195 protein-coding genes, 2 tRNA genes and 1 riboswitch (1 of these 198 running past the window's edge) are annotated in these 230,686 nt (G+C 41.4%); of the genes, 120 read left to right on the plus strand and 77 right to left on the minus strand.

What is annotated here, in order from left to right:
- Together AC1XUO_RS11235 and AC1XUO_RS11240 are read right to left on the minus strand one after the other, a co-directional pair.
- Positions 1 to 476, minus strand: the 5' portion of a protein-coding gene (locus AC1XUO_RS11235) for a 3-keto-disaccharide hydrolase (RefSeq protein ID WP_483329874.1). 157 nt of this gene lie to the left of the window's left edge; the window shows 476 of its 633 coding nt (coding positions 1–476); its start codon is at positions 474 to 476; the stop codon falls past the left edge of the window.
- A gap of 183 nt (positions 477 to 659) precedes the next feature.
- Complete coding sequence (locus tag AC1XUO_RS11240) at positions 660 to 902, minus strand: hypothetical protein (RefSeq protein ID WP_483329875.1); 243 nt, start codon at positions 900 to 902, stop codon at positions 660 to 662.
- Positions 903 to 1,532: 630 nt separating this feature from the next.
- Between AC1XUO_RS11240 and AC1XUO_RS11245 the strand changes: the two genes are divergently transcribed.
- Together AC1XUO_RS11245 and AC1XUO_RS11250 are read left to right on the plus strand one after the other, a co-directional pair.
- Complete coding sequence (locus tag AC1XUO_RS11245) at positions 1,533 to 1,826, plus strand: ArsR/SmtB family transcription factor (RefSeq protein WP_483329876.1); 294 nt, start codon at positions 1,533 to 1,535, stop codon at positions 1,824 to 1,826.
- Between the two features lie 24 nt (positions 1,827 to 1,850).
- A complete protein-coding gene (locus AC1XUO_RS11250; protein ID WP_483329877.1) occupies positions 1,851 to 2,951 on the plus strand; it encodes an NADH:flavin oxidoreductase in 1,101 nt (366 codons plus the stop codon).
- 172 nt (positions 2,952 to 3,123) lie between these two features.
- Here the strand turns inward: AC1XUO_RS11250 and AC1XUO_RS11255 are convergent, their stop codons facing one another.
- Positions 3,124 to 4,050 (minus strand): metallophosphoesterase family protein, encoded by a 927-nt coding sequence (locus tag AC1XUO_RS11255; protein ID WP_483329878.1) that lies wholly within the window; start codon positions 4,048 to 4,050, stop codon positions 3,124 to 3,126.
- Between the two features lie 199 nt (positions 4,051 to 4,249).
- Positions 4,250 to 4,429, minus strand: a complete 180-nt coding sequence (locus tag AC1XUO_RS11260) for a hypothetical protein (RefSeq protein WP_483329879.1) — start codon at positions 4,427 to 4,429, stop codon at positions 4,250 to 4,252.
- 187 nt (positions 4,430 to 4,616) lie between these two features.
- On the opposite strand from AC1XUO_RS11260, the gene AC1XUO_RS11265 reads away from it, so the two are divergent.
- The 4 genes from AC1XUO_RS11265 to AC1XUO_RS11280 all read left to right on the plus strand — a co-directional run bounded on the left by AC1XUO_RS11265 (position 4,617) and on the right by AC1XUO_RS11280 (position 9,387).
- Positions 4,617 to 6,740 carry a type IA DNA topoisomerase gene (locus AC1XUO_RS11265; protein ID WP_483329880.1) on the plus strand — a complete coding sequence of 708 codons (2,124 nt, stop codon included), beginning with the start codon at positions 4,617 to 4,619 and terminating at the stop codon, positions 6,738 to 6,740.
- A gap of 100 nt (positions 6,741 to 6,840) precedes the next feature.
- Positions 6,841 to 7,314 (plus strand): collagen-like protein, encoded by a 474-nt coding sequence (locus tag AC1XUO_RS11270; RefSeq protein WP_483329881.1) that lies wholly within the window; start codon positions 6,841 to 6,843, stop codon positions 7,312 to 7,314.
- Between the two features lie 97 nt (positions 7,315 to 7,411).
- Positions 7,412 to 8,803, plus strand: a complete 1,392-nt coding sequence (locus AC1XUO_RS11275; RefSeq protein WP_483329882.1) for an outer membrane protein assembly factor BamB family protein — start codon at positions 7,412 to 7,414, stop codon at positions 8,801 to 8,803.
- Positions 8,804 to 9,069: 266 nt separating this feature from the next.
- Positions 9,070 to 9,387, plus strand: coding sequence for a hypothetical protein (locus AC1XUO_RS11280; RefSeq protein WP_483329883.1), 318 nt, complete (start codon positions 9,070 to 9,072; stop codon positions 9,385 to 9,387).
- A gap of 147 nt (positions 9,388 to 9,534) precedes the next feature.
- Here the strand turns inward: AC1XUO_RS11280 and AC1XUO_RS11285 are convergent, their stop codons facing one another.
- Positions 9,535 to 10,098, minus strand: coding sequence for a TetR/AcrR family transcriptional regulator (locus AC1XUO_RS11285; protein WP_483329884.1), 564 nt, complete (start codon positions 10,096 to 10,098; stop codon positions 9,535 to 9,537).
- A 356-nt stretch (positions 10,099 to 10,454) separates the two neighbouring features.
- Here AC1XUO_RS11285 and AC1XUO_RS11290 point away from each other — a divergent pair, with 356 nt between their 5' ends.
- Positions 10,455 to 11,090: a response regulator gene (locus AC1XUO_RS11290; RefSeq protein ID WP_483329885.1), complete on the plus strand. Its 636-nt coding sequence runs from the start codon at positions 10,455 to 10,457 to the stop codon at positions 11,088 to 11,090.
- Positions 11,091 to 11,260: 170 nt separating this feature from the next.
- On the opposite strand, the gene AC1XUO_RS11295 is transcribed toward AC1XUO_RS11290, so the two are convergent.
- Entirely contained in the window at positions 11,261 to 14,455 is a 3,195-nt protein-coding gene (locus AC1XUO_RS11295) for a ligand-binding sensor domain-containing protein (RefSeq protein WP_483329886.1), read from the minus strand.
- A 1,225-nt stretch (positions 14,456 to 15,680) separates the two neighbouring features.
- On the opposite strand from AC1XUO_RS11295, the gene AC1XUO_RS11300 reads away from it, so the two are divergent.
- The 10 genes from AC1XUO_RS11300 to AC1XUO_RS11345 all read left to right on the plus strand — a co-directional run bounded on the left by AC1XUO_RS11300 (position 15,681) and on the right by AC1XUO_RS11345 (position 26,332).
- Positions 15,681 to 16,475: a hypothetical protein gene (locus tag AC1XUO_RS11300; RefSeq protein WP_483329888.1), complete on the plus strand. Its 795-nt coding sequence runs from the start codon at positions 15,681 to 15,683 to the stop codon at positions 16,473 to 16,475.
- Positions 16,476 to 16,617: 142 nt separating this feature from the next.
- Entirely contained in the window at positions 16,618 to 17,343 is a 726-nt protein-coding gene (locus tag AC1XUO_RS11305) for a hypothetical protein (protein WP_483329889.1), read from the plus strand.
- A gap of 125 nt (positions 17,344 to 17,468) precedes the next feature.
- Positions 17,469 to 18,212 (plus strand): hypothetical protein, encoded by a 744-nt coding sequence (locus AC1XUO_RS11310; RefSeq protein ID WP_483329890.1) that lies wholly within the window; start codon positions 17,469 to 17,471, stop codon positions 18,210 to 18,212.
- Between the two features lie 94 nt (positions 18,213 to 18,306).
- Positions 18,307 to 18,495: a hypothetical protein gene (locus AC1XUO_RS11315; RefSeq protein ID WP_483329891.1), complete on the plus strand. Its 189-nt coding sequence runs from the start codon at positions 18,307 to 18,309 to the stop codon at positions 18,493 to 18,495.
- A 19-nt stretch (positions 18,496 to 18,514) separates the two neighbouring features.
- Positions 18,515 to 19,270 (plus strand): hypothetical protein, encoded by a 756-nt coding sequence (locus AC1XUO_RS11320; protein ID WP_483329892.1) that lies wholly within the window; start codon positions 18,515 to 18,517, stop codon positions 19,268 to 19,270.
- Positions 19,271 to 19,390: 120 nt separating this feature from the next.
- Positions 19,391 to 20,653: a hypothetical protein gene (locus AC1XUO_RS11325; protein WP_483329893.1), complete on the plus strand. Its 1,263-nt coding sequence runs from the start codon at positions 19,391 to 19,393 to the stop codon at positions 20,651 to 20,653.
- Between the two features lie 10 nt (positions 20,654 to 20,663).
- Complete coding sequence (locus AC1XUO_RS11330; RefSeq protein WP_483329894.1) at positions 20,664 to 21,725, plus strand: T9SS type A sorting domain-containing protein; 1,062 nt, start codon at positions 20,664 to 20,666, stop codon at positions 21,723 to 21,725.
- Positions 21,726 to 21,809: 84 nt separating this feature from the next.
- Positions 21,810 to 24,188 carry an Ig-like domain-containing protein gene (locus tag AC1XUO_RS11335; protein ID WP_483329895.1) on the plus strand — a complete coding sequence of 793 codons (2,379 nt, stop codon included), beginning with the start codon at positions 21,810 to 21,812 and terminating at the stop codon, positions 24,186 to 24,188.
- Positions 24,189 to 24,276: 88 nt separating this feature from the next.
- Positions 24,277 to 25,251, plus strand: a complete 975-nt coding sequence (locus AC1XUO_RS11340; protein ID WP_483329896.1) for a T9SS type A sorting domain-containing protein — start codon at positions 24,277 to 24,279, stop codon at positions 25,249 to 25,251.
- Positions 25,252 to 25,708: 457 nt separating this feature from the next.
- Positions 25,709 to 26,332: a LuxR C-terminal-related transcriptional regulator gene (locus AC1XUO_RS11345; protein WP_483329897.1), complete on the plus strand. Its 624-nt coding sequence runs from the start codon at positions 25,709 to 25,711 to the stop codon at positions 26,330 to 26,332.
- A 300-nt stretch (positions 26,333 to 26,632) separates the two neighbouring features.
- On the opposite strand, the gene AC1XUO_RS11350 is transcribed toward AC1XUO_RS11345, so the two are convergent.
- The gene (locus AC1XUO_RS11350) at positions 26,633 to 26,932 is read right to left on the minus strand and encodes a hypothetical protein (RefSeq protein WP_483329898.1); all 300 of its coding nucleotides are present in this window, start codon (positions 26,930 to 26,932) and stop codon (positions 26,633 to 26,635) included.
- Between the two features lie 181 nt (positions 26,933 to 27,113).
- Between AC1XUO_RS11350 and AC1XUO_RS11355 the strand changes: the two genes are divergently transcribed.
- Positions 27,114 to 30,143 carry an amidohydrolase family protein gene (locus tag AC1XUO_RS11355; RefSeq protein ID WP_483329899.1) on the plus strand — a complete coding sequence of 1,010 codons (3,030 nt, stop codon included), beginning with the start codon at positions 27,114 to 27,116 and terminating at the stop codon, positions 30,141 to 30,143.
- 48 nt (positions 30,144 to 30,191) lie between these two features.
- On the plus strand, positions 30,192 to 31,520 hold the full coding sequence (locus AC1XUO_RS11360; RefSeq protein WP_483329900.1) for an amidohydrolase family protein: 1,329 nt from the start codon (positions 30,192 to 30,194) through the stop codon (positions 31,518 to 31,520).
- A 116-nt stretch (positions 31,521 to 31,636) separates the two neighbouring features.
- On the opposite strand, the gene AC1XUO_RS11365 is transcribed toward AC1XUO_RS11360, so the two are convergent.
- The 6 genes from AC1XUO_RS11365 to AC1XUO_RS11390 form a co-directional block, all read right to left on the minus strand.
- Complete coding sequence (locus tag AC1XUO_RS11365) at positions 31,637 to 32,479, minus strand: CvfB family protein (protein ID WP_483329901.1); 843 nt, start codon at positions 32,477 to 32,479, stop codon at positions 31,637 to 31,639.
- A 190-nt stretch (positions 32,480 to 32,669) separates the two neighbouring features.
- Positions 32,670 to 34,001: a TolC family protein gene (locus tag AC1XUO_RS11370; RefSeq protein ID WP_483329902.1), complete on the minus strand. Its 1,332-nt coding sequence runs from the start codon at positions 33,999 to 34,001 to the stop codon at positions 32,670 to 32,672.
- 40 nt (positions 34,002 to 34,041) lie between these two features.
- The gene (locus AC1XUO_RS11375) at positions 34,042 to 37,134 is read right to left on the minus strand and encodes an efflux RND transporter permease subunit (protein ID WP_483329903.1); all 3,093 of its coding nucleotides are present in this window, start codon (positions 37,132 to 37,134) and stop codon (positions 34,042 to 34,044) included.
- A 37-nt stretch (positions 37,135 to 37,171) separates the two neighbouring features.
- Positions 37,172 to 38,287, minus strand: a complete 1,116-nt coding sequence (locus tag AC1XUO_RS11380) for an efflux RND transporter periplasmic adaptor subunit (RefSeq protein ID WP_483329904.1) — start codon at positions 38,285 to 38,287, stop codon at positions 37,172 to 37,174.
- Positions 38,288 to 38,440: 153 nt separating this feature from the next.
- The gene (locus tag AC1XUO_RS11385) at positions 38,441 to 39,691 is read right to left on the minus strand and encodes a chorismate-binding protein (protein ID WP_483329905.1); all 1,251 of its coding nucleotides are present in this window, start codon (positions 39,689 to 39,691) and stop codon (positions 38,441 to 38,443) included.
- A gap of 64 nt (positions 39,692 to 39,755) precedes the next feature.
- The gene (locus AC1XUO_RS11390; protein WP_483329906.1) at positions 39,756 to 40,181 is read right to left on the minus strand and encodes a hotdog fold thioesterase; all 426 of its coding nucleotides are present in this window, start codon (positions 40,179 to 40,181) and stop codon (positions 39,756 to 39,758) included.
- An 85-nt stretch (positions 40,182 to 40,266) separates the two neighbouring features.
- Here AC1XUO_RS11390 and AC1XUO_RS11395 point away from each other — a divergent pair, with 85 nt between their 5' ends.
- The 4 genes from AC1XUO_RS11395 (at position 40,267) to AC1XUO_RS11410 (ending at position 43,793) form a co-directional block, all read left to right on the plus strand.
- The gene (locus AC1XUO_RS11395) at positions 40,267 to 40,911 is read left to right on the plus strand and encodes a histidine phosphatase family protein (protein WP_483329907.1); all 645 of its coding nucleotides are present in this window, start codon (positions 40,267 to 40,269) and stop codon (positions 40,909 to 40,911) included.
- A 110-nt stretch (positions 40,912 to 41,021) separates the two neighbouring features.
- On the plus strand, positions 41,022 to 42,074 hold the full coding sequence (locus AC1XUO_RS11400; RefSeq protein WP_483329909.1) for a sensor histidine kinase: 1,053 nt from the start codon (positions 41,022 to 41,024) through the stop codon (positions 42,072 to 42,074).
- A gap of 94 nt (positions 42,075 to 42,168) precedes the next feature.
- Positions 42,169 to 42,903 (plus strand): LytR/AlgR family response regulator transcription factor, encoded by a 735-nt coding sequence (locus AC1XUO_RS11405; protein WP_483329910.1) that lies wholly within the window; start codon positions 42,169 to 42,171, stop codon positions 42,901 to 42,903.
- A gap of 86 nt (positions 42,904 to 42,989) precedes the next feature.
- Positions 42,990 to 43,793 carry a DUF3298 and DUF4163 domain-containing protein gene (locus tag AC1XUO_RS11410; protein ID WP_483329911.1) on the plus strand — a complete coding sequence of 268 codons (804 nt, stop codon included), beginning with the start codon at positions 42,990 to 42,992 and terminating at the stop codon, positions 43,791 to 43,793.
- Between the two features lies 1 nt (position 43,794).
- Here AC1XUO_RS11410 and radC read toward each other — a convergent pair whose 3' ends face one another.
- From radC to AC1XUO_RS11430, 4 genes are all read right to left on the minus strand, one after another.
- Positions 43,795 to 44,499 carry a RadC family protein gene (gene radC / locus AC1XUO_RS11415; protein WP_483329912.1) on the minus strand — a complete coding sequence of 235 codons (705 nt, stop codon included), beginning with the start codon at positions 44,497 to 44,499 and terminating at the stop codon, positions 43,795 to 43,797.
- A gap of 52 nt (positions 44,500 to 44,551) precedes the next feature.
- Positions 44,552 to 46,051, minus strand: coding sequence for a hypothetical protein (locus tag AC1XUO_RS11420; RefSeq protein WP_483329913.1), 1,500 nt, complete (start codon positions 46,049 to 46,051; stop codon positions 44,552 to 44,554).
- A 245-nt stretch (positions 46,052 to 46,296) separates the two neighbouring features.
- Positions 46,297 to 47,043, minus strand: a complete 747-nt coding sequence (locus AC1XUO_RS11425; protein ID WP_235151344.1) for a zinc ribbon domain-containing protein — start codon at positions 47,041 to 47,043, stop codon at positions 46,297 to 46,299.
- 104 nt (positions 47,044 to 47,147) lie between these two features.
- On the minus strand, positions 47,148 to 48,248 hold the full coding sequence (locus tag AC1XUO_RS11430) for a Nif3-like dinuclear metal center hexameric protein (RefSeq protein ID WP_483329914.1): 1,101 nt from the start codon (positions 48,246 to 48,248) through the stop codon (positions 47,148 to 47,150).
- A gap of 160 nt (positions 48,249 to 48,408) precedes the next feature.
- Here AC1XUO_RS11430 and AC1XUO_RS11435 point away from each other — a divergent pair.
- The 3 genes from AC1XUO_RS11435 (at position 48,409) to AC1XUO_RS11445 (ending at position 49,138) form a co-directional block, all read left to right on the plus strand.
- Positions 48,409 to 48,485 (plus strand) — tRNA-Asp (locus AC1XUO_RS11435).
- A 25-nt stretch (positions 48,486 to 48,510) separates the two neighbouring features.
- Positions 48,511 to 48,584, plus strand: a tRNA-Asp gene (locus AC1XUO_RS11440).
- A 191-nt stretch (positions 48,585 to 48,775) separates the two neighbouring features.
- On the plus strand, positions 48,776 to 49,138 hold the full coding sequence (locus tag AC1XUO_RS11445) for a hypothetical protein (RefSeq protein WP_483329915.1): 363 nt from the start codon (positions 48,776 to 48,778) through the stop codon (positions 49,136 to 49,138).
- Between the two features lie 814 nt (positions 49,139 to 49,952).
- Here the strand turns inward: AC1XUO_RS11445 and AC1XUO_RS11450 are convergent.
- From AC1XUO_RS11450 to ligA, 13 genes are all read right to left on the minus strand, one after another.
- Positions 49,953 to 51,548 (minus strand): peptide chain release factor 3, encoded by a 1,596-nt coding sequence (locus AC1XUO_RS11450; RefSeq protein ID WP_483329917.1) that lies wholly within the window; start codon positions 51,546 to 51,548, stop codon positions 49,953 to 49,955.
- 231 nt (positions 51,549 to 51,779) lie between these two features.
- Complete coding sequence (locus AC1XUO_RS11455; protein WP_235151340.1) at positions 51,780 to 52,391, minus strand: inorganic pyrophosphatase; 612 nt, start codon at positions 52,389 to 52,391, stop codon at positions 51,780 to 51,782.
- A gap of 49 nt (positions 52,392 to 52,440) precedes the next feature.
- On the minus strand, positions 52,441 to 53,415 hold the full coding sequence (locus AC1XUO_RS11460) for a glycosyltransferase family 2 protein (RefSeq protein ID WP_483329919.1): 975 nt from the start codon (positions 53,413 to 53,415) through the stop codon (positions 52,441 to 52,443).
- Between the two features lie 63 nt (positions 53,416 to 53,478).
- Entirely contained in the window at positions 53,479 to 54,201 is a 723-nt protein-coding gene (locus tag AC1XUO_RS11465) for a tRNA1(Val) (adenine(37)-N6)-methyltransferase (RefSeq protein ID WP_483329921.1), read from the minus strand.
- Between the two features lie 6 nt (positions 54,202 to 54,207).
- Complete coding sequence (locus AC1XUO_RS11470) at positions 54,208 to 54,846, minus strand: ribonuclease H1 domain-containing protein (protein WP_483329923.1); 639 nt, start codon at positions 54,844 to 54,846, stop codon at positions 54,208 to 54,210.
- A 10-nt stretch (positions 54,847 to 54,856) separates the two neighbouring features.
- On the minus strand, positions 54,857 to 56,089 hold the full coding sequence (gene pepT, locus AC1XUO_RS11475; protein ID WP_483329925.1) for a peptidase T: 1,233 nt from the start codon (positions 56,087 to 56,089) through the stop codon (positions 54,857 to 54,859).
- Positions 56,090 to 56,119: 30 nt separating this feature from the next.
- Positions 56,120 to 56,587, minus strand: coding sequence for a pyrophosphohydrolase domain-containing protein (locus AC1XUO_RS11480; RefSeq protein ID WP_483329927.1), 468 nt, complete (start codon positions 56,585 to 56,587; stop codon positions 56,120 to 56,122).
- Between the two features lie 41 nt (positions 56,588 to 56,628).
- Positions 56,629 to 57,198 carry a MarC family protein gene (locus AC1XUO_RS11485; protein WP_483329929.1) on the minus strand — a complete coding sequence of 190 codons (570 nt, stop codon included), beginning with the start codon at positions 57,196 to 57,198 and terminating at the stop codon, positions 56,629 to 56,631.
- A gap of 91 nt (positions 57,199 to 57,289) precedes the next feature.
- Positions 57,290 to 57,991 carry an NUDIX hydrolase gene (locus AC1XUO_RS11490; RefSeq protein WP_483329930.1) on the minus strand — a complete coding sequence of 234 codons (702 nt, stop codon included), beginning with the start codon at positions 57,989 to 57,991 and terminating at the stop codon, positions 57,290 to 57,292.
- A gap of 78 nt (positions 57,992 to 58,069) precedes the next feature.
- Positions 58,070 to 59,134: an aminotransferase class V-fold PLP-dependent enzyme gene (locus AC1XUO_RS11495; protein WP_483329932.1), complete on the minus strand. Its 1,065-nt coding sequence runs from the start codon at positions 59,132 to 59,134 to the stop codon at positions 58,070 to 58,072.
- Between the two features lie 466 nt (positions 59,135 to 59,600).
- Positions 59,601 to 59,798: a hypothetical protein gene (locus AC1XUO_RS11500; protein ID WP_483329934.1), complete on the minus strand. Its 198-nt coding sequence runs from the start codon at positions 59,796 to 59,798 to the stop codon at positions 59,601 to 59,603.
- A 707-nt stretch (positions 59,799 to 60,505) separates the two neighbouring features.
- On the minus strand, positions 60,506 to 61,396 hold the full coding sequence (gene dapA, locus AC1XUO_RS11505) for a 4-hydroxy-tetrahydrodipicolinate synthase (RefSeq protein WP_483329936.1): 891 nt from the start codon (positions 61,394 to 61,396) through the stop codon (positions 60,506 to 60,508).
- A gap of 63 nt (positions 61,397 to 61,459) precedes the next feature.
- Positions 61,460 to 63,547 (minus strand): NAD-dependent DNA ligase LigA, encoded by a 2,088-nt coding sequence (gene ligA / locus AC1XUO_RS11510; protein WP_483329937.1) that lies wholly within the window; start codon positions 63,545 to 63,547, stop codon positions 61,460 to 61,462.
- Between the two features lie 160 nt (positions 63,548 to 63,707).
- Here ligA and AC1XUO_RS11515 point away from each other — a divergent pair, with 160 nt between their 5' ends.
- The 13 genes from AC1XUO_RS11515 (at position 63,708) to AC1XUO_RS11575 (ending at position 81,892) form a co-directional block, all read left to right on the plus strand.
- Complete coding sequence (locus tag AC1XUO_RS11515; protein ID WP_483329938.1) at positions 63,708 to 64,232, plus strand: Uma2 family endonuclease; 525 nt, start codon at positions 63,708 to 63,710, stop codon at positions 64,230 to 64,232.
- Between the two features lie 236 nt (positions 64,233 to 64,468).
- Complete coding sequence (gene rpe, locus AC1XUO_RS11520; RefSeq protein WP_483329939.1) at positions 64,469 to 65,116, plus strand: ribulose-phosphate 3-epimerase; 648 nt, start codon at positions 64,469 to 64,471, stop codon at positions 65,114 to 65,116.
- A gap of 83 nt (positions 65,117 to 65,199) precedes the next feature.
- On the plus strand, positions 65,200 to 66,471 hold the full coding sequence (locus AC1XUO_RS11525) for an apiosidase-like domain-containing protein (RefSeq protein WP_483329941.1): 1,272 nt from the start codon (positions 65,200 to 65,202) through the stop codon (positions 66,469 to 66,471).
- A gap of 183 nt (positions 66,472 to 66,654) precedes the next feature.
- A complete protein-coding gene (locus AC1XUO_RS11530) occupies positions 66,655 to 68,679 on the plus strand; it encodes an OmpA family protein (protein WP_483329942.1) in 2,025 nt (674 codons plus the stop codon).
- A gap of 59 nt (positions 68,680 to 68,738) precedes the next feature.
- Complete coding sequence (locus tag AC1XUO_RS11535; protein WP_483329943.1) at positions 68,739 to 70,607, plus strand: glycosyltransferase family 39 protein; 1,869 nt, start codon at positions 68,739 to 68,741, stop codon at positions 70,605 to 70,607.
- Between the two features lie 121 nt (positions 70,608 to 70,728).
- Positions 70,729 to 71,556, plus strand: a complete 828-nt coding sequence (locus tag AC1XUO_RS11540) for a transketolase (RefSeq protein ID WP_483329944.1) — start codon at positions 70,729 to 70,731, stop codon at positions 71,554 to 71,556.
- On the plus strand, positions 71,549 to 73,543 hold the full coding sequence (locus AC1XUO_RS11545) for an NAD-dependent epimerase/dehydratase family protein (protein WP_483329945.1): 1,995 nt from the start codon (positions 71,549 to 71,551) through the stop codon (positions 73,541 to 73,543). The genes AC1XUO_RS11540 and AC1XUO_RS11545 overlap by 8 nt, the downstream gene beginning before the upstream one ends.
- Positions 73,540 to 74,460: a transketolase family protein gene (locus AC1XUO_RS11550; RefSeq protein ID WP_483329946.1), complete on the plus strand. Its 921-nt coding sequence runs from the start codon at positions 73,540 to 73,542 to the stop codon at positions 74,458 to 74,460. Before AC1XUO_RS11545 ends, AC1XUO_RS11550 begins: the two co-directional genes overlap by 4 nt.
- Positions 74,457 to 76,151: a hypothetical protein gene (locus AC1XUO_RS11555; protein WP_483329947.1), complete on the plus strand. Its 1,695-nt coding sequence runs from the start codon at positions 74,457 to 74,459 to the stop codon at positions 76,149 to 76,151. The genes AC1XUO_RS11550 and AC1XUO_RS11555 overlap by 4 nt, the downstream gene beginning before the upstream one ends.
- A gap of 2 nt (positions 76,152 to 76,153) precedes the next feature.
- The gene (locus AC1XUO_RS11560) at positions 76,154 to 77,257 is read left to right on the plus strand and encodes an acyltransferase family protein (RefSeq protein ID WP_483329948.1); all 1,104 of its coding nucleotides are present in this window, start codon (positions 76,154 to 76,156) and stop codon (positions 77,255 to 77,257) included.
- A 76-nt stretch (positions 77,258 to 77,333) separates the two neighbouring features.
- On the plus strand, positions 77,334 to 78,077 hold the full coding sequence (locus tag AC1XUO_RS11565) for a glycosyltransferase family 2 protein (protein ID WP_483329949.1): 744 nt from the start codon (positions 77,334 to 77,336) through the stop codon (positions 78,075 to 78,077).
- 98 nt (positions 78,078 to 78,175) lie between these two features.
- The gene (locus AC1XUO_RS11570) at positions 78,176 to 80,863 is read left to right on the plus strand and encodes a DUF3352 domain-containing protein (protein WP_483329950.1); all 2,688 of its coding nucleotides are present in this window, start codon (positions 78,176 to 78,178) and stop codon (positions 80,861 to 80,863) included.
- 3 nt (positions 80,864 to 80,866) lie between these two features.
- The gene (locus AC1XUO_RS11575; protein ID WP_483329951.1) at positions 80,867 to 81,892 is read left to right on the plus strand and encodes a hypothetical protein; all 1,026 of its coding nucleotides are present in this window, start codon (positions 80,867 to 80,869) and stop codon (positions 81,890 to 81,892) included.
- Positions 81,893 to 81,911: 19 nt separating this feature from the next.
- On the opposite strand, the gene AC1XUO_RS11580 is transcribed toward AC1XUO_RS11575, so the two are convergent.
- Entirely contained in the window at positions 81,912 to 83,168 is a 1,257-nt protein-coding gene (locus tag AC1XUO_RS11580) for a cation:proton antiporter (RefSeq protein WP_483329952.1), read from the minus strand.
- Positions 83,169 to 83,387: 219 nt separating this feature from the next.
- Here AC1XUO_RS11580 and AC1XUO_RS11585 point away from each other — a divergent pair, with 219 nt between their 5' ends.
- The 4 genes from AC1XUO_RS11585 (at position 83,388) to AC1XUO_RS11600 (ending at position 87,740) form a co-directional block, all read left to right on the plus strand.
- Positions 83,388 to 84,521: a lipase family protein gene (locus AC1XUO_RS11585; protein WP_483329953.1), complete on the plus strand. Its 1,134-nt coding sequence runs from the start codon at positions 83,388 to 83,390 to the stop codon at positions 84,519 to 84,521.
- A gap of 22 nt (positions 84,522 to 84,543) precedes the next feature.
- On the plus strand, positions 84,544 to 85,056 hold the full coding sequence (locus AC1XUO_RS11590) for a DUF1648 domain-containing protein (RefSeq protein ID WP_483329954.1): 513 nt from the start codon (positions 84,544 to 84,546) through the stop codon (positions 85,054 to 85,056).
- Positions 85,057 to 85,220: 164 nt separating this feature from the next.
- Positions 85,221 to 85,928: a hypothetical protein gene (locus AC1XUO_RS11595; RefSeq protein ID WP_483329955.1), complete on the plus strand. Its 708-nt coding sequence runs from the start codon at positions 85,221 to 85,223 to the stop codon at positions 85,926 to 85,928.
- Positions 85,929 to 86,006: 78 nt separating this feature from the next.
- On the plus strand, positions 86,007 to 87,740 hold the full coding sequence (locus tag AC1XUO_RS11600) for a M14 family metallopeptidase (protein ID WP_483329956.1): 1,734 nt from the start codon (positions 86,007 to 86,009) through the stop codon (positions 87,738 to 87,740).
- 84 nt (positions 87,741 to 87,824) lie between these two features.
- Here AC1XUO_RS11600 and AC1XUO_RS11605 read toward each other — a convergent pair whose 3' ends face one another.
- From AC1XUO_RS11605 to AC1XUO_RS11635, 7 genes are all read right to left on the minus strand, one after another.
- Entirely contained in the window at positions 87,825 to 88,820 is a 996-nt protein-coding gene (locus tag AC1XUO_RS11605) for a DUF6807 domain-containing protein (RefSeq protein WP_483330397.1), read from the minus strand.
- Positions 88,821 to 89,002: 182 nt separating this feature from the next.
- Positions 89,003 to 90,343, minus strand: coding sequence for a Gfo/Idh/MocA family protein (locus AC1XUO_RS11610; protein ID WP_483329957.1), 1,341 nt, complete (start codon positions 90,341 to 90,343; stop codon positions 89,003 to 89,005).
- 30 nt (positions 90,344 to 90,373) lie between these two features.
- Positions 90,374 to 91,720 carry a 3-keto-disaccharide hydrolase gene (locus AC1XUO_RS11615; RefSeq protein WP_483329958.1) on the minus strand — a complete coding sequence of 449 codons (1,347 nt, stop codon included), beginning with the start codon at positions 91,718 to 91,720 and terminating at the stop codon, positions 90,374 to 90,376.
- 191 nt (positions 91,721 to 91,911) lie between these two features.
- Positions 91,912 to 92,829, minus strand: coding sequence for a sugar phosphate isomerase/epimerase family protein (locus AC1XUO_RS11620; protein ID WP_483329959.1), 918 nt, complete (start codon positions 92,827 to 92,829; stop codon positions 91,912 to 91,914).
- A 307-nt stretch (positions 92,830 to 93,136) separates the two neighbouring features.
- Complete coding sequence (locus tag AC1XUO_RS11625) at positions 93,137 to 94,828, minus strand: RagB/SusD family nutrient uptake outer membrane protein (RefSeq protein WP_483329960.1); 1,692 nt, start codon at positions 94,826 to 94,828, stop codon at positions 93,137 to 93,139.
- A gap of 46 nt (positions 94,829 to 94,874) precedes the next feature.
- On the minus strand, positions 94,875 to 97,916 hold the full coding sequence (locus AC1XUO_RS11630; protein WP_483330398.1) for a SusC/RagA family TonB-linked outer membrane protein: 3,042 nt from the start codon (positions 97,914 to 97,916) through the stop codon (positions 94,875 to 94,877).
- 841 nt (positions 97,917 to 98,757) lie between these two features.
- Positions 98,758 to 99,144, minus strand: coding sequence for a hypothetical protein (locus tag AC1XUO_RS11635; RefSeq protein WP_483329961.1), 387 nt, complete (start codon positions 99,142 to 99,144; stop codon positions 98,758 to 98,760).
- A gap of 633 nt (positions 99,145 to 99,777) precedes the next feature.
- Between AC1XUO_RS11635 and alaS the strand changes: the two genes are divergently transcribed.
- The gene (gene alaS / locus AC1XUO_RS11640; RefSeq protein ID WP_483329962.1) at positions 99,778 to 102,426 is read left to right on the plus strand and encodes an alanine--tRNA ligase; all 2,649 of its coding nucleotides are present in this window, start codon (positions 99,778 to 99,780) and stop codon (positions 102,424 to 102,426) included.
- Between the two features lie 66 nt (positions 102,427 to 102,492).
- Here alaS and AC1XUO_RS11645 read toward each other — a convergent pair whose 3' ends face one another.
- From AC1XUO_RS11645 to AC1XUO_RS11670, 6 genes are all read right to left on the minus strand, one after another.
- Positions 102,493 to 103,005, minus strand: coding sequence for a CHRD domain-containing protein (locus AC1XUO_RS11645; RefSeq protein WP_483329963.1), 513 nt, complete (start codon positions 103,003 to 103,005; stop codon positions 102,493 to 102,495).
- A gap of 266 nt (positions 103,006 to 103,271) precedes the next feature.
- The gene (locus AC1XUO_RS11650; protein ID WP_483329964.1) at positions 103,272 to 104,324 is read right to left on the minus strand and encodes a hypothetical protein; all 1,053 of its coding nucleotides are present in this window, start codon (positions 104,322 to 104,324) and stop codon (positions 103,272 to 103,274) included.
- A gap of 195 nt (positions 104,325 to 104,519) precedes the next feature.
- Positions 104,520 to 106,346 (minus strand): STN and carboxypeptidase regulatory-like domain-containing protein, encoded by a 1,827-nt coding sequence (locus tag AC1XUO_RS11655; protein ID WP_483329965.1) that lies wholly within the window; start codon positions 106,344 to 106,346, stop codon positions 104,520 to 104,522.
- A 15-nt stretch (positions 106,347 to 106,361) separates the two neighbouring features.
- A complete protein-coding gene (locus AC1XUO_RS11660; protein ID WP_483329966.1) occupies positions 106,362 to 107,342 on the minus strand; it encodes a FecR family protein in 981 nt (326 codons plus the stop codon).
- A 12-nt stretch (positions 107,343 to 107,354) separates the two neighbouring features.
- Positions 107,355 to 107,921, minus strand: coding sequence for an RNA polymerase sigma-70 factor (locus AC1XUO_RS11665; protein WP_483329967.1), 567 nt, complete (start codon positions 107,919 to 107,921; stop codon positions 107,355 to 107,357).
- Between the two features lie 177 nt (positions 107,922 to 108,098).
- Positions 108,099 to 108,398, minus strand: a complete 300-nt coding sequence (locus AC1XUO_RS11670; RefSeq protein ID WP_483329968.1) for a hypothetical protein — start codon at positions 108,396 to 108,398, stop codon at positions 108,099 to 108,101.
- A gap of 478 nt (positions 108,399 to 108,876) precedes the next feature.
- Between AC1XUO_RS11670 and AC1XUO_RS11675 the strand changes: the two genes are divergently transcribed.
- Positions 108,877 to 109,809 (plus strand): LysR substrate-binding domain-containing protein, encoded by a 933-nt coding sequence (locus AC1XUO_RS11675; protein WP_483329969.1) that lies wholly within the window; start codon positions 108,877 to 108,879, stop codon positions 109,807 to 109,809.
- A 14-nt stretch (positions 109,810 to 109,823) separates the two neighbouring features.
- Positions 109,824 to 110,816, plus strand: a complete 993-nt coding sequence (locus AC1XUO_RS11680) for a 2-hydroxyacid dehydrogenase (RefSeq protein ID WP_483329970.1) — start codon at positions 109,824 to 109,826, stop codon at positions 110,814 to 110,816.
- 248 nt (positions 110,817 to 111,064) lie between these two features.
- Here AC1XUO_RS11680 and mtgA read toward each other — a convergent pair whose 3' ends face one another.
- On the minus strand, positions 111,065 to 111,751 hold the full coding sequence (gene mtgA / locus AC1XUO_RS11685; RefSeq protein WP_483329971.1) for a monofunctional biosynthetic peptidoglycan transglycosylase: 687 nt from the start codon (positions 111,749 to 111,751) through the stop codon (positions 111,065 to 111,067).
- 134 nt (positions 111,752 to 111,885) lie between these two features.
- On the opposite strand from mtgA, the gene AC1XUO_RS11690 reads away from it, so the two are divergent.
- Positions 111,886 to 113,187, plus strand: coding sequence for a DUF2851 family protein (locus AC1XUO_RS11690; RefSeq protein WP_483329972.1), 1,302 nt, complete (start codon positions 111,886 to 111,888; stop codon positions 113,185 to 113,187).
- Here the strand turns inward: AC1XUO_RS11690 and AC1XUO_RS11695 are convergent.
- A complete protein-coding gene (locus tag AC1XUO_RS11695; protein ID WP_235151293.1) occupies positions 113,184 to 113,384 on the minus strand; it encodes a hypothetical protein in 201 nt (66 codons plus the stop codon). The two genes, AC1XUO_RS11690 and AC1XUO_RS11695, sit on opposite strands and share 4 nt — an antisense overlap.
- 98 nt (positions 113,385 to 113,482) lie before the next feature.
- Complete coding sequence (locus AC1XUO_RS11700; protein ID WP_483329973.1) at positions 113,483 to 114,898, minus strand: CCA tRNA nucleotidyltransferase; 1,416 nt, start codon at positions 114,896 to 114,898, stop codon at positions 113,483 to 113,485.
- A 202-nt stretch (positions 114,899 to 115,100) separates the two neighbouring features.
- On the opposite strand from AC1XUO_RS11700, the gene AC1XUO_RS11705 reads away from it, so the two are divergent.
- Positions 115,101 to 115,889, plus strand: coding sequence for a glycerophosphodiester phosphodiesterase family protein (locus AC1XUO_RS11705; RefSeq protein WP_483329974.1), 789 nt, complete (start codon positions 115,101 to 115,103; stop codon positions 115,887 to 115,889).
- A 493-nt stretch (positions 115,890 to 116,382) separates the two neighbouring features.
- Here AC1XUO_RS11705 and AC1XUO_RS11710 read toward each other — a convergent pair whose 3' ends face one another.
- A complete protein-coding gene (locus AC1XUO_RS11710; protein WP_483329975.1) occupies positions 116,383 to 116,754 on the minus strand; it encodes a globin domain-containing protein in 372 nt (123 codons plus the stop codon).
- A gap of 182 nt (positions 116,755 to 116,936) precedes the next feature.
- Between AC1XUO_RS11710 and AC1XUO_RS11715 the strand changes: the two genes are divergently transcribed.
- Positions 116,937 to 118,328 (plus strand): glycoside hydrolase family 140 protein, encoded by a 1,392-nt coding sequence (locus AC1XUO_RS11715; protein ID WP_483329976.1) that lies wholly within the window; start codon positions 116,937 to 116,939, stop codon positions 118,326 to 118,328.
- 10 nt (positions 118,329 to 118,338) lie between these two features.
- On the opposite strand, the gene AC1XUO_RS11720 is transcribed toward AC1XUO_RS11715, so the two are convergent.
- Entirely contained in the window at positions 118,339 to 119,109 is a 771-nt protein-coding gene (locus tag AC1XUO_RS11720; protein ID WP_483330399.1) for an AMP nucleosidase, read from the minus strand.
- A gap of 50 nt (positions 119,110 to 119,159) precedes the next feature.
- Between AC1XUO_RS11720 and AC1XUO_RS11725 the strand changes: the two genes are divergently transcribed.
- Entirely contained in the window at positions 119,160 to 119,606 is a 447-nt protein-coding gene (locus AC1XUO_RS11725; protein WP_483329977.1) for a type I restriction enzyme HsdR N-terminal domain-containing protein, read from the plus strand.
- Between the two features lie 91 nt (positions 119,607 to 119,697).
- Here AC1XUO_RS11725 and AC1XUO_RS11730 read toward each other — a convergent pair whose 3' ends face one another.
- Entirely contained in the window at positions 119,698 to 120,315 is a 618-nt protein-coding gene (locus AC1XUO_RS11730; RefSeq protein WP_483329979.1) for a YceI family protein, read from the minus strand.
- 48 nt (positions 120,316 to 120,363) lie between these two features.
- Complete coding sequence (locus AC1XUO_RS11735) at positions 120,364 to 120,816, minus strand: MarR family winged helix-turn-helix transcriptional regulator (protein WP_483329980.1); 453 nt, start codon at positions 120,814 to 120,816, stop codon at positions 120,364 to 120,366.
- Between the two features lie 177 nt (positions 120,817 to 120,993).
- Between AC1XUO_RS11735 and AC1XUO_RS11740 the strand changes: the two genes are divergently transcribed.
- The 3 genes from AC1XUO_RS11740 to AC1XUO_RS11750 all read left to right on the plus strand — a co-directional run bounded on the left by AC1XUO_RS11740 (position 120,994) and on the right by AC1XUO_RS11750 (position 124,188).
- Complete coding sequence (locus AC1XUO_RS11740) at positions 120,994 to 121,572, plus strand: Maf family protein (protein ID WP_483329981.1); 579 nt, start codon at positions 120,994 to 120,996, stop codon at positions 121,570 to 121,572.
- A 5-nt stretch (positions 121,573 to 121,577) separates the two neighbouring features.
- Positions 121,578 to 123,098, plus strand: coding sequence for an alpha-amylase family glycosyl hydrolase (locus AC1XUO_RS11745; RefSeq protein ID WP_483329982.1), 1,521 nt, complete (start codon positions 121,578 to 121,580; stop codon positions 123,096 to 123,098).
- Between the two features lie 76 nt (positions 123,099 to 123,174).
- The gene (locus AC1XUO_RS11750) at positions 123,175 to 124,188 is read left to right on the plus strand and encodes an SMP-30/gluconolactonase/LRE family protein (RefSeq protein WP_483329983.1); all 1,014 of its coding nucleotides are present in this window, start codon (positions 123,175 to 123,177) and stop codon (positions 124,186 to 124,188) included.
- Positions 124,189 to 124,230: 42 nt separating this feature from the next.
- Here the strand turns inward: AC1XUO_RS11750 and AC1XUO_RS11755 are convergent, their stop codons facing one another.
- Positions 124,231 to 124,782: a hypothetical protein gene (locus AC1XUO_RS11755; protein WP_483329984.1), complete on the minus strand. Its 552-nt coding sequence runs from the start codon at positions 124,780 to 124,782 to the stop codon at positions 124,231 to 124,233.
- Positions 124,783 to 124,793: 11 nt separating this feature from the next.
- Positions 124,794 to 125,303 (minus strand): hypothetical protein, encoded by a 510-nt coding sequence (locus tag AC1XUO_RS11760; protein WP_483329985.1) that lies wholly within the window; start codon positions 125,301 to 125,303, stop codon positions 124,794 to 124,796.
- Positions 125,304 to 125,496: 193 nt separating this feature from the next.
- Here AC1XUO_RS11760 and AC1XUO_RS11765 point away from each other — a divergent pair, with 193 nt between their 5' ends.
- Positions 125,497 to 126,075 (plus strand): GtrA family protein, encoded by a 579-nt coding sequence (locus tag AC1XUO_RS11765; RefSeq protein WP_483329986.1) that lies wholly within the window; start codon positions 125,497 to 125,499, stop codon positions 126,073 to 126,075.
- A 96-nt stretch (positions 126,076 to 126,171) separates the two neighbouring features.
- On the opposite strand, the gene AC1XUO_RS11770 is transcribed toward AC1XUO_RS11765, so the two are convergent.
- The 4 genes from AC1XUO_RS11770 to AC1XUO_RS11785 form a co-directional block, all read right to left on the minus strand.
- Entirely contained in the window at positions 126,172 to 127,356 is a 1,185-nt protein-coding gene (locus tag AC1XUO_RS11770) for an acetyl-CoA C-acyltransferase (protein WP_483329987.1), read from the minus strand.
- 154 nt (positions 127,357 to 127,510) lie between these two features.
- Positions 127,511 to 127,762, minus strand: coding sequence for a DUF6814 family protein (locus AC1XUO_RS11775; RefSeq protein WP_483329988.1), 252 nt, complete (start codon positions 127,760 to 127,762; stop codon positions 127,511 to 127,513).
- Between the two features lie 53 nt (positions 127,763 to 127,815).
- Positions 127,816 to 129,351: an MFS transporter gene (locus tag AC1XUO_RS11780; RefSeq protein ID WP_483329989.1), complete on the minus strand. Its 1,536-nt coding sequence runs from the start codon at positions 129,349 to 129,351 to the stop codon at positions 127,816 to 127,818.
- A gap of 172 nt (positions 129,352 to 129,523) precedes the next feature.
- Positions 129,524 to 129,742, minus strand: coding sequence for a hypothetical protein (locus AC1XUO_RS11785; RefSeq protein WP_483329990.1), 219 nt, complete (start codon positions 129,740 to 129,742; stop codon positions 129,524 to 129,526).
- Between the two features lie 291 nt (positions 129,743 to 130,033).
- On the opposite strand from AC1XUO_RS11785, the gene AC1XUO_RS11790 reads away from it, so the two are divergent.
- The 20 genes from AC1XUO_RS11790 to AC1XUO_RS11885 all read left to right on the plus strand — a co-directional run bounded on the left by AC1XUO_RS11790 (position 130,034) and on the right by AC1XUO_RS11885 (position 157,823).
- Entirely contained in the window at positions 130,034 to 130,768 is a 735-nt protein-coding gene (locus tag AC1XUO_RS11790) for a carbohydrate-binding family 9-like protein (RefSeq protein WP_483329991.1), read from the plus strand.
- Between the two features lie 5 nt (positions 130,769 to 130,773).
- A complete protein-coding gene (locus AC1XUO_RS11795; protein WP_483329992.1) occupies positions 130,774 to 131,880 on the plus strand; it encodes a lactonase family protein in 1,107 nt (368 codons plus the stop codon).
- A gap of 338 nt (positions 131,881 to 132,218) precedes the next feature.
- Positions 132,219 to 132,761 carry an RNA polymerase sigma factor gene (locus AC1XUO_RS11800; RefSeq protein WP_483329993.1) on the plus strand — a complete coding sequence of 181 codons (543 nt, stop codon included), beginning with the start codon at positions 132,219 to 132,221 and terminating at the stop codon, positions 132,759 to 132,761.
- Between the two features lie 69 nt (positions 132,762 to 132,830).
- Complete coding sequence (locus AC1XUO_RS11805; protein WP_483329994.1) at positions 132,831 to 133,868, plus strand: FecR family protein; 1,038 nt, start codon at positions 132,831 to 132,833, stop codon at positions 133,866 to 133,868.
- Between the two features lie 119 nt (positions 133,869 to 133,987).
- Positions 133,988 to 137,392: a SusC/RagA family TonB-linked outer membrane protein gene (locus AC1XUO_RS11810; RefSeq protein ID WP_483329995.1), complete on the plus strand. Its 3,405-nt coding sequence runs from the start codon at positions 133,988 to 133,990 to the stop codon at positions 137,390 to 137,392.
- A gap of 38 nt (positions 137,393 to 137,430) precedes the next feature.
- Positions 137,431 to 139,005, plus strand: a complete 1,575-nt coding sequence (locus AC1XUO_RS11815) for a SusD/RagB family nutrient-binding outer membrane lipoprotein (RefSeq protein ID WP_483329996.1) — start codon at positions 137,431 to 137,433, stop codon at positions 139,003 to 139,005.
- A gap of 245 nt (positions 139,006 to 139,250) precedes the next feature.
- Entirely contained in the window at positions 139,251 to 140,471 is a 1,221-nt protein-coding gene (locus tag AC1XUO_RS11820) for an aminotransferase class V-fold PLP-dependent enzyme (protein ID WP_483329997.1), read from the plus strand.
- A 44-nt stretch (positions 140,472 to 140,515) separates the two neighbouring features.
- Positions 140,516 to 141,766 carry an amidohydrolase/deacetylase family metallohydrolase gene (locus tag AC1XUO_RS11825; protein ID WP_483330400.1) on the plus strand — a complete coding sequence of 417 codons (1,251 nt, stop codon included), beginning with the start codon at positions 140,516 to 140,518 and terminating at the stop codon, positions 141,764 to 141,766.
- A 40-nt stretch (positions 141,767 to 141,806) separates the two neighbouring features.
- On the plus strand, positions 141,807 to 142,358 hold the full coding sequence (locus tag AC1XUO_RS11830; RefSeq protein ID WP_483329998.1) for a RidA family protein: 552 nt from the start codon (positions 141,807 to 141,809) through the stop codon (positions 142,356 to 142,358).
- Positions 142,359 to 142,431: 73 nt separating this feature from the next.
- The gene (locus AC1XUO_RS11835; protein WP_483329999.1) at positions 142,432 to 144,153 is read left to right on the plus strand and encodes a PQQ-dependent sugar dehydrogenase; all 1,722 of its coding nucleotides are present in this window, start codon (positions 142,432 to 142,434) and stop codon (positions 144,151 to 144,153) included.
- 35 nt (positions 144,154 to 144,188) lie between these two features.
- Positions 144,189 to 144,629 carry a c-type cytochrome gene (locus AC1XUO_RS11840; RefSeq protein WP_483330000.1) on the plus strand — a complete coding sequence of 147 codons (441 nt, stop codon included), beginning with the start codon at positions 144,189 to 144,191 and terminating at the stop codon, positions 144,627 to 144,629.
- A 13-nt stretch (positions 144,630 to 144,642) separates the two neighbouring features.
- Positions 144,643 to 146,121, plus strand: coding sequence for a PQQ-dependent sugar dehydrogenase (locus AC1XUO_RS11845; protein ID WP_483330001.1), 1,479 nt, complete (start codon positions 144,643 to 144,645; stop codon positions 146,119 to 146,121).
- Between the two features lie 38 nt (positions 146,122 to 146,159).
- Positions 146,160 to 146,618: a RidA family protein gene (locus tag AC1XUO_RS11850; RefSeq protein WP_483330002.1), complete on the plus strand. Its 459-nt coding sequence runs from the start codon at positions 146,160 to 146,162 to the stop codon at positions 146,616 to 146,618.
- Between the two features lie 222 nt (positions 146,619 to 146,840).
- Positions 146,841 to 147,446 carry an RNA polymerase sigma factor gene (locus AC1XUO_RS11855; protein WP_483330003.1) on the plus strand — a complete coding sequence of 202 codons (606 nt, stop codon included), beginning with the start codon at positions 146,841 to 146,843 and terminating at the stop codon, positions 147,444 to 147,446.
- Positions 147,447 to 147,590: 144 nt separating this feature from the next.
- Positions 147,591 to 148,718, plus strand: coding sequence for a FecR family protein (locus AC1XUO_RS11860; protein WP_483330004.1), 1,128 nt, complete (start codon positions 147,591 to 147,593; stop codon positions 148,716 to 148,718).
- A gap of 277 nt (positions 148,719 to 148,995) precedes the next feature.
- Complete coding sequence (locus AC1XUO_RS11865; RefSeq protein ID WP_483330005.1) at positions 148,996 to 152,433, plus strand: SusC/RagA family TonB-linked outer membrane protein; 3,438 nt, start codon at positions 148,996 to 148,998, stop codon at positions 152,431 to 152,433.
- Between the two features lie 22 nt (positions 152,434 to 152,455).
- The gene (locus AC1XUO_RS11870) at positions 152,456 to 154,021 is read left to right on the plus strand and encodes a SusD/RagB family nutrient-binding outer membrane lipoprotein (protein ID WP_483330006.1); all 1,566 of its coding nucleotides are present in this window, start codon (positions 152,456 to 152,458) and stop codon (positions 154,019 to 154,021) included.
- A gap of 279 nt (positions 154,022 to 154,300) precedes the next feature.
- Positions 154,301 to 155,578, plus strand: a complete 1,278-nt coding sequence (locus tag AC1XUO_RS11875; RefSeq protein ID WP_483330008.1) for an amidohydrolase/deacetylase family metallohydrolase — start codon at positions 154,301 to 154,303, stop codon at positions 155,576 to 155,578.
- A 120-nt stretch (positions 155,579 to 155,698) separates the two neighbouring features.
- Complete coding sequence (locus AC1XUO_RS11880; protein WP_483330009.1) at positions 155,699 to 156,628, plus strand: RraA family protein; 930 nt, start codon at positions 155,699 to 155,701, stop codon at positions 156,626 to 156,628.
- Between the two features lie 88 nt (positions 156,629 to 156,716).
- On the plus strand, positions 156,717 to 157,823 hold the full coding sequence (locus AC1XUO_RS11885; protein WP_483330010.1) for a bile acid:sodium symporter family protein: 1,107 nt from the start codon (positions 156,717 to 156,719) through the stop codon (positions 157,821 to 157,823).
- Positions 157,824 to 158,546: 723 nt separating this feature from the next.
- On the opposite strand, the gene AC1XUO_RS11890 is transcribed toward AC1XUO_RS11885, so the two are convergent.
- On the minus strand, positions 158,547 to 159,050 hold the full coding sequence (locus AC1XUO_RS11890; protein WP_483330011.1) for a GNAT family N-acetyltransferase: 504 nt from the start codon (positions 159,048 to 159,050) through the stop codon (positions 158,547 to 158,549).
- Between the two features lie 141 nt (positions 159,051 to 159,191).
- A riboswitch (TPP riboswitch) is annotated at positions 159,192 to 159,287 on the plus strand.
- A gap of 67 nt (positions 159,288 to 159,354) precedes the next feature.
- On the opposite strand from AC1XUO_RS11890, the gene thiS reads away from it, so the two are divergent.
- The 11 genes from thiS (at position 159,355) to AC1XUO_RS11945 (ending at position 169,887) form a co-directional block, all read left to right on the plus strand.
- A complete protein-coding gene (gene thiS, locus AC1XUO_RS11895) occupies positions 159,355 to 159,558 on the plus strand; it encodes a sulfur carrier protein ThiS (protein ID WP_483330012.1) in 204 nt (67 codons plus the stop codon).
- 85 nt (positions 159,559 to 159,643) lie between these two features.
- Positions 159,644 to 161,527, plus strand: a complete 1,884-nt coding sequence (gene thiC / locus AC1XUO_RS11900; RefSeq protein ID WP_483330013.1) for a phosphomethylpyrimidine synthase ThiC — start codon at positions 159,644 to 159,646, stop codon at positions 161,525 to 161,527.
- Entirely contained in the window at positions 161,527 to 162,147 is a 621-nt protein-coding gene (locus AC1XUO_RS11905) for a thiamine phosphate synthase (RefSeq protein ID WP_483330014.1), read from the plus strand. The genes thiC and AC1XUO_RS11905 overlap by 1 nt, the downstream gene beginning before the upstream one ends.
- Positions 162,148 to 162,481: 334 nt before the next feature.
- Complete coding sequence (locus AC1XUO_RS11910) at positions 162,482 to 163,120, plus strand: thiamine phosphate synthase (protein ID WP_483330015.1); 639 nt, start codon at positions 162,482 to 162,484, stop codon at positions 163,118 to 163,120.
- Entirely contained in the window at positions 163,114 to 163,878 is a 765-nt protein-coding gene (locus tag AC1XUO_RS11915) for a HisA/HisF-related TIM barrel protein (RefSeq protein ID WP_483330016.1), read from the plus strand. The genes AC1XUO_RS11910 and AC1XUO_RS11915 overlap by 7 nt, the downstream gene beginning before the upstream one ends.
- The gene (gene thiH, locus AC1XUO_RS11920) at positions 163,871 to 164,986 is read left to right on the plus strand and encodes a 2-iminoacetate synthase ThiH (RefSeq protein WP_483330017.1); all 1,116 of its coding nucleotides are present in this window, start codon (positions 163,871 to 163,873) and stop codon (positions 164,984 to 164,986) included. Before AC1XUO_RS11915 ends, thiH begins: the two co-directional genes overlap by 8 nt.
- Before the next feature lie 370 nt (positions 164,987 to 165,356).
- A complete protein-coding gene (moeB, locus tag AC1XUO_RS11925; RefSeq protein WP_483330018.1) occupies positions 165,357 to 166,406 on the plus strand; it encodes a molybdopterin-synthase adenylyltransferase MoeB in 1,050 nt (349 codons plus the stop codon).
- Positions 166,407 to 166,421: 15 nt separating this feature from the next.
- Positions 166,422 to 167,228 carry an AraC family transcriptional regulator gene (locus AC1XUO_RS11930; protein WP_483330019.1) on the plus strand — a complete coding sequence of 269 codons (807 nt, stop codon included), beginning with the start codon at positions 166,422 to 166,424 and terminating at the stop codon, positions 167,226 to 167,228.
- A gap of 84 nt (positions 167,229 to 167,312) precedes the next feature.
- Positions 167,313 to 168,275, plus strand: coding sequence for a nitrilase family protein (locus AC1XUO_RS11935; protein WP_483330020.1), 963 nt, complete (start codon positions 167,313 to 167,315; stop codon positions 168,273 to 168,275).
- 144 nt (positions 168,276 to 168,419) lie between these two features.
- On the plus strand, positions 168,420 to 169,304 hold the full coding sequence (locus AC1XUO_RS11940; protein WP_483330021.1) for a sulfite exporter TauE/SafE family protein: 885 nt from the start codon (positions 168,420 to 168,422) through the stop codon (positions 169,302 to 169,304).
- A gap of 112 nt (positions 169,305 to 169,416) precedes the next feature.
- A complete protein-coding gene (locus tag AC1XUO_RS11945; protein WP_483330022.1) occupies positions 169,417 to 169,887 on the plus strand; it encodes an NADH-quinone oxidoreductase subunit A in 471 nt (156 codons plus the stop codon).
- Between the two features lie 93 nt (positions 169,888 to 169,980).
- On the opposite strand, the gene AC1XUO_RS11950 is transcribed toward AC1XUO_RS11945, so the two are convergent.
- On the minus strand, positions 169,981 to 170,742 hold the full coding sequence (locus AC1XUO_RS11950; RefSeq protein ID WP_483330023.1) for a hypothetical protein: 762 nt from the start codon (positions 170,740 to 170,742) through the stop codon (positions 169,981 to 169,983).
- A gap of 141 nt (positions 170,743 to 170,883) precedes the next feature.
- On the opposite strand from AC1XUO_RS11950, the gene nuoB reads away from it, so the two are divergent.
- The 4 genes from nuoB to AC1XUO_RS11970 all read left to right on the plus strand — a co-directional run bounded on the left by nuoB (position 170,884) and on the right by AC1XUO_RS11970 (position 175,706).
- Positions 170,884 to 171,402, plus strand: coding sequence for an NADH-quinone oxidoreductase subunit NuoB (gene nuoB / locus AC1XUO_RS11955; protein ID WP_483330024.1), 519 nt, complete (start codon positions 170,884 to 170,886; stop codon positions 171,400 to 171,402).
- A gap of 36 nt (positions 171,403 to 171,438) precedes the next feature.
- The gene (locus tag AC1XUO_RS11960) at positions 171,439 to 171,942 is read left to right on the plus strand and encodes an NADH-quinone oxidoreductase subunit C (RefSeq protein ID WP_483330025.1); all 504 of its coding nucleotides are present in this window, start codon (positions 171,439 to 171,441) and stop codon (positions 171,940 to 171,942) included.
- A 110-nt stretch (positions 171,943 to 172,052) separates the two neighbouring features.
- The gene (locus AC1XUO_RS11965; protein WP_483330026.1) at positions 172,053 to 173,738 is read left to right on the plus strand and encodes a hypothetical protein; all 1,686 of its coding nucleotides are present in this window, start codon (positions 172,053 to 172,055) and stop codon (positions 173,736 to 173,738) included.
- A 123-nt stretch (positions 173,739 to 173,861) separates the two neighbouring features.
- Positions 173,862 to 175,706: a hypothetical protein gene (locus AC1XUO_RS11970; RefSeq protein WP_483330027.1), complete on the plus strand. Its 1,845-nt coding sequence runs from the start codon at positions 173,862 to 173,864 to the stop codon at positions 175,704 to 175,706.
- Between the two features lie 15 nt (positions 175,707 to 175,721).
- On the opposite strand, the gene AC1XUO_RS11975 is transcribed toward AC1XUO_RS11970, so the two are convergent.
- Positions 175,722 to 176,429, minus strand: a complete 708-nt coding sequence (locus tag AC1XUO_RS11975; protein ID WP_483330028.1) for a hypothetical protein — start codon at positions 176,427 to 176,429, stop codon at positions 175,722 to 175,724.
- Positions 176,430 to 176,678: 249 nt separating this feature from the next.
- Here AC1XUO_RS11975 and carB point away from each other — a divergent pair, with 249 nt between their 5' ends.
- From carB to AC1XUO_RS11990, 3 genes are all read left to right on the plus strand, one after another.
- Positions 176,679 to 179,522: a carbamoyl-phosphate synthase large subunit gene (gene carB, locus AC1XUO_RS11980; RefSeq protein ID WP_483330029.1), complete on the plus strand. Its 2,844-nt coding sequence runs from the start codon at positions 176,679 to 176,681 to the stop codon at positions 179,520 to 179,522.
- Positions 179,523 to 179,700: 178 nt separating this feature from the next.
- A complete protein-coding gene (locus tag AC1XUO_RS11985) occupies positions 179,701 to 180,480 on the plus strand; it encodes a hypothetical protein (protein WP_483330030.1) in 780 nt (259 codons plus the stop codon).
- A 337-nt stretch (positions 180,481 to 180,817) separates the two neighbouring features.
- On the plus strand, positions 180,818 to 180,970 hold the full coding sequence (locus tag AC1XUO_RS11990) for a hypothetical protein (protein WP_483330031.1): 153 nt from the start codon (positions 180,818 to 180,820) through the stop codon (positions 180,968 to 180,970).
- A 90-nt stretch (positions 180,971 to 181,060) separates the two neighbouring features.
- Here AC1XUO_RS11990 and AC1XUO_RS11995 read toward each other — a convergent pair whose 3' ends face one another.
- From AC1XUO_RS11995 to bshA, 3 genes are all read right to left on the minus strand, one after another.
- Positions 181,061 to 181,300 (minus strand): DUF4834 domain-containing protein, encoded by a 240-nt coding sequence (locus AC1XUO_RS11995; protein ID WP_483330032.1) that lies wholly within the window; start codon positions 181,298 to 181,300, stop codon positions 181,061 to 181,063.
- Between the two features lie 136 nt (positions 181,301 to 181,436).
- Positions 181,437 to 182,771 carry an NAD(P)/FAD-dependent oxidoreductase gene (locus tag AC1XUO_RS12000; RefSeq protein WP_483330033.1) on the minus strand — a complete coding sequence of 445 codons (1,335 nt, stop codon included), beginning with the start codon at positions 182,769 to 182,771 and terminating at the stop codon, positions 181,437 to 181,439.
- Between the two features lie 58 nt (positions 182,772 to 182,829).
- Positions 182,830 to 183,966: an N-acetyl-alpha-D-glucosaminyl L-malate synthase BshA gene (bshA, locus tag AC1XUO_RS12005; RefSeq protein ID WP_483330035.1), complete on the minus strand. Its 1,137-nt coding sequence runs from the start codon at positions 183,964 to 183,966 to the stop codon at positions 182,830 to 182,832.
- 201 nt (positions 183,967 to 184,167) lie between these two features.
- On the opposite strand from bshA, the gene AC1XUO_RS12010 reads away from it, so the two are divergent.
- The 6 genes from AC1XUO_RS12010 (at position 184,168) to AC1XUO_RS12035 (ending at position 189,670) form a co-directional block, all read left to right on the plus strand.
- The gene (locus tag AC1XUO_RS12010; protein ID WP_483330036.1) at positions 184,168 to 185,049 is read left to right on the plus strand and encodes a geranylgeranylglycerol-phosphate geranylgeranyltransferase; all 882 of its coding nucleotides are present in this window, start codon (positions 184,168 to 184,170) and stop codon (positions 185,047 to 185,049) included.
- A gap of 88 nt (positions 185,050 to 185,137) precedes the next feature.
- Complete coding sequence (locus AC1XUO_RS12015; protein ID WP_483330037.1) at positions 185,138 to 185,833, plus strand: TapB family protein; 696 nt, start codon at positions 185,138 to 185,140, stop codon at positions 185,831 to 185,833.
- 139 nt (positions 185,834 to 185,972) lie between these two features.
- Positions 185,973 to 186,545 (plus strand): phosphoribosylglycinamide formyltransferase, encoded by a 573-nt coding sequence (gene purN / locus AC1XUO_RS12020; RefSeq protein WP_483330038.1) that lies wholly within the window; start codon positions 185,973 to 185,975, stop codon positions 186,543 to 186,545.
- A gap of 9 nt (positions 186,546 to 186,554) precedes the next feature.
- Positions 186,555 to 187,478: a hypothetical protein gene (locus tag AC1XUO_RS12025; RefSeq protein ID WP_483330039.1), complete on the plus strand. Its 924-nt coding sequence runs from the start codon at positions 186,555 to 186,557 to the stop codon at positions 187,476 to 187,478.
- A gap of 288 nt (positions 187,479 to 187,766) precedes the next feature.
- Positions 187,767 to 188,846, plus strand: a complete 1,080-nt coding sequence (locus AC1XUO_RS12030) for a hypothetical protein (protein WP_483330040.1) — start codon at positions 187,767 to 187,769, stop codon at positions 188,844 to 188,846.
- Between the two features lie 182 nt (positions 188,847 to 189,028).
- Entirely contained in the window at positions 189,029 to 189,670 is a 642-nt protein-coding gene (locus tag AC1XUO_RS12035; protein WP_483330041.1) for a porin family protein, read from the plus strand.
- A gap of 75 nt (positions 189,671 to 189,745) precedes the next feature.
- Here the strand turns inward: AC1XUO_RS12035 and AC1XUO_RS12040 are convergent, their stop codons facing one another.
- Together AC1XUO_RS12040 and fabF are read right to left on the minus strand one after the other, a co-directional pair.
- A complete protein-coding gene (locus AC1XUO_RS12040; protein WP_483330042.1) occupies positions 189,746 to 190,183 on the minus strand; it encodes a DUF6526 family protein in 438 nt (145 codons plus the stop codon).
- A 69-nt stretch (positions 190,184 to 190,252) separates the two neighbouring features.
- Positions 190,253 to 191,515: a beta-ketoacyl-ACP synthase II gene (fabF, locus tag AC1XUO_RS12045; protein ID WP_483330043.1), complete on the minus strand. Its 1,263-nt coding sequence runs from the start codon at positions 191,513 to 191,515 to the stop codon at positions 190,253 to 190,255.
- A gap of 224 nt (positions 191,516 to 191,739) precedes the next feature.
- Here fabF and AC1XUO_RS12050 point away from each other — a divergent pair, with 224 nt between their 5' ends.
- Both AC1XUO_RS12050 and AC1XUO_RS12055 read left to right on the plus strand, forming a co-directional pair.
- Entirely contained in the window at positions 191,740 to 192,096 is a 357-nt protein-coding gene (locus AC1XUO_RS12050) for a DoxX family protein (protein WP_483330044.1), read from the plus strand.
- Between the two features lie 122 nt (positions 192,097 to 192,218).
- A complete protein-coding gene (locus AC1XUO_RS12055) occupies positions 192,219 to 193,547 on the plus strand; it encodes a DEAD/DEAH box helicase (protein ID WP_483330045.1) in 1,329 nt (442 codons plus the stop codon).
- 68 nt (positions 193,548 to 193,615) lie between these two features.
- Here the strand turns inward: AC1XUO_RS12055 and AC1XUO_RS12060 are convergent, their stop codons facing one another.
- Positions 193,616 to 195,181, minus strand: coding sequence for a capsule assembly Wzi family protein (locus tag AC1XUO_RS12060; protein ID WP_483330046.1), 1,566 nt, complete (start codon positions 195,179 to 195,181; stop codon positions 193,616 to 193,618).
- Between the two features lie 462 nt (positions 195,182 to 195,643).
- Here AC1XUO_RS12060 and AC1XUO_RS12065 point away from each other — a divergent pair, with 462 nt between their 5' ends.
- Both AC1XUO_RS12065 and AC1XUO_RS12070 read left to right on the plus strand, forming a co-directional pair.
- On the plus strand, positions 195,644 to 196,348 hold the full coding sequence (locus AC1XUO_RS12065; RefSeq protein WP_483330047.1) for a ferritin-like domain-containing protein: 705 nt from the start codon (positions 195,644 to 195,646) through the stop codon (positions 196,346 to 196,348).
- Positions 196,349 to 196,375: 27 nt separating this feature from the next.
- On the plus strand, positions 196,376 to 197,185 hold the full coding sequence (locus AC1XUO_RS12070; RefSeq protein WP_483330048.1) for a ferritin-like domain-containing protein: 810 nt from the start codon (positions 196,376 to 196,378) through the stop codon (positions 197,183 to 197,185).
- 142 nt (positions 197,186 to 197,327) lie between these two features.
- On the opposite strand, the gene hemA is transcribed toward AC1XUO_RS12070, so the two are convergent.
- Positions 197,328 to 198,587 (minus strand): glutamyl-tRNA reductase, encoded by a 1,260-nt coding sequence (hemA, locus tag AC1XUO_RS12075; protein ID WP_483330049.1) that lies wholly within the window; start codon positions 198,585 to 198,587, stop codon positions 197,328 to 197,330.
- A gap of 277 nt (positions 198,588 to 198,864) precedes the next feature.
- Here hemA and AC1XUO_RS12080 point away from each other — a divergent pair, with 277 nt between their 5' ends.
- A complete protein-coding gene (locus AC1XUO_RS12080) occupies positions 198,865 to 200,157 on the plus strand; it encodes a sensor histidine kinase (RefSeq protein WP_483330050.1) in 1,293 nt (430 codons plus the stop codon).
- Positions 200,158 to 200,265: 108 nt separating this feature from the next.
- Here the strand turns inward: AC1XUO_RS12080 and AC1XUO_RS12085 are convergent, their stop codons facing one another.
- The 3 genes from AC1XUO_RS12085 to AC1XUO_RS12095 form a co-directional block, all read right to left on the minus strand.
- Positions 200,266 to 202,863 (minus strand): BamA/TamA family outer membrane protein, encoded by a 2,598-nt coding sequence (locus tag AC1XUO_RS12085; protein WP_483330051.1) that lies wholly within the window; start codon positions 202,861 to 202,863, stop codon positions 200,266 to 200,268.
- Positions 202,864 to 203,021: 158 nt separating this feature from the next.
- Positions 203,022 to 203,531 carry a hypothetical protein gene (locus AC1XUO_RS12090; RefSeq protein WP_483330052.1) on the minus strand — a complete coding sequence of 170 codons (510 nt, stop codon included), beginning with the start codon at positions 203,529 to 203,531 and terminating at the stop codon, positions 203,022 to 203,024.
- Between the two features lie 58 nt (positions 203,532 to 203,589).
- Positions 203,590 to 204,099, minus strand: a complete 510-nt coding sequence (locus tag AC1XUO_RS12095) for a hypothetical protein (RefSeq protein ID WP_483330053.1) — start codon at positions 204,097 to 204,099, stop codon at positions 203,590 to 203,592.
- A gap of 190 nt (positions 204,100 to 204,289) precedes the next feature.
- On the opposite strand from AC1XUO_RS12095, the gene AC1XUO_RS12100 reads away from it, so the two are divergent.
- The 6 genes from AC1XUO_RS12100 (at position 204,290) to aqpZ (ending at position 210,611) form a co-directional block, all read left to right on the plus strand.
- Positions 204,290 to 205,318, plus strand: coding sequence for an acyl transferase (locus tag AC1XUO_RS12100; protein ID WP_483330054.1), 1,029 nt, complete (start codon positions 204,290 to 204,292; stop codon positions 205,316 to 205,318).
- Positions 205,319 to 205,557: 239 nt separating this feature from the next.
- The gene (locus AC1XUO_RS12105) at positions 205,558 to 206,160 is read left to right on the plus strand and encodes a gluconate 2-dehydrogenase subunit 3 family protein (RefSeq protein ID WP_483330055.1); all 603 of its coding nucleotides are present in this window, start codon (positions 205,558 to 205,560) and stop codon (positions 206,158 to 206,160) included.
- Between the two features lie 97 nt (positions 206,161 to 206,257).
- Positions 206,258 to 207,976 (plus strand): GMC oxidoreductase, encoded by a 1,719-nt coding sequence (locus AC1XUO_RS12110; protein ID WP_483330056.1) that lies wholly within the window; start codon positions 206,258 to 206,260, stop codon positions 207,974 to 207,976.
- A gap of 176 nt (positions 207,977 to 208,152) precedes the next feature.
- On the plus strand, positions 208,153 to 209,346 hold the full coding sequence (locus AC1XUO_RS12115) for an acyltransferase family protein (protein WP_483330057.1): 1,194 nt from the start codon (positions 208,153 to 208,155) through the stop codon (positions 209,344 to 209,346).
- A 21-nt stretch (positions 209,347 to 209,367) separates the two neighbouring features.
- Positions 209,368 to 209,757, plus strand: a complete 390-nt coding sequence (locus AC1XUO_RS12120; protein WP_483330058.1) for a VOC family protein — start codon at positions 209,368 to 209,370, stop codon at positions 209,755 to 209,757.
- A 173-nt stretch (positions 209,758 to 209,930) separates the two neighbouring features.
- On the plus strand, positions 209,931 to 210,611 hold the full coding sequence (gene aqpZ, locus AC1XUO_RS12125; RefSeq protein ID WP_483330059.1) for an aquaporin Z: 681 nt from the start codon (positions 209,931 to 209,933) through the stop codon (positions 210,609 to 210,611).
- 1 nt (position 210,612) lies between these two features.
- Here the strand turns inward: aqpZ and AC1XUO_RS12130 are convergent, their stop codons facing one another.
- On the minus strand, positions 210,613 to 211,116 hold the full coding sequence (locus AC1XUO_RS12130; protein ID WP_483330060.1) for a hypothetical protein: 504 nt from the start codon (positions 211,114 to 211,116) through the stop codon (positions 210,613 to 210,615).
- A 338-nt stretch (positions 211,117 to 211,454) separates the two neighbouring features.
- Here AC1XUO_RS12130 and AC1XUO_RS12135 point away from each other — a divergent pair, with 338 nt between their 5' ends.
- The 5 genes from AC1XUO_RS12135 (at position 211,455) to AC1XUO_RS12155 (ending at position 218,840) form a co-directional block, all read left to right on the plus strand.
- Complete coding sequence (locus tag AC1XUO_RS12135) at positions 211,455 to 213,746, plus strand: peptidylprolyl isomerase (protein WP_483330061.1); 2,292 nt, start codon at positions 211,455 to 211,457, stop codon at positions 213,744 to 213,746.
- Between the two features lie 97 nt (positions 213,747 to 213,843).
- A complete protein-coding gene (locus AC1XUO_RS12140) occupies positions 213,844 to 215,214 on the plus strand; it encodes a peptidylprolyl isomerase (RefSeq protein WP_483330062.1) in 1,371 nt (456 codons plus the stop codon).
- Positions 215,215 to 215,269: 55 nt separating this feature from the next.
- The gene (locus AC1XUO_RS12145; protein ID WP_483330063.1) at positions 215,270 to 216,232 is read left to right on the plus strand and encodes an AAA family ATPase; all 963 of its coding nucleotides are present in this window, start codon (positions 215,270 to 215,272) and stop codon (positions 216,230 to 216,232) included.
- Positions 216,233 to 216,429: 197 nt separating this feature from the next.
- Complete coding sequence (locus AC1XUO_RS12150) at positions 216,430 to 218,022, plus strand: aldehyde dehydrogenase (NADP(+)) (RefSeq protein WP_483330064.1); 1,593 nt, start codon at positions 216,430 to 216,432, stop codon at positions 218,020 to 218,022.
- 53 nt (positions 218,023 to 218,075) lie between these two features.
- Positions 218,076 to 218,840 carry a DUF1835 domain-containing protein gene (locus AC1XUO_RS12155; protein ID WP_483330065.1) on the plus strand — a complete coding sequence of 255 codons (765 nt, stop codon included), beginning with the start codon at positions 218,076 to 218,078 and terminating at the stop codon, positions 218,838 to 218,840.
- Between the two features lie 98 nt (positions 218,841 to 218,938).
- Here the strand turns inward: AC1XUO_RS12155 and truA are convergent, their stop codons facing one another.
- Entirely contained in the window at positions 218,939 to 219,673 is a 735-nt protein-coding gene (gene truA / locus AC1XUO_RS12160) for a tRNA pseudouridine(38-40) synthase TruA (RefSeq protein ID WP_483330066.1), read from the minus strand.
- A 213-nt stretch (positions 219,674 to 219,886) separates the two neighbouring features.
- Between truA and AC1XUO_RS12165 the strand changes: the two genes are divergently transcribed.
- The 5 genes from AC1XUO_RS12165 to AC1XUO_RS12185 all read left to right on the plus strand — a co-directional run bounded on the left by AC1XUO_RS12165 (position 219,887) and on the right by AC1XUO_RS12185 (position 223,778).
- A complete protein-coding gene (locus AC1XUO_RS12165) occupies positions 219,887 to 221,560 on the plus strand; it encodes a glutamine--tRNA ligase/YqeY domain fusion protein (protein WP_483330067.1) in 1,674 nt (557 codons plus the stop codon).
- Positions 221,561 to 221,737: 177 nt separating this feature from the next.
- The gene (locus AC1XUO_RS12170) at positions 221,738 to 222,097 is read left to right on the plus strand and encodes a hypothetical protein (RefSeq protein WP_483330068.1); all 360 of its coding nucleotides are present in this window, start codon (positions 221,738 to 221,740) and stop codon (positions 222,095 to 222,097) included.
- A gap of 113 nt (positions 222,098 to 222,210) precedes the next feature.
- The gene (locus AC1XUO_RS12175; protein ID WP_483330069.1) at positions 222,211 to 222,735 is read left to right on the plus strand and encodes a ferritin; all 525 of its coding nucleotides are present in this window, start codon (positions 222,211 to 222,213) and stop codon (positions 222,733 to 222,735) included.
- Between the two features lie 131 nt (positions 222,736 to 222,866).
- Positions 222,867 to 223,313, plus strand: coding sequence for a MarR family winged helix-turn-helix transcriptional regulator (locus AC1XUO_RS12180; protein WP_483330070.1), 447 nt, complete (start codon positions 222,867 to 222,869; stop codon positions 223,311 to 223,313).
- Between the two features lie 27 nt (positions 223,314 to 223,340).
- On the plus strand, positions 223,341 to 223,778 hold the full coding sequence (locus tag AC1XUO_RS12185; RefSeq protein ID WP_483330071.1) for an organic hydroperoxide resistance protein: 438 nt from the start codon (positions 223,341 to 223,343) through the stop codon (positions 223,776 to 223,778).
- A gap of 75 nt (positions 223,779 to 223,853) precedes the next feature.
- On the opposite strand, the gene AC1XUO_RS12190 is transcribed toward AC1XUO_RS12185, so the two are convergent.
- Genes AC1XUO_RS12190 through AC1XUO_RS12205 form a run of 4 tightly spaced genes read right to left on the minus strand, consistent with a single transcriptional unit; the run spans position 223,854 to position 226,853 of the window.
- Positions 223,854 to 224,405 carry a GNAT family N-acetyltransferase gene (locus tag AC1XUO_RS12190; RefSeq protein WP_483330072.1) on the minus strand — a complete coding sequence of 184 codons (552 nt, stop codon included), beginning with the start codon at positions 224,403 to 224,405 and terminating at the stop codon, positions 223,854 to 223,856.
- Between the two features lie 13 nt (positions 224,406 to 224,418).
- The gene (locus tag AC1XUO_RS12195; RefSeq protein ID WP_483330073.1) at positions 224,419 to 224,901 is read right to left on the minus strand and encodes a GNAT family N-acetyltransferase; all 483 of its coding nucleotides are present in this window, start codon (positions 224,899 to 224,901) and stop codon (positions 224,419 to 224,421) included.
- A gap of 53 nt (positions 224,902 to 224,954) precedes the next feature.
- Positions 224,955 to 226,226 (minus strand): chloride channel protein, encoded by a 1,272-nt coding sequence (locus AC1XUO_RS12200; protein WP_483330074.1) that lies wholly within the window; start codon positions 226,224 to 226,226, stop codon positions 224,955 to 224,957.
- A 45-nt stretch (positions 226,227 to 226,271) separates the two neighbouring features.
- Positions 226,272 to 226,853 (minus strand): HPP family protein, encoded by a 582-nt coding sequence (locus tag AC1XUO_RS12205; RefSeq protein ID WP_483330075.1) that lies wholly within the window; start codon positions 226,851 to 226,853, stop codon positions 226,272 to 226,274.
- A 199-nt stretch (positions 226,854 to 227,052) separates the two neighbouring features.
- Between AC1XUO_RS12205 and AC1XUO_RS12210 the strand changes: the two genes are divergently transcribed.
- The gene (locus AC1XUO_RS12210) at positions 227,053 to 229,290 is read left to right on the plus strand and encodes an FUSC family protein (protein WP_483330076.1); all 2,238 of its coding nucleotides are present in this window, start codon (positions 227,053 to 227,055) and stop codon (positions 229,288 to 229,290) included.
- A 3-nt stretch (positions 229,291 to 229,293) separates the two neighbouring features.
- Here the strand turns inward: AC1XUO_RS12210 and AC1XUO_RS12215 are convergent, their stop codons facing one another.
- Positions 229,294 to 230,472 (minus strand): MFS transporter, encoded by a 1,179-nt coding sequence (locus AC1XUO_RS12215; RefSeq protein WP_483330077.1) that lies wholly within the window; start codon positions 230,470 to 230,472, stop codon positions 229,294 to 229,296.
- Positions 230,473 to 230,686 lie beyond the last annotated feature (214 nt).

Below are 230,686 nucleotides of genomic sequence, written 5' to 3' on the forward strand. Positions count from 1 at the left end.
TCACAGCGTACTTCATAAGCATTCCAGTCTCCGGTTTTCAGGATTTTTTTGATCAGCATGGAATCCGGTCTGATGAGTGTTTTATTTCTGCGCGATTCGTCGTACAGACTTCCCCAATATCCCGCACCAAGATCAGCCTGATATCCGATCATTTCGTAATCCGGTTGTTCAGCGCGCCTACTCCTGAACTGGACACCGGTGTTGATAAACCCATCTGTCCCGGATAATTTAAATTTAACGCGGATGACAAAATTTTCGTAGCTTTTTTGGGTACAAAGAAAATAGTTGTGATCAACAACTTCTGTCAGCGAACCTCCCACAATCGCCCCATTTTCAACACGCCAGGTTTTCAACGTATCGCCTTCCCAGCCGTCAAAATTTTTTCCGTTGAAGAGAATTTCTTCCCTATAACCCGACATGAACATGCAGGCTGACAGTAGCAGTAAGATAGTGAAAAGCGTAAGCGTTCTGGCCATGAGTGGAAAATTTAGTATTATCCTGAAAAGCCACTAAGCATTAAACTTTTACCTAAAAACTTCGAAAATATGGAGCGACACAAAACAGAAGAGCCACAAAATAAAAAAAGGAAGATATAAATCCCCCTTTTTTCATCCCACCGATTTTAAGTCTCCTTCTCCGGAGGCCGATCTTGATTCAAATTATTTACTTGAATCGCTTTTCAATTTTAGCTCTACAATATTTGCTTTTTGAGGAGCAGTGTAGTTCTGAGTTTTGACAACAGCTTGTTTTTGAGGAGCAGGAGTTTCCAAACCTGTTACTGAAACCGGAAGTGATTTGTTAACATTTGAAACGATTGCTTTATCTTCTGTATTAGCGTTTGCAGTAGTGAAAATGGTCATTGCTATCATAGCACCAGCCAAAATTTTAATTGTATTTTTCATTGTTATTTATGTTTGTGTTTGTCTTTTTGTTTTACTCTTAATTCTTGTACAAATATAATACATTATTTCGAATACAAAGGTTCAGAGTACATTAAAACAAAATTAACTTCTGCAAAAAACATTCAAATAGCCTTAAAATCAAAAGTACTAGAATTATAGATATTTGTACTATACCAATAAATTGACTTATTTTTAGTCCATAAATCTTAGAATTGTTATGTAAGTAAATTCTGAGTTCGATTAACAATCCTCCAACTTAAATCTCGATTGCGCTTTAAACCATCTAACATTCTCATTTCCATATCAAAAACAGAATATTCTATGGTTGCCGATTTTCAGAATTTTTAAGCAGGAAAATATTTTTATTTTTTTTTAAAAATATTTTTCAAAAATCTGATTTTTATGAGCTGGCGGTTAAAAACAGGCTGTAAATAAATGTTTCGACAAATCATTACCCTTGATTATCCAGGTTTGTTTCGATCAATATTCAACGCGAATCACAGTTCTATTGCCACATTTAACCCATCCGAAAATTCCAAGACTCAGATCTAATTTGAAACCAAAGGAGGAACTTTTCAGAATGAATGAAGTGTTCATTGACATATCGGGAAATTCCGATATAAAGACAATATGGATCAGATAGAAATATTCAAGGCACTTTCAAACAAAACCCGGCTGGAAATTCTGACCTGGTTGAAAAATCCTGAAATACATTTTGCACCGGAGCATCGCAACGCTGATGGTGTATGTGTAGGAATGATCCAGGAAAAGTCAGGCCTTACCCAATCAACCGTCTCTGAGTATTTAACAATGCTCAAAAAAGCCGGATTGATCGAAGCTACCCGGGTTGGTCAGTGGACCTATTATAAAAGAAATGATGAAGCTTTTGCTGCATTAAGCAAATTGATTGAATCGGAAATATAACATGATTATTAACCAAAATTTTTTATGAGTTCTGAACCGTTGTTCAAGCCATTTAGCTTGAAATCACTTAACATTAAAAACCGTATCGTCATGGCACCGATGACGCGGTCATTTTCACCAAATGGTATCCCAACAGAAGATGTAGTTTCCTATTATAGCAGAAGAGCTGATGGTGATGTTGGTTTGATCTTGTCAGAAGGAACAGTAATTGACCGTCCTTCTTCATCCAATGATCCAAACATTCCTCACTTTTACGGTGAGGAAGCTTTGCATGGCTGGAAAAAAGTAATTGACGGCGTGCACGACGAAGGCGGAAGCATGGGCCCGCAAATCTGGCACATGGGGATTATGGCTAATCACCACAGCGGGTGGACGCCATCAGTTCCGTTTGAAGGTCCTTCGGAGTATAATAGCCCGAATCTGGCCAATGGTGTAGCGATGACGGAAGCGGATATCGCTGAAACAATTCTCGCTTTTGGACGCGCTGCTGCGGATGCAAAAAGACTTGGATTTGACTGTCTGGAGATACATGGCGCACATGGTTACCTGATCGACCAGTTTTTCTGGGAAGAGACCAACAACCGTACTGATCAGTATGGCGGAAAAACCCTTGCCGAACGCACCCGTTTTGCAGTGGATGTGATTAAGGAGGTTAGAAAACAAGTGGGTGAAGATTTCACGATCATACTTCGCTTGTCGCAGTTCAAGCCTGCCGATTATAATTTCAAACTTGCCAAAACGCCTGAAGAAATGGAATCCTGGCTGCTGCCTTTGTCGGAAGCTGGTGTGGATATCTTCCACTGTTCGCAACGCCGTTTCTGGGAACCTGAGTTTGAAGGCTCGGATCTGAACTTTGCCGGCTGGGCTAAAAAAATCACGGGTAAACCAACCATCACCGTAGGTTCGGTTGGATTAACGGGTGAATTCCTGGCTGCATTCGCGGGAGAAAGTTCTCAGCCAAGTTCTCTTGACGAATTAATGCGTCGTTTCAACAGGGGAGATTTTGATCTGGTTGCTGTCGGCCGTCCAATCCTGGCGGATCCGCATTGGGTTGAAAAAATACGTGACGAAAAAACCGAAGAACTTGTTGGTTTCTCAAAAGAGGCACTGGGCGTTTTGTTGTAACATTTAATATTCCCTGTTCATCGCATGATGGACAGGGATTTTTTTCCTTCTAGTGAGTTTTCTCCAAACATGTTAATGGAGTACCAAACTTTGCTGAACAACGCGTTACAAACGCTACACCAAACAACACTGATTACAAATCAGTGTTAGCTGTGTTAGCTGTTTGGCCGCCCTAGCTTCGGTAACTGATGTAGTTATTATTGAACGAACCATCGGAAAATAAATCAATGATTGCATACCCAGCTTTTGTTTGCTGGGTTTTCCCGAACCAGTAATCGCCGCAAACGGCTCCGTTGCAGCAATAAGTCACGCCGTTATAGACAACCTGATCGTGCAAATGTATATGTCCGCTCACCGCCAGCTTCACGTTTTTATGTTTGTGAAATAGCGCGACCACCGCTGCGCAATCGGTATGCATCCAGCCTCCCGGTACGTGCCAGTCATCTTTTTTAACATGCTGCCCATCCAAAAACACGCAGGCTGAAAGGATCGGGATATGCGAAATGACCATCACCGGAGTTTCATCAGCTGTTTTTTGCAGATCTTTTTCCAGCCAGATCATCTGGTCCTCTCCCAGTTTTGCGGTATACCCATGTCCATCAAATTTTTCCTGGATACTGTCCAAAACGATAAAATGCCAGCCATTCTGATCGAAGCTATAATAGGCTTCTGACAGTTCAAGCTTATCCACCGCTCTTTTTTTTCCATCCTCGAAGCTGGTGGTTTGATCATTTTTCAACAGAATATCATGATTTCCCACGCAGGTAAACACAGGCAAAGAATTCTCGCCCTGCAAGACTTTTTGATACATATCCCATTCCTTTTCCGATTTTTCGAAAGTTGCATTTTTCGAGCCCATCACGACATCACCGCCGTTGAGGATGAAGTCCGGTTTTACGTCGAGATTTTGCAGGTGGTGAAGACATTTTTTAAACCCATGCGCCGCAATGACATTAGGCTGGATATGAATGTCGGTCAGATGGGCAATACGCAGCACGCGTTTGGGATTTTGGATTTTGGTATTTGCAACCGACCATGTTGGCAGTGACAAACTTCCCGCTATCAAACCAATATTTTTCAATAAACTTCTACGCTCCATTGTTTTTTGAACTGGTATAAACAAAGTTCGTCAATGGTATTGTCGCAGGTGTTTGGTAATGATTACCTTATTGTTAAATATTTACTTTTACCTTCAAAGAGGTTTGCCAATTAATTAATTTCAACGAGTTCGGCTTCGACCTTTTTAGGTTCAGGAAAGTAATCAGAAACATCCAGGAAATTATTTTTTGCGCCATCCATTAAGGCTGATATAGAATCAAAAACAACGCAAGAGAGGGTGCGCTGACACCCAGAATATAAGAATCTCTTACAGCGCCTCCATAAGACGGACTTAATACAAAAGCGTTAATCTCCGGTCCGTTTAAATGAACTTCGGAGAATGCACTTTTAAGTCTTTCTACCAATATTTCTTTATCCATATCATACAATTACAACTTTCTCCTTCGAATTTATAAATCATGCTGCAATATCCCTTTCACATCCAAGATAAAGAAAATCCATATTCCACAAAAATTTCCCGACCTTTGCATTCCAAAAATTACGAAACGAAAAACTGAATTCCTCAGACTGCCTTGGTTATCTCCAAAATGGTCTGATCCAATAAATATGAAAGTTTGCATAGCCGAAAAGCCGAGTGTAGCGAAAGATATTGCCGAAGTACTCGGAGCGAAGCAGCGTAAAGATGGATATTATGAAGGTAACGGATATCAGGTAACCTGGACGTTCGGCCATTTTTGTACCCTGAAAGAACCACACGACTATCATGAACGCTGGAAATCCTGGCGGTTGGAGGATTTGCCGATGATCCCGGCAAATTTTGGAATCAAGCTGATCGATAATCCGGGTGCGTTAAAGCAGTTTGGCGTAATCGAAAATCTGGTCAAAAACTGCGAAGAAGTAATAAACTGCGGGGATGCCGGCCAGGAAGGTGAGCTTATTCAGCGCTGGGTTTTACTGAAAGCGAAATGCGCCGTTCCGGTCAAACGTCTTTGGATTTCTTCACTTACCGAACAGGCTATACGCGAAGGATTTGAGAAATTAAAGGAAAGCGATCAATACAATAATTTGTACGCAGCCGGAAGCGCAAGAGCCATTGGCGACTGGCTTCTGGGCATGAATGCGACCAGACTTTTTACGAAAAAATTCGGTCAGGGAAAAGTTGTTTTGTCTATCGGAAGAGTGCAGACACCCACTTTGGCCGTTATTGTTCAGCGTCAGAAAGAGATCAATGCTTTTGTTTCCGAAGAATATTGGGAGTTAAAAACGATTTACCGCGATACCGAATTTACGGCGACAATTGACCGGATTAAAAAAGTCGAAAAAGCAGAAAAGGGGCTTGTGTACCTTAAAGAGCACCTTTTTGAAATCACTTCATTTGAACGGAAAGAAGGGAAAGAAGGAAATCCGCGCTTATTTGATTTGACCTCGTTACAAGTTGAATCCAATAAAAAATACGGCTATTCGGCCGAGGATACCTTAAAACATATCCAGAATCTGTACGAGAAAAAATTCGTAACCTATCCACGTGTTGATACCACGTATCTTTCAGAAGATCTGCATCCAAAAATTGCCGGGATTTTGTCAGATCTGAAACCTTATGCTAATCTGACTGCGCCACTTTTACAGCAGCCGATCCCGAAATCAAAAACTGTTTTTGACGACAAAAAAGTAACGGATCACCATGCCATTATCCCAACCGGCGTTTTTCCTAACAACATTGGTATCGACGAAAAACGGATTTATGATCTGATCGTACGAAGATTTATCGCCGCTTTTTATCCTGAATGTAAAGTGGCCAACACGACCGTTCTTGGAAAAGTCGGGCAGGTTGAATTTAAAGCGACCGGGAAACAAATCCTGGAAATGGGCTGGCGGGAGGTTTATGCCAATGACGCGAGTGCCAAAAAAGAAGCCGCTGACGAAGAACGTATTATGCCGGATTTTGTCGTGGGCGAGAGCGGTCCGCATGAGCCGAGGATACATCATGGCAAAACTTCACCTCCAAAAGCCTTTACCGAAGCGACATTACTCCGCGCCATGGAAACAGCTGGCCGTCAGGTGGAAGATGAAGAAATGCGTGAGATATTAAAAGACAACGGCATAGGCCGCCCTTCAACGCGTGCGAATATTATTGAAACACTTTTCAAGCGAAAATACATTGAAAAGAAAAAGAAAAACCTATACGCCACACAGACCGGAATTGACCTGATCGATACCATTCAGAATGAACTTTTGAAAAGTGCCGAGCTGACCGGAAACTGGGAACGCAAATTACGTCTGATCGAAAAAGGTGAGTATTCGATGGATACTTTCAAGCAGGAATTAATTCAGATGGTCGTGGATCTCACCAAGGAAGTGCTTTCAAACCGGGGTGGGATGATCAGTATAACCCCGGAACCCGTCGTCGTAGAAAAGGAAGAAAAAGTCAAAAAAGAGCCCAAGCCAAAAGAACCCAAGGAAGAAATTTCGATAGAAACGCTGAAATGCCCGAAGTGTAAGGAGCATTTATTAAAAAAAGGGAAAACGGCTTACGGATGCAGTAATTTTCAGGCTTGTGGTTTCAAAATCCCTTTTGAACTGATGGGTAAAACCCTGACAGATAAACATGTTTTTGACCTGTTAAGCAAAGGTAAAACGACTAAGATCAAAGGACTGCTCATCCCCGGAAGCGACGCGCCAATCGATGCGAAACTCGTTATGAACGGTGATTTCAATATTGGGGTGGAATAAAAAAAATGTTTCAAAGATGTTTCCTTCACCCTTGGAGCTAACGACTAAGAAAACAGATTCTCTTATCTGTTTTATTTCTTACTCATTAAATCCAGGCATCATGAAAACGTCTATCAAATTCCTCTTAACAAGCACACTTATTGCTTCAATGCTCATGCTTAATGGCTGCTCCGGCTCGGACGGAGAAGTCGGGCCAAAAGGTGATACCGGCACAGCCAATGTAATTTACTCGGGCTGGATATCCACATCATTTTCCGGAAGCGGCTCTACTTACACAGCCTCCCTCAGCGTTCCGAAATTAACACAGGAAATGCTGGACAAGGCGGATATCCGTGTTTACTGGGCAGAAGGTGGCAGGGTTCTTACGCTACCATATGCTCAGACTTTAAGTGGCACGTCCTATACCGTACACCAACGCTTTTATCCGGGACGTATTGATTTCGTCGCAAATTATTCGATCAGTACGCAATCTTTCAGGTATGTCATCATACCGGGGGGTGAAACGGCGAGAAAAAAATCACTCAGCCAAATGTCCTATGAAGAGGTAAAATCACTTTATAACATGCCCGACTGATCGTCATCATTCAACCACTACACATCAGAACCGGGAAACCTGGCTCTGATGTGTATCTGCCTTCAACACATTACCACCTATCATTCCACATACCATCATGAAAATTATCTCATTCGCCGCGCTGGTGATTACCTTCCTTTTTTTTGCTTGTAAAAGTGATGATCAGGATCCGGAAGCAAAAAGCAGTGCCAAGTCAATCGAATCATTCAGCTTCAAAACTGTAAATCCTGTTGCCGCCGCTGTGGTGAACGTAACGAATAAGACCATAAAAGCCGTATTGCCTACCGGAACTGATCTGACAAAACTGTCGCCTACGATCTCGGTATCTGCCAAAGCAACAATTTCCCCGGCCACTGGCACCATGCAGGATTTCAGCAAACCTGTTTTATATACCATAACCGCGGAAGATGGCAGCTCGGAGCAATATACTGCCTCGGTATCATTCCTTGATAATGGCACTGTTTTTATCGGGAACCTGGACGGAATATTTTACGCACTTGACGCTTTAACCGGTACAAAAAAGTGGGACTTCAAAACGGATGCAGCGATCGAAGCTACACCAACTCTGGTTGATGGCGTCGTTTATATCGCCAGCTGGGATAAAAAACTCTATGCCCTGGATTCAAAAACCGGTGCGAAAAAATGGGAATCTGCGCCAGGACTCGTACAACCATTTGCAGCTCCGATCGTTGACAAAGGATTAATTTATTATCCGGGTGACCATAAGCTTTTTGCGATGGATGCTGGAACCGGTGTCGTAAAATGGGATTATCAGGACGATGAGGTGTATGGCTGGCAAGCCTCTCCTACGCTATTCAACGGAATAGTGTACGCCAGCATACGCGGAGGCGGGCCACGCGTCGGAATCTACGGATTGGATGCGGCGACCGGTGCACGCAAATGGAAAGCTGCCAAAACGCATATCACAGAATCGTCTCCTGCCATCGCCGACGGAATTTTATATGCCGGGTCAGAATACGAGGGCTTCCACGCCTTTGACCTGCAAACGGGCGCTCTCAAATGGGAATATGCCGATGCGAGTATTGTTGTCTCCTCACCAACGGTAGCCAATGGTGTTGTCTATATCGGCGCTTCTGATAAAAATTTATATGCCTTCGACGCGGCAACGGGCGCAAAAAAATGGGCGTTTCTTACCGGCGAAAATACGGTCGCTTACTCTTCTCCCGTGGTGGCAAACGGAATTGTGTATGTCGGCAGCGGATCAAAACTGTATGCCCTGGACGCTGTAACAGGAGCTAAAAAGTGGGACGCCGAGCCTGAACAAAATACTTTGATTTATTCAGGCGCAGTGATTGCCAACGGTCTGGCTTACATCGGCATCGGTAAAAAAATGTATGCTTTTGATGCATTGACAGGCGCTAAAAAGTGGGAGTTCCTGACGAGCCGTACCATCAGCATGGCCTCGCCTTGTCTGATAGACAAAGACGGCAAAGTTTTTCACGCCGGGATAAGTGGTATGATCCAGTAGAAAACCCGGAATTATCGGTTTACCACGTACTGTACCAAATAACACTTGCGGTACTGATTTCCCGTGAAAACCCATAGTAGATTTCAACGAGAAAATACACTCCGATCAATTATTTAAAAAATAAAAAAAATACCATTTTTAAGTTATTATTGACCATTCAGTAAATATTATGTTTTTTTTCGCAAACTGCTTACAACCTTTTGCCATGATTTAGTGTCTTTGTATTAGATTTGCACAAGTTTACGTCTGTAAATTAAATTTTAGCTATGAAATCTTTCTTTACCACTGCGATTGCCGTTACCCTTTTTGTGCTCTGTCTTGTTGAAAAAGAATCAAAACAACGCGACCTGAACGCTTCCCGGGCCAAAACAAATCTGGCCGACAGCATCAACACAAGCGATCCGGTTAACACGGAGCCTGCTTATGCGGATCTGGACAATGGTAACCTGGAACCTTCTTCTGAAGGCTTTCAATTGTCTGAACTTACCGTCTCCGACTCAACAAACACATCATTTGAGCCAACACCCTTTCTTGGTAAATTACCATTGCTGAACAGCTTATTTTCTGCGAACGATCTGAATTGAGTTGGCTTTCGGCGGTCGGCTTTCAGCTATTTAGTCGCAGTTTTGTATTTTGTGGCCGTTGACAATCCCTTGAATTGACTCAAAATACGTTAATCCCCGAAAAAGTTTACTTTTTTCGATGCGGGATACGCTTTTCACAAACCCGTGTTATTTGGTGATCATCCCCCAAAGCATATCAAACGTCTCCTCAATAACTTCCTTTCTTTTTTCCTCAGACAAATCCGCGTTAACAAGATATTGATGCGTTCCATATACATGGCTGCCCAGGATCGAGCCGATCAACGCCGGCGGTAATGATTTCAATACACCATCCAGGCTCGCCTGCCGCATCAATCCCGTATGTAGACGTGTTTGTTTTTCCTTATCCTCGTCAGAGACCTTGGCCAAATGCGGGGAAAAATGAAACTGCTGAATAAAATGGAATTGCGGTTTGTTTTGCAGTCCCCATACCAACGAGGCGGAGTATAAACTTTTCATCCGATCTTTCAGTGGATCTTCCTCTTTTTGATGTGCTGCAAGATAGGTATTCAAACTTTCCTTCGTACGGTTATAAAGTGCCACGATCAGGTCTTCTTTTGTTTTAAAATAATGAAACAAAGTGCCGTTCGCAACCCCGGCCTCCCTGGCTATCTTACTCGTGGGCGTGCCGTGGAAACCAAGTTCCACAAAAAGTTTCAACGCAGCGGTTAATATTTCCTGTTCTTTATCCATTTTTTGATTGACTGATCACTCCATAAAATTAGGATTTAAATATGGTCTTGCAATAGGGTTGCCCGGCACCATCCGACCATAAAATTTCGATCCAATTGTAAAATTTTCTGCCATATCCAGCTTAAAAATTCGTTTTACAGCCCAAATTTATTCTGTATGGACCTGAAAATACTGACCAAACACCATAGCAAAAACTAATTCTTGTCAGCTTCTCTGTTTCTCTCTTCATATTCCGACCATCTATAATACTTTTTGAATATTTAATATTATTTATTTAATTTTTAAATATTATTCGATGTGTCTGCTATGGGATAATTGGTTAGATTTGTCCTGTAAAACACAGCCTCCCCTCTACTATGAAAGTATTGATTATCGAAGATCACCCCATGATCAGGTTTGGCCTGCAACAGTTGTTGTTCAAAGAAAACAATCAGATAGAAGTACAATATGCCGAGACTTTTCCGGAAGGCATTTTTCTGCTGGAACGAGAAAGTTTTTATATGCTTGTCCTTGATATTGATATACCCGGCGGACAAAATATCAAAATGATTGAGATGGTTCGTGCCAGACAGCCCGAAATCAAAATTTTGGTGCATTCAGGTTACGATGAAAATGTATACGCAATTCCATACATACAGGCCGGCGCGGACGGGTTCTTATCTAAAACATCGGCTCCCGAAGAATTTGCCGTTGCTTACCAGGCTTTGATAAGGAATGAAAAATATACAAGTCCCTTTGTCCAGCAATCCCTTCTGACGAATCTGGGTAAGAACGGCCAGAAACATAAAAATCCGCTTAGCACGCTTTCCAAAAAAGAGATGGTCGTGATGCACCTGCTCATGGAAGGAAAATGGACCAAAGAAATTGCGGCCATTATGGAGGTGAAGGAAAATACCGTCAGCACCTATAAAAGAAGGATCTTCGATAAACTCGAGGTAACTGACGAAATCCAGCTGGCCAGAAAAGCATCGCTGCTGAAAGGGAATTTATGAGGGCGGCTTTCGGCAGTCGGCGGTCGATGGTTGACAGAAAAATACCCGATTAGCCATTGATTCAATGGCGTTAATCAAAAAAAACCACCAACCGCCGATAGCCAGAAAAACCCCACCAACTCCCGATAGCTGAAAGCCGATAGCCGACTGCCGAAAGCCGCCCGCCGCCCCTAATGTTCAAATACCAGATGAAACCGCGTCAGGTCAGTATCGGTAACCCGGATCGGAACGCCGATCAGATCTGAAACTTCTTTCACGATCAGCAAACCCAGGCCTGCCTTGTTAGCCGGCAGGGTAACATCCTCCGTTTCGTCCGCGGTGTCATTGATCATATCCAGCACGTGCTGTGGAATACCACGCGCCGAGTTGGCTATCACCAGTTCCACTTTGTGGTCTTCAAAACAATCCGCGTGAATCGTCACCTGCCCGTTTCTGGTAAACTTGGAAGCGTTGTCGATCAGGTTATGGATCATAATCGAAACCATCTGCAGATCAGAATTAATCACTACTTCGGCGTGAACATCGTTTACAAAAACGGTATTGTTCTTTTCCAGCATATTTCTGAACATGCCAAACTTTTTCTCTATCAGATCCCGGAGCCTGATCTCTTCAAATTGCATCCTGTTGCCATACACGTTCACACGTATATAGTTGAGCAGGTCTTTAAGCAGCGCACTCATTCTTCTGGTAGAATCCGCGATAATCTCACCGACCTTTGCGACCTCCGTCAGTTGTTGTGCTTCAAGCATGGCTGGAATATTTGACGAAGTGATCGCAACAAAATTGAGCGGCGACTGGATGTCGTGCGTCATGGAAGCAAGCAGCCTGGACAGTACATACATTTTCTTGCTCATTTCATTTTTAGATTCCTGAAGATGAAACATCGTCTCGCTCAGTTCTTTCGTCCGCTGGCAGACAAGTACTTCCAGTTTCGCCTTCTCTCTTTCGATCTTGCGTAACCGAAGTCGAATGTACCCATACACAGCAGCGCCCGCCAGCATCATGAAAAACAAGATCGCCCACCAGGTTTCATACCAGTTCTGCGGCACGATCAGGTGGATCACCTTTACGTGATCTTCCCCGAAACCAAAGCCGTCCACTTTCCGTATCAGCAAGGTATAGTCCCCGGAACTTAAACTTGAAAACCGGATATCCCTTTCAGCCATATTGATGGGAATCCAGTCGCTGGCCTTCGCGGCGGCACGCCCTCTGACCAGCGCATAAGACAAATGCAGGTTATAGGGATTTCCGAAATACGGTGTCGAAAAATAAAACTGCACATTTTCAGGATTCAGGTTGAAGCGGATCGTATCGCCTGAAAACGTAAGTTTCCGACGGTTTACTTCAACCCTGTCAAGGATGACTTTTGTATCCGCTACATCTTTTTCAATCTGCCCGGGTTTAAACCAGACCAGCCCGTTCAGAGAAGGTACCGAAATGTATCCGTTTGCCAGCGTTGCCGCGCATGGGTCGCAGCCACCGTTGAATTCATTCGTATTGAAACCATCCTCCTTCGCATAATACCTGTAAAAAATCTCCAAAGGTATCACGTTCTGTTTCTTTTTTCCGACAGGCTGTTTTTCCGCTGTCCTTTTCTGTGCCGCATAATACAACAGATCCTTTTGGGCGATCTGAAATAAACCCTTGTTGGTGGGAATCCAGAAGTAACCGCGTTTGTCGTCAATAATGTAGTGAGGACTGGCCAGGTATTTGTTTTTGTCGAGTGGGAAAACAACCGGTTTATCGTCTGGCCCCAAAAGTATGATCCCTTTATCCTCAGCCGTAAACCAGCGATTTTGATCCTGATCCGAATGAATACTGGTCACGTGAAACGTTTTAGTCCCTTTAACCAACGTGCGCTTGCGTGACAAAATATCCACACGGTATAATCCGGCGATCGTCCCCACAAGCAGCGACCTGGCATTTTCCGACTTGATCGCGGTGATATGCGGAATGGGTTCTTTGAAAAATTGGACAGGCTCAGCTCCTTTGTCGTCCGGATTGATACTGAACAGCCCTTTTTCATAGGTACTGACCCAGATTTTCCCGGACAAGCCCTCATGGATCCGGGTGGTGAGGTGCTCAAAATTCCACTTTCCAATGATTTTTTCAGCTTTGGCATCCAAACGATACAAAGTAGGTCCATTGGGAATCCAGATGGTACTGTCTTTCGCCCTGATCAAAAAAGTTCTGTCCGACGGGTTGATCTTATTCACCAGATCGTTCTGCCGGTCCGTCATACGTCCACTGCCCATATCCTTGCCGAGCAGCTGCCCCGTGGCCGTCAGCACGGTGTGTTTGTCAAAAGGAATTTGCGCATAAAAGACGTTCTCCCGCGCTTCGCCTTTCGTAGTGATTACCCGGAACTGCTGTTTTTTCAAAACAAAAAGCCCTTCCGTCGGGCTTCCCAGAAATATTGTTCCGCTCCTAACGTCATAATAAATTTCCTCAATTCCTTCGCCGGCAAGATCAAAACCTTCCACCAGCAGTCGGGTGGACACGGTTCCGTTTTGGGTTTTATATAAAAGATACAGGTTGTTGCCAAGCCGGAGAAAAGCCTGGTCGGATACGTTGTTCCAGTGCAGGTTAATATCCCTTTTCGGGGATTTGTACGCGGGATCTAACAGGATATCTCCCCCTACAACCCTGGTGACAGGCTCCCTGCCTGAAAAAATCGTGATCAGGTTTGGGGCCTTTTGATAATGAAAAAGCGCCTCGCCCATCGAAAAATAATTCCACAGATTTCCGGTAACAAATCTCCTGCTGTACGTTTTTTTCCAGTCCTGATAATAAGTGATCCGGTCTTTCCGGCAGATAAAAAAATTTTTGTCGCCATAACCCGTCGTGACCATGTACCGTTCAAGCTTGTTACTGTCTGTAACAAAATTCGGGAAACCGGTAGCCAGAATGAAGGTCCCCGGACCCTTATCAAAAGGAGCCACTTTTTTCAGATAATTGCGTGCATACATCGTATCCAGCACTGCCCGGCCACGCCGGATCCGGACAGTCTCCCATCCCCAGAAAGCGGCATAATATACGTCCTGTGTTTTTCCTGTTTCCCTGGTACCCTGTTGTCGCTGATTATTATCTTTTGACACGAGCCGGCCAAAGATCACCCTGTTGTTGGAAACTTTAAGATTGATGCGGTTGAAGGTAAAAAACTGCTGGCCGTCAAACCTGACCAGCCCGTCTTCGGTGCCCAGCCAGATGAAACCTTCCGGATCGGCAAATAATGTTTTGATACTGTTTTGTGGTAGACCATTTTCGCTGGTATAATGTGTGACTGAATAGTTCCGTTGCGCCTGTACAAAACCAGACACCATTAATACCAGGAGAACCGCCCGGCTGAATAAACGTTTCTTCATATTCCAATTCTTTCATGATGAGGGGGTGATTCGGCATTACAAACCTGATCACAGGAACGAAGCAAAAAATGCGCCGTCCATAACCAAGAATGGGTATTCTTAACGACGGGATTTCAGAACAGCCGAGATCCACGGATGACATTTTACAGACACTACCAATATCTTCTATCATTAACGTAGTAGTTATACGCAAGCAATACGCGATAGTGGAAAATAAGGCAGCGAGATGATTCTAATCATTTAATAGTCTAGCTCTACAACTTTATACAATGGCTTTCCGGTACTTTGTGCTCAGAATTGGATAAATCAGACTAAATCCTGAAATAATACAAACATTCACACTTCAAAACATGCTATGGACCATCTACCCCATCAAATTAGAAAAAAAAGGATTCCGCCCAAACATTTTTTCACCGCTCTCAACCGGTTAAGGAGTCGAAAATTCCGTTTCTCAAAGTCGAGAATTGTACTCAACTTATATTTTTAATCTACAAAGCATTATCGAGTAAACGGACGGCAGATGTAGAAATTGGCTTGTCTATTGCGGCGACTGTGTATACAAATACTGTCCAGGAAAAGAAAATACCGTATTCTGATAGCAGCATTGTTAACAAAATCGGTAAAGAACAGAGACCATACCACAGGCTTAATTTTTATTAAAAACTTATCCAACGGTTGTTTTTTGCGTGATTTTACCGAAAAAGGAACCGGTAAAAAAAAGTTAATATTGTACTATAACCAGATCAGGAAACCAACTCGACAACTTGTAAGAATAATTTCTACAAAACGGACGGTCGACGTGTACAGCTATACGGTAATTTTATTCCCAGTTTTGAAATATTAATTAAGGCCATCAACATTTTAACACACATTTTATTAAATCATCCCTCTATGCAAAGACTTTACACTCCTTTTTCCGGCTCCTATACGGGTTTTAAACCGCTAAAATGCAGCGCAGGCTCATTCGGTTTGTTGTTGCCAGAAGTTATTTTTTATTCCTTTTGTGACTAAAACCAATTTCCGGTGTCACAAAAATAAGGCGGCTAAAACCAACCTGATTTTTCACTATACACATCTTTAAACAGTACCCCTCCTGGTTTCTGCCGCAGCGGCCGATAACCTCCCGGGCTGGTTATGGCCCGGGTTATCTCAGCCAACATAACCAAAAACAAACCAACAGTTCACACATTATTTAACCACTTAATTACACTAAACGGTACACACAATGAAAACAAGACAACTATTACACACAACCCTCAAAGCCAGTATCTTCGCCGCCGCTTTATTTTGCTCTGCTTCTGCTTTTGCCCAGGTGAAAATTGGAGATAATCCGACGACGATCGCCGTAGGATCTGCATTGGAATTAGAATCAGCTAATAAAGGATTTCGTTACTCACAAGTAGCTTTAACCAGCACTACGGTTTACGCGCCTATCCTTGGGTCTGGCACTGCAGCCACATCACCTGGTATGACGGTTTATAACACGAATGCTGGTTTGACAAGCACTAGCACAAAATACCCGGCAAATGGCGTTGGAGAATACTATTGGGACGGATTTGGTTGGGTATACAAAAACGCTACTACCACTCCAAATCTATCCGTTGTGTGGTCCTCGGCTTTGGGAGCTACACCACAAGCGATGGTCGGTAATGTTTGGACAGATGTAAACATCACTGTTTCAAATTATGACAAAAACAACAATTATAATTTAGCGGCAAAAACTTTTACTGTTCCTGCGGGAGGAACAGGTTACTACTCTTTGCACACCATTTTTGCAACTTCTCCGGCTGCAATACAATCTGGTATGTACATTGGGATAAGCGTAAATGGTGTTATATCTAAATATGTTGCAATAGCCAATTGTGTTGCAGGTGCCGGTATGGCTGGTGGAGGATCAGGTATCTACTACTTGACGGCTGGCGATGTTGTAAAAATCCAATACCTTTTTCCTTATCCAACATCTGTTACGGGCGTAAATCTGAGCTACTTACAATTTGATTTGGCCCTTGTTTCAATATAAGGACTATTGTATTCAAGTTAATACCAATTTTAAAGCTGTCAGTTCTTGTAGACTTCAATACAAACAATGTTTACAACTCAAGACGGATAGCCTGAACTAAGTTAACAAACACAAAAAACTCACACATACAATCTTAAAAACAATGAAAACAAATCAATTCATATACAAAACAATGGGTGCGGTGATGATCGCTGCGGCTATGTTATTGTGCTCTTCGTCTGCTTTTGCGCAGGTGAAGATTGGGACGAATCCTACAACGATTGATCCGGCGAATAATCTGGAAGTGGAAAGTGCTGATCCTGCAAAGAAGGTTAGTATCGATAAAACTACTGGTAAAGTTACGATTGCGGATGGGTCGCAAGGTGATAAAAAGATATTGACTTCTGATGCTAATGGTGTCGCAACCTGGGAACCGTTGACACTGCCGACAGGAATTATAACCGGTACGTTCAATCCTCCTGCGACTTTTAACATAGTCTCACCGGTAAATGAGTACATCGCTAATGCCCCTCTTACACTGAACAAAGGGGTTTATTTACTTCAATATTATGCCCAGTATACTTACACCACTGTGGCAGACCCGACCAATACGAGTACCCTTGCCATATCCTGGCCTAGGTATATCTATTTTGAGTTTATTGTCGAATCGGGCAGTGCGACTATTCCGTCTTACAGATGGCTTGCGACAGGTCTGAATAATGGACCTCACGTTATTCCTACAATAAACACAAATCAAGTTGGCGGCGCCGTTTCTCAAATCGTGACGGTTGTTGCGGATGGTACAGTCTTCAAACCAAGATATTGGGGAATTCCTAAAAGTGGACAGATTGGAAACATCGGGCCAATTGTGGCGGTTAGGTTGCAATAACGTACACGATAAACTAACATAGATTTGGAAACGGTTTAGGTGTCCTACAATTGCCTCGCCAACCATTTTCAATGCGATTTCAAACAAAACCTCCAAAAAAACTCACACATACAATCTTAAAAACAATGAAAACAAATCAATTCATATACAAAACAATGGGTGCGGTGATGATCGCTGCGGCCCTGTTATTGGGCTCTTCCTCTGCTTTTGCGCAGGTAAAAATCGGGACGAATCCTACAACGATTGATCCGGCGAATAATCTGGAAGTGGAAAGTTCAACCGCTGGAAATAAAGTCAGTGTTAACAAAACCACAGGCAAGGTTACGATTGCGGATGGTTCGCAGGGAAATGGTAGAGTTTTAGTGTCTGATGCCAATGGAGTAGCGACTTGGCAAAACAAAGACGTCACTTGCTCATCATTTGATGTAAGTCGCACCGGTACGCAAATTATCCCTATAAATGATGCTGGCGTAAATACTTATACGACGCTCATTCCCGATACCGAAGTTTATGATGCTGCCGGTGCCTTTAACACAACAACTGGGGAATATACAGTTCCTGAGTCTGGATTCTACACATTTAAGGGCAGTTGTGGAGATTTTATTCTAGGTGCTACTGTACCTACTCGTAACACAACCATCGCAATTATTTCTGCAGCACGAGGAAATCTAGCTTTTGCGGTTGTTCAGAATCAACCCTATCAAAGCGGATCTTGGAATAACATCACATCCAGCAATTATTTGGAAGCAGGTGACAAAATAACATTTCAGGCTATTGTCGTTCACGTTTTTGGTACAAAACCTGCTACAACCATTCCGGTATACTCAATTCAATTCTCAGGAGGGCGGACGGACTGCAATAAAAACTAAAAACCCAGCGAACACCGATTTGCTATGCTCAATGAATAAGCATTTGCAAATGCTAGTTTAAGGTAAAACCAACACACACAATCAACGATAATCCATGTTAAAAACACATAAAATCAGGACACAATCGCGTAAGCAGGACGTGTTGCAGATCATCGCGCTGACGATCCTTCTGCTGCTGATGGTGCTTGTTTTTGAAGTACGTGAACGGGGGCGCCAGCAGGAGCATACGAGCACCAGCGCACCGGCTAAAAGTTACAAGGTAACAACAAACACACTTTTTTAACCCAAACTAAATACACACAATGAGAACAAAACAACAATTAACTAGGGCTATCGCAACGGCACTTTTTGCGGTAACCTGTTTGGTAACCTCCCCCACAGCCTTCGCCCAGGTAAAAATCGGAACAAATCCGACTGCGATTGATCCGGCGAATAATCTGGAGGTGGAAGCTTCTACGGCGGGGAGAAAAGTTGCAGTAGATAAGGCAACTGGTAAATTAACGCTTGCAGATGGTTCGCAAGGGAATAAAAAGATACTTACTTCCGACGTCAATGGAGTTGCAACCTGGGAAAGCAGGAAAATAACCAGTTCAAATGTCTTTCAACAAGCAACTGGTGTAGGTGTTTTCCTTCCGGTTTCAACTACTGGTTATTGTAGTTCTATAACCTGCGCCACCTCATTAAATCTTACAGGAACCTTCACGACTACTGAAACTACAAACGACGTGATTATGGAAGTAAGTGGCAATTATTCTGTTTCGAACAATACGCAGCCAGTAACCTGGGCCTATTGGGTAAGCGTAACAGGACCAGGTGGCTACAACCAGGTTAGTGGCCCACTTTGGGCTACTGAAAGTGGAAGTAATTGCTCCTCAGGTCTCATTAACTTTAAGAAACTGATAAAAAACCTTGCAGTTGGCACCTACAATGTCAGCGTTTATGCTGGCCCATGGAAAAACCCAAGCACTGCTTCTTGGCTCGGCATTGGAACTTATTCGAATGCAGGTGTTTGCGGCGATACAGAAAAGGCCAGTTTACTAATCAGTGTTTCTGAATAATCATACAAATACGGCTTAAACCGATTTGCAATCGGTATCGAGTGGATAAGCATTTCTTACGCCATTTAAAACCCAGCATTTTTAAAATAAACAGTACACACAATTAAAAGAACTAAAACAATGAAACAAACATATAACAAATCTTCCTTTTTCAGAGGTTGGAAAAACACAGCGGCGATGGTAGCCTTGCTGGCAGCGGCTTCGGCCGGCACGTCTATGGCGCAGGAAGGCAGTTTGGGTAATACCACCATTTTTGGCGGCGCCCAAATGACTTTTTTCGGAAACAGTGATTTTATGACCCCAACGGGCGGTACCCAACCGGGCGTGATCCTTACAGAGCGCGAAACGGCCACAATGAGTTACCTGAACTATTTTGGTAACAACCTTACCGCTTCGGGTGTAACGGATGCCAGTTATGTAGATGGATATGTACGGAAATATGGTACAGGGCAGTTTGTTTTCCCTACGGGAGATAATGGTTTCGCGGGGCAGTTTGCAGCTTCGGCGGATGGTACGAGCGGTGCATATTTTCATACGAATGCAACTACGGCCATCACCAGTAACTTGTTTACCGGTTCTAATTATCCAACCGCTCTTCCGACAGGAGGATTACCAGGTTTCCCCACCACACAGGTAGCACCGGGCGTAGGTACGGTGAGCACAGTGGAATACTGGGATATCGACGGAGCCTCGGCTACGCCTATTACTCTTACCTGGGATGCCGGCAGCGATATCGCTACGCTAACGGCAAGCACCCTGGGCAAACTGACTATCGTTGGATGGAATCCGGTTACAAGTAAATGGGAAGCCATCGCTTCTGCTGTGGACGCCACCTCCGTATTGGGCGGGCCAAGCGCCATCGCCGCAGGTTCCATTACAACAACAACTTCGGTTGTACCAAATACGTATACAGCTTATACGTTTGCAGCATTGGGTACCATTGATTTAACACCAACTTTGCCAAGACCGCTGGTTACAAGTTTTCTGGGGGGGCAAACTTCCGAAGGTGTATTACGTCTGACAAACTTAACTCCAAATCCAACAACAGGAACGGTTGTAGTATTTCTTGAACTTGGCTCAGGTTTCGAAATGACGGTTGATCCGGCAGCAGTTACATCAGGAGGACTGGCAGTAACAAATGCACAATGGACCATCACGGACTTTGGAGGCGGATCTTTTGAATTTAGTTCAAAACCGGGTGTTGTAATAGCAGCAAACAGTTTTGTTAATCTTGGCTATAAGCTAAAAGCAACAGGTACTGTAACGACCACAGGTATCATTACGGCTACGATTGATACAAAAACCGGAAGCACCAATGTAGCTACCGGCGACAGTAATGATAATAACAACATCGTGGTGAAAGTTTTAGGTATTGTACTTTAAATTGAATTGTATGAAAAAGCTAATATTATTGATATTTTTTGTGACAGGTCTGCATATAGCAGTTCTGGCGCAATGTGACCCGCAGTTTGCGGTTGGCCCTACCTACACAGGAACTTCTGTTGTGAGCGGAACGCCAACGATACTGGTAGGAGAAACCGGAACACTGAATTTTGGTTTTGGTGTTGGAACTGACGCAGGATGTAATGCCGCCGCAGGAAATACAGCAGGAGGAATTATCATTACGCTTTCGTTTGCGCCAAGTTATGGTCCCCAATCCGCCGCTGACATTTCCGGTCCATACGCGTCGTATTTTGACTGGGTTTATGACGCTGCCGGAACATCACTGTTTGGCTTCCAGAATGCACCGATACCGGTTGGTCCGCCAGCTAATTTCGTTGTTCAGGTAAGGGGCAATGCAGTCACTCCCGGAACGATAGCTCCACCAACTTCTTTAAACTGGACTTCTGACCTGAATCCGCCACCGACTAACACTTCTACCGGAAATGATATCAGAACGGTTGGACTAAATGTTGATGCCGCCCTGCCAGTAACACTGACAAGTTTTACTGCAAGAAAAGAGGGTAAAATTGCAAACCTGAATTGGAGCACAACGGCGGAAACGAACAGTGATCGGTTTGAAATAGAACACAGCCTTAATGGTCAAAACTGGAATAAAATCGGTGTTGTGAAATCGAATGGTGAAAGTAAAACGCTACTGAGTTATACCTATTCAGACCGCAATCCCGGCGAAGGGGAGAACCTTTACCGTCTGCGAATGGTAGACAACGACGGGACTTTTGCTTACAGCCGGATCCAAAGCGTAAAATTTGAAGGACTGAACAGAGATTTGTCGGTCTATCCGAACCCCGTATCCGATAAAATTTCACTTAGAGATTTTAGCACGATTACAGAAGTTGTTATTAACGATCTAAACGGCCGGACAGTACATCTTTCGGGAACATCCGCTAACGGGCAGATCAATGTTAAAAATTTAGTTCCCGGTACTTACATTGTTAAAATCACACGATCAGATGGAGGTATCAGCTCGCAGAAAATCGTGATCAGCAGGTAAGTCTTCTACCCTGCGGCCTGGTAGCAGGCCGCAGGTATTTTCGCACGCTCATCACCAATAATTAATTTTTTAAACAACAACACTATGTCTAAAATGTTTAGGACTTTTACATTAGCGCTTTTAGGTCTCCTTTTGCTGACAGGAGCGGCCAGGTCTGTCTATGCACAGTGTGATCCGAGATTTAGCGGGACCTTATATACCGGGACTTCCAGCCCTTCAAATATTGCGACGATTCTTGTTGGCGAAACCGCAACCTTGAATTTCAACTTTGGAGTTGGACCGCTTTCCGGATGTACAGCGACTGCGGGAAATATTCCCGGGGCCATCACGATCACCATCTCTTTTCCGCCTAATTATGGACCTTCATCTTCGGTTGTAACCGGCCCACAGGCGTCACTTTATGACTGGACTTATGATCCGGTTACGAACAAATTGACTGGTGTAAACAATGCCCTTATCCCTCGTGGGGGATCTGCACTATTTGAGTTGTCAGTTGTTGGCCTTATTCCAACTCCTGGCTTAGGCACTCCTTTGACTGATTTTCAATTTACCTCCAATACATCACCACCAATAACAGATGGTAATACAGGAAATAATACGGCTACCATAGGTTTAAATGTTGATCCTGCACCGCCAGTAACACTGCCGGATACTAAAACAACTATTGCCGGAACGCCAACGGTTATTTCGGTTCTGACCAATGACACACAGGGCACTGACCCGATTGCCCCAGGAACCGTTCTAATCACCGATCCTGCGGATAATACACCAAAAACGTCAGTAACGATTCCTGGCGAGGGGACCTATACGGTGAATACTACCACAGGCGAAGTGACGTTCACACCAATTCCAACATTTACAGGAACCGCTACGCCGGTTTCATACACGGTGAAAGATGTGAATGGGCTTATTTCAAACCCATCAACGATTACTGTAACGGTAACTCCTGCGACCCCACCGGTGGCTGTGGCGGATGCCGCATCAACACCGAACAACACACCGGTGACCGTTTCGATTCCTGCAAATGATACCCCGGGATCGGCAGCCCTTGACCCGACTTCAGTTAAATTGATTGATCCGGTTTCTGGTTTACCTGTAAACACTGTTACCGTTGCAGGCCAGGGAACATACACCGTTGATCCGTTAACGGGTGCTGTTACTTTTGTTCCGCTTCCAACGTTCTCGGGTGTTGCCACTCCGGTAAATTATACAATCAATGACGTCAATGGAGTAACATCAAACCAGGCGCCGATTACTATTACAGTAGCTCCTGCAACCCCACCGGTAGCTGTGGCTGATGTTGCCTCAACACCGAATAATACACCGGTGACCGTTTCGATTCCTGCAAATGATACACCAGGTTCAGCAGCCCTTGACCCGACTTCAGTTAAATTAATTGATCCCGTTTCTGGTTTACCTGTAAACACCGTTACCGTTGCAGGCGAGGGAACATACACCGTTGACCCTTTAACAGGTGCTGTTACTTTTGTTCCGCTTCCAACGTTCTCGGGTGTAGCTACTCCGGTAAATTATACGATCAATGACGTAAATGGAGTAACATCAAACCAGGCGCCGATTACCGTGACGGTAGCTCCGGCGACCCCACCGGTAGCTGTGGCTGATGCTGGGTCCTCCACACCTGTTGCTCCGGCTATCATTCCGATTCTTACAAACGATATACCGGGATCTTCTCCACTTGACCCAACCAGTGTAAAGCTGATAGACCCAGTGACGGGATTACCAACGCTGATCGTAACGATTCCTAATGAAGGGACCTATACCGTTGATCCAATCACGGGTGTTGTAACATTTGTTCAGGATCCAGCCATTACCACCCCGATCACAAGCACAGTTACTTATACGGTAACAGACGTAAACGGTTTGACTTCAAACCCAGCCACGATCACGGTAAACGCAACGCCATTGCCAGTTACACTTACTACTTTCAAAGTATCGAAAGAAGGACAGACAGCCAAACTTAACTGGGCAACGACTGAAGAAACAAACAGCGATTATTTCGAGATTCAGCACAGCGTAACCGGAAAAGAATGGGCAAATGTGGGCCAGGTAACTTCAAGCGGTGAAAGCAAAGTGTTGAAAAACTATTCTTTCAGCCACGTTAATCCTGTACACGGACAAAATCTGTACCGTTTGAAGATGGTCGACAAAGATGCTACTTATGCTTACAGTAGAATCCAGAGCGTTAAATTTGACGGACTAAACACTGTTGCAGTAAGTGTCTACCCAAATCCATCAGCGGATAAGGTATTTATCCAGGACTTAGATCTGACGCAGGTTAAACAGGTTTCTATTATGGATATGAATGGCCGTGCGTTATTCAGCAATAATAAAGTAACTGCTGATGGGATTAATGTAAGCAAATTCCGTCCTGGCACTTACATGCTTCACATCATGAATAACAATGGCACAACGAGTAATCATAAAATTGTGATTGTAAGATAGTATTAACTACCTCCTCAATAAACAATTAAAAAATATCCTTTTGCTCCCGGGCAAAAGGGTATTTTTTTTAAAAGAACAGATCCATTCCATGAGAGCAAATATACTGACGGGTACAGCATTTTTAAGAGCGATGTTCTTCAGCTCATTTTTCCTGATAAACCAAGCAAAAGCTAAAATTTTAGTTACGCCACTACTTGCCCCTCCGACAGCAATGCCGGATATTGCCACGACAACAGAAGGTAAACCGGTAAGCGTTACGGTATGGACCAATGATCTGGCGGTTTCCGCGATGTTGGATCCGCAAATGGTCAAATTATTGGATCCTGTAACAGGACTCAGGGCTTTTACCGTTACCATACCGAACGAGGGGCTTTTTGCTGTCAATTTTTTAACGGGTGTAGTAACCTTTTCGCCGGTTGCAGGTTTTGTAGGCGTATCTACAATCAACTATGATATTCAGGATCTGAATGGAGAATTTTCCAACCAGGCTGCCATTACGGTAACTGTTACGACTGATCCACTTCCAGTGACATTAAGTACTTTTAGTATAAAGAAAGAAGGCCAGATTGCCAGACTCAACTGGGCAACTACGGAAGAAACAAACAGCGACTATTTCGAGATCCAGCACAGCGTAAGCGGAAAAGAATGGGAAGCTGTGGGACAGGTAACATCAAGCGGTGAGAGCAAAGTGTTGAAAAAATATTCTTTCAGCCATGCTAAACCTGTACACGGACAAAATCTGTACCGTCTGAAAATGGTGGATCGTGATATGACTTTTGCATACAGCCGTATCCAGAGCGTAGCCTTTGAAGGAATTGCTGCCGCTGATCTTTCGGTATACCCGAACCCATCGACAGACAGAGTGTTCATCCGCGACAATGGCACTGTGAAAGATGTTGTGATCAACAACCTGAACGGCAATGCAGTTTACCGTTCGTCTGCATCTTTTGAAGCCGGAAATGGTATGATCGATGTAACAAAATTGCCACAGGGTATGTACATCGTAAAAGTTACACGTAAAAATGGCCTCGTCTCTACATCAAAGATCGTAGTAAATAAGTAACGTTATTTATTCAGGTGGTTGTTACAACCCGTTTCCCGATCCGGGAGACGGGTTTGTTTTTTTAAGGCTAAACCGCCTGCGTGTATAGGTATCCGGCTGAGGTTCAAGCCACAAACAGATGGTCTGTTATTTCCTATCCCTATATTAAAACGCATTTTACAAAAATCATCCGCGAACGGACAAAGGCGTGCGGATTGATCGCCAAAAAACTTACCGATAAAATTCTACAAATAAGATTTCTGATCTCGACAAATTTATTCGTCTGTTTATTCTAGATTTGAATAAATAAAAACGCTATACACACACAACAACCGGTATATCGTAACTTTCCTCCTCTACATTATGCACACACTATGAACGATTAAGGCCCGTAATGATTTCTTTTTCGTCTGACTATCAGACGAAAAAGATTCAACTTTATGAAAATTATCTTACCCACCCAGACCATAAATAAAAAATGACAAGAATTCTGCTGTTGATCAAAAATGAGCTGCTGAGCTTAGGAATTACCTCCTGTATCCGCGAAAATGTAGAGAACGTTCAATTTTCAAGTGAAACCTGCTGGGAAACCATGCAGATGACATTATCCGGAGCATCGTTTGACCTGCTGATTATTGACACCCATTTATCCAATTACACAAATCTGGTAGCACTGGAAAGAATCCGGCGTAAACAGCCTGACATTAAAATCATTGTCATCGGAGACGAGTCGGAAAAAGCCTGGGCCCTCCCCTACCTCAAAAAAGGCGTTGATGGCGTTTGTATGAAATCCATCAGCAAGGAAGAATTTTTAATGGCTTACACGTCGATCATGCGTGGCAAGAAATATATGGATGATGTTTTGACAGAATATCTGCTGAGCGACATCACAAAACCAAACCTGATGGGTTCGCTGACGGTGCGTGAATCGGAAATTATGCAGTATCTGATCAAGGGACGCCGTACGGTGGATATTGCGAAAGAGCTTAAACTCGCCGTTTCGACGATCAGCACGATCAAAAATAATATCTATAAAAAGATGAAGGTTAATAACGTCGTTGACCTGGTCGGAAAAGTAGAACTTTCGCAAAGCAGGGTCTGATTTTTGGCGGTCGGCAATCAGCTATCGGCGGTCGGCTGCCAACCAAAATTACTTTCAGGCATTTATACTCGGCGGCCGGTAATCGGCCGTCGACTCAAATTGCTTTGAGGCATCAATTTAAAAGTCATTGAAAGTACCTCCGTAGGAGTTTCCTGCAAATCACAGGAGGCTCCGACAGAGCCAAAAATAACCTGACGCACAACCGGTTGCTATAAACAGGAGACGGCTCTGCGTCATTAATTCTGAGTTTAGGCCTTAAACAATATTTCAACTGACTCACTCACTCACTCACTCACTCACTCACTCATTTCCCGATAAAAGAGATGTTACTAAAAATTCCCATTCTTCTTTTAATGTTCCTTTAAAAACATCTGCGCCTGCCCGCCGGTACCAGTAACCTGCATTCCAGGTATCTCCCTCAACGCGGTGCAAATAGGCATGTAACCGGTCGTAAGCTTTCGTGCCTTCACGATCCTGAGCTATATTATGGGCAGCTTCCCAGTCATGATTGGCGTCATACCAGAGCGCTTTCAAAAGTACCGGAATCTCCTGCGGCGGAGCTGTTTGGGTCAGAGATGAAATAAATTGTTCGTAGGTCATATTTATGGCGTGATTTGAATACAAAAAAACAAACCCATGGTGAAATTCCAAGTATGGATTGTATCGATAGTACAATACAGCGTCGTGGGACTCACTTTTGGTCATTTCATTGTATATTGTCTCAACAAACAATGAATAATTAAAAATTCCTAAGGCCGGTTATTAAAAATCTCCTATTTCTATGATGAAACAAATATCAACGTTAGTGTTTGGACTAACCTTGACGTCGCTATGTCACGCGCAGGAAACTTTTCCGAGGAACGGCGCATACGACGAAAGGAAAAGCCAATATGTTTTTACAAACGCCACCATCGTCGTCGATGCCAAAACGACGATAACAAACGGAACCATGCTTATCGAAAACGGGACCATCCGTGAAGTGAGCAAACAGGTAAAAATTCCGGCTGGTGCGGTTGTTGTTGATCTAACAGGAAAATACATTTATCCTTCCCTGATCGACCTGGATTCTGACTATGGAATGCCGGAAGTAAAACGCGAACCTCGTGCTGCCGGTCGCCAGACGCCTCAGCTGGAATCGAATAAAAAAGGTGCTTTCGGATGGAACCAGGCTATCCAGCCGGAGAATGACGCAAGCAAAATATTTGCGGTTGACAATAAAAAAGGTGCTGAATTGCGTAAAATCGGTTTTGGCACCGTCCTGACACACCCGCATGACGGGATTGTCCGTGGAAACGGGGCTGTCGTAACTTTAACGGATGAATCCGCCAACAAGGCACTTTTGAATGAAAAAGCTTCTGCCCATTTTTCTTTCAGCAAAGGCACTTCATCGCAAACCTATCCTTCGTCAGGTATGGGCTCGGTTGCCCTGCTTCGTCAAAATTACTACGATGCGGACTGGTATGCCAAAGGAGGAAAGACAAAGGAAACAAACCTCTCTCTTGAAGCTTTCAACCAGATCAAAACATTACCATCTTTTTTCGAAACGAACGACAAATACAGCGCGCTTCGTGCCGACAGGATCGGTGACGAATTTGGTACACAATACATTATCAAAGGCGGCGGTGATGAATATCAGCGACTTGAAGAAATAAAAGAAACGAAAGCGACTTTGATATTACCATTAAATTTCCCCACCGCTTACGACGTAACGGATCCCTGGGATGCTGAAATGATCACGATCAACCAGTTGAAACACTGGGAAATGGCACCTGCAAATGCTTCGATGCTGGCAAAAGGAGGTGTGAATTTTACACTGACGGCGGCTGATCTGAAAAACAAAGCGGATTTCTGGGATAAAATCCGCACCGCGATTGAATTTGGTTTGCCAAAAGATAAAGCACTGGAAGCATTAACGACGACGCCTGCAAAATTGATCAAAGCAGAAGGAATGGTTGGAAGCCTGAAAGCGGGTATGCTTGCCAATTTCCTGATCACCTCTGACGACTTGTTCAGTAAAGAAAATGTGATCTACGAAAACTGGATTCAGGGAAAGAAGTTTATTATTGCTCCCCTAAACGCGCCGGATTTCAGAGGAAATTATGCTTTTTCAATCAATAAAGAGTCAACAGGGAAACTTGAAATTTCAGGAACAGCGGACAAACCCGAGTATCAGATCATTTTGAAAGATACGGTAAAAGTTAAGCCGAAGGTGATTCTTGCCAATGACTTACTGACAATTTCGTATCAGCCTGAAAAGAAAAAGCCCGGAACAGTTCGTTTGACAGGATGGATCTCCGGGAAAAATTTATCCGGTGAAGGTATATTACCGGATGGAAAAACGGCGGTCTGGACAGCAACCTTGACAGAGAACTTTAAAGTGCTTGCAAAAAAGGATACAACATCTGCCAAACTGAAAGAAACAGGTTCGATCCTATATCCATTTGTTGGTTTAGGTAACGAACAGCTTCCAAAATCTGAAACAGTTTTTGTGAAAAATGCGACAGTCTGGACTAATGAAAAAGACGGCATTTTACAAAACGCCGACGTCGTTATCCGGAATGGAAAAATCGAAAAGGTTGGAAAAGGCTTATCGGCTCCGTCGGGAGCCCGTACCGTTGACGGAACCGGGAAACATTTAACAAACGGCATTATTGATGAACATTCACACATTGCATTATTCGCGATCAACGAAGGCTCGCAGTCGAGTACGGCGGAGGTGCGCATGAGTGATGTGATCAATCCGGATGATGTGAATATTTACCGACAGCTGGCCGGCGGTGTTACGACGTCTCATTTGCTCCACGGTTCTGCCAACGCCATTGGCGGACAAAGTGCATTGATTAAATTGAAATGGGGTGCAACCCAATCTGACATGTTGATTCCGGAAGCTAAGACGATCAAGTTTGCACTGGGAGAAAATGTGAAACAGTCCAACTGGGGCGATGTGGCGCGCGTGCGTTTTCCGCAAACAAGAATGGGCGTTGAGCAGGTATATTTCGATCATTTCATCCGTGCGAAAGAATATGCAAAGGGCTGGAAAGACTATAACAGCGCGGGTAAAAAAACAGGCCTGGAAGTTCCACGGAAAGATCTGGAGCTGGAAGCGCTGGCAGAAATTCTTGACAGCAAACGTTTTATCACTTGTCACTCCTATGTGCAGTCTGAAATCAATATGCTGATGCACGTGGCGGATTCTCTGAATTTTAAGATCAACACTTTTACCCATATTCTGGAAGGTTATAAAATGGCAGACAAAATGAAAAACCGCAATATCGGCGGTTCGACATTTGCAGACTGGTGGGCCTACAAAATGGAAGTTAAGGAAGCGATTCCCTATAATGCGGCTTTGATGTATCACGAAGGAATCACGGTGGCGATTAATTCTGATGATGCTGAAATGGCCAGAAGACTTAATCAGGAAGCTGCCAAAACAGTAACTTTTGGCGGTGTACCGGAAGAAGAGGCCTGGAAAATGGTGACATTAAATCCTGCAAAACTTTTGCATGTTGACAACAGAATGGGAAGTATTAAAGCAGGAAAAGATGCGGATCTGGTACTTTGGAATGCGCATCCCCTATCTGTTTATGCCCGTCCGGAATTTACCATGATCGAAGGAACCGTTTACTTTGACCGCAAGGAGGATATGGCGAAACAGGAAAAAATGACTATGGAGCGCGAACGTCTGATCCAGAAAATGCTGAGTGAAAAAGCGGAGGGGAAACCAACGCAAAAACCTCAGGGATCACAGCCAAAAATGTGGCATTGTGAAGATATCATCGGCGTTCAAACAGAACATGAGGAAGGGAAATAACCGACCTGGCCTGGATTCTTCCTTCATTTACTTATTCAAGATTCTCTTATGAAAATAAATCAATTTATAAAACCAGTTGCTACACTATCCAGTCTGGTCATTGTGTTTTGCCTTCATTTTTCAGTCCGGGCACAAAACCCGGCACCGGCAAAAGCGCAGGCAAAACCCATGGTATTGACCGGCGCAACGATTCATCTCGGAAATGGCCAGATAATCGAAAATGGTGTTATCGCGTTTGACAAAGGGTTGATCACCCACGTGGGCGCTGCCGGTTCACACACCTCAAATGCCAATGCAGAAATTATTGATATCAAAGGAAAACATATTTTCCCGGGTATTATTTCGATGAATACGACAGTTGGAATTCAGGAAATTGCATCCGTTCGCGCAACGCTTGATTACGCAGAAGTTGGCGATATTAACCCGCATGTCCGTTCCTTAGTTGCGTACAATGCTGATTCCGAAGTGATTCCAACCTTACGGAATGCGGGAATTTTGTTATCTCAGGCCGTGCCGCAAGGCGGGATTGTTTCAGGGTCATCTTCCGTATTTTATTCTGATGGATGGAATTGGGAGGATGCAGTTTTGAAAAAAGATGACGGAATCTGGATTAACTGGCCTCCGTTTTTAGCAACGAGTTTCAATTATGAAGATTTTTCAACTTCTGTAAAAAGAAATGAAAAGCGCCAGGAAACCATAGACCTGTTCCGCACGACATTTGCTGACGCAAAGGGATATTATGAAGCCGCCAAACCTGCGGCTGTGAACATGCGTTTGGAAGCCATGAAGGATCTTTTTAATGGCAAAGCAAATTTGTATATCCGTGCTGAATATGCGAAGGATATTATTGAATCGGTAAGATTTGCACAGGAATTTGGTTTGAAAAAGATTGTAATCGTCGGTGGAGATCAGGCTAACAAAATAACCGGATTTCTGAAAGAGCATAATATTCCGGTGGTGTTAAATGCTGCACACCGTCTTCCAAACGGAACGGACGAAAATGTATATCTGCCCTATGAAATGCCTGGTATATTACACAAGGCCGGCGTGAAAGTTGCGATCACGTATGCGGAAGAATGGTGGAGAACGCGAAATATCGCTTATCTGGCAGGTACATCCTCAGGATTCAGTGATGTGACGCCGGAAGAAGCATTACAATTTATCACCAAAAATCCCGCAGAAATAATGGGCATTGATCCGTACGTGGGCACTTTGGAAAAGGGAAAACACGCCTCCTTCGTCGTTACCAACGGTGATATGCTCGATATGCGCGGAAATGCTGTTCAGATGGCTTTCATCAAAGGAGGGAAAGTCAATCTGGATGATAAACAAAAACGTCTTTACGAAAAGTATAAGGAGAAATACGGTCAGAAGTAGTATTTGGTTACACAGGGTACCGCAGAGAAGAAAAGAGGGCCACAGAATTTCATTTTCTCTGTGGCCCTCTTTCTTTTGCACCTGGCGGCGGCTCTTTAAACTGTATCACATAAATATCAATCTTCACCCAGAGAATAAATCCCATCGTCGGCGATACGGATCAGACCTTGTTTGTATAATCCGCCGATTGCTTTTTTGAACACCTTTTTGCTGATACCCAATTGCCTGTTAATATCTTCCGGCGCACTGCTGTCTGATAGATTCAGATAACCGTTGTTCTTTTTCAGATCGTCAAGAATACGCTGCGCAGATGGCTCTACAACATTTTCATATCCTTGTTTTTCAAGACTGATATCCAGTCGGTTTTCATCACGGATCTTTTTGACATATCCTTTAAGCGACTCACCAATAGCAATTGGTTTGAAAACTTCATTGGCATAGATCAACCCCTTATGGAATTGATTGACAACAACATTATATCCAAGGTCCGTTTTTTTCCATACAATAATATCTACTTCGTCACCCTCCTTGACAAGCAAACGCTCATTTTCAAGATATCTGTCAAGCTTCGTTGTCGCGATAAGCCGGGAAGTTTTTTGATCCAGATAAAGAAAAACGACATACCATTCGCCAATTTCCATCGGTGTAGACTGCTCTCTGAAAGGAACAAAAAGATCTTTTTCCAAACCCCAGTCTAAAAATGCGCCGTGTTCAGAAACATCTTTCACTTCAAGATTGGCAAATTCATTACGCACAATCTTGGGTGTTTCGGTCGTAGCAACCGGACGATCCTCAGAATCATTGTATACAAAAACCCTGATGACATCGTCAATCTGCATGTCATCCGTCTTGTACTTATTGGGAAGCAAAACTTCTTCCCCTTCTACATCACCCAAAAAGAAACCTACACTCGTGTCGCGCAGGATAGTCAGGTTATTATATTTTCCTATAAAAAGCATTCTATATCAAGTTTGCAGCAAAGATAAGTCTATAAACCGGCATTTACCACCTAATGGTTCACCATACTGTAAGTTGGTCGCGGCTGAAATGATAAACCATCTGAGAAACCTAAGAAAACCTAAGTTTTATTGACTTAGATTTTCTTAAATGTCTTAGATGGTTAAAATGAATTCTTAGTGGTGAAAAGAATTACATGAGCGTATTGGTCAGTCTTTTCAGTTCGATTTCCGAGGATTTGGCGGCGTAGTTCAGGTTGATAAGGCGGTAACCTGCTTCCTCAAAGCTGCGCTGTGCTTCTCTTACATCAATAATGGTGGCTTGAATTAACTGAAAACGTTGCAACGTAAGATCTAAAAGCTGCTGGCTGAGTTTATAATTGGCCTTTTGTGCTTCAAGCTGTTCGAGGGAACGACGGTAAGTCTGGAACATTTTCACAGCCTGCGCAGAATAGTCACGGATCAATACTTGTTTTTGCGTTTTAGCTGTTGAGGTATTTATTTCCGCGACTTGCTGCTGACGCCTGAAAGTACTTCCGTTATAAATCGGTACGGCCAAGGTGATACCGGCACTTGGCGCTGATACTTTGTTTAGAAGTGTAAAACCGGCAGTGCTCTGGTTTCTAACGAAATTATAGCCAAGGTTCAGTCTGACGGTAGGATAACGGAGAGCAGCGGTTTCACGCACGATCAGTTCTGCAATACGGATCTGGTTATCCGCCGCTTTGATATCGGAGTTAACGGCAATTTTATCCAGCACATTTTCAATCTGTAAACCTTGCTCAACCAGAATCGTATCTTTTATCGAAAGCGGCGATTTTGGATCCAGCGTCAGCAATCTCAGTAATTCGGATTTAGCAACATCTACGGCAAGCTGTTGATTTATCAAAGTCTGTGTTAATGTATTAAGGTCTATTTGGGCCTGAAACAAATCAGCATTATTTGCCATACCCGCAGCCTGACGGACCTGAATAATTTCCAGTCTTTTTTTAGATGCATCAATTGAAAACTGGACGGTATTAATATAACCAATCTGTCGCACCACGTCGTAATAACTTGTCATTACCGCCGCAATTGTGTTTTGGATCTGAGAATTCAAAACTTCGCTGCTTTGATATTGCAGTTCTGCCAAACGCTTTTTTGTAGCCACGACCCTTTTTCCGTTATACAAAAGAATTCCGGCTGTCACCCCCGCCTGGGTATTATTACCTTCCGCTCCCCGCCTGCTGGTCCCTCCCCCGGTCTGCAGTTCCTGTGTGATATTTTGAACTTGTTCGGTGTTGGAAGCAGTTGCGGCAATCAGCGGCAAACCACCAGCGACCCCATAATTATTCAGTATCGTATTCGCTTCCACATCATTTTTCGCAATCTGGATTTCCAGACTATTTTTCAAAGCGATGGAAATTGCTTCATCCAAAGTGATACGAAGAGAATCTGTGGTTTGTTGACAAATGGCCGGTGCTCCGGTCATCAACATTAAAAATGCAATTTTAATACTAATACTCAGGTTTGTTAGCGGGTTCATGCAAAACCAATTGACTTATGATGATTAAATGATTTAGGATCTAGGCCACAACAGCTTCTTCTGCCGCTGCCGTTTGTTCTCTGTGTTTATTGGTTTTCGGCGAAATGAACGTGTAAATCGCAGGGATTACGAATAACGTTAGTATCAACGAAAATGTTAGTCCGCCCACAATCACTACGCCGAGCGGGACACGACTGGTTGCAGCCGCACCAAGACTCAAAGCGATCGGTAGCGCTCCGAATGCAGTCGCAAGACTGGTCATTAAAATCGGACGCAGACGCTGGGTTGCTGATTCGATAACTGCCGGAAGACGTTCCATGCCATGTTCCCGTTTTTGATTAGCGAACTCTACGATCAGAATACCGTTTTTGGTTACAAGCCCGATCAGCATGATCATCCCGATTTGCGAGAAAATATTAATCGTCAACCCAAAAATATACAGACTCAGAAGCGCCCCGGCTAAGGCCAGAGGAACGGTAATCATGATAATAAACGGATCAGTAAAACTTTCAAACTGTCCGGCAAGAACCAGGTATACCAGTAAAAGTGCAAGTCCAAATGCAAAACTTGTGTTTGAAGAACTTTCTTCATAGTCCCGTGAAGGGCCGCTCAGTGAAGTTTGGAACGTTTCATCCAGAAGTTTGTTTGCAATATTTCTCATGGCAAGAACACCGTCCCCAACCGTTTTACCTTCAACAAGCGAAGCAGAGATTGTCGCACTTTTATATCTGTTGTAATGGTACAAAGTTGGCGGGCCGCTTTGTTCTTCCATCTTAACAACGGCACTTAAAGGTATATTTTGTCCGCGGTTATTTCGAACATAAAGTTTTTCAATATCAGCAGGTTTGTCTCGTTCAGCACGTTCAACCTGGCCGATCACCTGGTATTGCTGACCATTTCTGATAAAATAAGCCAATCGTCTTCCGCTAAACGCTCCCTGAATTGTGGCTGCTACGTCTGCTGTGGACAGGCCGAGATCTTTCGCCTTCAGACGGTCGATTGTAAGAGAAACTTCTGGTTTGTTAAATTTAAGGTTCACGTCGACATTCTGGAAAACAGGATCTTTTCTGGCTTCTTCCAGGAATTTAGGCATAACCTCAGTTAACTTGGCGAAATCGAGATTTTGCAGGATAAACTGCACGGGTAAGGCACCACGGGATCCAATACCCACCGCAATCGTTTGTTCCTGAACTGCAAAAATACGTGCGTTGTTGAATCTTGGAAGCTGCTTATTAATCGCTGTTGTAATATCATTCTGGCTCCTGATCCGTTCAGAAGACGGCACCAAACCGATTCGTCCTGAGGATGCATTCATACCGGCACCCCCAAATCCCGGCGTTGAAGCAAATACAAACTGACGTTCAGGAATGGAATCATTTAAGTAATTCACCACCTCATCAGAAATGCCCAGCATCTGATCAAAACTTGTTCCCTCCGGTGCCGACATGTTCAGACGGATACTATTCCGGTCTTCCATCGGCGCCAGCTCGCTTTGTAAATGGGTATACGTAAAATAAATTAACCCCACACAGGCAAGGACTAGAACCCAGGCCATCCAGCGAACTTTGATAAAACCTTTCAACAATCTGTTATAACCATTTTCCATCCCTGTGAAAAAAGGTTCGGTTTTGTTATAAAACCAACCGTGTCCGGAGTCCTTTCTGTTAAGATAAACGTTCAAAACCGGCGTGATCGTCAGCGATACAAATGCTGAAATCAATACCGCAGAAGCTACCACAATACCAAATTCCCGGAAAAGACTACCCACAAAACCTTCAAGGAAAATAACCGGCAGGAATACCACTGCCAGGGTTAAGGATGTAGAAATTACCGCGAAGAAAATCTCCTTACTACCTTCCAGCGCCGCTTCCCTGATGGGGAGACCTTCTTCGAGCTTTCGGAAAATATTCTCAGTTACTACAATACCATCATCCACCACAAGTCCGGTTGCAAGAACAATCCCCAAAAGTGTCAGAATGTTGATGGAGAAACCAAACATATACATGACGAAAAACGTCGCAACCAATGAAATGGGAATATCGATCAATGGACGAACGGCCACCAGGAAATTCCGGAAGAAGAATAAAATAACAATAACAACAAGTCCAAAAGAAATGATCAGCGTTTCTTCCACTTCTTCCACCGACTGACGAACCAGACGCGTGTTATCAATAAGGACGTTAAAGGTTATATCTGACTTATTCGTTTTAGCAATTTCAGCAAGACGCTCGTTGAAAGTATCTGATATTTTCACGTAGTTAGCTCCCGGTTGCGGTATTACTGCTAATCCTACTGCATAAACCCCGTTGTATTTCCAGCTTTGCTCTTCATTTTCAGGACCGAGCTCAACCTTGGCCACATTACTCAAACGAACAATGCCGGTACTGTCGTTTCTGATGATCAGATCGGAAAATTCCTTTTCGGTAGTCAGGCGCCCCATCGTACGAATCGTCAATTCAGTCTGATTTCCGTAGATTTTACCAGCCGGCAATTCAACATTTTCTGCGCTCAGGGTTGTATTGATGTCATTGAATGAAACATTGTAAGCACTCATTTTATCAGGGTCAATCCAGATGCGCATGGCGTAACGTTTTTGACCAAAAATATTAATCGCACTTACGCCGTCTATCGTTTGAAGACTTTGCTGCAATACATTTTCTGCATATTCACTTAATTCCAAAAGTCCTTTTGACGGACTCTGAACGGCTAACAATAGAATAAAATCACTGTTTGCATCGGCCTTACTTACAACTGGCGGGGCATCAATATCCTGTGGAAGATTTCGCTGAGCCTGACTCACCTTATCCCGCACATCATTAGCAGCGGCTTCGAGATCTATTTCAAGGTTGAATTCCACCGTGATGTTACTGGCACCGATCTGACTGGAAGAGCTGATCGTTTTAATACCAGGAATACCGTTGATACTTTTTTCAAGTGGCTCAGTGATCTGGCTTTCGATGATGTCAGCATTTGCACCGGTGTAGCTGGTGCGGACGTTAACAATGGGCGGATCAATGGCGGGGTAATCCCGTAGTGACAAAAAGTTATAACCAACTACACCAAAAAGGATGATGAGCAGGTTCATAACCACGGCAAGGACTGGCCGGTTCAGCGATAATTCCGAAATATTCATAGGTTGGATATCAAAAGAATGGGCAACTTTCCGTCTTTTATTCGGCTGTTGTTGTTGATGTCTTCAGGTTTTTCACTGTTCTCACTTTCACTGGCGAATCGGGACGGGCGAACAATACCCCGGAAACAACGACAGAATCTCCTACACTGATACCTTTGGTAACTTCAACAAAATCAGCTTTACGAACACCTGTTTCTATCGTTACGAAAGAAGCTTTGCCATTTTTTACCACAACAGCCTTCTTATTTCTTGATTCAGGAATAATACAGTTTGTGGGAATTAAAATGCTGCTTTTCTGCGCGCCCGCATTCAGATACACTTTTGCAAATGAACCCGGATTAAATAATGCTCCGCTCAAAGTTGCCCTTACAGTAATATTTCTGGTACTCTGATCGATCTGCGGTTCAGTCGCGATAACTGTCGCTTTCTGGACATTTCCATCCTGATCAATGACAACGTCAACCGTTCTACCCTTTTTTACAAAATCCTGATATACTTCCGGAACCGTAAAATCTATTCTCAAATTATTAAGCTGCTGCATCGTTGCGATAACCATTGTCGGCGACACATAAGTACCCGCACTAACTTTTCTTAAACCAACAACACCTGTGAAAGGCGCACGAATGATTGTTTTATCGATCAAAGCCTGTTGGTAAACAATGTCAGCCCGATACGAGTTGGAAGTATTGATTGCCAAATCATAATCCGCCTGATTTACACCATTCACAGCAATAAGTTTTGCAAGCCTTTCCTCGGTTTTGATGGCCATATCCAGCATTACTTTTGATTTTTCCAGCTGAGCTGTTAAATCTGCATTATTGATACGCGCAATAACAGTACCCTTTTGAATCGTCTTTCCTTCCGGCACATTCAGGTAAGTGAGTAAACCACTCACTTCTGGTCTTAATTCCGCAAATTCATTGGCCACCACCGTTCCGTTTACCTCAACTTTATCACTGACATTTTCCCGCGAAGCGATAATAACGTCAACGACCGTTGCATCAGACTTACCATTATTTTTTTTGAAGGTATCTTTTTTCTCTCCGCATGACAAAATAAAAGTGCAGAAAAAAACCAGAATCAAAGGAGAAAAGTTTGGATTAACAAAAAAAGACCTACATAAAATATTTGGTCTGGGAAGGTTACGATTCATAAAGTAGTACTATTTCAGGGGTTTTTTGAATTTTTGTTTTGTTAGGAATAGAGAACATCCACAAAACGTGTTCGTTTGGTGGATGTTATGTAAAGGTAATACCGGTTAGATGGTTTTCTACTATAAAAGTTTAATGCAGGTTTGTAATTTTTTTTAAAAATCTTTTGCGATGACTTTCAAAAGGGTCTCACATTTCATCTCGGTTTCTTCCCACTCTCTTTCAGGAATGGAATCCTCCGTAATTCCTGCACCAGCATAAAATGTCGCAATCTGATCTTTCAGACGAACGGTACGAAGGTTTACAAATAAGTTAGATTCTCCTTCCACCTGGACCGGCCCCAAAAATCCACTATAAAACGACCGGTCATATCCTTCAATATCATTGAGGAATTGAAGACTTGGAATTTTAGGCACGCCGCAGACAGCAGAAGTAGGATGAAGCAGGCGAAGCATAACAGAAGGTAATTCCGGAAAATTAAGCGCGTTGGTATCCACTTCGAAATCCGTGCGAAGGTGATATAGATTGCCTGCCCACACAGTTTTTGGGCCGGTTTCAAGATATTCCCGTAACCTTATTTTTTTAAAACATTCAATGATATATCGGCTTACAAGTGCCTGCTCCTCGATTTCCTTTTCTCCCCAGCGAATATCAAATTTCGGAATAAGATTTCCGTCGTTCTCTCTCGCTTTCTGAGTTCCGGCCAATGACATGGTTTTGAAAGTCCCATCTGCTTTTTGCTGAACCAGCGATTCCGGGCTTGCACCAAGCCAGAGTTCTTTCTGCTCAGGCAAATTGACGAGTGAAACAAAAGCATGTCCGTACGTTTTTGCAATTTTTTGGAAAGCCTTCGCTGGCTGAAACTGATCTGTATAAGTTAATTTCTTTGTTCTTGACAAAACAACCTTGTGAAATTGTTTTTGTTTAATTGCCGACACCGCCAGCGCTACAGTTCTTTCAAAACGGACTTTTGTTTCCTCATCGGGAATGGCAGAAAGTAAGACGCCCACATTAATTGCAGAAGCCAAAACTGTATTCATTTTAATATCCGACGCAGCTCTCACCAATTTGACAATTTCAGGATGCTCTTCTCCCAATAAATTGTCCACATGATTTAATTGCCCGGTTTCCGAATAAAATGCGATAATGTCGCCTTCCATGTAAAGAACCTCATTCTCCTCTTTCCAGTGAAAAGGACTGATGATAAATCCGGAAGAAAGTTTTTCCAGATCCGGCTGACAACTTCGTATGCCTTCTCTGACCGAGATAAGCAATCTAATTTCGTTCGTATGGGGAAGTTTCCATAAAACACAGGGAAATCCCAAATCCCTAGCTGCCGACCAGAGTTCTTCTGCTTCAAACTGTGCCAAGACCGAATGAGCAGTTTTTATATTCGTTGAAATCATTAAAATAAATCTTTTACAGGTTGCCACCCGCTTGCCATCTCAAATGATCAATTTTACAAATAATTTATCGGTTTGCATTCACAATGGCCACCGTGAGCCTGCTGATACAAACCAGTTTATTTTCTTCATTCGTAATCTTGATATCCCAGATATGCGTTGTTCTACCAACATGAATCGGTGTAACCCGGCCATAAACAAATCCTTCTCTGGCTGACCTCAAATGATTCGCATTTATCTCCAAACCCACCGCATGTTGGTTATCGGGATCCTTCAGACATAAGAACGAAGCAATGCTCCCCAAAGTTTCTGCGAGTACAACAGAAGCACCGCCATGTAAAATTCCAAAAGGCTGATGTGTCCGATGGTCCACCGGCATTTTCGCTACAATATAATCTGTTCCTATTTCCGTGAATTCAATTCCTAAATGACTGGCGATTGTGTTCTTGCTAAAAGATTGAACTGCTTCCAGTGAAATGGATGTTGTAAACATATCTAAAAATTATATAAATTTGTATCTGCTATATTAGTCAAAAACAAGGTATTTGCAAAAATAATATTTAAATAATACAATTATTTTGAAAAGAAAGTCTATATATCTCATTCGCCACGGTGAAACCGATCTCAATCGTAAGGGAGTTGTCCAGGGAAGCGGCGTAGATTCTATGCTGAATGAATGGGGAGAAGCGCAATCGGCTGCTTTTTTCAATGCTTACCAACACGTTCCGTTTGACAAAATATATACTTCTAACTTACAGCGCACACAACAATCTGTCCGCGGATTTATCAATCAGGGAATTCCTTTCGAAAAATATGAAGGGTTAAATGAAATTTCCTGGGGAATACGTGAGGGCAAAGAGCCTAACACCGGCGACTCTTCCTATTATCGTGACCTGGTACTGGCCTGGAAAGCCGGCGATTTTAACCGTGCTGCGGATGGAGGAGAAAGCCCGATCCAGGTGCGCGACCGTCAGATTCCTGTGATTGACACCATTTTATCCCGCCCTCATGAAAGGAATATCCTGATTGCCATGCATGGACGCGCTATGCGTGTGTTGCTCACAACACTTTTTAACCAGCCACTGATCCACATGGACGACTATGAACATAGCAATCTTTGTTTATACCGCATCAATTATTCTTACGATACCCAACGTTTTGAACTGGAAGTAAAAAACGACACGACCCACTTACTTTCGCTGGAAATACCTCAAACCTTATAAAAGACCGTTTGTGTTGGTTCAATTCCTTTGATGTATTTATGACGGAAAGCTGACAGCTGTTCTATATTTTTGTGGAATCGTTGTGAACATTTTGCTGTAAACTTTAAAGCATGTCCAAAAGGAAAATTTACTGGACCTTACAAATTGTAGGCTGGACAACACTGATCATGTACGAATTTGTGTTGTACACGCTTGAATATGGCTTTGATCTCAGCAATTTATACAGTAGCCTTGCCAATATACTGCTCGGTATCACGCTGACGCATTTGTACAGGCTCGTGATCCGGCGCTGGAACTGGTCGACTTTACCCTTGCCCAGACTTGCGCTCCGTGTCGGTTTTTCTGTGATGCTCCTTGGGCTCATCATGACTGTCGTCAATTTGCCGCTCGACCGAAAGATCCTGGAAGAAAACCTGATGAACCAGCCGTTCGTGTTCTGGAATTATTATGCCGGATGGTGCAAAAATTTAACAGCCTGGATACTGTCCTATACGGTTTACCATTATGTTGAACAGAACCGGCTGACTGATTTTGAAAAAATAATGCTGAAAACTTCCATGCGTGAAGCTGAGGCGAAAGTGCTCAGGTCGCAGCTCAATCCGCATTTTACCTTTAATGCTTTGAACAGTATTCGCGCGTTGGTTTATGAAGATCCGTCCAAGGCGCAGATCAGCATTACACAATTATCTAATATTTTACGAAATTCGCTACTTGCTGACCGCCGGAAAACAGTTGATTTGCAGGAAGAACTAAAAACAGTCGAAGATTATCTCGAACTGGAAAAAGTGCGTTACGAAGAGCGTTTGAAGTATACGATTGAGTCTAGCCCGCAGGCGGTATATTGGCAGGTTCCCCCAATGATGTTACAGACTTTGGTAGAAAATGGTATCAAACACGGCGTTTCCAAAGAAATGCATGGTGGTTTTCTGGAAGTAAAATCCGAAATAGAAGAAGATGTTTTAATTATAAAAATCAGGAATACGGGGAATCTGGAAGGAACGGATTCGGGTGGGGTTGGATTAAAAAATACTGCGGAGCGACTTTCCATACTTTATGGCAAAGGTGCTTCCTTTAAGATATATCAGGAAAAAGAAGGCGTTGTTTGTTCAGAAGTTCGCATCCCGACACTTTCAGATCAAATGCAGCTTTTGCAGGTTGACTGAAGGTAATAAAAAGTTAGTTATAACCTATCAATTCCTGTCAAACTCAGAAATCGATTCAAGATTTTAATAAATAAACAATCCCCAAAAATCCGCCATGAGAACGCTTATTGTTGATGATGAACGCCTAGCAAGAAATGAACTGAAAAGATTACTTGAACCGTACACTAAAATCGAAATTATCGGGGAGGCTGCCAACGCCGAGGAAGCGCTGGTAATGATCGATGAATTACAGCCTGAATTATTATTTCTTGATATTCAGATGCCTGGAAAAAATGGCTTCGAGCTTTTATCTTCTATCGAAGGAAAAACGCCGGAAGTGATTTTCACGACTGCTTACGATGAATATGCGATCAAAGCTTTTGAGTATAATGCGCTGGATTACCTGTTAAAACCAATTGATAATGAGCGCTTAAAGGAAACTATTCACCGTATTGAAGAAAATCAGGCCGCGCCTGAAACATCAGCAGGAAACAACGAACGTGTTGAAAAAATCCTTGGAGAAAACGATCAGGTTTTTGTAAAAGACGGCGAAAAATGCTGGTTCGTAAAACTTGGAAAAGTCCGTTTGTTCGAATCCATGGGTAACTATGTACGCCTGCATTTTGATGATCAGAAACCGTTGGTACTAAAATCACTTAATAACCTGGAAGAGCGGCTTGATTCCGGAACCTATTTCAGGGCAAACCGTAAACATATTATAAACCTGCACTGGATCGAAAAAATCGAACCATGGTTCAGCGGTGGACTTTTGGTAACGCTGCAAGGTGGGGATAAAATTGAAATTTCCCGCCGCCAGGCGATCCGTTTCAAGGAATTAATGAGCCTATAAATAATTTTGGCACAAGTTTTAAGCAGTTAGCAAGCTTAAAACTTGTGCTTTTTTTGTCCAAAATTCACTTCATCAACCTCGTATTCATGCGCATTTCCCATTTAATTATACTGCTGACAGCTGTTTTTTACACATCCTGCACACCTTCTTCAAAAAAAGAAGAGGTGCGTTTGATACCAAGAGTTGGAAAATTCAACAAAATTGAATTAGGGAAATGCGACACGATAAGCGGAGGAGTAAGTCTGAAAGTTAACGTGTGGGAGCCTGTGGTTACGGATTCGCTTTATTCCGAAATGCACGCATTCCTGAATAAAAAAATCATTGATCGAATTAATGACAATGCTGATTTAAGTGGAAATCCTCCAAAACCAGGATCAGATAAAACGGTTGAATCGGCGTTTGCCATTTTTGATAGTAATTATAAAAAATTCAAGGCTGATTTCCCGGAAGCACCAGGATGCTGGGAAATTGAATTGAAGGGAGATACCGTCATGACTTCTGCTAAAATTATCCAGTATCAATTTGATCATTATGCTTTTCTGGGAGGTGCGCATCCGAATAGCTTCCGGTCTTATTATATTTTTGATACAAAAACGGGTGAAGAAAAGAATATCAAATCTTTTATTTCTGATACTACGGCTTTACTGAAGAAGGTTGAAAAAGCGTTCAGAAAACTTGAAAATCTGGGTGATACGACAAATCTTGAAGGAGCAGGATATTTTCTGTCTAATCATAAATTTTTTCTACCCGCGAACTATGCGTTAACAAAGGAAGGCATCTTTTTTTATTACAATCCTTACGAAATTGCTGCCTATGCCCGTGGTGATATCTCGTTTACGATTCCATACAGTGAACTCGAAGGTATTGTTAGAAAAGAGCTGATATTTTAATTCAAAAAATCCCTTCATCACCAAAGCTATAAAATCCTTTATCTGTGAATATCACGTGGTCCAGGATCGGAAGGTCTAGAAGCTGTCCTGCCTTTTTCAGTTGTTCCGTCAGATTTATGTCTGCGATACTGGCCTTTAACTGGCCCGACGGGTGATTATGCACAAGCACTATGCCACTCGCCTTATTTTCCAGAGCATGGTTGAAAATCATTTTTGGATCACAAACCGTGCCTGAAATTCCGCCAACGCTCACAGCGACTGATTTGATCACTTCATTTGCCCGGTTCAAAAGAATAATCCAGAATTCTTCATGGGCTTTGTCCATCAAGTGTGGTTTCATTTCATCGTAAATGTCTGTTGATGATTTAATATGCCGGCGCCGGTTTTCAGGAATATCATTACGTCGCCTCCCAAGTTCCATAGCCGCCATGATGGTGATGGCTTTTGCCTCGCCGATCCCCTTATTTTTCATCAGATCTTTGATCCCCTGACGCGCGAGTTCGCTGATGTTATTATTGACCGAGTTCATGATTCCTTTGGCGACATCAACCGCAGAGAGTGAGACTGTCCCTGAGCCGATCAGGATTGCAATAAGTTCGGCATCAGACAACGCTGCTCTGCCTTTTAAGATAAGCTTTTCGCGCGGCCGGTCTTCCTCCGCCCAACTCAGTATTTTCCTCGGATTGTAGGTATTATCTTCTGACATAGAAAACTTTATTCCCTATGACGTGGAATTGACAAATAAGTAATGGAGGATTTTATTGACCCAACTCAGTCAGTGCGGCCTTTGCCTTGTTGTCGATGCTGTTTTTATATTCGTGTTTTTTATAAGCCATCGCCTTTTTAAAATAATTTATCGCGACGGAATTCTGTTTTTTGTCACGCATAATATAGCCCATTTGAAGGGCGGCGGATGGTCCGAAAGTAAATGGAGTATTTTGCGTCAGGTAAATAGCGCGGTCGTAGTAAGGCGTACACTTTTCGATCTGATCCATCTTCTGAAGAATCCTGCCTTTGCGATAATTAAGCTCCGCTTTATCACTGACCGTATTGAAAGACATTTCTGTGTAATTATCAATAAAATCCCAGGCTTCTGTCAGATATCCACCATCCGTTGCGTAACGGGCTTTATATAGTATCTTCTGTTCCGGCAGAAGCTTCCCTTCTTCAAATTCATCCGCCAGCCTCAACGCAAATTTGTCACCTTCAATGATCGTGGTTCCGGTCGTAGCTGCAAGTTTCATATACGGCACCGCGTCTGCATCACGATTGCCCAGCCAACGCGTCATGAACAGCTTCATATTGCTGTCTTTGATATAGTTGAATCCCTTATACCGTTTCTGAAACTTGGTGTAAAAAAAATTAGCTATGTCATACTTACCTTTTTGCAGGGCTATTTCTCCTCTCAAATAATCCAGGAATGGAAAATCAATGTATTCTTCACCCGTTGGGCCGTGGTTAAGATAATAGAGTGCCTCTTCACTTTTGCCCTCCTTCATCAAAATTGTAGTGGCAAAAAAATGCAACAGTAAATTATCAGGCTGATTTTTGGGTAATTGTTTTAATAAAGTTTGTTGGTCATCACTCAGCTGCAAGGTATAGGCATGAAGCAAAAGATTTATCAACTGACTTTCCTGCTGGAAAAATGGCTCCTCACGCTGAACAAGCTGAATTTCTTCAATTCCCAGTTTAATATTTCCTTTCAGCCCGAGAATTTTTGTTACCCAGGTATAGTTATCAGGGACTGAACCAATTAACACATGAAGCAATCCTAATGTTTTTAACGTCGGACGGAATTTCGGGAAACGTTTTTTATTTTCCTCTGCAATCCGGTATGCTTTGATAACGTCCCAGGAAGCACTTCCTTCATTACCGAATTTCATTTTGATAAAAGCCCAGTGTAACCGGATCTCAGCCTGAAAAAAACGTTTGTAAGGAGAAGTATTTGGAAGTTTGGCAAGGGCAGCCAGTCTTAAATCTTCCCTTTCACTCCACGCCTTAAAGGCTTTTTTATCTTCACTGATCAGCAGATAATGCAGGTCTGCATAATTATCCAAATACTGAATAAGTCCGTTGGCAGGGTTTATTTTTCTTTCTTCATCAATGAGCGTACGTGCAGATTCAATTTTTAATTTCTGTATATCAAAATAAGCCCGTTGCAGTTTTGGACTGAAAATTACGTCATGAATAATGTCATCTGCTTTTGTTTGCAGTGTAACCAGAAATAAAAAGACTATAAAAAAGCGCGATATTTTCAAGGGAAGTTGCCGATGGTTAATACAATTGCATCACTGAATGAGGAAATAATTCCGGACAGCGGCGACAAATTTAAGCACAGAATGTTTAGGAATTCAATTCCTGATAATATCCGGAAATTTTAATTTATCAGGACCGGCTTTTGAAGCTAAACCGATCAGGGTATCTCGCTGAAAACAGCTTATACCAAAAAAATAAAAAGGTTGTCTGGCAAGAGACAACCCTTTTATAAAAATATTTCTAACGACTAGCGACGTTGATGAACTGGTTCAACGCTTTCCACGTCAGCCAGGATTCTTCCGCAATGTTCACAAACGATCAGTTTTTTACGTTCACGGATGTCTGCTTGTCTTTGTGGAGGAACGATGCTGAAACAGCCTCCGCAAGCACCACGCGATACGTGCACCACCGCAAGACCGTTCATTGAGTTATCACGAATTTTCTGATAAGATTTCAATAAACGCTCTTCGATTTTTTTGGTATGCTTTTCACGATCGCCTAAAAGAGTTTTCTCTTCTGCTTCGCTTTCGCTGGTGATCAAAGAAAGTTCGCCTTTTTTAGCTTTTAAATCTTCGTTTCTTTCGTTCAAAGTAGATTCCGCACGATTTGCATCATCCTCGATCAATCTGATACGCGCTTTGGCTTCGTTGATTTTCTTGTCAGCCAACTGCATGTCAAGTTCCTGCAATTCGATTTCCTTTGTGATGGCATCATATTCGCGGTTGTTGCGAACATTCATTTGCTGATCCTTGTATTTTTTGATCAGTTTTTCACCATCCTTTTGAGCGCCTTTGAAGTTGTCAATTTCGCTATTTAAAGCAGCGATTTCGCTTTTGAATTTTCCTATTCTCGTTTCAAAACCGATGATTTCGTCTTCCAGATCTCTAACTTCCTCAGGAAGATCGCCACGGGTTTTTCTGATTTCATCCAGGCTTGAATCAATTTCCTGAAGTTTCAGGAGAGCGTCTAATTTTTGTGCGATTGTGTTTTCCATGTATGTCTTTAATGGACTTGTTTCAATGCGTATTATATGAGTGGGACTTAAACTGAATCTCTTCTTCCTACTAGTTCGGTACTTACTTGCTGAAAAATGGTTTTCTAAACAAAATATCGCACCGGATTCGTATTGACTTCTGACAAACAGAGTGCGAAATTACTAAAAATTCCTGATAAATAGTTGTATAATAAATCTTTCGTAAATACTTCGCTTTCGAAATGTCCGATATCACAGATCATTATGCGATTATCGGCATCAAAAAATTCATGATATTTATAATCCGCTGTAATAAAAACGTCTGCTTTGGCACGAATTGCGTTTGGCAACAAAAAACTTCCTGCCCCGCCACAGACTGCGATACGTTGTATTTTTTTATTTAACGGAATGGTATGCCGGATCACCGAAGTGTGCATTTGATCTTTTACAAAACGTAAAAATTCCTTCGGATCCATAGGCTCTGTCAGCTCACCAACAGCACCTGCGCCAACCTCCTGATTTTCATTTTCCAGTAACTGAAGATAGTAAGCAACTTCTTCGTACGGATGATTCTTTTTTAGTACCGACAAAATTGTTGATTCGAGATATGAGGGAAACATTACCTCAATTCTGTGTTCAGCAACTTCTTCATTTAGTCCGCGCGAGCCAATCACCGGATTTGCAGCCTCACCGGGTTGAAAAGTGCCTATGCCTTCTGTCCTGAAACTACAATTTTTATACTGCCCGATTTCTCCTGCCCCGGCTTCGAAAAGTGCATCGAGTACATTTTGCGAATTTTTAACCGGAACAAAAAATGTCAGTTTTGATAGAAGTTCTTTTTTTGGTGCCAATACCTTAACATTCAAAAGTTCCAGCCTTTCTGCAATTTTCCAGTTTACGCCCTGGGCCACATGATCAAGATTGGTATGAATCGCATAAATCGCAATGTCGTTTTTTATAGCTTTGATCACAGTCCGCTCAACATAGTTGTTTCCATTAAGTTTTTTCAGCCCTTTAAAGACAATGGGATGATGCGCGACAATCAGATTACAGTTTTTATCAATTGCTTCCGCAACGATTTCTTCGGTTACGTCAAGAGAAAAAAGAATTCCTGTAATCTCAGTTTCCGGATCACCCACGATTAATCCTGCATTATCGTAACTTTCCTGGTACGGTATCGGCGCTAATTTTTCAAGCTGTTGTGTGATCTGCTTTATTTTTGTCATTTTTTTCAAATTACAACTATTTGATAACCAGAACAGATTTGGTTATTAGAAATTTTATTTGCAAATTAACTAACATTTTATTTGCATCAGGTATTGTATTCAAGAATAATAATACTAGTTTTGCACCACAATAACCCGGAACGACGGGCGAAAGTAACTTGGTTTGGTAGTTCAGTTGGTTAGAATACATGCCTGTCACGCATGGGGTCGCGGGTTCGAGTCCCGTCCAGACCGCCAAGTTTATTGAAAGATTGAAGCTATTGGTTTGGTAGTTCAGTTGGTTAGAATACATGCCTGTCACGCATGGGGTCGCGGGTTCGAGTCCCGTCCAGACCGCAAAAAGCTCAGAGAAATCTGAGCTTTTTTTGTTTTCATCTTAGCTGAAAAAGCAACTAAACTACTTTCAGTATCGGCCAATCTTTTCTCCCGATTATTTTTCAAAAACCATCACTTCCACAAATAATTCTCTACAGATTAAACCTTCTTTAAAAATCCATCTCTAAGACGGGTATTTAAACTTAAAACACATGAAGAAAGGAATAATCGCCATGATGCTGGCATTCGTTAGTATCTCCGCATTTGCGCAGCGTGGCAACGCTAAAATGACGGCAGAAGCAAGAGCAGAAAATCAGACCAAGACTTTAACTGAAAGTTTGAAACTTACGGATGAGCAGCAAAAGCAAGTTTACGCCCTGAACTTATCCCGTGCTCAGAAAATGGACGAAGTCAGAAATTCTCAGGACGCAGACCGTTCTAAAATGCGGGAATCCATGGAAGCGTTCAACACAGAACTGCAAAAAGTATTAACGCCTGAACAACAGGAAAAATACAAAACTGCCATGGAAGAGCGGAGAAAAAATGGCGGAATGGGCAGAGGGCCAAGGAATTAGCGTTAACCAATATTGCATATTAAAGCTCTTCCCGATTAACAACATTTTCAGTCAGGAAGAGCTATAATATTCTGTCACCCTTTCAGGGTTAAGGTTTTAGAGCGTACAGTTTTTTTCTATAATAATATCAACCCTTCGGGTTTTTAATCCAGGTATTGCATGTTCGTATGTTTTCACCATCGACGACAACAGGTTTACTACGGAGTTTTAAACCCATCGACTACTTGTCCGTTTTATTAAAAATATGTTGACATCGAAAGTCACTTTGATATCCTTTTTACAAAATATTTCTTCTGCGAATAATCCCAAAGGGATGTCAGTATTATAGAAATAAGGAATAAAATCAAGCCACAACCCCAACGGGTTGAAAGAAAAACTTCCGGGTATTTCCGATAAAGGAGCCTTCCTGTTACAAAGCCACCTCCGTCTTAAACTCAGACGTAAAATGGAAATGTATTTTTAGATTATTCTCACGGTTTATAAAGATCATCCAATCAAATTCTGCGAAGTGGAGATTTTTTCTATAATAATATCAACCCTTCGGTTTTTTAATCCAGCAATTGCCTGTTCGTATTGTTTTCACCATGGACGACAACAGGTTTACTACGGAGTTTTAATTCAGCGATCACTTGCTGGTATAATTAAAAACATGTTGACTTCAAAAGTCACTTTGATATCCTTTTTCCAAAATATTTCTTATGGGAATAATCCCTAAGGGATGTTAGTATTATAGAAATAAGGAATGAAATCAAGCCACAACCCCGACGGGGTGACAGAAAAACTTCCGGGTATTTCCGATAAAGGAGCCTTACTATTACAAAGCCACCTCTGTCTTAAACTCAGACGTAAAATGGAAATGTATTTTTGGATTATTCTCACGGTTCATACGGATCATCCAATCGGATTCTGCGAAGAAAACGGGGTTTCTATCTTTGTCAAAAGCAATCTGGTTTCCTTTCAAACGGATAAATTCATCCATTGCTGATTTTTCATCAGCCGTCAGCCAGCAAGCGCGGGTAATGTTCATTGGAACCCAGCGGCATTTTGCACCATATTCATGTTCAAGTCGATACTGGATAACATCAAATTGAAGCTCTCCCACCGTTCCTACCACTTTCCGGTTTCCAAGATCCAGGTTGAATAGCTGCGCAACACCTTCATCGGTTAGCTGCTGAATACCTTTTTCCAATTGCTTGGATTTCATTGGATCCAGGTTGATCAGCTCCTTGAAAATCTCAGGTGAAAAACTTGGAATACCTGCAAAATTAAAATTTTCGCCTTCTGTTAAGGTATCGCCAATCTTGAAATTTCCTGTATCGTATAACCCGACAACATCACCTGGAAAACCTTCATCCATCACACTTTTATCGGAGGCCATAAAGGTGAACGGACTCGCAAAACGCACGTCTTTGTTCAATCTTACGTGATGATAAAAAGTTCTCCTCTCAAATTTACCGGAACAAATTCTTAAAAAGGCGATCCTGTCTCGGTGGCGTGGATCAAGGTTTGCGTGAATTTTGAATATAAAACCGCTAAATTTTGATTCGGTCGGTTCCACTTCTCTCACGTCTGTCGGACGGGGCTGAGGAAGTGGGGAAATTTCGCAAAATGTATCCAGAAGTTCTTTGATACCAAAGTTATTGATCGCGCTACCGAAGAAAACAGGAGCCAATTGTCCACTTGCGTAAGCTTCATTCGAAAATTTATCATAAACGCCATCAACGAGTTCCACGTCTTCAACCAATTGCACGGCATCTTTCAATCCAAGAAGTTCTTCAAGTTTGTCATCTTCAAGATTTATCTCAACGACATTACTTTCGATTTTTGTTTTATTGATCTTAAAGAAATAGAGTTTTTGTTCAAATAAACTGTAAACACCTTTAAAATCCGCACCCATGTTGATCGGCCAGGTGAGCGGACGAACACGGATACCTAATTTCGTTTCAAGTTCATCAAGCAGTTCGAACGGATTCTGTCCTTCCCTATCAAGCTTATTCACAAAAACGATTACTGGCGTATTACGCATCCGGCAAACTTCCATAAGCCTTTCGGTTTGCTCTTCCACACCTTTCACGCAGTCGATCACCAAAATTACACTATCGACAGCCGTCAGCGTGCGATAGGTATCCTCAGCAAAGTCTTTGTGGCCCGGTGTATCCAGAATGTTTATCAGCAAATCGCGGTATTCGAAAGTCATTACCGAAGTCGCCACCGAAATTCCACGCTGCTTCTCAATTTCCATGAAATCGGAAGTTGCCGTTTTTTTAATTTTATTGGATTTTACCGCACCAGCCGTCTGGATCGCTCCTCCAAAAAGCAGCAATTTCTCAGTTAGTGTTGTTTTCCCTGCATCCGGGTGGCTAATGATCGCGAATGTGCGCCTTTTCTTAATTTCCTCTATATTACTCATTACATTATTTTATAACCTGCCACCACCTGATCCTGCAAATTTCCCAGTTTGGAAATTAACAAAATTTGATGTCGCCAGGCACGAAAGATTCACCTTTTTTGAAAATTTTGCACAAAGATACAAATAAACAAAGCCGCCCGTATCCGGGGCGGCTATATTATTAACTATCAGTCTGCTCGGAACCTGGTCCTAAGCTTCTTTCTTGCTCCGTACCTGAGGTAGCTCAGGTATTCAGTAGAACGAATCTTTGTAATCTTCAACCGAAGTCATGATCACTTCGTGCGCTTCCTCGCGGCCATATACATTGGTAATTTCAATGTGTGCTTTTTCGCCCGGAAGGTTTTTATAAGTAAGGAAATAGTGCTTCAGACGCTCAACAATTCCTTGCGGCAACTCACTGATGTCTGAATAAGCGCCATAAACTTCGTCGCCTTTCAAAACAGCAATAATTTTATCATCAGCTTCGCCGCCATCGATCAAACGGATACCGCCGATTGGTTTCGCCTGGCACATGATATCTCCGTGAGAGATGATTTTTTCACACAAAACGATAATATCCAGCGCATCTCCGTCACCTTCGGTAACGTCTCTGCCAGATCTGTCTCTTGCCAGTGCAGCAATTTTGTCTGCACAATATGTTTTAGGAATAAATCCGTAAAGTGCCGGAACAATGTTGGAATATTTCTGAGGACGGTCAATTTTCAAATAACCGGTCTGTTTGTCAATTTCGTATTTAACGGTATCCGTAGGAACGATTTCAATAAATGCGGTTACAAGATCAGGTGCATTTTCGCCCATCGGAATTCCATGCCATGGGTGGGCTTTGTGTACGTTTGCGTTCATTATATGGTAATAGGTATATGAATCTGTTTAATTGTTTAATATTTAACTGCTACTCACCAGCCTTTTCTGATATCAGATAGTCTCCGGTTTTTGATATGGACTGCTTAACAAATAATTCCCCCAAAAAGCCTGCCAGGAATAATTGCGACCCGACCATTATGGCAACGAGCGCAAGAAAAAACAGTGGATTTTCTGTAACATTCCGATATTGTTCGTGCGAAATATAGATTTTATAAATTTTGGTACCCAGTAACCAAAAGGCAATGACTGTTCCAAGAAAAAACATAAGCGTTCCGAGGCTGCCAAATAAATGCATCGGACGCCGACCAAATTTATTCACGAACGCAATCGAAAGCAAATCGAGGAAGCCAAAAACGAACCTTTCAAGGCCGAATTTTGTGTAACCGTATTTTCTTGCCTGATGTTGAACGACCTTCTCCCCTATTTTTCCATACCCATTCCATTTGGCAATTACAGGAATATACCGGTGCATTTCACCATAAATCGTGACATTTTTAACCACGTCTTTCCGGTATGCTTTCAGACCACAATTGAAATCGTGCAGCGACACGCCGGAAATACCTCTTGTTGCAGCATTGAAAATTTTAGTCGGGATCGTCTTGGTGATCGGATCATACCTTTTCTTTTTCCAGCCTGAAACCAGATCATAGCGGTCTTCTGTGATCATCCGGTAAAGTTCCGGAATTTCATCAGGACTATCCTGTAAATCAGCATCCATCGTGATCACTACATCTCCACGCGCAGCCTGAAAAGCAGTTTGTAAAGCAGCTGTTTTACCATAATTACGAACAAAACGTCTTCCCTTAATATGCGGGTTTTTCAACGATAAATCGCAGATTACTTCCCATGAGCGATCCTTGCTCCCGTCATCGATAAAAAGAACTTCGTATGTAAAATTATTCTCAGTCATGACCCGCGCAATCCACTCACTGAGCTCTGGCAGAGACTCCTCTTCATTGAAAAGCGGGACGACAACGGAAATCTGAATAGCTGAATTAGTCATGAATATGTACTTGGGCGATACCTGCACACCCGGATTAACGTGTAAAGTTCGTGTTTTTCCTGATCAAAATATCAAATAAAAGTCTTTCATTAATTCGGCAAACTCCGGATGATAGGTTTTCCCATCTTCATTATAAATAAATAGATCATCGCTAACCAACCGATTATCAGCGTATTCCCTTTGCCTGTACACCATAATGGAACGAAAAGCTTTTTTTCCATTTTGATGGAACAAAGTTAGTTTTCGGATCAAAACAAGACCAGATTTCTCAGCAAGTTCCTGAAAAATTATACCTTCTCCAACCGGAAGAAGTATACTAAACCTTCCAGTCTGAGTCAGTAACTTATTAACTGCGTTCAATAATTCCTGGAAAGTTAGTGAATCAGCATGATGCGCCAGATTCACTTTTCCATCCGGCGAACGGAGATCTGATTGAAAAAACGGTGGATTTGAAATGATGCATTCAAATTTCTCCGGTGGTAAAAAATCCTGAATTGCCGTATGAAAAATTTGAATCCGGTCAGCGAAAGTACTATTTTTTATGTTTTCTGTTGCCTGAGAAAAAGCATCAAGATCTAGCTCGACGGCACTAATCCTGGCGTTTTTGTTTCGCTGCGCTGCCATCAGCGACAACAATCCCGTCCCGGCTCCGATATCAAGAATACGTTCAGCGTTTTCGATTGGCACCCAACTGCCAAAAACACAGGCATCGGTGCAGACTTTCATCGCACACCTATCCTGTTGGACTGTAAATTGTTTGAATTTGAAAAACGAATTTCTGGCCATGGGTTATTATTTTCTACCAAAGTCAGCAGGGTTTTCACCCCAATATTCAGTTTCCCATTTCAGGATTTTATTTGGATATTTATTCGCTGCCAGCCAACGTTCGGCCCGTTGGAGCATTTCAAAAACAGGTTTGTTCCTTGGTGTGAGCTGCAATTTGGTGTTCGCATGTTTCTTCTTAATCCAGCTTATCGCCGTTCTGGAATCTGAATAGATCGGGATGTCACTATTATTTTTTTGCAGATAAGCCAATCCATGAACGATCGCGAGAAATTCGCCGATATTGTTTGTAGCATCTTTGAACGGACCTTGCAAAAAAATTCGCTCCCCGGTTTGTAAATAAGTACCCTGGTATTCCATATCGCCAGAAGCCGTATTCCACGCGGCATCAACGGCAATTGCATTTTTTATAGGCTGACCAATATTTGACGGTGCTGTTTTTGCAACAACTTTCGCAGCATTTTCCTTTTTCTGTACATATTCCCAATAATTCCGCTGAATGGCCGTTTCCGCTTCCTGTATTGAGTCGAAAGATTTATAACGGGCATCTTCAAAGCCTTTTATTTGTGCTTCACATTCCTTCCAATCGGTAAACACGCCTGTTTGTCTACCTTGCCACACTACATAATATTTTGATTTTTTTGCCATTAATTCTAAACTAACTTCTTTCTTCCCAAACCTGGGCCAGGTTTACAATAACCTCCACCGCCTTTTCCATATCCTGCACGGAAACCCACTCCAAACGTGAATGAAAAGCATGTTCTCCTGCAAAAATATTCGGGCAGGGTAAACCCATAAAAGACAATCTCGACCCGTCTGTTCCTCCGCGGATGCTTCTTTTTATTGGATTTAATCCAGAACGTTTCATGGCTTCCATCGCATTATCAATAACCTGAGGATGCAGATCCAGAATTTCTTTCATGTTGCGGTATTGTTCCGTTACCTTGAATTCGGCTGTTGAATTCGGATAATTTAACAAAACTTTTTCCATGATCTCTTTGAGTAGCGCTTCTTTTTCGTGGAGACCAGATTCAGTAAAATCCCGGATGATAAACTCTAAAACCGCCTGTTCCTGAATTCCTTCGATATGTACCGGATGGATAAATCCATCCTTGTTTTCCGTTGTTTCCGGAGAAAGGTTTTTTGGTAAAGCAGCCAGAATTTCCCCTGCGATTTTCAGTGCATTTTCCAGCTTTCCCATGGCATACCCCGGGTGCGTACTAACGCCGTGAATTGTGATTTTTACGCCGTCAGCCGAGAAAGTTTCGTCTTCCATCGTGCCAACTGCCTCACCATCCACAGTATAACCGTAATCAGCCCCAAGCTTATCTATATCTACTTTTTCAGTACCGCGACCAACTTCTTCGTCGGGTGTGAAGAGAATTTTGATCACGCCGTGTTTTATTCTTTTATCTGTTACCAGAACCTCCGCCGCAGCCATAATCTCAGCGACACCGGCCTTGTTGTCCGCACCTAAAAGTGTCGTTCCGCTTGCACTCACGATATCATTTCCAATCTGATTTTTCAGATCAGGATGCTCAGCAAGTTTCAGAACCTGGGTCGGGTCGTCCGGCAAAACGATATCTTGTCCATTCCATTTCTGATGCACAATCGGCTCCACATTTGCACCTGTGACATCAGGAGAGGTATCCACATGTGAACAAAAACATATCACCGGAATATTAGATTTTTCGGAGTTTGCCGGTATCGTTGCATACACATAACCATGTTCATCCAGATGCGCGTCCTCAATCCCAAGCTCCTGCAATTCGATTACCAGCAGATTACTAAGATCCCGCTGTTTTTCCGTACTGGGAAAACTCGTCGATTGCGGATCTGATTGCGTATCGATCTGAACGTAACTCAAAAATCGGTTTAAGACGGAAGACATTTTTACCAAAGGTTAAATGAAAACGAATAATTACGAAGCAATGATGCCCGACAAATCCGCCGGAGAATAGTTGATATTTTTCAAAGTTTTATCGTCCGCGGTACGGTAAACAAGATATTTACCATTGTCTTCTTTATAATAACATTCCGTTCCTTTGGCATTATAGTGCGCTACGGTAGCCTCTGCTTCTTCTACACTCACACAAGCCTTTGACATATTCGAACGTTGTACCTCGTCAAACAATGTTCTGAATTTTTCACCTAAACCGAATTCCAGCACGGCCCCGGAAAGTACATACTGCAAGTCGCAAAGCGCGTCCGCTATTTCTACAAGGTCTTTTTCCAAAATCGCAACTTCCAGTTCCTTCAATTCTTCGGCCAAAAGAGCTACGCGTAAACGGCTGCGGTCTTCCGAGGGAATGGTCGGCGTTTCAAGGATAGGATGTTTGAATGTTTTATGGAATTCCGCGACTTGATTAAGGCTGTCTAATTGCTGCATTATATTAATAATTTTGAATTTTATTATTCTGAAAATAGGATTTACAAAACCAGATTGGTCTTGAAAAGTTTGATTGCAATGGCAAGCAGGATTATCCCGAAAACTTTCCGGAGAATGTCGGTGCCACCCTGCCCGAGTTTATTTTCAATCCAGTTGGATGATTTTAGAACGATGTAAATAAAAAATAAATTGAGCAAAACGCCTACCAGTATATTCTTGATTTCATAGGTCGTACGCAACGCCAGCAACGTTGTCATGGTGCCGGCCCCTGCAATAATGGGAAATGCGATTGGGACGATTGATGCGGCACTGACGCTGATATTGTCATGCTTGAAAATATTTCTTCCAAGTATCATTTCCAGTCCCAGAAGGAACAAAATAATTGCACCGGCAACTGCAAAAGACGCCACATCTACGCCAAAAAGGCTTAAAAGCCTTTCTCCCAAAAATAAAAAAGCGATCATAATTCCCCCGGCAACCAATGTCGCCTTTTCGGATTCAATCTTGCCTAGTTTCTTGCGAAAATCTACAATGATCGGGATTGAGCCCAGCACATCGATCACCGAAAAGAGGATCAGCGTTACGGAAAGTATTTCTTTGAAGTTAAACATGACGACACCATTCTAGGATTATGCCGCAAAGTTGAACAAAACCCGTTTCTTACACAACCTTTTATTGTTAAGCTAACGATTAAAATAAATGTTACCCGTTCCCATTCGGCAAAAAGTTCAGGAAGGTATTAAACTGTTTTTTATATTTCTCCTCGTGGATTTTGTAATAATAAGCGCCTTTTTTAGAAAAACCCTTTTGTTTTTCATCCAGTTTGATCAGCAAATGCGTGGACAAAAGTTTCCGGCTGAAATTGCGCTTATCAAGTTCTGTTCCAAAAATTGCCTCATATAATTTTTGCAGCTGCGGAATTGTAAATTTCTCAGGAAGCAGCTCAAAACCAATTGGATGCTGAGAGGCCTTATACCGCAAATGTTCAATCGCCATCTGAACCATGGCACTATGGTCAAACAATAACTGCGGCAATTCCTGCATGGAAAACCACTGCGCTTCGAAATTCTTGGATATCTTGTTATCGTAATCCTCCACGTTGATTAACGCAAAATAAGCAACTGAAACTGTACGCTCAACCGGGTCACGTTTGGGGTTTCCAAAAGTATGAAGCTGTTCCAAATAAATGTCGGTGAGGCTTGTCAGTTCATACAAAATTCTCGTTGAGGCTTCTTCCAGACTCTCATCGGGCTGCACCCAACCGCCCATCAGCGACCAGGTATGATGCTCATCTTCAATACCACGATTGACCAATAATAATTTTAACTCCTGACCGTCGAAACCGAAAATAATGGAATCGAGGGCTACCAGACATTTTGTTTGTGTCTGGTACTGATGCAACATATCTATTAACACGATGGGCTTATCCTGTAATGAGTAAACGACTTTTTAACTATAAATACAATCCATTGACATTACTACTCATGCCAGGCGACTCGCTTCGCCTTTAAGGTAATTTTTTACCTGATCAATTTCGTCTTGCGTAATCGCCGGAAAGTTAGCGATTCTGAATGTTGTTTCTTTCCATGCCCCATAGCCGTTGCCCAGCAGAATACCGTTTTCCCTTGCTGATTTTTTCAGATTGGATACCTGATCCTTACTTCCTGAAACGGCAATCACAGTGCCGGACCTTACTTCATCCTCATCAATCAAGACAGAATACCCATGTTCCGCAAGAAACTCATACCATTCTGCCGCTCTCTTTTTTGTCTGTTTCGAAATTGATGCAATTGGATCAACCTCCTTCATAACACGTCCGACCAGATAAATACCGAGCGCATTTGGCGTATAAGGCGTCTGATATTTCAAAAAATTGTCTCTGACAAAAAGAAAGCTGTTATAAAAATCACGATCGCCAATCTTTTCTGCCAGTTTTATCGCACGCGGAGAAGCAATCAAAATACTCAAACCTGCCGGAAGCCCAAAACATTTCTGAACGGAAGCATACCAAACATCAGCCGCTTCCCAGGGAAATTCCACTCCCGCCATGGAAGATGTCGCGTCCACAGCAATCACCTGACTGGTCTGTTTTCTCAGTTCTTTAAAAAAGGAATACGGCAAAGCTGTTCCGTTCGAAGTTTCATTATGTGTCAGGCAGATCACTTCATCTTCCTGATCGGAAATGATATCAGAAATATTTGGTAAACTGTTTATATCAAAAGAAAAACCTTTTGCTTCGGGTTTAATTTTCTGTGTGTATTCAAGCCACTTTTCGCCAAATGCACCATTAAATACATGAAGACTTTTCGTTGAAACAAGCGACTGAGCGATGATTTCCCAACATTCGGTTGCGGAAGAGCAAAAATAAACTTCATACGCTTCCGGAATATCAAGTTTCGATTTCATCACCTCAATCGTCTGTTTTAGCATGGCCATGAAGGGCTCACTACGATGATTGACGCTTAAAATACCACTTTGATATGCTTCTGACAAGTATTGTTCAACCTGTGGATATACTTTGGATGGGCCGGGATAGAAGGTGATCATGAGTAAGATATTTTAATAATTGGATTGAGCATGTAAAAAACACCACTGGTTTGTAGCGTATTCTGGTATGCCACCCTTTCAGGGTTTAGACTTACCGGCTTCTTACATTTACTACAATATTTTCAACCCTTCGAGTTTGTGAATTGTTGCGAATTTATAGATTTAATTTCAACCCTCATTAGATTACGGCAATACTAACAACTCTTCGGGTCTGAGGATGGTTGCGAATTTATGAATTTAATGACAAACTTGATGTTTCATACCGAAAAGCGTCTCACGGGATGTAACAAACCAGACAAACCCGAAAGAATATCAGTCCTTCGGGTTTGCAGATTATTTCATTTTATAAATTCGCTATTGCCATAATCCCGAAGGGATGACAGTATTGTAGCAAAATGGGAATATTGAGCCGCTTAACCCGGAACGGGTGACAGAATTCCGGCTGATAAATTCAGTTATTTTAGCATTACATAAAAACTTCCCGAACCATCGCTTTTTCCAGTTTTTCACTCAGCTGCGCCGAAGCTTTCAATAACGGCAAACGAACTTCTGAGCTGCAAATAACCTTAATTTCAGCATATTTTTTTATCCCAACCGGATTTGATTCGATATACAACAACGTATCAAATTCAAGAAATGCCAATTCCAAATCTTGATATGTCACCCTTTCAGGGTTTTGTTTCCCGGATCCAATCCCGCTACTACAATAATTTCAACCCTTCGGGTTTGTGGATGACCGCATTTCATGAATTAGATAAGGCGTTTCAATGTTATGGCTTTTAAATGATCTTCTCCCATTTACAAAAAAACAAACCCGAAAGAACACTAATCCTTCGGGTTTGCAGATTATTATTTTTATAAATTCGCTATTGCCATAATAATCCCGAACGGATGACAGTATTGTAAAAAAACGGGAATATTGAGCCGCTTAACCCGGAACGGGTGGATTAAATAGGGCATTTCAATGTTATGGCTTTTAAATGATCTTCTCCCATTTACAAAAAAACAAACCCGAAAGAACATCAATCCTTCGGGTTTGCAGATTATTTCATTTTACAAATTCGCTATTGCCGTAATAATCCCGAAGGGATGACAGCATTGTAGCAAAATGGGAATATCCAGCCGCTTAACCCGGAACGAGTGAGTAAGATAAGACATTTCAATCTTTTGGTTTTTAAATGATCTTCTCCCATTTACAAAAAAACAAACCCGAAAGAAATACCAGGGCTTCGGGTTTCCAGATTATTTCTAATTCGCTATTGCCGCAATAATCCCGAAGGGATGACAGTATTGTAGCAAAATGGGAATATTGAGCCTCTTAACCCGGAACGGGTGACAGAATTCCGGCTGATAAATTCGGTTATTCCAGCACTACATAAACCCTTCCCGAACCATCGCTTTTTCCAGCTTTTCACTCAGCTGCGGCGAAGCTTTCAATAAGGGCAAACGAACTTCTGAACTGCAAATACCTTTAATTTCAAGACATTTTTTTATCCCAACCGGATTTGATTCAATATATAACAACGTGTCAAATTCAAGAAATGCCAATTGCAATTTTGCAGCCTCTTTGAAATTCCCTTCGATTGCGTGCCAGGTTAAATCTGTAAACTCACGTGGAAAACCATTGGCAATCACGGAAATAACACCATGCCACCCAACGCTACACATGGTAGTAACAAGATTGTCATCACCTGAAAGCAAAAGAAAATCTTTTGGTGCATGTGCGGCAAGTTCCATGCTTTGTTCTATACTTCCGCCTGCATCTTTAATACCAATGATATTCGGATGTTCTGCAAGTTTCAGGATCGTTTCCGCTTTCATATTGATTACCGTACGACCGGGAACATTGTATAACAAAACAGGCACCGGCGATGCTTCCGCAATCGCAGTGAAATGTGCTATAATTCCTTCTTGTGTAGGCTTGTTGTAATATGGACAAACAGACAGGATCGCGTCAACGCCGTCGAGGTCAGTCTTTCGGATCGTTTCAAGTACTGATCTGGTATCATTTCCGCCCAAACCATACACAATAGGCAAACCCTTTGTGTTATGCTTTTTAGAAAACGCCAGAATTTCGTCTTTTTCTGTCGATGAAATTGTTGGAGATTCCCCGGTTGTTCCCTGCACGACCAGATAATCCACTCCTCCTTCAGACACGAATTCGATTAACTTTTGTAAACCAGCGTAGTCAATTTCTTGCTGTTCATCAAAGGGTGTAATCAGCGCTGCTCCGACTCCTTTGAAACGTTCGTCCAATGGCATTATTTTCTTATATAATTGTTGATTTTAAAACACAAAGTTAGTTACCTGTCTCAATTTCCTTCATCATTTTTGAATCATTCCTAAAAATTCTTCTTCTGACAGGATCGTTACGCCCAATTTTCTCGCCTTTTCAAGTTTGGAAGGACCCATATTGTCTCCGGCAAGCAGATAGTTTAACTTCCCCGAAACACCACTCAGGATACGGCCACCATTCGCTTCAATTTTATGTTTCAGGTCGTCCCGGTCAAAATTTGCAAATACGCCGGAAATCACAAAAGTTTTGCCTTCCAGCATCGTACTTTCCATTTCAACCGGTTTGTCGTCGGTTGTCATTTGCAAACCCGCTTTTTCAAGTCGCTCCATCACCAGCTGGTTTTCCGGTACTGAAAAATAAGCGATTACACTTTGTGCAATTCTACCTCCAATTTCCGGCACCGCAACAAGTTCTTCAAAAGTTGCCGAACGAAGCGCGGTGATATTTTTGAAATAAGCAGCCAACTTTTCAGCCACCGTCGCGCCGACAAACCGAATGCCCAGACCAAACAAAACGTTCTTGAAAGGAGCCGTTTTCGAAGTGTCCAGACCTTTCATAATATTCTCAACCGTCTTTTCCCGGAAACTAATTTTCTTAATTTTCCCGGTTTCTTCGTTAACGATATTTTTTTCAAGTCCCAGCAATTTTTCATTTGTCAGGTCATATAAGTCAGCAGGCGTTCTTACCAGATTGTTATCAAAAAGTACTTCAATTTTACCTTCACCAAGGCTGTCAATATTCATCGCTTTCCGGTGAATAAAATGCTCGATCCGACCTTTTAGCTGTGGAGGACAAGCACTGTCATTCGGGCAATAATAAGCGACTTCGCCCTCATTTCTAGCTAAAAGCGAGCCACACTCCGGACAATTTTTAGGAAATACGATCGGTTCCGTTTGAAATAACTCACGTTTTGCCAGATCGACACCGGTTATTTTTGGAATAATTTCTCCGCTTTTTTCCACAAAAACAGTATCACCCAACTGCACGCTTAGCCTTTCAAGCTCATTGGCATTATGCAGCGTTGCGCGTTTCACATAGGTGCCGGATAAGTGCACTCCTTTCACTTTATTATAAGGAATTGTTCGCTCACTTTCTGCACACAGATTGGCAACAGGTGTGATATTCCCCGTTCTTCCGACCTGAAAGTTAACATATCTGAGAATGGCTGGTTTGTTCTCCGCCTTGTATTTAAAAGAAATCGCCCAGCGCGGACTTTTCGCTGTGAATCCTAATTCACGCTGCTGCTCAAAAGAATTTACCTTGATAACGATTCCATCTGTCGCGAGCGGAAGTGTCGTGCGTTTTTCCTCCCATTCATGAATGTAAGATATGACATCATCGATATTGGTTACCTTTTTCCAGCCAGGAGAAATGTTAAATCCCCATGATTTCAGTGCCAGTAAACTTTCTTCGTGACTGGCAAAAACTGTTTCGTCGCTTAAAAAAGAATAGATATAACAATCCAGCGACCTGCGGGCCGTTTCAGCAGAATCCTGCAATTTAAACGAACCGGACGCAGCATTTCTTGGGTTTGCATAAAGGTTAACACCTAACGCTTCCATATCTTCATTCAGTTTTTGAAAAGACTGAAAAGGCATAAATCCTTCTCCCCGGATTTCAAAAATTGGTGGAATTTCTTTTGACTTGACACGTAATGGAAGTGACTTTATTGTTTTTACATTATTTGTAATTTCATCTCCCCGCGTACCGTCGCCTCGGGTTACTCCACGAACCAGGACGCCATTGTCGTATGTAAAACTGAGCGAAATCCCGTCAAATTTGAGTTCACAAATATATTCATAAGGTTCCCCGTCCAATCCTTTCCGAACACGTTCGTCAAAATCCCGAAGCTCCTGCTCGTTGTAGGTATTGTCAAGCGACAACATTGGATATCGGTGATATACGGCATTGAAATTTTTTGTGATCGTACCGCCCACCCGCTGCGTGGGTGAATCGCTGCGTTTGAATTCGGGAAACTCATTTTCCAGCTTAGCCAGTTCTTTCAATAACAGATCGAAATCATAGTCAGATATTTCAGAAATACTTTCCTGATAATACTGAAAATTGTAATGATCAATCTGTTGTATAAGTTCGTTGATGCGTTCTTCCGGGTTCATGGTTTTTGTTTGCTATTGCGGCTGGAAATTGTCTGAAAAACTGATATTTGCAAGGGTGAGCAAAATAATATTATAGCTCGGGCACAAATTTAACGAAAGATCGAAAGTTAGCTGCTATATGTAATTATTTATGTATTTTCGTAAAAAACGCTGATTAAAAATGATCCATAAGGAAGAACCAACACTTCAAGACTGGGATTTGACGCAAATCATTAACGGCAAAGAAATTATGTCTCCCAGCCCGAAAATTTATCATCAAAAAATATCCAGAAAGCTTCAAAGAATTATCGAAGATTTCGTAAGCGGCGAAAACCTGGGTGAGGTTTTCAACGCGCCTTTGGATGTTATTTTTGAGGAAAATTTTAATCGCGTACAGCCTGATTTGATGTTCATCAGCAATGATAATTTGCATATTGCCCAGGACTGGATCAGAGGTGTCCCTGATTTATTAGTAGAAATTATTTCTAAAAGTTCTTTCCATTTGGATACAAATGAAAAAAAAGAGCTCTACCAACGATATGGCGTTGAGGAATATTGGATCGTTTTGCCTGAGTATTTAACCGTTGAAATTTATTCCCTGGAAGAAAATCAATACCGGCTATTTTCATCAGCCACCGACGATCAAATCATTAAATCTAAACTGTTAACTGGATTGACTTTTTCAGTCGGTCTGTTATTTGAGTAATTTTGGCTGATAATTAGGAAATGTACAGCCTGTTAAATGCTGGATTTACATAGCCAAATAACCAATAGTGCCGATTTAGATTAAACATTTGTTTGAAAATTATTGCCTAAAGCTGGAATCTATCTGATTCCGCTGCCGCCCAAAGCTAATACATTGGGTTAGGAAAATCCCTGAGTTTACATCTTCCCTATAAATTCCTTAAATTCGCCACGGATTTAACATTACTACTTTACAAAATGGCTGAAGTTGCCCCTTCCATTCTTGCCGCAGATTTCGCTAATCTGCAACGCGACATTGAAATGCTTAATGCGAGTGAAGCAGATTACATACACGTAGACATCATGGATGGTATGTTTGTCCCCAATATTTCCTTCGGATTTCCGGTTGCACAGGCCATCAAACGATATTCCAAAAAACCGCTGGACTTTCACTTGATGATTGAGCAACCTGACCGTTACCTGGAAAATTTCCGTGACGCCGGTGCTGATATCCTGACGGTTCACTATGAAGCTTGCACGCATTTACACCGTACCGTTCAGTTGATCAAGGAATTAGGTATGGAGCCAGGCGTAGCCTTAAATCCTCATACGCCTGTAGAGGTACTTTCAGAAATATTACCTGATTTGTCACTTGTGTTGATTATGTCGGTAAATCCGGGTTTTGGCGGTCAGAAATTTATTGAAAACACCTACCGGAAAATTTACAAGTTAAATTACATGCGTGAAGAACTAGGTGCTGATTTCAAAATAGAAGTCGATGGCGGCGTCAACAATACAAATGCCAAATCTCTCGTTGAGAACGGTGCTGACATTCTGGTTGCCGGAAGTTTTGTATTTAATTCCTTCGATCCGCACACCACGATTGCTGATTTAAGAAAAAACTGATCCAACTACCTTAACCCCTGCTACATGAATAAATTTGAGAACAACACTCATTTTCGTCGAAGGCATAATTCCCTTTTGGCACTATGATCGCGCGTTCATTTTCAATCCTGACTTTATTTTTTGCACTACAAATTACGGCCCGTGCTTCAAACAAGCAGCCCGAAGCTGATTATAAATTCCCGTTGAAAGTTAGTGAAGACGGCAAACATCTGGCAGACCAAAACGACGCACCTTTCCTGGTAGTTGCTGATGTCGCCTGGCAATTACTGCGAAAGCTGGATTATTCCAACGCGGTTGCTTATCTGGATATTCGCAAAAAACAAGCCTTCAACACTTTTTTAGTGCATATTCTACCTGCTTTACCAACCCAGAAAAATTTCCATAAAGTCACACCGTTTCTGGTAAGTAATGACATAACAAAACCCAATAAGGCTTATTTCGATCATCTTGAAAAAATAATTATTGCTGCAAGAGAACGTGAACTGGTCATTGGTTTGGTCGTTTCCAGACAAAGCTGGAATACACTTTTTGAAACGCAGGGTGAAGAGGCTTGCCGGAGTTATGGAGAATATATCGGTAAACGTTTCTCAAAATTCACGAACGTCTTTTGGATCGTAAGTGAAGAAGAAAACCAGAAAGCTTTTCTTGCACGGACGTTGACAGAAAGTTTGCGGGCAAATTCAGAAAATCAGTTAATTGCTTCTTTGTCCACCTGCACTCCGCCTGATTCACTGGATAAAAACAATACTGACCTGAAAGTTTTTGTTCCGGATTCTACCGTTACTGATTCTGAATACGCCGCTTTGGCAATTTGGCAAAAAACGATAGGAAGCGCAATCAAAAGTCCTTTTTTGATTGCCAACTCAGAATTTCCGATCAAAGATCAATCTGCCTTAATCCGTAAACAAGCCTATGAATCGCTGCTAAGTTCAGCTGCCGGATTTTGCCATATGAGCACGATCAAAAATTTCAATCCAACATGGAAAGTAAATATTCTCAGGGACGGCGGGGAATATATGGTCCGTTTTTCAAAAATTCTACAAGGAATTCCCTGGGCGTTAATTCAACCGGATCCTGAAATAAAACTCGTTCAGGATACGACACAAACCAGTGAAATCACTGTCGCCACGATTACAAATCATCGTATGGCCATTTTGTATATACCCACCGCCAGGGAGTTTAGACTGGATTTGACTAAGCTAACCGGAAACGAGTTTAGGGCTGTTTGGTATAGTCCCCGGACTGGCCGCCGGTGGACGGGCGGAGAGTTCAGCCGTACAGATGCGGCCGTCATTGTTCCGCCAGACAAACAACCTGATTGGGACTGGATACTTTTGGTCGGAGCAAAGAACTAGGCAGATTTTAGAAATATTTTTATTCAGTATTAAATCTTTGGCATTGCCTTTTATTATTACAATATTCACCACACTAAAATTTTTGAAGTGATACATCATTGCTGAACCAACTGACTTTTTGCTCGGAAAATTTTAGCAGTGAAATATGGATGAAAAATAGCAAGTGCACCCCGAATGAGCTTAGTGAGAAGAAAAATATCTATTTGTTGCAGCCTGGTTTTACTGGTATGCGGAAACTTGTTTGCCCAGCAGCCAGTACTTTGGGCTGATAAAATACTTGGATATTCCTCAGAATACAGACCTGAAAGTTATGGTCAGGGATTTCGCTCAAAACAAATTCTTGGTGAGCCAAACAAACTTCCTGATTTTGGGGTCAGTCCATGTGCCTGGTCGCCGGCAACTCCCAATGGAAGAAATGAAGAATGGATCAAAGTTGGCTTTGAAAAACCCATTGCGCTAAAACAAGTTGCAATTGCCGAAAATTACAACCCCGGCTCCGTTACAAGAGTTTACGCATATAATGAATCAGGCAGAGAATACCTGATTTATGATGAAAAAGCTGGCCCAATATCAGAAAAAGGGCGAATGCTCAGGGTGTTCACCAAACAGGAAAATTTGATAGCAAACGCAATAAAAATTATCCTGGATCCTTCAAAAGTGGGCGGATTTAATCAGATCGACGCCGTAGGAATTTCATCTACGAGCGATCCTGTCGAAGCTTTAATTAATGTTGCTCCGTCTGCCGCAAAAGAAGAGAAAAAAGAAAATCTTGGAAAAGCAGTTAATAGCAAAGGACAGGAAATTAATCCGATCATTTCCGCAGACGGAAGAACATTGTATTTTACCAGGGCAGATTTTGAAGGAAATATCGGCTCCGCGTCTAAACAGGATGCCTGGGTTTCTACCCTTGACAAAAATAATAACTGGACAGAGGCTGTCAATCTGGGACCGCCGGTGAACAACAATGGAGATAATGCGATTATTGGTGTTTCTGCTGATGGAAAAAATCTTTATCTGATCAATGTTTATCTTCCTGGCGGAGGTTTGGTATATGGTCTGTCCACATCAACCAATACCAACAACGGATGGAGTTTTCCAAAAGCGATCAAAATTGACAATTTGTACAATGATCATGACTTTTCAGAATTTGCTATTTCCCCACATGGAAATGTGTTGATCATGTCGGTGCAGCGAAAGGATACCGAAGGCAAAAAAGATCTCTACGTGTCTTTCATTCAGGAGGGCGAAACGTGGTCTGAGCCGAAACACATGGGTACCGTATTGAATAGTGCGAGCGATGAAAATTCTCCTTTTTTAGCTCTGGATAATAAAACATTATACTTTACATCTTCCGGACGAAGCGGTTACGGTGGTGGCGACGTGTTTTTATCACGCCGGCTGGACGATACCTGGTTAAACTGGTCAAAGCCTGAAAACCTGGGGCCAAATATCAATACGCCGAAGCACGACTCCTACTTTAATATCCCCGCGTCGGGAGAATACGGGTATTTTAGTTCTGCAGACAACACGATCGGGCGTGAAGATATTTTCCGGATCAAACTTACGCCTGGCATAAAACCTGACCCAGTTGCAACTGTAACGGGTTCTGTATTTGAATTTGAAACCACAACTCCAGTTAAAGCAGTGCTTTCTGCCAGGATTCTGAAAACCGGAGAGACTTTCAGCAAAACGACCTTTGAAGGTGAAAACAGTGAATTCAAATTAATTTTACCCTTGAAAGAATCTTACATCCTTACAGCCGATGAGCAAGATTATTTTTCCTCTACCGAAGAAATTGATCTGGTAAACGAAACGGGTTTCAGGACTATTCGCAAGAACCTATATTTGCAGCCAATCAAGCCCGGTCAGCAAATTCGCCTTGCTAATAATATGTTCTCCCAAAGCAGCGCGAATATCACGGAAACTTCATTTCAGGAACTTGACCGGATCATTGGTATCATGAATGAACATCCGGAAATGGAAATTTTACTGGAAGGACATACTGACAATCAAGGAGATACCAAGAAAAATATCAAACTTTCTGAGGACCGGGTGGTAGAAGTAAAAAAATACCTGGTAGCAAAAGGTGTCGGAGCTTTCAGAATTCAAACAAAGGCCTGGGGACCAGCGAAACCGATCGCAAGTAATTCTTCAGAAGCGACCCGCCAGAAAAACCGCCGCGTGGAGTTTACAATCCTTAAAATGTAAAAGTGCCTAATCAATGGAAATTTCACTAATTTCGCGGCTTTAACTTCCGACATTAAAACATGGTGCACACTTACAAGAAGGAAAACTTACAATCCTGGTTGACGCTTGCGGTTATACTTATTATCGGTATTGCACTGCGACTTTATCACCTGGACTCTTACAGTATCTTTTTTGATGAAAAAAGCACCATGGTCGTCAGCCAGGGAATTGTATTGGAAGGGGCAAATCAAAAGGAAGCATTTTCGACAAGAAAAATTACAGTTCCCGAGTTCTGGAAAACTCCGCCATTCAGCCTGAAACCGCAGGAAAATCTTTTAACTTCCCTGACCTACCAGGAGACTTTTTATCCTCGTGCGTTTACCCCGGCAGAATTCTGGGCGCCAAAAACACTGGCTGATTATTATGAGGCCATGACCCGCAGCGATATAGGTAACGGCTCATTTTATTATCTTTTGCTGCATTTCTGGATGGACATTTTCGGTCTATCCGATTTTTCAGCCAGATTATTTTCGGTAATTTTTAGTATACTGATCATCGGATTCACCTATCTTTTCGGAAAACGCTTTTTTTCTGTTAACACAGGGCTGATCGCAGCAGGTCTGGTAGCTATCGAGCCATTTTTCATCGCTTACAGCCACCAGGCCAGAAATTATTCCCTGACTTTTTTCCTGACACTGCTTGCTACATACTTCTTTCTGCAAATTATTGAGATCAAATCAACCAACAGAAAACATATCTGGTTATACGTCGGTTACATTCTCGCAGCCGGGCTCAGTATTTTGTCTAATTTCTTGTCAGTTGTAGTTCTTTTGGTTCATGGAATTTTCGCCGTATTTTTTCTGAGATCTATAAGCGGCTGGATAAAAATGGCAATTTCAGCCGTTGGTGCTCTTTCAGGTGTCACCTGGTGGATGTTGTACGGAGGCGGAAAATACACGCTTTATTCCCTGAATCACCAGGCAGCTGAATATAAACGGTTTGCTGAAACAAGCCCCGGAAACAATCCCTTTGGCGTATATCCGGCAACATTTGCAAATGTTTTTCATAAGGCACTGCCCATGTTCGCTGATTTATTAATTTTCACCAACGGCATGGCAGATTCTCTTGTCGGAAAGCGGAATGCTGTCATTTCGATCCTGGTCGGAATTTTTCTAATTGTGTGGTATAGATTAAAGGACCGGATAAAACTGCATGAATTTATTATGCCGAGAGTACCCTATGTAATCGTACTTTTGAGCGCGCTTGTATATACCAGCAATAAAATCCAGTTTTGCATACTGTCCGTTGTTATTTTTGCCTTATCATTTTTATATGATATTCATAAAAATGCTGACAAACTTCAAAGAAAAAGGCTGACGATGCTGTATATGATGGCACTTGTGCCAACATTGTTCCTGATTTTCATGGCTTTCAAAGGAGGACATACCAGTAGTTTAACACAGCGTTATTCAGGATTTTCTTTTCCTTATGTAATTATTCTGGTCAGTATTTTACTTCAATATTACTCAAACCTGGCCACTGAATTTAAGTTACTGATCTTCTTTTTCCTGGCTGTGCAATTTTACTTCGTTGGACAACGCTTACAGGAATTCTACGAAGATCGCTCTGTGAAATATGGATATTTTGCAAAACCACGCGTTCCAAATCCTTATTACGAGGCGGCTCAAAAAATAAAATCTGTTTATCAGCCGGGGGATACCATTCTGTATCCTGCTTTCAAACTTCAGGTTTTATCGGTCATGGACAGGACTTACCTGCCTTATTCTATCCAGGATGCTCAGCTCACCAATTTGTACCTTCCAAAAAGTTTAAATTATATTCAGGTAATGGACACAACGCAGGTTGACAGAATATTAATTAAACGGAATAATCAGAAAGAACCGCTGGAAATCATGAACTTAAAGGGTAAAAGGTATGGGTCTGAGTAACGTGCGTGGTGTTTGTCAGTAAAGCCATCTAATAAGATTTCGTATATTGCGCACTTAATAATACAATTTTGCTCGTTACTTTGTACTCAGATAACAGCAGACATCAACACTAAAATTGGCCATGACCGCAAAGGAAATATTAAATGAACCCAGACAGATCAGCGGAGAGTTGCGGCTGAAATTACTGGGACTTTATAATCAGGCGAATGCCGGACATATCGGCTGCTCATTAAGTTGCATCGACCTGATGATCGCCATCCTATTTTTAAATAAATCAGAAGAAGATACTTTTATTTTATCCAAAGGGCATGCGGCTGCTGCACTTTATACCTGCTTGAACGTTCTTGGCGAAATTACCGACGAAGAGCTCTCCACATACTATCTGGACGGGACAACGCTTCCTGCACATCCGGCTCCGGGACAATACAAAGGAATTCCTTTTGCAACAGGTTCTTTGGGACATGGCCTTCCAATTGCGACTGGTATCGCTCATGCCGCCAAAATAAGTGACGAAGATAGTTATGCTTTCGCTTTACTGTCTGATGGCGAGACCAACGAAGGAACTACCTGGGAAGCTGCGCATTATGCGATTCAAAACCAGCTTGATAATCTCTTTATGTTTGTTGACAAAAACGGGTTGCAAGGTTTCGGTCCTACGGACAAGGTATTGGGAGAAACTGCGTCTCCTGAAAAATGGCGGGCCATCGGGTTTGAAACCGTTGAGATCGACGGACATGATATTCTTACGATACACCAGACAATTACCGAATTAAAAACCCATAAAAACGGACTTCCAAAAGCCATTATTGCACAAACTGTGAAGGGCAAAGGGGTTTCCTATATGGAAAATAAACTTGAATGGCATTATCTGCCGATGAATGCTGAACTTTACCAGCAGGCCACTCAGGAAGTTACGGAACGATATCTTAATGAACTTACGAATGCTTGATCATTTACCGCATTACCGCGATAAAATAGAACAATTAAAAGGACCGATTTTCGTATTTGGAGCCAGTGGTTTTATCGGGGCAAACCTTTTCAACGATATTTTTAAAATCAGAAAGGATTGTTATGCACTCACACATGATGCGACAAAAGCCTGGCGGTTAAAATTAATAAATGTTCCGTTTGAAAATATCATTCACTGCGACATCCTTTCGGACAATTCTGTCCGTGAAGTTTTTGAGCGATATAAACCTCAGACGCTATTCAATCTTGCGGCCTACGGAGCTTACAGCAAACAAAGCAGCGTCAACCTGACTTACGAAACCAATGTGATCGGGACGGCAAATATTCTGCAAAATTGTAATAAGGAAACTGTATACATTCATGCTGGGAGCAGTTCGGAATATGGCTTTAATTGTACATCACCGAAGGAAACTGACCGAGTTGAACCAAATAGCCACTATGCCGTCTCCAAAGTTTCGGCTGCATATTTGTTGGAATACTACGCCCGCGTTTTTGAATTAAAGACTTTAAATCTCCGACTTTATTCAATTTACGGTTATTGGGAAGAACCTGACAGGTTGATTCCGAAACTCGTTGAAAGTGTAAGACAAGGCCAGCTTCCTTCTCTGGTGTCTCCGGATATCAGCAGGGATTTTGTATTTATAGAAGATTGTGTCGAAGCGTTTTTGGACGCTGCGCTGAAAATAAACAGCACCACATCCGGTAAATCATATAATATCGCCACTGGTCGTAAAACTACGATTGGTGACCTGGTTGAAACTTCCCGTCAGACTTTTGGTATAAAACAAGAGCCGAAATGGGGAAGTATGTCAAACCGGAAATGGGATTTGGCAGAATGGTATGGTGATCCTGATGCTTTTGAAACAGATTTTGGCTGGAAAGCGAAAACCTCACTGGAAGATGGCTTGTCAAAGACAAAAGCATGGCAGGATCAGATCAGATATGAGGATACTATTCTTCCTGCGTTCCTGAACCCGAAATTAAATCCGGTCATCACGGCCATTATAGCGTGTTACAAAGATGCTCAGGCGATTCCTTACATGTATGAAAGGATCGTCAAAACCTGTAATGAGCTGAAAGTGCGTTATGAAATAATTTTTGTTAATGACAATTCTCCTGACAACCAGGAGGAGGTGATCAACAAAATTTGTGATAAAGATCCAAACGTGGTTGGTATCAGCCATTCAAGAAATTTTGGCTCACAAGCTGCATTTCTGAGCGGAATGGAAATAGCCACTGGCGATTGCGTTGTGCTTATGGATGGCGATTTACAGGATCCACCCGAAATTATTCCTGCATTTTATGAAAAATGGATGGAAGGATTTGACGTGGTTTACGGCGTACGCGTGCAGCGTGAAATGAAACCACATATTCATTTTTTCTATAAAACTTTTTATAAAATATTCCAAAGTCTAAGTTATATCCCAATCCCGCGTGACGCTGGTGATTTTTCTATGATCGATAGAAAAGTGGTGAAGGAACTTGTTGATTTGCCTGAAACTGAACAATTTCTTCGTGGATTACGTGCCTGGGTTGGTTTTAAACAAACAGGAGTTCCTTACGTAAGACCGGAGCGGATGTTTGGCGTTTCAACAAATAACTGGACGAAAAATATCTGGTGGGCAAAAAAGGCGATTTTCTCGTTCAGTTTTGCTCCTTTGGAATTGATGAGTTATGCAGGTTTTACGCTGACAGGTCTATCGATTCTGGGAATTATCTGGCAAATTTTGGCAAAACTATTTTTCTTCCCGGATACGCCTCAGGGTATCAGCACAGTTATTGTACTGATCGTTTTCTTCGGAGGATTGACCATTTTGGGGATTTCATTCCTTGGAGAATACATCACGAAGATTTTTGAAGAGACGAAAAAACGGCCAAAATACATTCGTACCCGTATCAGAAGAGGAGCAAAATCTTACAAAACGGCTGACGAAATACGCACTTTGGTAAAACAGTTAAGAAAATGAGAAAAGAATTTTCAGCCGCTCTGGAAAAACTTGTTACTGAAGACGAATCCATCATCTTTATTACCGGAGATTTGGGTTACGCGGCTTTGGAAAGTTTACAGGCTAAGCTTGGCAAGAGATTTATAAATGCAGGTGTGGCCGAACAGAATATGGTCGGTGTCGCAGCTGGATTTGCACATAAAGGATATAAGGTTTTTTGTTACAGCATCGCTCCTTTCATCGTTTACCGCTGTCTGGAACAATTCCGTAATGATGTTTGCTTTCACAATCTTCCGGTTTTTATCGTCGGAAACGGCGGTGGTTATGGTTACGGAATTATGGGAAGTTCCCATCACACCCTTGAAGACATAGCTTGTTTAAGTGGATTGCAAAATGCAAATGTTTGGGTACCTGGTTTTGCAGACGAGGTTGAACCCGTAATCCGACAAATGGTAGCGGATGGAAAACCTGCTTATCTGCGTTTAGGTTTTGGGAAAAATGCGCCTGAAAATAGTTATACATCCGGGTCTTTCAAGGTAATTCATGAAGTTGAATCCCCGGAAATAACCGTTTTTGCATTAGGTCCGATCGCCAACAATGTGATTACAGCACTGGATCAGTCCGCAGAACTTGGAGAAAAAGTAAATGTGATAAGTGCTTTGCATTTTCCTCTGGAATTGACGGATGAAATCATTCAACTTGTTGAAAAAGCACCAGCCATCCTTGTCGCAGAAGAACACGTCAGCACAGGCGGATTGGCACAGCAACTTTCCGTTCAATTATTGGAAAAAGGTGTGAAGATTCATTCATTCAAGAGTTTGAAAGCCGAAGGATATCCGAACAGAAAATACGGAAGCCAGGCATATCATCAAAAACTTTCTGAACTTGATCCGGTTTCAATCGCCGCGCATATTCACCAGCTAATCATTCCCGCATGAGCAAGGGAGTTTTAACGCTTCTGGTTATTTTCATCATTCTGATCCCGATAGGAGTTTTCTTTGGGATATGGGATTTTTATGCCCTAAATATTCCAAAATGGGATGACCATGCGTTAAAAGCTTTTATTGTAGAATATTCTCAGGCTGGGTCATGGCAGGAGAAATTGAAAGCCATCTTCAAACAACATAATGAACATCGGATTGCGCTGGACAGGATTTTTACCTGGCTGGATTTTTCTATTTTCGGAACATTGAATTATCGTCACCTGATGACGATTGGTAATTTGTTGTTGCTCGGCGTCATTCCGCTTTGGTACATTCTCCTAAAAAATAATAAAAAACCTCTGTTTGCCCTGGTTCCGGTTCCTTTCATCTGGCTGACGCTGGCTTTTTGGGAAAATATGTACTGGGGAATGGCTGCTATTCAGAATTTCGGGGTCATCACGTTGGCACTTTGGACGATTTATTTAGCTGTTAATCCGAAACCGATTTACTTTGCACTTGCCATTTTGATGGGTGCGCTGACCATTTCTACCAGTGCAATCGGAATTTTAATCTTACCGATTTGTGCAGTATTACTATTCCTTTCCGGTGATCGGAAACGCTCGGTGATACTGGCGCTTGCTAGTGCAGCAGGTATTTTCGCTTATTTTTGGACGTACAAACAACCTGAAACAAATCCGGAATCCAAAGCTTCCCTTTTCCAGCTGGCAAAAGGTTATATGGCGTTTTTAGGATCATTTGCAGAATCCATTCCCGTAAGAGACCATTTCGGTGCTTGTGTGGTGATGGGCATTGTTTTGTTTCTGGTTGCAGTTTCAATCGCATCGACGATTCTTTTTAGAATTACAAAGAAAAAATATACTGTAAAATTTGAGCGGATTACGGATTTATTCTGCCTTGGCGCCATTATGTTTATTCTGGCTACCGGTTTGATCGTTGTATATGGTCGTGCCGGTTTCGGATTGGAAGGTTTGATCACCAGCAGGTTCAAAATATATTCGGTATTGCTTTTAATGGTCGCTTATTTATATGTCGTCATACCGATACGTGGCAGCTTTTTATCGCCATATATCACTGCAATTGTATTTTTGGCGATAACTTTTAATGTATTCAGTTATCACTATCATTTGGTAGATGCATATAATTTGCGGAAGATCATGACGACAAGCCAGTTCAACTGGACGTACACAGACAAAGATTTGAAGGTACCGGCAGACACGTCATTTGCTGCCAGAATTGTAGAAAAAACACCAGTTTTCTATACCAAATGGCTACCCTTAATTGAAATTGCAGACAGACAGGGTTATGCCGGGAATTCACGGGCGCTGATGGAATTATATGCATCTACAAAATTTGAAAAGTCGAAAAACAAGCTTATCGTTAAAAACGCAGCATTCAAAAGTCAGCGTTTACAGGATAGTGGGATTTATATTCTCCTAAGTTCCAACAATCGCTTTTACGTGTTTCCAACATCACGAAGCCGTAATACGAAACGCAAAGAGTTATTTTTGAAACAATATTATTTTGCATCCGGGTTTTCCGCTGAAATACCGTTTTCGGAATTAGAAAAAGGAAATTATAAGGTTGGTATTATTCGTCAGCAAGGAGACGAAACGGGCATTCTCTTCCAACAGGATAAAATTTCCGTTGACGCTGTAAGTCAGAATAAAGTTAAAGTTAATTGGTAGCTATGCACGCAACTTCAAAAGGTCATATCATACAACTCGACGGAATCCGCTTCATTGCAGTTGCGCTTGTGCTTATCGACCATTTTTACACCGGCGTCAATGTGATTCCTTACGGTAAACTAGGCGTTACAATATTCTTTGTTTTAAGTGGATTTTTGATCAGCAGAATTCTTCTAAAAAGTAAAGAAACATACGAGCCGCAGCCCGAAGGATTTAAAAAATATATTCGTAAGTTCCTGATCAGAAGGACTATAAGAATTTTCCCAATTTATTATCTGCTGCTTGCTATTTTATTTATTTTGAATGTGCCGCCCGTTCGTGAGAAATTTGCGTGGCTGGCATTGTATGGGACTAACATTTATATCGCCGTATATCAAACCTGGCTCGGCTCATCAGATCACCTTTGGTCACTGGCCGTGGAAGAACAGGTTTATCTTTTCTTCCCATTCCTGATATTTTTCGTTTCCAGAAAAAATCTAATTCCCTGGCTCGCCGTGATGGGCGTATGCAGTGTTTTGCTCCGTTTCTATTTTTATTTTTCGGGAAAAGATTGGAGTGTTTCTTACGTGACAATGCCGGCTTGCCTCGATTCTTTCGCACTGGGCGGATTAATGGCCTGGCTTCAGCTTTACAAAAAAGAAACATTTTTAAAACTTTTCGATAAAACCTGGCCAGTGGTATTAGCGCTTCTTGGCTGGATATTAATGCAGTACTGGAACAAATCCTACGACAATATTCACAATGTCGTGGATGTAGTTTTTGATCGTCTGGTATCTTCCATTTTCAGCTTTTTCCTTATCGGACGGGCAGTTACGGGATACGGAGGCGCGATGCGACTTTTCCTTGAAAATCCTGTCAGTGTTTATCTGGGCAGGATCAGTTATGGGATTTACCTCTATCACAACTTCATTTACAACCATTATCACAGCGGTCCAAACCACCCAACCGTCAGGCTGCTGCACAAGATTTACCGTAATTTTCCGGCACTGGAAGGTTCTCTGACATTTGAAGCTTGTCTCTTTTCGTTATTAACTATTTTTGTTGCATCGCTTTCCTGGCATTTCTTCGAAAAACCAATTAATTCGTTAAAAGATCGTTACGCTTAGTAAATAAAAAATATCCAATTTTAGTATACAGGCTTTTTTCCTTAATTTTGCATCAACATACCAAATAATTCTCTGCATGACGTTCCTTCTTAGTATAGTAATGCCAGCATACAATGAACAAGATTGTATCGAAAAAGTAGTACATAACTGGACCAGTTTCCTGAAAAATAAATTCCCGAACGACAATACCACACTAATCGTTATTAACGATGGTTCAAAGGATAATACAAAAATTCTTTTGGACAAGCTGGAAAAAGAAGTAACGAATCTTACCGTTGTCAATCAAAAAAATGGTGGTCACGGAAATGCTGTTGTGAATGGCTATCGCAAAGCTTTGGAATTAAACTCACAGTATGTATTCCAAACGGATAGTGACGACCAGTTTATTTCAGACGATTTTGACAAACTTTGGAACAAACGCAGCCAGTCAGACTTTATCCTTGGCTATCGTGAAGTACGTCACGATGCTGGTGTCCGTTTGTTCATAACCAAGTTTTTAAGAGCGACGATCTCGTTCGTTTATGGAACTTTTATCATGGACAGCAATATTCCTTTCCGTTTGATTAAAGGAACATTTCTTCAAAAATTAATGAATCAACTTCCAAATCCCGAGCCTTTCGCTCCGAATATTTTCTTGTCGGTTATGGCAAAAAAATCTGGTCAGGAGTTGTTTGACATACCGATTACCCACAAGGACCGCGAAACCGGAGAGGTGTCGATCGTGAAGTGGAATCTTTGGAAAGTTTGTATCCGCAGCTTTAAAGAATTGCTACGTTTCCGTCTGGAACTAAACCAGCACGTGAAAGCGATCCGTGCTTAATAAAGAGAAAACAGCTCAAATTGAGTATTTTTTATATTTATAAATAAATACAGCTTCCTGTAATTCGTTCTACAAGAAACTGCCTACTCATTAAGCCCGTGTCGAAAAAACTAATTATTACTATCCTGCTGGCAGCCATTCTGGTTCCGGCAGGATATTTTCTATTCAAATGGTCACGTGGGTCCGCGGCCGCCTGGAAATATATTCCTTCAAATGCAGTCGTTGTGATCACGAGTGAACATTTACAGGATTCCGTTTATCAGGCAACCGATGCAAAACTGGATCTGAAAAGACTGCCCTTTCTGGATATAGCGAGTGATAACTTGTCGCTGTTGAACTTGTTATCCCCGGATGTTAAAAAGCTGAATAAGTTTTTAAAGGGCAAGAATATTTCCTACTCCTATCACCCCAGAACGAATACGGAATGGGCTGTGGTGATGTATATTCCGGTTGATGAAGAGCAGGACGTCAAGTGGTTAGACAGTCCGCAGCATAATGGAATTCGTGTTCTGCACCATACCTTCCAGGATAACAGGATCACGGATATCAATGATACAAAATCACAGCCGCTTTTTTCGTATGTGATAAAGGACAATTTCCTGATTCTAAGTTACTATGGTGATTTGATAGAAGATGTTGTGCGTGCATCGTCGTTGAGCATCTCCAGAGCTGATCTGCAATCAAAATTTGCTAAAAGTGATGATTCCAATTACGGAACGAGTATTTATTTGAAAAATGAAGCCTGGAAATCGGTGATACCAATAACGAATCATGGCAGTAATTTTTCCGAGTTTGCTCAGGCTTTTCCAAAATATCAGGATTATCATGCAGAAAATAAGGATACAGAAAACAAGCTGCAGTTAATATCAAACGGTACAGATTCTCCGGATTATTATATTACCAACTGGTTAAAAGATAACTCCGGACTACCTTTTAAAGGGCACAAACATATATCTCAGCAGACTTCTTATTTCTATCGTTTTGCAGTAAAAGAAAAGGCTGACTTTCAGAAGCAATTTCTGAAATGGCATAAAAAACAGAAATCTGAAGCCTGGCAAAAACTGGTTTATCATGTTGGAAAAGAAAGCACTCTGCTGCTGGAAAATCTGGGTTCAGAGTTGATACTTTGCCAGCTCGAAGAAAACAACAGCATCAGCGATGGCAAAATTTTGCTCGCCGAATTTTCAAATTACGATAAATTAAGACCTGTTCTTAAAAAACTCGCGAAACTTTCAACGCCAGAATCGAATGTTTCGACGGATCAATTTCAAGGTTATGATATTTATTCCGTTGCCATTCCCGAGCTGCCTGCCGGAATTTACGGATCCATGTTTTCCGGTTTTCCGAGGACGTACGTAACCTATATTGCGCCCTATCTCGTGATGAGCAATAATTCGCAGGTACTTCAAAATTACATTGTGGATTATGAAAACCAGCTAACGTGGAAACAATCGCCGGAATATGATAGTGTCCTGACGAGTGCAAAATCTGATGCACAACTATCGCTGGTTGTCAATCTAAGAAAAGCGCAGTCACGTGGTGAAGGGTTGAGTGCAAAATCTTACACCGATTTGTCAGCGAAAATTGAGTCGGTTATTTTACAATGTCGTTACGACGGCAGCGATGCTTATCCGGAAATTACACTGAACCCAAAGAAAAGACAGACGGCCAACAAAGTTCTTAACCGCACTTTCCTGAATATTGACATTGAATGGCCGGTTTTATATGATACTGAACTTACCGCGCTGCAAAATCCGATTGACGGTACTTCGGAAGTTTTGTTAACCGACGAAGAAAATAATCTTCTACGGGTCAACAATTTGAAAACAGGAAAAACGGAAACGATAACAAAATTAAACGGCCCAATTGTCACATCTGCTTACAAGGTTGATTTCTTGAATATTGGCCGTCAGCAACGGATTTTCGCAACGTCCAGTTCTGTATATGCTATTGACGAAGACGATTCGACGCACGTGATTACCAGTTTCTCAAAAGGAATTCCGTCGGCCAGTGCGATCACAGCCTTGTATATGATCGATGGTGGCGAAGATGGTAGTAACCGGTTCATAGTCAGTGACGAAATGGGCGAATTATACATCTGGGAAAGTGTAATGAAAAACATTCGCAAATTGAATGTAGCTAATCGTTTTGACAATATTCAAAGCCCGGTTATTTCGCTGAACCAGATTGGGAACAGAAACTATATAATTACACAGAGGAATGGAAAAATATTTCTCTTAAAATCCAATGGTGCTGTACGTGAAGGCTTTCCGGTTGACATTCTGGCCAGAACAGAAAGCCCGTTTACCTGGACTCAAAACCCCTCCACGGGCCAGTCCGAGTTAGTTGGTGTGAGTGTATACGGTGAATTAATCCGCATCAGTATGGATGGAAAGATTAAATCCCAGACTCAGCTATTGCGGCCAGAACCTGCGAGCCAGTTTAAAACAGTCTTTGACCGGAATTCTCTGGACTGGATTTTGGTCAGAACATCTGCAAACAAGGCCGCATTTTTGACAAAAGATGGAAATGAGCTTTTTGAAATTAAAAATCTTTTGCCAAATTCGATTATCCAGTATCATTTCTTTGGCGTTGATAACCGTTTCATCACGATCCGGTCAGGAAACTATACCACCATTTTTGATATGACCGGAAAGCGTCTGGGCGACAAACCTATACCTTCCGAATTGAAAGTTCAATTAACCTATTTGCCATCCTACTCCAAACTACTTATTTTCAGCCGGTCTGAAAAGAAAGTTCAGGTATGGTCAATTAAGCTGCGTTAGTTTATGAAGTATATCAAGTACCTATGTTTAGTACTATTTTCTCTGGTCTGGCTGGTGGGATTAAGTCCTTCCATTTATGCCAAACTCGGCGAATGGAAATTAATCAAAGACGGATACCAATTCGGGGATTTATACAGATTATCGAATCTCCCCCAATTTAAAGATCCGGTAAAACCATGCCCAAAACAGGTAAATGTGACGAAAAGAAGCAGTGCAAAAAAGGTCTGTCTGTATATCATCGGAGATAGTTTTACTGAAAAAGAAAGAGTTGGAAAAGACGATTTCGCTGTAGACGAATACCAGTATGTGCACTGGGACAATATCCTGCATATAAAACCGGATACTACGAAAACTAATATTTTATTGATGGAATGCGTGGAAAGGCATTTCAGAGAAAAAATGGTGTCTCCTATCCAGAACATTATTCCTGATTCGGCGACATTTGTCATGTCCGGGCCGGAACCTTCTTTTATGCAAAAACTGGATCACGCTTTTGCCGCTGATCCGGCAGAAACGCGGCTTGATGTAGCGTTTTTTCAAAATGACTGGATGTTGAAAATTAAAGAAATGAAGGCTGCTTTTACGTATAATTTCTTTCACCGGGCCGATAAAAAAGTGACACTGGTGAACGATGACAAAAGCCTTGTTTACTACATGGATACAGATACGCCAAAAAGCACATCTTCCTTTTCGAAACTTGCGGACACTGAGCTCGATACGATGATGACAAATCTTGCAGAAAGCCATTCAATCGCTAAGAAACTAGGTTTTGATCATGTTATTTTATCTATCATTCCCAATAAAGTATCGGTTGTTATGCCTGAATATGGAGAATATAACCAACTGATCAGCCGTGTTTACGCACATCCTAAACTGGATATGCCTTATATAGATGTTTTGGCGGATTTCAGAAGAATGAAGGAAAAGTCATATTTAAAAGGTGACTCACACTGGACTTGTCAGGCGCAGGATGTTTGGTTGAGCAAGACGAACGATCTTATAAAAAAAGTTGCACAGGAGAATAAATAATTTCCTGCGCTACGTTATTTTAAATGATCGCTTCTTCGGCATTTTCAATCTTTCCTGTCAGTTTTCCAACCGTTAGTCCCTGGACAATAATGGAGAAGAGAACTACGAAATAAGTAATCGCCAGTAGTAAATTTTTATTGAGGTCGTTATCGATGGACAACGCCAATGCAATAGAAACACCTCCCCGCAAACCTCCCCACACCAAAATAATGATCGATTTTTTTCCAAACTTCTTACGGAACGGGATGATTTTAACAGGAATGTAGATTGAAACAAAACGAGCGAAAAGCACGACAAGGATAGAAATCATTCCAATCCAGAAATATTGTCTCAGGTCGGGAATCAGTAATAATTCAAAGCCGATGATCAGGAATAATAGTGCGTTCAGGATTTCATCAATAAGCTCCCAGAATTTATCCAGATAGTCCTGCTCGGTCTCGGTAATGTTACCAAGGTTTTTTCCATAGTTACCAACCATCAATCCAGCAGCTACCATAGCGAGTGGCCCCGACATGTGCATTGCTTCGGCAATCAAATGACCACCCATTACGATCGCGAGCGTGATAAGCACGTGGACATTGTAGCCATCAACTTTGTTATTGGCATGTGAACCGATAAATCCAAGCACGACGCCAAGTAATATTCCTCCTAACGCTTCTTTGGCAAGCAACGTTGAAATTCCTGCAAAAGAGGTATTAACTTCTTCGCCTCTTGCCAACGCCAGCATAATGATAAAAACCACAACCGCCATACCATCATTAAAAAGAGATTCTCCTGCAATTTTAGTTTCCAGTGATTTAGGTACGCCAGCTTGTTTCAAAATCCCCAGCACAGCGATCGGGTCCGTAGGAGAAATCAGCGCACCGAAAACCAGGCATTGGATCAATGGAATTCCCAGCCCAAGCCATGGCAATATTTCATACATCAATAATCCAATCACAAAAGTGGAAATCACGACACTGATCGTTGAAAAAACCATGACCGGAATTCGCTGTTCTTTAAGGTCTTCAAGGTGAATATGGATGGCACCGGCAAAAAGTAGAAAGTTTAACATTGCGCCCATCAAAATTTCTGTAAGATCGATGCTTTGAAGCAGCGTAGTGACTCTGTCGAAAGTGTGCGGAAATATATTATCGGTCGCTAATAATCCAAGAGAGACGAGAAGTGCGATGACCATGACACCAATAGAAGCGGGCAATTTTAAAAACCTTGCATTAATGTAAGCAAAGATGGCGGATATGACAATTAAAACAGAAAACGAATAGTATAACTCCATGAAAATATTTTTTAGACTGGCTAAAATAAAAAATTAATAGCAGCCATAAAAATGAAAATGCCTTGTAATGCAATCTTTAAGGGTATTCTAATAACTCAGCAAGCGGAAATTAAATGCAGATCGGCAACAAAAACCGGCTTAAAAACTTACCGGTAACTCGATTCATATAACCTTCGCACAATATTAATTTTTATATTTACCTGATATCAAATTACGGCTATGATCACACTTCAGGTACATTCAAAAAGACTGGTGAAATATTTTTCATTTCTTCTATGGATAGCTCTTTTCCTGATTTCGACGAGGCAGGTGAATGCCCAAAACATGATACTGAAACCTGGTTTTGACAAATCAGAATATGTTGAGCTGATGCACATGCATGCAAGACTTTACGATACTACAAAAAATAAACTACCATTTCCGGTTCACTTCCAATATGCTTACCGGTCGCCTGTGATGGGAATGGATAACCGCTGGGATCTTTGGGTGAATGATAAATCCAATGTGGCAGTAGTTAATTTGAGGGGCACAACGGTAAATCCTGTGAGCTGGCTGCAAAATTTTTATGCAGCAATGGTTCCTGCGAAAGGAGAATTGAAACTTTCCAATAGCTTTACTTTTGAATATCATCTGGCCGACAATCCACGCGCGGCGGTTCATGTAGGCTGGCTGATCGGTGTTGCTTACCTTGGAACCGACATGCTGCCTAAAATTGATTCCTGTTATAAAAAAGGAATTAAAAATTTCATCATTATGGGCCATAGCCAGGGTGGCGCACTGAGCTACCTGATGACCTCGTATTTATATAATCTTCAAAAAGAGAACGTCATTCTAAAAGATATCCGTTTTAAAACTTACAGCAGCGCCGCACCAAAAGCAGGAAATGTTTACTACGGTTACGAATATGAAAGCCTAGTCGATGGAGGCTGGGGAATAAATATCATCAACGGCGCAGATTGGGTTCCTCAGACACCTTTTTCCGTCCAGACTTTGGGTGATTTTAATGATGTCAATCCATTTAAAGACATTGATGCCGTTGTAAAAAAGCAGAAACTTTTCACCCGCGTCGCGTTGCGTCATGCCTACAAGCAACTCAAAAAACCAAGTGAAAAAGCGCAGCGCAATTATGAAAAATATCTGGGCGGTTTTGCGTCCAAAATGGTGAAGAAAACGCTACCGGAATTTGCTCCTCCAACTTATTCCCATACTGCCGATTATGTACGCATAGGGCCTACAATCACTTTACTTGGCGACGAAGAATATTTCAAATTGTTTCCCGATTCAGAAAAAGACGTGTTTGTACATCATCTTTTAGACCCCTATTTATTCCTTATAGAGAAATATAAACGCTAAATTTGCAGTCAAAAATGATCTGATGGCAAAATCTTCAACTTCAAAGAAAATAAATCCAAAATCCGGGTTTTCCAAAATCGACAAAATGCTGGATACTGCTGGCTGGTTTGGCCTGGCAACGCTGGTTATTATTACGGTTTTTACTTATTTCCGTGTCCCGGATACCATACCGGTTCATTTCAATATTGTAGGAAGACCCAACGGTTTTGGAAATAAACTTTTCCTTTTTGCTGTTTTGGGTATCGCATGTTTCATATTTTTCTCAATCACATTGACGATTAAGTATGTATTTGCCTCACCTAAGGCTACTGCCATTCCCAATAAAAATCTGGACTTTGCAATCAGGATTGTAAGATTTTTGAAACTGATGGTCATGATCGGTTTTATTTATATTATGGTCATTACGAACCTAATCGTTGACCACGTCACAGATGGGCTTGGATCATTCTTTTTGCCAGCCGTTGTGATCACTTTACTTTTCCCTGTCGCCTATTTCTTCAAAAAAACAATGCGGGAAAAGTTAATGAAAAGATAGTTATTCTGTTGCTGGCACAGTTTTCCTTGTATGAATAGCTGGATTACTTAATCCAAAATTTGGCGTCTAATCAACCATAAGGCACTTTCCCGCTTTATTTTAATTGTTTACGGGAAGTACTTTTCTGAGAAGACCAGATTTTTAAGCTATTCTAATCAAAATTTATGGAAGACAAGAATAAATTCGCAGTTGAGGTTTCGTCATTTACTACCATTCAGGAACTTCCTGGTTCATGGACTAACGAGGATTACAAGGCATTGTTAGTAAAAATGGATTACGAAAATCCGGAAGAAATTCAGGCATCGGAGCTGAAAGAAATGTGCTTTATGTCAATTACCGACTATGAACCAGCGGAGGCAGCGAAAGTGGTTTTGGAATATTTGATCGAGGATGAACTGACAGATGGCCAGATTGAAAATTTGTCGCACCAGATGCTCACAGAAAAGCTTTGGGAGGAAAATCCAAAACTTGACCTTCACATCAGCTTTTATGAAGCGACGCAACTTTTATACGAAGCCTACAATGGGAAATTCCCAAGAGCAGAAGCGGTAAGATTTCAGTTGAAAATTTCGGGCGAAAATCCTGAAAGCCTCTCTATTTTCGAGGAAAACCCGAAGGCGCCAATCGTCCGAATTCTTGCCCAGGGAATGTCGGATCACAATCTTGTCAACCGTCTTTTTGGTGATCAGGTGGAAGGCACAACTTTCGAAGAAGCTGAAAACATTATCTGGCAGCTCGAAACAGTTGATAAAAAAGATAATGAAATCACTTTTGATATCGTAAGCTCAACATATTGGCTGGACGATATTAAATATGCGAATAGTTATGAAGCAACTTCGCATGCCGATAATGTTGCTGAAAACGAAGAATAAAACGTCATTTTCTGACGGGGAAATTGCATATCGACAGTCTTATCACTAAAATTGTCTTTATGCAATTTTTTTATACCGATGCAAAAATTCCTACTATCTCTATTTTTATTTATTTCCACTGTTTCCCTGGCGCAGTATCAGACGCGATTCGAAAAAAGTGGTGGAAAGGAAACTCCAACCTACGAAGAAGGAATTGCCTACTACAAACTGCTGGCGAAAAATTTTCCACAAATCCAGATCACCGAAAAAGGTTTGACAGACAGCGGGAAACCTTTAAGTCTGGTACTTTATTCAAAAAATAAATCTTTTGATATAAAAAAACTAAAAGCACAGGGAAAGGCCATTCTTTTTATTAACAATGCCATTCATCCCGGCGAACCTGACGGCGTGGATGCTTCCATGCATTTGCTCCGCGACATTGCCACGCATCCAGAAAAATTCCCGGAACTTGATAGTGTTGTCCTGGCCATAATTCCCTTTTACAATATAGGCGGCGCTTTGAATCGTAACAGTACGACACGTACAAACCAGGACGGCCCTGTGGAATATGGCTTTCGCGGTAATGCCCGGCACTATGATTTGAATCGGGATTTTATTAAAAATGATACAAGAAATGCAAAAAGTTTTGCAGCTATTTTCCACGAGCTTGATCCTGATCTTTTTGCTGATACACACGTAAGCAATGGCGCCGATTATCAGTATGTTATGACGCTCGATTACGCACAGCAAGATAAGCTGGGCGGTTCGCTGGGAAAATTTCACAAGGAAACTTTCCTTCCGTTTATGTATCAATTTCTGAAAGATGCAGGCTTTGAGGCCACACCTTATGTAAACACATTCGGACAAACGCCTGATAAAGGTTTCACCCAGTTTCCTGACTGGCCCAGGTATTCAACAGGTTATGCAGCACTTTTTCATACGATCGGTGTCATGACGGAGACGCACATGTTGAAGCCTTATGACCAAAGAGTAAAGGCGACGTATGCCTATTTGCACGGAAATCTGAAGGTGCTGGCGAAATACAGAAAACAGATTTTACGGATGCGCTATGAAACGAAGGAAGCAGTAAAAACGCAGGAAAAATTCGCAATCACGTGGCAGAACAACAAAGAGAAATTTACTGAAATTGATTTCAAAGGTTACCAGCCTGAATATTTTCCCAGCAAAATCAGCGGAAAAGACAGACTTCATTATAACCGCACCAAGCCATTAAATGTAAAAGTGCCTTTTTATGATACCTATGAGCCTTTGGAAATTGTGAGCAAACCGACTGCTTACATTATTCCGCAAGGTTGGTTCAACGTTATTGAGCTTTTGAAACTGAATCAGGTTCAAATGATACCGATTGAAAAAGACGAAGAACGGGAAGTTGAGGTTTATTATATTCAAAGTTACGATGCACCGAAAACGCCTTACGAAGGACATTACTGGCACACAAACACGGAACTGCGCACAGAAAAGAAAAAAGTAAAGTTCCGAAAAGGTGACTGGTATATCCCGGTGAATCAATGGACAAACCGATATATCGTCGAAACGCTTGAACCCAAAGCAGTCGATTCGTTTTTTAAATGGAATTTTTTCGATTCCATATTACAGGCCAAGGAAGGATATTCCAGTTATGTTTTCGAGGACTTGGCAGCAGATCTTTTGAGCAAATCGCCTGAGCTTCAACAAAAGCTCGAAGAAAAAAGAAAATCAGATGAAGCGTTCGCCAAAAGCGGAGATGCGCAGTTGAGATTTATTTATGAAAATTCACCACACAGAGAGAAGGAATATATGCGTTATCCGGTTTTTCGTGTTGTGGAGAAATAATTAAAAATATAAATTAAAAGCCACCTGTTTCGCGAGTCGCAAAACAGGTGGCTTTTAATTACAAACATTATTTATCTAAAATTCTTATTTCACTTTCGCAAAATCTGCTGCGATTGCATTTAAGGAATCGTCTGAAAGATGTTCAGAGGCTACTACCAAACGGTAACGAAACGTAGTTGACTCACCATTTTTCAATTTAAAATCAAGCACTTCTTTTCCGTTACTAAAAGGCTTTTGACCCAGCGGATTCACTGCGAAAAGGCCATATCCTCTTGCATGAAAATAGGCAGGATAACCAACATTTTTGGGATGGTCAATAATAGCAATGCTGATATTTTCATCCTTAATTTTACCAGTCAGATTACACCATTTCGCTCTTTTTGCCCAAACATCTTCTCCGGTTACACCGTTGCTGTTACGGTAATTTCCAGTAATTCCTTCATTATTCAAAGAAGGTACTTTCGTTGCAATACCAGAAGCATCCGTAAATATTTCCGGTTTGGTAGAAGGAAGTTCCAGCGCTCTCGCAACGCGGATTGCAAACATTCCGTCTTTGATATCCGGCATTGCAACGTCTCCGTTTACTGCCGTCAAAGTCGTCAGGCGATCAACAGTTCTGTTATTTCCCTTACCACTAAAAACGTAAGTCGTTTTTTCCTGCAAAGTTAATTTACCGTCTTTGTCAACCCAGTCCGCAGTTACAGAAAGTTCTCCTTTATCTTTTCCGCCCTTCATACTGGTAATACCCGTATGTATGATGGTGCCGTAAGCACGTTTGGCGTGGTCCACAGCGTCTGAATTATTCCAGTAATCGTTTCCGTTTACGTCTTCATAATTCAGCCAGACGCCCACATGGTGCGGATGATCTACGCGCTCACCCGGACGAGGGTCCAAAGGCCAGCCACGCGTAACGACCGTTCCCTTTGCCGTCATGACCGGATAAAGAACCGCCTTTTTTAAAACATCTTCACCTGGATAGAAATAAGAAGTGAATGGTTTCCCATCAATACTCACTTCAACTTTTTTATCTTTTTTATTATCCACCAAATCCACTTTCTGAGCCTGAACCAATCCGGTCATCGCGATGGAAAAAGCAGCAACTATTATGCTGGTATGTTTTAATTTCACAATCCTGAGGTTTAAGGTTTAAACGCAGAGTCAGACAAGCCGCCACCCGCGTGGTTTAACACGGACTCCAGAGATTATATTTTGAATCTCCTACCCTGCCTGACTTTTCACCACCTCTGCGTTTAACAAATAATTTAACTTAGAACGATGTCGCTTTTCTTTGGATCCCAGGTAACTTTTTTACCTGTATGCAAAGCTTGTGTTGACATAATATTGGCAACCGAGTGATTGAAACCGGCACGCGCTGGCGCATTTGGCTCTTTACGGCTACGAACACATTCCATCCAGTTACGCATGTGAAGCGAAGTCATAGGGTCAGATCCTGTGTTTGCATCCGTTGCTATTTTATCGCCAGCTTTCAAAGAAGTTTCAGTCAGTAAGTTGGCTTTCATTCCCATCGCCTCAGCAGCCTTTGCTGTAAGTCCACCCTCAGAAGTAATTTTATTGGTATCAAGATTGATCATACCACCATTTGAATAGTAATATTCTTTCACATCGCCGGCAGCCTGGTGCATACGGGCCGAGTAAATAACCTGGAAACCTTTATCAGGATTATCGAACGGACCATAATCGAACGTAGCCGAAAATGTATCGGCATTGGTACGACCATCTTTCCAAACATACACACCACCATTTGCCACAACACTGCGCGGTGCTTCCAATCCTGAAAACCAGTGAACTGTATCAATTTGGTGCGACATCCATTGTCCCGGAAGCCCGGATGAATATGGATAAAACAAACGATATTCAAGATAGAAACGAGGATTCCATTCTACTTTTGGACGGTTTAACAAGAAACGATCCCAGTCAGTGTCTTCTTTTCTAATTTGTTCAACAAGCTCTTTACGTCTCCAGCGACCAGGCTGATTCACATTCCATGTCATTTCGACCATAGAAATATCTCCAAATTTGCCTGATTTTATGAAGTCATTTGCAGCATGATAGTTCGGTGCGCTACGGCGCTGCGAACCTACCTGAACAATTTGTTTTGAGCTTTCAACAGTCTTCAAGGCAAGTTTTCCATCAGCCAGAGATTCTGCAAAAGGTTTTTCAACATATACATCACGGCCGGATTTTACCGCCTCAACGCAATGAAGCGCGTGCTGAAAATCGGCAGTACTGATAATCACGGCGTCCACATCCTTACGAGCCAATAATTCCTCGTTGTTACGTGCTTTAACAAATTCGCTGGCAGACCAGCCCTTTCCTTTTATAAACTTTTCAGCTTCATCACGACGACGGTTCCATAAATCGGAAACACCCATAAATTCGAAATTCAATTCTTTCGAATGCTCAGCAAAACTAGGTGCCAATGAGCTACGGAAACGGTCGGAAAAACCGATTATTCCAACACGAACGCGATCATTGGCACCTAGAATACGACGGTAGCTAGACGCATTCACTGAATTGACACTCACCGCTACTCCGGCAGAAGCCAAAGCTGCCTTTTTGATAAAATCTCTTCTACTGGTCATGGTTATATGGAAATTTTGAAAGACTACAATCTATTTACTCAATACTTTAACTTTCAGGCTACGGAAAGAAACGTTATCTCCGTGATCCTGCAATAGCAAATATCCCTTCTCAGAAAGACCAAATCCTTCAAAGCCCTTGAACTTTGATTCTGCTACCAAGTCTTTAAAAGACTGAGATCCGCGGACATACTCTACTACTTTATGATTATTTAAAAAGTGCTGAACAGTGCCGTCCGGATGAACCACAATGCGACCCAAATTCCATTCCCCAATTTTTTTGATTGCATTATATGGTTTTTCCGAAGCGATCAGATCGTAAAGTGAACCAATAGTCCGGTTACCATTTTTTCCCATTTTTGCATCAGGATGTTTTGCGTCATCAAGCACTTGAAACTCTAATCCAACACCAGATTTTCCACCCGAATTAAACTTTTTATCGACAAAATATTTAACGCCACTGTTCGCACCTTCTGTCAATTTGAATTGAAACTGATACTCAAAAGCTGGTCCGTAAAGTTCTTTTGTAACAATATCATTTCCTGTTTCAGATCCATCTGATTTTGCAATCGTGATGGTACCGTCGTTGTAGGTCCAACGTTTTTCAGGAAATGCAGCCCCGCTATATGACTGCCACTGATCCACTGATTTTCCATCGTACAACAATTTCCATCCCTGCGCCTTTTCTGCATCCACCAGCGTGTTTGGAATAAGATTTACAATACGAATATTGGTTTTCGGACTTGGTTTGAGGTTTGTAGTTTTTATACGTACATTTTTCCAGCTCACCTGAGTACCTTCCAGGCTATTGTCTTTATTTCCAATGGAATGAACCTGTAAGCAGATGAAACCACTCGGCGTTACGTCATCAACAACATCCGCAACCGGCACACCATTGACGAAAGTCCTAATTGAATTTCCGATAGCTTCGATACGGTATTTGTTCCATTCATCTTTCTTGAATGCCTTTTTACCTTCCGGATTTATGTCAAGCGAATACAGCCAACCGCGGCGCGCTTCATCATAAAGTCCACCCGACCAGGCTCTGTCGCTCGGATCGATCTCAACCTGATACCCGTGAACACGTCCGTCCTGATAATCGGGCTTGGAAAGACTTCTGATCTGAATTCCTGAATTCAGCTTGTTATCTACTTTTACGTCTAACTCTAATATAAAATCACCATAATTTTTTTCGGTAGTTAAAAATGAATTGGGCGTATCCATCACGGATGTACCAACAATGGCTCCATCCTTTACTTCGTATTTTGCTTTTCCGTTTAATTGTTTCCAACCGGAAAGATCTTTTCCATTAAACAGGTCCTGCCAGCCATCTTTTGATTTTTGCGCGTTTGCATTAAAAAAGATACTAGCTAAGAGCATTGCTAAAAGGCAAATTCTCAATTTATTCATCGGGATTAAAAAAATATTATGATCACTAAAAAAGGCGAGAAGACTAAAATGCTATTATTTAGTCTTCTCTTCATATAACGATGTTTTCTGCAAATTACCCTTACAAAACGGCTTTAATGTTACCTGGATAATAAATAATTTTTTACAGATCATCACAACGATCAACCCAGCGGATACTTCAACGTTTCCGTAATATATTTTTTATTTATCTCTGCACATACCAAAGGAGATTTATCGGGATCAGGCACACCATCCAGTTCGATCACGGCCCAGCCTTTGAATTTGATTTTGTTCAATGCGTCAAATACCGCCGGCACATTGACCCGACCTTGTCCGAGTTCCACAAACTTATATCCATTTTTAGTTTCTGCCGGCTTGGTATCCTTCAAATGGAGCGAATGAATGATATTTTTATATTTGACAACCGCCTCCTCAGGTTCTCCTCCACCCTGTTTGTAATGCGCAATATCCAGCAGCAGTTTCGCATATCTTGGATCCATAGCCTGCACGATAATATCCACTTCTTCCGGAGTTTCGCCGAGTTGGTTCATGTGATTATGGTAGACTGCCTGTACGCCCAGGTCAGCTGTTTGTTTACCAATTTCATTCATTACCTGCGCAAGTTTTTTCAGCTCCTCTGTTGTTGGTTTTCTATCTTTTGGCCTTAAACTGTTGGTCAGTTGAATCGCGTTTCCACCCAGTGCTTTTACAAAACTGGCATGCGCAACGTGCGTGTCAACAGTACTTTCAAACTTTGCAGGATCTATCTCAACATTACCGCTTGAAAACATGCAAAGTGTGAGATTATGTTTTATCAGTGAATCTTTTAATTCCGAAACTTTATTACGATACGGACCGAAAGTATTTGCCCTCAACTGAATTCCTTTAAAACCTAAACCTGCAAGATCAGCCATAGCCTGTTCATCCTTACCTCCCCAGGTTATGGCTGAATAACCGATTTTCATGTCTCCCTTTTTCAACATTGTCTCCGCCCATGCAGAAGAAGTTAGAAGTGCTGCTGCGCCAAGGGAAAAATTGCGCAGGAAAATTCTGCGGTCTGAGGTATCAATTGTTTTCATGAATAACTTTTGATTTTAGGTTTAGAAATGCGTTTTGTTTTGATGACGAGTTTAATTTCAAAAGGGCCCTGACCGGAACAGTCGTCTAACATTCAAATAAATTGAAAATTGTGTTCCCGATCTGAGATGAAATATTTTTTGTCACACTATTATTTATTGTCGAAAAAGACAAAACGCCGATAATGATCAAAGACGTATTTTGAACGTTCCTCTGTATGAAAAAAACAGGCAGAGATTTAGGATAACCAAAAAATCTCTGCCTGTTTTTATACTATGTTAAAATCGAATCCATTCAAGCTATCGTGTATTAGTAGCCAGGATTTTGAGCAAAAACAGATACACCTTCTGCATTTTTTGCACTACGGTCAATTTGCGTTTGAGGTATCGGTCTTATTAAATGTCTGTCTGCTACGTTGGCAGCTGCCTGGGGATTGTATTTTTTGACACGATCTACCAAGTTACCCCAACGTTTGAGATCCATCCAGCGCGTTTGTTCACCTGCCAATTCTCTCGCTCTTTCTTCCATCAGCAATTCAAAGGTCATCTCAGATTCCTTGATAGCCATGGCGTCTTTTTTACCGGCCCAGCCAGCTCTCGTACGTACCACATTGATCGCAGCGGTTGCATCTTTTACATTACCGGCACCCAGTTGAGCCTCTGCAAGCATCAGATATGTGTCGGCCAGACGGAATACAAAATAGTCACGACTTCCTGCTTCATACGTCATATCGGGACGTTTCGTATCAAAAAACTTTTTCAGCGTAGGAAACAAAGCCTCAGAATATTTGCTCGGCACCAAAACCTGATACTTCCTTTTAGCTCTGTCTTCTTTTGACATTTCAAACCCTGGGATAAAAATCGCAGTATCGCCTGAAGCAAAAGTTACGCTGGCCTTCGAGTCATCAAACGCCGTGTTATAGGTACCCGGTTTGTTGGACAACCATGTGTCTTTAAAGGTCTTTTTGTAACGTGAGTCATTGATTCTGTCTCCAAAAACAACATCAGTAAGATATGTCGTTGGTCTGAGTCGCTTAAATGGGCGCCCATTTAATACATCACGCTGCATACCGGCCTGAACGTCATATTGCATACCAAAGAAAAGGTGCAGGTTATTCCCTCCGTTGACCGCTCCGGTATTGTTGGTAAGGTTAGTAAGCGGGTCAGAAGTATATTGAGCTGCCCACACGATTTCCGTGTTCCGCTGATTTCCTTCATCAAAAACACTTGCAAAATCGTCCAGTAATTTAAAACTGTAATTTGTTGTCACACTTTTACAAAGATCAGCCGCCTTGGTGAAATCATCCGGTGCTTTTTGTGCAGAATATGCTTTCGCGAGGTAAACTTTTGCCAGTCCCATTTCCACAACAGGCTTGATGATACGGCCATACTGTGCAGAAGTAGCAGGTAAGTCAGCCATGGCCTCAGTCATGTCTTTGATAATTGCTGCGTACATCTCCGCATCAGTATATCGTTTCGTTTCTTTGGTAGCTACCACAGTTTCTGTCAGGCGTAAATCTACGCCGCCGTATTGCTGAAATAAAATGAAGTAATAATGGGCGCGAAGAAATTTAACCTCCGCAATGCGCAATTTTTTCACGTCATCACTTACACCAGTTACATTTGGTGCTCTGTCTATGATCGCATTGCAGGTATTGATCCCGCGATAGAATTCATCCCACAAGATCGCCAGATAGTCGACAGTCGGGTTCATTTGTGTATCGTAGAAATGAAAACCCTTATAGCTACCATCAGCTCCTGTTGCGTATATATCCGTTCCGTATTCGGTCATGGTCAATCCTAGCTGTGTTGCGTAATAAATCCGCAATGCTGAGTAGGCAGAGTTGACGCCATCTTCAAATCCTTTGGGCGTATTCAGGTAAGCATTGTCGATTCCTGATACCACTACTTCGTCCAGCAAGTTGTTACAGGCCTGCCCGGATAACATCATAGCGGCTATGGCAACAACTTTTACAGGTTTTGTTATATATTTAAAATTCATGTCTCAGTCAATTAATTTTTTACAACTTCTTTTTAGAAAATCTCTCTCAGAACTTAACGTTTAAACCAACTGTCCAGACTCTGGTAGCAGGTGTAACTCCATTGTTAACAGAAGTTCCGTCAGTTTCCGGATCTACGCCATTATACTTCGAAATAAAGCTCGACCAGATTTTAGGCTGCTGAATACTAGTGAAAATTCTAAGTGATTCCAAACCCAGTCTTTTGGTAACATTGTTGGTAAAAGTATATCCCGCGTTGATGTTCCGAAGCTTGATAAACGATCCGTCAAAGTAAATAAGCGTGGTATTATACTGTGGAAACTCCTGGCTGCTAAACGGACGCGGATACTGTGCGTTTGGATTGTCCGGTGTCCAGTAGTCAACTTTAATCTGCTGATAGCGACCTGCCAGGGCATTGTTGTTTTGATGGAAACCACTTATAATTTTTTGTCCAAACCGTCCAAAAAAGAACAATGATAGATCAAATCCCTTGTATGAGAAACGGTTGGTTAAACCCATACTAAAATCGGGAACATCCGATCCTAACAAAACACGGTCATCGGCGTTGATCACACCATCATTGTTGGTATCCTGAACCTTTACCTGGCCTACGCCCGCGCCCAGTGCGTTATTCTGATCACCTGGATAATATTTCTTGGCTTGCTCAGCCTCATTCACCTGCCAGATACCTATTTTTTTATAGTCAAAGAAAGAATTCAGAGGCTGTCCAATGAACCATTTGTTTCCTACATCATCCACCTTTCCATTATAGAGAGAAAGAATCGCTTCGGTATTTTTTGTGAATTGCAAATCCGTATTCCACTTGAAACCGCCTTTTGTGTTAATGTTTGTTGTAGTTATGCCCAATTCTACACCTCTGTTTCTTGTTTCTCCAACGTTGCGGGTCACAGCGCTAAATCCAATTGAACCCGGCAGCTGGTCAGACAGAAGAAGGTCGGTCGTATTAGTCTGATATACTTCCAAAGATCCCTGAACGCGGCCTGCCAGAATACTGAAGTCAACACCGATGTTGGTAGAGGCTGAGCTTTCCCAACGCAAATCACTATTTCCGATTGTTCCCGGTCTGTAACCAAATGCACCCGTATTATCCCAGGCATAAACAGTTCTTGATAGTAAACCCTGAGTTTGATAAGGAGCCACACCCTGGTTACCCACTTTACCCCAACCTGCTCTCAATTTAAGTAAGTCCAGCCATGAAGTTCCTTTCAGGAAAGGTTCATTGCTGATATTCCAGCCCACTGCAACACCGGGAAAATTACCCCATTTTGTATTTTCTCCGAAACGGCTTGAACCATCACGACGTAAAGTCAGTGTTAACAGATATTTATCATTAAAGTCATAATTGATACGACCCAGAAACGAACTAATTGTCCATTCCGTTAACCCACTGACAGTTTGAAGAATCGTACTTGCATTACCCATGTTATAGAACTGCTGAGACTCTACCGGCACACCTTGAACTTGAGTTCCGTAGGCTTCAAATCTGTCACGTTGAATAGACTGTACCAGCGTTACGCCCAGATTATGTTTATTAGAAAATGTTTTGTTATAACTTAAAATATTTTCAAGCGTCCAGTTGAAGCCGAAACGGTTCGTATTGTTTGCCTGAGCATCACCACCCTTACGCGCATTGGTTTGCGCACCAACAAACCTTCCCGTGCGTGCCACGGTAATATCCGGCCCAAAATTCACCCGGTATTTTAACCCGTCCAGAATTTGCACTTCCGCATAAATACTGTTAAAAATCCGGTACCTTTTGGTGTTGTCAACCTGTGCACCTTTAACAATTTCAGCCAGCGGATTGGTCAGCAACGCATCGTTGGTCGGCGCAAAGTTGATACTTCCATCATCCTTGAAAGGAGCACCCAGTGGGTTTTGATTAATCGTGAAACTGTAAGGATTCAGCGTTTCTCCATTCCGGTTACTGTACATCAGGTATGAAGAAATACCAACCCGAAGTTTCTTGTTGATACTATGGTCAATATTCGTTCTGACAGATGTCCTGGTATAGTCCAGTCCCTCTGTTATACCTTTATCCTGAAAAACACCTGCCGAAATATAAAACTGTGTTTTTTCATTTCCACCCTGAACACCCAGGGTATGGTTTTGTTGAAATCCTTTTTTTAGAATCAGGTCCTGATAATCAGTACTACGTCCTTGTTCAATCCCCGCTTTAACGTTTGGATCACCACCCAATACTGCAATTTTTGCATCAGCCGCGGGGTTAGATTGTCCTGTTGGAACATACACACCGTTTGCATCGGTGTAAATAATCTCACCTTTACTGTTTTTGGTAGATCTGTATGCCTCTCTCACATACTCTGCAAACTCAGCACCGTTAAAAAGGTTTATCTTGTTAAGTGCTTCTGACTGTCCGAAATAGGTATCATAGGTCACCGTAGTTTTACCCTTTACACCACCACGTTTTGTAGTCACAATCACAACTCCATTTGCACCGCGGGCACCATAAATCGCAGTCGCAGTGGCATCTTTCAATACCTCCATCGACTGGATATCATTTGGGTTAATATCCTCATATCCAGCCGACAAAGGAATTCCATCAACTACATACAAAGGATCATTACCAGCGTTGAACGAACGACGACCGCGAATAAGAATCTTTGGCGCTGCTCCTGGCTTGGAACCTGCCTGACTCACGTCTACCCCGGCAGTGCGGCCCTGCAAAGCTTGTCCAAGGTTCGTAATTGGCATCTCGGTAATTTCCTTCGCCGAAACAGATGAAATCGCTCCGGTAGTCTGGCTTTTTTTCTGAGTACCATAACCTACAACGACCACTTCGCTAAGGCTTTTCATATCGCTTACCAAAGAAATACTGATCTCGCTTTTCGCGCCAACAGGAATTTCCTGGGTTACAAAGCCAACGGAAGAAATTACCAGAACAGCAGCGTTATCGGGTACATCAATCTTAAATTTCCCGTCTGCATCTGTATTCGTTCCGGTTCTGGTTCCTTTTAAAACGACTGAAACACCAGGTATGGGCGTGTTATCGTCAACTGAAAGCACTTGCCCCGTTACGCTTTTATCAATCTTCGTTCCTTTGAAATTCATCGAAGCGACGACCGGCGCACCATGTGCCAAAGTGCCCAGCCCCATGACGCCCACCACAGCACAACCTAATAAGTACTGCCTGATACTAGTAAAGTGTTTTTTCATATTTATAGATTATATTAAATTTTTTATAAATTTTAGAACTTACTGTTGCTGACGAACATTTCAAAAGATACCCCTATGCAAATCATTAAATTTTTTCTACATTTATTCATATTGTAATTTGTCAGTCACTTTTGTTTTGTTAGTCAGCAAAGAGTACTTCTTCTGACTAAGCCCTTAATGCAAATCCTACTTACGATGCTGATGAAGAAATTTAGAATTCAGGCTTCGGATGTTTACCTGAATTTCTTATACTAACGCTTGTTGATAATAACTTCAAAACGGAAAAGCCTCCTGAAAGCCCTTTTAATTCATGAACAGGTAAAATTCAACCGATTGCATAAAATTGAATAAAAACAATAAGCCTATTTTTTGCACAAATAGTACAATTGTCAATTAATTATTGAGGTTAGAAAAACAGGTAGACAATTGAAACAAAAAGGAGAGATTTATTTACGCAAACGTTATCGGGAACGTTGCCAAAATTAAAATATATAGATAAAAGATGTTAACATTTCTATATTTCAGATTGAAAAACAGTAAGAACGGAAGTATGTCGGGCAATAAAAATATAACTATATCAATAAAAACTAAAATTAATAACTCACTATGTAGCTATTGATATGTTATAACAAAGGTCATCTGAACTTTCCAAGCAACAGGGCGAATGGAAAAAAAGGAGTTAAGCATCGTCGAAACATCCTAGATCGACACCTTTTCTTACTGCGTCCAACTTCGATTATTTGATGTAAAGCAATATCAGGCAGAGTAAGCCAAGAACGGCCATGGAAATTACACCGAGCACGATATTTTTCGGCCTGGTCATTGAAGATGTCTTAGCAGATACAATTTCTCCTGGCTCCCGCTCTTTTATAATTTCAAGTGAAATACGTATCCTGTCCCAAATAGAATTTACATCCTGACTTGAAAGGGTATCTGGCTTTAAATGCGATGTTATCATGACAAGTTCCCGCGCCTGATCTACCGTATCCCTTTTGTAAGGATATTTTGTAATCCAATTTTCCCAAAAAGAGCGTATAGAGGGATCATTCGGAAACCGAACCCACCTGATAAATAGGTTCTCCATAGCTAACTCTTCGGCCGAATACTCCGAGTAGGGTTTCATCTTTCGCACATTAAGAGTGTAAAGGAAATATAAGCTTTCTGACAAAAAGCAAAATGTCTCCGGGTATTATTAAAAATTCTAATTGGTGTCAAATTCAGTATGTTGATTATATAAAAAAAGAAGGATAACAGACTTTTATACTCAAAGAATTCCAAAAGTCATTAGAACAAAATCATGATCGGGCCGGCAGGTTTTTGATAAACCCTTTTAGCATTTTTATCGTAAACGTTTACGATTTAAGGAAGTTGATTTTGTAAAATATGCCAAAAGCTTTCAACCACCAATTGCAGAAGCACATACGCTGTGAAGGCTAAATCTTAGCTGATTTATTGAAAAAATTTATATCGTTTTTAAAAAAATTAAAGATAATCCTGACTATTTCTACAATTTCAGAAACCTAAGAGAACCTAAGGTTGCGTTGGACGTATGTTTATTGACTTTATTATTACTTTTAGTTTGATAAAGTATTTTATCCAACCTGGACTAATAATAACTGATAATCTATTTTCTATAATTTTCTCAGGTTATCTTATATGTCTAAGGTGGTAAAATACTAAGCCAGTAACGACTACATGGCAAATTTCTTTAACTTTGCAGACATTTTTACAGAGACTTAGTACCAACTTATATACAATGACTTCGCATCAGATACGCCAGTCTTTTCTGGATTTTTTCCGCAGCAAAGGGCACCTTATCGTTCCTTCTGCCCCATTAGTTGCAAAGAATGATCCCACCCTGATGTTCAATAACTCAGGTATGGCACAGTTCAAAGATTTCTTTTTGGGCAATGGCACACCTCCGTCACGTCGTATTGCAGACACGCAAAAATGTCTGCGTGTTTCAGGAAAACACAATGACTTAGAGGATGTTGGATTCGACACGTACCATCATACCATGTTTGAAATGTTGGGAAACTGGTCGTTTGGAGATTATTTTAAAAAAGAAGCGATTAGCTGGGCCTGGGAGTTGTTAACCGAAGTTTACAAATTACCGAAAGAGCGTTTGTATGTTTCAGTTTTTGAGGGCGATGCGAAGGACGGCGTTCCTTTTGATCAGGAAGCCTGGGATTTATGGGTGCCGATCGTTGGAGAAGACCGTATTATATTAGGTAATAAAAAGGATAATTTTTGGGAAATGGGTGATACCGGTCCATGCGGACCTTGCTCAGAAATCCATATTGATTTACGCCCACAAGCTGATGTAGATACAATTTCCGGAAAATCTCTGGTCAATAACGATCATCCGCAAGTTGTAGAAATCTGGAATCTGGTATTTATGCAGTTTGAGCGTAAGGCCGATAGTTCCCTGATTCCCCTGCCTTCCACGCATGTCGACACAGGGATGGGTTTTGAACGTCTATGTATGGCTGTTCAGGCAAAAATGTCGAACTACGATACGGACGTTTTCCAAAATACAATTAATGTTTTAGAGAAATTATCAGGGAAAACATATGGCAGCGAAGAGCCGTTTACGGACATCGCAATGCGTGTTATCTCTGATCATATCCGTGCTGTTGCATTTGCGATCACGGATGGACAATTACCTTCCAATGTTAAAGCTGGTTATGTAATCCGTCGTATTCTGCGTCGCGCGGTACGATATGGATATTCATATTTAGGGTTTTCCGAGCCGTTTTTCCACAAGTTAATTCCGGTTCTTTCTGAGCAATTTAAAGATGTTTTCCCGGAACTGACTGCACAGGAAGAATTTGTTACGCGTGTTATTCTCGAAGAAGAAAAGAGCTTCTTGCGTACCCTTGAATCTGGTCTGAAACGCCTGGATATTATCATGGCGAATCTGAAAGAAAAAGAGACCAATGTTATTGCAGGAAGTGAAGTGTTTGAATTGAGTGACACTTTCGGGTTTCCTGTAGATTTAACGGCACTTATCGCCCGCGAAAAAAGCTTTATCATCGATGAAGCTGGTTTCCAGGATGCCCTGGCAGAACAAAAAGCACGTTCACGCAAAGATGCAACGAAGGAAGCAACCGACTGGATCGAACTTCGTGAGTCGGATGGTGTGGAGTTTTTGGGATATGATTTTGAGGAAACCCATAGTCATATCGTTAAGTACCGAAAGGTGAAGACAAAAACCGGCGAGGAATACCATATTGTCCTGGACCGCACTCCTTTTTATGCTGAAATGGGTGGTCAGGTTGGAGACACCGGAACGTTGCATTTCAACGTCAGCGGGGAATCGAAGGTTGTCAATATTATAGATACTAAAAAAGAGAACGATCTGTTTGTTCATATATCAAGAGATAAAAATCTTGACGATGCTTTGCAGAATGCAGGGATTGTAGTCGCGCATATTGATGAAACACGTCGCAATAAAATTAAAGCAAACCACTCCGCAACGCACTTGATGTTGTCGTCGATGCGTGAAGTGTTGGGAACACATATCGGACAAAAAGGATCTTTCCTGAACGACGAATTATTACGTTTCGACTTTTCACATTTTTCGAAAGTTACTGACGAAGAGTTGAAAAAAATTGAAGATCGCGTTAATGAAAAAATCCGCGAAAACATTCCGTTAAAGGTAATGACAAATGTTCCGATTCAGGAGGCTATTGCGATGGGAGCAACAGCAACTTTTGGAGAGAAATATGGGGATTTTGTTCGGGTAATTATTTTTGATCCTGAGTTCTCGTTTGAACTTTGCGGGGGAACACATATTCCGTCGACGGGAGAAATTGGCGTTTTTAAGTTTATTTCCGAAGGTTCTGTCTCTGCTGGCGTTCGTCGTGTTGAAGCGGTAACCGGAGAAAAAGCACTGGAAATAATGCGTCAGCAGGAAGATACGCTTAATCAACTTAAAGAACTTTTGAAAGGTCCGAAAGATGTGGTGAAGGCGGTTGAAAACCTGCTGGACGAACGCACACAGTTACAAAAGAAAATTGAAGCCCTTGAAAATGACAAGATTCAGCAACTAAAAGTTCAATTGCTTGATCGAGTAAAAAGTTATCAAAGTTTTAATTTGGTTGTTGAAAAAGTAAGTGTTCCGAGTGCTGAATCTTTGAAACAACTTTCTTACGAACTTCGTGACCAGGTGGAAAATCTGATTGCAGTTTTTGGAACCGAAATTGCCGGTAAACCTCAAATTTCTGTTTTCATCGCTGAAAATGTTGTTCAGAGTTCTGGCCTGAATGCAGGAAATGTTGTAAAAGAGCTTGCAAAGGAAATTCGTGGAGGCGGCGGCGGACAGCCGTTTTTTGCAACCGCGGGTGGATCTGACGCAAGTGGGCTCGACAAAGCTCTGGAAAAAGCGAAGGAGCTTTTCTAGCAAACAATTATCATAAAAAAAGCCCGTCGCTTCGAAAATGTGACGGGCTTTTTTTATATTGTATTATTACTCTCTCGCTGTTAATTGTCCTCTTATCGCACCATTCGGGTATTTTGCAGTATGGATATCCATATAGTAAGATCCTGCTTTCAAATCAGTAACCTGTGCATCAGTCAAAGTATCTGTAAACGCAAACGGACTTGTGAAAGTTGTTCCCAGATTAATAACTACTGCTGCTGTGGTGTCAGCGCCTGAGGCAGTTTTGTGTATATGCCATGCAGTTGGCATAAATGCCATTGTGGAATCAGTGCCGGTAGAATCCATCGCGGAACTATCACTGTACGTGATATTCAATTTCAATATATTAGTTTCCTGATCTAAGGTTCCATCAACGGCTCCTGTTGCAGTCGTATCATAACCTATACTATCGCCAGCAAGTGTTGATGTTACTTTCAAAGTGGGAAGAACTTCCACCGGAGGTACCACTACATCTTCCTCATCATCCTTACATCCCCATGCGACTCCCAGTACACATATACCGATAAACGCAAATTTCTTCATACTCGTCAATTTGTTCATGCTCGTTGATTTTGGTGAAAAATAGTTTCTCGAGGACGGCTTGTAACAAAATGATGCCTTATACCGGGAAACCAGTCTCACGATGCAGAACGCCAAAAATCACCATTTTAATTGTTGTAACAAATGTAGAAATCATAACACTTTTTGTAGAATTAAACCACATTGTACTCCCTGAATCTCTAACGGACTCCATTTTCATTATTTCCTACAACTTCATGATTTGGCTACCATCAGATCAAATCTTGAACGACGATACTTTCATTCGCTTAAAGAATGAATTGTATACCCGCACTGAAACCGATATATAATCCTTCAAAATCCTCTGCTCTGGCTTCTTTCCATAGGTAATGGCTGATCAAACCATCGCCTTTTCCTCTGGAGTAATCGACATAGTTCAAATTTGGCCCACCGAAGATTTCAATTTGCGGACTAAGTTTAAACGCTGGCAGTATACGTAGCGAATTTTTGTAGTAACTTCCACTTTTAAAATCAGATAAGGTCTGGCTCACCACCTCAGTATTAATTCTGAATTTACCCGAAACTGCAACGTGAGCTCCCAGACCAGCTTCAATTCCATACAGGGATTTTTTATCACTTTTCAAGTTATATCCCAAACCAAGAATCCCATATAACACACGGCCTCCCGAGCGAAAAGATGCCATAACAGTAGCAGTTTCATCAGTTGTCAGACTTATCGATTTCTCTCCGTTTTTAACAAAATTTAAAATCCCGATCGGATAATCACTGCTGTCTGCTATGTTGATCAAACCTGCCAATTGAATGCCTTTCACATTTTTGGCAATGTTCATAAAGCCGGATATCTGAGTATTTACATTTTCTGTTTTATTTAAAAAACCTGATAATTGAAGTCCTTTTACACTTTTACTGGTTATGTTACTGAAACCGGCCACTTGAACAGCACCAGCCTCTTCCCCGAAATTCATAAATCCTGCGACTTGAACACCCTTTGCATCATGACGTATCACATTGGCCACGCCAGCGATTTGCACGCCATCCGCGGAGTTTAGTATAACATTTGAAACCCCGCTAATTTGTACGCCTGTCACACTGTCTTTCACTAATAAAGCGATTCCCGAAATGGCGACACCGGTCTCCGCTTTTGAAAGCCCGGCGATGGCGTGTAAGGAAAATTTATTGGTATACTGATCTGCGTTTTTTCCGTTGGTGCTAAGTGGATAAATCAGACCAATATGTCCAATACTTGTGCGTTCTTCCTGTGCAAAAGTGGATACTGAAAAAGAAAAAGAGAATAAACTGAGCAGTAAAAAGCTCACGAGAATATTTACGTATTTGTTCATTGTGTCTAAATAAAATAATGGAAGTTTAAACACATACTGCGCGGAACTGTAAATTGCAGGCCTTCAATCTTTCCATGTTGCGGTATGTATATAATTGACAACCGGATTGAAGTTTACCCTAAATTCAAAATGGAAAAAATGAAAATTATGAAAAAAATATTGGAGGATTTGTGATAGAAGTTGGAAAACAAATCACTAGCGCTGTGCACCATAGTTCCATATCAAACCGCCTTGCCAGCCAACCCAGGCGTTTGTGGTACTGTTTATTTTAAAACGGTAAGTTCCTTCGTCGGCCAAAGATTGATATCCATTTTTAAATTCCTTTTGTTCGGAGTTGAAGATGTTAAAGGATGGCCCTGCGAATACTGCAAATCTCTTGCCGATTTTAACATTTAAACCGGTCTGGAAACGGTATAAAACGGGAAGGTCTTTCCATTGTCCGAGATAAAAATTCTGGTTTAAAATCTCCGCATTCAAAGTGAGATATTTGTTCAGGACAAACTCTTTTCCCAAGCCAAAACCAAAAGTATAAGCCTTATTGTTTTCTCCCAAACCGGCTCCAATCGTGAAGACATTATACAACTTCCGGTTACCCGATTTCCATGCAAAATTCAGCGGAAGGATTTCATTGGCATGTAAAGAAAAAGCACCTTTCCCATTTTTGACCAAATTTATCAGTCCAATGCTGTAACCCGAAGATGAATCTGCCAGATTGATCACGCCCACCTGCACTCCTTTTAGGTTTTTAGCATAATTATAAAGTCCGGCAAGCTGAAGTCCCTGCATTTCTGCTTTTGCAGAATTACCAAATCCGGCTATTTGCGCTCCTAAAACGGAATCCTTTCCAAAATTAATTCCAGCCGTAATTTGTGCGCCGGACATTGTTCCTTTCGAAAGATTGAATATTCCACTGAACTGCGCACCGTCCACTTTATCTTTTACTAAATTGCCAACTCCAGAGACCTGGACTCCGTATATTTTGCCGGAAACCTTACTCAGCCAACCAGATACCTGAACTCCCGTCAATGTTTTGTTGATCTGATTACTGAGTCCTGAAATTTGAACACCTCTCAAAGAATCCAGTACATGATTGTGTAAACCTGCAATCTGCACACCATGAACGTGGCCAGAAACAATGTTGAACATCCCGGCAATCTGTACGTAGCGAACATCTTTTTTTGAAATATTGAACCAGCCAGCAATTTCAACGCCATCCACGCCAGCAGTATACCCTCCGAGAATATTTAGCGAAAGCTTATTACTAACCTGCGAACTCATTTTCCCATGCGTGCTCAGACCAGGTGTGAAGGAGGCCTGATAGGGAAGCGAGACAAAAAACCGGCTGATATTTCTGCTTTGTAAGCGCAATTTTGATGACACAAACATACGCGCCAGCCAGCTTCCCCCACCCTCTGAATAACGCACAAATACCGGATCGAGATCAACTGCTTTTTGATAAATAGTGATTGACAGGTCTCGTTCCTGCTCCGAATTGATGACGATTGTTGTATCTGCATAGCCTACTTTACTGACGGTTAAAGACAAAGGAAAATTCCGGTCTCGCAAGCGAAGCCGGAAAAACCCGTTATCATCGGATAGTGCAGAAGCGAGTTGCTGCTTGGAATAAATACTGGCATAATCAACTTTTTCACCAGTCTCATTATCAAATATCCGACCCGTCAGATAGTAATATTTTTCTTTTGGAGGTCTTTGAATAATTATATAGTCGCCTGTTTCTTTATATTGATAAATTCCCGTTAATAAAACATCTAAAATCTGCTTTACTGATTTATTGTCCGCGTTTAAAGTCACCATACTATCGCCCGGAACAAGATCACTGTTATAGGAAAAATAAAATTTACCTTGTTCGCTGACCAGTTTTAGAACTTCGGAAACAGGTTTCTGTTTAACATGGACGGAAACATTTCTGTTGAGTAACTTTTGGGCATGACAAACAGAGGACAGCAAAATAAAGATCGCTGCCAGATATAGTGCTTTACGCAAAGTAAAAGTCCAATTCATGCCGAAAGATACAGCCTATTTTAAAATTATCTGCCCATCATTCTGCACAACGGTTATGTTAAAAGTTTCTGAAATAATCATTAAAATCTCATCCAGCGACTTACCGTCGAACGTAGTATTTATCGGAAGATTTTTTCTTTCGTCACTTACGATGATCCGTGTATGGTATATTTCACTTAAAACATTGGCCAATTTCCAGAGAGGTGTATCGTCACAGACAAGTTTGTCTGTTCTATAATATTTATAAAATTCATCTTCATTTTTTTTAATAGACAACTCAGGTTTATCTTTAAAAATAGTAACTTTTTGCTTTGGTTTAATTTTCACTTTCTGTTCTTTTTTGGTCACCTCAACCAGCCCGGTTTCGACAATCACCTCTGTTCTGTTGATACTGCTTTTTACATTAAATGATGTTCCTACTACGCGAACAATCACGTCATTTGCATCAACGAGAAATGGCTTTGATTTATCCGGAGTAACCTGAAAAAATGCTTCTCCTTTTAATTTAATTTTTCGTGTTCCGCCTGCTGTAAAATACGTTGCGTAGCGAATCTTTGAATTTTTATTTAAAGTAACAACGGAACCATCCGGCAAGGTCTTAACTAACGTTTGAGCTCCGGATTGCACGGACATTTCCTGTGGTAAACTGTTTTTAATTGCTATCAAATAGGTGAACCAGCTTCCTCCCGCAACAAGGATAATAGCCGCAGCAATACGGAAATATTTGAAAAAGGCGTTGGTTTTTAATGGAAATACAGGAACTTCTGCTTCCTGGATTTTTTGCTTAAAACGGATCCAGGCCATATCCTCATCTACGTCACTATGTGCAGCCAAGGTTTTGCTCCGGTTCCAGATCAGTTTGAAATTTTCAAAATATATCCGGTTTCCCGTTTTTGCTGCTACCCAATTTTCTACTTCTCCCCGCTCCTGCCTGGTGGTTTCATCCAGTAAATATTTCACCAGCAGATCATCCATATAATTCATTTCTTCGCACATGATCTTGTGTTATTATGCTATTAGTAATGTTATTAAAACAATTGGCAGAAAATCCACCAGTTCCAAACGTAATAATTTCAAAGCTTTACCCATCTGATTTTCAACCGTTTTGATAGGAATTTCAAGTTTATCAGCGATTTCCTGATACTTCAATTCTTCAAAACGGCTCATCTGGAAAATAGTCCTGCATTTTTCAGGTAATTGCAATAGCGCTGCTCCAAGTCTATCTTCCAGCTCTCCCAACTCGATTTCATAACAGCCATTATCGTTATCAGACATATAGTTAACGACATAATTTTGATAGGCGTCCCGTACTTTCAGGTGTTTCAAATAATTCAGACTTTCATGATAAACGGACCGGTATAAATAGGCACCAACCGATTCTCGTATCCGTATCTGCTCACGTTTTTCCCATAAACGACAAAATACGTTCTGCACCATTTCCTCCGCCATCACATCATCATGTACGATCGTGTTTGCGTAAGCGTGAAGATTTTTGAAGTTTGTTTTAAATACTTTCTCAAATTCCGCTTCCGTTTCTCTGCTGAGCAGATAAGTACCTTCTTCCGTTATATTCATTGCAATGAAATAAATGGGAATCAAAAATGCTGATTCAGATTGTTCATATCCATGACAACCATTAGGTGGCTTACCCTAAATCAGATAAGATAAAAGAGATTTCTTTTAGCTTATGAGGCAAAAAAAACGGGCTGCAAAAAATTTTGCAGCCCGTTTTTAATATCTCTACTTGTAAAATTAAGGTTTTTTACCCGTCTTTAAGGAATCCTTTTTGTTCGCCTTAAATCTTTTATCAGGTGTTCCGTCTTTTTTAAGATTTTTATTTTCAGCATAACGCTTGTCCAGTGTTCCGTCTTTTTTCAATTTCGCTCCTGTAGCTTGCGCACCTGATTTGGCCTCGCTTTTCGCAGCTTTCACTTCCTGATCAGCTTTCTTTTTCGTTGTTGCGGCTTTGGTTGCTGGTGTGGCAGTCTGGGCAAAAGCACTTCCCGTCATAACCAAAAACATAAGCATCATGATTCCTGCTAATTTCTTCATTTAAATACCTGTTTAAGTGTGATACGTTTTGTAAATATTACTGATGTAAGTTACGAATTCGAATAAGATACAGTACTTTACCAATAACATTTAATCATATTTTAATAGCACAACAAAGCCATGCGAAAAACTTCACATGGCTTTGTAACCTACATTATATTCCTTTAATCAACTTAATCCTTATACCTATTCCCTGCGTAATCCCGACTCCAAAACGGCCCGGAAGAAATGCCGTAGTTGGCTGGTTCAGAATTAATTCCCGACAGGGTCCCGCTTACATTTCCGTGCGATAAAGGGTTAATTCTGAAACTGCTGCTTAACTTTTAGAAGAAGTATGTCACAAATTAAACCGCGCAATTTTCATAAATCAAACTGATAGTTTCTATATTTGTATAGATTTAATTGATAGAAATTAATATTTGTACTGATTAGAATTTATAAAATCCTCGCATTGCTGTTTTAGTCAGAAAAACGATTTATGAATATTCAACAACTGGAATATATTGTTGCCGTGGATAACCACCGGCATTTCGTCCAGGCTTCGGAACATTGTAATGTTACGCAGCCGACATTATCCATGATGATCCGAAAACTTGAAGACGAGCTGAGTGTTAAAATTTTCGACCGAACCAAACAGCCGATCGTGCCGACGGCTATCGGGAGACTGATCATTGACCAGGCAAAAACGATTCTTTTTGAAGCCCGACAAATGACTGAAATTGCCAAACATTTTAATGGTGATCTGTCCGGGGAATTAAGAATTGGTATTATCCCGACGGTCGCACCGTATCTGCTTCCTCATCTGGTTCAGCCTTTCATTGAAAATTATCCCAACATCAGGCTTCATGTCTCGGAAATGATCACGGAGCGGATCCTCACCGAACTCAAACTTGGAAACCTGGATGTTGGAATTGTAGCCTCACTTTCCGGTGATAGCGGTTTGCAGGAAATCCCTCTTTATAAAGAGATATTTTACGCCTATGTGTCCGAAAATACCGATCTTTATAACAAACAATATATCCTTCCGGGAGATATTGAACCTAATGACCTCTGGCTTTTAGAAGAAGGCCATTGTTTTCGGACGCAAATTCAGCGATTATGCGAACTAAGCCGCAGCAGTCAATTTGGAAATAGCTTTCATTATCGTTCCGGCAGTATTGAAACATTAATCCGTATGGTTGAAAAAAATGGGGGTATAACAATTTTACCCGAACTTGCGGTAAATGAATTGTCAGAAGAAAGGAGAAAACATATCCGTCATTTTCAATTTCCTGAACCTGCCCGTGAAGTTTGTCTGGTGGTGAATCGGGAGCAGGTCAAAACGAGACTTATCGATGCGCTTAAAACAGCGATTATGGATTATTTACCGAAAGAAATTCACGATAAAAAGGTAGAAATGAGAGTTCTTTAATTAAATACAATATTATGAAAGTTGCTTTCTTCAGCACAAAGTCTTACGACAAAGAGTATTTCACGAAATTCAATACCGACAATATTCACGAACTAAATTTCTTTGAAGTTCCGCTCAATGAACAAACTGCTGTACTTACGGTCGGGTTTGATGCGATTTGTGTCTTTGTAAATGATATAATCAATCAGGAAACGATTGAAGTAATCAGTAAAAATGGTATCAAATTAATTGCGCTGCGATGTGCCGGATTTAATAATGTTGATTTGAAAGCCGCCAGGGAACAAAAATTAAAAGTTGTTCGTGTCCCGGCTTATTCGCCTGAGTCCGTAGCTGAACATGCGGCAGCGTTGATCCTGACTTTAAATCGAAAAACACATAAGGCCTATAACCGGGTGCGGGAGGGAAATTTTTCCATTGAAAATTTGACAGGTTTCAACCTGTTTGGAAAAACTGTTGGTGTTATCGGAACCGGACTGATCGGTAAAGCATTTTGTAAAATCATGCTGGGTTTCGGATGTAAGGTTTTGGCGTATGACGTCAGCGAATCGAGCCTTCTGGTTGAAAGAGGAGTCGTATATAAAACACTGGATGATTTATTAAAAGAAAGTGAGATCATTTCGCTTCATTGTCCACTAACACCTGAGACGGCTCATCTTATTGACGCGACCGCAATTTCGAAAATGAAAGACGGTGTAATGATTATCAATACCAGCCGGGGCGCTCTGGTGGAAGCGAAAGATGCGATCGAAGGGCTAAAAAATGGTAAAATTGGTTATCTTGGAATAGATGTTTATGAGCAGGAAGCGGACCTTTTCTTTCAGGATCTCTCAGAAAGTGTTATTCAGGATGATACAATTGCCCGTTTAATTTCTTTTCCTAACGTACTAATCACCGGACATTTAGGATTTTTCACAAAAGAGGCGTTGGAAGAAATTGCGACGATAACTCTGAATAATTTGTCAGCATTTGAAAATGCCGGAGAATTGTTAAATGAAGTAAAAAGTTAAATTTTCAGGAAGAAATTTTATTTTATACTGACTCTTTAAATGATTTATATTTTAGAAAATAAGTCAGTTTAAAGCCTCCTTGCGTTTTCAGGAAACTCCTGAAGGAGTTACGTTTGCTTGAATAAACTGTCAAGCTAGAAACAGGTAACCTCGATGAGGTTACCTTACAAGAATAAAATTGCATGACAACAAATGTGACAATATGTTTACCTGCCAATTGTTTCATATAATTATCGAATACACTCAAATCATAAATCTGCAATGTAATTTCTGCCACCCAGATATTTCATTTGTCTGACGATCTGATTTGTTCTTTTGTTAACATAAGCAGACGGATTTTTGATCGAAAAACGAACAGGATTGGGCAATACGGCTGCGATTCTTGCGGCTTCATACCGGGTCAGATTTTTGGCAGATTTCTTATAAAATCGTTGCGATGCAGCTTCCACGCCAAATGTCATTTTCCCCATTTCCGCAACATTCAAGTAAACTTCCAGTATCCTCTGCTTATCCCATATCAATTCGATTAATACGGTAAAGTAAACCTCCAAACCTTTGCGGATATAACTTCTTCCGTGCCACAAAAACACGTTTTTCGCCACTTGCTGCGAAATTGTGCTTGCTCCGCGGGCCCTTTTGCGCTTTTCGGTCATCGCATCATAAATTTCATCAAAATCAAAACCCCAGTGGTTTGGAAAATTCTGATCTTCAGACGCCACCACTGCCAGCGCGACCTCTTTTGAAATATTATCGTAAGATTCCCAGTCCTTGTGAATTTCTGTATCCTCGTCTTCCCGGAAAGCGTCAATCTTTCTTGTGATCATAAAAGGCGTTACCCACACAGGAACAAATTTTAAAACCACAACCCAAACAATGGAAATGACAAAAAAGTAGATTGAAAATTTAATAGCATAAGACAGCAATCGACGGAGCATACAATAATTATTTCCTCAGGATAAGAAACCAAACCAATAAACACACGTACAAAGAACAGAAACAATTCAGGTTTAGACAAAGATTGACCAGCCAGAATTGTATATTTTTTCTACACACGCTATCTGAGATTACTATGAATGAAGATCTGCTCAGTTTTATATGGCGATTCCAATATTTTGATGCTTCCGATCTCCGGGTTGAAACCGGTGAAAGTATTCAAATTACAAGAACCGGAAACAGAAACAGTAATGCAGGACCCGATTTTGCAAATGCGCGGATCCGAATCGATGGTGTCGACTGGATCGGTTCCATTGAAATTCATACCAGATCTTCTGACTGGCTCGCGCATGACCATACCGGCGATCCGGCTTATGAAAGTGTCATCCTCCATGTGGTTTGGGAAAATGATATCCCGATTTATCGGCCTGACAAAACTTTACTGCCTGTTTTGTGTTTGAAAGGATTGGTCAAGCTTTCAATACTCGAAAGATATGCTTCACTGATGAATACACAGGGAGTTTACGATTCTGTGGGGATTGCTTGCGGGGAACAATTTGCGTCAGTAAATGAACTTCAAAAACTTTCGATGCTTGACAAAGTTTTGCTGGAAAGGCTTGACCAGAAAGCTTCGAAAGTGATTGAATTATGGCATACAAATCATCAGGATTGGGAAGAAACAGCATACCAATGGCTGGGTCAGCATTTCGGTTTTAAACTGAACGATCCTGCGTTTTTGAGATTGACGCAAATTGTTCCTTTAAAAATTTTACAAAAACATCGGGACCAGATCATTCAGCTCGAAGCAATACTTTTTGGATCGGGAGGATTATTACCGGAAGATTCCGAAACGGAAGAAATTTATGTTCAGGAACTTCGAAGGGAATACAATTTCCTGGCCAGCAAATATCAGTTAAGAGCGTTGCAAATGAACACGCATGAATTCAAATTTCTTCGCCTCAGGCCAGCCGGATTTCCTACTATCCGTCTTTCTCAGTTCGCCAGTTTGATCCATAAAAACGGAGCGCTGTTTTCCGCTTTAACTACCGCGGATTCAGTTAACGATTTGCATAAATTATTTAACCTCAAACAATCAGATTACTGGATTCATCATTTTCAGTTCGGAAAGTTATCTAAAACAAACGTCCCTGTGATGGGAAAAGATGCCATTAATTTATTGATTAGCAATGCCGCCGTGCCGCTACTCGTCGCCTATTCAAAGCAACGGCAACAACCGGAGTTATTGGAAAAAGGATTAAGTTGGCTTAACCAGCTTCCGTCAGAAAATAACAGGATCACCCGTGAGTGGGAAACTTTGGAAATGAAAGTAAAAACGGCTGCAGATTCCCAGGCATTAATTGAGTGGTACAATCATTATTGTTCCGCTAAAAAATGTCTGGAATGCAATGTCGGCGCGACGCTCGTTCGTTCTTCTTAAACTCTACTGACCAGGTTCACGCCTGTAAGCAGGAAAACAGAACCAACCAAAAACGGGACAACGGATTCCCACTTAGTAACTGTAAGACCTAATACCGGTTTTTCAGAAAGAAAAGCGACACAAGCGAATAACAAAACTGCGATACCCAACAAGGTGAGCAGGGCTCCAAAAAAACGTTTAAACTGTGTACTTTCCATTGGGTATAGTAATGAAGCGATTCGTTCGGTTTATATAGGTTTGCAAAAATATACAATCAGGAAATTAATTCAATCCATAGGGAGCATAATAAACCTGATTATTGGACAGAAAGGCCCATTTTCTTCCCTTCTTCCACCATAAAGTCATAAGCTGGCTGGTATTCATTAGGAATTATCCCTTCCAAAATCGCTTCACGAATAAGTTCCTTCATAATCCCGACCTCGCGGGAAGGTTTTAAACCGAAAGTTTCTATGATAATTTCTCCGGAAATCACCGGTTGGAAACTCCGAAGTTTGTCGCGTTCTTCAAGGTCTTTGAGTTTTTGCTCAACAATATCAAAATTATGAAGAAAACGCTTGACCTTATCCGGATTTTTGGACGTGATGTCGGCCCGGCACAGTTTCATCAACGCTTCAATATCTTCTCCTGCTTCAACCAATAATCTACGCATGGCCGAATCCGTAATTTCTTCTTTTGACAAGACAATCGGGCGTAAATGCAGCCGCACCAGTTTTTTCACAAAACGCATTTTTTCATTCTGCGGAAGTTTCATCCTGCGAAAAATAACCGGAACCATACGAGCCCCGATTTCTTCATGGTTATGAAAAGTCCAGCCTGCTTTTTTGTCAAAACGTTTGGTGGCAGGTTTCGCGATATCATGTAAAATAGCCGCCCAGCGAAGCCAAAGGTCATCGGTGTTCTGGCTGACATTATCAAGCACCTGAAGGGTATGGTAAAAATTATCCTTATGTCCTTTGCCGTCAATGGTTTCAACGCCTAACAATTCAATCATTTCAGGAAAAATGATTTGAAGAAGTCCTGCGTGGAAAAGCAGTTTGAAACCGTAAGAAGGCGTTGGGGATAGAATAATTTTATTAAGCTCATCCGAAATCCTTTCCATCGAAACGATACTGATCCGGTCTTTCATACCGATGATTGCATCGAACGTATCCGGCTCAATATCAAAGTTAAGTTGTGATGCGAAACGAATCGCGCGCATCATTCGCAAAGGATCATCAGAAAATGTAATTCCAGGCTCGAGAGGCGTACGAATTATTTTTTTTCGCAGGTCCCGCATTCCCTCAAAAGGATCGATAAGGTCGCCAAAGTTGTTCCGGCTCAGGCTTATACCCATCGCATTGATCGTAAAATCCCGACGATTCTGATCGTCCTGAAGCGTGCCGTCCTCAACAGCCGGTTTCCTCGAATCAGGGCTGTAAGATTCTCTTCTGGCTCCTACAAACTCCACTTCCAGATCGCCCTGACGGATTTGTGCTGTTCCAAATGTTTTAAATATATTTACGTGAACATCGGGGCCAAGTTGCTGGGCAACAAGCTCTGCCAGCTCAATTCCACTTCCAATTGAAACGATATCAATATCTTTACTTGGTCTTTTCAGTATCAGGTCGCGGACGAATCCGCCAATAATATAGGCTTCAACACCCAGCTCTGCCGAAGCCCGGGCCACTATTTCCAGTATCGGATAATTTGTAAGCTGCTCTTTGAAATTCATCCCGCAAAGGTAAGAAATTCTTGTTCTTTACATTTAGTTTAGACTTAACCAAACAATAATCTGTTATCCGTTCATTATCAAATTGGTCGCCATTATGTACTAAAATTGATACAATTTTAACAAAAAACGCAACGGGAAATAAGCATTGAATCGCTAACTTCAACATCCAGTCGCATCCTGATCATTATAATTGTTTGCAATAATGTCATCTAAAACAACGCTATTTTTACTCAGCTTCATTTTCCAGCTCTCTGTTTGTCTGGGACAATCCGATTGGAAACTTATCGCCCATCGTGGAGGGATTGTTGACACCACTTACACCGAAAATGGACTCCCGGCACTGAAAAAGGCGGCCGCAGCAGGATATACCATGGTTGAGATTGACATGCGTAGAAGCAAAGATGGAATTTTACTTACAAATCATGACGCTAATTTTTCGCGATACTATAATTTCCCTGGAAAGGTCACGGAAACGAACTGGTCAGAAATTAAAAAGTTATCGAGTAAAGTTGATCAGAATGTTCCGTTAAAATTGGAGGATATTTTCAGTTTTTGTCAATCCAACAAATTAGAAGTAATGCTAGACAATAAAATTGAAGGTCTGGATATCACGCTTTTCAACCAGCTTATTGCGTTGCTTGACAAATATGATCTACGTAAAAATGCACTCATGATCGGAACAGAAGAATCGACTGAGTTTTTTACCGGAAAAGTCAAATTAAGCTGCACGCGGAAGCAGCTGGAAGAAAATAAAAAGAGGAAGGATTATAGTCCTGATCATTATTTCCTGTTTGATCGCCCGGCCAACTTATTCCGGGAAGATGTCGTTTGGGCAGAAAATGAAAAAATAATGGTCGTTGCTGCCATGAATAAATATCATTACAAAAACCAGGCGGATATGTATCAACAGGCCAAATCAGACTGCAAAAAAATGCAAGCTTATGGTGTTAAATATTTCCAAATAGATTCTGAATTTGGTCAGTTTTTCTAGACCACGATCTTTACTGATTCACTTAATTTGTAACAATGAGAAGCTACCAGGCTTTCACCACACCCATTGCGACTGGACATTCGTTTTCTGAAACACCGAGGAGGCGATCATCACGATAAGATGCACAGGAGCAAGCAAGATTGTGGTAATCACCAATGCTGCTAACCAGACGACTGCCACTAAGCTGCGTAAAAAAAATTCAACAACACTATTCATCTTAATAGAGAAGATTTACTTGTGAGAAAGTATTCGTAGGATGGGTAGACCACGTATATGAAATATATACGTTTTCAAGAATTATATAGATTGAAGGAGGATAATTTTAGATCAAAAATAGTCTAAAAATTATTGAAATAGTAAATATTGTTAATAATAATTGTAACAAATATTACTAACAATTTCAATAATAATCTTATTATCAATGAGTTAAATAAATCAACAAAACCTTAATTTCCAAAATTAAGGTTAAAAAAACAGCTAAATACCGTAAAAATCAGCTATTTACCATGAACATGGCCGACTGAGGAAAGCGGCTAAACAGCTCCTTTTTAAGATCATCACTTATTGGCAAAGTCGAAATGGCCTTGTCCATGCAAGTCAGCCAGGCAATTGCATCTTCTTCACCGATCGGATGAGGAATATGGCGGGCACGTAGTCTCGGGTGACCGTAAACCTCAGAATATAAGCCCGGACCACCCAAAAATTGGGTAAGAAAAAGCCGTTGTTTTTCTTTTATTTCGTCTTTGTCGCTCTTGAAAAGTCGTGCAATCAATTCATGTTCAAAGACAAAATCATAAAAGCTGTCCGTTAATGCTCTTAAAGTTTCTTCGCCTCCAATCCTGTCGTATAACGATGCATTCTCCATTTTACAAATTCAATTTAATCACTTTCCAAAACATCTTCCGCTTAACAGTTATTAAGCAACAATAAATATCAACACATTCAGAGTAACAGAACAACAGTAGTTTCTTTATAGTTTATGTGATACTGTTTAACAGCTCTATATCAGAATATCACTTTTTCAAACACAACCTGAACGAAACAAATATGACGAAGAAATTTATTTTTTTCATTTTTTGCCTTCAAATCGGGTTTCCAGATTTTGCCCAGAAAACTCCGGCAAATACTGCAAAGCTTCAAAAACTACTTATTCCAAAGGATAGCAGACATATCTTACAGGAAGACGGAACACCCTTTTTCTGGTTGGGCGATACCGCGTGGGAATTGTTTCACCGACTGGATTTTGCGGAAGCCGAAATGTATCTCAAAAACCGGGCGCACAAGGGCTACAATGTTATCCAATGTGTCCTATTGGCAGAATTTGACGGATTAAACCAACCGGATCAGCAAAAACAATTGCCGCTTATCAATAACGATCCCACAAAACCCAATGAATTATATTTCAAACATGTTGGGAGCGTGATAGACAAGGCAAACAGCCTTCAAATGTATGTTGGACTTTTACCGACCTGGGGGGATAAGTTTAATAAAAAATGGGGAATTGGCCCTGAAATCTTCACTCCCGAAAACGCAAGAATTTACGGAGTATATCTTGCAAAAAAATTTAAAGCCAAAAATATAATCTGGATTTTAGGGGGTGACAGAAGTCCTGAAAGTGAAAAACATACGGCGATTATCCAGGCAATGGCAGCAGGTATAAAAAGTGTTGTTGGGAACGAGCAGCTTATCACTTATCATCCAATGGGTGCGGATTTTTCATCAAAATACTTTCATCAGGAAAGTTGGTTGAATCTCAATATGTTCCAATCCGGGCATGGCGGCAAGGATATCAAAAACTACCAGATGATCCGCAATGATTATAATTTAGCCCCAATTAAACCCACACTGGACGGCGAGCCCCGGTATGAAGACCATCCGATAAACTGGAAACCGGAACTGGGTTATTTCAATGACTTTGACACGAGGCAGGCAGCCTATTGGGCTGTACTTTCCGGGGCTTGCGGACACACCTACGGATGCCATGATATCTGGCAATTCTTTAACGATGACCGGAATGCTCCAGTCTCGGCTGCCCGGACAAACTGGAAAACTGCGATGGATCTTCCGGGAGCATATCAAATGGGATATATGAAGAATTTTTTCAAGTCATTTCCCTGGCAAAATCTTGTACCTGATCAGTCGGTCATTAAAAATGAAAACCCGGAAGATGCGGGTTTTCAGATTGCTGCGGTTTCTAAAAATAAAGATTTTTTGATCGCCTATACTCCCTACGGCCGTTCGTTTAAAATTGATATGACCAAGCTTTCCGGAAATTCATTTTACGCCTATTGGTTTAATCCAAGAGACGAAACAAGAATTAAAATCGGAGAGGTCAAAGGAGATCAGACATCTGAGTTTAAGCCTTATGCCGCTGGGCCGGGAACTGATTGGGTTTTGGTAATTCTGGATAACACGAAAATTTCCGGTCATAAGAAATAAACAAACGCTTTTATTCAAACCGTAAATGTTTCACGGATTCACCTGATCTCGCAAGCTCTGTTAATGCCTCGATACCAATTTCAAGGTGGGCCTTGACATAATCCGCAGTTACTTTTTTATCGCTTTCCTCTGTTTTCACACCTTCCGGAACCATAGGATTATCTGAAACGAGCAGTAAGGCACCATGTGGAATGGAGTTTGCAAACCCAACTATAAAAATCGTGGCGGTCTCCATATCAATGGCCATAGCGCGGATTTCTCTCAGATATTCTTTAAAAGTATCGTCGTGCTCCCAGATTCTACGGTTCGTAGTATAAACTGTTCCGGTCCAATAATCCATATTGTGTTTAGCAATACTGGCCGAAACTGTACTTTGAAGACGGAATGACGGCAGCGCCGGAATTTCGCTTGGCATGTAATCGTCACTGGTTCCTTCTCCGCGAATTGCCGCAATCGGAAGAATTAGATCACCGACCTGCGTTTTTTTCAGTCCTCCGCACTTCCCAAGAAACAGAACGGCTTTTGGACTGATCGCTGACAACAAATCCATCACAGTTGCTGCCATCGGACTCCCCATACCAAAATTAATAATGGTAATATCGTTGGCCGTAGCCGTTTGCATCGCCCTTCCATGTCCCTTTACTTCCACCCCGAATTTCTCGGCGAACATGGTTACGTAATTAAAAAAATTGGTAAGTAAAATATAACTTCCAAAGTCTTCCACGGCTGTACCCGTATAACGCGGAAGCCAGTTTTCTACGATTTGTTCTTTTGTAGTCATCATTTTGTTATGTCTGTTGGCTTAGGTGGATGTGATGAGTATCTTCGCTTATGGAATCATTAAATCTGCCCGTTTTCGAATATAAAGTTAAAGAAGTGAACGGCAAACCACATATTTTTGACATTATACGAAGAAAATTTGTATCCCTAACGCCTGAAGAATGGGTTCGTCAACATTTTATTCATTTGTTAATAAACCATTACGGATACCCAAAGTCACTTTTTGCAGTTGAAACAGGTATGCGTTATCACACGCTGGCGAAAAGGACTGATATTATGATCTTATCAAAAGAAAGCTTGCCTTTCCTTTTAGTAGAATGTAAAGCGCCTTTCATTCCTGTTACGGAGACCACTTTTGCCCAGATCAGCCGCTATAACTTTACATTGCAGCCGACGTACCTGGCTGTCACAAACGGCATGAGCCATTATTGTTTCAAGACACAGGAAGGATCGATAAAATTTCTGGATGATTTTCCTTTTTACCGCGAATGGAATTGATATAATATTAAACAAACAAGAAAAGCCTGCCAGACAAATTTGTCGGCAGGCTTTCAAAAAGAGGGTTATTCTAATTTCTTGTTGACAGCAATTATTTAACTGCAACCAATTTAACGTCGATTGTGAAATCGTCATTGATCATTTTGTCGCCAAGGGCAGCAGCGTCAAAGAAAGATTTCGAGTTGTATTTGATGTCGTATTTCGAACGGTCAACAACCAGTTTACCAGTTACATCAGCACCTTTCGCAGTTGGTTTTACAGTTACAGGGAACGTTACAGGTTTTGTAATTCCTTTAATTGTAAGGTTACCAGTTACGTCATAAGTACCAGCAGATTTTGCAACCGCTTTTGTAACTACGAAAGTAGCAGTTGGGTGTTTTTCAACACCGAAGAAATCCTCAGATTTCAAGTGACCGATCAATTTTCCGTTATATTCTTTATCCGTAAGGTCTGTATTGGTAATGCTGGTAAGGTCAGCAACGAATTTACCACCTGTCAATTTTGCACCGTCCATAGTAACAGTACCTTCTTTCAACGCAATTTTACCAGTATGCTCGCCAGTTACTTTTTTACCTGTCCAAACTAATTCACTTTTAGAAGCATCCACTTTAAGATTTGTAGCTTTCACTTTTCCGTCAGCAGCGTTAACAGCAGTAAATGCAAACAAAGAAACTGCAACAGAAGCAGCAAACGATTTTAAAGAATTCATTGTAGTCATGATTAAAATTAAATTGATTGTTATTGTTTTATTGTTGTTTTAAGAATTACGTAATTTATCCAGTAATGAACTGATCAGATCAGCCTCTTCCGGTGTTATTCTGGCCAGATTTTTTTCCCATGCTTCAATCTCAGGATCCAGATTTTTCAAAAGTTCAAGCCCGGTTTCAGTGATAACCACATCAACGGCGCGACGGTCGTTTGGACATGATTTCCGGTCTACCAGTTTTTTAACCAGCAATTTGTCTATCAAACGGGAAGTATTTGAATTTTTGTCAAGCATGCGCTCAGCAATATCACTAACTTTGATCGGGCTTGGATGCTGCCCGCGTAAGATGCGCAAAACGTTAAATTGCTGAGAAGTGATATCATGCTCCCGAAAGATATCCATCTGCTGATATTGGATCCAGTTGCTGGTATAAACCAGATTCAGGCCAAGTCGCTGATAGGGACTTCGAAATTTTTTTTGTTTTATATCGGTTTCAATTGACATAGCTTATTTCATTTCATGTAATACCATGTATATACATATAATGTCGAAACATCTATTCAAGCAAGTTAAGTTCCGGTTTGTAAAAAATAAATAAAATAATTTTTACAAATCGTTTGATGCGCTAAATAATACCTTTATTATCAAACAGTTAATTCGAGTTCTTTTATTAAATATTTTATGTTTCAATTATCGAGGCCATTAATTCTCGCTTCAAATTCTCCCCGCAGAAAACAGTTATTACAAGAAACAGGATTTGCTTTTTCGGTAGAAGTTATCCCGACTGACGAAAGTTTTCCTGAAAATATGCCAACCGGTGAAGTTGCTGGTTATATATCTAGCCAAAAAGCGGAGATGTTCCGTGCGTTACATCCGGATAAACTGGTATTGACAGCGGACACGGTTGTGATCATTGATGATATCATTCTTAACAAACCAAAAGATTACGATGAAGCATTTTACATGCTGAATATGCTGTCGGGAACAACTCACGAAGTCATCACCGCAGTAAGTTTATTGTCGGAAGACAGTATCTACACCGTTTCCGACACTGCAAAAGTGACTTTCCGTTTACTTGAAAAAAGAGAAATAAAGCATTACATTGAACGTTATAAGCCGTTCGACAAGGCTGGCGGTTATGGTATCCAGGAATGGATCGGCATGGTAGGTATCGAACAGATCGAAGGGTCGTTTTATACGATTATGGGGTTGCCCGTTCATCACGTCTACCAGCTTTTAAAGCCTTTTATTATTCTGTAAATCTGATGCAACCAGCCCTTCCAAAATTCATTCCCCGTGTCTGTTACGAAATATTCGTTCGCTCGTTTTGCGATTCGAACGGTGACGGCATAGGTGATCTGAATGGAATAATCTCAAAACTGGATTATCTGGCAGAGCTGGGAATCGAAGGAATTTGGCTGACGCCGATCCATCCGTCACCGAGTTATCACAAATATGATCCCATTGATTACTTCGGTATCGAGCCGGAATTTGGGACGATGGAAGATTTCAAGAGATTGTTATCCGAAGCGCGAAAACGAAATATTGTTATCTATCTTGACCTGATCGTGAACCACAGCAGCACCTACCATCCATGGTTTGTGGAGGCGAGCAAGGGAACATCAAATCCCTACCGTAATTTTTACTGGTGGTTATCCCCTCAGAAAATTGAAGAATTGGGCATTGCAGAAAGGCAGACCTCCGATGATTCGGATGAGGTTTACCCATGGCACATTGTTGAAGGCGATCCTGAAAAATATTATGGTCTTTTCTGGAAAGGTATGCCCGACCTTAATTACAGCTCCGAAGCCCTAAAATCGGAATTGGAAAAAATAATAACATTTTGGCTGAAAGAAGTCGGAATTGATGGTTTCAGACTGGATGCAGCGAGGCATATTTATCCGATTTGGGAAAAAGAGAAAAATCATGATTTTTGGAAGTTTTTCAATGAAGTGGTTCAGAAAATAAAACCGGGCACATTTACCGTCGCCGAAGTTTGGGCAGAAACCTGGGAGGTTGCTCCATATCTCGAAAACCTGAATGCCACATTTCATTTTGACCTCAGTTTCGCATTGCAGCGGATTGTGATCCAGGGCAGAGATGAAAATATTGTTCAGCAACTCCTTAACAGCTATGAACAATTCCGGCCTCATAATCCCAATTTTGTTGATGCCACTATGCTGACCAATCACGATCAGGATAGAATTGGTAGTGTGGTAGCCAATCATCATGAAAAAATAAAACTGGCTGCTTGTCTGCTGCTGACCTTGCCCGGGCAGCCTTATATTTATTATGGAGAGGAAATTGGTATGTTAGGAACAAAACCAGATCCGTACATCCGGGAACCGTTTTTATGGTCCGAGCAAGAAAATGACCCGGATAAAACAAACTGGCTTCAAGCTGAATTTTCTACTTTGAAGAACTTTGCGCCGTTATCAAAACAAAAAGATGATTCGAATTCAATATTCAATCATTACAAGAAATTAATCACTGTCCGAAAAGCGACGCCGGCACTGGCCCAGATTATCAACCCAAACCTTGAAGCAGTGAAATCGCTGGACAATGAGATTATTGCCTTTGTCCGCACGCATGAAACTGATCCGGTTCTGGTTATTCACAACCTGAATGAACACCCGAAAAATATTGAACTTCCGGAAAGCAAGAGAGATTTCAGGAATGTACTTTTTTCAACCAACAACCTTGTCACTGAAATCGACGATAGCGTGGAGTTGGCTCCGTTTTGCAGTATAATTTTGGCAAAATCACCCGCTCCTTTTGCTGAATAAAACCGGTTAGCAGTAGTAATGCCCACATAAGCTTCTTTATATTGGATTAGTATCTTACAACAGATCTTTCCCGTCCATGAAAAAATATTTTCTATTATCCAGTCTGCTGCTGGCCATATCCGTTTCAGTCTATTCGCAGAAAGCCTATCCGACTTTGGGAAAAGTTGCTTACAGCGACCCCAAATTTGAAAAACTTTTACCCAAAGATTCCAAACTGGAAGTTTTGGCTATGGGATTCGACTGGTGCGAAGGGCCGGTTTGGGTAAAAGACGGTGGTTATTTGTTATTTTCTGATGTACCAAAAAACACGGTTTATAAATGGGACGAGAAAAATGAACTTTCTGTTTTTTTAAAACCCTCCGGATATACAGGAATGGGTGCATACAGTAATGAACCCAGAAGTAACGGGCTGATCATCGATAAAAAAGGAAGACTGATTTCCTGTGAACACGGCGACAGAAGAATTTCTGCGATGCCTTTATTAAACGGCGGAAAAATAACACTTTCAGATAATTTCGAGGGAAAACGTTTTAACAGTCCCAACGATATCGTTGAACATATCAGTAATGGAAGTTACTATTTCACAGACCCTCCGTACGGTTTGGCTAAACACGAAAAGGACCCGACCAGGGAAATTCCCTATTTCGGCGTATACCAGATCACCCCTAAAGGCGAAACAAGGATGGTTATAAATGACTTGTCCAGACCCAACGGACTTGCTTTTTCACCCGACGGAAAAACACTTTATGTCAGCCAGTCAGATCCTGAAAGGGCAATTCTGATGTCATATCCGCTTCTGGCAGATGGTTCGGTTGGCAAAGGAAAACTTTTCTACGATGCGACTCCGATGAGCAAAACCGGTCTCCTGGGATTACCTGATGGATTAAAACTGGACATTGAAGGTAATATCTGGACTTCCGGACCTGGCGGGATCTTAATTATTTCACCGGAAGGGAAATTATTAGGCAAAATAGAAACGCTTGAAATTGCATCAAACTGTGCATGGGGAAACGACGGCTCGACGCTCTACATGACAGTCGACGGATATTTGTGCAGGATTAAAACCAGTACCAAAGGAGCAAACTGGTAAAAGAAAATGGCTGCCTCTATTAAATATGAAGCAGCCGTTTTTTTATTTATTTCCGATTCCCCGAAGGCCTAAAAGCGTATCCTCAACGCTTTTTCGAACAGCGGGCCAGTTAGATTTTCCGTCTTTATAAACATGAACATAAGCTTTGTATAACGTTAACTGGTTTGCATCAAGCTTATTTAATTCCTGACTTATATTTTCTCTCTCATTGGATGATGCAGACTTGAAACGATCCAGTAAACTTACTTTTTGCCTTTCATTTATTTCAAGCTCATATAGAATCCGATCGGCGACCTTGTCCATTTCTGAATATTGAGTCAACAAATTTTGATCCATCGCTGGCGTTCCGATTTCTCTGCTCTCATTTTTGATTTCAGCATTTAAGTTCCTTTCATCCGTTTTCCTTGTGTCATAGGACGTAGATGTTTTCGCAACAGTGGCAGAATCTCTGGGATAACTTGCATAAGTCGTCCGACTGGAATAGTCCCGAGAAGCAGAAGAATCTGATTTGCTTAAACTGCTTTTTAAATTCGCACAGGAAAAATTCAGCAAGGCAGCTAAAATCAGGAAGATAAAAGTAAATATCCGTTGCATCGTGATAGGGATTAAAAATTATGTCTTAACCCAATATTAAGGTTTGGATTAAAGTAAAATACTTTTGGAAGTAATTCGATATACCCACCGCCCTCTATAAAAAATGATGTCGGCTTTTGTGCAAAGAAAAATTCCAAACCGCCGGTAAAGGATGGGCCTGTTGAAATATTGTTTGTATGAACGTTGGAATTAATATCCGGAAAGTATCTTCGGGAATTGATTTGCACACCAACTCCTCCATAAGCTTGCATTCTGTCATTGAACATCGGGACCAACCACAAATAGGTACCATTAACCATAAATCCGATATCGGAATATTTACCTTCTCTGTACGCATTAGTGCTTTTTAACAACCCTGTATAGGTTCCAACGGTAATATCAAGGGCATTTCTGTCACCGTATTTTCGAAGCACCACACCAACTGGTTCTCCTAATTTGAAGCCAAGCGCCCATTTTTCCGGCTGGGCATTGGCGATTGAAAAAGTGAAAATAAAAGCGAAGAGTAAAAGTAATCTTTTCATAAACGTGTTTGAATTATATTAAAAATGGGTTACTCACAATTCTATTTTGAAGCAAAGCGGGCATATCGATATTGGATTAAAACCGCGCCAGAGCTTCGTCGGATAGCATATTTTCTTAGACGATTAAGTTAAATTTTAGTAACATATATTTCTGGTACAGATGAAGTATTGATTGTTTCCTTTTAATCAAAATATGTCCCCGCCTTTGTTTCAGGATCAATTTATTTCTAATATTGACCTAAATTTCCTTAATTACAAACTAAAAATTTGCCCGGTGGTTGATAAGACAAAGAGTAAAATCTTTAATTCCAAAGACTTAATAGCGTATTTTCTTGTAGCCGGGACAGGGGCAGTTGTTCAATTGCTCTGCAGTAGTTTATTCAAAGATTGGTTTGGCCTGACATTCCAGGAATCCATTTTACCTGCTTATGCAGCATCGTTTGTGGTAGGTTTTGCATTAACAAAGTTATTCGCTTTTAATGCCAGAAAGACCAACCAGACCAGAAGAGAAATGGTAAAATTTCTGATGGTTGCTGTGTTTTCAGGATTTGTAACCTATATATTTTCCACCGGTGCCTATTACATCTCCGACAATTATTTTGACCAGCATAACTTCCTGTTACCCTGGTCAAAAAAGTATGTGAATGTAAATGAAATGGCCTGTTATATCGTTGGGATGGGTTTCAGTTTCATCAGCAATTATATCCTGCATAAAACTTTCACCTTTAAGAGCACTGGCTTCTACAACCGTTTAAAAGTTTTGATCCGATAGATGTTTAGACTAACAATATATAAAAACCTCAAAATGATGATTTTAAAAAATCCACCGTTTTGAGGTTTTTAAGTTTGATACGAATCTGAAAATCTGTTATATCCTTTCCACGATAATCGCAGAAGCTCCTCCCCCTCCGTTACAGATCGCAGCAAGACCATACCTTCCATTTTTTTGTTCTAAAACAGAAAGCAAAGTTGTGACTATTCTCGCACCGGAAGCGCCAAGCGGATGTCCCAATGAAACAGCCCCGCCGAAAACATTTACTTTGTCCAGATCCAGCCCAAGTTCTTTGATATAGTAAAGCGCAACGACAGCAAATGCTTCGTTGACCTCAAAATAGTCTATATCAGATAATTCCAAACCTGCCTTTTTCAACACCTTATTCGTTGCTAAAACGGGCGTCGTTGTAAACCAGGCAGGATCTTGTTCCGCGTCTGCATAAGCAACAATCCTAGCAATTGGCTTCAAACCTTGCTTTGCAACAATCTCTGCGCCGGCAAGAACAAGGGCCGCAGCCCCATCATTAATGGTCGAAGCATTTGCCGCTGTAACTGTTCCGTCAGAAGAAAACACTGGTTTCAGGGAAGGAATTTTATCAAATTTCACTCTTTTGAATTCTTCATCATCTTCCATAAAGGTTGATACACCGCCTTTGGGAGAAATTATTTCAACGGGAACAATCTCATTTTTGAAATAACCCTTTTCGCTCGAAACAGCACTTCGCTTGTAGGAACTGATTGCGAATTCATCCTGCTGCACACGTAAAATCTCGTACTTCGAAGCAGTTCTATCTCCGCAAAGCCCCATCGCATTTTGATCGTATGCGTCGCTCAAACCGTCTTTAGTTAACCCATCCACAATTTCACCATTTCCATATCCATAACCGTTTCTGGCCTTTGGTAAATAATATGGAATTTGAGACATATTCTCCATTCCACCGGCAACCACGACATCCGCGTCACCAAGCTGAATAGCCTGCGCGCCCAGAACGATTGCTTTCATACCGGAAGCACAAACTTTGTTAACCGTAGTACAAATAACATTAGGAGATAGATTGGCGAAAATCGCCGCCTGACGCGCAGGCGCCTGTCCGAGGTTTGCAGAAATTACATTCCCCATATACACTTCCTGAATTGATTCAGGATCTATTTTAGATTTTTCAACTGCGCCCTTTATCGCAACAGCACCAAGTTTAGCCGCGTGGGTTGTGGATAGTGTGCCGCCAAAGCTACCAATCGGCGTGCGGGCCGCAGCAAGAATAAAAACTTCATCTTTCATGTTTCAGGTTTGTTGATCAGTCGTGAACCCGAGGGTCTTTTCGACAATATTTACTTTTACAATAAATATAACAAACCTGAATTAAAAAGAAGAAGTTTTTACTTTTGCCGCCGTATTTGCCAGGGGTTAAATTGCCATTTTATCAGTATTTCATTTAAAGATCCTCCGAACTTTGAGGCAATCTGTCGTATTCTCCCTTTACACCGTAGTACCCAAAAATCACCAATCCTGCGCAAATTGGAATGAAGATAATAATGATAATTGACCACTGCAAGGTCGTATTGGTTCGCGCAATTCCTTCGGCTGCGGCATTAATTTTTTCTAACGCCTGCATAACAAGAAATAAAATCAAAGTTGGTCCGAGCACGATCCAAACAATACCTAAAATTCTTTTTAATGCGTTCATATTTTCTATGTCTGTAATTTCAGATTTAAACTTTAAAGCAAAGTAGTTACTCCCTAATCCACGACCTCCTGGTCGCCTTTGTTATTGATGTAAACCGCTCCGATTACAAAGGAAAGGGCAGCAATTCCGATCGGATACCACAGACCTGAAAGCGGCGTGGATCCTTGAAAAGATGCCACCAATGTCGCGATAAAAGGTACCAGTCCTCCAAAGACGCCATTACCTATGTGGTACGGAAGAGACATCGATGTATAGCGTATTTGTGTTGGAAATAACTCGACCAGAAATGCGGCAATCGGGCCGTAAACCATGGTTACGAGCAATACCTGAAAAAACACCAATCCAATAATAATCCAATAAGTAGTTGAAGATAGTGTAACGTCAGCGTAGGAGATTTTAGGTTCTTCTTCGTTGCGGGTTTTGTCGGCATGAACCGTTTCAACTGTTACTTCTTTAAAAGCACCTCCGCTTTTGAGTGTTTTTACAACCGTAGAGGTGAAAACAGAATCAGCCGTCTCTGCAATAAATTTGCTGGTAACAACGGGTTCAGAAGTTGACAATAACTCGGTCTTTTGGAACTCCTTAACATTGGTCGCATCGATAAAATATTGATAAATCGGCCGATAAAAAATGATTCCGAGCAACATGCCTGAAAGCATAATCCATTTCCGCCCAACTTTATCACTCCATGAACCGAACACAACGAAAAACGGCGTTGCGAATAAAATCGCCCATAAAAGTATATACCTGGATTCGTTAAAATCCAGTTTACAAGTATTTTCTAAAAAAGACTGCGCGTAGAACTGACCCGTATACCAGATCACCCCCTGCCCCATTGTCGCGCCAAAAAGTGCAAGTAATACCATCTTAAAATTCGCTTTTTTCTGAAAGCTTTCTTTTAATGGATTGGCAGAAATTTTACCTTCGGATTTCAATTTTGTGAACACGGGAGACTCATGCATTTTCATCCGTATATAGATCGACACACCGACCAACAAAATCGAAAGCAGGAAAGGAATCCGCCATCCCCAATCTGCAAAAACCTCTGCGCCAAGAATATTTTTTGTTCCTACGATCACGCCAAGAGAAAGGAATAGTCCAAGTGTCGCGGTTGTCTGTATCCAGCTGGTAAAGAATCCACGCCTGCCCGGAGGAGCATGTTCTGCCACATAAGTTGCAGCTCCTCCATACTCGCCGCCAAGTGCCAAACCCTGCACCAGACGAAGGATTAAAACCAGGATAGGCGCGGCATAACCGATGCTGGAATAAGAAGGAATAAGTCCGATCAAAAACGTAGAACCTCCCATCAAAACCAACGTCAATAGAAAGGTATATTTTCTGCCGATCAAATCTCCAAGTCTGCCAAAAACCAATGCACCGAAAGGTCTGACAATGAAACCGGCCGCAAAAATTGCAAGGGTATTAATCAACGCCGAGGCACCAGCGTCACTCGGAAATAACTGGTTCCCGATGATAACAGCAAGGCTGCCAAATATATAGAAATCGTACCATTCAATTAATGTTCCCAGAGAGGAGGCAGCGATCACCTTGGTGATGCTTTGTGTGACATTGTCGTCAGGCTTAGACATTGGTCAGAAAATGATGAGTAAATTTTAAAACTGAAATGGATTGCCGTTGGCAGGAATTAGGAGCATAAGCAACAAAATCCCTTTCGATACTCATACCCAAAACAAAAAAGCCCTCCAATTTCTTGGAAGGCTCCTCACTAAGCTTTAATATTTCAAAAATATATGGTCTGGATTAGTTCACTTTCTCCTCATCCGGATGATCTGTATCCTCATCTCCGAATTCATTCGTTACGGTGACATCATCATCCTCATCAGATTTTCTCAACAAATCAGGATCGTCTTTTGGTGACCGGCCTTCGGGTGTATTCGTCGGGTAATCAGGGAAGATTGGCGCGTCTAAAATTGGCTTACTTCTGGTCAACACATCTGGCTCTTTTCTCTTGCTAATCATGATATTTTCAGTTTAAGATGTTGATTACTAAACTTATTTAGAGATGGTTTTTAAATAATCGTTCCTGATTATATACCTGCCGGACATACAATTTTTGTGTAGAGATTTTTCCGTTCTTGTAGAACATACGCGCAGCGAAAACGTCAGATTTTGATTTTTGCATTTTCACTATCATTTGGTAATCTCTCAAAACGTAATGAAATTGCTATGACTAAATCAAATTCCCGCAATCGATCCATACTTTAAACGTCAGGTAAGATTGTATTTTCCTTATTCCTAAAACCGTTCAAAATGTTAAAAAAAATTGCTTCCCTGTTTATGCTGGCCGGGACTGTTTTCCTGAATAATTTTTCCGCAACAGCGCAGGATTCTACGCTTATTATCAAAAAAACCAGCGACTTTAAAGTCAACGGTGAAGGAAATGCCAAAAACTGGTCGGCGACAAATTGGGTTGACCTGCATGTTCAAACTGGTCCAAAACAATCGATACCCGGAAAAGCATTCCCGACAAAAGTAAAAATGCTTTACTCCGACAAAGGCGTTTACTTCCTTTTCGACTGTACTGATAAAAAACTTACTTCCACGATTATGGAGGATTTTGGCACTTTGTTCAAAGAAGATGTAGTAGAGGTTTTTCTATGGCCTGATACCTCCGAACCTATTTATCTGGAATATGAAATATCACCGCTCAATTATGAACTTGCAATCCTTGTACCGAATTTGAATGGAAAAATGCAGGGTTGGAAGCCTTGGTTTTATAATGAAACAAACCGGGTTCAGCATGAAACCAGCGCACAAGGTGGACAGAAGAAAAGCATGGCTTCGGTTGAAGGCTGGAAAGCTGAGTTTTTTATTCCATACACGCTGATGAATCCGATTGTTCAGTCTCCTCCAAAATCGGGCACCAAATGGAGAGGAAATTTTTACAGAATAGATTATGATTCCGAAACTGCCTATTATTCCTGGAAAAAAACGGGCGGAAGTTTTCACGAATTCAACAAATTTGGAACTCTAGTATTTGAATAAGCAACATGAAAAAAATAACATTTTCTTTAATTTGTTTACTTTCGGCAATGATGACATTGGCACAAACTCCGAAAACCAGGGAAATACTTTACGTCGGAACGTATACTCAAAAAGGCGAAGGAATATATGTTTATGAATTTGACCGAAGTAACTTTTCTTACAAGGAATTGCAGATTTTTACAAACAAAAACAGTCCTTCCTTTTTAGAATTTCATCCTAACAAGCAATTCCTCTATTCCGCGAATGAAGACAACCACACAATTTCTGCATATAAGATCGATCAGAAAACTGCGAAACTGACGCTGATCAACGAAAAATCTTCTGTGGGGAAAGGCCCGTGTCACGTCAGCATAGATCCGAAAGGGCGGTTCATCTATGTTTCTAATTATGGCAGTGGCCAACTAACTGTTTATCTTTTGAATAAAGACGGCAGTATTGGTGAGCTTGCAGACGCTATTCAGGACAAAGGAACAGGCTCTCAGAAACCACATATGCACTCGGTTATTCCATCCGCAGATGGCAAATTTATATATGCGTCCGACCTGGGAATCGATAAAATAATGGTTTACCTGGTCGACCAGAAAACCGGAAAACTTACTCCCGCAGCTGTTCCTTATGCTGAGGTAAAGACAGGCGATGGTCCACGCCATTTTGCCATTCACCCGAACGGGAATTTTGGATATTCGGCATGTGAATTAACTTCTGTTGTCAATTCCTTCCAAATTGTCAAAAATACCGGTGCACTGATTCCCCTGGAACGCGTCAGTATGGTACCAGCGGATTTTTCAGGAAAAACCTTTGCAGCAGATATCCATTTTTCTCCGGACGGCAAGTTTTTGTATGCATCAAACCGGGGTCATGAGAGCATTGTCGTTTACGCGGTTGATGCTAAAACCGGCAAATTAACACCTGTCGGATATCCTGAAACACAGGGAAAACATCCTCGGAATTTTCTTGTAGATGAGAAAGGTGAACTGGTTTACGTTACGAACCGTGACAATAATAATGTTGTATTCTTTAAAAGAAATAGTGAAACTGGAATGTTGACTTATACCGGAAAAGAAATCAGTATACCGACTCCCGTTTGCGTGAAGCAACTGTTTTTAAAATAATAATTCGAAGGCAGTAAAAAGGTCCGGTTGATTTTCAGCCGGACTTTTTTTTATTTTAAGTTCAACATTTCAATGCACCAGAAGGCGAGTGTATCTAGTCAATCATCATCAATTGCAAGAATATTTTTTAAAAAATATATAAATTAACAGTTGGTTTTTTAATTTTATCAAATAATACTTTTTAATTTTTCAAAATATGAAAAATGCAAAATTAAATATAAGAATCAACGTATAGACGAGTTAAACAGTCAGAAGAATAAAACGCTGATATACACCAAGTCACTCCTGGAAATAGAAAGATTGTTAGATTGTCCGATTTCAACCTAAGCGACCGCATTATGATTACCCGTCAAGATGACCTCTTCTTAATTTCGCTCATTAAAAATGGGGATAAACGTGCTCTGGATTTTCTCTTTAAAAAATATTATAACTCGCTCTGCAAATTTGCGTCTTACCTTACCAGTCGGAATGACCTTGCTGAAGAGATCGTTGCTGATGTTTTTTTTCGGATATGGGAAAAACGCGAAACGATAGCCGTTGAAAAAAATCTAAAATCGTATCTTTTTATGGCTACGCGTCATACTGCGATTAACTACATGAAACAGGAAAAGCTGGTCATGGTAGATTTAAGCGATGATCTCGTTGAAGAAAACCCTGGCCCGGAGGAAGTTTTTATGTACCATGAACTTGAACTACGCCTGACAAACCTTATTAATTTTCTGCCTCAAAAACGTAAAGCTATTTTCCAGCTTAACCGGTTTGAGGGTTTCACTTACACCGAAATTGCTGAAATTCTTTCACTCTCTTCTAAAACAGTAGAAAATCAAATGGGTAAAGCCATTAAACAGTTGAAATCTCTGCAAAAAGCATATCAGGAATAAAAAATATTTTGAAAGGATGAGGGTATCGCCATTTTTTATTTGTCTTCATATTTGAAAGGATAAAATTTCATGTCGGATCATATTCCATGGGCATTAATCGCCAAATACTTAGCTGGCGAATGTAGTCAAGATGAAAAGCTCGCTATGGAATGGTGGCTTGAAGACATTGACAATGAAATATTGTTTCAACAAATAGAAACTGCCTGGCAAAAGCAGTTGAATTTTGATTGTCGTGAAGAATTCAATCCGGAAGAAGGCATCGATAAATTGAATGCCCGCATATTTGAAACGGAAGAATCTGGTAAGGATACGCTTGCGGAAAAGAAGCAATACAACAGGGTATTTCCTTTGCTCATCGCAGCCAGTGTGCTCTTTTTGATCGGGTTCGCTAATTTGTTTCTAGGAAGGCAGATGGTCGGTTTACAGATCCAACCCATTGTATCTATCCAAAAGGTCAGTGGCAACGATCAGATTTTAACCTTTTTGCTACCCGATGGATCGAAGGTTTGGTTAAATAAAAATAGCAGGCTCATATTCCCTGCGCAGTTTAATAAAATTGAAAGAACAGTCTTTCTGGAAGGTGAAGCTTTTTTCGAAGTAATTCCGGATGCAGGCAGCCCTTTCGTAGTTCGTTGTAACAAAGTATCGACAAAGGTTCTGGGGACATCATTTAATGTCAAAGCATATAAAACTGATGAAATATCTTCTGTAACCGTTGCAACCGGAAAAGTTGAAGTGAGTAAGGAAATTGCCAGGGGAAACCCGACCCGTATTACTCAGCTTATGCCAAGACAAGAATTGGTTATTAATACAGAAAAAGGTGAAACGTTTATAGACATAGTTAGCGCATCCAGTATCGGAAATTGGAGAAAAAACCTGTTGGTCTTTCAAAACAATACCTACGCCGAAGTCATTTCCAGGCTGGAAGATAGTTTCGACGTTGAGATACGATTGGCGAATAAAGAATTTGGTCAGTGTAGGCTTATGGCAAGTTTTAATGAAAATGCATCACTCGATGACGTGTTAAAATTGTTGAGTATCTCAAATCAGTTCAGTTATTCGATTGATGGAAAACAGGTGATAATCAGGGGCGGAGTTTGTAAATAACAACGTTTTGGCAAAAGTCGTTATGATTATTTTTCATATCAAATTATACCACCAGTAAACAGTTTAAATATAAGAATTTACCACCACCTAAATCATTTTAACCTTTCAATTAAGCGCGTATGAACAGACTATTACGTCACCAACTGCCATATTTATGGCGCAGGAAACCCTTTGCATTTGTGATGGCTTTATTATTTATCACTCAGCATTCTTTTGCCGTTCTGGCCGGCTCAATTCAGGGAGTAGAAGAAGTCAGGATTTCTATAAACCTCAAAGAAGCTACGCTCCAGAAAGTATTCCTTGCGATTGAGAAAAAAAGTGAATACAAATTTATTGCCAGCATTGAACGAATAGACAAGAAGAAAAAAATCAATGTGGCACTTGAAAATAAAAGTGTAAAAGAAGTACTGGAAACGATTCTGGATGGCACCGGACTCGGTTATGTACAAGTTGATAACAACATCATTATCAACGATAAACCTGTTACTAAAAATAAATCGGCCAAAACTTCAACTCAGCCATCTACCAGTCAGGCAATAGTTAAAGAAATTTCCGGTTTTGTTAAGGACTCCCAAGGCTCCGGAATCCCAGGCGCGAACATTTTGATAAAAGGATCAACCCTTGGAACCACAACTGATGCAGAGGGAAAATATCTGCTGAATGTTACCGAGGATAATGCCGTTCTTATCTTTTCTTCCATTGGGTATATAACACAGGAAATCACGTTAAATGGGCAAACCGTTATTAATGTAACTCTTCTGGACGATGTAAAACAATTGGGAGAGGTGGTTGTAACCGCTTTGGGAATTGAACGTAATGCAAAAACACTGACCTATGCAACGCAACAGATCAGCGGAAAACAGCTTGCCGATGTTCGGGATGCCAATTTTGTTAATACACTCTCTGGGAAAGTTGCCGGTATCGTAGTTACTCAGGGTTCGTCAGGACCTGGTTCGGCTACACGGGTTGTACTGCGTGGAAACCGCTCAATCACCGGAAATAATAACGCGTTATTCGTCATTGATGGAGTTCCGGTAGATAACACCGTAAGAAACCAGGTGAGCAGCGATTTTGGAGGAATAAACGGAAGTGACGGAGCTTCAAATATTAATCCTGACGATATAGAATCGATGAACGTATTAAAGGGTGCGGCTGCATCTGCACTTTATGGTAGCCGTGCTGCCAACGGTGTCATTATGATCACCACTAAAAAAGGTAAGGCTGGCAAGGTTTCAGCGGATATCAATTCCGGAATTGCTGTGGAAACGCCTTTTTTGCTGCCGAAATTCCAGAATACTTATGGCCAGGGCGGAGCAGGTGTTTCAACACCTAATTCATTGCTTAGCTGGGGAGCACCTGCCACGACCTACCCGGACAATGTTAAAAGCTTTTTCAGGGATGCAATCTCTGCTAACAATTCTTTTGGCGTTTCAGCCGGAAGCGAAAAGGTGCAGACCTACATGTCATATACCAATAATTTTAACCAGGGTATAATCCCGAATAATGATTTGATGCGGCATACCATGAATCTGCGTATTAATACGCAGATCACGAAAAAGTTTTCGACTGATGCAAAGATCACTTATGTAAATCAAAAAATTGAAAACAAACCAAGATCAGGAGAAGAGAGCTCTGTGATGATGAACTTATACAAAGTTCCGAGAAGTGTCGATTTGAACGAATACAAAAACTTTGAAAACGAGGCCGGAAAACCGACGTACTGGGGGAGCTCGGCAGGGATTTATATGAACCCATACTGGACGATCAACCGTACTTTTGAAACAGAAAAAAGAAATCGTGTGATCGCTCTCGGGTCTGCAAAATACCAGATCACCGATTGGCTGAATATACAGGGACGGATCAGCTATGACTGGTACGCAGACCGTTTCAACCGCGGTTTTGCTAACAATACACTTTTGTTTGCAGGTAACGGAGGTTCATACTACGACTGGAATAATGAGCAATTGGAAAGAAACATGGACCTGATTGTTTCCGGAAATAATAACATCGGTAAAGATTTCGCATTGACCTACAACTTCGGTGCGGGTTCGACATACCAGAAATTCTCTCAGGTCGGCGCAGGTTCATTCACACTTTCCATACCGAATCGTTATGACCTGGCATTTGGATCCTCTCTGGTCAGAATGACCGATTACAGCGAAAAAGAACTGCAATATGTTTTCGGTACTGCCTCGATCTCATTCCGTGATTACCTGACACTTGATGCTTCGGTACGCAACGACTGGTCTTCGACCCTGCCAGCTCCTCATTCCTATATCTACTCAGCTTTTGGGGCAAACTTCATATTGTCAGAAGCGATGAAATTGCCGGAATGGATCAGTTTCGCGAAAGTGAGGGGCTCATGGGCGCAGGTAGGAAACGACACTGACCCCTACCGACTTTCACAAACCTACAACTTTAACCAGCAAGGCGGAAATGCCGGATTTATTTCAAGAAGTACCATAAGACCGGCCGATAACCTCAAACCGGAAATTTCATCATCTACTGAATTCGGATTGGATCTCCGGCTGTTCAAAGGTCTGCTTGGAGTTGACTTTACTTACTATAACAGCAATACCGTCAACCAGTTGCTTCGTCTCCCATTGGCTCCCGCTTCCGGATTCGCAGAGCAGTTTGTCAATGCAGGAAAGATCAACAACAAGGGGTTTGAATTCACACTTTCGGCAAGTCCGCTCAAAGGCAAATCGCTAACCTGGGATGCTACTTTAAATTTTGCCCGGAATATAAACAAGATTATCGAGCTTCATCCAGACATCAAAAAAGCGACATTAGGAGGAAATACCCGTACCACAACGGCAGTCGTTGCCGAAGGCGGGTCTTATGGAGATCTTGAAGCTTATGGCTGGAAAACCGATGCAAACGGCAGATTTGTAGTCAATGAAAAAGGGCTTCCGGTTGTTAGTGAGTTCAAGAAAATTGGAAACTTCAACCCTAAATTTACGGCTGGTTTCAACAACACGTTCAGCTACAAAAACTTCATTTTGAGCTTTCTGATCGATGGACGTGTGGGCGGAGTAATGACCTCAGGCACCGATGGAAACCTGGCATACGATGGGACTTCAGAGTATACAACCGAGTACCGTGATGGAGGCTGGGTGTTGCCGGCAGTTGTTCAAAATGCGGCTGGTGTGGTTACTGAGACTGAGAACACGACTGCTGTAAATGCAGAAAATTTCTGGCAGACAGTTTCACAGGGACGTTATACCTGGGGAGAATTCTTTTCCTATTCAACAACGAATTTTCGTTTAAGAGAAGCGACTTTGGGTTATAACATTCCGACACCTCCTAATTCATTCATCAAAAACATGCGCCTTTCCCTTACCGCACGAAACCTGTTTTTCCTGTATCGCGGAAGTGTAATCATGGATATCCCAGGTTTGTCGAAACGCAAGTTGCCGTTTGATCCTGATGTGAATCTTGGGGCCGGAAATTATCAGGGTTCCGAATACGGTTCGCTCCCTTCCACAAGATCATTGGGTGTTAATCTAAAATTAAGCTTCTGATCCGGTAAAAAATAGTTCAGTTAAAAAATTAGACAACGATGAAAATACCATATAAAAAAATAGTCCGGATGTCATTTATTGGTCTCCTGGCAGGCACAACAGGAAGTTTATTAAACAGTTGCACAGGCGATTTCGAAGAGATAAACACCAGCAAAATTGCCCTGACTTCCCTCAGTGCTACGGATTTGCCTTATCTGTTTGCCAGAGCGCAGCAACAGGCGTCTTATTCGGCGGGAACTTATCAAACGGCGCAGAATCTTTTTGCTGATCTGTATGCACAATATTATGCAACAACAACACCGAACTTCCAATCGGACCGTTACTTCATGCATAGAACCTGGATTAACTCACATTGGAATCCAATTTATACGCAGGTAGTTCCGCAGCTGAAAACACTGATTGAAAGCACCGAAGCAACTTCGGCGGAAAATGCGATCGCCAATGTCTGGTGGGTTTTTGCCTTTCACCGACTGACTGATTATTACGGACCTATCCCTTATTTTGACGCGGGCAATCCGGCAAACAGCGTTAAATATGACGCGCAGGATGTTATCTATGATGATTTTTTCAAGCGCCTGGATGCCGCCTCTACTGTATTAAAAGGAAAAACTGCAGAAACACCTTTCGGAGCCTTTGATCTTATATATGCAGGAAATGTTTCCAAATGGATCAAATTTGCCAATACCCTTCGTTTGCGACTTGCATTGCGTATTTCCAAAGTTGATCCGGCCAGAGCAAAAAAAGAAGCTGAAGCGGCCATTGCCGGAGGCTTACTGACAGAGGTCGCGGATAACGCGCTGATGACAAAAACGACGGTTGACAACAACGGCCTGGCCACAATCTCAGGCTGGGGAGAATTCCGTATGAGTGCATCCATGGAATCAGTATTAAAAGGATATGACGACCCGCGTATCGGAATTTTCTTTCAGCCCGCCTATAAAACAAAAACGTATGAAGGACTGAGAAATGGCCTCGGGTCAGCTGAACTAATTCAGGAGCTTAATACCAACGACAACAACTCAAACATAGGAACACGCTGGATCACAAATACCGGAGGTGGATCGTCCTGGAACCGACAACTGGCTGCGCCGCAGGATATTATGCACACTGCCGAGGCCTATTTTCTGCTTGCCGAAGCTTCTTTGAACGGTTGGCAAGCCGGTACGGGGACTGCTCAAAGTTATTATGAAAAGGGAATCGAGGCATCAATGGCAGGTTGGGGCATTACCGGCGCGGTCGTTACATCCTATATTTCAAGTACAAAAACGCCAGCCGCACCTGCCGATCAGCAAAATTCTCCCGCATTATCCAACATTCCAGTAAAGTGGGGAGCTACCGAAGCCATTCAACGTGAACAAATCGGAACGCAGAAATGGCTTGCTTTATATCCTGATGGAATGGAAGCATGGGCTGAGTTCAGAAGAAGCCGCTTCCCAAAACTTTATCCGGTCGTCAACTCGGTGAATGCCGATGTCCCTGCCACCTCCTATCCCAGAAGAATTCCATTCCTTCTGCTTGAAGAGCAGTCCAACACAGTAGCTGTCAAAGCCGCGATTGGACTCTTGAATGGACCAGACAAAGCCAGCACACCGTTATGGTGGGATAAAAATTAATAGTAAGATTAAAAGGAGCCTCCCTGAATACAATTTCGGGAGGCTCTCTCACTTCTGGCAGTAGTTCAAAACAATAAATCCTGATAAACCTAAAAAGCCAAACTTTATTCTATAATTTAAGACAATCAAAAAAATATAATCTCCTTAAAAAGAGTATTAACATATATTTTCTGCATCCTATCTCTGTTAATCCGTTAAAAACCTATTAACTAACCTTTATCACTTTTATTCAGTCCTGTTTTACTATGATAAACCGCAGAGATTTAATTAAACATTTATCCACTTTTCCACTGCTCGGAGGATTTCTGGGAGAAGGAAATATTGAGAAAATCGGATTTCCGGCCAAGCTTCCGACTCGTAACCTGGCAAAGGAGTTAGGTATACGAACTTTTATAAATGCAGCGGGTACCTACACGTTTATGACCGGTTCACTAATGCAGGACGAAGTGGTTGATGTGATCCAGGGAGCAGCGAAAGATTTTATGATTCTGGACGAAGTTCAGACAAAAGTCGGAGAAAAAATTGCCGCATTAACGCACGCCGAAGCTGCCGTTGTTACTGCCGGTTGTTTTTCTGCCTTGACACTTGGACTTGCCGGGGTATTGACAGGAATGGATCAAAAGAAAGTGGAAGCGCTCCCGCATCTTGAAGGCACGGGAATGAAATCCGAGGTGATTATCCAAAAAGGTCATAGCATTGGATATTCCCACGCACTGACCAACACGGGTTGTAAAATGATTGAGATTGAAACTTTGGAAGAACTGGAAAAAGCAATTAATAGTAAGACTGCTTTGATGTGGTTCTTACATATCCAGTCGGACAAAGGTAAGATCATGCATGAAAAATGGGTAGAAGTTGCCAAAAAACATGGAATACCAACGATGATTGATATGGCTGCTGACGTTCCGCCGGTCGAAAATCTTTGGAAATTCAATGATCTTGGCTTTGACCTCGTCTGCGTTTCAGGTGGAAAAGCGATGCGCGGACCGCAGAGTGCCGGAATTCTGATGGGTAAAAAACATTTGATCGAAGCGGCAAGATTAAGTATGCCTCCACGCGGCTCGACCATAGGAAGAGGTATGAAAGTCAATAAAGAAGAAATTCTTGGGATGTACGTTGCGCTTGACAATTTCGTCAAAATGGATCACAAAAAAGAATGGAAAATGTGGGAAGATCGCGCCGCGCTGATCGCCAATGCCGCAAAAAGTATAAAAGGTGTCAACGTCGAAACTTTTGCGCCAGAACTTGGAAACCACACTCCCACTTTAAGAATTTCGTGGGATGCCGCTAAGGTAAACCTGCCGGTAAAAATGTTGCAGGACAACCTTCGAAACGGAAATCCGTCGATCGAGATTATGCCAGGCGAAAACAATACCTTAACAATTACAACCTGGATGCTTAAACCAGGGGAAGAAAAAATTGTTGCCACAAGATTGAAAGAAGAGCTTTCGAAAGCAGTCGTTTAAGCTTCCTTGATTTTGACATTATTCCTAAACCCAATGAGATGAAAATGAAGTTCAAATCCATCATATTTTTATGGCTGGTAGTCCTGAACAGTTTTGTTGTAAATGCTCAGACGTACAGCTTACTGATTAAGGGCGGAACAGTGATTGATCCTAAAAATAATCTGAACGAGGTCATGGATGTCGGGATTTTTGAAGGAAAGGTCAAGAAGGTTGCAAAAAATATTGACGCCAGGGAAGCAAAACAGGTTGTGAACGCAAAAGGTATGTACGTAACACCAGGTCTCATTGATATCCACGGCCATGTTTTTTTCGGTACACAGCCAGACCATTATCTGAGCAATGGTCTTCTGGCAGTACCTCCTGACGGATTCACTTTTCGTGTTGGCGTGACAACCATCGTAGACGCCGGCGGAGCGGGCTGGGAATCTTTTCCTGAGTTTAAAAAGAATGTAATTTTAAGTTCTAAAACGCGGGTTTTGTCTTTTTTAAATATCGTTGGACAAGGAATGCGTGGTGGCAATTATGAGCAGGATACCAGTGATATGGATGCTCAAATGGCCGCGGCCGTCGCGATCAAAAATAAAAATGATATCGTCGGTTTTAAAGTCGCACACTTTATGGGGCCAGACTGGACACCGATTAAACGTGTTGTCGAAGCGGGCACGTTGGCCAATATGCCGGTAATGATTGACTTTGGAGGAAATAATCCGCCACTTTCGCTGGAAACTTTGTTCACAAAATATCTGCGCCCGGGTGACATTTTCACACATGCCTACACGCTGCTGGAAGGAAATACGAGAGAAACCATCGTGGATGAGAAAACACAAAAAGTAAAACAATTTGCGCTGGAAGCACGAAAAAAAGGAATAATTTTTGATGTTGGTTATGGCGGGGCAAGTTTCAATTATTCGCAGGCTATTCCGGCGGTCAAAAGTGGATTTTATCCCAATACGATCAGTACAGATCTCCATACGGGCAGCATGAATGCTTCGATGAAAGATATGCTGAGTATCATGTCAAAATTTCTGCTGATGGGTGTTGATCTACCCAATGTTATTAAAGAAAGTACCTGGGCCCCGGCACAAGTGATCAAACGGGAAAATCTTGGTCACATTTCTGAAAACGCTATCGCAGATGTTGCTATCTTTTCCATGCGGGAAGGAAATTTTGGCTTTTACGATAAAACAGGCTACAAAATGGAAGGCAAGCAAAAGTTAGAATGCGAGATGACCATCAAAGGCGGGAAAATCGTTTATGATCTGAATGGTATCGCGCTGCAAACTTCGACGAAATGAAAGAATCCAGTTCAATCAAGTATAATTTAAACATTTTTGCATGAAAAAGACCTACAAATCCTTTTTTCTTGTCCCGGTTTTAACAGTTTGCTGTGCGCTGGGCTCCTTCGTTTCTCAGGCCCAAACCGTAACCGATTATGAAGCGCGGATCAAGGAGAAAAATATTAAGCTGATCAAGCCTGTGGCTCCTATCGCCAATTACGTAAAAGCGGTGCAGGTTGGTAATCTGGTATACTTATCCGGACACGGGCCAGACAAACCGGAAGGTGGTCAAATGATCGGAAAAGTGGGGACTGAACTAACGATCGAACAAGGAAAAGAAGCGGCGCGTCTGACCGGGATTTCGCTGGTTTCCACTTTGAAAGGTTTTCTGGGAGGCGATTTGAATAAAGTAAAAAGAATTGTCAAACTGCTGGGAATGGTTAATTCGACACCGGAATTCGACAAACATCCGATGGTAATTAATGGTTGTTCTGATCTTTTAGTTGAAATTTTCGGAGAAAACGGGAAGCATGCACGGTCGGCTGTGGGCATGGGTTCTCTTCCCGGAAATATCCCGGTTGAGATCGAGATGATTGTTGAGCTTAAATAAAATTTACTATCCTGCCCCTTAACCTTTTCAAAATTATTTCAATTTCTTTTCGACATCCCTAAACCCGTCGATTATGAACTTTAAGCTGGCGCCTTCGTTAATCATTATTTTTTTTACAGGATTTATAACCCGTCCTGATCCAGCGGTAACCAATACCAAAAACGGCGGTCTCTTTTTACCCGAAGGATTTGAAGCAACGGTCGTTGTCGACAGCCTTCCCGGAAGAGCCCGCCATATTGCCGTCAATGAGAATGGTGATATTTACGTGAAAGCAAGATTCGCCAACAAGGATGAATCTGTCATCGCACTTCGTGATACGAACGGCGATGGCCGCGCGGATATTATCAAACGATTTGGTGGCATGGCAAGCGAACGCGGATATGGTACCGGAATGCGTATTCATAACGGATATTTGTATTTCAGTTCCGAACTGATCGTATATCGTTACAAACTAACTCCGGGTCAGCTTGTTCCAAATAGCAAACAGGAAATCATTCTGACAGATGATCATGCACACGGCATGCATGAACACATTGCAAAACCGCTGGCGTTTGACAGCAAAGGAAATATGTATGTCCCTTTTGGCGCGTCCTCTAACGCCTGTGAAGAATTATTCCGTATGCCGAATTCCACTGGAATGACGCCTTGTCCTTTTCTGGAAGACCACGGCGGGGTTTGGCGTTTTGATGCCAATAAGCCAAATCAAACCCAAAAAGACGGATATAAATATGCTACCGGAATCCGCAGCGTAGTGGCATTGGACTGGAATAAAACCGATGATAACCTATATATCGTTCAGCACGGACGCGATGACTTACTAAGGTTATGGGCAGGCATTTACTCTCCGTGGCAGAGTGCCGTTTTACCTTCCGAAGAATTTCTCAGAATAAAGGACGGAAGCAATGTCGGCTGGCCATACTGCTATTTTGATCAGATCCAGCAAAAAAAAGTACTCGGGCCGGAATATGGCGGTGATGGTAAAATCGTTGGAGATTGTGATCAATACGAAAAACCACTTATAGGCTTTCCTGGCCACTGGGCTCCGAATGATCTTCTGTTTTATGAGGGAAACCAGTTCCCGGCGCATTACAAAAACGGCGCGTTTATATCTTTTCACGGTTCTACAAACCGCGCGCCTTATCCACAATCGAGTTATATCATCGCATTTGTTCCCTTTAAAAACAGCCAACCGTATGGAGGCTGGGATATCTTTGCGGATGGTTTTGCAGGAGTGGACCCCATTGTCAATACCAGTGACGCCGCATACCGGCCAATGGGAATTGCTATGGGACCGGACGGTTCACTTTATTTTGCTGAAACTGAAAAAGGGAAAATCTGGAAAGTTTCTTATAAAGGTGATAAGACTAATTTCTCCAAAAACGCTCTTGTCGACATGGAGAAACGAAAATCGATGTCACATATCAGAACACCGGATGTCATCACCGACAATCTGGATAAAGACAAACCTGTTGCAGGCGAAAAAATTTACAGTGTTTACTGCGCAGCCTGTCACCAAAGAAATGGCCAAGGAGATTCCCAAAGATTCCCTCCGCTTGCCGGCTCGGAATGGGTAAACGGCGACAAGAGAAAACTCATGGAAATTATGCTGAAAGGTTTGCACGGGCCTATTGAAGTAAAAGGCAAACCTTATAATAATATTATGCCTTCGCACAGTTTTCTTTCTGATGAGGAAATAGCGCAAGTGCTGACCTTTATAAGACAAAGCTTTGGAAATAATGCCACGGACATTGACAGCAATGAGGTAAAAAAAGCGCGGCAATTTTTTAAGCTATAACTAAAAATATTCCTAAATCCGTAATTAGTCCTTTAATGATTTTAAACACAAAAATAGCCGCAAGCTTTTTAATTACCACGGGGATTGGTCTCGTCAGCCTATCATCGTTTACCGGAAATAATGATCCGGTCCGGACGCACGGCCAGGAACGCTGGGTCGCGCCCGCATGGGCAGATACGTTAAAAAGCCCTTATCACGACGAGCCACTTACGCTGGCAAATGGAGAGGAACTTTTTGGGTTGTACTGCGCTTCCTGCCATGGAGAAAGTGGCTATGGGGACGGAGCAGCCGGTGGTGCACTAGGTCAAAAACCTGCCAATTTTCATGATTCGTTGGTGAAGAAACAAAGCGACGGTGCATTTTTCTGGAAACTTTCCAATGGAAATGGAAACATGCCTCCATTTCAGGACGTGTTCACTGCCGAACAGAGATGGCAGCTTGTCGCTTACCTCAGAAAATTATCTGCCACCGAATAACCCCTAACCGAGCATGAAAAATTCACTAACTTCTTTTCACGGGAAATACCTTCTTGTGATTGGATTACTGGCAATTCCATACCTGTCACTGGCACAGGGTGGCAGAGATCAGCCGACATTGACGCCCCACGCTTTACGTGATGATATAAAAGTTGAGCAATTCATGAAGGTTGAGCCCGAAGCTGTTCGTTTAATTGTAAATCCGGTTAGCGGGGATATGTATTATTCCAGTTTTGAAGGAGATGTGTATCACATCGTTGAAAAAGCTGGCAAGCCTGCAAGTGTCAAAATCCTGACCGCGGCTGATCACGGCATTACGCGTTTGCAGGGCGCAGCCTTTCACAAAAACACACTTTTTTTAGCTGGGAATATCAATGTAAATAATAACAAAGGCAACAAAGGAAGGATGGTCCGTTATGAAATTCTTCCAAATGATGCGAAGCCTGAAATGACCGTTGTTTTCAATACCGTTGAATATGGCGCAAACAAAACCACTTTTGATCACGGCTGGAATGCTCTGGAAATCAGTCCGGATGGGAAATATATAATGGTCAACTCCGGTGCCAGAACCGATCACGGAGAGGTGCAGGACAATGGAGGTATTTATCCAAATGCCCGTGACAATGCTTTGACAACGAAAATTTACAGTTTCCCGATTAATTCAAAAGATCTGTTACTGGTTGATGATACCGATAAGCTAAAGGAACTGGGTTATATCTACGCCGAAGGAATCCGTAATGCGTACGATATGGCATATGATCAAAAGGGAAATCTTTTTGCCGTTTCCAATTCAGGCGACTACGATCATCCGGAAGATATGTTTTGGGTTCGTAAAGGTAGGCATTACGGTTTTCCCTGGGTGATGGGTGGAATTGATAATCCACAGCAGAACCCGGACTGGCAGCCAAATCCGGAGACAGATCCATTTTTAAGCAAATTCGCTTTTGCTTGGTTAATGAAATATTTTCACAACGACCCCACGTTTCCAAAACGACCGGCAGGAGTAACCTTTACACCCGCAGTTCAAAACCTGGGACCTGATGCAAATGAATATCGTGACCGTAAAACCGGTGTCGTGATGGATGCAGATACAACGGGTGTAACCGTTGGAACCTTCAACGCACATTCCTCCCCGCTTGCCTTAGTTTTTGATACAAAAAAAGATCTCTCCAAAGAATTTAAGGGTGATGGATTTGTGATTCGATACTCCGGAGGCGGAAAAACGGGTGCTTCAAATCCTAATCCATTGAAGCGGCAAGGACGAGATCTGCTGCATTTGCAAATGATCTACGACAAGAAAGCAGATAATTATAAAGTACAAACTACCCGCATTGTCGATAACTTTACCAGCCCAACTGACGCCGTGATTGTTGGAAACGTCCTGTATGTGATCGAATATGGCGGGAAACAAGGTGGTACAAAATCAGGAGGAACGCTCTGGAAAATCACTTTACCGGGCGACGCCAAAGTTTTGAAGAAAATTAAAAAATAATAAAATAATCCTTAACAAGTATCTTAAACAATCATCTCATGAAAACCGAAAGAAGATCAATCCTCAAAAAAATATTCGCATCAGTTGCAGGTGTTGCCGGTATAGGAACAGTCGCTCAGGCAAAAGAAGACATCGCTCCTGAAAAAGAGGCTGGAAATATCACAACACTGCAGGATGTCCCTTTATTTTCTGGCCATACCAAATTCAATAATATGGTATTTGTGGCCGGTAAAGGTGCGCATTTTGAAGGTGATATCACTGCGCATACAAAACATGTTCTGGATGAACTTGAAAAAGAACTGATCGCTGCGGGCTCTTCAATGAGTAAGGTTTTAAAATGCAGTGTATTTCTTCATGACCTGAATGATTATAAGGCTATGAATGAAGCATATAAGGGGAGATTTGGAGACAAGCCTCCGGTTCGCACAACCGTTGCAGTTTATGGTGGCGTACCGGGAAATTCGCTCGTCGAAATTGACTGTATCGCCTATATCTAATCATACAAAAACATCCTGCATTAGTGTCTGATCCTGCTGAACATCTGTAATTTAGATCGTTCAGCAGGAATCTTATTTTTCAATTTTAAAGAGTAAACGTTATGTTATATTGAAGATTCACAGATTAACAGTATTATATTTTGCAAAACAATAATTTTTATTTCCTAAATTTCTTATTTCAATATTTTGACTGTTAATTTACATCAATAACCCCGTACCTACTTGGAGAAAAAGCAACGCATCATTCTGGAAAATGAAATTCTTCTGGATCTCTGGCAGCAATCGAAGGCTGGAGACAGTGTTGCTTTCTGCCGCCTTGCCGACAAACTTTATCGTACGCTTTTTAATTATGCTACCAGCTTTACGGCCGATAAAGAGTATATCAAAGATGCAATTCAGGAATTGTTAATTCATATCTGGGAGAGGCGCCAGACCATCAATATTCAATTTGTTACCATTTATTTTCTAAAATCTCTTCGCAATCAGATTTTACAGGAATTTCGACGGAATAAAAATCCATTTATTGATCTCGATGAAATTGACGAGATTACAGATAACCACACAATTGAGACTGAGATTGAGGAGAACGAAACTTACTCAGAAAGTCAGCGGAGAGTAAGACTTGCCATCAACGAACTTCCCAAACGCCAGAAGGAAGCTATATTCCTTAAATTTTATGAAGGCCTGGAAAATGAACAGATCGCCGATCTGATGCAGGTTAACAGACAGTCTGTCGCGAATTTATTATTTAAAGCAATTACAACGTTAAAAAGCCAGATACCTTTCCTAAGTCACTGGATTCTAATAATTTACACACTTATTTTTTAGAACCTACTCTTATACAGATCGGACAGTCCCGTAGTTTATTCTCCTCTTTCAAAAAAAATCAAAAATAAATTTTACAAAAAAGAGTATTGACCAATGATTTACGCATCCTTTACCTAAATACGCCAAAATACTGTTTGACTTACGATGCAAGATTACAGAGATTTACGACCAGAGGAGCTAGCTGTTGACCAATCTTTCCGACTTTGGAAGCTTTCCAACGATCCGGATGCCGGCAACTTCTGGACAAACTGGTTGTCTGAAAATCCTGATAGACAAGATCTTATTGATAAAGCCAGCCATTTACTGGACACTGTATTCGAAGCTTTCGATGAGATATCTGACGAAGAAATCACCAATGAAATTGATCGTTTGTCTGTCGTTTTGGAACAAACAGAAGAACAATCTTCACCGAAAAGATTAATATTCCGGGCGGAATGGTATCGGGCCGCCGCTTCGATCATCATGATCCTTGGATTGGGATGGTGGATGAGCAACAAATATTCCGCCTCCAAACAAAATAATCTTTTATACAATCAGATAATCAGTAAGATCCAGGAGCCTCTTCTGAAAGCGACAAATGACACAGAACGGCCAAAACTGGTTTCACTGGAAGACGGAAGTACTGTTCTGCTGCAACCCAAAAGCAGTATCAGTTATCCTCAAACTTTTGAGGGAGAAAAACGAGAGGTTTTTCTTTCAGGAGAGGCATTTTTTGAAGTTGCTAAAAACCCGGATAAGCCATTTTTTGTATATGCAAACAATTTGGTTACCAAGGTTTTAGGTACAAGTTTTATTATCAGCGCATTTGAAAATGATAAAGATGTGAAAGTGGCTGTAAAAACCGGAAAAGTTTCGGTTTTCGCATTAACAGATGAAAATCTGGAAACACAGCAGGCTGATAACAAATTGGGTGCGATGGTACTGACACCGAATCAGCAGATTGTTTTTTCTACCGGAAATCTTCGACTGACGAGAAGCCTTATCGCTGATCCTGAATTGCTGGATTTACCAATCCAAAAACAATCGTTTGACTTCAAGGCTACGCCAATCAAAGACGTTTTTGAGGCACTTGAAAAATCTTATGGCGTGAAAATTCTATTTGATGCTGACACAATGAAAGATTGTTACCTCACCGCCTCCTTATCCGACGAGCCGCTTTTTGAAAAAGTGGACCTGATCTGCCGGACGATCAACGCTCGTTATGAGCAACTTGACGCAAGTATTATTATTTACAGCAAAGGCTGTACTTACCAAAATGAAAAATCTGAATAAATGAACCTGCGAAGTTCAAAGAAAATAAACCAAGGCATCACGAGCAATACCGATTTCAGAAGTAAGATAATTTCCAGCGACCTATACGATTATGAACTCTAAATGAAGCTAAGCCTATGCATACAATCTGCACCTGATTATCTCTAAAAACAAGTCGATGATGCGCCAACATCACCGACCTAAGTCATCCCGTTTGTAAGCTCATTACACCTTCCGCATTACTGCGGATATCAGGGAATCATTTTGCCGAATTTTTCAACCCGACAAAAACAAAATTATGTCAAAATCAGTACATTATCAACATGCTTTGCAGAAAATCATGCGTATGAGTCTGTATCAAGCTTTATTAGCAGTGCTCTTCACAACGCTGGTTCACGCGAACACCGTGAACGGACAGCGCGTGCTTGACCAAAAAGTAACCCTACGTTTATCCAACGCCGAAATCGATAAAGTGCTGGATAAAATTGAAAATGTGACGAAGGTTAAGTTCATGTATAACCCTCAGATATTTAACAATCAAAAAGGTACTTTCAAATTTCAGGACGAATCTTTATCAGAAGTTCTGGGCAAAATTCTTTCACCATATAACGTAACTTATGAAGTAGTGCAAGACCGAATCATTTTAAAGCGTGAGTCTAGTACTACCGAAACAAAACCTTCTACAAAAGAAGCTCCAAAAAAGAATATCACCGGAACTGTAACGGACGAAACCGGCTCAGGGCTTCCAGGCGTGAGTGTTTTAGTAAAAGGGACCCAACGCGGAACTTCTTCAAATGGCGAAGGAAAATATTCCATTGAGATATCTGACCAGGAATTGGCTACTGCTGAGCTTACATTCAGCTTCGTAGGTTATACTTCTCAGGACGTTCCTGTTGGCAACAAAGCCGATGTTTCCGTGCAACTTGTTCCGGAAGCAAAAGCATTAAACGAAGTTGTTGTAACGGCGCTTGGTATTTCCAAAGAGAAAAAAGCGCTTGCTTATGCCGTGACAGAAGTGAAAGGAAGCGAGTTTACCCAAGCGCGCGAAAACAACGTTGCAAACGCATTAACAGGGAAAATTGCCGGAGTAAATGCAACAGGTATGTCAACCGGCCCGGGTGGATCAAGTCGTATTATCATTCGTGGAAATGGTTCTCTAAGTGGAAATAATCAGCCATTATACGTAATCAATGGTATGCCGATGGACAACAGCGTGCCGGGTGGCGGAAATGCATCCGATGGAAATGGTAACAACACTGACCGCGGTGATGGTATCGGTGGTATCAACCCGGATGACATTGAATCGATCAGTGTTTTGAAAGGCGGACCCGCAGCAGCTTTGTACGGTGCACGTGCTTCAAACGGTGTTATTTTGATCACTACAAAAAAAGGCCGAGCGCAAAAGGGAATTGGTGTTGAATTCAACAGCAACTTTTCAACAGAAAGTCTTTCGATTATTCCTGACTGGCAATATGAATATGGACAGGGTGTTGACGGTGTAAAACCTGCAACGCAGACAATTGCAAAAAGTACCGGCCGTTTATCCTATGGTGCAAGAATGGATGGAACGCCGGTGATTCAGTTTGACGGCCAGATGCGTCCATATTCTCCGCAAAAAGACAATCTTAAAAACTTTTACAGAACGGGAACAAACTATATCAATTCCCTTTCTTTCACCGGAGGAAACGAAACGGTGAATTTTCGTTTTGGGTTGAACAATACCAGCTCAAACAGCATAGTTCCCAATTCATCTTTCAACAGAAGAATCGCTAACCTGAACGTCAATGCGTTTTTAGGAAAAAAGCTAAGCATCGAGACAGTGGTTCAATACAACATTGAAAACGGCCACAACCGTCCAAAAGTAGGATACGCGGATTATAACCCGCACTGGGCAACTTATTTGATCGCTAATACTGTGGACATCAGAAATCTTGCTCCCGGCTACGACGCTACAACAGGCAAAGAAGTTGAATGGAACCCGGTTCCGGCTGCTCCAAACCCTTACATGGTTATCAATAAGTTCAAAAACGAGGATAGAAAAAACCGCTTTCTTGGGCAGGCAAATATCAAATATGACATCCTTGACAACTTGTTCGTTAAGGCGAGCGTAAGCCAGGATTACTATAACTTCAATTATGAATTTGTTGTACCGACGAATAATGCTTACCAGCCGCTGGGTGTTTACGAAGCGAAGAAAATTACCTCTTCTGAAACAAACGGAATGGTAACGCTGAATTACAATAAAGACTTCTTTGAAAATTTAAGTTTCTCAGCATTGGCCGGCGGTAACATGCAGCGAAGCCTCTATGACCAAACTGCTTTTAATGGAACAGAATTTACGATACCTAATTTTTATAGTTTTACTAACCTTGCAACATCAGTAACTACGCCTACTTATTCAAAAAGTGGTATCAATTCGTTGTTTGGCTCGGTTGATCTAGGTTACAAAGGACTTGCCTATATCACCATGTCTGGTCGTCAGGACTGGTTTTCTGTGCTGAACAAATCAAGCAACAGCATTTTTTATCCTGCAATTGGAGGTACGCTAATTTTGTCCGAGGCATTCAAATTACCTTCCGCAGTAAGTTTTGCAAAATTACGCGGTTCATGGGCTCAGGTGGGTGGAGCTAATGTTTCCGCTTACCAGATTTACCAGAGTTATGCGATGGCGCAGGGCGGTCACAATGGCCGCGCAGTTCAGCAGCTTGGCTCTTCACTGGTACCAAATCCTGATTTAAGACCTTTGACTTCTACTACTTATGAAGCCGGTCTTGAAGCACGTTTTCTTAACAACCGTTTGGGATTGGACGTGACGCTTTATAACCGTAAAACAACCAATGACATCGTTCAGAGTTCCATTGCAGCTTCTTCCGGCTACACTTCTGCACTTTTGAACGTAGGTGAATTGAGCAATAAAGGTGTAGAACTTTTGATCACAGGAACGCCGTTGAAAAAGGCAAACTTCACCTGGGATGTCAGTTATAACTTTGCTTACAACGACAGTAAAATCGTAAAATTAGCCGACGGACTTCCAAGTCTTGCTATCGGCGACGGTGTTGGCGGAGGTCGTATCAACAACGTGGTAGGTGGCTCATACGGTGAAGTTTGGGGTTACAAAAAACTTACTGATGCGAGTGGAAATGTTGTATTTAACACAGCCAGCGGTTATGCTGTAAGAGGAAATCTGGAAAAATTGGGAAGAGGTATCCCTCCGGTTACAATGGGTATAACAAACACTTTCCGATACAAAAATTTCTCTTTGAATATTCTTGTTGATGGTAAGTTTGGAAGTATTGTTTACTCAAACATGTACCAGTATGCATACCGTTTTGGTTTGCCAAAAGAAACACTACCTGGTCGTGAGACGGGTTTGACGGTAACCGGTGTAACACCGGAAGGAGCGCCATTCTCTAAAACCTGGGAGAAAAAAGATATTGATACCTACTATGATAATGACAAGAATTATACGTCGATGTTCACATTCAACAACGATTTCATAAAACTTCGTCAGGTCATTCTGAGCTATAATCTTCCGGTAAACAAAATGTCATTCCTGAAATTACAGTCTGCCTCAGTTTCCCTGGTTGGACGTAACGTATTGCTTCTTTACAAAGATAAGAAAAACAACTACTTCGATCCTGAGTCAAGTTACTCAAACGGAAACGCACAAGGACTTGAAGCATTTGGTGTGCCGAGAACAAGAAGCCTGGGTGTGAACCTGACAGTGAAATTTTAATCATTAAAATATTTTAGTGAATATGAAAAAGTTCTTAAGATTATTATATCTGGCTCCGATGGCCTTTTTCTTCACTTCCTGTGACAACGGGTTTGAAGAAATGAACGTAAATCCGAATGCATCCACCGCAGTTGTTCCCGGTTTTCTTTTCACCAGAACGCAATTAGCGACAGTAAGCAATAATTTTACAGGTGCGGCTTATCTTACCATTGGCGGTTCGATGCAGCATTTCGCAACTTACAAGGAAGTTCCGGCGGCTGGGGATAAATATTTCAACTATTCCTACTCCACCGCAAGCTGGGGATTGTACGGTGGAACAGACATGACAACGCAGGGAGCCGTTATCGACATTGAGCAGGTAATTTCAGCGGTAAATACACTGCCGGCTGATGTGAACAAACTTTCTGTTGCCCGTATATGGAGAGCATACATGTATCACAGACTTACGGATTTGTACGGTGATGTTCCTTATAGTGAAGCTGGGAAGGCACTTACGGAGAAAAATTACACGCCTAAGTACGACGAGCAGTCTGCGATCTACGCCGATATGTTGAAGGAATTGGAACAGGCGATTGCTGCTTTCGATCCCGCTCAGGCAACGTTTGGTACTTCGGATCTGATTTATGGAGGTGACATTACAAAGTGGAAAAAATTTGGTTATTCGCTCATGTTGCGTTTGGGTATGCGCCTGACGCAGGTTGATGCAGCATTAGCTAAAACATGGGTTCAGAAAGCAATTGCCGGCGGAGTTATTATCAGCGATTCAGACATTGCAACCATTGCTTATGTAGACGGATCAGTAACGGCAAGCAGAAACTTTATTTCAAGCGGTTTGATGAGCACGGATTATGTTACGCCTGGAGGCGATAATGTTGAAGGAGGAAAATTGGCCAAAACGCTGATCGACCATCTTAAAACAACCAAAGATCCCCGTTTGAATGTCATTTCAGTGGTTTGGGTGAAACCAACTGCAACATCTGCATATGTGGCTGATACGGCCACAGCCTTGCAAAAAGGCATGCCTAACGCAGCTTTCAACTCTCTGCCAGCTGATTTCGATTCATACTCTGAACCGAATCCAAATACGATTTTGAAATACAATGCGCCTCTATTGGTTTTTACAGCTGCGGAAACACATTTGTTACTGGCAGAAGCAGCGGTCAGAGGATGGTATACTGCAACTTCGGCCGAGGCTGAATACAAAAGTGCAGTTACCTCAGGTATGAAACAATGGGCATTATTCGGAAATGCTGGTATCATTTCCGACGCCAGAATCAATGCTTACATCGAAGCAAATCCTTACAAAACTTCGGGAAGCGTTGAAGAGCAATACGAACAGATCGGTACGCAAAAATGGGTTGCGCTGTTTCTTGAAGATGAATATGAAATTTTTTCAAACTGGAGAAGAACGGGATATCCTAAACTGACACCAACCAATTACCCTGGAAACCTTACGGGCGGAAAAATCCCCACGCGATTTGTAGTTCCGGATTCCGAAGAAAGTTATAATAAAGATAATTTCCTGGAATCAAGAACAAGACAAGGTGGTACGAACACACTTTCAAGCGTTGTCTGGTGGGATAAATGATTACCATAAACCTTATTTTTTTACTTGATATCAGCTGTATGAAAACAGAACGCAGATCAATCCTCAAAAAATTATTTACCTCAATTGGGGGAAAGCTGCTTGTAGAAATCGCTGGTGTCTAGCTAAAATAAAATATCACTGATATTGATCTACCCGATCACTCAGTGATATTTTTATTTTTTGACTATTTTGTACTTCCATTTAAACAACAATACCGTCCGGATAAATGAAATACTAAGAGAATTAAATACATAATCAACTATTCCTAAATCCTTAATAATGAAAAAAATTGTTTTATCAATTTGCTTATATGCTGCCAGTTGCAGCATTTACGCAAATGCTCAAAAATACACGATCGTCATAAAAGGCGGCCATGTTATTGATCCGAAAAACAACATCGACGGTATCATGGATGTGGCTTTGAACGGTGACACAGTGAAAAGTGTAACCAAAAACATCGATCCCAAGCTTGCCTTACAAGTTGTGGATGCCAAGGGAATGTATGTAACACCTGGGCTGATTGATATGCACTCGCATAACTTTTATGGCACAAAAATGGACCAGACTTACAGCAACGGGCCTAATGCATTACCGCCAGACGGATTTACTTTTCGGACGGGAGTGACAACCGTAGTGGATGCCGGGTGTGCAGGATGGAAATCTTTCCCGGACTTCAAAAAACAAACCATTGATATTTCTAAAACACGTGTTTTATCTTTTCTGAATATTGTAGGAGAAGGTATGCGCGGCGGGACTTATGAGCAGAACATTGCTGATATGGATCCGGTTAATACGGCAAGAGTTGCAAAAGAAAATCCGGACTATATCGTCGGTGTAAAACTGGCTCATTTCAACGGCCATGACTGGACGCCAACCGACAAAGCCGTTGAAGCGGGCAAACTGGCTAATATTCCTGTCATGATCGATTTTGGCGGAAGTAATCCAGTACTTTCCATCGAAGAATTATTTATGCAGCACCTTCGTCCGGGTGATATTTTCACACATTGTTTCGGACAATTATCCAGTCGCGAACCGATTTTGGATATAAAAACAGGTAAAATAAAACCGTTTGTTTACGACGCCCGTAAAAAAGGGATACTGTTTGACGTAGGTTATGGCGGAATCAGTTTTGCTTTTTCACAGGCCATTCCCGCGGTTAAAAGTGGATTTTATCCCAATACGATCAGTACTGATATTCATACCGGAAGCATGAATGCGGCGATGAAAGATATGCTGAATGTTATGTCAAAATTCCTGGCGATGGGGATGGATCTGCAAAGTGTTATCAAAGCAAGTACCTGGGCTCCGGCACAGGCGATTCACAGAGAAAAACTGGGAAGTTTAACCGTAGGCGGATTGGCTGATATCGCCGTTTTAAGGGTCTTGAAAGGAAATTTCAGTATGAACGATACGGGCGTTTTTGGCTTTTTTGATTATACCGGAAAGAAAATAAGCGGCAAAGAAAAGTTGGAATGTGAGCTAACAATCCGCGCCGGAAAGGTTGTATATGACCTGAATGGAATCACGACACCGATGGTGGTCACCAAAAGAAATTAAACAGATTTTAGTAAATCAACAGGGCGACCGGCTTTTAATTCGGATTATTGTCATTAAAAACAGCAGGAAAATAATCTGAATCTGGCACATCAACCCTCAGTAAATTCTAATATAAATTCAATGAAATTTAAATACATCGTTGCCGCAGCGCTTTTATTTAGCCTAAGTTTCTCCCGCCCGTCCCAGGCACAAACAATTTCCAAAGAAGAACTTATTTTCCTGACATCTGAATGGAAAGGTGAAAGATTCCCCGACGGCCGGCCGAAGGTTTCTGATGACCTGATCCGCCGTGTCAAAGAAATTGCCATTGAAGAGGCCTGGGTTGTACTTCAAAATGAGGGATATAATTGTCAGTTTGATGGAAACTGGAAAATGATTCACGATGATGTTCCGGTGGCTGGTCGTGCGCTTACGGCCCAGTTTATGCCCTCGCGGCCAGACATTGAGAAAAATATCAAGGAACGCGGTGCCAAAAATGGCCGCATTGGAAATACCAATTCCTGGCCTATCGACCAGCTTTCAAAGGGCGATGTTTACGTAGCTGACGGGTTTGGAAAAATTGCACAGGGGACTTTGATCGGTGATAACCTTGGCAACTCCATTTTTGCAAAAACCGGTAATGGCGTCATCTTCGACGCATCTTCCCGCGACCTCGAAGGATTGTCAAAAATAGAAGGTTTTAATGCTTTCGTGCGCGACTGGGATCCTTCCTATCTGAAAGATGTGGTACTAACCGGGTTAAATACGCCCATACGTATTGGTCGCGCGATCGTGCTTCCCGGAGATCTGGTTTTAGCTAAAAGAGAGGGCGTTATATTTATTCCTGCACATTTAGCAGAAAAAGTGGTTATGACAGCCGAATTTATCGCCTTAAGAGATAAGTTCGGAATTTTGATGCTGAAAGAAGGAAAATATACGCCTGGGCAGATCGATAGCCAATGGTCGGATAAACTGAAAGAAGACTTCCTGAAATGGCTGGATAAAAATCCAAAGGAAATTCCGATGAAGCGTTCTGATCTTGACGAATACATGAAGAAACGAACCTGGTAATACCGAAGGAAGAAATCATAAAGTACTTATTTTCTGTTTTCTTCCTTAAAATGCGCCAATTTTAAAATTGCATAATTAATACATTTTTATGAACATTTATAAGCTTCTTTCTGGTATTGCTATTTTGTGTCTGGTCGTTGCAATTTATTTTGCCGTATCAGGAAATCTTGATCAGGCCGGCCCGTTTTTCATAGTATTTTTTCTAGCTCTGGCCATTAGTTTCAGAGGTTCGGAATCTCTGAAAGGATTTACTTACACTACTATTATTTTTGCGGCGGTAACCACTGCCTTGTATTATCCGCAATACTTTCAGGAATTTAATGGTTTCAAGTTTGCCATACTGATCACGCCGCTCATCCAGATCATCATGTTTGGTATGGGAACTTCGATGAGTTTTGATGATTTTGTAGGTGTTGTTAAAATGCCGAGAGGGGTTTTTATCGGCGTAGTTAGTCACTTCATCATTATGCCGCTTCTTGGATTTACACTTGCGAGCGTAAGTGGTTTTCCAGCTGAAATTGCAGCAGGTATCATCCTGATCGGATGTTCGCCAAACGGTATGGCTTCCAATGTTATTTCATATCTGGCCAAAGCAAACCTGGCACTTTCGATCACCATTACAGCTGTTTCAACCATGCTGGCGCCGTTGATGACACCGATGTTAATGAAACTTTATGCCGGGGCGTTTATTCAAATTGATATGCTGCACATGATGTGGGACATCGTCAAAATGGTGATCATCCCGATCGGCGCGGGATTAATTTTCAATAAATTATTCAGTGGAAAAGCAAAATGGCTGGACGATGCGATGCCTTTGGTTTCAATGTCGGGAATTGCATTTATTATTGTGATCATCACTGCAGCAGGTCGAGATAGTCTTTTAACAATTGGACCGGCATTGATCGGGTTGGTATTAATTCACAATCTTTTAGGATATACACTTGGCTATTTCTCAGGCAAATTATTCAAAATGAATGAACGTGACTGCCGTACGATTGCAATCGAGGTGGGTATGCAAAATGGTGGTCTGGCGTCAGGAATTGCCAAGGAAATGGGGAAAATGGCGACTGTCGGATTGGCCCCGGCTGTCTTTGGGCCATTGATGAATATTACTGGTTCAATACTTGCTTCCTACTGGCATAGAAAACCTACTGGGGATGAGGAAACTTATGTGGAAACCGGAAGGGCACACTAGAAATTTTTGTTATGGCGTCCTAGCCCTGAAAGGGTGCCATAACTTAACATCGGGCATCGCCCGATGGTGCCGTGGGTTATACATCGCCCTATGCGATCGTGGTTATACATCGCCGGTTAGCATCGTAAGTTATCCATTGCCCGATGGCTTCGTGATTATACATTGCCAGTTAGCGTCGTTGGTTATCCATTGCCCGATGTCATCGTGATTATACATTGCCAGTTAGCGTCGTTGGTTATCCATTGCCCGATGGCGTCGTGATTATCCATCGCCAGATGTCATCGTGATTATACATTGCCGGTTGACATTGTTGATTATCCATTGCCCGATGGCGTCGTGATTATACATCGCCAGATGTCATCGTGATTATACATTGCCGGTTGACATTGTTGATTATCCATTGCCCGATGGCGTCGCGATAATACATTGCCCTATGTCATCGTGATTATACATTGCCGGTTGACATTGTTGATTATCCATTGCCCGATGGCGTCGTGATAATACATTGCCCTATGTCATCGTGATAATACATTGCCCTATGCCATTGTGGTAATTCATTGACCTATGCCATTGTGATAATTCATTGACCTATGTCATCGTGATTATACATCGCCCGATGTCATCGTGATTATACATCGCCGGTTTGCGCGCGGATCAATTCCAACATCCCGAATCAATCGGGCGATGCCCGATTCTAAGATATGTCGCCCTTTCAGGGCTTGTCTAGTCCTCTTTCAGAATTAACTGCATGAATACGAGATCTAACCATTGATCGAATTTATAACCCACTTCCCGCAAATAGCCCTTTTCAACAAATCCATATTTTTCGTGAAATTTAATACTGCCACGATTTGTAGCATCAATCCCTGCTATCATCGTATGCAAACCCGATTCTTTTGCGCGCTGGATCAAACTTCCCAATAACCTCCCCCCTACCCCAATTCCACGAGATTTGTCATTTAGATAAATCGAATGTTCGACACTGAATTTGTAACCAATTTTTGGACGGAAAATATTATATGATCCATATCCAATTACCTCCTTTTCAAATTCCGCCACGATCACCGGCATACCATCCTCTATCATTTTGTTAAACCAGGCAGTCTGTTCTTCCAAAGTTCTGATCTCGTAATCATAAATGGCGGTCGTTTCTAAAATAGCTTGGTTAATAATTTCCAAGATGGCCGGCAAGTCCTTCGGAGCAGCATTTCTGATAATAAGATCCATTAAAAGCAGATTCTTTTTGAGGTGTTAATATGACAAATTCAAAGTTACCTCATAATTAACAAAACTTTCACAGTTTCCCAATCTTCAAAATTCAGGATTAAATATTATTTTTTTGAAACTCCGTTTTTTCCAATAGCTTTACGGAAACTTTAGGGGTGTCCCGTATGCGGACTGAGATAATACCCTTTGAACCTGATGCAGTTAGTACTGCCGATAGGGAAAAGTAAGAGATACTGCTGCTGTATCTTAATGAATCTTTCGCAAGGTCCATTCCTGAAGTTTTTCTCATAAAACGTTTTTCAGAATGGAAATAAGCATTAATCAACAACGTACCCAAATTCCGGAACATTTTTCAGTTGAACAGCTTTTGTCCTATTTGTTCGCAGATTCCAAAAAAGGAATTGCCATCGCGATCAACCAGGTCATTGTTCCAAAAAGGGAATGGCCAGTTCACATCCTTAATCCCGATGATAAAATCACCCTGATCAAAGCTACGCAGGGCGGATGAGAAGGCGGTCTGACAATCACATCCAAAATCATTCTATAATACAATAAGCTAACAGCCAATCGCTAATAGCCAAAATTACCTACCCATGAAAATAGAAAAAACACCGAACACAGAAGTAATTACCCGCACGCCTTTTCCAAAATCAACAAAAATTTATGTTAAAGGCAAGCTGCATGATATCTCCGTAGCCATGCGCGAAATAGCGCTAAATGATACCAGAATGCATGGAAAAGTAGGTTTGACTGAAAAAAATCCTTCGGTTACTGTGTATGATACCAGCGGTCCATTCACTGATCCGAATATCGAAATTGATGTAAAAAAGGGACTGGAACCGCTGAGAACTTCCTGGATTATGAAACGCGGCGATGTGGAGCAACTGGATTCAATTTCTTCTGATTATGGGACGAAAAGAAAAAATGACAGCAGTCTGGATTCGCTAAGATTTGCACATATCAGCAAACCGCTCCGTGCTAAGGCCGGACAAAACGTTTCTCAATTGCATTATGCAAAACAAGGAATTATCACAGCTGAAATGGAATATATCGCCATTCGTGAAAACCAGCGGATTGAAGAGCAGATCAAGGAAATAAACAGCAAAGTCAATACCCTCTGTCACCAACATGCCGGACACAGTTTCGGAGCCAACACGCCTAAAAATTTCATCACACCGGAATTTGTACGCTCAGAAGTGGCGGCCGGACGGGCTGTAATTCCAGTCAACATCAATCATCCGGAAAGTGAACCGATGATCATCGGGCGAAATTTTCTAGTTAAAATTAACGCCAATATTGGCAATTCCGCAGTTTCCTCTAGTATTGAGGAAGAAGTGGAAAAGGCAGTTTGGGCATGTCGCTGGGGCGCTGATACGATCATGGATCTTTCAACCGGAAAAAATATTCATGAAACACGTGAATGGATTATCCGGAATTCTCCCGTCCCGATCGGTACTGTTCCAATTTATCAGGCCTTAGAAAAAGTGAATGGAAAAGCCGAAGATCTGACCTGGGAATTGTTCAGGGATACATTGATTGAACAGGCCGAGCAAGGTGTGGATTATTTCACAATCCATGCGGGTGTTTTGCTGCGTTATATACCACTAACCGCCAAAAGACTTACCGGAATTGTTTCCCGCGGCGGCTCCATTATGGCTAAATGGTGTCTCGCACATCATAAAGAAAACTTCCTTTATACCCATTTTGAAGAGATCTGCGAGATCATGAAAGCCTATGATGTTGCCTTTTCACTGGGTGACGGATTGCGTCCGGGCTGCATCGCAGACGCAAATGATGCAGCACAATTCTCTGAACTGGAAACGTTGGGTGAACTGACAAAAATCGCTTGGAAACATGATATCCAGACTATTATCGAAGGTCCTGGTCACGTGCCGATGCATTTGATCAAGGAAAATATGGAAAAACAACTGGAACATTGTCAGGAAGCACCATTCTACACATTAGGGCCGTTAACAACTGATATCGCTCCCGGTTACGACCACATTACCTCAGCCATCGGCGCGGCCATGATCGGCTGGTTTGGAACGGCGATGCTTTGTTATGTTACACCAAAAGAGCACTTGGGTTTACCCAATAAAAAAGATGTAAAAGACGGTGTGATTACCTATAAAATCGCTGCCCACGCTGCCGATCTGGCAAAAGGACATCCGGGTGCACAATACCGCGACAATGCGTTAAGCAAAGCGCGCTTTGAATTTCGATGGGAAGATCAGTTTAATCTTTCGCTCGATCCGGATACTGCAAAAGAATTCCACGATGAAACATTACCTGCCGAGGGTGCAAAAATCGCGCACTTTTGCTCCATGTGCGGACCTAATTTCTGCTCTATGAAAATTACTCAGGATGTGCGGGATTATGCCGAAGAAAATGGTTTGATGGAGGAGGTTGTACTGGAAAAAGGTATGCAGGAAAAAGCGAAAGAATTTGCGAACAAAGGCAGTGAAATCTATTTATAATGAAACTATTAGCCATATCCAGTCCAGCATTTTTCCCTGACGAGGCTGAAATAATCAACAGCCTTTTCAGGGAAGGATTGGTGTGTCTACATATCAGAAAACCTGAAAGCGAGAAAGACGATTTCAGAAATCTGTTAAGTAAAATAAATCCTGACTACCATGATAGAATTTCGATTCACCAGCATCATAATCTGGCGGAAAAATTTGGAATTAAAAGACTTCATTTTACTGAAAAAGAAAGAAAACTGGCTTCGCAGGAAAGTCTGAAAAAATTAAGATCCAATAATTTTCTGCTAAGCACATCCATCCATGATTTATCAGAAATACATAATCTGTCACAACATATCAGCTACACATTCTATGGGCCGATATTTGACAGCATTTCAAAATCAGGTTATCAAGGGGTTTTGCCGTATAATTTTTTTATCAAACATGAGATTAAGAAAATACCAATTATTGGTTTGGGTGGAATTAACTGTCAAAATCTTAAAAAAATAGGAGATATGAATTTTGACGGTGCCGCTGTTTTGGGAACGTTGTGGGAGGATCCGGAAAGGGCAATTATGAATTTCAGGGAATTACGGGAGGTGATGGATTTAATTAATCATTATGAAACATAACAATTAACACGAACCATAACTAACCACATCACGAACCATAATCATCATACCAACAATCGCCATACCAACAATCACACCATCACCGGGCGTTGCCCGGTGCTAAAATATGTAAGCCCGTTGGGCTTTTGCGTACCCCAAACATTTGGACAACCAATATCAAAATATGGACCAAATTTTCGACATGTCCACGACCCTTACGGGGTCACATATCTTAGCCCGGGGTTTATTCCCTGGGGTTTGGGGATGATGAGATAGGGCCATGACCCTAACGGGGTCACATATCTCAGCCCGGGGCATATACCCTGGGGGCGTTGGGATCGGAGTAAATAAATCCATGAATCAAAATAAAATGATCGACAAACTACAATTCATATCAAACCAAACAAAAGATATATCCCACCTCGACAGCATTCAAATCGCGCTCGACGCGGATTGCCACTGGATTCAACTTCGGGTAAAAGACCAATCTTTTGAGGATATTTTGAAACTGGCAGAAAAAGCCAAAACCATTTGTGATAAACACCAGGCAAAGCTCATCATCAACGACTTCCCGTTTATTGCTAAAGAAGTTGGTGCCTATGGTTTGCATCTTGGTTTAAACGATATGCCGATTTCCTCAGCCAGAAAAATTGTAGGTAATAAAATGGTTATAGGAGGAACAGCCAATACACTAGAAAATATTTTAGACAGAATAAAAGAAGGAGCAGATTACGTTGGCCTCGGCCCTTTCCGGTTTACATCAACAAAACAAAATCTAAGTCCAATTTTAGGTTTGAAAGGATATCGAAACCTAACGAAATCACTAAAAAACCTGAAACATTCCATTCCACTCATTGCGATCGGTGGTATTGCGCAGGAAGATATTTCTCAAATTCTGGAAACAGGTATGTATGGCGTTGCGGTTTCAGGCTCCATTATCAACGCAGAAAATCCTAAAAATCTGGTTTACAAAATCAATAAAATATTATGTTAAAAATAGCTGAAAAAGAATTCTTCTCCCGTCTGTTTACCGGCACCGGAAAATTCAGTTCGTCGAAATTAATGGAAGAAGCACTGTTGGCATCGGGCTCTGAACTTGTCACCGTTGCGCTTCGGCGGGTCAATATGGACAGTAAGGATGACGATATTCTTTTACATTTGAACCATCCGAAAATAAATTTGCTCCCAAACACTTCCGGTGTCAGAACGGCAAAGGACGCTGTTTTTGCCGCACAACTGGCCAGGGAAGCATTGGAAACAAACTGGATCAAACTGGAAATTCATCCGGACCCGAAATACCTTATGCCGGATCCGATTGAAACTTTACTGGCGACGGAAGAACTGGCAAAATTGGGGTTTATTATCCTGCCCTATATCCACGCTGATCCCGTTTTATGTAAACGTCTGGAAAATGCAGGAGCTTCGGCAGTGATGCCACTTGGCTCACCAATCGGGAGTAATAAAGGTTTGAAAACCATCGATTTTCTGGAAATTATTATTGAACAAAGCAATGTGCCTGTTATTGTGGATGCTGGCATTGGTTCACCTTCTGATGCCGCCAAGGCCATGGAAATTGGTGCTGATGCCGTTCTAGTTAATACCGCGATAGCCGTTGCCGGCAATCCTGTACAAATGGCAATTGCTTTTAAGATGGCAGTCGAAGCCGGAAGAATCGCTTTTCACGCCAAATTAGGAAAACAAGGAAACTTTGCCATTGCCAGCAGTCCTCTAACCGCTTTTTTAGATGAGTAACTTTAAAGAATTATTTGAAACTTATAGTTGGGATGCTGTTAAGGATGACATTTATTCCAAATCAAAAAATGACGTGGAGAATGCGTTAACCAAATCCAAAAGGACACTTGAAGATTTTAAAGCACTAATTTCTCCCGCTGCCGCAGCTTATCTGGAACCGATGGCACAGCTAAGCCAAACAATAACTCAAAAACGTTTTGGGAAGGTTATTCAATTATACATTCCATTGTATCTTTCCAATGAATGCACCAATATTTGTACCTATTGCGGATTTAGTCTGGACAATAAAGTGCGTAGAAAAACACTTTCGGATGAGGAGATCTTGAAAGAAATAGCTGTGCTAAAAAATCTTGGATACGATCATGTTTTGCTGGTTACCGGAGAGGCAAACCAAACCGTTCATGTCGAATATTTCCAGCGGGTACTGAAATTGATCCGTCCGTTTTTCGCCCAGGTTTCGATGGAGGTGCAGCCTTTGGATACTGAGGAATACAAAGCATTGATTCCTGTGGGTTTGACTTCCGTTTTAATTTACCAGGAAACTTACCACAAAGAAGATTACAAAAAGCATCATCCCAAAGGAAAAAAATCTAACTTTAATTACCGTTTGGAAACGCCGGACAGACTTGGTCGGGCAGGAATTCATAAAATGGGTTTAGGCGTTTTAATCGGTTTGGAAGATTGGCGCACGGATAGTTTTTTTACTGCCTTGCATCTGAATTATCTTGAAAAAACATATTGGCAAACACGTTACAGTCTGTCATTTCCAAGACTTCGCCCCTTTTCCGGAGGGCTTGAACCAAAAGTAGAAATGAATGACCGCGAACTGGTGCAACTCATTTGTGCCTATCGTTTGTTTAATGAAGAAGTTGAGATTTCTTTGTCAACACGAGAATCTGAAAAATTCAGAGATCATTGTGTGCAGCTTGGGATAACTTCCATCAGTGCAGGTTCCAAAACCAATCCGGGAGGATATGCTGTCGAACCTGAATCTTTGGAACAGTTTGAGATATCAGATGAAAGAAGTCCGGAAGTCATTGCGGCGATGATCAGGTCAAAGGGATATGAGCCGGTTTGGAAAGATTGGGACAGGGTGATGCAATGTTGAATGATAGAATGATAGAATGATAGAATGATAGAATGATAGAATGATAGAATGATAGAATGATAGAATGATAGAATGATAGAATGATAGAATGATAGAATGATAGAATGAGCTCATAGCAACATCAGGTCATAAAGGACAGTAGTGTTGCTACGAACAATAATATTCAATAAAGCACAGCATCGAGCTACAAAATATATTTGTCGATAAAGAAAAGCAGCAGAACTGCAAAGCAATATCAGTCAATATAGAAAGCAACAGAGCTGCGAAGTAATATCAGTCAATAAAAAAAAGCAGCAGAGCTGCGCAATATTTGTAGAAAACCAGACGCTTCTCCAATTCTAAAAGGTGCAGCGCACCGAAATAAATTTCAGTGGAACTACCAGAAAGAAAAAGATATAGCCGCCAGATTATTCTCCCTGAAATGGGTATGGCCGGGCAGGAAAAACTGAAAGCTGCGAAAGTGCTTGTCATTGGCGCGGGCGGTTTGGGCTGTCCGGTTTTGCAATATCTGGTTGCAGCCGGAGTTGGGACAATCGGAATAGTTGACGATGATACGGTTGACATTACCAATCTTCATCGTCAGATTTTATATTCTGCTGATGATGTTGGTAAAGGAAAGGCAGAAACTGCTGCCCGAAAGTTATCCGCTACAAATCCTTATGTGGATCTGAAAGCTATTCCCGTGCGCCTGGACGAATCGAATGCGACTGAAATCATTTCAAACTACGACCTGGTGATCGACGGATCCGATAATTTCCCGACCCGTTATCTTGCAAATGATATCTGTGTCGAACTGAACAAACCGCTGGTATTCGGCTCCATTTTAAGATTCGAGGGACATGTTTCCGTATTTAATTATAAAGGCGGCCCTACCTACCGCTGCCTTTTTCCGGAAGCAGAAGAAGGTGACAATTGTGAAGTGGCCGGTGTGATCGGAATTTTGCCGGGTATTATTGGCACCTATATGGCCAATGAAACGATCAAGATGATCTGTGAAATTGGTGAGATTTTATCCGGAAAATTATTGGTTTTAAACGCGCTAGGTAACACAAATAACATTTTCAGTTTCAGCAGATCTTCCGCATTTCCGATTAAAGAAATTGCTAAAACTGATATACCGGTTGCACAACCAGTAACCAACAAAATTGAAGAAATGTTTTTTGAAGAGCTTGAAGAAAAGCTCGAATCCGGAGCCGAAGATTTATATTTGATTGACGTTCGGGAAAACTATGAATTTGAAGAAGATTTTATCGGTGGACAAAATATCCCACTTTCTGAATTACCGGAAAATATTACAACTTTCCCTGTTGATAAAACAATAGTCTTCTATTGTACAACCGGAAAACGAAGCCGGATAGCTGCAACTTTACTGACAAAAAGCGGGTTTACCGGACAAAGTTTTTGGGTTAAAAAAGCATAGCAAAATGTAGATTTCATGCAGATTCTTCCATCTCCTCCTTTGGCGCATATCGTGAAACATTTTCTGATCATTGAAAATGATCAGATTTCGAATATTGGTCTGAGGTTATTTTCAGACGGGAATACAGGTATGGTTTTCAATTTTGGAAATCTGCTTTTGCACCTGAAAAACGACGGTAGCATTCCAGAATTTCTCCCGGCAACCTTTGTTTACGGTCAGCTGGATACTTATCAAAACATCGTTTCCACAGGTAATATAAAGTTATTGATCGTAGTTTTTCATCCGTTTGGGATATCCGCATTACTAAAAATTCCAGCGGTTGATCTGAAAAACAGGATTCTTGATCTTGAAACATTTTACACTTCAGAAACCCAAAATCTCGCTGAGCAAATTTTCAATCTTTCAAATCTTAATTCCAAAATCCGATTGGTTGAAAATTTCCTAATAGCTAAACTTTCAGAAAATAATCGTGACAATCAGCTACCATTTCAAGCTGTAAGTTTAATCCATCGACACCACGGAAATCTTTCTGTCGTGCAACTCACGGAAACTTTGCAAGTCAGCGAAAGAAAATTACAACGAACTTTTGGAGAACATATCGGACTTTCCCCGAAGCGATATTCCGGTGTGATCAGGGTGCAGCATTTTTTAAAATTATTACGTAAGAATTCAGGGTTCTCTCAAACCGAGCTGGTATACGACGCAGGTTTTTTCGACCAGGCGCATTTGATTCGGGAAATGCGTAATATTTCCGGCATTACACCAAGTCAGTATTTGGATCAGCCAAATTTATTGGCCGCAAATTTCTTGCAAATCCCCTGAAAATATTTCTACTGTCGGGTTTGTACAATCTTCTCGTTTCACCACTTCCTAATTTTGATTCGTTCAACTAAAAACGATATCATCATGGAAAATCTTAAAGTTGCGACTGCGCAGTTTGAAAACCGGAGCGGCGATAAAGCTTATAATCTTGAAATAATCAACCAGCTTTCGCAACAGGCCGCCGTCAAGGGAGCAAAGGTGATCGCCTTTCACGAATGTTCAATTACCGGATATACATTCGCCCGGAATTTATCAAAACAAGCGTTACTGGAAATTTCCGAATTTATTCCCGACGGTCCCAGTATCCGGAAATTGACCGAAATTTCAAAGGCGAATAACATCACCATTTTAGCCGGACTTTTTGAAAAAGATGGGGACGATAATATTTACAAGGCATATGTCTGTGTGAACGAAAATGGTCTTGTTGCCAAATTCCGAAAACTCCATCCTTTCATCAATCCATACCTGACACCGGGAAATGAATACGTAGTATTTGATCTGTTTGGATGGAAATGTGGAATTCTGATCTGTTATGATAACAACGTTATTGAGAACGTCAGAGCAACGAAACTGCTCGGCGCTGATATTATTTTCATGCCTCACGTAACCATGTGTACCCCTTCAACGCGCCCGGGTGCAGGTTTTGTTGATCCGGTTTTATGGAAAAACAGAGAAGCCGATCCAACTTCGCTTCGTCAGGAATTTGATGGTCCAAAAGGCCGGAGCTGGCTGATGAAATGGTTACCGGCCCGTGCTTATGACAATGCGATTTACGCAGTTTTTTCCAATCCAATCGGTATGGACGATGACCAGTTAAAAAATGGCTGTTCCATGATTCTTGATCCTTATGGCGACGTCATTGCAGAATGCCGGGAACTTGACCATGACCTGGCCATTGTAACATTAACGCCGGAAAAACTGGAACGCGCTGGTGGGTTCAGGTATTTGAAAGCTCGTCGGCCGGACTTGTACCGGGACATTATTGGAAAAGAACATACGCCAGAGCAGAAAGTTGTTTGGTTAACAAACACGCAAATCGATCAATAATAATGAGCCGGAAACATGTTTGTAAAAACACATTTAGTTTTAAAACAATTTAAAATTAAATTACTCTATTAGTTATGTAGATTTAATAGTTTTTGTAGTTTTGCAGAACCAGTATACATGGACTGAAAATTAAAACCACTTGTAATGTTACAAAAAGTACTTTCGTTGAGGCTCCCTACAAGGCCAGTCTGGTATATTTTACCGATCGCTGTAATCGTCCTTTTCATAGGTATTTTGTTTTTGAATGGTACATTAACAATTACAGAGACGGGAGTTGCAACCTTTTTAGAGAGCGATTTTGCATTGTATCTTTTAGTGGGACTGGCAGCGCAGCTTGTCGACGGCGCACTGGGAATGGCCTACGGTGTCACTTCAACGTCATTTCTGTTGAGCCTAGGCGTTACACCAGCCGTGAGCAGTGCAAGTGTCCATGTGGCAGAAATGTTTACAACAGGAGCTTCTGCTATTTCGCATTTTAGGTTTAAAAATATAAATAAAAAACTTTTCAAAGGGCTGCTAATTCCGGGTGTGATCGGTGCGGTTATTGGTGCTTATCTTCTTTCCGACGTGATCGATGGAGATATGATTAAACCGTATATCGCTTTCTACATGCTGATTCTCGGTTTGATCATCATCCGTAAGGCCGTTCAGAAAAATTTTATTAAAAATAAAACAAAAAGGATTGGCGTTCTTGCCGCGACAGGCGGGTTTCTGGATTCGGTCGGCGGCGGCGGCTGGGGACCTATTGTCACTTCAACACTTTTAGGACAAGGACGCGATCCCCGTTATACGATTGGGTCTGTAAACGCTGCTGAATTTGTTGTGACGTTTGCCAGCGGTATAACCTTCCTGATTTTTCACGGTGTCAATAGCTGGCAGGTCGTGCTTGGCCTTATCGTTGGCGGAGTGATTGCAGCACCTTTTGGCGCTTTAATTGTCGGGAAAATTAAACGCAAACCACTGATGCTGATCGTCGGAATTCTGGTTATCGGCCTGAGTCTGCGAACAATAATCCTCAGCATCCTTTAAGTGAAAGGTAATTACAGACTTTGGAGTGTTCTGCCCAACCCCACTTTATCATTGATTTTGCAATGCACTGTTTCAAAAATCACTAGCTTTGCAGAAACCTCTTTACTGCGTTATGCTTACTGATTTTGGTTATATATTATTGTTTATCATTGCTGCCCTGGTATTAATCGGCGTAGTTTTGACAGTGGCAAAATTCCTCCGTCCTGACAGGCCTAATGAGGAAAAACTTACAACTTATGAGTCTGGTGAAGACCCGTTAGGAAATGCCAATATTCAATTCAACGTACGTTTTTATGTCGTTGCATTAATATTTGTTTTGTTTGAAATAGAACTATTATTTCTTTTCCCATGGGCGGTAGTTTTTGGAAATGAAGATTTGATAGCACAAACCAATGGACAATGGGGTTGGTTTGCGATGGCAGAAATGACAGTTTTTGTACTTATTCTTATTCTTGGACTTGCCTATGCCTGGGTGAAAGGTTATCTCGACTGGGTTCGTCCGCAACCATTAATACCGAAAGTAAAATCTCCCGTACCGGCGGATTTGTATAAACAAGTGAACGAACGTTATAAGAAGTTGTGAAAATCTTCAGGTGATTTGAATAGCAATTAAATTTAAGCATTAAAAAACCATCGACTTTTTTTCGATGGTTTTTTAATATCAATATTCCGGCAATCAATGCATTCTTCCCCACATGCGGTGCGATTTTTTTGGAAAGAATACCAAACCAAGTTGGGCATATAGCTGGTTGGGTTTGAACGAAGGTAAGTCAGTCACTTTCACATCATCTCCGCGCCAGCTTCCCATTCTCGCGATTGGCAAATGATAGGTAAGCTTTCCGCTAATATAGACCTGATCATAAATCTTTGGAAAGAGATTCATTTTATAGTCAGCGCCAACCCCCGCATGCAAATTAAAACTTCCATTGTGCAGCTTAGCCGCGTTATATGCATTTGGATTTTGGACAACCTGTGAAAAGCTGGCCGTCCGGTCATTTTTTACTTTTACCTGATATAACATCAGATCCCATCCAATCGGTATTAATAAATTCCAGCGTTTTGTATTGACGAATTTTGGGCTGGCATCAACCCCGATTCCAATACCTCTGAAAATTCCCTTGGCCACATTTTCATCACGGCTATGTTTGGTACTGTTCATCAGGATAAGCCTGCTTTCCATGAAAAACTTTTCTGTTTCAATCCTTTTTGCAAGCACAATTGAAGCCATTACATTTTCGAAAGGCTTAATTCCCAAAGACCTCATTTCGTTACGGATACCCTTGAAACTATTATTGCCTAACAGACCGACCTCGCCATAAAGGGCCATACCACTCTTATATTTTTTCGCGGTTGACGTCGTGTCGAAACTATCCTGAGCAGAAGCTGTGTTAAAGAATAAAGCAGACGAAAGAATGCAAATAAGTAATTTGTTTTTCATAATGTGATAAATTGACGTGTTTTTAATCGAACGTAAATGAAGTCTGTTTCTTGCCATTTATATATACTTTTGCAGATAAACGACGTTGCTTAGAATTGAACAAATATTGTACCAGCGAATAACTACTGAAAGCGATAGCGGATGAGTGAAAGAATCAAGACCGGAGACGGTGGGATCATACTAACAAATGCGGAAGATCTAATGAATTGGGCACGGCTTTCGTCGCTGTGGCCGATGGGCTTTGGATTAGCTTGCTGTGCCATTGAAATGATGGCAACTTATGCTTCACATTACGATTTAGAGCGTTTCGGTATCATGCCGCGCCCTTCCCCTCGCCAATCCGATGTTATGATCGTGGCTGGAACAGTGACGTTCAAAATGGCAGACAGAATCCGCAGGTTATATGAACAGATGCCTGAGCCTCGATATGTGATTTCAATGGGAAGCTGTTCAAACTGCGGCGGTCCATATTGGGAACATGGGTATCATGTTGTAAAAGGCGTTGACAGGATTATACCCGTCGATGTATATGTCCCCGGCTGTCCGCCCCGACCAGAGGCATTGATCGGAGGTTTTATGAAATTGCAGGAAAAAATCCGAGGCGAACATCCACTGGCTCCGGAATTATTCCTGGAAATGCAGGCTGGCGTCCCTGTGTGATCATTAAAATCCATTTTTTATTCCAACCAGCAACCAATGACATTCGAAGAAATAAAGCAAATTCTGATTACACAATTTGGTGAAAATATAGGGTCGGAAGAAAAAGGCCCTCAGCCTATCCTGACGGCTCCGGCGGACAAAATCGCCGATCTTTGTAAATTCCTTTTTGAAGATGAAAGGCTTTATTTTGATTATCTCCAATCTATGTCAGCGCTTGATAACGGACCGGTTCTTGCCACTATGGAATTGGTTTACAACATGACTTCCATACCTTATGGACATAATTTGATGATTAAAATCACCTTTCCCCGAAATGCGGCGGATGAGCCGCTTCCGAACATTCCAACGGTCAGCCATATCTGGCGAACTGCCGATTGGCACGAACGAGAGGCATTTGATCTGATGGGAATTAACTTTTTAAATCATACGGATATGCGACGTATTTTGCTTCCGGAAGACTGGGAGGGCAACCCTTTGCGTAAAGATTATCAGGCTCAGGAAGAGTATCATGGCATTCATGTTCGTTATGAAAATGAATAAAACATCTTTCAGTTTTTATACAAGATAAAATTAACTGCTTCATATTTTAACTCACAAATTTGGTTGCTTGACAAAGCCTCAGTATTTTTCGTTATTAATTACTGATCATCATGCAAACTAAATTTCCCCTAACGTTCATTACTATTCTATTATGCATATCTCTTAACGGATTTGCTTCTACAGATTCCCTGATTATCAAAGGCCGCATCCTGAATTTGACGGGACGATTATACCGACAAGCGCCTGTCATTACATTTTCCAGAAATAATATTCTTCAGCCGCAATCTGAAATAACCAAACTGGCTGCTCTTCAGGCTGACGGAAGTTTCCGAATTTCCATGCCTATACTATTTCCGAAAGAAGAAATCTATCTTGATTATAGTGGTATGGCGGGAACTACATTTCTCGGGTCAAAAGGTGAAATAGAAATTACCTTCGATGGAGATTCTCTACTAAAAGCGAAAAAACTGTTTTATTTCGCTGGGGATAATGCAACTGCCAACAATCAATTTCCACAATATCTTGAAACATTGAGCAAAGAACTCGCCGCTAACAGCGTTTTGGGTGCTAAATTTTATCAAAATTTCTGGGAGAAGAGTCCCGCTGAGGCTGAAAAATCTGCCTCGAACCGCGCCGAAATTCGTAATGCCGCTGTTTCAAAATTGACGTCTACCATCCCCAACCAGACATTGACGCAATGGGCTCAGTCTATAAACCAAGACGAAAAACTGCAAAATATTTATGAGTACTACCTGACCAATTTAATGGAAATTCCGGCCGACAATTCCGCTTTGAAAGAAATCAGCAGGCTTGATAAAAGTCCGCTAACGGCTCAAAGGGTTTCACTCGCGAACAGATTTGCTAATTATGCGGATATTTTAAAAGAGGATAAAATGAATTCCGGAAAAAAAGTATCCTCGCTGCAAGTGAAATTAATGGCTACAATGATCCGGGACAATGCTGGCCCGCTGACTGAGTATGAAGCCGAAAAACTGAATGGTATTGTAGAACGGGGTATAGCTGAAAAAATCGAACTGGATTTTCTGAACAATCTGTACAAAAGAGGCAGTTCAAAACTGGATCTTTTGTTCGCTTATGAATCTGACGGAAGAGCAAATTATACTTATTTTGACAGCACCGCTGCCGACTTCCTAAACGCGCGGTACCTTCCAAAGAATTTTCATAAACTGACTTACAACAACCAGGTTGTCCTGAACAATTATATCCAGACAAGATTAAAATCTCCCCATTTTCGCCAATCGCTGGATGAGCTTGTTCGTCTGGAAGTGAAAGACAGTGCAAATATCAGCAAGATGATCGCTGCGAGGAATATAAAATTGACACCGACAGAAGTTTTGCCTGAATACTGGCTCTCAGCATCGGAAGGGCGAGGAAACGAATGGTTAAATACAATTACGGAGTTATATAGAGGAAAAACGCTATATCTGCTAAAATGGAATATCGATGATCCAAAAAGCCGTGAAGAGCTGGAATTTGCAGCTTCATTACGTTCCCAACTTCCTGAAAATGTTGAATTTATTTACCTTCATTTACCAACTGAAGAGACAGCTGTTTCCAATGATCTCGTCAAACAATATATTGTCAGACATCAGCTCAAAGGTGTTCACATGTTTTTGAATAGCAATCAACTCATGGAATTACTGATCAAACTAAATCCGCTTGACGCGGCTACTTTTGCTATCATGAAACCAAATGGGAAATTTGCAACAAAAAAGGCTCCTGCACCAAGTAACACGGCCGAAATAATTAAAGCAATTCAACAAGCGGGAAATTAATTACAAATAATTACCTTAACCAACTTCAATAAATCTAAATTTACAAAATCAGGATTAATCTGACTACATCTGACATTCGTACGTTTATATAACGTTCAATGATTTGTTCATTTCTATGTGCCCATGTTTAGATTTTTGTTACTATTCCTGTTGATCACCACGACTACGCTGGCTCAAAGAGCGGACAGCTTGCGTAATAATGGTGTAAATATGGATAGTGTCCGGTATACGAATCTAAAAATCCGCATGTCGAAAACCAAATTTTCGCGGTCACTGTATAGGCTCCTCTTTCGTGACGTTTACAATCAGGGAAAAAAGGGTGAGATCAAAGCGATCGAGACAAATCCATTTACCCAGTATGAGGGAATGGTGATCCGAAAAATTGAAATCAAGCAGCTAGATGTCCTGGGCGAGTCTGTTTATGATACTACAAGAAAAGGAAAACAACTCGATAAGTTTTTAAGTAAAACTTTCCATACCAATACCCGCGAACGAATTATCCGGAAGTCATTTTTAAGATTTTCGGAAGGCGACGAAATACAGGCCAGCGTATTGAGAGATAATGAACGTTTATTGCGGAGAAACGGAACAATCACGGATGCCCGGATTATCGTGATTCCCCGTACTGATGTAACCTGGATGGCTGATATTCTCGTTATTATTCAGGATTCCTGGTCATGGAATATTTCAGCGAGTCCAAGTAAATTTAATAAATTCAGTCTCGGACTTAATAACACCAACGTTAACGGGACAACACATCAACAGCTGACAAAGATCCGGTATGACGCTGGCGATACGTTGCGTAAATTTCAATTCCGTACCATTTACACCATTCCTTATATCGGTAAAACCTTCATTACCGGACAGGCCAATTTTATTTACGAACGAGACCAGGAAATACAGTCGATAGTTTTTTCGCGTTCATTTCTTACCACCGCTACAAAGTACGCTGGTTCATTGGAAGCCGGACATGCCAAACTTCGTCAGTTTAAAAGAAATCTGGATGATTTAGATGAAGAAAGTCGTTATCAAACGGGATACTATTATTACGATGTGTGGCTCGGCAGATCCTTTAAATTCCCTTTCCAAAACTCATCATTAAGTGAAAAATCCAGGCTGGTATTTGCCTTGCGGCATAATAAGTACAGCTTCACACGGCGGCCAGAAGTGCGCCTGGATACGAATATAATTTACTGGGACCGAAGTGCTACTTTAATGAGCTTCGGGTATTCAAACCGGAGTTATAAAAGGGACGTACTTATCTATGGTTTTGGTAGAACGGAAGATGTTCCGGTCGGTAATTTATTGGCCGTAACTGTGGGTCAGGAGAATACCGAATTTGGTCAGCGGGGATATGCGGGGGTTCAATTTGCCTCCGGAAACTATCTACCTGGTACTGCCGGGTATCTGTATGGACTGGTGAATGTTGGATCTTATTTTAAAAACCGTTCAAACCAACCGGGTGTCATCAGTGCGCAAACAAATTATATCAGCAAACTCATTCCTTTTCGTTACAGCTATTTCCGGCAATTTGTCACTGTTCGGTACACGCGTGGACTTAACCGTGATCCTGTGGATTATATCAATATCAGCAGGGAAAATGGAATCCGAGGTATCAACAGCGACAGATTAATTGGGACCAAAAAATTCACTCTTGGCCTGGAAACAGTTTATTTTTCCGAAAAGAGTTTACTCGGTTTTCGTATTGCTTATTATGCTTTCGCAGATTTTGGCCTGGTTGCACAAGACCGCCTCCACCTTTGGGATACGCCACTTTACCAGGGATATGGATTGGGACTTCGTTTGAGAAATGAAAACCTATCCATAAATACGCTGCAATTGCGGTTCGGCTATTACCCGAATATCCCTGGCACTTCTTCCAGTACGCGTTATGCAATCGAGGGAAATACGCCGCTTCGTTTGCGCGACTTTGATATTGCTGCACCTTCGATGGTTCCGTATCAATAGGCTTATCCACCATCATTATGGCATAAAAATGGGTCCGAACAGGAATAGCCATGAAATATAACCACCCAGCCCTCCAACCAAACCTGCCAGTAAAAATGTAGTTTTATCCTGATCCGGAATAAATCTTCGATACACGATCCAGACTGAAAGCAAACCAACTACAGCAAGGACAAAGGAGATTGACCAGCTATCAAGTCCAAGGTAGCGAGCCAGAATTGCTTCGTCATTTCTCCGTGGAAAACTCCCCTGCCGAACGGTAATGAGCAGGTCAAAAATATAATTGACAGGTTCTCTGAGCCAGAATAAAGCAGTGAAAACTACCAGCCATTTTTTAAATGACAATGCGGTATCCGTAAACCTTCTCCTGTACATAAATGCGACTACCAACCCGAGCGTACCAATAATAATTGTGAGCACCGGGCCACCTAACGTAATCAAAAAAGCTTCATCACCAATCTTCTTAACCATTGCCTGGTAATCCTGCTTTCCGGGAAAATATTCATTTGTCCGGATTTTAATCCTTTCGTCTCTTGTCAGCCCGTCAAAAAAATCCTGATATCCCGGATTTGTCCATGAAGTAGAACCATAACTCACACGCGCTTCGTATCCAAGGTATTTTGCTGTGAAAAAATGTCCATATTCGTGCACGATAGTTGCAAAAATAGAGGCAACAAAAAATCCCAGAATAAGTCGATAAAGTAGCTTATTATCAATTTCCTCCATACAATAAATTACAATCCAGATACTTCACCAAACATCCTTCTAAAATGGCTCTCCAAAGCGTGCAACCGTCCAGGGCTGCTTGCGGCGGCGTATAGACTTTTTTTAATCTTTCAGTATTCTTTTTCCAATATGTGAATTAACTTTGTGGAATTTTTGAACGAACCCCTTTTATTCAAAAGAAAAAAAGTATCAGGTACGCTCCGAAGTTATTAAAAGTTATTTCCAAAATTCTACAAATTACCATTTACTGTGCCCAAAAATCCGAATATCAAGTCCATCCTAATTATCGGTTCTGGTCCCATCATCATTGGTCAGGCCTGTGAGTTCGATTATGCAGGTTCACAAGCAGCCCGCTCACTTCGTGAAGAAGGTATAGAAGTTGTTCTAATCAACTCTAACCCCGCAACGATCATGACGGATCCGATCAGTGCTGATTATGTGTATCTGCTTCCATTGGAGAAGAAGTATATCGTCGAGATTCTTGAAAAACATAGAGCGCTTGGCAGGCCGATTGATGCAGTTTTGCCAACGATGGGTGGTCAGACAGCTCTGAATTTAGCAATCGACTGCGACAAAGCAGGTATCTGGAAAAAGTATGATATAGAAATTATCGGAGTCGATATCAAAGCGATCGAAACCACCGAGGACAGAGAGAAATTCCGCCTGAAGATGCTTGAACTTGATGTAAACGTCTGCAAAGGCCGTACAGCAAGATCATTTTTGGAAGGAAAAGAAATCGCTCAGGAAATTGGTTTCCCGCTTGTTATCCGTCCTTCGTTCACACTTGGTGGTACAGGTGGTGGTATCGTTGAAAACGAAAAAGATTTTGACCAGGCATTAAATAACGGCTTACACGCTTCTCCAACACATGAAGTTTTGGTAGAACAAAGCGTATATGGCTGGAAGGAATACGAGCTTGAATTATTACGCGACGGAGCCGGAAACTTTATCATCATTTGCTCCATTGAAAACTTTGACCCGATGGGTGTGCATACCGGAGATAGTATTACTGTCGCTCCGGCCATGACACTTCCGGATACATTATACCAGCAAATGCGCGATCTGGCTATCAAGATGATGGACGGAATCGGAAAGTTTGCAGGTGGATGTAACGTTCAGTTTTCGGTAAATCCGGCGAATGACATGATCATCGCCATCGAAATCAACCCACGTGTTTCCCGCTCTTCTGCACTTGCATCAAAAGCAACGGGTTATCCGATTGCAAAAATTGCTGCGAAAATGGCGATTGGTTACAATCTTGATGAGCTGATCAACCCGATCACAGGAAGCACTTCCGCATTCTTCGAACCATCGATTGACTATGTGATCGTTAAAGTTCCCCGCTGGAACTTTGATAAATTCCAGGGTGCTGACCGGGCGTTGGGTTTACAAATGAAATCGGTAGGAGAAGCGATGGGTATCGGACGTAATTTCCAGGAAGCTTTGCAAAAAGCATGTCAGTCATTGGAAATCCGCAGAAACGGACTTGGTGCTGACGGACGTGAATTACGCGATCAGGAAGCGATCAAATACAGTTTGCAACATCCAAGCTGGGATCGTCTCTTCCATATTTATGACGCTTTCAAAATTGGTTTGTCTTTCAAAACAATCCAGACACTTACCAAAATAGACGCCTGGTTCTTACGTCAGATTGAAGAACTGATCGAACTGGAACATGAGATCGAGAAATTTGACCTGAGTGATCTGCCAAAAGAATTGTTCCTGACGGCTAAACAAAAAGGTTATGCTGACCGTCAGATTGCACATTTGCTTCAAACAAAAGAAAGTAAAGTGTACGACAGACGTAAAGAATTGGGAATCAAACGTGTTTACAAATGCGTAGATACCTGTGCCGCTGAATTTGAGGCAAAAACGCCATATTACTACTCTACTTTCAACTCTTCGCAGGAAACGCCTGACAACGAATCGATTGTATCTGATAAAAAGAAAGTGATCGTTTTAGGCTCAGGACCTAACCGTATCGGACAGGGAATTGAGTTTGATTATTCTTGTGTTCACGGCGTTCTGGCGGCAAAAGAACTTGGTTATGAAACGATTATGATCAACTGTAACCCGGAAACGGTTTCAACGGATCCGGATATTGCTGATAAACTATATTTCGAACCGGTTTTCTGGGAGCACGTTTTTGACATCATCGAACATGAAAAACCGGAAGGTGTGATTGTTCAGCTTGGTGGACAAACTGCCCTTAAAATGGCTGAGAAACTTGACAAATACGGTATCAAAATCATCGGAACCAGCTACAATTCGCTTGACTGGGCCGAAGATCGCGGACGTTTCTCTCCTTTGCTTGAAGAACTGGGAATTCCTTATCCTAAATTCGGAACGGTAAGAACTGCTGATGCAGCTGTTGAACTTTCCCGGTCGTTAGGTTTTCCGTTACTTGTTCGTCCAAGTTATGTTTTGGGTGGCCAGAACATGAAAATTGTGATTAACGAGAAAGAGTTGGAACAACACGTGGTTAAGATTCTTCGTGATATACCTGATAATAATATTCTTCTGGATCACTTCCTTGAAGGCGCTCTTGAAGCAGAAGCGGACGCAATTTGCGATGGTGAAGATGCTTACATCATCGGTGTGATGGAACATATCGAGCCGGCTGGAATCCACTCTGGTGATTCTCACGCTGCGCTTCCTCCATTCGATTTAACAGACGACGTGATCCGCCAGATCAATGAGTATACCCGCAAAATTGCTTTGGCAATGAATGTGAAAGGTTTGATCAACGTGCAGTTCGCCATCAAAAATGGTATCGCCTATGTAATCGAAGCAAATCCAAGAGCTTCACGTACGGTACCATTTATCTGCAAAGCATACCAGGAGCCATACGTTAATTACGCAACGAAGCTGATGTTGGGAGATAAAAAACTGAGTGATTTCACTTTCAACCCTGTTAAAAAAGGCTGGGCGATCAAAATCCCGGTATTCTCTTTCAACAAGTTTGCAAACGTAAATAAAGAATTAGGACCTGAAATGAAATCAACCGGAGAAGCGATTTACTTCATCGATGATTTGCAGGATGATTTCTTCCAAAAGATTTATAGTGAAAGAAATTTGTATCTGAGCCGGTAGGTTTTAGGAAAAAAAATAGCAGAAAAATCCCGGTGATGAGCCGGGATTTTGTTTTGTAATTAGGTTCTGTTTGTTCGCAATGCATGTTATGTGACTTATTTAAATTTTTGCGTCATTAAGGCCCTTGATCATCCTATGATTAATGGCATGATTAATCTTAACTCCTAAATGACCAAATATGCATTATTTAACAAAACGCCTCGCAATCGCTTTTGCTGCCCTAAACCTGATTGCTTGTGATCAAACAAAAAGTACCTCTCAAACCCAGAATGGAAGTGCAGTTTCTGAGGAAAGTCCTGGTCAGAAATCGCGAGAACAAAATACCTACTTCGTGATTTCATCCTGGATCACAAAAGACCGGCAGGAAGCGCTGAACCATATTCCTAATCAACAAAAGCAACTTATGAGTTTGTGGAACAGGGGTCTTGTTGAAAATATTTACTATAACCAAAAGGGAAAATTTAGTGACGGCCAACCACTTTCACTCATCGCCTGTTTTGTAAAAGCGGAAAATGAGGATGCGGCACGAGCAATGCTGGATACAACCGACATTGTTAAGAATAAATTGGCAAATTATACCATACGCCAGGTCGGAAATGTTATTTCTTCAAGAAGCGAGAACGCTGTAAAACTGTCAGCAGGGACGGCTATCGAATCGTACGCAGTTGTTTGGGAATTAAAAAACCAGGACGCAAAGAAGGATTCAACAATTTTTATTTCTCAGTCAAAAACGACAGCTCAACTGCAAAATGTTGGTATAATCGAAAATATCTATGTTAACACGGAATCGATTGGCAAGAAAAATTCAGACATAAAACCGGCTGTTTTTATAATTAATGCTAAAAATGAGGCGGGGGCAAGACAAGTACTGAATGAAATGCCAATTGTAAAATCTGGGATAGCCTCATACGGTCTGCATCATGTAGGACAATTTATGAGTGGTGTAAAAAGTCTGTGATCTACCTTTCGAGAGGTCCGCGCTTCCTAAGTTTGATTGTGATAATAGGCACACTTATAACTTTTACTGAAATTAAAAGATAAAGGGATCTGAGCCGCTAGGTTTTAGAAAAAACAGACAATAGAAAAATCCCGGTGATGAGCCGGGATTTTTTTGCGTTTAGGTAGATTATAGCATTATTGGGAGACTATTTCCTCAGACTCAGTATCTACCTGATTTTAAGTAACATGTTACAAAACGATTCTCAAATACGTCTCAATGTAAATAATTTATTCAAATACATCATTCATATTGAATTTAAGCCCACGTATATCACTTAATAGAAATATTCATTATTATGTCTGCCAAAACCTTAAATAACAAAAACGGAAATTCTGACGGCCAGTTGGTGAAAACTCTTAAACGGGTAACAACCGTGGAAAAGAAAATGGCTCAAATGAGAGATACTTTGAAAAAGTATCCAATTCCGCCGGACTTGCTTGAAAAATAGCTGTTTGCTTTGGAGTTTGTCCAAACACAAAAAAGCCCAAAATCTCACGATCCCAGGCTCAATTAAATTTCTATTAAAATCTATATTTGACTATTTCACCTCTTCATAATCTACATATTCTCCTCCGCGGAAACGGGATTGATTCGCATCTGGTGGTGTGGTATCAACACGTATACCTGCATTAGCTTTTTGTTCATACGCTTTTGCCTGTCTTTTCTGCTCCTTAACAAGCTGCCTTCCAACCAATAAATGAAATATAAAACGGCGAAATACCGGCACAAAAGCTAATAGCAAGAAGAATATGACAAGAATATTAAATAAAATTTTCATCTTTCAAGTTTTTATATATCTCAGATATAACGTGTAATCTTTAAAAAATAACACACGAATATAATGAAAAGGTAACAAATGATCCAATAAGCTGGAAGAATGGTTCAGCTTATGGACGGACGGCAACTTTTCAATATTATAAATCACCCTCGGCCTTGGCATGCAAATCCGCCTCCTCCGCTACCAATCCGGTTGAAAGTACTTTTGGTGTTAGGATCAAACGTAGCGACTGGTCAAAAGTGACATAACTCCAAAACCAGTTGATGAAAGTTAATACTTTGTTTTTAACACCAACGATAGAGATTAAATGTATAAACATCCAGGTCAGCCAGGCTAAAAATCCCTGAAACTTGATAAAGGGTAAATCCACAACAGCTTTATTTCTACCTACGGTTGCCATTGATCCAAGATCATTATACTTAAATGGAACCGGAGGTTTATCATCCAAGGCCCGCCAGATATTTTTAGCTAACGCTTTACCCTGCTGCATGGCCGGCTGAGCAAGCTGCGGATGACCATTTTCAAATTTGCCTTCACTCATAGAAGCCACATCTCCGATCGCAAAAATGTCAGTATAACCCTGCACCCGATTAAACTCGTCCACCTTAATACGACCTCCCCTAACCAGCACGTCCGGATTTATTCCTTTTAAAGCATTTGCCTTGACCCCGGCCGCCCAGATCAGATTGTCCGTACGGATTTTCATACCCTGTTTTGTGGTAACATACTTGCCGTCATATCCTGCAACGGCTTGCCCGGTAAGAATTTCCACACCCATTTCTTCAAGATATTCTCTTGATTTTTTGGAAGATTCCTCCGACATCACACCTAACAATTTATCCAGACCTTCCAACAAATAAATTCTCATACAAGAAAAGTCCAGTTCCGGATAATCTTTTGGAAGGATATACTTTTTCATTTCGGCTAGTGAACCAGATAATTCTACGCCTGTTGGCCCGCCACCTACGATGACAATGCTCATCAGCCCCTCACGCTCATCGTTGGTTTCGACAGCAAGCGCATCTTCCAGATTTTGCAAAACGCGGTTTCTCAAAGCCAGCGCTTCGGACACAGATTTCATCGGGATGGCGCGGTCTTCAATATCTTTCATACCAAAATAATTGGTCGTCGCTCCCGTTGCAACAATCAGAAAATCATAGGTAATTTCCCCTAATGAAGTTTCCAACGATTTCCTTTCAGTATTAATGGAAGAAACTTCTGCGACTCGGATATGTACGTTTTTCTTAGATTGAAAAGCTTTACGAAGTGGAAAAGATATTGAACTTGGTTCAAGTCCGGCTGTGGCAACCTGGTAGAATAAAGGCTGAAACTGGTGAAAATTATTTTTATCGATCAGGACAACTTGAAGGTCATCACGTTTGGCAAGTTCGCGTGCAAGTGCCAATCCACCGAAGCCGGCGCCAATGATTACAATTCTTTTATATTGAGTATATGGAATGTTCGGTAACATAAAGAATGGTATTTGTAGTTAACTAAACGCCAACTACAAATACCATACCTACAACGACTTACACAGTGGCTTTGCTATTTTCAATAACTCTTTCGTAGTATGCTTCATAATGCGGCAAAATTTTTGCCACATCAAATTCTTTCGCACGGGCAAGTGCATTTTCTTTAAATCTCGGCAGATTTTCGTCAGCCAGAATGTAAGCCGCATGTTTCACCATGTCGTCCACATCGCCAATATCACTCAAAAATCCGGTTACGCCCGGAATATTTAGTTCAGGCAAACCGCCTGCATTTGAAGTGATTAAAGGCACTTCACATGCCAGCGCTTCCAACGCTGCCAAACCAAAACTCTCTGATTCAGATGGCATAAGGAATAGATCGGCCACGGACAACACTTCTTCAATAGCATCCAGTTTTCCAAGGAAACGTACGTCAGAAAGCATATCAAGATCGCGGCACAAACGTTCGATGCGCGCACGGTCTGGACCGTCACCTACAAGCAACAATTTGCTTGGTGTGATGTCACGCAACTGATGGAAGATCATAATCACGTCGTCAATCCGTTTTACCTTACGGAAATTAGAGGTGTGAACGATCAGTTTTTCGTTATTCGGACAGATAGCAAGTTTGAAGTGATCTTTCTTTTGTCTGTTAAAACGGCTCAAATCGATGAAGTTTGGAATGACCTCAATATCTTTTGTAACCGCAAAATGTTTGTAAGTATCATTTTTAAGCGACTCTGAAACCGCTGTAATACCGTCAGACTGGTTGATACTGAAAGTCACAACGGGTTCATAAGACTCATCCTTGCCGACAAGCGTTATGTCTGTACCGTGTAAAGTCGTGATAACCGGGATATGTATTCCTTGCTGAGCGAGAATTTGTTTGGCCAGATAAGCCGAAGACGCGTGTGGAATTGCGTAATGAACATGCAGCAGATCCAGTTTTTCCATTTTCACAACGTGCACCATATGGCTCGATAGAGCAGATTCATACGGAGGATATTGGAACAACGGATAGGCAGGTATATTTACCTCATGGTAGTAAAGGTTTTCATTGAAAAAGTCCAGTCGCTGAGGTTGTGAATACGTTATAAAATGTATCTGATGGCCCTCTTTCGCTAGTGCTTTCCCTAGTTCCGTAGCAACTACGCCACTACCTCCAAAGGTTGGGTAGCACACAATGCCTATTTTCATAATCCTAAATTTCTATGTTCTTAGTGAAATAATTAAAGTTTAAGCGCGACGAACTTTTATAAACGGACGGTTAACTCATAGCTAACACAAAATCAGTGCTTTTTTATCCCGAAGTGGAAGAGAAAGATTTTATTAATTCCTTAATTGACATAAAATGAATAATTTTAATGTCTGAACCTGCTTATATTTTTAATAACCTCCATGAATGTGTCTGTAAGACCGAAAGTAAGATTTTGGGATTTTGTTACCGGGAGCGTACGTCTGGTCCGTATGAGCAATCTGGTTATTGTGGCTATAACACAGTACCTTACGCGCATATTACTGATCGGCCCGAGGCACGAATGGAGAAATATCATCAGCGATCCTGATTTATTTATTCTTTCGCTTTCAACAGTTTGTATAGCAGCGGCAGGTTACATTATCAATGATTATTTTGACATCAAAATTGATATAGTAAACAAACCTGAACGCGTGGTCGTTGGCCGTTATTTAAAAAGACGCTGGGCCATGGGTGCGCACCAGGTTTTAAATTTGTTGGGTGCAGCTTTGGGATTGTTAGTTAACCCTTGGGTTTTTCTGGTGAATGTAGTATCAATTACCATGCTCTGGTTTTATTCTGAACGTTATAAGCGTGCGCCCTTTATTGGAAATTTTATCGTATCCCTACTGACTGGCTTTACCTTGCTGATTCTGACACTTCGGTACCCGGAAAATCGTCAGCTGGTTTTCATTTATGCTGTTTTTTCTTTCTTTATTTCTCTGATCAGGGAAATTGTCAAAGATATGGAAGATATACGCGGGGACGAAGCACATGGCTGTCGGACGCTACCGATAATCTGGGGAATTCGAAGGACTAAACATTTTCTCTATTGTGTAATTTTTATCTTTGTAACGACCCTCTTTTTCATGGCACATGCGCTGAATAATCCGTTACTTGCTGTATTATTTTTATTATTATTATTTCCAATTGGCTGGCTTGTCTATTCTCTGATAATTTCGGACACACGCCGTGATTTTAAAAAGGTAAGTTCGTTATGCAAAATAATCATGTTGCTTGGACTCGTGACCATGATCTGGGCTTAATGAAATTCTTTATTTTTGTTACAAATCGCTGACACTAATTCGACTAAAGCATCTGAACGATTATTCTGTAACCTAAACAATTTCCAATATGAGAATTAGAATTCTACTTTTTTTGGCTGTTATTTTCAGTAGCATCGCAAGTGTTAAAGCTCAGGAATGTATGGGCACCAACATGAAAGCCGGCAGTGGTTTTGAAATGGCCACGTTCGATGGCAAAGGAAAACCTACCGGCACTATAAATTACAAAATCTCGAAAGTTTCATCAGAAGGCGGCATGTCTGTTATTACCATTGACATGGAAGTTTTCAACCCTAAGGGCAAGTCGGAAATGAAAAACACTTATACCATGAAGTGTGACGGAAATTCACTATACCTGGATGCTAACTCATTAATAAACCAGGAACAAATGAAGTCGTTTGAGAATCTCCAGATGAAATACACCTCGACCAACATTGAGTTTCCAAATAAATTTACGGTTGGACAAAAACTCAAAGATGCTTCACTAAAAGGCGAAGGCAGCTCCGGGCCGATGGCTATGACATTCAACATGCTGATATTAAATCGAAATGTTGAAAGCCAGGAGAAAATCACCATTCCAGCCGGTACGTTTGATGCATACAAAATTACTTCCGATATGCAGATGGAAACAAAAATGGGCTTTGGTATTAAAATGGAAGTGAAGACAATTTCATGGCGGGCGCCGGGCGTGTTATGGGATTTGAAAACGGAATCATACCGCAAAGGAAAACTTTTCAGCAGAAGTGAATTGACAAAAATTTATTAGGCATTTATAACTTATCAGAACAACGGCTTCCGAATTATCCCCGGAAGCCGTTCTTTTTTATAGCTTTGCCAATTATTTCAAATATTCATGAAAGATCGAAATGACAAATTTCAACTTTCAATCCCCAATCTAAATCATAATGAAACGTATTGCCATTTTCGCATCAGGATCCGGATCAAACGCTGAAAAAATCGGCGAATATTTTGCAAACCGAAACGATGTGCAGGTGACTTTAATACTCACCAATAATCCGCAGGCCGGAGTCATCCAGCGTGCAAGAAAACTTCATATTCCGGTTGTTATTTTTGACAGAACAATTTTTTACGAGACGGATCAGATTCTTGAACTTTTAGTTAATAATAAGATCGATTTGATTGTTTTGGCAGGCTTCATGATGCTGATCCCGGCAAAACTGGTTGAAGCGTTCCCCGACCGAATGGTCAATATTCATCCGGCATTACTTCCCAAATATGGTGGGAAAGGAATGTACGGAAGTTTTGTCCACGAAGCCGTTGTTGCCAATAAAGAGAAAGAGTCCGGCATAACGATCCATTTTGTAAACCAGCATTACGATGAAGGAAATATTATTTTCCAGACCAGTTGTGAAGTTTCGGAAACAGATTCGCCGGATGATGTTGCGGACAAAATACATGTGTTGGAGCACAAACATTTCCCGAAAATCATTGACGAAGTTCTATCAGGTTTGTGTTAGTTAATCAATATGTTATACTTTTTACTCTCCGTATTTTTTACAGTAGCACTTTACCTGATCATGCGGTCATATCCAAAATATCAGGTAAATTCCTTTCATGCAGTCGTAATCAACTACTACTCCTGCGTGGTAACAGGCTTATTTTTGACACCAGATATCAGTGCTTTTAAAGAAATTCAATGGGCTTCCGAAGGAACTATTCTTACCCTCGCACTTGGAACTTTGTTTGTAATCGCGTTTATGTCAATAGGTTTAACTGCGCAGAAAGTAAGCGTAACGGCGGCGTCGCTGGCTGGGAATATGTCGCTGGTAATCCCTGTTTTATTCGGACTTTTTATTTTTAAAAATACAAACAAGGAATTTACATTCCTTAACTATACAGGACTGGTCATAGCATTGGCCGCGCTTGCTTTGGGTGTTATTCAAGATAAGGAAAAGAGTACTGAATTTGAGCATGGACAGCCGTTAGAGGTATCTGTTTTATCTTATGCCTGGCTTTTGCCGATATTTACTTTTCTGGCAAGCGGTACGAACAATACGCTTATTAATTACCTTACGATGCAATATTATCGTCCTGAGCAAACGACAGTATTTATGATCATTGCCTGTTCCGGTGCTATTCTCATCGGAACATTGTTACTGCTTTATAAAATCATTTTTGGTGGAGAAAAATTAACGCTTCGAAGTGTAGTTGGCGGGTTGATCCTGGGCGTACCCAATTTCCTCTCTTTATATTTTCTGCTTCTTGCATTGGGCTCCTTCGGCAACAGTGCAGCATTTGTTTTTCCGATTTATAATATTCTAAGTATGCTCGTTTCCTCTTTCGCTGCCTGGATTTTATATAAGGAGAAACTTAATAACCTGAATCGCTTAGGTCTTGCCCTGGCTGTTGTTGCCATCATTCTGATTTCTTACCAGGAACTGGGTTTATAGGAATTATCTGGTTGAAGATTACTGTTATTGAAGTTAGGGAGTGTTCTTTACCCGTCCGACGGTAAAAAACCGTCGGACGGGACCGGGAAGCCCGGTCGGACGGCTTTTTCCGCCGTCCGACCGGTAAAAAACAATCTGACCGGTAACAAACAATCTGACCGGCAACAAACAATCTAACCGGTAACAACCAATCCGACCACGAAAAACCAAAAGATAAAACACCAAAATATCCACTCACCAAAAACTCACAAATAGCCAAAACGGTTATTTCAACATATTAAATTAAAAATGATGCAAAGATCAAGTGTGCTGCGTATTGGGCAGCCGAAGACAGTTTTAAATAAACGTCAAAAAGAATTCAATCAGTTGTCGGAGCGCATCGAGCAATTGGACAAAGTGATTCCGGAATTGCGAAACACATATCGATTATTGATTGAAAGAGTACAAAAAGAATACAATCCGATCGTGATGGAATATCAGGAGTTTCGGGTTGAACTAGTCAGGCATCTGGACAGAATGTATGAAAAAGATCTGTACAGAAAAGCATATCTGACCAAACTTGCTTATCTGATCTCAGAAATTTCCTTTGATCTGATCGTTAATTATAAATTTGAAGAACTGCTTCCGTTATTTAATAAATACAGTGAGGTCGACTTTGAAACTGCACTCAAAGAATTAAAAAAAGCCGATTCGCAATTAATTGACACGAAACTTCTGGCCGAGGAGAACGAAGTTACCGAGGAAGATATTTTTCACGAACTGGAACCGGAAGAACAGGAACGGATCAAGGCAGAGTTACGCGCGGAAAAAGTGAAAGCGCATCAGGAGGAGGCAAAACAGGCCAGACAAATTTTGCAAAAGCAAAAAACCACAAAGTCTGTCAGAAAGGTTTACATGGATCTTGTTAAAGCATTTCACCCTGACCTGGAGACAGATGAGGCAGAGAAGTTGCGCAAAACAGAGATCATGCAAAAAGTTACGCAGACATACCAGGAAAATAATCTTCTTGAACTTCTGAAATTGCAGATCGAATTTGAAAGAATAGATCAGGACCATTTAGAAAACCTGGGAAAGGAACAGCTGACTTATTATAACCTGGTTTTGAAGGAACAAGTCGAAGAACTGGAAAAAGAGAAACTGGAAATTCAACAGCAGATCTCATACTTATGCGGACTGAAACCAGAACACGTTAATGCCATGACTACGGTTGTTGTTAAATTTAATACCAACATCAACGAGGTCAAAGCCGAAATCAAAGAAATTAAGTATACGTTAAAAAAGTGGAAAGAACCAAGTTTGCTGAAAGCATTTCTTAAAACATACGAGATACCAAACATGACCATTTTTGATGAGGAAGATGATGATTAATAATTTGCAAGTGGTAAAATATGTAGACATCCCACCACAGATTTCTAACATTCTCCACGAACTCAAAATTGGAATCATCTTATATACGTCTGATAACAAACCAACTATATAAATCAGAGATAAGCGATCATACAGGCACAATAATTGAGGAGCACAGTTCAAATTAACTTAATCGTGCTTATATGAAAAATTGTATTATTCTTTTATTAACGCTTACAATTGGGATATCATCTGTCTCAGCTCAGGAGAATGTTTCTATCGGACCTATTGCTGGTGTTTCTTTTGCCAATCTCCACGGCACTATGGAAAACACAAGTACAAAGCCAGGCCTAACGGTTGGAGCATTTTATAATTATAGTACTAAAACAGGTTTTGGGTTCAGCGGACAATTACTATTTACACAACTGGGTGCTCAAACGTTTAACAAAACCAATGAGATTAATTTAAACTATATCCAGGCTCCGTTGTTGTTCACCTTTTTCTTTGGACAGTTTGGAGATCGTCTTCGCCCTAAATTGTTTGTGGGTCCAACTTTAAACTTCCTTGTTAGCGCAAAAGACAAAGACGGAAACAGCATTGAAAGACCAAATAACATGCGTTATTACAATATTTTTGACCTCGGTATTACGGGTGGAGCTGGTTTCAACTATGAACTAACTCCAAAAGTTTGGTTGAATTTTGATGTACGTTACGGCTTAGGTTTGTTTAACGTTTCAAGAGCAAACAATGAAAACCTTAAAAACAGAAACCTTGGAATTAATCTTGGATTAAGCTTTCCATTAGGTACATACGATAAAAAATCAGGTCGCCTGAGAACTAGATAATTGCCATTTACACTTCATCTATAAACAAGAAAGGCATCCACAACGGATGCCTTTTCTTATGTCAAATATTATATTTCAAACCCTCATATAATCAGGAAGCCAGTCTTTAATCGATTTTTTGATTTCGTCAGGCGTGATATTCTCATTTACAGCGCGTTGCACCAATCCCACCAACTCCGAATCAGACGCAAAACGGAGCGCAAATAATTGTCCTTCCGAAAGAGTGTCCTCATAAATTTCAAGACGCTGACCAGTCAGAATATAATACCTGAAACGAAGTTCAAGACGTATAATTCTGTTTTGATTGTTCAATGCGTAATGCTGTCGCAGCATAAATGCCACATAGCCGATCATAAAAAACGCGAGCGAAATAAATGTCCAGATTAACGATTGCTCCTCATACTTAGAAATATAATAGATACTGAATCCCAACAAAATTGACAAGATGGGATAAAACACGAAGTGATGAGGCGGATAGTAACGGACGTGATTTTTATAATTTTGTGTTTCCATGAGTTAATAAGGTTTAGACGGACATCTGTAATAATAATATCTGATAATCAGCCTGCCAGACTGTGAAAATTATTCCTGAAACTTCTTGAAAATACTCGATGCTATATGCCCGCCAAAACCAAGGGTATTGTTCATGGCATAATGAACGTCTCTTTTTTTCGCGGATCCCAAAGTCATGTCAAACTTACCTTCGAATTCAGGTTCGATTTGAAAGGAGTTAATGGTTGGAGGGATAATATTATCAGTGATCGCCTTAATACAGGCGATTGCTTCAATCGCACCTGCGGCACCAAGCAGATGCCCGGTCATGGATTTTGTAGCACTGATACTCAGATCTGGATTTCGACCAAAGATAGTCTCGATCGAATACAATTCGCTGATATCGCCAACAGGTGAAGCAGTACCGTGAACATTGAGATAATCGATTTCAGAAGCTGAAATTCCGGCCTCATCCAGGGCAAGTTGCATCGCCAGTGCTGTTCCTTCGCCTTCCGGATGCGTACTTGTCAAGTGAAAAGCATCGGCAGTCATGCCGCCACCGACAATTTCGGCGATAATGTTTGCGCCTCGCTGTAGAGCGTGTTCGTAACTTTCAAGAATTATTGCCCCAGCGCCCTCTCCCATCACGAATCCATCGCGAGAAGGATCGAAAGGTTTACAGGCACTTTGTGCATTTGCGTTGTTGGTCGATAGCGCTTTAGTCGCGTTAAAGCCGCCAATCGAGACTTCATAAATTGGTGCTTCCGATCCTCCGGTGATGATCATATCCGCTTTCCCCCATTGAATAAAATTGAAGGCTTCGATAATAGCGGTATTCGCACTGGCACAAGCTGAAACTGACGTGAAGTTCACACCACGCAGACCATATTTGATTGAGATAACGCCTGAGGCAATATCTACGATCATTTTGGGATAAAAATACGGGTTGAAGCGAGGAATTCCATTACCGGTAGCATATTCGGACACTGCTTCCTGAAAAGAATAAATACCTCCATTACCACTACCCCAAATCACACCAACACGGTTTTTATTTAATTTATCGAAATCTATGCCCGCATTTGCAACCGCCTCCTCGACTGAAACCAACGCATATTGCGTGAAAGGATCATACTTTCTAGCCTCGTTACGGTCGAAGAAATCCTGAGGGTTGAAGCCTTTTATCTCGCAGGCAAATTTTGTTTTAAAGTTTGTGGTATCGAATTTCGTAATGGGACCTGCACCGCTAACACCATTTACCAACCCATTCCAGAAATCATTTATATTATTACCGAGAGGGGTCAAAGCACCAAGACCTGTAATTACTACCCTGTTTAATTGTCCGACAAGTTTCATTTACTACATTATATTTTTTGGCGGCTGTTAAGTCTTTCTTTCATACAGTCTCCCGTTATTTTTCAAAGATAATAAAGCTTTTAAATGGTTTAATCGTTCCAAAGTTAAATCTATTTCAGCGCCTGTTTACCTGGTAATATAGATTCTGGAATTGTTGACTAAAAAAACGATATATTGGGACATGCTTAAAGGATGAAACATCACCTAAGACTAAATTTTTCTATATGAAGCCTTTCTTCCTTTACCTGATGTCAGCATTTTTTTTCTTCGCGGGCATTGTTCATTTTCTGAAACCGGGCGTATTTCTTGGAATCATGCCTAAATTTTTGCCTTATCCATTACAGCTGGTTTATATCAGCGGAGCATGCGAAATTCTGTTTGCCGTTCTTTTGGCCATTCCTTCAACCCGGCACATTGGTGCCTGGCTGATTATCTTATTGCTTATCGCAGTTTTCCCGGCCAATATCCAAATGGCAATAACTTTCTTTAAAGAAAAAAATCCCTATTTATGGGTTGCATTGTTGAGATTGCCTTTACAATTTGTGCTGATATGGTGGGCATGGCTTTATACTAAAATGTAATATTTTCGGAAATAATCCCTCTGAATTTCTCCAAAAAAAGCAATAATTCACCTTATTACGAGCAGAAGTACCCATGTCCGCAATAATAGAATTACCTTTGCGGATTATTTAGCAGTAGTGTTATGACTTTCGAAGAATTAAATCTTAACAGAGCCTTACTTAATGCACTTGAAGATCTGGGTTATACAACGCCTACGACGATTCAGGAGAAGGTATTTTCTGTGATGATGTCCGGAAAGGACGTGTGTGGTATTGCCCAGACGGGAACCGGTAAAACTTTTGCATACCTTTTGCCGACACTTCGGCAATTACAATATTCCAAAGACAGATTGCCTCAGCTTCTGATCATCGTGCCAACCCGTGAGCTTGTGGTGCAGGTGGTGGAAGAAGTAAAAAAACTGGCCGCTTATATGACTCTCACTGCTGTGGGCGTATATGGCGGCGGCAACATTAAGGTTCAGATGGCTGAGCTGAAGAATGGCGCCGATGTGGTTGTAGCCACGCCAGGCCGCCTGGTCGATCTGGCTCTGAATGGTTCGTTGAAAACAAAAGCGATCAAAAAACTTGTTATCGACGAAGTGGATGAAATGCTTAATCTTGGCTTTCGCACGCAGTTGAAAAATATCCTGGATCTCCTTCCACAGAAAAGACAAAACCTTTTGTTTTCTGCGACATTAATTCCAGAAGTTGAGGTGTTAATGGAAACTTATTTCAATAATCCTGTCAGAATAGAAGCGGCTCCGGTTGGAACGCCCTTGGAAAATATTGAACAGATCGCTTACGACGTCCCCAACTTCTACACGAAAGTAAATCTTCTGGAATTGCTTTTGAGTGAAGATGAAACGATGTCAAAAGTGCTTGTATTCAGTGCTACCAAGCATCTGGCCGATCAGTTATTCGCTCAGCTTGAAACAAAATTTCCTGATAAAATAGGTGTTATCCACTCGAATAAGGAACAAAATCACCGTTTTAATACGGTTAAACAATTTCACGAAGGAAATTACCGGTTAATCATCGCAACTGATATCATTGCCAGAGGTTTAGATGTCGCAGAAGTTTCGCACGTTTTCAATTTTGATGTGCCGGAAGTTCCCGAAAACTATATTCACAGAATCGGGAGAACGGGACGGGCCGACAAAAAAGGTATCGCCATTACTTTTGTCACAGAAAAGGAAAAGGAATTTCAGGAGAATATTGAAAGTTTGATGAACTATCAGATTCCAATGTTGCCTTTACCAGAGAATCTGAAGATATCTGAGGTACTTACCGAGTTAGAAAAGCCGCATATTTTTATGAAAACCGTTGATATCAAGTTACCTAAAAAGGGAACGGTTGGCGCAGCTTTTCATGAAAAAATTGACAAAAATAAAAAAGTCAATGTACGTAGAAATCACGCAGAGGAAAAAATGCAGAAATATGGTCGCCCGATTAAAAGAGCACCGAAAAAATAACAGGATTTTCTTCATTCATAAAACGTTGGCGAAGCTGAGCATTGCCAACGTTTTTTATGTTCCTGTAATTATTTTCTGCGTCCGAAACTTGTAGCTCTCAATCCAATATAACCACCAACAGATGAAGGATATAAATCACCCTGATCGATGGCAATTTTTGTAATTAAACGCGTATTTCCCCATTTCAGGATTGGCGCGTCGACCATTAACAAATAAGAAAATTGTTTTGCTGTAGGTTCGAACGGGCGGTTGTTCGTACCAAAGTTTTCGCTGTATGATATTTTTGTTCGCCATTGAATAGCGCTTGAAAGCGTACCTTCCAACCCTGCATGATAAACAATGACACGATTATCAGAGAAAAACTCGCCTCCGCCATACTTCTCCTGATTGATTTCACTTGTTGGCGGTAGAAAAGGTGTGCCCATTCCCTTTCCAAAATATGACCATCCTTCCCGGTACTGCGCATGGTCAAAATAATTATCATTTCCTTTGAAGCGCGTCCCGGGAATATTAAAACCGGTACCAGACTGATCTTTAGAAAATAAATACTCCAAAAGAATTCCTCTCACTTTGACAAATGAATTCCCGGTTGCAGCCCTTTTCCAGCTGAAACCATATAGTCCGTCAGGAATATTTTGCAGCTGTAAGCCGGAACCATCTTCGAACGGATGATTATGGTATAAAAGTAACTTTGACTTATCAAGTTTGTATTCAAAAGCAAGATCATACTGACCTACATGATTTCCGACCCGGTTTTCTCCATCAAAATTTGTAAAACGAGTATTTCTGTAAACTTTTGGAATTTTTCCTATCACTACGCCCCAGAGGTAATCCCCAAAATTATCGGTTAGTTTTCCATCAATTGCCAGGGGACTATCTTTCAAATAATCAGCTTCCCCCGCCCAGGTAACACTATGTACGACACCCAATTGCACATTGAATCGTCCATTCGGTTTTCCAAATCGTCCATATAAGGTTTTCTGATGCAGGTATGCGTTTTGAATATAGGGAGTATTATACCAACCGTGGGAGTAAAAACCTTTGATGGCTACAAAGCTTTTAAGAAATTTCAAAGGAACGTAGTCGGGGAAACCGAGCTGGATTTTAGGTACAGGCAGTGCATTTCCTGACCAGGTGAAAGAGCCTGTACTTAGCGTTGTGTCAATGATACCCAGTATTTCTTTTCTCCTGCCACCCCAGAATTCAAGACTTTTCCATCGAACCTTAACATACGCTTCCGGAAGAAAAACTTTCGTGTTACCGCCTCCTGCATTTAAAACAGTTTCGGCGCCTGCGCCCCATCTGATTTTAGAACGTTTCGTTTTGATAGAATCAGACAAAATCTGAGACTCATAAACCAAACCGACTCTCCCGGTGAAATCAGGCATAGCCAAGGGAACAACGCCAAACTGATTTGCCCTTAGCCAAAAAGGCGTCGTTGCGGCGCTTCCTATGTAGGTGCCAATTTCTGCCGACGGGGATAGATGCGCTGTCTGAGCCCTGACTGTTCCAATTAAACCGGTTAATACAAAAAACCAGACAAATAATGTCCTGGAATAGCTACAAAAGTCGTAGCCGGTTCCTTCTTCTTGTGAAATTCCAAATTTTTGTATCAAAGCGCCAATAAACGCCATATCTGGTGGAGGTAAAAAGTGTACTAATAAACATGTAAGCGCCTGTCTGAGATATCTACGAAAAATAACTTCGACCAGATTCTGCAAAGCGAGCAAATTAGTCAAAACAATCGAAAAGTTTTGCTGTCTACATAATGTTGATGATACGTTAATCTACCAATTAACCTTTTGATTTTTATCCAAAGGACACCTTCTGGGAGTAGTGGATTAAGTTCCAATAAAATAATTTCTACGAATTATATTTTTCCAAAATTAATTTTAAAATTTTTCATCTAATAATTATCCTATGAAATTGGGACTTTTCTTAACCTCATTCCGGCTTAAATACAAAATGAACTTTGGCAAACGAATCAATTATCCAAATATTTTTTTTAGCGTTAAATCTATTTTGATTTAGACGGCGTAAGTCTTCTAAAATTCAATCATTCCAACGAACGCTTAGATTAAGAAACTATCACGACTATGAAAAAAACCTTATCAGAAAATTCAGTTTCAACCGACAACGAAATGCTGGTGAAAGTGAACAGACGCTATTTCCTAAGATCAGCTGGCGTGGCCGCAGCTACAGGCGCTTACATTCTTGGCGCATGTACAGATCATGATCTTGAAAGTGACCAAATAGTAGAGTTAGGTTCAGGAGACGTTGGTATCCTAAACTATGCGTATGCTCTTGAACAATTAGAAGCCGCATTCTACATTCAAGTTATGTCTACTCCTTACATCGGTATCACCGAAGAAGAAAAGATGATTCTTACAGACATCCGTGACCATGAGATTATCCACAGACAATTCTTCAAGGCCGCTTTGGGATCTGCTGCAATCAAAGGTTTAACGCCAAACTTTACATCAATTGATTTTTCTAACCGTGCAAGCGTATTAGGTGCTGCGAAGTTATTTGAGGATACTGGCGTTCAGGCATACAACGGAGCTGGTAAGTTTATTAAAGATGCTGGTTATTTATTATTGGCAGGTAAAATTGTTTCAGTAGAAGCTCGTCATGCAGCGGCAATTCGTGAATTGCTTATGCCAAACACGGCATTCTTTGCTGGTGATGATATTGTTACAACAAGCGATGGATTTGATGTTGCTCTTCCTCCGGTTGTAATCCTTCCTTCTGTTCAGCCATTTGTGATGAACAAAATCGGTTATTCACAATTGCCAGTTTAACAATCAACTCTTTAACATTCGACAGACATGAATATCTTCAATATATTTGATACTTTACAAAAAATTGACGGCGACGCAATTGGTCGCTTAGAACACGCTTCGCGTCGCACGTTTATGAACCGCATTGGAAGCACATTAGCTGCCGCTGCTATTCCAACGGCCTTCGCTACTGTTGTTAACAAGGCTTATGGGGCTACACCATCGGCTATCGAGGTTTTGAACTATGCACTAACGCTGGAATATCTGGAAAACGAATTTTACGAAATTGGTAACGGAACAGCTAATTTGATCCCGGCTGAGTATAAGGCGGCGTTCATGCAAATCGGTATCCACGAAAGAAACCATGTTAAATTTTTAGTAAACGCATTGGGAGCAGCTGCTGTAAAAAAACCAACATTTGATTTTACTGCGAAAGGCGCATTTCCTGCATTCACTGATTTCCCAACTTTTGTGACACTATCGAAAGCATTCGAAGATACCGGAGTTCGTGCTTACAAAGGACAGGCAGGCAATCTTATCTCTGAGCCGCTTCTTCTTCAGTATGCGCTACAGATACACTCGGTAGAGGCACGTCATGCTGCTATTGCGAGAAAGATTTTATCAAAAATCTCTGGTGATAAATCAATTAAAAGCTGGATCACAAACGATGCTGGTTTCCCGGGAGCAGTGTACAAAGGTGAGATGAGCGAAGGTCAAGTGGTTCAGGGAGGTTTAAATCTTCCAGGTATTGCTGGTCTTGAAAATATCTCATTCGCTACAATTACGGAGTCGTTTGATGAACCGTTAACAATGAAAGAAGTTCTTGATATCGCAGGACCATTTGTTGTGTCGCTGTGATAATATAAAATTGTGGAGGGTAAGGTAATGCATAGATCGGGTTGCTATAAGAGCGTCCCGATCTTTTTTTTGCATCGACAAAAAAATAACCCCGAAAACTTTACAGTTGTTCGGGGACTTTATATAATTCAGGCCTGTGTTTTTAGTGATTTTCCTTTTGTTTTTCCAGATTGAATAAATCATTCAAAACATCGATCAGTGTTTCAGCTTCTCCTCGTTTACATGCTGCTTTTAATTGCAAAACAGGCAGTTTAAGGATTTTTTGCATCATGCTGGTTGTAATACGCTCTACTTTTTCAAGTTCTGAATCGCTTAGATTTTTGGTAAAACGTCCTAATTCCTCCTTACGGATTTGTTCCAGCGCACCTTTCAATTTTTGAATGGTAGGAGAAACGATCATTTCTTTTGACCAGTCATTAAATTCCAATACTGCTTCGCCAATAATTTCTCTGACCTGCGGAACCGATTCAAGGCGACGGGAAAGCGCCTCATCAGCTCTCGACCGGATTGAGTCTATTGCATATAACATAACACCCGGAATTTCTTCAACCTCCGGAGAAACACTCCGCGGTACAGAAAGATCGATAAAGTATTTGAAAGACATGCCTCGTAAGCGTACCATCATTTCTTTTGTAAAGAAAGGTTCGTCACGTGCTATCGATGAAACGATTATATCTGCCTGGGAAATCTGATATTCAATATCTTCAAAGTCGGCTACCTTAAAGTTAAGCTCTTGCGCCAGGGCATTTGCCTTACTTCTGGTGCGGTTAACCAAAGTAACATCTGCGTCACTCTTCTGCGCAAGATTGCGGCAAACATCTGTTCCAATTTCTCCTAAACCGACAACCAAAATTTTCGGATTTGGCATTAAGCCATCCAGTAGTTCCACCGCAGCATAAGAAACTGAAGCGGCCCCGTCACGGAAAAAAGTTTCCTGAGCAACGCGCTTGTTGGCGAAGAAAATAGTATGAAGCAAACGGTGTAAAAACGGACCGGCAAGATTTAAATCTGCGGTCCACTGATATGCATGTTTAATCTGGTTCGGGATTTGCATATCGCCAACAACCTGAGAATGAAGTCCCGTTGCCACTTCAAATAAATGTCTAACGGCAGTTTCTCCTTCGCTGAAACGCTCAAAATATTCAAGAAAAGGTTCTGTATCAGTAATTCCTTTCTCTATGAGAAGAAGCTTGATAATATCTTCGTTAAGATCCTCAGCGGAAGAATAATATATCTCGGTGCGATTGCAGGTAGAAACGACAAGAACATCGGAAACTTCAAAGAAATCCTTCAAACGAAGCATGATACCCTTCGCGCTGTCCTCCGAAAGAGCTAACTGCTCTCTAATGGAAAGTGGGGCATTCCGATGTGATAAACTTATTGATTTGAAATGATTATACATCACTAGTTCTAATTCGATTCACAAAAATACGGCACAAAATTTACAATAGGAACGCTTAGTAAAGAGCCTCCCTTTATTTAGAAGACATATAAATAAAACTGCCGATTGATATGTAAATTTCCGCTTAACATCATGGTAAATAAATGACGGGGATCATCTTTTTACATGACATAGAGAACAAATGAAAATAGTTTTAAAATCCACTAAGCACGATTATTTTACGTTATTTGTAAGCCTAATTATCAAATGATTAAATCATTACGTGTCCCAAACCTAAATGATCGCTGAAACTCCAAAAAATAAACGCCGTTTCCGATTACACCCCGTAGCTCTTTTGAATAGCGACAGGCTTCGCCGTTCTCTCGTTGAAACTTATGAGCGAAAGGGAAACCTGAAATATTTTATTGGTGTAGTTTTACTCATGCTGAGTATTGTTTCCTTATTCTACACTAATGATCTGGTTGACAAGCTTGAAGAGCGGGAAGAACGGGAAGTGCGGTTGTATGGAGAAGGCCTTCGGTATATTGTTAACAGCCCGGATGATGAGAATTTTAATGTGATCATGAGTGTCATTCAGGATGCGGTGACCTTCTACCAGATCCCGGTTATTTACGTGGATGAAAATAATTTCCCTATTCACAGAAATATAAATTTTCCTAAAAATGCTTCGCTGCGTGAAAAAGAACGGATCATTGAAGCGCAGTTGGTGAAAATGAAAGGTGAGCACCTCCCGGTACCTGTCCAGGTTGGTGAAGGAAAAATCGGTTACATATATTACAGCAATTCCTTTCTGTTAACACAACTTCGGTATTATCCGTTTGTGCAGCTCACCGTAATGCTGCTGATCGGATACTTGGCTTACTTAGCTTTCAGTGCAGCCCGAAAAGCCGAGCAAAATCGTGTATGGGTTGGTTTGGCAAAGGAAACCGCGCATCAACTTGGAACGCCTCTTTCTTCACTAATGGCTTGGGTTGAATATTTTCGGAGTGACCCTAACATTGATTCTTCTATTGCAGATGAAATTGAAAAAGACGTGGTTCGTCTGGAAATGATTACCACTCGGTTTTCAAATATAGGCTCAATTCCGACGCTTAAACAGGAATCTGTTTCAACCATTGTCACCAGTTTCATTACTTATCTTCAAAAACGTGTTTCTTCAAAAGTCCATTTTTTTATTCATGATCAGCTTTCAGAAGGACAAACTGCGCTATTGAATAAAAATCTTTTTGAATGGGTGGTTGAAAATATTTGTAAAAATGCAGTTGATGCAATGGGTGGTATTGGTGAAATTAATGTAACCTTACAGGCTCCGCCCAATAGCAAACAAATCCTGATCGATATCCAGGATACCGGAAAAGGGATGACAAAGGCCAATGCAAACAAGATCTTCAATCCCGGTTTTAGTACTAAAAAACGTGGCTGGGGCTTGGGCTTAACGCTGGCAAAACGGATTATCGAAGATTATCACGGCGGAAAGTTATTTGTAAAAAGCTCTGAGGTTGGTAAGGGTACCACGTTTAGAATATTAATTCCTGCTAAAATTGCAGAGGAAGTTATTTCTGAGGATTGACGTTTAAGCCTTTTACCACCTGAGACATTTTAGTTATCCTTAGTTTTGTGAGCGTTTTTTATTGGTTAGTTAATACTTTTTTGAGAATAGTCGATTTCATACGTCTTTTCAAAAACTAAACCCAATCGAAATATACGGTAACGCGCTTTCCTTGGAAAAACCGACCGCGGCCTGGATCAGGACTAATTCTGCGGGTTCGATGTATATTCCTCCGCCATAACCATCATGCCACTTTTTTGATGATTGACCTGGCTCCCAAACTCTTCCGACGTCGTTGAACGCAATCAGCCCCAGTGTGCCGGGAACGATATAGGAAGTAAAATGGAGGACATCCAAACGCAAATCAAGATTGTGATATATCATTGTCTTTCCAGTAAAACGGTTGGTATGAAAACCTCTTAAACTTCGTACTCCCCCCAGTTGCATACGCTGAAAAAAAGCTGGATCTCCAACTGTTGTTCCTCCGCCAATTCGATTGGCTACTACGAATCTTGTATTTTTTGTAGCCATGTAATGTCGGAATTCAGTCGCCAGCTTTCCGAAGGATTCGTAGTTTCCGTCAATTTTTTTCTTTAAAGATAAGGTTGTATTCCAAAACATCCCCCTGGATGGCATCCTGGCTTTATCGCGTGTGTCGAAAATCCAGCCGGCAATTACACCTGCGTAAAAACGATCCTGAAAAACTGCATACTCAGGATTTTCTTTATTGAAATCGTTAAAGAATCGGTTCTTATTTGACGCTGATTTACTCGTGTAGAATTCTGTTGATAAACCTCCGAATAAAGTCAGATTTGGCTGAGGTTTTCTTTTTAATTTAAAATCAACAGTCAAATAATCATAGCGGTTTCGATAATAAGACATTTTAAATTCACCTTCATTGATGAACCGGGTATTATTTCCTATGCCGAAAAAATTACTCAAATTCCTTGGGCCAAGTAAATGCGCATCAATTTCCAGGTCATTTTTCCCAAATATTTTCTTGAAATCACCGACATAATCCAGAATAAATGACTTTCGGCCCGTTGAGTAATTAGCCCAGAATTCATTTTTGAAAGCATAAGGTTCTTTCCTGAATCCCTGTTTTTCGAAAATTGCACCGGCTGCTAATTGAATTCCCTGATCAATATTATAGTTTGCCCGAAAAAGAGGCCCCAGCCTGTTAAACATGAAACTTCTATTATTGTATTGATTTACAGTCGTATCAGTAGAAAGTCGAAGTTTCGCTTTCGAGGAGGATGGTAGGATATTTTCTTCGTCCGAACGATCATACACAAACAATTTAGTCCTATTTCGAAGTTTTTCATCCACTTCAAATTTATCCCTATCATCCCCTCCAACCATGCGAACGACAATTGGAGATTTTGTTTGACCGGATACTGAAAAAATATCTTCTCCTCCAAAGCCGTATAACCTTATTTCAGCGGTGATTTGATGTTCAAAATATCTTTTATAAATCGTTCTGCCGTTTGTTCCATCCTTTTTGATATTAAAAACGGTCAGATCAATATCTCCATTTTCGGTGTGGTGTATATCAAAAAATTCCCTTTTATCCGATAACGGAATTTCTACGGTATGGGATAAAAAATTATAATATTCCATCGCATAAACCGGAAGATTATCTATTCTTCCCAGCAGCGATTTGTGCAGTTGTTCTGTTGAATGATCAGCATAAATACTGTCCGGCAACTTTTTCATTGCATTTTCAACCAACTCAGATGTCAGTTTGTCCTGCACATACTTAATTTCATTGTGCCAGTCTTTTTCGTCCAACTGACTTAAAAAATAACGATCCAGATAACGCGCGTTAAAATTCCATCCCGTGATATCCCGGATATTCGCGCTGTATGGCTGAAGATTGGATTTCAACCATTGATGAGAAAGAAACCAGGGTAAAAAACCAGAAGTTTTGTAAAAGACTTTATCCCGGTCTCTCGGCACAGGCAGATACAAAGTTTCCCCTTTCGACTTTTCAGGAAACCAGCGCCAGTTATCTTCATGCCTGTCCCAATCCCCAATAACCATATCCAGCAAACGCGCACGCAACGTCAGCTGTTCATTAAACCGGGTATCATTGTCGCGCTCCACTTTGCGTTGCGCTTTGTCCGTGGCGTCAGTTTTTTCTGTTTCAAAAGGATTTCTTTCTTCAAACAAATAGGCTGCATTGGCAAAAATCTTCCTGTATTCTCCTAACCCGGGATCATCACCGACATAGACAATCTCCGGATTGGAATGTAAAAGCCCGAGTGCTTCTGCCAACGGTGGGGTAATCAGCGCGCCAAAAGGATGACCGGTCGAAACCTGATCCTGAACAATGTTTTTAGCAATCGTCGGACGTAGATTTTCAGGAAGTCCACGCTCAGGATATTTCTGAATGGTTCTTAAAACCCATTCCTTGCCAGAAGCATCTTTGAGCCGAAGCGAACGTGTTTGCATGCCACCTCCCAGTTTTACAATCTCCAAACCTCCGCGTTCTTTTTGCAAATCAAGGATCCGCATTGGAACCGGTGTAGCCCATAATTTCCGGTAGTTTTCTCCAAGAAAAAACCGGTGGAGTTTGCCAACGTCGTTATATTCAGGAGAAATTGCAATGTCGATACGATCACTTGTTACAGAATTTTGTGCAAAAGAGGTACTTGCAGACAAAAATACAATGAGCAGGATAAGCTCAACGAACAGAGGGTTATTACTTGTAAATGTTTGCTGCATATACGTTGCGTCGGAAAAACCCTAAATATACGGGTCTTATCATTATCCAACGTAAAATTGAATAGCAGACGGCAACATTTAAACATCCAACAAACAGAAAGGCCGCCGTCAAAATCGACAACAGCCTTTACTATTAACTAGTGTATTCCACAAAATCCTTAATTCCTCGGCACAAGAATACTATCAGTGACAATTTGATTACTAAATTTCATTGAACGATCTCGAATCCTGACTTTCCATTTATGCAAAACTAATTTTGCACTATTGGAATATGGGGCCTCTGTGTTAAGATCAAGCCTTCCCTTTATCGGTGCTGATTTACCATCCAGCTTTAATTCAGGAAAAAACTTATTGCTATCCAACGAAGAAAATCGTTCAACCCACGCATTGTTCTCAAACGTACATGTGATCAGTTCGTAATTCCCCCTCCCATCTGCATACTTAGCCAAATTACTCCTTTCAGAATCCGATGCACCTAAATCGCCATTGCCATCTTCGAAATCGATACTAATTATAATTTTTTCAACCTTATTCCCCAGTGCATTAGTATCAGTGTGTTGCTCAACACTATTGTAGTAAATTTTCGGAATATCATTAAAATCCGGCGTATCTACACAGCTAGCAGTCAGTAAGCAAATTAACAAAACAATGTATAGATTTCGGGACATAGTGAAATGGCAGGAAATAAGTATTCAATATATCAATTTTGTTCTCAGTATGAAATCTTTAAAACGCCGGCACTTGAATGCTATCAGTTGCTTCCTGATTACTTACGCGAAGAGCCCGATCGCGTATTCTTACTTTGAATTTAACCCAAACCAGCGACGAACTTCCTGAATAGAAAAAAGTAGTGTTCAGATCAAGTCTTCCTTTTATAGGACCAGATTTGCCGTCAGGTTTCAGCATCGGGAAAAATTTGAATCTATCCAGCGCCAGGATTCGGTCAACCCATTGTCCCCCTTCCTGTCTGGACGTAACCAGCTCATAATTCCCCCAATCTTTGTACTTTATTGTATCACTGCGTTCAGCCTCCGAAGCACCCAGATCGCCATCTCCGTCCTCAAAATCAACACTGATGATGACATTCTCCTGAATCTTTCTGCCGGACGAATCGGTTAAAGTACTCTGGTCAATACTATTGTAATAAATTTTTGGTGTATCATCAAAATCGGGAATATCGACGCAACTAGCCAATGCGACAGACGAAAAGAAGAACAGGTATATTTTCCACTTCATATTTATGAGATTTTGACCAAGACGGTCTGCTAACAGATTCTTTTCAGGTTTACCAGATATTGATCTTTTCCTTAACTTTTCACTTCTGACATTTCCAGAAATAAGCTAACCACTTCTGCGAACTAACTTTTAACTTTGTTGGAATAACACGAAAGTACTACGATTGAAACTTCAAAGCAACATATCACCCTTGGAAATACGTCAACAGCTTCGCCAACAAATAATCGATTTAAAGCCGTCTGAATTTGAGGCGCTCGCCTTACGTATTTTTCGTTATCAGGCAGAAAATAACCCGGTTTACAATAAATTCATTTCCTATCTGAATATTGACATAAAGCTGATCAATAAGCTTACGGAAATACCATTTCTTCCAATACAGTTTTTCAAAAGTCATACGGTAAAGTCAGGAACACCTCCCGAACCCACGGTAATATTTGAAAGTAGCGGAACTTCTGGCATTTCAACCAGCCGACATGCCTTATATGACGCTCCCCTCTACAAATCAGTCTCCACAAGCATCTTTGAGCAAAATTATGGGCATCTGAAAGATTTTCATTTGCTGGTTCTGCTACCTTCATACCTTGAACGAAACAACTCGTCTCTCGTGTATATGATGCAACATTTTATTGATGAAGCAAATTCACCATACTCCAATTTTTACCTGCATAACATCGATGAAATGTTGGAAAGACTGAAATACCTTTCAGCAAATCCCGACGGCCGGGGTGTTCTTTTAATGGGTGTCACTTTCGCACTGCTTGATCTGGCAGAAAGCGGAACTGATTTTTCATTCTTTCAAAATATTCCGAATCTAAAAATAATGGATACCGGCGGTATGAAAGGACGCCGCAAAGAACTTTTGCGTGAAGAAGTCCATGACATACTGAAAGCAAGTTTCGGTGTTTCTGAAATTCATTCTGAATATGGTATGACGGAATTGCTTTCCCAAAGTTATTCACTTGGTAATGGTTTGTTTACGCCGGGAAACACCATGCGAATTTTACTTCGTGACGTCAACGATCCATTTTCAATTTTTGACCATAACTTGTCTGGTTCAAAAACCGGCGGAATCAACGTTGTCGACCTGGCTAACCTTGATTCTTGTTCTTTTATTGAAACACAGGATCTTGGCCGCTTCGGTTCGGAACCCGGGACATTTTACGTGATGGGCCGCTTCGATAATTCCGACATTCGCGGATGCAATTTACTCGTACTATAAATCGTTTTGCCTGACGAAATAATATTAAAAAATTTCGCTTCCATGCGTCTGGAATCTTTAAGTACTTTCTGATAACTCATAGCTACTGATATATAGCATTATACACACCTGAGCCTAATATAGAATAATTCTAACCGATCAAAAATAGAGAATATTTCATAAATTAGCCGGATTGTTTATAATTGCATTAATCTAATGTATTATTACACTTTGGACCGTTAACTTATAAAGCATATAAAATGAAAAGACGTGATGCGCTTGCCCGTGTGGCACTATTGATGGGTGGAACTCTTTCCGCTCCGACCATGCTGGCTTTTCTGGAGGGCTGTAAATCGTCGACCGAAACATCGACAAGTCTTACTTTTCCATTTTCAGCTGATCAGAAAAATTTAGTTTCCGAAGTAGCTGAAATAATTATTCCTAAAACGGATACGCCGGGCGCGAAAGATGCGAAGGTTGGCGAGTTTATAGAAATGATGCTAAAAGATTGCTACGAAGCAAAAGACCAAAACAGCTTTGCAGCAGGATTGAAAGATCTTGAAAAAAGAGATTTCCTTAAAGCTTCCCCGGCGGACCAAACGAAGATATTGAAGGAGTTGGAAGCATCTGCAAAAGCAGAATCTGAAAAAAGCTCAGAGGCGAAAAAGAAATTTACTGAGGCCGGAAAAGAGTATACCGACGATCAGGGTGTTCCATTCTTCAGATTGGTAAAAGAGCTGACCTTATTGGGTTATTTTACATCTGAACCAGGTGCTACTTTGGCGCTGGAATATGTCCCGGTTCCTGGCCGTTATGATGGCTGCGTTGATATGAAACCCGGTCAAAAAGCCTGGGCAATGTAAATTCTTAAAAATAAATCTGAGCAAAACATAAGAAGTACATTTCTGATTTTGCTCAATCAGTTATTGATTAATCTACAAGACATAAGAAAAATTCATCATGAATTTAAACATAAAAGGTCAAAAAGAAGTAACGTATGACGCAATCGTCGTTGGTTCTGGTATAAGCGGCGGTTGGGCTGCAAAAGAATTAACTGAAAAAGGACTGAAAGTGGTTATGCTTGAACGCGGGCGCGATATCAAACACATAACCGACTACAAAACAGCAACACTCGCGCCTTGGGAAATTGAACACCGCGGTCGCGTTACAACGGTTGCTAAAGAAGAATACTGGGCGGGAATGCGCACAGGATATACTGCAAATCCTGAGCACAGATATTTGTTCGAAAACGATTCAGAAAATCCGTACGAGGAAACGAGAAAGTTTGACTGGATCCGTGCGTATCACGTAGGTGGCCGTTCGTTGTTGTGGGGGCGCCAGAGTTACCGGTTGAACCCGATGGATTTCGAGGCAAATGCAAAAGACGGAATTTCCATTGACTGGCCGGTTCGTTACAACGAAATCGCTCCCTGGTATGATTACGTAGAAAGATTTGCCGGGATCAGCGGCGCAAAAGACGGATTGGATGTTTTGCCCGATGGAAATTATTTACCTCCTATGCAGATGAACTGTGTAGAAACCAAGGTAAAAGGTGAAATCGAAAAGAAATTTGCCGGCCGCCACATGATCATGGGACGCGCAGCTCACTTAACAGCCCCAAAAGATTTCCATACTGAATTAGGCCGTGCGGCTTGTCAGTTCAGGAACATGTGTATGCGTGGATGCCCTTATGGCGCTTATTTCAGCACACAAGCTGCCACACTTCCAGCTGCAATGAAAACGGGAAATCTTACTTTGATTCCTGATACCATTGTTTCAGAGGTGATTTACGATGACAATCTTGGTAAGGCAACCGGTGTTCGGACGATCAATCAGAACACGATGGAAACGAAGGAATATTTTGCGAAAATTATTTTCCTTAACGCTTCTGCCATTGCTTCTGCATCGATCCTATTAAATTCTAAATCAAAGAGATTTCCTAACGGTTTCGGAAACGACAGCGATCAGGTTGGCCGCAATATTATGGACCACCATCTTGCTGTTGGAGCCCGTGGAGACTTCGACGGATTTGAAGATAAATATTATTTCGGACGTCGTGCCAATGGTGTTTACGTACCTCGTTATCGTAACTGGGGTGATGACAAGCGTGATTACCTGAGAGGATTCGGTTACCAGGGCGGTGCAAGCCGCGACAGTTGGGGACGTGGAGCCGGAATGGACGGCTTTGGAGCAGAGTTCAAAAAGGAAATCTCTCAGCCAGGCGGGTGGAGTATGAACCTGGGAGGTTTTGGAGAAATGCTTCCCGACGAGAAAAACCGTTTTACTCTTTCTACTAAAACGAAAGATAAATGGGGACTTCCTGTTGTTATTTTCGATGCAGCCTATGGCGAAAACGAAAAGAAAATGCGTGTGGATATGATGAACGATGCAGCGGAAATGTTAGAAGCTGCCGGTCTGAAAAACGTATCGAAATACAACGACGAATCAAAACATCCGGGTATAGGTATTCATGAAATGGGTACAGCACGTATGGGAAATGATCCTAAGACTTCGGTTTTGAATAAGAATAACCAGGTTTGGGGAGCAACGAATGTCTATATGACTGACGGTGCTTTCATGACTTCGGCGTCTTGTGTTAACCCGTCACTGACCTACATGGCAATGACAGCACGTGCAGCTGATCACGCAGTGAAGGAACTTAAAAAGATGAATCTTTAAGATCATATTATAAGATCCAAAATAAAATCTCAAATTGTAAAAAACGCCTTGCCGGGTAAATCCGGTGAGGCGTTTTCTTTTACCATCAACTAGCCCAATTAAAAACAAATCAGGTAGTATATTGTAATTCTGTCGCCAAAATCGACAATTTAATAACCCTAACCCACTTCTAAACGTTGAAAGATTTTCCTCTACCCGCTATTCCGCAACGTGTTTCATCCGTCGACGCTTATCGCGGTTTCGTAATGTTTCTCATGATGGGCGAAGTTTTGAAATTTTCACAGGTAGCCAAAGCATTGCCCGCCAGCACCTTCTGGGCATTCCTTGATTACCACCAAAGTCACGTTTCCTGGGTAGGATGCTCGCTTCATGACCTTATTCAGCCTTCCTTTTCATTTCTTGTAGGTGTGGCACTTCCCTACTCCATGGCAAGCCGGGCTAGCAAGCAGCAAAATACCGGCATGATGTGGTTTCACACCATTCGCCGCTCACTGATTTTAGTATTGCTGGGGATATTTTTACGTTCCATGCATGCAACACAAACTAATTTTACTTTTGAAGATACCTTGACGCAGATCGGACTTGGTTATCCAATTTTGTTCGCCCTGGCTTTCAGATCAGAACGAACGCAATGGACAGCATTAATAACAATTCTTTTAGCGTATGGAATTTTTTTCGCCGCCTACCCATTACCCGGCCCCTATTTCGACTGGGCAGAAACCGGAACAACACAGAATTGGGAGCATAATCTGAAAGGATTCGCAGCACACTGGAATAAAAACACCAATGCGGCCTGGGATTTTGACCGATGGTTTATGAATCTTTTTCCCAGGGAAACTATATTTGTGTTTAATGGGGGCGGATATAGCACCCTGAGCTTCATTCCAACGCTGGGCACGATGATTCTCGGATTAATTACCGGCAAATGGCTGAAAAACTCAAAATCTTCTTCTGCCTTGATCAAACAATTAGTGTTCACGGCTGCGATTCTGTTTGTAATTGGAGTCATCTTAAACCTGACAGGAATCAATCCTATTGTGAAAAGAATCTGGACGCCGGCCTGGACCTTATTCAGTGGCGGCTGGTGTTTTGTTTTATTAGCGGCTTTTTACTTTATCGTTGATGTAAGGGATCAAAAAAAGTGGTTTTTCCCACTGGTCGTAATTGGAACCAATTCCATAGCCGCATACCTTTTGGCACATACCATTGACAGTTTTATCGACCAGTCGTTCAGGATTCATATCAGTCCAAATTATGATCTTATCTTCGGGCAACCTTATCGATCGCTTGTCAGCGGAGCCATTATCCTGTTGATTGAGTGGTATATTTTATATTGGATGTATAGAAAAAAGATGTTCATTAAAATATAATTTAACATTAACCATATTCATATGTTGTCATTAAAAGGTATACACCACATTGCTATCATCGCCTCTAATTATGAAAAATCAAAACATTTTTACACCGAAATTCTTGGATTTAAAATTGAAAGCGAAGTAAACAGAGCGGAAAGAAAATCGTTCAAACTGGACCTTTCATTGAATGGGGAATATATCATTGAGCTTTTCTCCTTCCCGGATCCTCCGATGCGTCCCTCGCGGCCTGAATCCACAGGTCTCCGCCACCTGGCTTTTAAAGTAGAAAATATTGAAATAGCGATAGAGGAATTGTTAAAAAATAATGTTCTGTGCGAACCGGTCCGTATAGACGACCTGACCGGCAAAAGATTTACATTTTTCGCTGATCCGGACAATCTTCCTTTGGAATTGTACGAGGTTTAGTAACTCTTTTCCATCAGCTAAAAAGCCCTGAAACGAAATTTAACCTTCGATTCAGAGCTTTTTTTTATTTCTCATCATTGCTGACGGTGACTTCATTTAAAAACCGACGTCTATGTGTTGAAAGTGATTCTCCCCTTTCAGTACACTTATACACACAAAACATTTTTACACACATGAAAAAGTATGCAGCAGAATTTATCGGTACATTCTGGTTGGTTTTAGGTGGATGCGGCAGCGCGGCTTTATCCGCAGCGTTTCCGGAGGTAGGAATAGGTTTATTGGGCGTTTCTTTTGCTTTCGGTCTCACTGTTTTGACGATTGCCTATTCGCTCGGACACATTTCCGGTGCTCACCTTAATCCGGCAGTTTCCGTAGGTTTGTGGATAGGCGGCAGGTTTTCAGCAAAAGATTTATTGCCTTACATTATTGCCCAGATTTCCGGCGGTTTGGCAGCCGCTGCGATACTATCTGTCATTGTTACCGGAAACGGTAGTGCAATCGGCGACTTTGCGGCTAATGGTTATGGAGAACATTCTCCGGGCAAATACAGCATGGAAGCTGCTTTGCTCACAGAAATGGTGATGACTTTTATGTTTTTGATTATCATTCTCGGAGCAACGGACAAAAAGGCGTCAGGAGGATTTGCCGGCCTGGCAATCGGTTTAGCGCTAACGCTCATTCACCTGATTAGTATACCTGTTACCAATACCTCAGTAAATCCAGCGAGAAGTATCAGCCAGGCGATTTTTGTAGGCGGTTGGGCGATGGAACAGCTCTGGTTATTTATTGTCGCTCCAATAGCAGGCGCAATACTGGCTGGCATCGTTTATAACTTTCTTTCCAGCAAAGATTGATCTATGCGGCCAAGGAATTGGCTACATCATTTCTTTTGACAATTTCCAGTTTGGAAAGGATTTCATAGAACTCTGAAATCCTTTCCAAATGTTCGTCAATAACCCTTTTCGTCTCAGAATCAAGTTCGATAAATTTATAAAGAGAACGATAACTTTGCAATATCTTCTCTTCCGTATTTTTCAAAACGCCGGCGACTTCTTCTTTTTCTTCAAGATTCCGCAAAACCGCCACATTATCTGAATTGACTTGCACAGAGTTTATAAGTTCCTTATCATTCAGGAAACATTTGAAGTAATCATACATCCAAAGAATCTCCTTCTGAAAAAGTAAAGCACTGAAATGTCCCTGGGTCAGCATTTTCCTTAATGGCCCCATACTATCTTTTTTCAGTGCCTCAAGATACAGGACTTCCCTTCGCTTTTGTTCGTTCCACAATGCACTTATTCTTAGAACAAACTCATTTAATTTTGAATCTTCCATCACAGTATCTTTCGTCAGTTTCATTGAAGAGATCTTGTACAAAGTTCATGCCCGAGCAGTGACAACTCTTGTAGAAGTATTACTATTATTCAATAAGCTATATAGATTACTCTTTTTCTTATAAATACTCCTTTTGACACACTTGTCATTTTTATCGCGTATCTTGATTGTGTAGTCAATTTTGCACAGAAACATTTCTCAACTGCTTGCCCTGGAACACCAAAACCTATGCCAGAAGTCCATAATTTTTATACTTTGATGAAAGGAACTAACTTTGTCACTAATACAATATTTGAGACTTAATAAAGTTAGATTAAAATCTACATGGGACGACCATCCCAGATTTACGAATTGTGTAATTTATGTTTAAATACTCTTTGATGTTTTCACTGCTTCCGGCAGTTATATTTAGTTCTTGTAAATCCTCAGCTCCTAAAACAAATCCAGTTTCTGAAGCTTCTGCTCTTATCGAGATTGGAAATGAAAAATTCTCTGCTACCGATTTTCTTGATTCATACGCGAAAAATAAATTTTCCACTGACTCAACAAAAGAGCTAACGCCTGAGGAATATTTACCCGTTTATAAAGATTTAAAAATCAAAATCTTAGAAGCTAAAACAGAAGGCAGGGACACAACAAACGACTATAAGCAAGAGATCAGTTCATATTATGACCAGTTAGCAAAAAATTTCCTTGTAAATAAAGATTTGGTTGAAAAGCTTTCAACGGAGGCCTATGCCAGGTTAAAACAAGAAGTCAGCGCATCTCATATTCTTATTGCAGTACCTGAAGATGCTTCTCCCGCAGATACACTTGAAGCCTACCGTGCAGCGCTTGCTATGCGCGGCAGACTTGAAGAAGGATCCGATTTTGGAGATATGGCTGCAAAATTCTCAAAAGATCCTTCGGCTACAAAAAATAAAGGAGATTTGGGGTATTTTACTGCTTTTCAAACAGTTTATCCATTTGAAAGTGCTGCATATACGATCCCTGTCGGGAAATTATCACAGCCAGTGCGCAGCAAAACTGGCTATCATATTATAAAAGTACAAGATCGTCGTCCTAGTCGCGGCATGGTTCGCGTTGCTCATATTATGGTCCGGGTTGACGCCAATGCCACAGAATCTCAAAAATCGGCTGCAAAAAATAAGATTGATGACGCCTACAAGAAACTACAAAATGGTGAGGAATGGGATCATGTGACAGAAGCTTATTCGGATGATAAACAATCAAGCAAGAATCATGGCCTTCTTCCTCCCTTTGGAACCGGGCAAATGGACCCTCTTTTCGAAGAGACTGCTTATTCTCTGACAAAACTTAATACATACGCAGCACCGGTTTTAACTACCTATGGGTGGCATATTATAAAGTTAGTTGATAAAAAGAATCTGGATTCTTACAGTGTGATGGCTCCTTCACTTCGTCAGAAAGTGGTGACCGACTCGCGTGGAAAAGTTATTGAACAGTCGACTGCCAAAAGACTTCGGGAGAAATATGTAATTCAGGAATTCGCTGACCAATTTGCTTTGTTATCACCTTTGGTAGACAGCACTTTAATTTCAGCAAAGTGGGACTATTTGAAAGCTGTATCTACAGACTGGGCTGCAAATACATTATTCAACATTGAGAAAAGACCTTACGATGCACTGACCTTTTTGAATTATGTTAAATCACAGCAAAAACCACGTCCAAAAGGATCCTCACCGGAAGTTATTTTCAAGAGATTCTATAACGATTACCTGACAAACTGTCTTTTCGAATATGAAAAAGAACATTTGGAAGAAAGTTATCCTGAATTTAAAGCACAGATCAGTGAGATACGTGAAGGCGTTTTATTGTCTCAGTTGCTGGAAGAAAATGTGCTTGCGCGGTCACTCACAGATTCGACCGGGCAGCGAAATTATTACGAGAAGAACATTTCTCATTTCCGGTTTCCTGAACGTGCCTTTGCTACCATTGCAACGGCACCGGACACTGCGACACTAAATGCAATTAAAAGGACCCTGGCAAAAAGCCCTTATCCTCTTGAAAGAAAAGCAAACGAATTGATTTTTAAAGAAGGTATAAGCGAGGTATCAAAAGAACAGACAGAAAAACTTTTTGATGTCTATGTCATTTTACAAAAAAATCCGGATTACGTCGTTGAAATTGCCGGGTATCGTTCCGGGTCAGAATCCGAATCAACATCTGCGGACAGAATCAAAAATGTTGTGAAATATCTAAATTCCAAAAATATTTCTATCATCAGAATATTAGAGAAAGATTATGGCTCTTTCCGGCAATCGGTGGAACCTGAACGAGACAGACGCATCAGTTTCCAGTTTTACAGTACTTCAAAAAAAGATGTTGAGAAAGCTTATAATTCTGAAACACCAGATGCCGTTATTATCCAGGAAGGTTATTTCCCGAAAGATAATGCCCTTTTAAGCCAGGCCAAGTGGGAAATCGGAGAACAGACCATAACGGTAAATGGAATTTCCTACTGGGTACAAATCCAGAAAATCGAGCCTGCAAGGCCAAAAACTTTTTCCGAAGCACGTGGAGGTGTCATCAATGAATATCAGAAATTACTGGAAAAACAGTGGATGGAAAAGCTTCAGCAGAAATTTCCGGTCAAAGTGAATGAACAAGAATTAGAAAAAATTAAGCGTTAAACGTAAATTAGCATTTTGAACTGCGGTTGTGTTTATAATTTAACCTGCTGCCTGCCAAATAAACCCTACGAATACAACTTAGGAACAACCAAAATATATGAAAATAAATAAATTAATTGTACTTCAATTATTTGCAATCTGCACTTTCTGTTTCAGTCTGACCAGTTTCGGACAAGGGCAATCTGGTGTGGTGCTCGACAAAATTATTGCCCGTGTGGATAACCACTATATACTGAGTTCCGAGCTGGAAGAAATGTATAACAGTTATGCTGCCAATGGACAGAAAGCGCCGGAAAAATGTCAGATCCTGGAATCACTTATTATCAATAAAATGCTTTTGGCCAAAGCTGAAATTGACTCGGTAACAGTTGAAGACAAAGATGTAGACAATGAGCTTGACGGAAAGATGAGTTATATGATCCAGCGGTTTGGCTCAGAAAAAAACCTTGTTGAAGCTTACGGAAAAAGTGTTGACAACCTGAAAACAGAACTTCGTACGCAGGTTAAAGAACAAAAAATAGTTGAAAAAATGCAGCGCACGATTTCAGGTAATGTAACAATTACACCGAGTGATGTTCGTAAGTTTTTTAATGCTATTCCAAAAGACAGCCTTCCGTACATTCCATCGGAAGTCGAAATCGGGCATATCGTCCGTTTAGGAACCGTTACCAGAGAGCAAAAAGACAAACTAAGAACTCAACTACAAGAGCTCAAAGAGCGTGCCGAAAAAGGTGAAGACTTTGCCATGCTTGCAACAATTTATTCAGAAGATGTTGGATCTGCAAAAAATGGCGGAGATTTGGGTTTTGCAAAACGTGGAGCCATGGTTCCGGAATTCGAAGGAGCGGCACTTGGTTTGAAACCTGGCGAAATGTCTTCTATCATTGAATCCCAATTTGGTTTTCACTTAATTAAACTGATCGAAACACGTGGTGCTGAATATCATGCACGCCATATTTTGTTGAGACCGGATTACAATAAGGGAACAGATGTAACAAGCGCGGTGCGCGTTTTAGACAGCTTACGTGTACTGATCAAATCGGATACCCTGAAATTTGCGAAGGCAGCTCTGGATAACTCAGAAGATAAAGAAACGGCTGAAACCGGTGGCATTATCCAGGACAGAAACACTGGACTGGGACGCCTGACCTTAGATGCTTCGATGGACCCCGCCCTGTACTTCGCCATTGATACGATGAAAGTTGGAGACCTTAGTGTTCCGGTTTCATACCGTACCGAAGACGGCAGAAGCGCGATGCGGATCCTTTGGTATAAGAGTAAATCTGAACCTCATACTGCTAACCTGCGTGATGATTACGAAAAAATTTCTCAAATTGTATTGAGTAACAAACGTAACCACGCCCTGGAAGACTGGTTCAAAAAAGCACAGGGTGACGTATTTATCAGTGTAGAACCAGAATATAAAAACTGTAAAATACTGGGTTTAGCCACCGGGAACGATAGTTAATACGTTTCCCACAAGAAATAGTTGTCGTAATTTAGATTTCCAAAATTGACTCACTGTGAATTATAAATCAGACGTTGAAGCAGCCGAGGCTATGAAAGTAGCCTACGAAAAAATCCGCAGTGAAATAGGACAGGTGATTATTGGACAGGATGAGGTTATCAAACGGTTACTAACAGCTATTTTTTGTCAGGGTCACTGCTTACTGGTTGGTGTGCCGGGTCTTGCAAAAACTTTATTGATCCAGACGATCGCTTCTTCTCTGGATTTGAAATTCAACAGGATTCAGTTCACACCCGATTTGATGCCTTCGGATATTCTTGGCTCTGAAACATTGGATCAGAATAGAAACTTCAAATTTATCCAGGGGCCTATTTTTGCCAATATCATTCTTGCTGATGAAATAAACCGTACGCCGCCAAAAACACAGTCAGCACTTTTGGAAGCGATGCAGGAATATTCTGTGACGATCGCGGGACAGAAACATATTTTGTCAAGACCGTTTTTTGTTTTGGCCACGCAAAACCCTATTGAACAGGAAGGTACTTATCCGTTGCCGGAAGCGCAGTTAGACCGGTTTATGTTTATGATCCAGCTGGATTATCCATCGTATGCGGAAGAAGTAACGATTGTAAAAAACACAACCAACGACGTAAGATACCAGGTAAGAGAAGTGATCAGTGCGGAAGAAATTATGGATTTTCAACATCTAGTTCGCCGCGTACCTGTGACTGACCATGTGATCGAATATGCCGTGAAACTGGTTCATAAAACACGGCCTTCCTCCGGACTTGCCAACAAAGACACAGCAGATTATCTTGAATGGGGTGCAGGACCGAGAGCATCGCAGTCGCTGATTTTGGCAGCTAAATGTAATGCCCTGTTATCAGGGAAATATTCGCCCGACATTGAAGATGTAAAGGCTGTGGCACTTCCTGTGCTGCGCCACAGAATTATCAGAAACTTTAAAGCAGAAGCAGAAGGCATATCGGTTGATGATATCATTGCCCGTCTTTTGTAATTATTATAAATGCATTTAAAAATTTGCGTTGATCCGTTCGGGATATCGGCGCAAATTTTTGCTTTTACGACATATCTAAAATTATTCGACTAGTTTTTAATAAGTCAGAAATAGAGTTTTCCGGTATAATATTAGTAGTCTTAATTTTTAAAAAGGATTTATCAAATCCAAATCTCCACCTTAACACCAGAAATTCGATGATGGACATTTCAGGAAAAAATTTTATTGGTTACTCTCGCTCATCAGAAAACGGACATACCTTCAAATCATACGTTCCGGCTCAAAATATAGAACTTCCGGAAACATTTCACACCGCCACGCAGGACGAAGTGGCCCGAACGATGGAACTTGCGAGAAAAGCATTTAATGAATATTCGCTTATTTCAGCTTCCAAAAGAGCAGATTTCCTAATGGCGATAACAGAAGAAATCTTGGCCATTGGAGATCAGTTGCTGGAACGTGCACATCTTGAAACAGGATTACCAATTGCCCGTTTGCAAGGTGAGTGTGCACGCACGATCAACCAAATCACTCAATTTGCTGAGCTAATCCGTGAAGGATCCTGGGTCGAAGCGAGTATTGATACTGCCATTCCTGATCGTGCTCCGGTTCCAAAATCTGACCTCCGGAAAATGCTCATTCCCATTGGGCCGATTATCGTTTTTGGTTCCAGCAATTTTCCCTTCGCCTATTCTGTTGCAGGTGTTGATACCGGTCCTGCCCTTGCAGCCGGAAATCCGGTGGTAGTCAAAGCGCATGCTGCCCATCCGGGCGTAAGCGATCTGACAGCTCAGGCCATCATTAAGGCGGCGCAAAGAACCGGAATGCCGGAAGGTGTCTTTTCGATGTTGTATGATGACGGTTATGAAGTTGGCGCGGCGCTGGTTAAACATCCTGCCAGCAAGGCTGTTGGATTTACAGGCTCTATAAAAGGCGGAATGGCGCTTTACAAAATGGCTCAGGAGCGGGATGAACCAATTTCTGTTTTTGCTGAAATGGGAAGTGTCAATCCTATCGTAATTTTGCCCGATTATCTTAAAAAAAATACGAAGGATTTAGCCAAAACTTTGGCGGGATCAGTCACCCTGGGCGCTGGTCAGTTTTGTACAAACCCCGGTTTGGTATTTGTTATCGAATCCGATTCACTCAACGAGTTTGCAGAATCATATAAAAAAGAAATTTTAAATGTCGCTCCGGCAACGATGCTGACCGAGGGTATCAGAAAGAATTTTTATAAACTTCGGGATGAATTAGTGGCTGAGTCCGGCGTTACTGAGCTGGCATTTTCTGCAATTGAGTCAGATCAGGAAAACCAGTCTCAGGCTTCTGTGGCCCGGGTTAGTGGAAAAGATTTCATTGCCAATCCCAAAATTCATGAAGAGGTTTTCGGGCCGTTTTCATTACTCGTTGTTTGTGAAAACTACGAGCAATTATTATCCGCCATATCACATTTAAAAGGACAGCTTACCGCATCACTTATGGCAGACGCACAGGAAACTCTAAAATATCCTGCCCTGGTACAGATCTTATCGCAAATATGCGGACGTTTCATCATGAATGGTGTCCCGACTGGCGTTGAGGTTTGCCCATCCATGCATCATGGCGGCCCTTTTCCATCTGCCACCGATGCGCGGTTCACTTCCGTTGGCCGTCATTCCATTTTACGTTTCGTTCGTCCGCAGTCCTATCAGGATTGGGACGATTCTCTTTTACCAGACGAACTAAAGAACGCCAACCCACTCGGCATTTTCAGACTGGTTAATAATGAAACGACAAAACGAGAAATATAAAACGTAGCTTTGGCTTCTTCCGGATTTCGGGAGAAGCCTTTTTTCTTTACCCAATGAACTCAGACAAAACTTTTCATATCCTTAACGGTGATGCTCTGCTGGACAATTTTCCGGCTGAACTATTAACTGGCGAAATTATCGTAGCGAGGGAGTGCCTTGTTGACGGGCCTGTTGCAGGCGAAAACTTTCAGGAATTTGCGGAAACGAGGGCCAATTTTATTCATCAGGAATATGGTGAAGACAAGCAGGCTTATTTTGAAGAAATTATACCGGAGTTCAACAAGATTCAGGCTATTCCTGTGGATTCGGAAGTTAACTTCTGGTTTGAAGACGACTTGTTTTGCCAGGTAAATTTATGGTTTTGCGTCTCGCTGCTCATGCCGGTGGCGCATACTTTGAAAGTATATATTATCAAACCAATCATTATTGACAATCAACCTGACTGGCGTGGATTTGGGATAATGGATAATCACATGCTGGCAGACGCCTATTTGCATAAGCATTTGCTAAATATGGACGATCTTAATCTGTTAAGCAATTTGTGGACGGCGTTTAAAAATAATGACAGTGAAGCTTTGGATAATTTGGGTAAAATAAATTCCGATAATTTTCCATTTCTGAATCTGGTCATTCAGGCGCAGTTGGATCGAAGTAATAACCGGCCGGAAAAAGTTTTGAACGAAATTATCAAAGAGAAAGAGACCACCGACTTCAATACCATTTTCAGGGAGTTTAGTAAACGGGAAGGTATCTATGGTTTTGGAGACTGGCAGGTAGAGAAAATGCTTGAAAGGATTAAAGGTGACAACAGTCAATAGCTAATTCGAAAAAGTAGATATTTGAAAAGTCAACAGGTAAGAGGCAATTTTTCTGTTGACTTTTCTTTTATAAAGTCGAAATAAAACATCAGTTGTAGTCAGGCAGGATATCCGACTTCTACCAAAAAAAGGCCTTGTGCAGGCGCCTGTGCCCCGGCCTTGCTCCTATCCTGCGCCAGAATTATTTTTTCAAAGTCCTCAATACTTCTTTTCCCAACACCGACTTCCAGTAAAGTACCAACCAGCCCTCTGACCATTCCCCGCAAAAACCGGTTTGCTTTAATGCTAAAAATCAGAATACCGTCCTTTTCAAACCATTCTGCTACGGTAATATCACAAAGGAAATTATTGACTTGTGTATGGATCTTACTGAAACTCTCAAAATTTTTATAAACCAAAAGCAAAGCAGCTGCCTTATTCATTTTTTCAATATCCAGCGGTTTATGAAAAATATGAGATCCGTCACTGAGAAATGGATTTTTCCGTTTAATTATCCGGTATTCATAACGCCTGTGCGTAGCGTCGAAACGGGAATGCGCAGTGTCCTCCACACGAAAAATACGGTGCACTGCGATATCAAAAGGCAATCGGCTATTAAGCCTGTAAGTGATCAAATCAGTATCTTTCATCTCATTTGAGATGTCAAAATGAGCATATTGCTGTTCCGCATGCACGCCTGTATCGGTCCTGCTGCTACCTACGGTTTCTATTGTTTCTCTGAGAATAAGTGTTAAAGCTTCATCCAGCAGTTGCTGAACAGAAATAGCATTATTCTGCCGTTGCCAACCGCTGTATTTCGTACCCTTATAACTGAATTCTATAAAATAACGCATGGCACAAAAGTACAACAAAGTACGGAACGGCGTTTGACAGTTCACGGAATTAAAGATTTAGCCGCTACCTTATGCGAATATGCAGTCGATTTGTAAGCAATATTATAGCAATTTTGACTTTTTTTTATGATTTTAAACAGCTCCTCCATAAAATATTTCGGGGTTGGCTTGAAGAACGTTAACTTTACAAATTGAAATTATTTCCAGTACTGTATGATTACGGAAGAAAAGAAAGAAGAAAAAAGCCTGAATTTTATTGAAGAGATTATTGAGGCAGACCTGAAAGCAGGGAAGTACACGGAAATCGTGACGCGTTTTCCGCCTGAACCTAACGGGTATCTGCACATTGGTCATGCTTCCAGTATTTGTTTGAACTTTGGGTTAACTAAAAAATTTCCGGGTTATACCAACCTGCGTTTTGACGATACCAACCCAACCACTGAAGATACGGAATACGTTGAAAGTATTAAAAACGATATCCGCTGGATGGGTTTCGAATGGGAAAATGAGCTTTATGCTTCTGACTATTTCGATACTTTATATGGTTATGCGATTCAGCTGATCCATAAAGGACTGGCGTACGTTGATGATTCCACGTCCGAAGAAATCGCGACGCTGAAAGGTACTCCTACCCAGCCAGGAAAAGACAGTCCTTACAGAAACCGGTCTGTCGAAGAAAACCGACTGCTTTTTGAGCAGATGAAAAATGGAACGTTTCCGGATGGAAGCCGTACCCTACGGGCAAAAATAGATATGGGGCATCAAAATATGTTGATGCGTGATCCTATTTTGTACCGTATCAAACATGCACATCACCATCGTACGGGAGATAAATGGTGCATCTATCCAATGTATGATTTTGCTCACGGACAGAGCGACGCGATTGAAAATGTAACCCATTCGATCTGTACACTGGAATTTGTTCCGCATCGTGAATTATACGACTGGCTTATTGAGCAGCTCGGCATTTACCCTTCGCATCAATACGAATTTGCGCGCCGGAATCTGAACTATACTGTGACGAGCAAGAGAAAATTATTGCAGCTTGTGCAGGAAGGTCATGTTAACGGCTGGGATGATCCGCGGATGCCAACCATCAGCGGATTGCGCAGACGCGGTTATACACCTTTCAGTATCCGTGATTTTTGTGATCGCATCGGCGTTGCCAAACGTGAAAATATGATCGATGTAGGGTTGCTTGAATTCTGTGTGCGTGAGGATCTGAATAAAACTTCTCTTCGCAGAATGGTAGTTTTGGATCCTTTGAAAGTAGTTATCAACAATTTCCCCGAAGAGCTTTCAGAAACTTGTGTGAGTGAAAACAATCCGGAAGACATTGCTGCAGGTATGCGCGAAATACTCTTTACACGGGAGATTTTCATCGAGCGGGAAGATTTCATGGAAGTTCCGTCTAAAAAATATTTCCGTCTGGCGCCAGGTAAAATGGTCCGTCTGAAAGGCGCTTACATTATCCAGGCAGAGTCAGTCGTGAAAGATGAAAACGGAGAAGTGACCGAAGTACATTGTACCTATATTGAAAACAGCAAAAGTGGTCAGGATACGACCGGCATCAATGTAAAAGGAACGCTTCACTGGGTTTCCGCAAAACATGGTGTTCCGGTTGAAGTGCGTTTGTACGACCGATTATTTTCGGTAGAAAATGTATCTTCTGAGGAAGGTGATTTTAAAGATTACATTAATCCTGAATCGCTGAATATCATCACAGGATATGCGGAACCTGCTTTGCGGGAAGCAAAACCAGGAGAATCGTTCCAGTTTTTACGTAAAGGATATTTTGCGGCAGACCCGGATGGAACATTTGAAAAACCAGTTTTCAACCGCACGGTAACTTTACGCGATAACTGGGCAAAGGCCGGGGATAAGTAAAATGCCTTTGGCTTTTAGGATCTACGGAAATAACATCTAAAAGAAGCGTCGTTTGCCGGAAAAGGCAGACGACGTTTCTTTTAAAAAAACACTCCATATAATTAGATTGGTTTTAAATAACTCTTGCATCGTTAAAATTTACCCTTTATCTTTGTCATAGATTCAGTGTTATTTAAAATGCCAGTTACAGTGAAGCATCCGAATGAATTGTTCAGTACCTCCAAAGGTTATAGTTTCCAGTGTGATAAAACTTCACGAATTGTGGTTCATTTTGGGGAAATGATTGCTTCATTTCGTATCCATGATTTCCTTAACTTCCGCCGTTTTGTAAATAATATTGATATTAAAAGCCGCTTGTTTGATCTGTCGGACGAGTCTGATTTTGAATTCGTAGAAGCTCCGCAACTTAATATCAATCAGAAACTTACACTTTGTGAATTGATTCAATTACGTGATCTTGTCAACGGAACACACTTCGCAATTGAGTTGAATTCCCTGCTTCATAACATTCTCTACGTAGAACAAGAATTAGTCTAAATAGCTGATTCCCTTCATATTAGACCAATTCCAAATTTACCTGTTCTCATTGCATTGATGAACTTTCGTATGATATTTGTGCTTATTACCTCAAAAGATAAACACTAATTACCATGAGAGATCTACTTAGAGCACGTACTTCTTTAAAAGAAGAGATAGAAATATTATTAAATAATCAGGTGAAGATGGAAGCAGAAGCATCAGCGAAATATCTGGCTATGGCTTCCTGGTGTGACCGTAATGGTTTTAAAAACAGCGCAGCTTATTTCCTTAAACAATCTGAGGAAGAACGCGGGCACATGTTGAAAATTTTCAATTACATTATGACCGTGGGCGGAACGGCTATTTCTCCTGAGGTCCCTGCTGTGAAACAAGAATTTGCTTCTTTCAGAAGTGTATTTGAAGCAGCACTTCAAAGTGAAATCAGTGTGACACAATCCATCAACAGAATTGTTACGCAGAGCCGTCGTGAGGAAGATTATGCCACAGAAAACCTTATGCAATGGTTTGTGAACGAACAAATTGAAGAAGAAGATAACGCGCGTCGTGCGGTCGAACTTTTTGATGTGATTGGTGAAGAAGGAACTGGTCGTTACCACATTGATAAGGCGATACTTAAAATTAGCTCAGAAAACTAATTTATAGATTTTTTAAAAGAAAAGGCTGTGTCACAAGACGCAGCCTTTTTTTGTGTATTTCCAAAAATAAATAACAAAACACTTGCAATTAAATTGTATACAATTTAATCTTACACAATTGATTATATGCTATGGAACTGTTAAAATTATCTAATCAACTTTGTTTTCCGCTGTATGCGTTGTCAAGGAAAATTACAAGCCATTACCTTCCGCTGCTTGAAAAATTAGGACTTACCTATCCTCAGTATCTGGTGATGCTTGTGCTGTGGGAAGAAAACGGAGTTTCTGTTAAAGAGCTGGGATATAAGCTGATGCTTAATTCAGGTACGCTTTCGCCGTTGTTAAAAAAACTGGAAGACCGGGAATTGATTACACGTAAAAGGCTGAAAGAGGACGAGCGTGTTGTGATAATTTCACTGACAGAAATGGGTGAGAAACTTAAAGAAAGAGGAGCAGAAATTCCTGAGCAAATAAAGTGCAGTCTCGAACTTACCGATAAAGAACTTCGTGATATGAGAGCGCTGGCGACAGGATTGCTCGACAAGATCAATAAAATTGAAGCTGTTCATAACAATTAATCATAACTAACTTAAACCTGAACAAAAATGATCAAAGCAATATATACCACCGCTGCAACGGCAACGGGTGGAAGAAATGGAAAAGTAGTTTCCGAAGATGGTATTTTAGATCTGGAAGTTCGTATTCCAAAAGAAATGGGCGGAGCTAACAACAATTATACAAACCCTGAGCAATTATTTGCAGCCGGATATGCAGCCTGTTTCGACAGTGCACTGAATCTGGTTATTCAGAGAAGTAAAATAAAAACCGGAACCACGTCTGTGACTGCGCATGTAGGTATCGGAAAGAATGAGGCCGATGGTTTTGGGTTGGTGGTGACGCTTGAAGCGAATATTCCGGGAGTTGAACAATCGGTTGCCGACGATCTGATCGCCAAAGCACATGAAGTTTGCCCTTATTCCAACGCAACACGTGGAAATGTTGAGGTAACTTTAAAAACTACAACAGAAGAAATTTCAGCCTAAAATAAATGTTCTTTGCCAAAAAGAGCCGTTTGCATCTCGTAAACGGCTCTTTTTTGTTTTATTATAACAAAATTATTATCTGGGCGACAGCAATGAGTAAATTTCAACGTCCTGAAATTTATCGTTAAAATAACTATGTTCCCTGATATATGCCTCCTTCGCAAATCCATGTTTCAAAACCAGCTCAGAGGAAGCGCTATTTTCCGGATGAATAATTGCTTCGATGCTATTCAAACGCATTTTTTCGAATCCGAACCTAATAACTTCTTTAATCGCTTCGTTCATAAATCCCTTGTTCCAATGTACCGGATCAAGCGAATATCCGATTTCGGCACGGTAATTTTCCTTGTTGATTCTCGGATAACCCACGGTTCCAAGCATTTTGCTTTCTCCTTTCAAGGACATTGCCCAGGTAATACTAATTCCCTGCTCAAACAAAAATTCATAGTTTCTGACAAGCTCTTCCGCCTCTCTTCTCGACTGAAGTATAGGTCTGTTGATATATTTCATAACCTCAGGGTTACTTCTCTGCTGAAACATTTCATCAACGTCATCGATCGATATCGCCCGCATAACAAGTCGTTCAGTTTCTAAAACCGGAAATTTTTCAAAGTTTAGAATGAGCATAGAAAATTTCTGTTTACAATTTTCTGAACATGATGTATGCATCGACGAAGCCCAGTTCCTGGTGCTCAAAACCCTCTGGAATGGTACCAATAATCTCAAATCCGTGTTTTTGCCAAAGTTTCACGGCAACTTTATTGGTACTTACGACAAGGTTAAATTGCATCCCTTTAAATCCAAAACGCGTCGCTTCAGCTAGAGAATGTTCGCAAAGTAAATTTCCGATTCCCCTGCCCTGCGCTTTCGGATGAACCATATAGGAAGCATTCGCAATGTGTGAGCCAAGATCCACCTGATTTGGCTTGATCACATAAGTACCAAGAATCTCTTCATTTTCCTCCAAAACATACGTTTCCATATTGGTCGAGAACCAATATTTTTCCAAGTCTTCTTTGGGAGTATCCGGCGCATAAACGTAGGTATCACCTGTCTGAATTACTGCAGTAAAAATTTCCCAGATTTCATGACGGTCCTGATCTATTGCTTTTCTGATATGCATAATCTGTATTTTAATATTAAATGAAAAATTCCCGCTCTCACTGCCCTTGTAAGTTACACGGATGCTTTATAAGTATAGACCGTAAATGGAAAAATAAATTGTGCCACCAACCACGAGACGAGTGATGCAATTACAATAGGTACAAATAAAATATAATTATCGGCTATCGCGCATACCAAAAAAATGGAAGTTAAAGGCGCATGAATGCTTCCGCTCAACACCGCAGCCATACCAATAATGATAAAATTCAGCGCAATCAGGTTCAGATGAAAAAAGTAGTTTAGCGTCAACGCAGTAATCAAACCTAAAAATGCTCCGATAAATAAACTTGGAGCAAAAACTCCTCCATCTCCACCTGCGCCGAGTGTTACAGAAGTTGCAATTGGTTTTAAAAACAGGACAATTACAAAAGGTAAAAGGATGTATAAGTCGGACGACTGTGTGATAGAAGTCAGGCTTTTTATTCCTGCATATCCCTCTCCGTAAAGACTCGGAAAGAAAAACACCAGCGTCGATATGATCAGAGAGCCAGCAATGATTTTTAAGTAATCGTTTTGAAGAGAACCGAAAAACTTCTTACAAAAAAGGACGCATTTGGTCAAAAACACAGAGTTAAATCCAGCCAGAACACCAAGTAGAATGAAATAGGGCAAAGCCTCATTTTTCCAGCCTGTGACGTTAAAACTAAAAACTTTTTCGTAAAAGAAATATCTTGTCAACAGGTAAGAAGTGAAGATTGCTGTAGCCAAAGCAGCCAAATGCGTTTTGTTCCGCTTTCTTGTAAAAACCTCAAAAGCAAACATAAATCCAGCAATCGGTGCGTTAAACAAAGCCGTGATACCAGCCGCCAAACCTGCGCATACAAGATCCGTCCTGTATTTATTCAGGTGTGCTACTTTGTGACTGGATAAGGCACCGATGGAAGCGGTCGCTACCACCGTCGAAACTTCAATACCCGTTGAGCCTCCAAAAATTACGGTCAAAAATCCATTGAAATAATGCGAAGGAATTTTATAGGCAGGTAATGTTTTCCCTCCTTTATTGATAGAATCAAGCACTTCCTTGATTCCTTTGTTCGGTTTATTCCTAAACAAAAAATGTCTCAGAATATGAATGGTTGTGAACCCGATGAAGGGAAGAAGAAATATCAGATACTGGTTTTCAGACAATCTATGCAAGAAATCATGCTCATAATGTTCGGTGATAACTTTTAATGTATCCGCCACAATAGCCGAAAAAATACCAGTTACAGCCGCAGCGGCCAAAACAGTTAGGGTCCTTCTGGCTTTTTTCTGCCGGTAGGATGAAGTTGAACTCGTATTCATAAAATTCAGATTCTTGTAAAACCAATTATTGAAGTGAGTGGTAAATTATCTGTACCTGCGCTGCCAGATCTTATACCAATTTTTATTTTTGGGGTAGGAACGGTGAGAAGTCATATTGTTAACGATCAACGCAACAAACAGCAAAATTAAAACGCCTGATAAAACAGGACTAAGAACATAAAAATAGCCAAGGCTTGTCACTTTTGCTGAACCGATATTGGCAATAAGCGCCGTAGCACCACCGGGCGGGTGAAGTGTCTTGGTGATCTGCATCATCACAATGGAAAGCGAGACCGCGAAAGCAGAGGAAAGCCAGATTTCGTTGGGAATAATATAGTGGACCGTGACACCCACCAAGGCACAAATGACATGCCCTCCTACCAAATTTCGGGGCTGTGCCAGAGGGCTGTTGACAATGCCATAAATAAGAACAGAAGAGGCCCCAAAAGAACCGATCAGGAATAAATTGTCGCTTTGGGTGAAAGCGTTCTGATTTAAAAGTCCAATTAAACCAATGCCTGCAAATGATCCGATGAAAGTCCAGAAATGATCCTTGAAATCAATCAGTGTTTCTTTGTAAATCACGTAACGTGCAATTCTGGCATGTTTTCTTATACGTTTTCTCAAAACCGATATAGTATATTTTTAAAAAGTACAGCTAATTATAACCTTGATATAACCTTTATCGTTCGGCTAAATTCTATAAATTTTTATAATTGATCAAGTGCCTGTACAAACCGGAAACATTAATTCTGCTCAGGTATCGTTTTTGTCAAACATAAGTTTGATATTGGAAGTATAGAATGAGTAACAGTTCCGTTTTTGCATGAATTACCTAAATGAGTTTAGAAAATTTATTTCCAGCCATTACCTCTATACGGGCGTCAGGCTCACATTAGGGGCAGTAATTCCTTGCCTGATCTTCCATCATTATGGTATTTTAAGTGACCTGATCGCATTCCCTCTTGGCACGTTGCTGATTGGAACAACCGACAATCCCGGTCCGTTACATCGTAGAAGAAATTCCCTGATGATTGCGATCGTTACCTGTTTTGTCGTCGCTTGCATCACCGGATTTCTTCGGGATATACCCTTTCTCGCGTTCGTTGAAATTATAATATTCGGAATGTTCTTCTCGCTGGTTGGGGTTTACGGAAACCGCGCCAACAGCGTGGGACTTATCGCGCTTTTGGTTTTTGTTTTCAATATTGACAACCACATGAGCGGCGATGCGGTGCTGAGAAACGCGCTGATTTTTTCGGCTGGCGGGGTCTGGTACTTGATTTTATTTCTGGTTTTACAAAAGATCCGACCTTACAAACTGATCCAACAGCTTCTCGGTGAAAATTTTGTAGAGCTTGGAAAACTGCTCTCAGTTAAGGCTGGCTACTATTTTGCCAAACCCGACTACGATGAATTATTCAACCAGATGATTCAGCAGCAGGTTATTCTTCGCGAGAACCATGAAACGCTTCGGGAAATATTATTTAAAACACGCCAGATCGTATCAGAATCTACCAATACCAGCCGGATATTGATGCTAATGTTTCTGGATAGCGTGGATCTGATGGAGCGGATCCTCAACTCCCAGCAAAATTATTCAAACCTTCACAGAGCATTTGATCATTCAAAAATTCTGCGTTTGTTTGGTACCTATATCACCTGGCTTGCCGCTGAACTTGAACAAATCGGTTTGTCCGTGCAAAGTGGTTTTCCTTCAAAACCGAGACATGATCTCGACGAAGCTTTCAACAAATGTCAGCGAACATTTGACAGCATCAGGGAAAGGAGTATGACGCATGAAAATGTGGAAGACTTTATTATGCTGCGGCAAATCCTGAACAGTTTGCAGGACATTACCGAACGCGTAAAAAAACTTCACCGTGCGACCCGTTACGATTCTGAGCTCAGTAAGGAGTATAATATCAATGTCGATATTGACGATTTTACGACAAAACAGGAATACAGCCCCAGAATTTTACTGGATAATTTGTCTCTCAAATCCAGTAATTTCCGGCATGCGCTCCGGGTAACGCTGGCATTGATGATCGGATTTTTAGTATCATTATTTTTCAGTTTTGGCCACGGTTACTGGATATTACTGACGATTGTCACAATCATGAAACCTGCATTCAGCATTACCAAACAGCGGAATCTGTATAGGATCGCAGGGACAATCGTGGGCGCTTTTGCTGGTTTTTTAACGCTTTATCTGATCCGGGATAATACTGTAATTTTTGTGATCATGATGCTTGCGATGATTTCAGCTTACAGTTTTTTGAAAATAAATTATTTTATCGCATCCATCGGCATTACTTTATATGTTTTGTTATGGTTCAATTTTCTAAATCCTGAACATATCACGGCCGTATTACAGGACAGGGTAATTGATACCATAATTGGCTCCATTATCGCCTTTTTCGTTTCTTCATATGTGCTTCCGGTCTGGGAACATACGCAGATCAACCAGTATATGAAAGCGGCGCTGGATGCAAACAGAAAGTATTTTGATAACGTATCATTGATTTTTACCGGCGTGTCGATGGACATCAATGAACTGAAACTGCACCGCAAAGATGCCATTATTGCGATGGCTAACCTGTCAGATAATTTTCAGCGCATGCTCTCCGAACCCAAAAAACAGCAGGTAAAAATGGAGGAGCATCACCAGTTTGTGGCAACGAGCCACATGCTGACTTCTTACATTGCATCGCTATCAACCTATGCGCAAACCGTTGGACATACCTACCTTTCTGATGAGTTTAAACCGATGATCCGGCAAATTGACCGGCAGTTTGAATCGGCCATTCAGATTATTGATAAAGAAGAAAATGCCAGTGTTGACATCATCAAGGAATCACTTCCGCAGAATCAAAAACTTCTGGCGCTGCTTGCTGCCCGTAAAAAGGAATTAAAAGAAATGGGAATTGAAAAATCAGCCCAGTCGCCTGCGCGGAAAGCATTATCCGATTTTAAAACCATTAACGGTTTGTTCGAACTTATCAGTACGATCACCATTGATGAAATTAAAATCCTTCAAAAAATTACGATCGGCAAAGTGTAGGCACTATGCGGGCTGCAATTCGACCACTTCCTCTTTGTTTTGCCTTGAATGAAACATCAGTACCAGAGAAACCAACACCCCGCCAAAAGCCATGCTCGCTCCTACCCATTCAGGCGAATTATAACCCAAACCCGCAGCGATTGGCAACCCGCCAAGGTAAGCACCCAGGGCATTACCAATATTAAAACTGGCCTGACTTACCGAAGCAGCCAGCATTTCTGCTCCTTTTGCGGTATTGATCATCAACATTTGTAAAGGTGAAAGCATCGCGAAAGCAATGGCACCGGTGATAAATGTGAAGATCAGTGTAAGAATCTGGTTGCTGGAAACGAAGTAAACAGTGGTTAACGAAAGAACCATAGCAAGTAACAATGCCGCGGAAGTGTAAAGCGGCGAAAAGCGATCGGCTAATCTTCCTCCGATAAAATTTCCTACGACCATTCCCAAACCTGCCAAAACCAGAATATACATGATTGAATCTTCGTTGAAACCGCCAACTTCGGTCAATAATGGTGCGATGTAACTATACCAGGAAAAGAATCCGCCTGTACCAATAGCAATTACCAAAACAATCAGCCAGGCATCCAACCTCGTAAAAAATTTCAACTCGCTCATCAGCCCTTTTGTATTGGTTACTGACAATGTTGGCATCCATAATTTGATACTTGTTGTCGTCAATAAACCGATTACCCCGACAATCATAAAGGTGATCCGCCAGCTGATATGATGGCCGATGAAAGTCCCCAACGGAACGCCGATCAAATTGGCAATGGTTAGTCCCGCAAACATCAGCGATACTGATCTGGCTTCCTTTCCCTGATCCGCCAAACGACCAGCCACCACGGCGCCTACTCCGAAAAATGCCCCGTGCGGCATTCCTGAGAAAAATCTTGATAGAAGTAAAAGCTCGTAGCTAGGAGCAAAAGCAGATAATGTATTGAATACAGTGAATAAACACATCAATAGCAACAAAATATTTTTTGGGGGCTTACTTCCTGTGAACCCGATCAATAACGGAGCACCAACAACAACACCCAGTGCATAGGCTGAAACCAAATGCCCGGCTTCCGGTATGGTGATCTGTAAAGATTTTGCGATATCAGGCAGAATTCCCATGATAACAAATTCTGTCATCCCGATGCCAAAACCACCCAGTGTAAGTGTAAGTATACTCTTTTTCATAATTTCATCCGACGTACTGTTCTCTTTTACAATCTTGGTTAAATCAAATTTCAGAAAATGCGTCAAAACTAAGTTTAAAACTTCCCCTGATTTAATCGTTCAACTGTAAACAGAAAATTACTTTTCCCAGCAAAGTAACGCTACGTATTAAAAATGTGTTCAATTCGAACCAATGAATGATTATGGAAATTAAAATTGATTTAAACATTTAAAG

This window comes from Dyadobacter sp. HNCC25DJ186 (assembly GCF_056895235.1).

Coding starts and splice junctions, on each gene's coding strand:
- AC1XUO_RS12035 (WP_483330041.1), top strand. CDS start 189,029: ATGAAAAATTGTATTATTCTTTTATTAACGCTTACAATTGGGATATCA.
- AC1XUO_RS11595 (WP_483329955.1), top strand. CDS start 85,221: ATGGAAGACAAGAATAAATTCGCAGTTGAGGTTTCGTCATTTACTACC.
- AC1XUO_RS11730 (WP_483329979.1), bottom strand. CDS start 120,315: ATGAATTCTTTAAAATCGTTTGCTGCTTCTGTTGCAGTTTCTTTGTTT.
- AC1XUO_RS11410 (WP_483329911.1), top strand. CDS start 42,990: ATGCGCATTTCCCATTTAATTATACTGCTGACAGCTGTTTTTTACACA.
- AC1XUO_RS11620 (WP_483329959.1), bottom strand. CDS start 92,829: ATGAAAACAATTGATACCTCAGACCGCAGAATTTTCCTGCGCAATTTT.
- AC1XUO_RS11930 (WP_483330019.1), top strand. CDS start 166,422: ATGCAGATTCTTCCATCTCCTCCTTTGGCGCATATCGTGAAACATTTT.
- AC1XUO_RS12025 (WP_483330039.1), top strand. CDS start 186,555: ATGTTATACTTTTTACTCTCCGTATTTTTTACAGTAGCACTTTACCTG.
- AC1XUO_RS11825 (WP_483330400.1), top strand. CDS start 140,516: ATGAAGTTCAAATCCATCATATTTTTATGGCTGGTAGTCCTGAACAGT.
- AC1XUO_RS11385 (WP_483329905.1), bottom strand. CDS start 39,691: ATGATTTCAACGAATATAAAAACTGCTCATTCGGTCTTGGCACAGTTT.
- AC1XUO_RS11615 (WP_483329958.1), bottom strand. CDS start 91,720: ATGCTCTTAGCTAGTATCTTTTTTAATGCAAACGCGCAAAAATCAAAA.
- truA (WP_483330066.1), bottom strand. CDS start 219,673: ATGCGTTATTTTATAGAATTCAGTTATAAGGGTACGAAATACAGCGGT.
- aqpZ (WP_483330059.1), top strand. CDS start 209,931: ATGAAAAAGTATGCAGCAGAATTTATCGGTACATTCTGGTTGGTTTTA.
- AC1XUO_RS12170 (WP_483330068.1), top strand. CDS start 221,738: ATGCCAGTTACAGTGAAGCATCCGAATGAATTGTTCAGTACCTCCAAA.
- AC1XUO_RS11320 (WP_483329892.1), top strand. CDS start 18,515: ATGAGAACAAAACAACAATTAACTAGGGCTATCGCAACGGCACTTTTT.
- AC1XUO_RS11660 (WP_483329966.1), bottom strand. CDS start 107,342: ATGTGCGAAGAAATGAATTATATGGATGATCTGCTGGTGAAATATTTA.
- AC1XUO_RS11910 (WP_483330015.1), top strand. CDS start 162,482: ATGAATCAAAATAAAATGATCGACAAACTACAATTCATATCAAACCAA.
- AC1XUO_RS11985 (WP_483330030.1), top strand. CDS start 179,701: ATGCATTATTTAACAAAACGCCTCGCAATCGCTTTTGCTGCCCTAAAC.
- AC1XUO_RS11795 (WP_483329992.1), top strand. CDS start 130,774: ATGAAAAAAATAACATTTTCTTTAATTTGTTTACTTTCGGCAATGATG.
- AC1XUO_RS11340 (WP_483329896.1), top strand. CDS start 24,277: ATGAGAGCAAATATACTGACGGGTACAGCATTTTTAAGAGCGATGTTC.
- AC1XUO_RS11285 (WP_483329884.1), bottom strand. CDS start 10,098: ATGGATAAAGAACAGGAAATATTAACCGCTGCGTTGAAACTTTTTGTG.
- AC1XUO_RS12165 (WP_483330067.1), top strand. CDS start 219,887: ATGATTACGGAAGAAAAGAAAGAAGAAAAAAGCCTGAATTTTATTGAA.
- AC1XUO_RS11470 (WP_483329923.1), bottom strand. CDS start 54,846: ATGGCAAAAAAATCAAAATATTATGTAGTGTGGCAAGGTAGACAAACA.
- AC1XUO_RS12065 (WP_483330047.1), top strand. CDS start 195,644: ATGAAAAAAACCTTATCAGAAAATTCAGTTTCAACCGACAACGAAATG.
- AC1XUO_RS11600 (WP_483329956.1), top strand. CDS start 86,007: ATGCAAAAATTCCTACTATCTCTATTTTTATTTATTTCCACTGTTTCC.
- AC1XUO_RS11355 (WP_483329899.1), top strand. CDS start 27,114: ATGATGAAACAAATATCAACGTTAGTGTTTGGACTAACCTTGACGTCG.
- AC1XUO_RS11370 (WP_483329902.1), bottom strand. CDS start 34,001: ATGAACCCGCTAACAAACCTGAGTATTAGTATTAAAATTGCATTTTTA.
- AC1XUO_RS11850 (WP_483330002.1), top strand. CDS start 146,160: ATGAAAACCGAAAGAAGATCAATCCTCAAAAAAATATTCGCATCAGTT.
- AC1XUO_RS11975 (WP_483330028.1), bottom strand. CDS start 176,429: ATGGAGGAAATTGATAATAAGCTACTTTATCGACTTATTCTGGGATTT.
- AC1XUO_RS12085 (WP_483330051.1), bottom strand. CDS start 202,863: ATGCAGCAAACATTTACAAGTAATAACCCTCTGTTCGTTGAGCTTATC.
- AC1XUO_RS11305 (WP_483329889.1), top strand. CDS start 16,618: ATGAAAACAAATCAATTCATATACAAAACAATGGGTGCGGTGATGATC.
- AC1XUO_RS11655 (WP_483329965.1), bottom strand. CDS start 106,346: ATGAATTGGACTTTTACTTTGCGTAAAGCACTATATCTGGCAGCGATC.
- AC1XUO_RS12055 (WP_483330045.1), top strand. CDS start 192,219: ATGACTTTCGAAGAATTAAATCTTAACAGAGCCTTACTTAATGCACTT.
- AC1XUO_RS12080 (WP_483330050.1), top strand. CDS start 198,865: ATGATCGCTGAAACTCCAAAAAATAAACGCCGTTTCCGATTACACCCC.
- AC1XUO_RS11665 (WP_483329967.1), bottom strand. CDS start 107,921: ATGAATATAACGGAAGAAGGTACTTATCTGCTCAGCAGAGAAACGGAA.
- AC1XUO_RS11840 (WP_483330000.1), top strand. CDS start 144,189: ATGATTTTAAACACAAAAATAGCCGCAAGCTTTTTAATTACCACGGGG.
- AC1XUO_RS11890 (WP_483330011.1), bottom strand. CDS start 159,050: ATGGATCTTATTATCAGAAATGCTGCTCCGAAGGACTTGCCGGCCATC.
- AC1XUO_RS11330 (WP_483329894.1), top strand. CDS start 20,664: ATGAAAAAGCTAATATTATTGATATTTTTTGTGACAGGTCTGCATATA.
- AC1XUO_RS11255 (WP_483329878.1), bottom strand. CDS start 4,050: ATGGAGCGTAGAAGTTTATTGAAAAATATTGGTTTGATAGCGGGAAGT.
- AC1XUO_RS11700 (WP_483329973.1), bottom strand. CDS start 114,898: ATGAATTTCAAAGAGCAGCTTACAAATTATCCGATACTGGAAATAGTG.
- AC1XUO_RS11745 (WP_483329982.1), top strand. CDS start 121,578: ATGCAACCAGCCCTTCCAAAATTCATTCCCCGTGTCTGTTACGAAATA.
- AC1XUO_RS11480 (WP_483329927.1), bottom strand. CDS start 56,587: ATGCAGCAATTAGACAGCCTTAATCAAGTCGCGGAATTCCATAAAACA.
- AC1XUO_RS11605 (WP_483330397.1), bottom strand. CDS start 88,820: ATGACCGGATTGGTTCAGGCTCAGAAAGTGGATTTGGTGGATAATAAA.
- AC1XUO_RS11750 (WP_483329983.1), top strand. CDS start 123,175: ATGAAAAAATATTTTCTATTATCCAGTCTGCTGCTGGCCATATCCGTT.
- AC1XUO_RS11960 (WP_483330025.1), top strand. CDS start 171,439: ATGACATTCGAAGAAATAAAGCAAATTCTGATTACACAATTTGGTGAA.
- AC1XUO_RS11630 (WP_483330398.1), bottom strand. CDS start 97,916: ATGAATTTCAAAGGAACGAAGATTGATAAAAGCGTAACGGGGCAAGTG.
- bshA (WP_483330035.1), bottom strand. CDS start 183,966: ATGAAAATAGGCATTGTGTGCTACCCAACCTTTGGAGGTAGTGGCGTA.
- AC1XUO_RS11860 (WP_483330004.1), top strand. CDS start 147,591: ATGCAAGATTACAGAGATTTACGACCAGAGGAGCTAGCTGTTGACCAA.
- AC1XUO_RS11265 (WP_483329880.1), top strand. CDS start 4,617: ATGAAAGTTTGCATAGCCGAAAAGCCGAGTGTAGCGAAAGATATTGCC.
- AC1XUO_RS11450 (WP_483329917.1), bottom strand. CDS start 51,548: ATGAGTAATATAGAGGAAATTAAGAAAAGGCGCACATTCGCGATCATT.
- AC1XUO_RS11995 (WP_483330032.1), bottom strand. CDS start 181,300: ATGAAAATTTTATTTAATATTCTTGTCATATTCTTCTTGCTATTAGCT.
- AC1XUO_RS11430 (WP_483329914.1), bottom strand. CDS start 48,248: ATGACAAAAATAAAGCAGATCACACAACAGCTTGAAAAATTAGCGCCG.
- AC1XUO_RS11290 (WP_483329885.1), top strand. CDS start 10,455: ATGAAAGTATTGATTATCGAAGATCACCCCATGATCAGGTTTGGCCTG.
- AC1XUO_RS11710 (WP_483329975.1), bottom strand. CDS start 116,754: ATGGAGAATGCATCGTTATACGACAGGATTGGAGGCGAAGAAACTTTA.
- dapA (WP_483329936.1), bottom strand. CDS start 61,396: ATGCCATTGGACGAACGTTTCAAAGGAGTCGGAGCAGCGCTGATTACA.
- AC1XUO_RS12180 (WP_483330070.1), top strand. CDS start 222,867: ATGGAACTGTTAAAATTATCTAATCAACTTTGTTTTCCGCTGTATGCG.
- AC1XUO_RS11455 (WP_235151340.1), bottom strand. CDS start 52,391: ATGAACGCAAACGTACACAAAGCCCACCCATGGCATGGAATTCCGATG.
- AC1XUO_RS11460 (WP_483329919.1), bottom strand. CDS start 53,415: ATGACTAATTCAGCTATTCAGATTTCCGTTGTCGTCCCGCTTTTCAAT.
- AC1XUO_RS11425 (WP_235151344.1), bottom strand. CDS start 47,043: ATGGAAAACACAATCGCACAAAAATTAGACGCTCTCCTGAAACTTCAG.
- AC1XUO_RS11625 (WP_483329960.1), bottom strand. CDS start 94,828: ATGAATTTTAAATATATAACAAAACCTGTAAAAGTTGTTGCCATAGCC.
- AC1XUO_RS11775 (WP_483329988.1), bottom strand. CDS start 127,762: ATGAACGCATTAAAAAGAATTTTAGGTATTGTTTGGATCGTGCTCGGA.
- AC1XUO_RS12150 (WP_483330064.1), top strand. CDS start 216,430: ATGATGGACATTTCAGGAAAAAATTTTATTGGTTACTCTCGCTCATCA.
- AC1XUO_RS11870 (WP_483330006.1), top strand. CDS start 152,456: ATGAAAAAGTTCTTAAGATTATTATATCTGGCTCCGATGGCCTTTTTC.
- AC1XUO_RS11400 (WP_483329909.1), top strand. CDS start 41,022: ATGTCCAAAAGGAAAATTTACTGGACCTTACAAATTGTAGGCTGGACA.
- AC1XUO_RS11335 (WP_483329895.1), top strand. CDS start 21,810: ATGTCTAAAATGTTTAGGACTTTTACATTAGCGCTTTTAGGTCTCCTT.
- AC1XUO_RS12010 (WP_483330036.1), top strand. CDS start 184,168: ATGAATGTGTCTGTAAGACCGAAAGTAAGATTTTGGGATTTTGTTACC.
- AC1XUO_RS11270 (WP_483329881.1), top strand. CDS start 6,841: ATGAAAACGTCTATCAAATTCCTCTTAACAAGCACACTTATTGCTTCA.
- AC1XUO_RS12140 (WP_483330062.1), top strand. CDS start 213,844: ATGAAAATAAATAAATTAATTGTACTTCAATTATTTGCAATCTGCACT.
- AC1XUO_RS12070 (WP_483330048.1), top strand. CDS start 196,376: ATGAATATCTTCAATATATTTGATACTTTACAAAAAATTGACGGCGAC.
- AC1XUO_RS11760 (WP_483329985.1), bottom strand. CDS start 125,303: ATGAAAAGATTACTTTTACTCTTCGCTTTTATTTTCACTTTTTCAATC.
- AC1XUO_RS11810 (WP_483329995.1), top strand. CDS start 133,988: ATGAACAGACTATTACGTCACCAACTGCCATATTTATGGCGCAGGAAA.
- thiC (WP_483330013.1), top strand. CDS start 159,644: ATGAAAATAGAAAAAACACCGAACACAGAAGTAATTACCCGCACGCCT.
- AC1XUO_RS11865 (WP_483330005.1), top strand. CDS start 148,996: ATGTCAAAATCAGTACATTATCAACATGCTTTGCAGAAAATCATGCGT.
- AC1XUO_RS12200 (WP_483330074.1), bottom strand. CDS start 226,226: ATGAATACGAGTTCAACTTCATCCTACCGGCAGAAAAAAGCCAGAAGG.
- AC1XUO_RS11650 (WP_483329964.1), bottom strand. CDS start 104,324: ATGAACAAATACGTAAATATTCTCGTGAGCTTTTTACTGCTCAGTTTA.
- AC1XUO_RS12130 (WP_483330060.1), bottom strand. CDS start 211,116: ATGAAACTGACGAAAGATACTGTGATGGAAGATTCAAAATTAAATGAG.
- AC1XUO_RS12120 (WP_483330058.1), top strand. CDS start 209,368: ATGTTGTCATTAAAAGGTATACACCACATTGCTATCATCGCCTCTAAT.
- AC1XUO_RS11550 (WP_483329946.1), top strand. CDS start 73,540: ATGAGAAAAGAATTTTCAGCCGCTCTGGAAAAACTTGTTACTGAAGAC.
- AC1XUO_RS11945 (WP_483330022.1), top strand. CDS start 169,417: ATGCTTACTGATTTTGGTTATATATTATTGTTTATCATTGCTGCCCTG.
- nuoB (WP_483330024.1), top strand. CDS start 170,884: ATGAGTGAAAGAATCAAGACCGGAGACGGTGGGATCATACTAACAAAT.
- AC1XUO_RS11765 (WP_483329986.1), top strand. CDS start 125,497: ATGTCCCCGCCTTTGTTTCAGGATCAATTTATTTCTAATATTGACCTA.
- AC1XUO_RS11585 (WP_483329953.1), top strand. CDS start 83,388: ATGATCACACTTCAGGTACATTCAAAAAGACTGGTGAAATATTTTTCA.
- AC1XUO_RS11325 (WP_483329893.1), top strand. CDS start 19,391: ATGAAACAAACATATAACAAATCTTCCTTTTTCAGAGGTTGGAAAAAC.
- rpe (WP_483329939.1), top strand. CDS start 64,469: ATGGCTGAAGTTGCCCCTTCCATTCTTGCCGCAGATTTCGCTAATCTG.
- radC (WP_483329912.1), bottom strand. CDS start 44,499: ATGTCAGAAGATAATACCTACAATCCGAGGAAAATACTGAGTTGGGCG.
- AC1XUO_RS11365 (WP_483329901.1), bottom strand. CDS start 32,479: ATGCTTTTTATAGGAAAATATAATAACCTGACTATCCTGCGCGACACG.
- AC1XUO_RS11610 (WP_483329957.1), bottom strand. CDS start 90,343: ATGACCAGTAGAAGAGATTTTATCAAAAAGGCAGCTTTGGCTTCTGCC.
- AC1XUO_RS11280 (WP_483329883.1), top strand. CDS start 9,070: ATGAAATCTTTCTTTACCACTGCGATTGCCGTTACCCTTTTTGTGCTC.
- AC1XUO_RS11965 (WP_483330026.1), top strand. CDS start 172,053: ATGCAAACTAAATTTCCCCTAACGTTCATTACTATTCTATTATGCATA.
- AC1XUO_RS11645 (WP_483329963.1), bottom strand. CDS start 103,005: ATGAACAAATTGACGAGTATGAAGAAATTTGCGTTTATCGGTATATGT.
- AC1XUO_RS11885 (WP_483330010.1), top strand. CDS start 156,717: ATGAACATTTATAAGCTTCTTTCTGGTATTGCTATTTTGTGTCTGGTC.
- AC1XUO_RS11560 (WP_483329948.1), top strand. CDS start 76,154: ATGCACGCAACTTCAAAAGGTCATATCATACAACTCGACGGAATCCGC.
- AC1XUO_RS11275 (WP_483329882.1), top strand. CDS start 7,412: ATGAAAATTATCTCATTCGCCGCGCTGGTGATTACCTTCCTTTTTTTT.
- AC1XUO_RS11540 (WP_483329944.1), top strand. CDS start 70,729: ATGACCGCAAAGGAAATATTAAATGAACCCAGACAGATCAGCGGAGAG.
- AC1XUO_RS11725 (WP_483329977.1), top strand. CDS start 119,160: ATGGAATCATTAAATCTGCCCGTTTTCGAATATAAAGTTAAAGAAGTG.
- AC1XUO_RS11390 (WP_483329906.1), bottom strand. CDS start 40,181: ATGTTTACAACATCCATTTCACTGGAAGCAGTTCAATCTTTTAGCAAG.
- AC1XUO_RS11380 (WP_483329904.1), bottom strand. CDS start 38,287: ATGAATCGTAACCTTCCCAGACCAAATATTTTATGTAGGTCTTTTTTT.
- AC1XUO_RS11915 (WP_483330016.1), top strand. CDS start 163,114: ATGTTAAAAATAGCTGAAAAAGAATTCTTCTCCCGTCTGTTTACCGGC.
- AC1XUO_RS11970 (WP_483330027.1), top strand. CDS start 173,862: ATGTTTAGATTTTTGTTACTATTCCTGTTGATCACCACGACTACGCTG.
- AC1XUO_RS11300 (WP_483329888.1), top strand. CDS start 15,681: ATGAAAACAAGACAACTATTACACACAACCCTCAAAGCCAGTATCTTC.
- ligA (WP_483329937.1), bottom strand. CDS start 63,547: ATGAACCCGGAAGAACGCATCAACGAACTTATACAACAGATTGATCAT.
- AC1XUO_RS11805 (WP_483329994.1), top strand. CDS start 132,831: ATGTCGGATCATATTCCATGGGCATTAATCGCCAAATACTTAGCTGGC.
- AC1XUO_RS12155 (WP_483330065.1), top strand. CDS start 218,076: ATGAACTCAGACAAAACTTTTCATATCCTTAACGGTGATGCTCTGCTG.
- AC1XUO_RS11785 (WP_483329990.1), bottom strand. CDS start 129,742: ATGATTAGCAAGAGAAAAGAGCCAGATGTGTTGACCAGAAGTAAGCCA.
- AC1XUO_RS11780 (WP_483329989.1), bottom strand. CDS start 129,351: ATGTCTAAGCCTGACGACAATGTCACACAAAGCATCACCAAGGTGATC.
- AC1XUO_RS12175 (WP_483330069.1), top strand. CDS start 222,211: ATGAGAGATCTACTTAGAGCACGTACTTCTTTAAAAGAAGAGATAGAA.
- AC1XUO_RS11445 (WP_483329915.1), top strand. CDS start 48,776: ATGAAGAAAGGAATAATCGCCATGATGCTGGCATTCGTTAGTATCTCC.
- AC1XUO_RS11515 (WP_483329938.1), top strand. CDS start 63,708: ATGATCCATAAGGAAGAACCAACACTTCAAGACTGGGATTTGACGCAA.
- AC1XUO_RS11405 (WP_483329910.1), top strand. CDS start 42,169: ATGAGAACGCTTATTGTTGATGATGAACGCCTAGCAAGAAATGAACTG.
- AC1XUO_RS11315 (WP_483329891.1), top strand. CDS start 18,307: ATGTTAAAAACACATAAAATCAGGACACAATCGCGTAAGCAGGACGTG.
- AC1XUO_RS11740 (WP_483329981.1), top strand. CDS start 120,994: ATGTTTCAATTATCGAGGCCATTAATTCTCGCTTCAAATTCTCCCCGC.
- AC1XUO_RS12060 (WP_483330046.1), bottom strand. CDS start 195,181: ATGGCGTTTATTGGCGCTTTGATACAAAAATTTGGAATTTCACAAGAA.
- AC1XUO_RS11535 (WP_483329943.1), top strand. CDS start 68,739: ATGGTGCACACTTACAAGAAGGAAAACTTACAATCCTGGTTGACGCTT.
- AC1XUO_RS11675 (WP_483329969.1), top strand. CDS start 108,877: ATGAATATTCAACAACTGGAATATATTGTTGCCGTGGATAACCACCGG.
- AC1XUO_RS12135 (WP_483330061.1), top strand. CDS start 211,455: ATGTTTAAATACTCTTTGATGTTTTCACTGCTTCCGGCAGTTATATTT.
- AC1XUO_RS12185 (WP_483330071.1), top strand. CDS start 223,341: ATGATCAAAGCAATATATACCACCGCTGCAACGGCAACGGGTGGAAGA.
- AC1XUO_RS11835 (WP_483329999.1), top strand. CDS start 142,432: ATGAACTTTAAGCTGGCGCCTTCGTTAATCATTATTTTTTTTACAGGA.
- AC1XUO_RS11770 (WP_483329987.1), bottom strand. CDS start 127,356: ATGAAAGATGAAGTTTTTATTCTTGCTGCGGCCCGCACGCCGATTGGT.
- thiS (WP_483330012.1), top strand. CDS start 159,355: ATGGAAATAAGCATTAATCAACAACGTACCCAAATTCCGGAACATTTT.
- AC1XUO_RS11545 (WP_483329945.1), top strand. CDS start 71,549: ATGCTTGATCATTTACCGCATTACCGCGATAAAATAGAACAATTAAAA.
- AC1XUO_RS11250 (WP_483329877.1), top strand. CDS start 1,851: ATGAGTTCTGAACCGTTGTTCAAGCCATTTAGCTTGAAATCACTTAAC.
- AC1XUO_RS11345 (WP_483329897.1), top strand. CDS start 25,709: ATGACAAGAATTCTGCTGTTGATCAAAAATGAGCTGCTGAGCTTAGGA.
- AC1XUO_RS11555 (WP_483329947.1), top strand. CDS start 74,457: ATGAGCAAGGGAGTTTTAACGCTTCTGGTTATTTTCATCATTCTGATC.
- AC1XUO_RS11845 (WP_483330001.1), top strand. CDS start 144,643: ATGAAAAATTCACTAACTTCTTTTCACGGGAAATACCTTCTTGTGATT.
- AC1XUO_RS11880 (WP_483330009.1), top strand. CDS start 155,699: ATGAAATTTAAATACATCGTTGCCGCAGCGCTTTTATTTAGCCTAAGT.
- AC1XUO_RS11485 (WP_483329929.1), bottom strand. CDS start 57,198: ATGTTTAACTTCAAAGAAATACTTTCCGTAACGCTGATCCTCTTTTCG.
- AC1XUO_RS12050 (WP_483330044.1), top strand. CDS start 191,740: ATGAAGCCTTTCTTCCTTTACCTGATGTCAGCATTTTTTTTCTTCGCG.
- AC1XUO_RS11940 (WP_483330021.1), top strand. CDS start 168,420: ATGTTACAAAAAGTACTTTCGTTGAGGCTCCCTACAAGGCCAGTCTGG.
- AC1XUO_RS11790 (WP_483329991.1), top strand. CDS start 130,034: ATGTTAAAAAAAATTGCTTCCCTGTTTATGCTGGCCGGGACTGTTTTC.
- AC1XUO_RS11695 (WP_235151293.1), bottom strand. CDS start 113,384: ATGGAAAGTACACAGTTTAAACGTTTTTTTGGAGCCCTGCTCACCTTG.
- AC1XUO_RS11670 (WP_483329968.1), bottom strand. CDS start 108,398: ATGAAGAAATTAGCAGGAATCATGATGCTTATGTTTTTGGTTATGACG.
- alaS (WP_483329962.1), top strand. CDS start 99,778: ATGACTTCGCATCAGATACGCCAGTCTTTTCTGGATTTTTTCCGCAGC.
- AC1XUO_RS11735 (WP_483329980.1), bottom strand. CDS start 120,816: ATGTCAATTGAAACCGATATAAAACAAAAAAAATTTCGAAGTCCCTAT.
- AC1XUO_RS11580 (WP_483329952.1), bottom strand. CDS start 83,168: ATGGAGTTATACTATTCGTTTTCTGTTTTAATTGTCATATCCGCCATC.
- AC1XUO_RS12215 (WP_483330077.1), bottom strand. CDS start 230,472: ATGAAAAAGAGTATACTTACACTTACACTGGGTGGTTTTGGCATCGGG.
- AC1XUO_RS11830 (WP_483329998.1), top strand. CDS start 141,807: ATGAAAAAGACCTACAAATCCTTTTTTCTTGTCCCGGTTTTAACAGTT.
- AC1XUO_RS11875 (WP_483330008.1), top strand. CDS start 154,301: ATGAAAAAAATTGTTTTATCAATTTGCTTATATGCTGCCAGTTGCAGC.
- AC1XUO_RS11490 (WP_483329930.1), bottom strand. CDS start 57,991: ATGTTGCATCAGTACCAGACACAAACAAAATGTCTGGTAGCCCTCGAT.
- AC1XUO_RS11635 (WP_483329961.1), bottom strand. CDS start 99,144: ATGAAACCCTACTCGGAGTATTCGGCCGAAGAGTTAGCTATGGAGAAC.
- hemA (WP_483330049.1), bottom strand. CDS start 198,587: ATGTATAATCATTTCAAATCAATAAGTTTATCACATCGGAATGCCCCA.
- AC1XUO_RS11260 (WP_483329879.1), bottom strand. CDS start 4,429: ATGGATAAAGAAATATTGGTAGAAAGACTTAAAAGTGCATTCTCCGAA.
- AC1XUO_RS12090 (WP_483330052.1), bottom strand. CDS start 203,531: ATGTCCCGAAATCTATACATTGTTTTGTTAATTTGCTTACTGACTGCT.
- AC1XUO_RS11575 (WP_483329951.1), top strand. CDS start 80,867: ATGAAGTATATCAAGTACCTATGTTTAGTACTATTTTCTCTGGTCTGG.
- pepT (WP_483329925.1), bottom strand. CDS start 56,089: ATGTCTTCCGTCTTAAACCGATTTTTGAGTTACGTTCAGATCGATACG.
- AC1XUO_RS11815 (WP_483329996.1), top strand. CDS start 137,431: ATGAAAATACCATATAAAAAAATAGTCCGGATGTCATTTATTGGTCTC.
- AC1XUO_RS11720 (WP_483330399.1), bottom strand. CDS start 119,109: ATGACTACAAAAGAACAAATCGTAGAAAACTGGCTTCCGCGTTATACG.
- AC1XUO_RS11800 (WP_483329993.1), top strand. CDS start 132,219: ATGATTACCCGTCAAGATGACCTCTTCTTAATTTCGCTCATTAAAAAT.
- AC1XUO_RS12110 (WP_483330056.1), top strand. CDS start 206,258: ATGAATTTAAACATAAAAGGTCAAAAAGAAGTAACGTATGACGCAATC.
- AC1XUO_RS11715 (WP_483329976.1), top strand. CDS start 116,937: ATGACGAAGAAATTTATTTTTTTCATTTTTTGCCTTCAAATCGGGTTT.
- AC1XUO_RS11350 (WP_483329898.1), bottom strand. CDS start 26,932: ATGACCTACGAACAATTTATTTCATCTCTGACCCAAACAGCTCCGCCG.
- AC1XUO_RS11990 (WP_483330031.1), top strand. CDS start 180,818: ATGTCTGCCAAAACCTTAAATAACAAAAACGGAAATTCTGACGGCCAG.
- AC1XUO_RS11295 (WP_483329886.1), bottom strand. CDS start 14,455: ATGAAGAAACGTTTATTCAGCCGGGCGGTTCTCCTGGTATTAATGGTG.
- AC1XUO_RS11565 (WP_483329949.1), top strand. CDS start 77,334: ATGACGTTCCTTCTTAGTATAGTAATGCCAGCATACAATGAACAAGAT.
- AC1XUO_RS11245 (WP_483329876.1), top strand. CDS start 1,533: ATGGATCAGATAGAAATATTCAAGGCACTTTCAAACAAAACCCGGCTG.
- mtgA (WP_483329971.1), bottom strand. CDS start 111,751: ATGCTCCGTCGATTGCTGTCTTATGCTATTAAATTTTCAATCTACTTT.
- AC1XUO_RS11820 (WP_483329997.1), top strand. CDS start 139,251: ATGATAAACCGCAGAGATTTAATTAAACATTTATCCACTTTTCCACTG.
- AC1XUO_RS12040 (WP_483330042.1), bottom strand. CDS start 190,183: ATGGAAACACAAAATTATAAAAATCACGTCCGTTACTATCCGCCTCAT.
- AC1XUO_RS12195 (WP_483330073.1), bottom strand. CDS start 224,901: ATGCATATCAGAAAAGCAATAGATCAGGACCGTCATGAAATCTGGGAA.
- AC1XUO_RS11525 (WP_483329941.1), top strand. CDS start 65,200: ATGATCGCGCGTTCATTTTCAATCCTGACTTTATTTTTTGCACTACAA.
- AC1XUO_RS11240 (WP_483329875.1), bottom strand. CDS start 902: ATGAAAAATACAATTAAAATTTTGGCTGGTGCTATGATAGCAATGACC.
- AC1XUO_RS11360 (WP_483329900.1), top strand. CDS start 30,192: ATGAAAATAAATCAATTTATAAAACCAGTTGCTACACTATCCAGTCTG.
- AC1XUO_RS12000 (WP_483330033.1), bottom strand. CDS start 182,771: ATGTTACCGAACATTCCATATACTCAATATAAAAGAATTGTAATCATT.
- AC1XUO_RS11680 (WP_483329970.1), top strand. CDS start 109,824: ATGAAAGTTGCTTTCTTCAGCACAAAGTCTTACGACAAAGAGTATTTC.
- AC1XUO_RS11465 (WP_483329921.1), bottom strand. CDS start 54,201: ATGGCCAGAAATTCGTTTTTCAAATTCAAACAATTTACAGTCCAACAG.
- AC1XUO_RS12095 (WP_483330053.1), bottom strand. CDS start 204,099: ATGAAGTGGAAAATATACCTGTTCTTCTTTTCGTCTGTCGCATTGGCT.
- AC1XUO_RS11375 (WP_483329903.1), bottom strand. CDS start 37,134: ATGAATATTTCGGAATTATCGCTGAACCGGCCAGTCCTTGCCGTGGTT.
- AC1XUO_RS11690 (WP_483329972.1), top strand. CDS start 111,886: ATGAATGAAGATCTGCTCAGTTTTATATGGCGATTCCAATATTTTGAT.
- thiH (WP_483330017.1), top strand. CDS start 163,871: ATGAGTAACTTTAAAGAATTATTTGAAACTTATAGTTGGGATGCTGTT.
- AC1XUO_RS11310 (WP_483329890.1), top strand. CDS start 17,469: ATGAAAACAAATCAATTCATATACAAAACAATGGGTGCGGTGATGATC.
- AC1XUO_RS11495 (WP_483329932.1), bottom strand. CDS start 59,134: ATGATCACCTTCTATCCCGGCCCATCCAAAGTATATCCACAGGTTGAA.
- AC1XUO_RS12030 (WP_483330040.1), top strand. CDS start 187,767: ATGATGCAAAGATCAAGTGTGCTGCGTATTGGGCAGCCGAAGACAGTT.
- AC1XUO_RS11705 (WP_483329974.1), top strand. CDS start 115,101: ATGTCATCTAAAACAACGCTATTTTTACTCAGCTTCATTTTCCAGCTC.
- AC1XUO_RS11755 (WP_483329984.1), bottom strand. CDS start 124,782: ATGCAACGGATATTTACTTTTATCTTCCTGATTTTAGCTGCCTTGCTG.
- AC1XUO_RS12015 (WP_483330037.1), top strand. CDS start 185,138: ATGAGAATTAGAATTCTACTTTTTTTGGCTGTTATTTTCAGTAGCATC.
- purN (WP_483330038.1), top strand. CDS start 185,973: ATGAAACGTATTGCCATTTTCGCATCAGGATCCGGATCAAACGCTGAA.
- AC1XUO_RS12105 (WP_483330055.1), top strand. CDS start 205,558: ATGAAAAGACGTGATGCGCTTGCCCGTGTGGCACTATTGATGGGTGGA.
- AC1XUO_RS12210 (WP_483330076.1), top strand. CDS start 227,053: ATGAATTACCTAAATGAGTTTAGAAAATTTATTTCCAGCCATTACCTC.
- AC1XUO_RS11950 (WP_483330023.1), bottom strand. CDS start 170,742: ATGAAAAACAAATTACTTATTTGCATTCTTTCGTCTGCTTTATTCTTT.
- AC1XUO_RS11935 (WP_483330020.1), top strand. CDS start 167,313: ATGGAAAATCTTAAAGTTGCGACTGCGCAGTTTGAAAACCGGAGCGGC.
- AC1XUO_RS11590 (WP_483329954.1), top strand. CDS start 84,544: ATGGCAAAATCTTCAACTTCAAAGAAAATAAATCCAAAATCCGGGTTT.
- AC1XUO_RS11905 (WP_483330014.1), top strand. CDS start 161,527: ATGAAACTATTAGCCATATCCAGTCCAGCATTTTTCCCTGACGAGGCT.
- AC1XUO_RS12190 (WP_483330072.1), bottom strand. CDS start 224,405: ATGCTCATTCTAAACTTTGAAAAATTTCCGGTTTTAGAAACTGAACGA.
- fabF (WP_483330043.1), bottom strand. CDS start 191,515: ATGAAACTTGTCGGACAATTAAACAGGGTAGTAATTACAGGTCTTGGT.